This is a genomic window from Neorhizobium phenanthreniclasticum (assembly GCF_040066075.1).
Classification (GTDB): domain Bacteria; phylum Pseudomonadota; class Alphaproteobacteria; order Rhizobiales; family Rhizobiaceae; genus Neorhizobium; species Neorhizobium petrolearium.
The window spans coordinates 57,672-279,325 of the sequence record NZ_JBEAAL010000007.1 but is presented as its reverse complement, the minus strand read 5'-3'; the positions used below and the strand labels follow the sequence as shown (position 1 = coordinate 279,325).

General features: G+C 60.6%; 240 protein-coding genes, 3 tRNA genes, 1 pseudogene and 1 riboswitch (2 of these 245 cut by a window edge). Of the genes and pseudogenes, 134 read left to right on the top strand and 110 right to left on the bottom strand.

The genetic code is table 11. The annotated features are described in order from the left end of the window. The 3 genes from ABK249_RS13025 to ABK249_RS13015 form a co-directional block, all read right to left on the bottom strand. Nucleotides 1-330: part of a phosphoketolase family protein coding region (locus ABK249_RS13025; protein ID WP_348863127.1), annotated on the bottom strand (this coding region is incomplete at its 3' end). 785 nt of the annotated region lie to the left of the window's left edge; the window shows 330 of its 1,115 annotated nt. Between the two features lie 90 nt (nt 331-420). Then, nucleotides 421-1,620, bottom strand: a complete 1,200-nt coding sequence (locus tag ABK249_RS13020; protein ID WP_348863126.1) for an acetate/propionate family kinase — start codon at nt 1,618-1,620, stop codon at nt 421-423. Beyond that, nucleotides 1,617-2,678 (bottom strand): bifunctional enoyl-CoA hydratase/phosphate acetyltransferase, encoded by a 1,062-nt coding sequence (locus ABK249_RS13015; RefSeq protein ID WP_265105686.1) that lies wholly within the window; start codon nt 2,676-2,678, stop codon nt 1,617-1,619. Before ABK249_RS13015 ends, ABK249_RS13020 begins: the two co-directional genes overlap by 4 nt. A gap of 56 nt (nt 2,679-2,734) precedes the next feature. On the opposite strand from ABK249_RS13015, the gene ABK249_RS13010 reads away from it, so the two are divergent. Together ABK249_RS13010 and ABK249_RS13005 are read left to right on the top strand one after the other, a co-directional pair. Further along, nucleotides 2,735-4,216, top strand: coding sequence for a pyruvate kinase (locus ABK249_RS13010; RefSeq protein ID WP_348863125.1), 1,482 nt, complete (start codon nt 2,735-2,737; stop codon nt 4,214-4,216). Nucleotides 4,217-4,312: 96 nt separating this feature from the next. Further along, the gene (locus ABK249_RS13005; RefSeq protein ID WP_348863124.1) at nt 4,313-5,827 is read left to right on the top strand and encodes a bifunctional aminoglycoside phosphotransferase/ATP-binding protein; all 1,515 of its coding nucleotides are present in this window, start codon (nt 4,313-4,315) and stop codon (nt 5,825-5,827) included. 40 nt (nt 5,828-5,867) lie between these two features. Here ABK249_RS13005 and adhP read toward each other — a convergent pair whose 3' ends face one another. Together adhP and ABK249_RS12995 are read right to left on the bottom strand one after the other, a co-directional pair. Then, nucleotides 5,868-6,905, bottom strand: a complete 1,038-nt coding sequence (gene adhP / locus ABK249_RS13000; RefSeq protein ID WP_227702997.1) for an alcohol dehydrogenase AdhP — start codon at nt 6,903-6,905, stop codon at nt 5,868-5,870. 178 nt (nt 6,906-7,083) lie between these two features. Then, nucleotides 7,084-7,848 (bottom strand): response regulator, encoded by a 765-nt coding sequence (locus tag ABK249_RS12995; protein ID WP_348863123.1) that lies wholly within the window; start codon nt 7,846-7,848, stop codon nt 7,084-7,086. Between the two features lie 336 nt (nt 7,849-8,184). Between ABK249_RS12995 and ABK249_RS12990 the strand changes: the two genes are divergently transcribed. The 4 genes from ABK249_RS12990 to ABK249_RS12975 all read left to right on the top strand — a co-directional run bounded on the left by ABK249_RS12990 (nt 8,185) and on the right by ABK249_RS12975 (nt 12,911). Further along, nucleotides 8,185-8,847 (top strand): dihydrofolate reductase, encoded by a 663-nt coding sequence (locus ABK249_RS12990; RefSeq protein ID WP_348863122.1) that lies wholly within the window; start codon nt 8,185-8,187, stop codon nt 8,845-8,847. Nucleotides 8,848-9,029: 182 nt separating this feature from the next. Further along, the gene (gene hflK / locus ABK249_RS12985; RefSeq protein WP_227702995.1) at nt 9,030-10,127 is read left to right on the top strand and encodes an FtsH protease activity modulator HflK; all 1,098 of its coding nucleotides are present in this window, start codon (nt 9,030-9,032) and stop codon (nt 10,125-10,127) included. Then, on the top strand, nt 10,124-11,062 hold the full coding sequence (hflC, locus tag ABK249_RS12980; RefSeq protein WP_348863121.1) for a protease modulator HflC: 939 nt from the start codon (nt 10,124-10,126) through the stop codon (nt 11,060-11,062). The genes hflK and hflC overlap by 4 nt, the downstream gene beginning before the upstream one ends. A 220-nt stretch (nt 11,063-11,282) precedes the next feature. Further along, a complete protein-coding gene (locus ABK249_RS12975; protein WP_227702993.1) occupies nt 11,283-12,911 on the top strand; it encodes a Do family serine endopeptidase in 1,629 nt (542 codons plus the stop codon). A gap of 2 nt (nt 12,912-12,913) precedes the next feature. Here ABK249_RS12975 and ABK249_RS12970 read toward each other — a convergent pair whose 3' ends face one another. Together ABK249_RS12970 and serB are read right to left on the bottom strand one after the other, a co-directional pair. Continuing rightward, on the bottom strand, nt 12,914-13,507 hold the full coding sequence (locus ABK249_RS12970; RefSeq protein ID WP_348863120.1) for a GNAT family N-acetyltransferase: 594 nt from the start codon (nt 13,505-13,507) through the stop codon (nt 12,914-12,916). Further along, nucleotides 13,504-14,394: a phosphoserine phosphatase SerB gene (gene serB, locus ABK249_RS12965; RefSeq protein WP_348863119.1), complete on the bottom strand. Its 891-nt coding sequence runs from the start codon at nt 14,392-14,394 to the stop codon at nt 13,504-13,506. The genes ABK249_RS12970 and serB overlap by 4 nt, the downstream gene beginning before the upstream one ends. Between serB and miaA the strand changes: the two genes are divergently transcribed. Then, nucleotides 14,395-15,288 carry a tRNA (adenosine(37)-N6)-dimethylallyltransferase MiaA gene (gene miaA, locus ABK249_RS12960; RefSeq protein WP_348863118.1) on the top strand — a complete coding sequence of 298 codons (894 nt, stop codon included), beginning with the start codon at nt 14,395-14,397 and terminating at the stop codon, nt 15,286-15,288. Here the strand turns inward: miaA and ABK249_RS12955 are convergent, their stop codons facing one another. Next, entirely contained in the window at nt 15,289-17,391 is a 2,103-nt protein-coding gene (locus ABK249_RS12955; protein ID WP_348863117.1) for an ATP-binding protein, read from the bottom strand. Between the two features lie 397 nt (nt 17,392-17,788). Between ABK249_RS12955 and ABK249_RS12950 the strand changes: the two genes are divergently transcribed. The 3 genes from ABK249_RS12950 to ABK249_RS12940 are packed head-to-tail and all read left to right on the top strand — an operon-like array spanning nt 17,789 to nt 21,256. After that, nucleotides 17,789-19,582, top strand: coding sequence for an acetolactate synthase 3 large subunit (locus tag ABK249_RS12950; RefSeq protein ID WP_348863116.1), 1,794 nt, complete (start codon nt 17,789-17,791; stop codon nt 19,580-19,582). 48 nt (nt 19,583-19,630) lie between these two features. Beyond that, nucleotides 19,631-20,203, top strand: coding sequence for an acetolactate synthase small subunit (ilvN, locus tag ABK249_RS12945; RefSeq protein ID WP_037147347.1), 573 nt, complete (start codon nt 19,631-19,633; stop codon nt 20,201-20,203). Between the two features lie 45 nt (nt 20,204-20,248). Then, nucleotides 20,249-21,256, top strand: a complete 1,008-nt coding sequence (locus ABK249_RS12940) for a capsular polysaccharide export protein, LipB/KpsS family (RefSeq protein WP_348863115.1) — start codon at nt 20,249-20,251, stop codon at nt 21,254-21,256. On the opposite strand, the gene ABK249_RS12935 is transcribed toward ABK249_RS12940, so the two are convergent. Then, a complete protein-coding gene (locus tag ABK249_RS12935) occupies nt 21,253-22,095 on the bottom strand; it encodes an aldo/keto reductase (RefSeq protein ID WP_348863114.1) in 843 nt (280 codons plus the stop codon). The two genes, ABK249_RS12940 and ABK249_RS12935, sit on opposite strands and share 4 nt — an antisense overlap. Nucleotides 22,096-22,267: 172 nt before the next feature. Here ABK249_RS12935 and ABK249_RS12930 point away from each other — a divergent pair, with 172 nt between their 5' ends. From ABK249_RS12930 to ABK249_RS12915, 4 genes are read left to right on the top strand one after another with little or no spacing between them, the layout of a single operon-like run. Then, complete coding sequence (locus tag ABK249_RS12930; RefSeq protein ID WP_227702986.1) at nt 22,268-22,861, top strand: LysE family translocator; 594 nt, start codon at nt 22,268-22,270, stop codon at nt 22,859-22,861. Between the two features lie 11 nt (nt 22,862-22,872). Further along, a complete protein-coding gene (gene nthA, locus ABK249_RS12925) occupies nt 22,873-23,496 on the top strand; it encodes a nitrile hydratase subunit alpha (protein WP_037147336.1) in 624 nt (207 codons plus the stop codon). Beyond that, nucleotides 23,493-24,152, top strand: coding sequence for a nitrile hydratase subunit beta (gene nthB / locus ABK249_RS12920; RefSeq protein WP_348863113.1), 660 nt, complete (start codon nt 23,493-23,495; stop codon nt 24,150-24,152). The genes nthA and nthB overlap by 4 nt, the downstream gene beginning before the upstream one ends. Continuing rightward, nucleotides 24,139-24,510, top strand: coding sequence for a nitrile hydratase accessory protein (locus ABK249_RS12915; protein WP_037147331.1), 372 nt, complete (start codon nt 24,139-24,141; stop codon nt 24,508-24,510). The genes nthB and ABK249_RS12915 overlap by 14 nt, the downstream gene beginning before the upstream one ends. Before the next feature lie 11 nt (nt 24,511-24,521). Here the strand turns inward: ABK249_RS12915 and ABK249_RS12910 are convergent, their stop codons facing one another. Genes ABK249_RS12910 through ABK249_RS12900 form a run of 3 tightly spaced genes read right to left on the bottom strand, consistent with a single transcriptional unit; the run spans nt 24,522 to nt 26,228 of the window. Further along, on the bottom strand, nt 24,522-25,307 hold the full coding sequence (locus ABK249_RS12910; RefSeq protein ID WP_348863112.1) for an anti-sigma factor family protein: 786 nt from the start codon (nt 25,305-25,307) through the stop codon (nt 24,522-24,524). Further along, nucleotides 25,304-25,870 carry an RNA polymerase sigma factor gene (locus ABK249_RS12905; protein WP_348863111.1) on the bottom strand — a complete coding sequence of 189 codons (567 nt, stop codon included), beginning with the start codon at nt 25,868-25,870 and terminating at the stop codon, nt 25,304-25,306. Before ABK249_RS12905 ends, ABK249_RS12910 begins: the two co-directional genes overlap by 4 nt. Then, entirely contained in the window at nt 25,854-26,228 is a 375-nt protein-coding gene (locus tag ABK249_RS12900) for a COG4315 family predicted lipoprotein (RefSeq protein WP_037147323.1), read from the bottom strand. The genes ABK249_RS12905 and ABK249_RS12900 overlap by 17 nt, the downstream gene beginning before the upstream one ends. A 148-nt stretch (nt 26,229-26,376) precedes the next feature. On the opposite strand from ABK249_RS12900, the gene ABK249_RS12895 reads away from it, so the two are divergent. The 4 genes from ABK249_RS12895 (at nt 26,377) to ABK249_RS12880 (ending at nt 29,306) form a co-directional block, all read left to right on the top strand. Further along, complete coding sequence (locus ABK249_RS12895; protein WP_037147320.1) at nt 26,377-26,739, top strand: ArsR/SmtB family transcription factor; 363 nt, start codon at nt 26,377-26,379, stop codon at nt 26,737-26,739. Further along, nucleotides 26,736-27,212: an SRPBCC family protein gene (locus tag ABK249_RS12890; protein WP_348863110.1), complete on the top strand. Its 477-nt coding sequence runs from the start codon at nt 26,736-26,738 to the stop codon at nt 27,210-27,212. The genes ABK249_RS12895 and ABK249_RS12890 overlap by 4 nt, the downstream gene beginning before the upstream one ends. Before the next feature lie 116 nt (nt 27,213-27,328). Then, nucleotides 27,329-28,456 (top strand): ATP-dependent DNA helicase, encoded by a 1,128-nt coding sequence (locus ABK249_RS12885; RefSeq protein WP_037147314.1) that lies wholly within the window; start codon nt 27,329-27,331, stop codon nt 28,454-28,456. A gap of 97 nt (nt 28,457-28,553) precedes the next feature. Continuing rightward, nucleotides 28,554-29,306: a pyridoxine 5'-phosphate synthase gene (locus ABK249_RS12880; RefSeq protein WP_348863109.1), complete on the top strand. Its 753-nt coding sequence runs from the start codon at nt 28,554-28,556 to the stop codon at nt 29,304-29,306. 58 nt (nt 29,307-29,364) lie between these two features. On the opposite strand, the gene ABK249_RS12875 is transcribed toward ABK249_RS12880, so the two are convergent. From ABK249_RS12875 to ABK249_RS12865, 3 genes are all read right to left on the bottom strand, one after another. Continuing rightward, complete coding sequence (locus tag ABK249_RS12875) at nt 29,365-30,312, bottom strand: bifunctional helix-turn-helix transcriptional regulator/GNAT family N-acetyltransferase (protein WP_348863108.1); 948 nt, start codon at nt 30,310-30,312, stop codon at nt 29,365-29,367. 57 nt (nt 30,313-30,369) lie between these two features. Further along, complete coding sequence (locus ABK249_RS12870; protein WP_348863107.1) at nt 30,370-31,086, bottom strand: aspartate/glutamate racemase family protein; 717 nt, start codon at nt 31,084-31,086, stop codon at nt 30,370-30,372. A gap of 85 nt (nt 31,087-31,171) precedes the next feature. Continuing rightward, nucleotides 31,172-32,056, bottom strand: a complete 885-nt coding sequence (locus tag ABK249_RS12865; protein ID WP_348863106.1) for an SDR family oxidoreductase — start codon at nt 32,054-32,056, stop codon at nt 31,172-31,174. Nucleotides 32,057-32,258: 202 nt separating this feature from the next. Here ABK249_RS12865 and ABK249_RS12860 point away from each other — a divergent pair, with 202 nt between their 5' ends. Next, nucleotides 32,259-32,615, top strand: a complete 357-nt coding sequence (locus ABK249_RS12860) for a winged helix-turn-helix transcriptional regulator (protein WP_227702977.1) — start codon at nt 32,259-32,261, stop codon at nt 32,613-32,615. Between the two features lie 54 nt (nt 32,616-32,669). Here the strand turns inward: ABK249_RS12860 and ABK249_RS12855 are convergent, their stop codons facing one another. Beyond that, nucleotides 32,670-33,716, bottom strand: a complete 1,047-nt coding sequence (locus ABK249_RS12855; protein WP_348863105.1) for an NAD(P)-dependent alcohol dehydrogenase — start codon at nt 33,714-33,716, stop codon at nt 32,670-32,672. Nucleotides 33,717-33,925: 209 nt separating this feature from the next. On the opposite strand from ABK249_RS12855, the gene ABK249_RS12850 reads away from it, so the two are divergent. The 3 genes from ABK249_RS12850 to ilvC all read left to right on the top strand — a co-directional run bounded on the left by ABK249_RS12850 (nt 33,926) and on the right by ilvC (nt 36,664). Next, nucleotides 33,926-34,834, top strand: a complete 909-nt coding sequence (locus tag ABK249_RS12850; protein WP_348863104.1) for an AraC family transcriptional regulator — start codon at nt 33,926-33,928, stop codon at nt 34,832-34,834. Between the two features lie 132 nt (nt 34,835-34,966). Beyond that, a complete protein-coding gene (locus ABK249_RS12845) occupies nt 34,967-35,605 on the top strand; it encodes a TetR/AcrR family transcriptional regulator C-terminal domain-containing protein (protein WP_227705138.1) in 639 nt (212 codons plus the stop codon). Nucleotides 35,606-35,644: 39 nt separating this feature from the next. Next, nucleotides 35,645-36,664 (top strand): ketol-acid reductoisomerase, encoded by a 1,020-nt coding sequence (ilvC, locus tag ABK249_RS12840; RefSeq protein ID WP_037147297.1) that lies wholly within the window; start codon nt 35,645-35,647, stop codon nt 36,662-36,664. A gap of 55 nt (nt 36,665-36,719) precedes the next feature. On the opposite strand, the gene ABK249_RS12835 is transcribed toward ilvC, so the two are convergent. Then, nucleotides 36,720-37,178, bottom strand: coding sequence for an RbsD/FucU family protein (locus tag ABK249_RS12835; RefSeq protein WP_348863102.1), 459 nt, complete (start codon nt 37,176-37,178; stop codon nt 36,720-36,722). A gap of 201 nt (nt 37,179-37,379) precedes the next feature. Here ABK249_RS12835 and ABK249_RS12830 point away from each other — a divergent pair, with 201 nt between their 5' ends. From ABK249_RS12830 to ABK249_RS12795, 8 genes are all read left to right on the top strand, one after another. Then, nucleotides 37,380-38,603 (top strand): aminotransferase-like domain-containing protein, encoded by a 1,224-nt coding sequence (locus tag ABK249_RS12830; protein ID WP_348863100.1) that lies wholly within the window; start codon nt 37,380-37,382, stop codon nt 38,601-38,603. A gap of 153 nt (nt 38,604-38,756) precedes the next feature. Then, entirely contained in the window at nt 38,757-39,740 is a 984-nt protein-coding gene (locus ABK249_RS12825; protein ID WP_348863098.1) for an ABC transporter substrate-binding protein, read from the top strand. Between the two features lie 12 nt (nt 39,741-39,752). After that, on the top strand, nt 39,753-41,447 hold the full coding sequence (locus tag ABK249_RS12820) for an ABC transporter permease (protein WP_348863096.1): 1,695 nt from the start codon (nt 39,753-39,755) through the stop codon (nt 41,445-41,447). After that, a complete protein-coding gene (locus tag ABK249_RS12815) occupies nt 41,435-42,475 on the top strand; it encodes an ABC transporter ATP-binding protein (RefSeq protein ID WP_348863095.1) in 1,041 nt (346 codons plus the stop codon). The genes ABK249_RS12820 and ABK249_RS12815 overlap by 13 nt, the downstream gene beginning before the upstream one ends. 51 nt (nt 42,476-42,526) lie before the next feature. Beyond that, nucleotides 42,527-43,636 (top strand): endonuclease/exonuclease/phosphatase family protein, encoded by a 1,110-nt coding sequence (locus ABK249_RS12810; protein WP_348863094.1) that lies wholly within the window; start codon nt 42,527-42,529, stop codon nt 43,634-43,636. Further along, nucleotides 43,633-44,385 (top strand): NUDIX hydrolase, encoded by a 753-nt coding sequence (locus tag ABK249_RS12805; protein WP_227702969.1) that lies wholly within the window; start codon nt 43,633-43,635, stop codon nt 44,383-44,385. The genes ABK249_RS12810 and ABK249_RS12805 overlap by 4 nt, the downstream gene beginning before the upstream one ends. A 65-nt stretch (nt 44,386-44,450) precedes the next feature. Continuing rightward, nucleotides 44,451-45,368 (top strand): PhzF family phenazine biosynthesis protein, encoded by a 918-nt coding sequence (locus ABK249_RS12800; protein ID WP_227702968.1) that lies wholly within the window; start codon nt 44,451-44,453, stop codon nt 45,366-45,368. A gap of 234 nt (nt 45,369-45,602) precedes the next feature. Further along, nucleotides 45,603-45,678, top strand: a tRNA-Lys gene (locus tag ABK249_RS12795). Between the two features lie 47 nt (nt 45,679-45,725). Here ABK249_RS12795 and ABK249_RS12790 read toward each other — a convergent pair. Further along, entirely contained in the window at nt 45,726-46,922 is a 1,197-nt protein-coding gene (locus tag ABK249_RS12790; RefSeq protein ID WP_227702967.1) for an MFS transporter, read from the bottom strand. A 116-nt stretch (nt 46,923-47,038) separates the two neighbouring features. Beyond that, nucleotides 47,039-47,974 carry a LysR family transcriptional regulator gene (locus ABK249_RS12785; RefSeq protein ID WP_227702966.1) on the bottom strand — a complete coding sequence of 312 codons (936 nt, stop codon included), beginning with the start codon at nt 47,972-47,974 and terminating at the stop codon, nt 47,039-47,041. A 220-nt stretch (nt 47,975-48,194) separates the two neighbouring features. On the opposite strand from ABK249_RS12785, the gene ABK249_RS12780 reads away from it, so the two are divergent. The 3 genes from ABK249_RS12780 to ABK249_RS12770 all read left to right on the top strand — a co-directional run bounded on the left by ABK249_RS12780 (nt 48,195) and on the right by ABK249_RS12770 (nt 53,494). After that, on the top strand, nt 48,195-48,944 hold the full coding sequence (locus ABK249_RS12780; RefSeq protein ID WP_227705137.1) for an alpha/beta hydrolase fold domain-containing protein: 750 nt from the start codon (nt 48,195-48,197) through the stop codon (nt 48,942-48,944). A gap of 57 nt (nt 48,945-49,001) precedes the next feature. Next, on the top strand, nt 49,002-50,186 hold the full coding sequence (locus tag ABK249_RS12775; protein ID WP_227702965.1) for an efflux RND transporter periplasmic adaptor subunit: 1,185 nt from the start codon (nt 49,002-49,004) through the stop codon (nt 50,184-50,186). 125 nt (nt 50,187-50,311) lie between these two features. Further along, nucleotides 50,312-53,494 (top strand): efflux RND transporter permease subunit, encoded by a 3,183-nt coding sequence (locus ABK249_RS12770; protein ID WP_227702964.1) that lies wholly within the window; start codon nt 50,312-50,314, stop codon nt 53,492-53,494. A gap of 64 nt (nt 53,495-53,558) precedes the next feature. Here the strand turns inward: ABK249_RS12770 and ABK249_RS12765 are convergent, their stop codons facing one another. Then, nucleotides 53,559-54,329, bottom strand: coding sequence for an SDR family NAD(P)-dependent oxidoreductase (locus ABK249_RS12765; protein WP_348863091.1), 771 nt, complete (start codon nt 54,327-54,329; stop codon nt 53,559-53,561). A gap of 170 nt (nt 54,330-54,499) precedes the next feature. Here ABK249_RS12765 and ABK249_RS12760 point away from each other — a divergent pair, with 170 nt between their 5' ends. The 3 genes from ABK249_RS12760 (at nt 54,500) to ABK249_RS12750 (ending at nt 56,720) form a co-directional block, all read left to right on the top strand. After that, nucleotides 54,500-55,183, top strand: coding sequence for an HAD-IA family hydrolase (locus ABK249_RS12760; RefSeq protein ID WP_348863090.1), 684 nt, complete (start codon nt 54,500-54,502; stop codon nt 55,181-55,183). 222 nt (nt 55,184-55,405) lie between these two features. After that, nucleotides 55,406-56,074, top strand: a complete 669-nt coding sequence (locus ABK249_RS12755) for a class I SAM-dependent methyltransferase (protein ID WP_348863089.1) — start codon at nt 55,406-55,408, stop codon at nt 56,072-56,074. A 10-nt stretch (nt 56,075-56,084) separates the two neighbouring features. Further along, complete coding sequence (locus tag ABK249_RS12750; RefSeq protein ID WP_227702961.1) at nt 56,085-56,720, top strand: TetR family transcriptional regulator; 636 nt, start codon at nt 56,085-56,087, stop codon at nt 56,718-56,720. Here ABK249_RS12750 and ABK249_RS12745 read toward each other — a convergent pair. From ABK249_RS12745 to ABK249_RS12715, 7 genes are all read right to left on the bottom strand, one after another. Continuing rightward, nucleotides 56,707-57,144 carry a YqaA family protein gene (locus ABK249_RS12745; protein WP_348863088.1) on the bottom strand — a complete coding sequence of 146 codons (438 nt, stop codon included), beginning with the start codon at nt 57,142-57,144 and terminating at the stop codon, nt 56,707-56,709. The genes ABK249_RS12750 and ABK249_RS12745 overlap by 14 nt on opposite strands. Before the next feature lie 66 nt (nt 57,145-57,210). Beyond that, nucleotides 57,211-59,751: a protein translocase subunit SecD gene (gene secD, locus ABK249_RS12740; protein ID WP_037147256.1), complete on the bottom strand. Its 2,541-nt coding sequence runs from the start codon at nt 59,749-59,751 to the stop codon at nt 57,211-57,213. Between the two features lie 88 nt (nt 59,752-59,839). Further along, nucleotides 59,840-60,247 (bottom strand): hypothetical protein, encoded by a 408-nt coding sequence (locus ABK249_RS12735; RefSeq protein ID WP_348863086.1) that lies wholly within the window; start codon nt 60,245-60,247, stop codon nt 59,840-59,842. Between the two features lie 204 nt (nt 60,248-60,451). Beyond that, a complete protein-coding gene (locus tag ABK249_RS12730; protein ID WP_348863083.1) occupies nt 60,452-60,952 on the bottom strand; it encodes a cupin domain-containing protein in 501 nt (166 codons plus the stop codon). Nucleotides 60,953-61,142: 190 nt separating this feature from the next. After that, nucleotides 61,143-63,395: a xanthine dehydrogenase family protein molybdopterin-binding subunit gene (locus tag ABK249_RS12725; protein WP_348863081.1), complete on the bottom strand. Its 2,253-nt coding sequence runs from the start codon at nt 63,393-63,395 to the stop codon at nt 61,143-61,145. Then, on the bottom strand, nt 63,395-63,895 hold the full coding sequence (locus tag ABK249_RS12720) for a (2Fe-2S)-binding protein (RefSeq protein WP_037147246.1): 501 nt from the start codon (nt 63,893-63,895) through the stop codon (nt 63,395-63,397). The genes ABK249_RS12725 and ABK249_RS12720 overlap by 1 nt, the downstream gene beginning before the upstream one ends. Beyond that, entirely contained in the window at nt 63,892-65,289 is a 1,398-nt protein-coding gene (locus ABK249_RS12715) for a c-type cytochrome (RefSeq protein ID WP_348863078.1), read from the bottom strand. The genes ABK249_RS12720 and ABK249_RS12715 overlap by 4 nt, the downstream gene beginning before the upstream one ends. Nucleotides 65,290-65,648: 359 nt before the next feature. Here ABK249_RS12715 and ABK249_RS12710 point away from each other — a divergent pair, with 359 nt between their 5' ends. The 3 genes from ABK249_RS12710 (at nt 65,649) to ABK249_RS12700 (ending at nt 67,238) form a co-directional block, all read left to right on the top strand. After that, the gene (locus tag ABK249_RS12710; protein ID WP_210056367.1) at nt 65,649-66,011 is read left to right on the top strand and encodes a response regulator; all 363 of its coding nucleotides are present in this window, start codon (nt 65,649-65,651) and stop codon (nt 66,009-66,011) included. A 165-nt stretch (nt 66,012-66,176) separates the two neighbouring features. Then, on the top strand, nt 66,177-66,668 hold the full coding sequence (locus ABK249_RS12705; RefSeq protein WP_348863076.1) for a heme-degrading domain-containing protein: 492 nt from the start codon (nt 66,177-66,179) through the stop codon (nt 66,666-66,668). Between the two features lie 12 nt (nt 66,669-66,680). Continuing rightward, complete coding sequence (locus tag ABK249_RS12700; RefSeq protein WP_348863074.1) at nt 66,681-67,238, top strand: DUF924 family protein; 558 nt, start codon at nt 66,681-66,683, stop codon at nt 67,236-67,238. A 92-nt stretch (nt 67,239-67,330) separates the two neighbouring features. Here the strand turns inward: ABK249_RS12700 and ABK249_RS12695 are convergent, their stop codons facing one another. Beyond that, nucleotides 67,331-67,582, bottom strand: a complete 252-nt coding sequence (locus tag ABK249_RS12695; RefSeq protein WP_037147231.1) for a GlsB/YeaQ/YmgE family stress response membrane protein — start codon at nt 67,580-67,582, stop codon at nt 67,331-67,333. A 155-nt stretch (nt 67,583-67,737) separates the two neighbouring features. Between ABK249_RS12695 and ABK249_RS12690 the strand changes: the two genes are divergently transcribed. The 4 genes from ABK249_RS12690 (at nt 67,738) to ABK249_RS12675 (ending at nt 74,521) form a co-directional block, all read left to right on the top strand. Next, on the top strand, nt 67,738-70,236 hold the full coding sequence (locus tag ABK249_RS12690) for a mechanosensitive ion channel domain-containing protein (protein WP_348863072.1): 2,499 nt from the start codon (nt 67,738-67,740) through the stop codon (nt 70,234-70,236). 142 nt (nt 70,237-70,378) lie between these two features. Next, nucleotides 70,379-72,892: a GcvT family protein gene (locus tag ABK249_RS12685; protein WP_348863071.1), complete on the top strand. Its 2,514-nt coding sequence runs from the start codon at nt 70,379-70,381 to the stop codon at nt 72,890-72,892. A gap of 154 nt (nt 72,893-73,046) precedes the next feature. Next, the gene (locus ABK249_RS12680) at nt 73,047-73,898 is read left to right on the top strand and encodes a response regulator (protein WP_348863069.1); all 852 of its coding nucleotides are present in this window, start codon (nt 73,047-73,049) and stop codon (nt 73,896-73,898) included. A 14-nt stretch (nt 73,899-73,912) separates the two neighbouring features. Next, nucleotides 73,913-74,521, top strand: a complete 609-nt coding sequence (locus ABK249_RS12675; RefSeq protein WP_348863068.1) for a GGDEF domain-containing protein — start codon at nt 73,913-73,915, stop codon at nt 74,519-74,521. A gap of 18 nt (nt 74,522-74,539) precedes the next feature. Here ABK249_RS12675 and ABK249_RS12670 read toward each other — a convergent pair whose 3' ends face one another. Continuing rightward, complete coding sequence (locus ABK249_RS12670) at nt 74,540-75,568, bottom strand: GlxA family transcriptional regulator (protein ID WP_210056375.1); 1,029 nt, start codon at nt 75,566-75,568, stop codon at nt 74,540-74,542. 226 nt (nt 75,569-75,794) lie between these two features. Then, nucleotides 75,795-76,004, bottom strand: coding sequence for a hypothetical protein (locus ABK249_RS12665; RefSeq protein WP_037147219.1), 210 nt, complete (start codon nt 76,002-76,004; stop codon nt 75,795-75,797). A gap of 211 nt (nt 76,005-76,215) precedes the next feature. On the opposite strand from ABK249_RS12665, the gene ABK249_RS12660 reads away from it, so the two are divergent. After that, nucleotides 76,216-77,112 (top strand): LysR family transcriptional regulator, encoded by an 897-nt coding sequence (locus ABK249_RS12660; RefSeq protein WP_152601054.1) that lies wholly within the window; start codon nt 76,216-76,218, stop codon nt 77,110-77,112. A gap of 42 nt (nt 77,113-77,154) precedes the next feature. Here the strand turns inward: ABK249_RS12660 and ABK249_RS12655 are convergent, their stop codons facing one another. Then, nucleotides 77,155-79,173 carry an ASKHA domain-containing protein gene (locus ABK249_RS12655; protein ID WP_348863066.1) on the bottom strand — a complete coding sequence of 673 codons (2,019 nt, stop codon included), beginning with the start codon at nt 79,171-79,173 and terminating at the stop codon, nt 77,155-77,157. Nucleotides 79,174-79,239: 66 nt separating this feature from the next. Here ABK249_RS12655 and ABK249_RS12650 point away from each other — a divergent pair, with 66 nt between their 5' ends. After that, on the top strand, nt 79,240-79,716 hold the full coding sequence (locus tag ABK249_RS12650) for a hypothetical protein (protein ID WP_227702948.1): 477 nt from the start codon (nt 79,240-79,242) through the stop codon (nt 79,714-79,716). 53 nt (nt 79,717-79,769) lie between these two features. Here ABK249_RS12650 and ABK249_RS12645 read toward each other — a convergent pair whose 3' ends face one another. The 4 genes from ABK249_RS12645 to ABK249_RS12630 form a co-directional block, all read right to left on the bottom strand. Beyond that, the gene (locus ABK249_RS12645; protein WP_227702947.1) at nt 79,770-80,729 is read right to left on the bottom strand and encodes a methyltetrahydrofolate cobalamin methyltransferase; all 960 of its coding nucleotides are present in this window, start codon (nt 80,727-80,729) and stop codon (nt 79,770-79,772) included. A 54-nt stretch (nt 80,730-80,783) separates the two neighbouring features. Beyond that, complete coding sequence (locus ABK249_RS12640) at nt 80,784-81,086, bottom strand: virulence factor (protein ID WP_227702946.1); 303 nt, start codon at nt 81,084-81,086, stop codon at nt 80,784-80,786. Between the two features lie 90 nt (nt 81,087-81,176). Further along, nucleotides 81,177-81,953, bottom strand: a complete 777-nt coding sequence (locus ABK249_RS12635; RefSeq protein WP_227702945.1) for a formyl transferase — start codon at nt 81,951-81,953, stop codon at nt 81,177-81,179. 56 nt (nt 81,954-82,009) lie between these two features. Then, nucleotides 82,010-82,645: a DUF1638 domain-containing protein gene (locus ABK249_RS12630; RefSeq protein ID WP_407722075.1), complete on the bottom strand. Its 636-nt coding sequence runs from the start codon at nt 82,643-82,645 to the stop codon at nt 82,010-82,012. Between the two features lie 65 nt (nt 82,646-82,710). On the opposite strand from ABK249_RS12630, the gene ABK249_RS12625 reads away from it, so the two are divergent. Next, nucleotides 82,711-82,824, top strand: a complete 114-nt coding sequence (locus ABK249_RS12625; protein WP_227705135.1) for an entericidin domain-containing protein — start codon at nt 82,711-82,713, stop codon at nt 82,822-82,824. 32 nt (nt 82,825-82,856) lie between these two features. Here the strand turns inward: ABK249_RS12625 and ABK249_RS12620 are convergent, their stop codons facing one another. After that, a complete protein-coding gene (locus tag ABK249_RS12620; RefSeq protein ID WP_227702944.1) occupies nt 82,857-83,558 on the bottom strand; it encodes a corrinoid protein in 702 nt (233 codons plus the stop codon). Nucleotides 83,559-83,815: 257 nt separating this feature from the next. On the opposite strand from ABK249_RS12620, the gene ABK249_RS12615 reads away from it, so the two are divergent. Then, nucleotides 83,816-85,390, top strand: a complete 1,575-nt coding sequence (locus ABK249_RS12615) for a trimethylamine methyltransferase family protein (RefSeq protein ID WP_348863064.1) — start codon at nt 83,816-83,818, stop codon at nt 85,388-85,390. 101 nt (nt 85,391-85,491) lie between these two features. Further along, the gene (locus tag ABK249_RS12610; protein ID WP_227702942.1) at nt 85,492-86,166 is read left to right on the top strand and encodes a ferredoxin; all 675 of its coding nucleotides are present in this window, start codon (nt 85,492-85,494) and stop codon (nt 86,164-86,166) included. Here ABK249_RS12610 and ABK249_RS12605 read toward each other — a convergent pair. The 5 genes from ABK249_RS12605 to ABK249_RS12585 form a co-directional block, all read right to left on the bottom strand. After that, entirely contained in the window at nt 86,163-86,513 is a 351-nt protein-coding gene (locus ABK249_RS12605; protein ID WP_348863062.1) for a hypothetical protein, read from the bottom strand. The genes ABK249_RS12610 and ABK249_RS12605 overlap by 4 nt on opposite strands. 16 nt (nt 86,514-86,529) lie before the next feature. Beyond that, nucleotides 86,530-87,543, bottom strand: coding sequence for a betaine--homocysteine S-methyltransferase (gene bmt / locus ABK249_RS12600; protein ID WP_227702940.1), 1,014 nt, complete (start codon nt 87,541-87,543; stop codon nt 86,530-86,532). Nucleotides 87,544-87,596: 53 nt separating this feature from the next. Further along, complete coding sequence (locus ABK249_RS12595; protein ID WP_348863061.1) at nt 87,597-88,691, bottom strand: quaternary amine ABC transporter ATP-binding protein; 1,095 nt, start codon at nt 88,689-88,691, stop codon at nt 87,597-87,599. Beyond that, nucleotides 88,684-89,592 (bottom strand): ABC transporter permease, encoded by a 909-nt coding sequence (locus tag ABK249_RS12590; RefSeq protein ID WP_227702938.1) that lies wholly within the window; start codon nt 89,590-89,592, stop codon nt 88,684-88,686. The genes ABK249_RS12595 and ABK249_RS12590 overlap by 8 nt, the downstream gene beginning before the upstream one ends. A gap of 210 nt (nt 89,593-89,802) precedes the next feature. Continuing rightward, nucleotides 89,803-90,798: an ABC transporter substrate-binding protein gene (locus ABK249_RS12585; protein WP_227702937.1), complete on the bottom strand. Its 996-nt coding sequence runs from the start codon at nt 90,796-90,798 to the stop codon at nt 89,803-89,805. Between the two features lie 796 nt (nt 90,799-91,594). Here ABK249_RS12585 and cobU point away from each other — a divergent pair. Continuing rightward, nucleotides 91,595-92,116 carry a bifunctional adenosylcobinamide kinase/adenosylcobinamide-phosphate guanylyltransferase gene (cobU, locus tag ABK249_RS12580; RefSeq protein WP_037147178.1) on the top strand — a complete coding sequence of 174 codons (522 nt, stop codon included), beginning with the start codon at nt 91,595-91,597 and terminating at the stop codon, nt 92,114-92,116. On the opposite strand, the gene ABK249_RS12575 is transcribed toward cobU, so the two are convergent. Continuing rightward, complete coding sequence (locus ABK249_RS12575; protein ID WP_348863060.1) at nt 92,113-92,898, bottom strand: TSUP family transporter; 786 nt, start codon at nt 92,896-92,898, stop codon at nt 92,113-92,115. The two genes, cobU and ABK249_RS12575, sit on opposite strands and share 4 nt — an antisense overlap. A gap of 179 nt (nt 92,899-93,077) precedes the next feature. On the opposite strand from ABK249_RS12575, the gene ABK249_RS12570 reads away from it, so the two are divergent. The 8 genes from ABK249_RS12570 to ABK249_RS12535 all read left to right on the top strand — a co-directional run bounded on the left by ABK249_RS12570 (nt 93,078) and on the right by ABK249_RS12535 (nt 100,480). Further along, nucleotides 93,078-94,052 (top strand): nucleoside hydrolase, encoded by a 975-nt coding sequence (locus tag ABK249_RS12570; RefSeq protein WP_348863059.1) that lies wholly within the window; start codon nt 93,078-93,080, stop codon nt 94,050-94,052. A 102-nt stretch (nt 94,053-94,154) separates the two neighbouring features. Further along, nucleotides 94,155-94,439: an acyl carrier protein gene (locus tag ABK249_RS12565; RefSeq protein ID WP_003495848.1), complete on the top strand. Its 285-nt coding sequence runs from the start codon at nt 94,155-94,157 to the stop codon at nt 94,437-94,439. Between the two features lie 18 nt (nt 94,440-94,457). Next, nucleotides 94,458-94,931: a 3-hydroxyacyl-ACP dehydratase FabZ family protein gene (locus tag ABK249_RS12560; protein ID WP_037147172.1), complete on the top strand. Its 474-nt coding sequence runs from the start codon at nt 94,458-94,460 to the stop codon at nt 94,929-94,931. A gap of 130 nt (nt 94,932-95,061) precedes the next feature. Beyond that, nucleotides 95,062-96,264, top strand: a complete 1,203-nt coding sequence (locus ABK249_RS12555) for a beta-ketoacyl-ACP synthase (protein WP_227702934.1) — start codon at nt 95,062-95,064, stop codon at nt 96,262-96,264. Between the two features lie 11 nt (nt 96,265-96,275). After that, nucleotides 96,276-97,562, top strand: a complete 1,287-nt coding sequence (locus tag ABK249_RS12550; protein ID WP_348863056.1) for a beta-ketoacyl-ACP synthase — start codon at nt 96,276-96,278, stop codon at nt 97,560-97,562. 59 nt (nt 97,563-97,621) lie between these two features. Continuing rightward, nucleotides 97,622-98,650 carry a zinc-binding dehydrogenase gene (locus ABK249_RS12545; protein WP_227702932.1) on the top strand — a complete coding sequence of 343 codons (1,029 nt, stop codon included), beginning with the start codon at nt 97,622-97,624 and terminating at the stop codon, nt 98,648-98,650. A 6-nt stretch (nt 98,651-98,656) separates the two neighbouring features. Next, the gene (locus tag ABK249_RS12540) at nt 98,657-99,586 is read left to right on the top strand and encodes a lipid A biosynthesis lauroyl acyltransferase (RefSeq protein ID WP_348863138.1); all 930 of its coding nucleotides are present in this window, start codon (nt 98,657-98,659) and stop codon (nt 99,584-99,586) included. A gap of 186 nt (nt 99,587-99,772) precedes the next feature. After that, on the top strand, nt 99,773-100,480 hold the full coding sequence (locus ABK249_RS12535; RefSeq protein ID WP_348863054.1) for a PAS domain-containing protein: 708 nt from the start codon (nt 99,773-99,775) through the stop codon (nt 100,478-100,480). A 3-nt stretch (nt 100,481-100,483) separates the two neighbouring features. Here the strand turns inward: ABK249_RS12535 and ABK249_RS12530 are convergent, their stop codons facing one another. From ABK249_RS12530 to ABK249_RS12520, 3 genes are all read right to left on the bottom strand, one after another. Then, the gene (locus ABK249_RS12530) at nt 100,484-100,840 is read right to left on the bottom strand and encodes a VOC family protein (RefSeq protein ID WP_037147161.1); all 357 of its coding nucleotides are present in this window, start codon (nt 100,838-100,840) and stop codon (nt 100,484-100,486) included. Nucleotides 100,841-100,850: 10 nt separating this feature from the next. After that, complete coding sequence (locus ABK249_RS12525; RefSeq protein ID WP_037147158.1) at nt 100,851-101,258, bottom strand: SRPBCC family protein; 408 nt, start codon at nt 101,256-101,258, stop codon at nt 100,851-100,853. Between the two features lie 67 nt (nt 101,259-101,325). Then, on the bottom strand, nt 101,326-102,087 hold the full coding sequence (locus ABK249_RS12520) for an AraC family transcriptional regulator (RefSeq protein ID WP_348863053.1): 762 nt from the start codon (nt 102,085-102,087) through the stop codon (nt 101,326-101,328). Between the two features lie 219 nt (nt 102,088-102,306). On the opposite strand from ABK249_RS12520, the gene gndA reads away from it, so the two are divergent. Further along, nucleotides 102,307-103,737 (top strand): NADP-dependent phosphogluconate dehydrogenase, encoded by a 1,431-nt coding sequence (gene gndA / locus ABK249_RS12515; protein ID WP_348863052.1) that lies wholly within the window; start codon nt 102,307-102,309, stop codon nt 103,735-103,737. 40 nt (nt 103,738-103,777) lie between these two features. On the opposite strand, the gene ABK249_RS12510 is transcribed toward gndA, so the two are convergent. Continuing rightward, the gene (locus ABK249_RS12510) at nt 103,778-104,830 is read right to left on the bottom strand and encodes a LacI family transcriptional regulator (RefSeq protein ID WP_348863051.1); all 1,053 of its coding nucleotides are present in this window, start codon (nt 104,828-104,830) and stop codon (nt 103,778-103,780) included. 415 nt (nt 104,831-105,245) lie between these two features. Here ABK249_RS12510 and ABK249_RS12505 point away from each other — a divergent pair, with 415 nt between their 5' ends. The 10 genes from ABK249_RS12505 (at nt 105,246) to ABK249_RS12460 (ending at nt 117,203) form a co-directional block, all read left to right on the top strand. Further along, on the top strand, nt 105,246-106,481 hold the full coding sequence (locus ABK249_RS12505) for an ABC transporter substrate-binding protein (RefSeq protein WP_348863050.1): 1,236 nt from the start codon (nt 105,246-105,248) through the stop codon (nt 106,479-106,481). Nucleotides 106,482-106,575: 94 nt separating this feature from the next. Then, nucleotides 106,576-107,478 carry a carbohydrate ABC transporter permease gene (locus ABK249_RS12500; protein ID WP_037147141.1) on the top strand — a complete coding sequence of 301 codons (903 nt, stop codon included), beginning with the start codon at nt 106,576-106,578 and terminating at the stop codon, nt 107,476-107,478. Next, entirely contained in the window at nt 107,471-108,415 is a 945-nt protein-coding gene (locus tag ABK249_RS12495; RefSeq protein ID WP_227702926.1) for a carbohydrate ABC transporter permease, read from the top strand. Before ABK249_RS12500 ends, ABK249_RS12495 begins: the two co-directional genes overlap by 8 nt. Nucleotides 108,416-108,421: 6 nt before the next feature. Beyond that, entirely contained in the window at nt 108,422-109,534 is a 1,113-nt protein-coding gene (locus ABK249_RS12490) for an ABC transporter ATP-binding protein (protein ID WP_227702925.1), read from the top strand. A gap of 55 nt (nt 109,535-109,589) precedes the next feature. Beyond that, the gene (locus tag ABK249_RS12485; protein WP_348863048.1) at nt 109,590-112,022 is read left to right on the top strand and encodes a beta-mannosidase; all 2,433 of its coding nucleotides are present in this window, start codon (nt 109,590-109,592) and stop codon (nt 112,020-112,022) included. A 23-nt stretch (nt 112,023-112,045) separates the two neighbouring features. Beyond that, on the top strand, nt 112,046-112,807 hold the full coding sequence (locus tag ABK249_RS12480; RefSeq protein ID WP_227702923.1) for a sugar phosphate isomerase/epimerase family protein: 762 nt from the start codon (nt 112,046-112,048) through the stop codon (nt 112,805-112,807). Between the two features lie 24 nt (nt 112,808-112,831). Then, the gene (locus tag ABK249_RS12475) at nt 112,832-113,965 is read left to right on the top strand and encodes a Gfo/Idh/MocA family protein (RefSeq protein WP_227702922.1); all 1,134 of its coding nucleotides are present in this window, start codon (nt 112,832-112,834) and stop codon (nt 113,963-113,965) included. A 62-nt stretch (nt 113,966-114,027) separates the two neighbouring features. Continuing rightward, nucleotides 114,028-115,071 carry an L-glyceraldehyde 3-phosphate reductase gene (gene mgrA / locus ABK249_RS12470; protein WP_348863047.1) on the top strand — a complete coding sequence of 348 codons (1,044 nt, stop codon included), beginning with the start codon at nt 114,028-114,030 and terminating at the stop codon, nt 115,069-115,071. A gap of 56 nt (nt 115,072-115,127) precedes the next feature. Further along, the gene (locus tag ABK249_RS12465) at nt 115,128-116,738 is read left to right on the top strand and encodes a glycoside hydrolase family 43 protein (protein WP_348863045.1); all 1,611 of its coding nucleotides are present in this window, start codon (nt 115,128-115,130) and stop codon (nt 116,736-116,738) included. Nucleotides 116,739-116,864: 126 nt separating this feature from the next. Then, entirely contained in the window at nt 116,865-117,203 is a 339-nt protein-coding gene (locus tag ABK249_RS12460) for an RcnB family protein (RefSeq protein ID WP_210056431.1), read from the top strand. A 149-nt stretch (nt 117,204-117,352) separates the two neighbouring features. Here the strand turns inward: ABK249_RS12460 and znuA are convergent, their stop codons facing one another. After that, a complete protein-coding gene (gene znuA / locus ABK249_RS12455; RefSeq protein ID WP_348863044.1) occupies nt 117,353-118,339 on the bottom strand; it encodes a zinc ABC transporter substrate-binding protein ZnuA in 987 nt (328 codons plus the stop codon). Nucleotides 118,340-118,435: 96 nt separating this feature from the next. On the opposite strand from znuA, the gene ABK249_RS12450 reads away from it, so the two are divergent. From ABK249_RS12450 to ABK249_RS12440, 3 genes are read left to right on the top strand one after another with little or no spacing between them, the layout of a single operon-like run. Next, nucleotides 118,436-119,350 (top strand): ATP-binding cassette domain-containing protein, encoded by a 915-nt coding sequence (locus tag ABK249_RS12450; RefSeq protein ID WP_415926440.1) that lies wholly within the window; start codon nt 118,436-118,438, stop codon nt 119,348-119,350. Beyond that, nucleotides 119,343-120,167, top strand: coding sequence for a zinc ABC transporter permease subunit ZnuB (gene znuB / locus ABK249_RS12445; RefSeq protein WP_348863043.1), 825 nt, complete (start codon nt 119,343-119,345; stop codon nt 120,165-120,167). Before ABK249_RS12450 ends, znuB begins: the two co-directional genes overlap by 8 nt. After that, nucleotides 120,167-120,604 carry a Fur family transcriptional regulator gene (locus ABK249_RS12440; RefSeq protein WP_037148474.1) on the top strand — a complete coding sequence of 146 codons (438 nt, stop codon included), beginning with the start codon at nt 120,167-120,169 and terminating at the stop codon, nt 120,602-120,604. Before znuB ends, ABK249_RS12440 begins: the two co-directional genes overlap by 1 nt. 12 nt (nt 120,605-120,616) lie before the next feature. Here the strand turns inward: ABK249_RS12440 and ABK249_RS12435 are convergent, their stop codons facing one another. After that, nucleotides 120,617-121,144 (bottom strand): gamma carbonic anhydrase family protein, encoded by a 528-nt coding sequence (locus tag ABK249_RS12435; RefSeq protein WP_037147105.1) that lies wholly within the window; start codon nt 121,142-121,144, stop codon nt 120,617-120,619. Between the two features lie 36 nt (nt 121,145-121,180). Next, nucleotides 121,181-121,867, bottom strand: coding sequence for a fumarylacetoacetate hydrolase family protein (locus tag ABK249_RS12430; protein ID WP_348863042.1), 687 nt, complete (start codon nt 121,865-121,867; stop codon nt 121,181-121,183). A gap of 143 nt (nt 121,868-122,010) precedes the next feature. On the opposite strand from ABK249_RS12430, the gene dusA reads away from it, so the two are divergent. Next, nucleotides 122,011-123,057 carry a tRNA dihydrouridine(20/20a) synthase DusA gene (gene dusA / locus ABK249_RS12425; RefSeq protein ID WP_348863040.1) on the top strand — a complete coding sequence of 349 codons (1,047 nt, stop codon included), beginning with the start codon at nt 122,011-122,013 and terminating at the stop codon, nt 123,055-123,057. 780 nt (nt 123,058-123,837) lie between these two features. On the opposite strand, the gene ABK249_RS12420 is transcribed toward dusA, so the two are convergent. The 4 genes from ABK249_RS12420 to gcvT all read right to left on the bottom strand — a co-directional run bounded on the left by ABK249_RS12420 (nt 123,838) and on the right by gcvT (nt 129,015). Then, on the bottom strand, nt 123,838-124,281 hold the full coding sequence (locus ABK249_RS12420) for an SRPBCC family protein (protein WP_348863039.1): 444 nt from the start codon (nt 124,279-124,281) through the stop codon (nt 123,838-123,840). A 204-nt stretch (nt 124,282-124,485) separates the two neighbouring features. After that, nucleotides 124,486-127,350 carry an aminomethyl-transferring glycine dehydrogenase gene (gene gcvP / locus ABK249_RS12415; protein WP_348863038.1) on the bottom strand — a complete coding sequence of 955 codons (2,865 nt, stop codon included), beginning with the start codon at nt 127,348-127,350 and terminating at the stop codon, nt 124,486-124,488. Next, on the bottom strand, nt 127,347-127,709 hold the full coding sequence (gcvH, locus tag ABK249_RS12410) for a glycine cleavage system protein GcvH (RefSeq protein ID WP_348863036.1): 363 nt from the start codon (nt 127,707-127,709) through the stop codon (nt 127,347-127,349). The genes gcvP and gcvH overlap by 4 nt, the downstream gene beginning before the upstream one ends. 169 nt (nt 127,710-127,878) lie before the next feature. Beyond that, a complete protein-coding gene (gcvT, locus tag ABK249_RS12405; RefSeq protein WP_037147088.1) occupies nt 127,879-129,015 on the bottom strand; it encodes a glycine cleavage system aminomethyltransferase GcvT in 1,137 nt (378 codons plus the stop codon). A gap of 154 nt (nt 129,016-129,169) precedes the next feature. Beyond that, nucleotides 129,170-129,257, bottom strand: a riboswitch (glycine riboswitch). A 194-nt stretch (nt 129,258-129,451) separates the two neighbouring features. Between gcvT and ABK249_RS12400 the strand changes: the two genes are divergently transcribed. Beyond that, nucleotides 129,452-129,850: a hypothetical protein gene (locus tag ABK249_RS12400; RefSeq protein WP_152601053.1), complete on the top strand. Its 399-nt coding sequence runs from the start codon at nt 129,452-129,454 to the stop codon at nt 129,848-129,850. 77 nt (nt 129,851-129,927) lie between these two features. Next, the gene (locus ABK249_RS12395; protein ID WP_348863035.1) at nt 129,928-130,923 is read left to right on the top strand and encodes a copper chaperone PCu(A)C domain-containing protein; all 996 of its coding nucleotides are present in this window, start codon (nt 129,928-129,930) and stop codon (nt 130,921-130,923) included. A gap of 55 nt (nt 130,924-130,978) precedes the next feature. Here ABK249_RS12395 and ABK249_RS12390 read toward each other — a convergent pair whose 3' ends face one another. Next, nucleotides 130,979-131,395, bottom strand: coding sequence for a DUF2000 domain-containing protein (locus ABK249_RS12390; RefSeq protein WP_348863033.1), 417 nt, complete (start codon nt 131,393-131,395; stop codon nt 130,979-130,981). A 140-nt stretch (nt 131,396-131,535) separates the two neighbouring features. Between ABK249_RS12390 and ABK249_RS12385 the strand changes: the two genes are divergently transcribed. Then, entirely contained in the window at nt 131,536-132,015 is a 480-nt protein-coding gene (locus ABK249_RS12385; RefSeq protein WP_348863032.1) for an Lrp/AsnC family transcriptional regulator, read from the top strand. A 15-nt stretch (nt 132,016-132,030) separates the two neighbouring features. Here the strand turns inward: ABK249_RS12385 and ABK249_RS12380 are convergent, their stop codons facing one another. Continuing rightward, nucleotides 132,031-132,309, bottom strand: coding sequence for a hypothetical protein (locus ABK249_RS12380; RefSeq protein ID WP_152601052.1), 279 nt, complete (start codon nt 132,307-132,309; stop codon nt 132,031-132,033). 122 nt (nt 132,310-132,431) lie between these two features. On the opposite strand from ABK249_RS12380, the gene crcB reads away from it, so the two are divergent. Genes crcB through ABK249_RS12355 form a run of 5 tightly spaced genes read left to right on the top strand, consistent with a single transcriptional unit; the run spans nt 132,432 to nt 135,841 of the window. Then, entirely contained in the window at nt 132,432-132,809 is a 378-nt protein-coding gene (crcB, locus tag ABK249_RS12375; protein WP_348863030.1) for a fluoride efflux transporter CrcB, read from the top strand. A gap of 39 nt (nt 132,810-132,848) precedes the next feature. Continuing rightward, nucleotides 132,849-133,838, top strand: coding sequence for an RluA family pseudouridine synthase (locus ABK249_RS12370; protein ID WP_348863028.1), 990 nt, complete (start codon nt 132,849-132,851; stop codon nt 133,836-133,838). Beyond that, nucleotides 133,838-134,491 (top strand): HAD-IA family hydrolase, encoded by a 654-nt coding sequence (locus ABK249_RS12365; RefSeq protein ID WP_348863026.1) that lies wholly within the window; start codon nt 133,838-133,840, stop codon nt 134,489-134,491. The genes ABK249_RS12370 and ABK249_RS12365 overlap by 1 nt, the downstream gene beginning before the upstream one ends. 12 nt (nt 134,492-134,503) lie before the next feature. Further along, nucleotides 134,504-135,295: an ATP12 family chaperone protein gene (locus ABK249_RS12360; RefSeq protein WP_348863024.1), complete on the top strand. Its 792-nt coding sequence runs from the start codon at nt 134,504-134,506 to the stop codon at nt 135,293-135,295. Between the two features lie 57 nt (nt 135,296-135,352). After that, nucleotides 135,353-135,841 (top strand): hypothetical protein, encoded by a 489-nt coding sequence (locus tag ABK249_RS12355; RefSeq protein ID WP_037147064.1) that lies wholly within the window; start codon nt 135,353-135,355, stop codon nt 135,839-135,841. A gap of 1 nt (nt 135,842) precedes the next feature. Here the strand turns inward: ABK249_RS12355 and ABK249_RS12350 are convergent, their stop codons facing one another. From ABK249_RS12350 to ABK249_RS12295, 12 genes are all read right to left on the bottom strand, one after another. Then, a complete protein-coding gene (locus ABK249_RS12350; protein WP_227702910.1) occupies nt 135,843-136,106 on the bottom strand; it encodes a DNA-binding protein in 264 nt (87 codons plus the stop codon). Then, nucleotides 136,103-136,258 carry a hypothetical protein gene (locus tag ABK249_RS12345; RefSeq protein WP_227702909.1) on the bottom strand — a complete coding sequence of 52 codons (156 nt, stop codon included), beginning with the start codon at nt 136,256-136,258 and terminating at the stop codon, nt 136,103-136,105. The genes ABK249_RS12350 and ABK249_RS12345 overlap by 4 nt, the downstream gene beginning before the upstream one ends. Nucleotides 136,259-136,422: 164 nt before the next feature. Continuing rightward, on the bottom strand, nt 136,423-137,256 hold the full coding sequence (gene fghA, locus ABK249_RS12340) for an S-formylglutathione hydrolase (RefSeq protein WP_348863022.1): 834 nt from the start codon (nt 137,254-137,256) through the stop codon (nt 136,423-136,425). Between the two features lie 20 nt (nt 137,257-137,276). After that, entirely contained in the window at nt 137,277-137,939 is a 663-nt protein-coding gene (locus tag ABK249_RS12335; protein WP_037147053.1) for a DUF1345 domain-containing protein, read from the bottom strand. A gap of 18 nt (nt 137,940-137,957) precedes the next feature. Then, complete coding sequence (locus ABK249_RS12330; protein WP_348863020.1) at nt 137,958-138,404, bottom strand: YaiI/YqxD family protein; 447 nt, start codon at nt 138,402-138,404, stop codon at nt 137,958-137,960. 52 nt (nt 138,405-138,456) lie between these two features. Further along, the gene (locus ABK249_RS12325) at nt 138,457-138,645 is read right to left on the bottom strand and encodes a YegP family protein (protein ID WP_348863018.1); all 189 of its coding nucleotides are present in this window, start codon (nt 138,643-138,645) and stop codon (nt 138,457-138,459) included. A 199-nt stretch (nt 138,646-138,844) separates the two neighbouring features. Beyond that, nucleotides 138,845-139,264 carry a YciI family protein gene (locus ABK249_RS12320; RefSeq protein ID WP_037147048.1) on the bottom strand — a complete coding sequence of 140 codons (420 nt, stop codon included), beginning with the start codon at nt 139,262-139,264 and terminating at the stop codon, nt 138,845-138,847. 113 nt (nt 139,265-139,377) lie between these two features. Then, a complete protein-coding gene (locus ABK249_RS12315; protein WP_037147045.1) occupies nt 139,378-140,505 on the bottom strand; it encodes an S-(hydroxymethyl)glutathione dehydrogenase/class III alcohol dehydrogenase in 1,128 nt (375 codons plus the stop codon). Between the two features lie 106 nt (nt 140,506-140,611). Next, complete coding sequence (locus ABK249_RS12310; RefSeq protein ID WP_037147042.1) at nt 140,612-141,229, bottom strand: GNAT family N-acetyltransferase; 618 nt, start codon at nt 141,227-141,229, stop codon at nt 140,612-140,614. An 87-nt stretch (nt 141,230-141,316) separates the two neighbouring features. Continuing rightward, nucleotides 141,317-142,027 (bottom strand): hypothetical protein, encoded by a 711-nt coding sequence (locus tag ABK249_RS12305; protein WP_037147040.1) that lies wholly within the window; start codon nt 142,025-142,027, stop codon nt 141,317-141,319. A 100-nt stretch (nt 142,028-142,127) separates the two neighbouring features. Beyond that, complete coding sequence (locus ABK249_RS12300) at nt 142,128-143,048, bottom strand: DMT family transporter (RefSeq protein WP_037147038.1); 921 nt, start codon at nt 143,046-143,048, stop codon at nt 142,128-142,130. 119 nt (nt 143,049-143,167) lie between these two features. Further along, nucleotides 143,168-143,252: transfer RNA gene (locus ABK249_RS12295), tRNA-Leu, on the bottom strand. 176 nt (nt 143,253-143,428) lie between these two features. Here ABK249_RS12295 and lipB point away from each other — a divergent pair. Beyond that, entirely contained in the window at nt 143,429-144,148 is a 720-nt protein-coding gene (gene lipB / locus ABK249_RS12290; RefSeq protein ID WP_037148467.1) for a lipoyl(octanoyl) transferase LipB, read from the top strand. Nucleotides 144,149-144,158: 10 nt separating this feature from the next. Beyond that, entirely contained in the window at nt 144,159-144,581 is a 423-nt protein-coding gene (locus ABK249_RS12285; protein WP_348863014.1) for an OsmC family protein, read from the top strand. Here the strand turns inward: ABK249_RS12285 and ABK249_RS12280 are convergent. The 3 genes from ABK249_RS12280 to ABK249_RS12270 form a co-directional block, all read right to left on the bottom strand. Further along, the gene (locus ABK249_RS12280) at nt 144,578-145,075 is read right to left on the bottom strand and encodes a BON domain-containing protein (protein WP_052182685.1); all 498 of its coding nucleotides are present in this window, start codon (nt 145,073-145,075) and stop codon (nt 144,578-144,580) included. The two genes, ABK249_RS12285 and ABK249_RS12280, sit on opposite strands and share 4 nt — an antisense overlap. A gap of 65 nt (nt 145,076-145,140) precedes the next feature. After that, nucleotides 145,141-145,398 (bottom strand): BON domain-containing protein, encoded by a 258-nt coding sequence (locus ABK249_RS12275; protein WP_052182684.1) that lies wholly within the window; start codon nt 145,396-145,398, stop codon nt 145,141-145,143. Nucleotides 145,399-145,463: 65 nt separating this feature from the next. Next, nucleotides 145,464-145,955: a peptide deformylase gene (locus ABK249_RS12270; RefSeq protein WP_348863136.1), complete on the bottom strand. Its 492-nt coding sequence runs from the start codon at nt 145,953-145,955 to the stop codon at nt 145,464-145,466. A 186-nt stretch (nt 145,956-146,141) separates the two neighbouring features. On the opposite strand from ABK249_RS12270, the gene mgtE reads away from it, so the two are divergent. Both mgtE and ABK249_RS12260 read left to right on the top strand, forming a co-directional pair. Beyond that, nucleotides 146,142-147,557: a magnesium transporter gene (gene mgtE / locus ABK249_RS12265; RefSeq protein ID WP_348863011.1), complete on the top strand. Its 1,416-nt coding sequence runs from the start codon at nt 146,142-146,144 to the stop codon at nt 147,555-147,557. A gap of 62 nt (nt 147,558-147,619) precedes the next feature. Beyond that, nucleotides 147,620-148,006, top strand: coding sequence for a MerR family transcriptional regulator (locus ABK249_RS12260; RefSeq protein WP_037147032.1), 387 nt, complete (start codon nt 147,620-147,622; stop codon nt 148,004-148,006). A gap of 3 nt (nt 148,007-148,009) precedes the next feature. Here ABK249_RS12260 and ABK249_RS12255 read toward each other — a convergent pair whose 3' ends face one another. Both ABK249_RS12255 and ABK249_RS12250 read right to left on the bottom strand, forming a co-directional pair. Next, nucleotides 148,010-149,005 carry an acetyltransferase domain-containing protein gene (locus tag ABK249_RS12255; protein ID WP_348863009.1) on the bottom strand — a complete coding sequence of 332 codons (996 nt, stop codon included), beginning with the start codon at nt 149,003-149,005 and terminating at the stop codon, nt 148,010-148,012. 16 nt (nt 149,006-149,021) lie between these two features. Further along, the gene (locus ABK249_RS12250; RefSeq protein ID WP_037147029.1) at nt 149,022-149,720 is read right to left on the bottom strand and encodes a DUF599 domain-containing protein; all 699 of its coding nucleotides are present in this window, start codon (nt 149,718-149,720) and stop codon (nt 149,022-149,024) included. Between the two features lie 525 nt (nt 149,721-150,245). On the opposite strand from ABK249_RS12250, the gene ABK249_RS12245 reads away from it, so the two are divergent. Beyond that, nucleotides 150,246-151,646 (top strand): L-serine ammonia-lyase, encoded by a 1,401-nt coding sequence (locus ABK249_RS12245; protein ID WP_227702906.1) that lies wholly within the window; start codon nt 150,246-150,248, stop codon nt 151,644-151,646. A 70-nt stretch (nt 151,647-151,716) separates the two neighbouring features. Then, nucleotides 151,717-152,154 (top strand): DUF1489 family protein, encoded by a 438-nt coding sequence (locus tag ABK249_RS12240; protein ID WP_037147024.1) that lies wholly within the window; start codon nt 151,717-151,719, stop codon nt 152,152-152,154. Between the two features lie 79 nt (nt 152,155-152,233). Here ABK249_RS12240 and ABK249_RS12235 read toward each other — a convergent pair whose 3' ends face one another. From ABK249_RS12235 to ABK249_RS12225, 3 genes are all read right to left on the bottom strand, one after another. Then, nucleotides 152,234-152,503, bottom strand: a complete 270-nt coding sequence (locus ABK249_RS12235; protein ID WP_037147021.1) for a hypothetical protein — start codon at nt 152,501-152,503, stop codon at nt 152,234-152,236. 89 nt (nt 152,504-152,592) lie between these two features. Then, on the bottom strand, nt 152,593-154,140 hold the full coding sequence (locus ABK249_RS12230; RefSeq protein WP_348863135.1) for an SPOR domain-containing protein: 1,548 nt from the start codon (nt 154,138-154,140) through the stop codon (nt 152,593-152,595). 146 nt (nt 154,141-154,286) lie between these two features. Beyond that, nucleotides 154,287-155,021 carry a hypothetical protein gene (locus ABK249_RS12225; protein WP_348863006.1) on the bottom strand — a complete coding sequence of 245 codons (735 nt, stop codon included), beginning with the start codon at nt 155,019-155,021 and terminating at the stop codon, nt 154,287-154,289. A gap of 192 nt (nt 155,022-155,213) precedes the next feature. Here ABK249_RS12225 and ABK249_RS12220 point away from each other — a divergent pair, with 192 nt between their 5' ends. After that, entirely contained in the window at nt 155,214-155,582 is a 369-nt protein-coding gene (locus ABK249_RS12220; RefSeq protein ID WP_348863004.1) for a VOC family protein, read from the top strand. Nucleotides 155,583-155,629: 47 nt separating this feature from the next. On the opposite strand, the gene ABK249_RS12215 is transcribed toward ABK249_RS12220, so the two are convergent. The 3 genes from ABK249_RS12215 to ABK249_RS12205 all read right to left on the bottom strand — a co-directional run bounded on the left by ABK249_RS12215 (nt 155,630) and on the right by ABK249_RS12205 (nt 158,038). Next, entirely contained in the window at nt 155,630-156,241 is a 612-nt protein-coding gene (locus ABK249_RS12215) for a transglutaminase-like cysteine peptidase (protein ID WP_037147012.1), read from the bottom strand. A gap of 499 nt (nt 156,242-156,740) precedes the next feature. Then, nucleotides 156,741-157,352, bottom strand: coding sequence for a PilZ domain-containing protein (locus ABK249_RS12210; RefSeq protein ID WP_037147010.1), 612 nt, complete (start codon nt 157,350-157,352; stop codon nt 156,741-156,743). A 98-nt stretch (nt 157,353-157,450) separates the two neighbouring features. Next, nucleotides 157,451-158,038 carry a PAS domain-containing protein gene (locus ABK249_RS12205; protein WP_348863002.1) on the bottom strand — a complete coding sequence of 196 codons (588 nt, stop codon included), beginning with the start codon at nt 158,036-158,038 and terminating at the stop codon, nt 157,451-157,453. A gap of 215 nt (nt 158,039-158,253) precedes the next feature. Here ABK249_RS12205 and ABK249_RS12200 point away from each other — a divergent pair, with 215 nt between their 5' ends. Continuing rightward, nucleotides 158,254-159,018, top strand: a complete 765-nt coding sequence (locus ABK249_RS12200) for a rhomboid family intramembrane serine protease (RefSeq protein WP_200883915.1) — start codon at nt 158,254-158,256, stop codon at nt 159,016-159,018. Between the two features lie 95 nt (nt 159,019-159,113). Beyond that, nucleotides 159,114-159,548 carry a CBS domain-containing protein gene (locus tag ABK249_RS12195; RefSeq protein WP_348862999.1) on the top strand — a complete coding sequence of 145 codons (435 nt, stop codon included), beginning with the start codon at nt 159,114-159,116 and terminating at the stop codon, nt 159,546-159,548. A gap of 38 nt (nt 159,549-159,586) precedes the next feature. Here ABK249_RS12195 and ABK249_RS12190 read toward each other — a convergent pair whose 3' ends face one another. The 3 genes from ABK249_RS12190 to folE all read right to left on the bottom strand — a co-directional run bounded on the left by ABK249_RS12190 (nt 159,587) and on the right by folE (nt 161,758). Beyond that, nucleotides 159,587-160,546, bottom strand: coding sequence for a patatin-like phospholipase family protein (locus tag ABK249_RS12190; protein WP_227702901.1), 960 nt, complete (start codon nt 160,544-160,546; stop codon nt 159,587-159,589). A 107-nt stretch (nt 160,547-160,653) separates the two neighbouring features. Next, nucleotides 160,654-161,115 carry a phosphoribosyl-AMP cyclohydrolase gene (gene hisI, locus ABK249_RS12185; RefSeq protein WP_415926439.1) on the bottom strand — a complete coding sequence of 154 codons (462 nt, stop codon included), beginning with the start codon at nt 161,113-161,115 and terminating at the stop codon, nt 160,654-160,656. A gap of 28 nt (nt 161,116-161,143) precedes the next feature. Continuing rightward, a complete protein-coding gene (folE, locus tag ABK249_RS12180) occupies nt 161,144-161,758 on the bottom strand; it encodes a GTP cyclohydrolase I FolE (RefSeq protein WP_037146999.1) in 615 nt (204 codons plus the stop codon). 286 nt (nt 161,759-162,044) lie between these two features. Between folE and ABK249_RS12175 the strand changes: the two genes are divergently transcribed. The 5 genes from ABK249_RS12175 (at nt 162,045) to ABK249_RS12155 (ending at nt 166,472) form a co-directional block, all read left to right on the top strand. Then, nucleotides 162,045-162,494: an iron-sulfur cluster assembly scaffold protein gene (locus ABK249_RS12175; protein WP_227705133.1), complete on the top strand. Its 450-nt coding sequence runs from the start codon at nt 162,045-162,047 to the stop codon at nt 162,492-162,494. Between the two features lie 4 nt (nt 162,495-162,498). Beyond that, nucleotides 162,499-162,858: a membrane protein insertion efficiency factor YidD gene (yidD, locus tag ABK249_RS12170; RefSeq protein WP_037146996.1), complete on the top strand. Its 360-nt coding sequence runs from the start codon at nt 162,499-162,501 to the stop codon at nt 162,856-162,858. Further along, the gene (locus ABK249_RS12165; protein WP_348863133.1) at nt 162,858-163,376 is read left to right on the top strand and encodes a DUF1697 domain-containing protein; all 519 of its coding nucleotides are present in this window, start codon (nt 162,858-162,860) and stop codon (nt 163,374-163,376) included. Before yidD ends, ABK249_RS12165 begins: the two co-directional genes overlap by 1 nt. Nucleotides 163,377-163,499: 123 nt before the next feature. Next, nucleotides 163,500-165,521: a threonine--tRNA ligase gene (thrS, locus tag ABK249_RS12160; protein ID WP_037146994.1), complete on the top strand. Its 2,022-nt coding sequence runs from the start codon at nt 163,500-163,502 to the stop codon at nt 165,519-165,521. 111 nt (nt 165,522-165,632) lie between these two features. Beyond that, complete coding sequence (locus ABK249_RS12155) at nt 165,633-166,472, top strand: lysophospholipid acyltransferase family protein (protein ID WP_227702899.1); 840 nt, start codon at nt 165,633-165,635, stop codon at nt 166,470-166,472. Here ABK249_RS12155 and ABK249_RS12150 read toward each other — a convergent pair. After that, entirely contained in the window at nt 166,469-167,458 is a 990-nt protein-coding gene (locus ABK249_RS12150; RefSeq protein ID WP_227702898.1) for a hypothetical protein, read from the bottom strand. The genes ABK249_RS12155 and ABK249_RS12150 overlap by 4 nt on opposite strands. A 109-nt stretch (nt 167,459-167,567) precedes the next feature. On the opposite strand from ABK249_RS12150, the gene ABK249_RS12145 reads away from it, so the two are divergent. Beyond that, entirely contained in the window at nt 167,568-168,155 is a 588-nt protein-coding gene (locus ABK249_RS12145; RefSeq protein ID WP_037146986.1) for a nitroreductase family protein, read from the top strand. Then, entirely contained in the window at nt 168,155-168,769 is a 615-nt protein-coding gene (locus ABK249_RS12140; protein ID WP_348862996.1) for a flavin reductase family protein, read from the top strand. Before ABK249_RS12145 ends, ABK249_RS12140 begins: the two co-directional genes overlap by 1 nt. Here the strand turns inward: ABK249_RS12140 and ABK249_RS12135 are convergent. After that, nucleotides 168,766-169,470 carry a hypothetical protein gene (locus ABK249_RS12135; protein ID WP_348862994.1) on the bottom strand — a complete coding sequence of 235 codons (705 nt, stop codon included), beginning with the start codon at nt 169,468-169,470 and terminating at the stop codon, nt 168,766-168,768. The genes ABK249_RS12140 and ABK249_RS12135 overlap by 4 nt on opposite strands. A 57-nt stretch (nt 169,471-169,527) precedes the next feature. Here ABK249_RS12135 and ABK249_RS12130 point away from each other — a divergent pair, with 57 nt between their 5' ends. Then, nucleotides 169,528-170,655: a DUF2336 domain-containing protein gene (locus tag ABK249_RS12130; RefSeq protein ID WP_348862991.1), complete on the top strand. Its 1,128-nt coding sequence runs from the start codon at nt 169,528-169,530 to the stop codon at nt 170,653-170,655. A 5-nt stretch (nt 170,656-170,660) separates the two neighbouring features. On the opposite strand, the gene ABK249_RS12125 is transcribed toward ABK249_RS12130, so the two are convergent. After that, complete coding sequence (locus tag ABK249_RS12125; RefSeq protein WP_227702895.1) at nt 170,661-171,086, bottom strand: hypothetical protein; 426 nt, start codon at nt 171,084-171,086, stop codon at nt 170,661-170,663. A gap of 123 nt (nt 171,087-171,209) precedes the next feature. Here ABK249_RS12125 and ABK249_RS12120 point away from each other — a divergent pair, with 123 nt between their 5' ends. After that, nucleotides 171,210-171,668, top strand: coding sequence for a GNAT family N-acetyltransferase (locus ABK249_RS12120; RefSeq protein ID WP_348862990.1), 459 nt, complete (start codon nt 171,210-171,212; stop codon nt 171,666-171,668). On the opposite strand, the gene ABK249_RS12115 is transcribed toward ABK249_RS12120, so the two are convergent. The 3 genes and pseudogenes from ABK249_RS12115 to parE form a co-directional block, all read right to left on the bottom strand. Next, complete coding sequence (locus ABK249_RS12115; protein WP_227702893.1) at nt 171,646-172,860, bottom strand: AI-2E family transporter; 1,215 nt, start codon at nt 172,858-172,860, stop codon at nt 171,646-171,648. The two genes, ABK249_RS12120 and ABK249_RS12115, sit on opposite strands and share 23 nt — an antisense overlap. Before the next feature lie 161 nt (nt 172,861-173,021). Further along, nucleotides 173,022-173,135, bottom strand: a pseudogene (locus tag ABK249_RS12110) (hypothetical protein); the annotation flags it as partial. A 219-nt stretch (nt 173,136-173,354) separates the two neighbouring features. After that, complete coding sequence (gene parE, locus ABK249_RS12105; RefSeq protein WP_037148451.1) at nt 173,355-175,406, bottom strand: DNA topoisomerase IV subunit B; 2,052 nt, start codon at nt 175,404-175,406, stop codon at nt 173,355-173,357. Between the two features lie 194 nt (nt 175,407-175,600). Here parE and ABK249_RS12100 point away from each other — a divergent pair, with 194 nt between their 5' ends. The 4 genes from ABK249_RS12100 (at nt 175,601) to ABK249_RS12085 (ending at nt 179,740) form a co-directional block, all read left to right on the top strand. Continuing rightward, entirely contained in the window at nt 175,601-176,488 is an 888-nt protein-coding gene (locus tag ABK249_RS12100; protein WP_415926438.1) for an alpha/beta hydrolase family protein, read from the top strand. Between the two features lie 147 nt (nt 176,489-176,635). After that, nucleotides 176,636-177,406 (top strand): triose-phosphate isomerase, encoded by a 771-nt coding sequence (gene tpiA, locus ABK249_RS12095; RefSeq protein WP_227702892.1) that lies wholly within the window; start codon nt 176,636-176,638, stop codon nt 177,404-177,406. A gap of 93 nt (nt 177,407-177,499) precedes the next feature. Further along, nucleotides 177,500-177,976, top strand: a complete 477-nt coding sequence (secG, locus tag ABK249_RS12090; protein WP_227702891.1) for a preprotein translocase subunit SecG — start codon at nt 177,500-177,502, stop codon at nt 177,974-177,976. 126 nt (nt 177,977-178,102) lie between these two features. Then, on the top strand, nt 178,103-179,740 hold the full coding sequence (locus ABK249_RS12085) for a CTP synthase (RefSeq protein WP_280107519.1): 1,638 nt from the start codon (nt 178,103-178,105) through the stop codon (nt 179,738-179,740). Nucleotides 179,741-179,790: 50 nt separating this feature from the next. Here ABK249_RS12085 and ABK249_RS12080 read toward each other — a convergent pair whose 3' ends face one another. Next, a complete protein-coding gene (locus ABK249_RS12080; protein ID WP_348862987.1) occupies nt 179,791-180,879 on the bottom strand; it encodes a citrate synthase/methylcitrate synthase in 1,089 nt (362 codons plus the stop codon). 79 nt (nt 180,880-180,958) lie between these two features. Here ABK249_RS12080 and ABK249_RS12075 point away from each other — a divergent pair, with 79 nt between their 5' ends. After that, nucleotides 180,959-182,104 carry a citrate synthase gene (locus ABK249_RS12075; RefSeq protein WP_348863130.1) on the top strand — a complete coding sequence of 382 codons (1,146 nt, stop codon included), beginning with the start codon at nt 180,959-180,961 and terminating at the stop codon, nt 182,102-182,104. A gap of 50 nt (nt 182,105-182,154) precedes the next feature. On the opposite strand, the gene ABK249_RS12070 is transcribed toward ABK249_RS12075, so the two are convergent. The 14 genes from ABK249_RS12070 to ABK249_RS12010 form a co-directional block, all read right to left on the bottom strand. Next, complete coding sequence (locus ABK249_RS12070) at nt 182,155-183,609, bottom strand: cryptochrome/photolyase family protein (protein ID WP_348862985.1); 1,455 nt, start codon at nt 183,607-183,609, stop codon at nt 182,155-182,157. 63 nt (nt 183,610-183,672) lie between these two features. Continuing rightward, a complete protein-coding gene (locus ABK249_RS12065) occupies nt 183,673-184,887 on the bottom strand; it encodes a molybdopterin molybdotransferase MoeA (protein ID WP_348862983.1) in 1,215 nt (404 codons plus the stop codon). Between the two features lie 15 nt (nt 184,888-184,902). Next, nucleotides 184,903-185,382, bottom strand: coding sequence for a cyclic pyranopterin monophosphate synthase MoaC (gene moaC, locus ABK249_RS12060; protein WP_037146952.1), 480 nt, complete (start codon nt 185,380-185,382; stop codon nt 184,903-184,905). Next, a complete protein-coding gene (gene trpC, locus ABK249_RS12055) occupies nt 185,382-186,197 on the bottom strand; it encodes an indole-3-glycerol phosphate synthase TrpC (RefSeq protein WP_348862981.1) in 816 nt (271 codons plus the stop codon). Before trpC ends, moaC begins: the two co-directional genes overlap by 1 nt. A gap of 4 nt (nt 186,198-186,201) precedes the next feature. Then, nucleotides 186,202-187,218 (bottom strand): anthranilate phosphoribosyltransferase, encoded by a 1,017-nt coding sequence (gene trpD / locus ABK249_RS12050; protein ID WP_348862979.1) that lies wholly within the window; start codon nt 187,216-187,218, stop codon nt 186,202-186,204. 18 nt (nt 187,219-187,236) lie between these two features. Further along, nucleotides 187,237-189,120, bottom strand: coding sequence for a peptidylprolyl isomerase (locus ABK249_RS12045; protein ID WP_348862977.1), 1,884 nt, complete (start codon nt 189,118-189,120; stop codon nt 187,237-187,239). Nucleotides 189,121-189,239: 119 nt separating this feature from the next. Continuing rightward, entirely contained in the window at nt 189,240-190,157 is a 918-nt protein-coding gene (locus ABK249_RS12040) for a DUF72 domain-containing protein (RefSeq protein ID WP_348862975.1), read from the bottom strand. A 61-nt stretch (nt 190,158-190,218) separates the two neighbouring features. Continuing rightward, complete coding sequence (locus ABK249_RS12035) at nt 190,219-190,566, bottom strand: DMT family protein (RefSeq protein ID WP_037146943.1); 348 nt, start codon at nt 190,564-190,566, stop codon at nt 190,219-190,221. A 42-nt stretch (nt 190,567-190,608) separates the two neighbouring features. Beyond that, nucleotides 190,609-190,818 carry a hypothetical protein gene (locus tag ABK249_RS33915; protein ID WP_415926437.1) on the bottom strand — a complete coding sequence of 70 codons (210 nt, stop codon included), beginning with the start codon at nt 190,816-190,818 and terminating at the stop codon, nt 190,609-190,611. Nucleotides 190,819-190,939: 121 nt separating this feature from the next. Further along, nucleotides 190,940-191,104 carry a hypothetical protein gene (locus ABK249_RS12030; RefSeq protein ID WP_210165744.1) on the bottom strand — a complete coding sequence of 55 codons (165 nt, stop codon included), beginning with the start codon at nt 191,102-191,104 and terminating at the stop codon, nt 190,940-190,942. Nucleotides 191,105-191,513: 409 nt separating this feature from the next. After that, nucleotides 191,514-192,605 carry an Acg family FMN-binding oxidoreductase gene (locus ABK249_RS12025; RefSeq protein WP_227702886.1) on the bottom strand — a complete coding sequence of 364 codons (1,092 nt, stop codon included), beginning with the start codon at nt 192,603-192,605 and terminating at the stop codon, nt 191,514-191,516. Between the two features lie 175 nt (nt 192,606-192,780). After that, nucleotides 192,781-192,870, bottom strand: a tRNA-Ser gene (locus tag ABK249_RS12020). A gap of 73 nt (nt 192,871-192,943) precedes the next feature. Further along, nucleotides 192,944-194,116 carry a tyrosine-type recombinase/integrase gene (locus ABK249_RS12015; protein ID WP_348862974.1) on the bottom strand — a complete coding sequence of 391 codons (1,173 nt, stop codon included), beginning with the start codon at nt 194,114-194,116 and terminating at the stop codon, nt 192,944-192,946. Beyond that, nucleotides 194,113-194,868: a hypothetical protein gene (locus ABK249_RS12010; RefSeq protein WP_348862973.1), complete on the bottom strand. Its 756-nt coding sequence runs from the start codon at nt 194,866-194,868 to the stop codon at nt 194,113-194,115. The genes ABK249_RS12015 and ABK249_RS12010 overlap by 4 nt, the downstream gene beginning before the upstream one ends. A gap of 110 nt (nt 194,869-194,978) precedes the next feature. On the opposite strand from ABK249_RS12010, the gene ABK249_RS12005 reads away from it, so the two are divergent. The 6 genes from ABK249_RS12005 (at nt 194,979) to ABK249_RS11980 (ending at nt 197,303) form a co-directional block, all read left to right on the top strand. Beyond that, complete coding sequence (locus ABK249_RS12005; protein ID WP_348862972.1) at nt 194,979-195,185, top strand: hypothetical protein; 207 nt, start codon at nt 194,979-194,981, stop codon at nt 195,183-195,185. An 89-nt stretch (nt 195,186-195,274) separates the two neighbouring features. Then, the gene (locus tag ABK249_RS12000; protein ID WP_348862971.1) at nt 195,275-195,592 is read left to right on the top strand and encodes a hypothetical protein; all 318 of its coding nucleotides are present in this window, start codon (nt 195,275-195,277) and stop codon (nt 195,590-195,592) included. Continuing rightward, nucleotides 195,589-195,765 carry a hypothetical protein gene (locus tag ABK249_RS11995; protein ID WP_348862970.1) on the top strand — a complete coding sequence of 59 codons (177 nt, stop codon included), beginning with the start codon at nt 195,589-195,591 and terminating at the stop codon, nt 195,763-195,765. Before ABK249_RS12000 ends, ABK249_RS11995 begins: the two co-directional genes overlap by 4 nt. 130 nt (nt 195,766-195,895) lie before the next feature. Then, on the top strand, nt 195,896-196,519 hold the full coding sequence (locus ABK249_RS11990) for a hypothetical protein (protein WP_348862968.1): 624 nt from the start codon (nt 195,896-195,898) through the stop codon (nt 196,517-196,519). Then, entirely contained in the window at nt 196,516-197,049 is a 534-nt protein-coding gene (locus ABK249_RS11985; RefSeq protein WP_348862967.1) for a hypothetical protein, read from the top strand. The genes ABK249_RS11990 and ABK249_RS11985 overlap by 4 nt, the downstream gene beginning before the upstream one ends. Continuing rightward, the gene (locus ABK249_RS11980) at nt 197,046-197,303 is read left to right on the top strand and encodes a hypothetical protein (protein WP_348862966.1); all 258 of its coding nucleotides are present in this window, start codon (nt 197,046-197,048) and stop codon (nt 197,301-197,303) included. Before ABK249_RS11985 ends, ABK249_RS11980 begins: the two co-directional genes overlap by 4 nt. A gap of 1 nt (nt 197,304) precedes the next feature. Here ABK249_RS11980 and ABK249_RS11975 read toward each other — a convergent pair whose 3' ends face one another. Beyond that, nucleotides 197,305-197,790, bottom strand: a complete 486-nt coding sequence (locus ABK249_RS11975; protein WP_348862965.1) for a hypothetical protein — start codon at nt 197,788-197,790, stop codon at nt 197,305-197,307. 81 nt (nt 197,791-197,871) lie between these two features. Here ABK249_RS11975 and ABK249_RS11970 point away from each other — a divergent pair, with 81 nt between their 5' ends. The 7 genes from ABK249_RS11970 to ABK249_RS11940 are packed head-to-tail and all read left to right on the top strand — an operon-like array spanning nt 197,872 to nt 202,521. Then, the gene (locus ABK249_RS11970) at nt 197,872-199,110 is read left to right on the top strand and encodes a phage portal protein (RefSeq protein ID WP_348862964.1); all 1,239 of its coding nucleotides are present in this window, start codon (nt 197,872-197,874) and stop codon (nt 199,108-199,110) included. Continuing rightward, nucleotides 199,100-199,549: a hypothetical protein gene (locus tag ABK249_RS11965; RefSeq protein WP_348862963.1), complete on the top strand. Its 450-nt coding sequence runs from the start codon at nt 199,100-199,102 to the stop codon at nt 199,547-199,549. Before ABK249_RS11970 ends, ABK249_RS11965 begins: the two co-directional genes overlap by 11 nt. Continuing rightward, nucleotides 199,549-200,052, top strand: coding sequence for an HK97 family phage prohead protease (locus tag ABK249_RS11960; protein WP_348862962.1), 504 nt, complete (start codon nt 199,549-199,551; stop codon nt 200,050-200,052). Before ABK249_RS11965 ends, ABK249_RS11960 begins: the two co-directional genes overlap by 1 nt. 1 nt (nt 200,053) lies before the next feature. Beyond that, nucleotides 200,054-201,271: a phage major capsid protein gene (locus ABK249_RS11955; protein WP_348862961.1), complete on the top strand. Its 1,218-nt coding sequence runs from the start codon at nt 200,054-200,056 to the stop codon at nt 201,269-201,271. Between the two features lie 10 nt (nt 201,272-201,281). After that, nucleotides 201,282-201,674, top strand: coding sequence for a hypothetical protein (locus tag ABK249_RS11950; RefSeq protein ID WP_348862959.1), 393 nt, complete (start codon nt 201,282-201,284; stop codon nt 201,672-201,674). Further along, on the top strand, nt 201,674-202,036 hold the full coding sequence (locus ABK249_RS11945; protein ID WP_348862958.1) for an endonuclease: 363 nt from the start codon (nt 201,674-201,676) through the stop codon (nt 202,034-202,036). The genes ABK249_RS11950 and ABK249_RS11945 overlap by 1 nt, the downstream gene beginning before the upstream one ends. Further along, complete coding sequence (locus ABK249_RS11940; protein WP_348862957.1) at nt 202,033-202,521, top strand: phage tail tube protein; 489 nt, start codon at nt 202,033-202,035, stop codon at nt 202,519-202,521. Before ABK249_RS11945 ends, ABK249_RS11940 begins: the two co-directional genes overlap by 4 nt. Nucleotides 202,522-202,525: 4 nt before the next feature. On the opposite strand, the gene ABK249_RS11935 is transcribed toward ABK249_RS11940, so the two are convergent. Beyond that, entirely contained in the window at nt 202,526-202,747 is a 222-nt protein-coding gene (locus ABK249_RS11935) for a hypothetical protein (RefSeq protein WP_348862955.1), read from the bottom strand. Nucleotides 202,748-202,870: 123 nt separating this feature from the next. On the opposite strand from ABK249_RS11935, the gene ABK249_RS11930 reads away from it, so the two are divergent. The 10 genes from ABK249_RS11930 to ABK249_RS11885 are packed head-to-tail and all read left to right on the top strand — an operon-like array spanning nt 202,871 to nt 209,760. Beyond that, nucleotides 202,871-203,197 carry a head-tail connector protein gene (locus ABK249_RS11930; RefSeq protein ID WP_348862953.1) on the top strand — a complete coding sequence of 109 codons (327 nt, stop codon included), beginning with the start codon at nt 202,871-202,873 and terminating at the stop codon, nt 203,195-203,197. Then, nucleotides 203,190-203,612 (top strand): HK97-gp10 family putative phage morphogenesis protein, encoded by a 423-nt coding sequence (locus ABK249_RS11925; protein WP_348862952.1) that lies wholly within the window; start codon nt 203,190-203,192, stop codon nt 203,610-203,612. Before ABK249_RS11930 ends, ABK249_RS11925 begins: the two co-directional genes overlap by 8 nt. Continuing rightward, on the top strand, nt 203,609-204,022 hold the full coding sequence (locus ABK249_RS11920) for a DUF3168 domain-containing protein (RefSeq protein WP_348862951.1): 414 nt from the start codon (nt 203,609-203,611) through the stop codon (nt 204,020-204,022). The genes ABK249_RS11925 and ABK249_RS11920 overlap by 4 nt, the downstream gene beginning before the upstream one ends. Continuing rightward, a complete protein-coding gene (locus tag ABK249_RS11915; RefSeq protein WP_348862950.1) occupies nt 204,022-204,342 on the top strand; it encodes a phage head closure protein in 321 nt (106 codons plus the stop codon). The genes ABK249_RS11920 and ABK249_RS11915 overlap by 1 nt, the downstream gene beginning before the upstream one ends. Continuing rightward, nucleotides 204,339-204,722 (top strand): phage terminase small subunit P27 family, encoded by a 384-nt coding sequence (locus ABK249_RS11910; RefSeq protein ID WP_348862949.1) that lies wholly within the window; start codon nt 204,339-204,341, stop codon nt 204,720-204,722. Before ABK249_RS11915 ends, ABK249_RS11910 begins: the two co-directional genes overlap by 4 nt. Further along, nucleotides 204,694-206,310 (top strand): terminase large subunit, encoded by a 1,617-nt coding sequence (locus ABK249_RS11905; protein ID WP_348862947.1) that lies wholly within the window; start codon nt 204,694-204,696, stop codon nt 206,308-206,310. Before ABK249_RS11910 ends, ABK249_RS11905 begins: the two co-directional genes overlap by 29 nt. A gap of 2 nt (nt 206,311-206,312) precedes the next feature. Then, entirely contained in the window at nt 206,313-207,893 is a 1,581-nt protein-coding gene (locus ABK249_RS11900) for a hypothetical protein (protein WP_348862945.1), read from the top strand. Continuing rightward, nucleotides 207,874-208,386, top strand: a complete 513-nt coding sequence (locus ABK249_RS11895; RefSeq protein ID WP_348862943.1) for a hypothetical protein — start codon at nt 207,874-207,876, stop codon at nt 208,384-208,386. The genes ABK249_RS11900 and ABK249_RS11895 overlap by 20 nt, the downstream gene beginning before the upstream one ends. Next, nucleotides 208,386-208,748: a phage tail assembly chaperone gene (locus ABK249_RS11890; RefSeq protein WP_348862942.1), complete on the top strand. Its 363-nt coding sequence runs from the start codon at nt 208,386-208,388 to the stop codon at nt 208,746-208,748. Before ABK249_RS11895 ends, ABK249_RS11890 begins: the two co-directional genes overlap by 1 nt. Nucleotides 208,749-208,752: 4 nt before the next feature. Further along, nucleotides 208,753-209,760: a hypothetical protein gene (locus ABK249_RS11885; RefSeq protein WP_348862941.1), complete on the top strand. Its 1,008-nt coding sequence runs from the start codon at nt 208,753-208,755 to the stop codon at nt 209,758-209,760. Here the strand turns inward: ABK249_RS11885 and ABK249_RS11880 are convergent. From ABK249_RS11880 to ABK249_RS11870, 3 genes are read right to left on the bottom strand one after another with little or no spacing between them, the layout of a single operon-like run. After that, nucleotides 209,744-210,496, bottom strand: a complete 753-nt coding sequence (locus tag ABK249_RS11880; protein ID WP_348862940.1) for a hypothetical protein — start codon at nt 210,494-210,496, stop codon at nt 209,744-209,746. The genes ABK249_RS11885 and ABK249_RS11880 overlap by 17 nt on opposite strands. 38 nt (nt 210,497-210,534) lie before the next feature. Further along, nucleotides 210,535-210,792, bottom strand: coding sequence for a hypothetical protein (locus ABK249_RS11875; protein ID WP_348862939.1), 258 nt, complete (start codon nt 210,790-210,792; stop codon nt 210,535-210,537). Between the two features lie 48 nt (nt 210,793-210,840). Continuing rightward, nucleotides 210,841-211,416: a hypothetical protein gene (locus tag ABK249_RS11870; RefSeq protein ID WP_348862937.1), complete on the bottom strand. Its 576-nt coding sequence runs from the start codon at nt 211,414-211,416 to the stop codon at nt 210,841-210,843. Between the two features lie 651 nt (nt 211,417-212,067). Here ABK249_RS11870 and ABK249_RS11865 point away from each other — a divergent pair. The 7 genes from ABK249_RS11865 to ABK249_RS11835 all read left to right on the top strand — a co-directional run bounded on the left by ABK249_RS11865 (nt 212,068) and on the right by ABK249_RS11835 (nt 219,453). Further along, the gene (locus ABK249_RS11865) at nt 212,068-213,147 is read left to right on the top strand and encodes a septal ring lytic transglycosylase RlpA family protein (protein WP_348862936.1); all 1,080 of its coding nucleotides are present in this window, start codon (nt 212,068-212,070) and stop codon (nt 213,145-213,147) included. A 67-nt stretch (nt 213,148-213,214) separates the two neighbouring features. Beyond that, nucleotides 213,215-214,381: a D-alanyl-D-alanine carboxypeptidase family protein gene (locus ABK249_RS11860; protein WP_348863129.1), complete on the top strand. Its 1,167-nt coding sequence runs from the start codon at nt 213,215-213,217 to the stop codon at nt 214,379-214,381. 62 nt (nt 214,382-214,443) lie between these two features. After that, nucleotides 214,444-215,142 carry a dTMP kinase gene (tmk, locus tag ABK249_RS11855; protein ID WP_415926436.1) on the top strand — a complete coding sequence of 233 codons (699 nt, stop codon included), beginning with the start codon at nt 214,444-214,446 and terminating at the stop codon, nt 215,140-215,142. Further along, complete coding sequence (locus tag ABK249_RS11850) at nt 215,139-216,167, top strand: DNA polymerase III subunit delta' (RefSeq protein WP_037146930.1); 1,029 nt, start codon at nt 215,139-215,141, stop codon at nt 216,165-216,167. Before tmk ends, ABK249_RS11850 begins: the two co-directional genes overlap by 4 nt. A 105-nt stretch (nt 216,168-216,272) precedes the next feature. Then, a complete protein-coding gene (gene metG / locus ABK249_RS11845) occupies nt 216,273-217,826 on the top strand; it encodes a methionine--tRNA ligase (RefSeq protein WP_037146925.1) in 1,554 nt (517 codons plus the stop codon). Between the two features lie 19 nt (nt 217,827-217,845). Further along, a complete protein-coding gene (locus ABK249_RS11840; RefSeq protein ID WP_037146922.1) occupies nt 217,846-218,628 on the top strand; it encodes a TatD family hydrolase in 783 nt (260 codons plus the stop codon). Between the two features lie 3 nt (nt 218,629-218,631). After that, a complete protein-coding gene (locus ABK249_RS11835) occupies nt 218,632-219,453 on the top strand; it encodes an MBL fold metallo-hydrolase (protein ID WP_348862934.1) in 822 nt (273 codons plus the stop codon). 145 nt (nt 219,454-219,598) lie between these two features. On the opposite strand, the gene ABK249_RS11830 is transcribed toward ABK249_RS11835, so the two are convergent. From ABK249_RS11830 to ABK249_RS11820, 3 genes are all read right to left on the bottom strand, one after another. After that, on the bottom strand, nt 219,599-220,078 hold the full coding sequence (locus ABK249_RS11830) for a GNAT family N-acetyltransferase (protein WP_348862933.1): 480 nt from the start codon (nt 220,076-220,078) through the stop codon (nt 219,599-219,601). Between the two features lie 79 nt (nt 220,079-220,157). Then, nucleotides 220,158-220,745: a J domain-containing protein gene (locus ABK249_RS11825; protein ID WP_037146913.1), complete on the bottom strand. Its 588-nt coding sequence runs from the start codon at nt 220,743-220,745 to the stop codon at nt 220,158-220,160. 144 nt (nt 220,746-220,889) lie between these two features. Beyond that, the gene (locus ABK249_RS11820; protein ID WP_227702883.1) at nt 220,890-221,444 is read right to left on the bottom strand and encodes a winged helix DNA-binding protein; all 555 of its coding nucleotides are present in this window, start codon (nt 221,442-221,444) and stop codon (nt 220,890-220,892) included. Between the two features lie 101 nt (nt 221,445-221,545). Here ABK249_RS11820 and ABK249_RS11815 point away from each other — a divergent pair, with 101 nt between their 5' ends. Beyond that, nucleotides 221,546-221,654, top strand: the start of a protein-coding gene (locus ABK249_RS11815; protein WP_348862931.1) for an LLM class flavin-dependent oxidoreductase. 1,010 nt of this gene lie beyond the right edge of the window; only the first 109 of its 1,119 coding nucleotides appear in the window; it begins with the start codon at nt 221,546-221,548; its stop codon lies off the right edge, out of view.

Genomic DNA, 221,654 nt, shown 5'->3' with positions numbered 1-221,654 from the left:
TTCGCTGTAGCTGCCTTCGAGATAGGTGCTGGCGACCATGCCGGGTCCGCCATGGCCGGGTCCGCAGACATAGATCATGTCGAGATCGCGGTTGCGGATGATGCGGTTGAGATGGGTGTAGATGAAGTTGAGGCCGGGCGTCGTGCCCCAATGGCCGAGCAGACGCGGCTTGATATGCTCCGCCCTCAAGGGCTCGCGGAGGAGCGGGTTGTCGAGCAGATAGATCTGCCCGACGGAAAGATAGTTGGCGGCTCGCCAGTAGCGATCCATCAGCACCAGTTCCTTCGGGTCTATCACAGGTGCTGCGAATGAGGAGGCGCTTGGCTGCATCGGTTTGTTCCTTTGAATGGTCTGGTGCATTTCTATCGGAGGATGGAAACCCGATCGCGACATGGTTCGGGTCATGTTCACCTCTCTGGATCAGAGGGCAGAGATCTGCTCCATCGATTCGAGGATGGCCAGGCACTCCTCAACGATCATCTGTTCCTCGTCGGTGGGAATGACATAGACGGCGATGCGGCTTGCCGATGTACTGATCTTCACCGCATTCCTTGCGTTTGTGTCATCATCCAGCTCGACGCCCAGCCATCGCAGCCGCTCGGCCACGCGTTTGCGAATCTTCGGCTGGTTCTCACCAATGCCGGCCGTGAAAACCAGTGCGTCCAACCCGCCCAGCGTGGCGGCCAGACGGCAGACTTCTCCGGCAATTCTCAGCGTGAAGAGGTCGATCGCCTCCTTCGCCTGCCGGCTGTCGTCCTCGATGAGTTCGCGGGTGTCGCCGCTGAGGCCCGAGACGCCGAGCAGGCCCGACTGATGATAGAGCATGTCCTCGACCTCTTCGAGGGGCTTGCCGAGCGGACCCAGGAAATGCAGCAGGACGCCGGGATCGAGCCAGCCGGGACGCGTCGCCATCGGGATGCCGTCAAGCGTGGAAAAACCCATGCTGGTATCGCGGCTCAAGCCGTTTTCGGTGGCACAGAGGCTGGCGCCGCTGCCGAGATGGGCGATGACGACCTTGCCGTGGGCGATGTTCGGCTCCTGCCGGGCAAGCGCGCCGGCCACATATTCGTAGGAGAGCCCGTGGAAACCGTAACGCTTGACGCCCCGGTCGTGCCAGGCGCGGGGGATGGCGAACCGCCGGACGAGGTCCGGCTGGGTCGCATGGAAGGTCGTGTCGAACGAGCCGGTCTGGAAAAGCTGCGGGCGCAGATGCCGGACGGCCCTGATCAGCCGCAGTGCCTGCGGCTGATGAAGCGGCGCCAGTTCCGTCAGCGTCCTGATTTTCTCCAGGGCTTCGGCGTCCAGTTCGACAGGTCCGTCGAAGATGTCGCCGCCGTGGACGATCCTGTGGCCGGCGGCGGTGACGGCCCTGAGGTCGAAATGCTTGTCCAGTTCGGAAAACACCTCGTCCATGAGATCGGCGAGATCGTCGCCGGATTCTGCCCTCAAGGGCAGCTCGAATTGCGTCGGTCCTTCCTTCAGATGCAGCATCAGCGGCCGGCTCGCGAAATCGACGACGGCCTTGCCGACTCGTTTCGGACCTTCTCCGTCCAGTGAAAAAATGCCGATCTTCACCGTCGAGGAGCCGGCATTGAAGGTCAGGAGAAGCTTGTCTGTCATGCGATGCCCCTTGTCTCGTGGTGCCTGGCGGCCATCAGCTTGGCAAGTGCGGCGGAGGCCGTGCGAACCTTGGCGGGATCGGCCCGGCTTGTCAGTATGATAGGGACGCGGGCGCCGAGGACCAGTCCCGCCGCGTCGGCGCCGGCAAAATAGATGAGCTGCTTGGCAAGCATATTACCGGCTTCGAGATCAGGAACCAGCAGGATATCCGCCTGTCCGGCAACGGGCGAGGCGATGCATTTGGCCTGCGCCGCCTCGATGCTGATCGCATTGTCGAAGGCGAGCGGTCCGTCGACCACCGCGCCGGTGATCTGACCGCGTGCCGCCATGACAGTGAGTGCGGCGGCGTCGAGCGTCGCCGGCATCTTGCTGTTGACGGTCTCAACTGCCGCCAGCACGGCGACGAGCGGTTTTTCGATGCCGATCAGGTGCATGAGATCGATGGCGTTCTGGCAGATGTCGCGCTTCTGATCGAGGTCCGGCTGGATGTTGATCGCCGCATCGGTCACCACGAGAAGCTTGTCATAGGCCGGTATGTCCATGACGTAGACGTGGCTCATGCGCCGCTCGGTCTTCAATCGCGAGGATGGCGCCATCACCGCCGAAAGCAGTTCGTCGCTATGGAGGCTGCCTTTCATCAGCGCCGTGACCTTGCCGGTCGAGGCGAGTTCGACGGCGCGGTCCGCCGCAGCGTGGCTGTGCTCCACGGGATCGATGTCGATGCCTTCGAGCGAGAGTTCGGCGGCGGCCGCGATCGCCCTGATCTTGTGCTCGGGTCCGACGAGGACCGGATCGAGAAGGCCTTGCTCCTTGAGTTCGACCGCCGAGCGCAGCGCTTCGGTCGAGCAGGGATGGACCACCGCCGTCCGCATGGGTGGTAGAGAAATTGCTTCGCGGATGAAGGCCTCGTAGCGTCCGTGATGTCTCAGCATGTTTTCCACCGTCCTGATCCTTTCGTACGTGAAAAGGAAACCGAGCGGCGCGCACCGCTTGCAGCTTTTCTGGCCGGGAAGGGCGGAGGGTTCCTTGACACAGCGCAAGGCGGGAACCCTCGTCATCAAGAATTGATCTTGGCGGAGCAGTCTTCGATGACCTTACCTGAAGGAGAGAAGCGATGCCGCATGCGGTCGAGAATGCCTCCGACCTGGTCGATGAACTGCTGGCCTTGCGCAAGGATATCATCGAGCAGGCGGTGCCGATGCTCGCGGGCCTCGCGGGTGCCGGGCAAATGGCTGAAGAAAAGCGGGCAGGGCTGGAGAACCTCTGCCATTATCTGGCGCTGCGGCACCATGATCTGAGGCCTCTGCAACGCAAGCTGATGTGGCGGGGACTCTCGTCGCTCGGCCGGCTGGAAAGCCGGGTCCTGCCGACGATCGATGCGGTTCTGGCGGCGCTGGCGGCCATTCGCGGCACCGATCCGGCATTTCCGCCACCTTCGGAGGAACGGTTCTTCCGGGGCGAAAACCTTCTGAGGCAGGCGGCGGATGAGCTTTTCGGACCGCCCCGCGTCCATCGGCGCGGACGCATCATGGTGACGCTGCCGAGCGAGGCTGCCGCTCAGCCGGACTTCGTCCTCGACCTGGCCAAACGCGGAATGGACGTGGCGCGGATCAACTGCGCGCATGACGATGAGCGAGCCTGGGCGGAAATGGCCAGGCATGTCCGTGCCGCAAGCGCTGCTCTCGACCGCCGCCTGACGATCCTCATGGACATTGCGGGGCCGAAGATCCGCACGGAGGCGGTTGCGGGCGAAAAGGGCGCTAGGCTCAAGGCGGGCGATCTCCTGCGGCTGGTGGCGAAGGGCGCTCCCTATGTGACACCCGAGGCAGCCTTCTGTGCCGCCGTCTCGTTGCCGGAGATCGTCACCCGCCTCTCGGTTGGCGATCGTATCCGCTATGACGACGGCAAGCTGGAGGGCGTGGTCGAAAGCGTTTCCGAAGGGGAGGCGCTCGTAAGGGTCGGGCGTACGAAGACGGGAGGCGCCAAACTGAAGCCGGAGAAGGGTCTCAATCTGCCGGACACCGCTCTCGGCCTTTGCCCCTTGACCGCCAAGGACCATAGCGATCTTGCCACGATCATCGGTCAGGCGGACATGCTCGGCTACTCTTTCGTCAGCCGCGCCGACGATATCGACCTTCTGGAAGAGGCGCTTGCCGAATTTCCGCCTCGCGAGCATGCCCTGGGGCTGATCGCCAAGATCGAGCAGCCACAGGCCGTCACCAGCCTGCCGGCGCTGATCGCACGGGCGCGCTGCCGGGGGCGTCCTTTCGGAGTGATGATCGCCCGCGGCGATCTCGCCGCCGAGATCGGTTTCGAGCGGGTCGCGGAAATGCAGGAGGAAATCCTTTGGATCTGCGAGGCGGCTTTCGTCCCGACGGTATGGGCGACGCAGGTTCTGGAGGATCTTGTCAAAACCGGCCTGCCGTCCAGGGGCGAAATGACCGATGCGGCCATGGCTGCCCGCGCGGAATGCGTCATGCTCAACAAAGGGCCTGCCGTCAGTGAAGCCGTGACCCTGCTCGACAGCCTGCTTGCCCGGATGGATGCGCATATCTTCAAGAAGACCCCGACCCTGCGGGCCCTGAAGTCGTGGTGAAGGCGGAAGGCGGATTTAGCCGTTGACTCACGTCAAGGTCATGCCGAGCATCGGGTGGCCATGTTCATCACATGGTGTTCGGCGAGGAAAAGGACGATGATGACGGACGATCAGAGCGGCACGATCACTTTCCTGGCCGATCCGGCTACCCATGGCATGACCGATGGGGTTGACGTCATGGAGACGCATATCTCGGTGATCGTATTGGCCGGAGACAGAGCCTATAAGCTGAAGAAGGCGCTGAAGCTCCCTTACGTGGATTTCTCCACTGCCGCGATCCGTGAGGAGGCCTGCCGCAAGGAAGTCTCGTTAAACGGCGAGACGGCGCCTGGACTTTATCTCGGCGTGCGGCGGATCACGCGGGCTTCGGATGGGACCCTTGAATTCGACGGTGACGGACCGCTGGTGGATTCGGTTGTCGAGATGACCCGATTCGAGCAGGAACAACTCTTCGACCGTATGGCGGTCGCGGATAGGCTGACGCCCGAGCTGATGACCGCCACCGCCCGCATGATTGCGGTCTATCACAGCAAGGCGCCCGCGGTTTCCGTCGGCGGCGGCGCTGAGAATATCGGTGCCGTTCTCGATATCAACGACGCCGGTTTCGCCACCAGCCAAGTCTTCGACCCGGCGGCGGTGGGAAGCCTCAGTGAAGCGTTCCGGTCCAAGCTTCGCCGCCATGCGCCGCTGCTCGATCGCCGGGCGGTGAATGGCAGGGTCCGCCGCTGCCATGGCGACCTCCATCTTCGCAACATATGCCTGTTGGACGGCAGGCCGTGCCTCTTCGACTGCATCGAATTCAACGCGCAGATCGCCACGGTCGACGTGCTTTACGATCTCGCCTTCCTGCTCATGGATCTGTGGCATCGCGGCTTTCCGGACTTCGCCAACCTGGTGATGAACCGATATCTGGACGAGACGGATGACGAGGATGGCTTCTGCCTGCTGCCGTTCTTCATGGCGATTCGTGCGCAGGTCCGTGCCCATGTCACCGCGACGCAAGCCGAAGAAGACGGGCAAGACAGAAGCAGATTGGCGGAGGAGGCAAAGTCCTATTTCGATCTTGCGCATGCGCTGCTGGAGGATAGGCCCGCTTGTCTCATCGCCATCGGAGGCTTGAGCGGCTCGGGCAAGACGACGGTTGCCGAACGCCTCGCCTCGCAGATCGGTGCGCCTCCCGGCGCCCGGATCATCGAAAGCGACCGCATTCGAAAAGCCCTGCATGGGGTTTCAGCCGAAACGAGATTGCCGGCTGCCGCATACAATCCGGATGTTTCAAAGGCTGTCTATCGGGAAATGGCCCGGCGCGCGGAACTGATCCTGACCGAGGGCGGCAGCGTGGTCGCAGACGCCGTTTTCGACAATCCGGCCAATCGGCACCTCATCGAGGCCGCGGCAACCAATGCCGGCGCCGATTTCCGAGGTATCTGGCTCGATGCCGACCCGGCGCTGCTCCTTCAGCGGGTACGCAACCGCGTCGGCGGGCCCTCGGATGCCGACGCGAACGTGCTTGCGGGCCAACTGGCCCGCAAACCGACGGACATTACGTGGCGGCATGTCGATGCATCAATGCCATTGGAGGAGATCGTGACGGCCATCGCTCGCCGCTAAGAGGAGCGCCGGGCGATCGCTGCCCGGCGGTCTGCTGCAATCAGGTGGCGGATGAGAAATCCAGCACCATGCGCCCCTCGATCTTGCCGTCCTTGAGGCGGGCGAAGATATCGTTGATGTCTTCGAGCGGCGCCTTGTGGATTTCGGTCCTGACCTTGCCGTCGGTCGCGAAGGCGATCGCCTCGTCAAGGTCGCGTCGCGTCCCGACGATCGAGCCGCGCACGGTGATGCGCTTCAGAACGACATCGAAGATGGGCGTCGGGAATTCCCCCGGCGGCAGACCGACAAGGCTGACCGTGCCCCTGCGCCGCACCATCCGGATCGCCTGGGAGAAGGCCGGTGGCGACACGGCGGTCACGAGAACGCCGTGGGCTCCGCCGCCGGTGGCATCCCGGACCTCCTCGACGGCCGTCAGGGCGCGGGCATCGACGGCGAGATCCGCCCCGACGCTGCGGGCGAGTTCGAGCTTGTCGGCGGCGACATCCAGGGCCGCAACCTTCAGACCCATCGCCTTAGCATACTGGATGGCGACATGGCCGAGGCCGCCGATGCCGGAGATCGCCACCCATTCACCGGGTCGGGCTTCGGTCTCCTTGAGCCCCTTGTAGGTGGTGACGCCGGCGCAGAGGATCGGCGAGATCGCGGCGAAATCGACGTTCTGCGGCAGACGCGCCGCAAAGGCCGCCGACGCGACGACATATTCGGCAAATCCGCCGTCGCAGCTATAGCCGGTATTGTGCTGGTGTTCGCAGAGCGTTTCCCAGCCCGTCTCGCAATATTCGCAGCGCAGGCAGGCATCATGCAGCCAGGCGACACCAACCGCATCGCCTTCCTTGAAATCCGTAACGCCCGGACCGAGCTCGACGACCACGCCGGCCACCTCGTGGCCGGGAATGAAGGGCGGCGTCGGCTTGACCGGCCAATCGCCGTCCGCCGCATGAAGGTCGGTGTGGCAGACACCGCAGGCCATCACCTTCACGAGGATTTCGCCCGGGCCGGGCACTGGAACGGGAACGCTTTCGATCGCGAGAGGTTTGCCGAATTGATGCACCACGGCAGCTTTCATCATTCTGGCCATCTTTGTCTCCTTCAGGTGAGGGTGCAATATGGGCGCCGATTGTCGCGAACCGGACCGCCGCTTCATTGATCCAGCGCAATCAGAGAGGATTGATGCCAGGCCCTAAGGGCAGTCAGGTCCCAGATGTTCCTGCAAGAATACGGCGAAATCACCTATCTTGCCGTCGTCGAAATTCGGATCAGACGATCTTGGCGGTGAAGACGTAGCCGACGCCGCGCACGGCCTTGATGAACTGAGGTCGTCCGGCGTCGGCTTCGATCTTGCGACGGAGCCTGACGATCTGCGCATCGACCGTCCGGTCGAATGCCCCAAGCTGGCGCCCACGCGTCGCGTCCATCAGGAATTCGCGGGAAAGCACCCGTCCGGCATGCTGCACGAATGTCGCGAGCATTTCGAATTCGCCGGTGGTTAGCTCGACGCTCGTACCTTCGGCGGTGAAGAGCTCACGTCTTTCCAGGTCCAGCGCCCAGTTTTCGAAACGGACGATCCTGCCATCCCCGGCATTCTGCCGGGCGTTCCCAGGCTGGCGTCGCCGCAGGATGGACCTTAACCGGGCATGGACCTCGCGCAGGTGAAAGGGCTTGGCGACATAGTCGTCCGCTCCGATCTCCAGACCGATGATCCTGTCGATTACATCGTCGCGCCCCGAGACGATCATGATCGGAATATCCGAATATGTCCGGAGTTCGCGCGCAAGATCCAATCCGTCCTCGCCGCCCCCCAGTGACAGATCGAGGAGAACGATGTCGACGTTCCCGTGCTTCAGGTGCGCCTGCATCTCGGCGCCGTTGGCAGCTGCGCTGACCACATAGCCCTCGCCGTCGAAATAGCGGGTGAGCATCTGGCGCACTCTTTCGTCATCGTCGACGACGAGGATATGCGCTGCCTGAAACTGGCGTGATGATGCCTGAAAGGAGGCCGTATCCGCTACAATCTGTTGCATAACCGAACCGTCTCCAATACCGCTAGATTCGTTTGTTGCCTGTGCCGGAGCGACCGGCTCTATCGAACGAAAGCGGGGTCATGTTTCTGACGAACTGTTCGAGTGCTCTCCATATGCGGAATGCAGCTTTTGCATATGAGACAAATTGCCCACACGTTCTGGTTTCGGAGCGCTGGGTTTAGACTAAGCTTTAAAAGTGCAGGCTGTGTATTTCGCACAAGCCATTTTTGTCATGCGGTTGTCTTGAGGAGATATCTATGAAATTACCTGTACCCGCTATTTAATGGCGGAGTCAGTACGAAGGTAGTTGCAGTGTCGAGAAAACCGAGAGCCAAAATGCCATCAGCCGTAACGGTTGTGGCGAGGAGCTACCCGGACCGCATTATTGGTATCGAAAATAAGCTGCCTTGGCATTTAGGAACTGATTTAAAAAATTTTAAATCGCTCACCCAAGATCATGCGATCATTATGGGACGAAAGACGTTTGAGTCGATTGGCCGACCGCTTCCTAGGCGAGTAAATATTGTTTTGTCCCGAGAACGGCTTGAGGACGAAGAAAATGTAAAATGGGCACAAGATCCCGAGACTGCGCTGCTTTTGGCAGATTTCTACTCTATTTCCATGGGGAAATCGCAGTTCTTTATTATTGGTGGAGAGAATATTTATGATGTATTTAATAAATATATTAATAGCGTATTCCTTACGGAGGTAAATACGGGTCCGATAAATGGCGATGCCAAATTCGACTACGATTTTGATCCAAAGGAGTGGTATTTTAAATTCGAGCGTGAATTTCCTAAATCCGAGATCGATGATTTTTCATTTCGGATATCATATTTGGTTCGACGCAGGCGTGAGCATCGTCAGAGATTCATTAGTGAATTTAAAGAGAGTAACCCTCTTTTCGAGATGAGATGGGACGAATTTGCGGAAGGCATGCCGACGCGAGTTGAGCAGGAGCTTGAGAAGCAACAACTCGATTTTATCGAGCGTTTGTAGCTCAAACTATCGGCTAGTTATTCATTGCCTAGCGACAAACTGAAACATTTCGTTACCAAACAACGGGAAGTTATTGAGTCCGCGTTGAAAGCGACCCGGCTCATACCTATAACGGGCAATGGCGGGACGACCTTCACACGGCAAGGTCGCGGCCTGGGAGCGACACAGACAAAGAGGTTTTGATGCCCTGGAGCAATCAGAATGGCGGCGGCGGCCCTTGGGGCGGCGGCGGCGGTAACAATCAGGGCCCCTGGGGGCAGGGACCGAACCGCCCGCGCGGCGGCGGCAGCGGCGGCCCGCCTGATCTCGAAGACATCATCCGGCGCAGTCAGGACCGGTTGCGCGGTGTGATGCCCGGCGGCTTCAACGGCGGGGCTCTTGCGATCGTGGTGATCGTAATCCTGGCTTTCCTCGCTTTCCAGTCCGTCTATACCGTGCAGCCGGACGAGCGCGGCGTCGAATTGCGCTTCGGCCGCCCGAAGGACGAGATCTCGATGCCGGGCCTGCATTTCCATTTCTGGCCCCTCGAAACAGTCGAGATCGTCAAAGTTACCGAGCAGCAGCAGAATATCGGCGCGGCGCGCGGTTCGAACTCCAATGCGGGCTGGATGCTGACCGGCGACCAGAACATCGTCAACGTGCAGTTCTCGGTGCTCTTTACCGTCACCGATCCGAAGGCCTACCTGTTCAATCTGGAAAACCCGGCGTCAACGCTGCAGCAGGTCGCGGAAAGCGCCATGCGCGAGGTTGTCGGCCGCCGCCCGGCCCAGGATGTCTTCCGAGACAATCGCGAAGATATCTCGACCGAAGTGCGCGGTATCATCCAGGGCACGATGGACACTTACGGTTCCGGTATTGCCATCAACGCCGTGCCGATCGAGGACGCCGCGCCGCCGCGTGAAGTGGCCGATGCCTTCGAAGAAGTGCAGCGGGCCGAACAGGACGAGGATCGCTTCGTTGAAGAGGCCAACCAATACGCCAACCAGAAACTCGGTCAGGCGCGCGGCCAGGCCGCCCAGGTCCGCGAAGAGGCATCCGCCTACAAGGATCGGGTCGTCAATGAGGCTCAGGGTGAGGCGCAGCGCTTCATCTCCATCTATCAGGAATACGCCAACGCGCCGGAAGTCACACGCCGACGCATCTTCCTCGAAACCATGGAAGCCGTGCTGAAGAATTCCAACACGATCATCCTGGACGACAAGCAGGGCGTCGTTCCCTATCTGCCGCTCAACGAACTCAACCGGCAGCAGCAACCGACTCAGCAGGGAGCCGCCCGATGAACTCCAACCGACTTCCCGCAGTCCTCATCGGCCTCGCTGTCGTCCTGCTGCTTGTCTATTCCTCTGTCTTCGTGGTCAACGAGCGTGAGCAGGCGATCGTCGTCCGCTTCGGTGAGATCCAGGACGTCAAGCGCGACCCAGGCATCTATTTCAAATTGCCCTTCGCTTTCATGGACGCCGATCGGGTTCAATATGTCGAAGACCGGGCGCTGCGCTTCGATCTCGACAATATCCGCGTGCAGGTCCGCGGCGGCGCCTTCTACGAGGTGGATGCGTTCGTGGTCTATTCGATCAGCGATCCCCGTCGTTTCCGTGAGACTGTTTCCGGCGATCGAGTGTCCGCCGAATCGCGCCTGCGTACGCGTCTCGATGCGGCGCTTCGGCGTGTCTACGGTTTGCGCAACTTCGATGCGGCGCTTTCCGACGAACGTGCGTCAATGATGCAGGAAGTTCATGCCGATCTGAACACTGCTGCCGAAACGCTTGGCCTTACGATCCGCGACGTGCGCATCCGCCGCACGGATTTGACGCAGGAGGTCTCGGCACAGACTTTCCAGCGCATGCGGGCAGAGCGTCTCGCCGAGGCCGAACTGATCCGCGCCCGCGGCAACGAGCAGGGCCAGCGGCGGAGGGCCATCGCCGACCGCCAGGTGGTCGAGCTTGTTTCCGAAGCGCAGCGGGATTCGGAAATCCTGCGCGGCGAAGGTGATGCCGAGCGCAACAAGATCTTCGGGGAGGCCTTTCAGCGCGATCCGGGCTTCTTCGAGTTCTACCGCTCCATGCGAGCCTATGTCGCTTCGTTCGCCGACAAGGGCACGACCATGGTGCTCTCGCCGGATTCGGAATTCTTCCGCTTCTTCCAATCTTCCGACGGCGACGGGCCTGTGCCGCAGGCTCCAATTCCGCCAGCGCCGCCGGCCGCGCCGGCCAACTGACCGGATTGCATCGGGGCGGTGAGAGACCGCCCCGTTTGTCTGCGAGAGCATTCGCGACCGAAACGTGGAGGGAGCGCAATCCTCACGAAAAGGTAATTTCCCCCGTGCTTATTCCGCCTTATGCTCTGCCGAAACTCCGCCCGATTCAAAGGCTCCAATAGGCCCGCCCGGGTGAGCGCCGCTTCTCGGGATGCGGAAATTCCAATAGCGAGGATGCCATATGGCCCATTCGGTTCGATCGTCCTTCAAGCACACCGTCATGCTGACGGCGGCTTTTGCCGTATTGGCGGGACCCTTGCAGGCGATCGCCCAGACACCGGCGCCCCCGTCTCCCGGGCAGAATGGCAATCCGCCGGGGTCCATGTTGCCGGCGCCGCCGACACCATCTCCGACCATCAATCCTCCGCCGCCGCCCGGTCCGGCTGCCGCAGGCCCGGCCTCGATCGCCGATCTCGCCGAAGGCCTGCTTGATGCGGTGGTGAACATTTCCACCTCCCAGAGCGTCAAGGATGGAGGTGCCGGCCCACAACCGCAGATCCAGGAAGGATCACCCTTCCAGGAATTCTTCGAGGATTTTTTCGACAGCCCCGACAATCAGAACGGCAATCAGAAGGTCTCTTCGCTTGGTTCCGGCTTTGTGATCGATCCGGCCGGCTTCGTGGTGACCAACAACCACGTGATCGAAGGCGCCGACGACATCGAAGTGATTTTTCCGAACGGCTCCAAGCTCAAGGCCAGGTTGGTCGGCACCGATACGAAGACCGACCTTTCGGTGCTCAAGGTTGAGCCGAAGACGCCGTTGAAAGCCGTCCGTTTCGGCGATTCCCGAAGGATGCGCATCGGTGACTGGGTGATGGCGATCGGCAACCCGTTCGGCCTTGGCGGGTCGGTGACGCTCGGCATCATCTCGGCGCGAGGCCGCAATATCAATGCCGGTCCCTATGACAACTTCATCCAGACGGACGCAGCGATCAACAAGGGCAATTCCGGTGGCCCCCTGTTCAACATGCGCGGCGAGGTCATCGGCATCAACACGGCGATCATCTCGCCCTCCGGCGGCTCGATCGGCATCGGGTTTGCGGTACCGACGGAACTTGCCGAAAACATTGTGCATCAGCTCATCGAATTCGGCGAGACGCGTCGGGGATGGCTCGGTGTTCGCATCCAGCCGGTAACCGATGACGTGGCATCAAGCCTCGGCCTCGATCGTGCGCGCGGTGCGCTGGTTTCCGGCGTCGTCAGCGATGGTCCGATCAAGAACGGCGAAATCAAGGCCGGCGATGTGATCCTGACCTTCGACGGTCAGCCGGTCAACGAGATGCGCGACCTGCCGCGCATCGTGGCGGAAAGCCCGGTCGGCAAGGATGTCGATGTCGTGATCCTGCGTGATGGCAAGGAGCAGACAGTGAAGGTGCCGCTCGGCCGGCTCGAAGACAGCGCCGAGGCGGAGGACGACACTGAACAGCCATCTCCGCCGGAAGGCCAGGGCCAAGACATGTCGCCGGACAACGGGGCGCCGGACGACCAGAAAGGTGAGGCGGACCAGGGGCCTGCCGTGACCTTCGGCATGACGCTCGCCGTGCTCGATGAAGAGCGCCGCAAGAGCTTCAGCATCGCCGAGAGCGTCGAGGGCGTGGTGATCACGGCCGTCGAACCGAATTCGCCTGCCGCCCAGAAGGGTTTGAAGGCCGGTGAGGTGGTCGTCGAAGTGGCGCAGGATTTCGTCGAAAGCCCGGATGATGTGGCCACGCGGATCAAGATGCTGAAGGCAGAAGGCCGCCGCAACGCGCATGTGATGATTTCGGATCCCGCCGGCAACCTTCGCTTCGTGGCGCTGCCGCTGGAGTAAGACTAGCGGGGTTGGCCGGCTTTCTGCCTCTGGAGCAGCCATTCGTCCCGCGTCACGGCATAGACGACGTGAGGCTTCAGATGCGGATGCGTATCGGGTACGCGCGGGTGGTCGAAATCGAGGCTCGCAACCCGGTGAAGCCCGAGCCGTTTCATGACGGCCGTCGAACGATGATTGTCCGTCACGGCGAAAGAGACGATGGCGTCGAGGTGCTTCTTGTCGAAAGCGAAATCGAGGAGGGCGCGGGCGGCCTCCGTGACGTAGCCATGGCCCCAGAAACGGGTGGCAAGCCGCCAGCCGATCTCCACCGTTTCGGCCGGGAAGATTTCCGGCATGTTGGCAAGCGAGAGGCCGCAGAAGCCCATGGGCTCCCGCGTTTCCTTGAGTTCCAAGGCGTAGAAGCCGAGCCCGGTCTCGGTGATCGTGTCGTTGAGCCGCGTCAGGAAAGCATCTGCTTCCTCATGGGAGCGCTGGAACGGGAAGAATTCCATCACCTTCGGATCGGCATTGATCTCACGAAACAGGTCGCGGTCACTGTCAAGCCAGCTGCGGAGCCGCAGGCGTTCGGTTTCGAGAATGATCTTTGGTTCTTTCACGGGGTCACGAAATCCGCCTTGCGATAGCCTTGAACATAGAGAAGGGCAGTGAGGTCACCATAGTCAATACGCATCTTTGCCTGGGCGGCGACGGTCGGCTTGGCATGCAGTGCAACGCCCGAGCCGGCTATGCCGAGCATGCCGAGATCATTGGCGCCGTCGCCGACAGCGATTGCATCCTCGGGGGAGATGCCGAGCTTTTCGGTAATGGACAGAAGCGCATCCACCTTGGCCTGTTTGCCGAGAATGGGTTCGACCACTTCGCCGGTGAGGATGCCGTCCTTTTCGATCAGGATGTTCGCCTGGTTTTCGTCGAAACCGAGCGTCTTGGCGATCCGGTTCGTGAAGACCGTAAAGCCGCCGGAGACAAGGGCGGCATAAAAACCTCTCGCCTTCATGGTGGCGATCAGTGCCGGTCCGCCGGAGGTTAGCGTGATGCGCTTGGCGATCACGTCGTCGACGACCGTAATCGGCAAGCCTTTCAGGAGTGCCACGCGCTCTCTGAGGGCCGGCTCGAAGGCGATCTCGCCGTTCATCGCCCGCGCCGTGATCGCCGCCACCTTGTCCTTCAGCCCCACGACATCGGCGAGCTCGTCGATGCATTCCTGGCCGATCATGGTGGAATCCATATCGGCGATCAGGAATTTCTTCCGCCGGGTTTCAGCATTCTGCACGACAACGTCGATCGGCGCAGCCGCGACGACGGCGCGGAGATTGGCCTCGGCCGCCTGAGTGTCCGTATCGTCGCGAAGCACGATATCGCAGGCGATGCCGTCCGCCAGCCAATAGAGGCCGGAGGCCTTCACGGCGTCGGCCGCCTGTTCTCCGACCCTTGCATTGAGAACAGGATTTGACGGATGGGCAATGAGCGTGGCAACGAAAGCCATATGACGACCGACCTTGATGATGAAATGGACGCGATCCTGATAACCGGACCGACGGCGAGCGGCAAGTCGGCTCTTGCACTGCATCTGGCACGGGAGGCAGGCGGTGTGGTCATCAATGCAGACAGCATGCAGGTCTACGACACGCTCAGGGTTCTGACGGCGCGGCCTTCCGAAGCGGAAATGGAAGGCGTGCAGCATCTCCTCTACGGGCATGTGCCGGCGAAGTGCGCCTATTCGACCGGCGAATGGCTGCGCGACGTCCAGGACTTCTTGCCGAAGCTTCGCGCGGAAGGGCGGTTGCCGGTCTTCGTCGGAGGAACGGGACTCTATTTCAAGGCATTGACGGGTGGCTTGTCCGACATGCCCGAGATTTCTCAGGACATCCGCTGCAGGGTGAGACTGCGGCTGAAGGAGGAAGGGCCGGAAGCGCTGCATGCGGAGCTTTCAAGGCGAGATGCAGTGGTTGCCGAAAGCCTAGAGCCGAAGGACGGGCAGCGGATCGTCCGGGCGCTCGAAGTGCTGGAGGAAACCGGCCGCTCTATCGCCGACTTCCAGGGTCGGCAGGGGGCGATGGTGATCGATCCCGCCCGCGCGAAAAAGCTTGTCGTGCTGCCCGACCGGAAAATTCTTCATGAGCGCATCAATCGGCGTTTCGAAAAAATGCTGGAGGGCGGAGCGGTGGACGAGGTGAGGGCGCTTTTGGCGCTCCATCCGGCGCCCGATCTGCCGATCATGAAGGCGATCGGCGTTCGGGAGATTGCCGGGATGCTGGAAGGACGCATGAGCCGCGAGGAGGTGGTCGAGCGCGCCTCGGCGCTGACGCGGCAATATGCCAAGCGGCAGATGACCTGGTTCCGCAACCAGATGGACGAAAGCTGGGAGCGGATCGGCTGATCAATCCTTGTCGTAGAGGCTGCTGAGCGGCTTTTTCAGCAGGCTTTCGCGCAGCGAGCCTTCGCGGCGGAGCAGCGGATTGGGGCGCGGGGCACCTTCCTGTTGTGCAGGAGGGCGCTGAAAAACCGGCTGTGAACCGTCGGTCGAGCGTTCTCGGCGCAGGTCCGCGAAGCGGTCCGGTCGAAGGGGTGCGGGAGGCTCGGAAACCGGCGGACGGGGCAGCATATCCGGATGGTAAGGTTCAGGCTGCGGATCGCCGATCGCGGGCGGACGATTGATCACCACGTGTCCATTGGCACGGATTTCCTGGTTCCATCGTTCGAGTTCTGCGTCACTTGCCGGCGGGAATTCGTCATCCACGTCTGCGTTGTCGGCAGGTATGTCGTCCGCAAAAGCGAGATTGGCAGCGGCATAACTCTGCTGGAAGGCGGAAATATCCGGCCCGCTGGCGGCCCGCATGCGCGCCACGACCGTGCGCAGATCGATCGTGTCCGGCGTGTTTTCCGACCCCTTGTCGGCGATGCCATTGGCCTTTGGCAGGTATTTTTCCTCAACCCTGGCGAATTTCATGCGCATAGGCACCGTAATCGCTTCACCAAAGGCGATCGCCTCGCCATTGCCGATCGAGGAGAGGAAGCTGGTCGTCGAGATCGAGGAGTTCGGGATGGCCGACTTGATGATCTCCTGGTCGCGGTCGTTGGAAAGCCGCATAGCGAACAGGGTCGAGCATTGCGACAGGATCGTCTGATCAAGTTCGCCTGGCCGCTGGGTGATGACGCCGAGCGAAACACCATACTTGCGACCTTCCTTGGCAATGCGCGAGATCGCCTGGCGAGTCGGGAAAAAACCAAGATCGCGGTCAGCCGGCACGTAGCGATGCGCCTCTTCGCAGACGACAAGCATATGGATCGCCCCATTGCTCCAGAGCGCCAGTTCAAATGCCATGCGGCAGAGGATCGAGGCGACCGAGTTGACGACTTCCGAGGGGATGCCGGCGAGCTGGAAGGTGGAGATCGGCCTGTCTCCGCCCGGAATGCGGAAAATATGTGCGATCGTCTCCATGATCGTGTCGTTGATCGTGTTGTTGGAGAACATGAAATGATAGCGCGGGTCGTTGATCGCCGACATGATGCGCATCTTCAATGACCGCAGGAAGGGTTTTTCACCGCGCCCTTCCAGACGACCGATACGTTCATCGATCAGCGCGAGAAGGTCCGCCATACGGTAGGGCACGGGAGTGTCGGCCGTGATCGAGCTCTTTTCGGTCGTGCGGCGCATGAGCGGGGAATCGCTGCCGCGGAAGGCGCGCTTCGCCTCCGGTATCAGGTCGCGCAGGATATCGAGCTCCTCCGGCACCCCGGGCCTGCCCCGGAAAACCACTTCGGCAAATTCTTCCAGCCGCATCAGCCAGAAGGGCAGGTCGAGCGTGTCGGTATCGATGACGACCGCGCGTTCCGGAAAAGCGGCTGCGAACTCGTTGTGCGGATCGAGAATCAGCACGCGCAGCTTCGGATCGGCCTCGATCGCCTTGTTGAGGAGCAAAGACACCGCGGTGGATTTGCCGACCCCCGTTGAGCCGACGACCGCGAAATGCTTCGAGAGCATCGAGGGAATATGGATCGTCGCATCGATGCTCTCATCCTGCGTCAGTTTGCCGATGACGCAGGTGTCGCTCTTGCCCGTATCATAGATGCGCAGGAGATCGGCGGCGCGGATGCGATGCGCTACGGCGCCGAGATAAGGATAGCGAGAGATGCCACGGGAAAACTCCTCGCGGCCATCTCCCCCTTTGCGGACTTCGCCGAGCAGCTCGACCTCGATATGAAAACCGGTGTCCTCGCCGTCGCGCCAGCTTTCATCGCTGGTCCCCATCGCATAGGCGAGCGCCACGACGCGGTTTTCGCCGACGCTGATCGAGATCAGCCGGCCGACGGACCAGAGTTCCGTGAGGTCGGTCTCACCGTTTTGGGCGACAGCGGAAATGGTTGCATTGGAACCGTTGCAGGCCACGACACGGCCCAGCATACGGTTGCCGGGTTTCTGGAGATCGCGGCGATCCTGCTCTCCCGCTGATGCGGAACGGTGGAGATCGTTGTTCAGCAAAATCGACCCCCTGTCATTGGGGTGGCGGATCGGGTCATAGGCTCATCCGTCGGGGCGCTGTCCTTCAAACACCGGAGCATAAGCCCCGCGACTTAACAACTCGTGTAGGTGTGTCCTTAGTGAGGAGACGAAAACGGCGCAGCAAAATCAGCCAAATGGCTTTTTTTGGTGCAAGGTGGCGTTGACGAATAGCATTTATCTGGCTAACACTTCGCGCCATGAAAATCTCGATCGCTCTTATTGTGGTGGGAACGCGCATGGGCAGGATGGTGTAACCATCCGGCGACAGCCACCCATGCGCGGAAGACAGGCTCCTAAAAAGGGGCCTTTTTTTATGCCTTCAATCCGGCTCGGAGGAGCCGGCGGTAAAAATCCAGCAGCGAAATGGAAGAAGACAATGACGGATAGCAATAACCAGATGCCAGATAACCAGATGACTGGCGCGGAGATTGTTCTGAGAGCGCTGAAGGACAATGGCGTCGAACATATCTTCGGATATCCGGGCGGCGCCGTCCTGCCGATCTATGACGAGATTTTCCAGCAGGACGAGATCCAGCATATTCTCGTCCGCCACGAGCAGGGTGCCGGCCATGCGGCTGAAGGCTATGCCCGCTCCACCGGCAAAGTCGGCGTCATGCTGGTCACATCCGGTCCCGGCGCGACGAATGCGGTCACCCCGTTGCAGGACGCGCTGATGGACAGCATTCCGCTGGTTTGCCTTTCCGGCCAGGTTCCGACGACGCTGATCGGCTCCGACGCCTTCCAGGAATGCGATACCGTGGGGATTACCCGGCCTTGCACCAAGCACAACTGGCTGGTGAAGGATGTCAACGAACTCGCCGGCGTCATCCATGAAGCCTTCCGCATCGCCCAGACCGGTCGCCCAGGTCCTGTCGTCGTCGATATTCCGAAGGACGTCCAGTTCGCCACCGGCACCTATACGCCGAAGCCAGAGATTGCGGCGAATATCAGCTACCAGCCGAAGAAGGAAGGGGATCTCAAGGCCATTCAGGCTGCCGTCGAATTGATGGCGTCTGCCCGCCGGCCGATCTTCTATACCGGCGGCGGCGTCGTCAATTCCGGTCCGGAAGCTTCGCGGCTGTTGCGCGAACTGGTTCAGCTCACCGGTTTCCCGATCACCTCGACGCTGATGGGGCTGGGGGCCTATCCCGCCTCGGGCAAGAACTGGCTCGGCATGCTGGGCATGCACGGTTCCTATGAATCCAACATGGCCATGCATGACTGCGACGTGATGGTCTGCATCGGCGCGCGTTTCGACGACCGCATCACCGGTCGTATCAACGCGTTCTCGCCGAACTCGCGAAAAATCCATATCGATATCGATCCCTCGTCGATCAACAAGAACGTCCATGTCGATGTGCCGATCCTCGGCGACGTCGGGAGCGTTCTGGAAGACATGGTCCGCCTGTGGCGGGCGCTGCCGCACAAGCCGGCCAAGGGGCAGACGGAAGACTGGTGGGCGCAGATAAACCGCTGGCGTGCCCGCAAGAGCTTTTCCTACAAGCATTCCAGCGACGTCATCATGCCGCAATATGCGTTGCAACGCCTCTATGAGCTGACCAAGGGCCGTGACACCTACATCACCACGGAAGTCGGCCAGCACCAGATGTGGGCGGCGCAGTTCATCGAGTTCGAAGAGCCGAACCGCTGGATGACGTCTGGTGGTCTCGGTACGATGGGTTACGGCTTTCCGGCGGCGATCGGCGTTCAGGTCGCGCATCCAGGCGCGCTCGTCATTGATGTTGCCGGTGATGCCTCGATCCAGATGTGCATCCAGGAAATGTCGACGGCAATCCAGTACAATCTGCCGGTCAAGATATTCATCCTGAACAACCAGTACATGGGCATGGTTCGTCAGTGGCAGCAGCTCCTGCACGGCAACCGCCTGTCCAACTCCTATACGGAAGCGATGCCGGACTTTGTCAAACTCGCGGAAGCCTATGGGGCCGTCGGCATGTATTGCGACGATCCGAAGGAGCTCGACCAGAAGATCGAGGAGATGATTGCCGTCAAGAAGCCGGTGATCTTCGATTGCCGCGTCGCCAATCTCGCCAACTGCTTCCCGATGATCCCGTCAGGCAAGGCGCATAACGAAATGCTGCTGCCCGACGAGGCGACCGACGAAGCGGTCGCCAATGCGATCGACGCCAAGGGGCGCCAGCTCGTATAAACGAGTTGGTATGCTTCAACAGAATTCTGAGGAAACGGACCCAAGACCATGAATGCGCATCAGCAACCGACCGGCTCAGCCTACTTCATCGCACCGGAGACGGCGAAAGCCGAAAGTCATACGCTCTCGGTTCTCGTCAGCAACGAACCGGGGGTGCTCGCCCGCGTGATCGGCCTTTTTTCGGGCCGGGGCTACAATATCGAAAGTCTCACGGTTTCGGAGACAGAGCACGAGGCACATCTTTCACGCATCACCATTGTCACCAATGGGACGCCGAGCGTGCTCGAGCAGATCAAGGCGCAGCTTGAGCGCATCGTGCCGGTCCACCGGGTCCTGGATCTTACGGTGCGGGCGCGCGAACTCGGTCAGGAGCGCCCGATCGAGCGCGAAGTGGCGCTGGTGAAAGTGGTCGGCCACGGGGAGCGCCGCGCCGAGACGCTGCGGCTTGCGGAAGCCTTCCAGGCCAAGGTGGTCGATGCGACGGTCGAACATTTCATTTTCGAAATCACGGGAAAGTCCTCCAAGATCGACCAGTTCGTGGCGATCATGAAACCGCTCGGGCTGATGGAGGTCTGCCGCACGGGGATTGCAGCCATGAACCGCGGCCCGCAGGGAATGTGAGGGCACGCGGGGAACGGCGCATCGGTTGGTGAGGTGAGGACAAGGTTGACGAAGGATTGGTATCCACCCGCCGGCATGCGCCTTGGCGCCACCCACTACGTGACGCGATCGGCACCCTGGTTGAAGCACTATTTCGGGATTCGCGAACTGGAGTCGGCATTCGCGCCGGGGGTTAAGGGGATCGTTTTCTGGGGCGGGCGTTCTACCGCCAGGCTAGCCCGCAGGATCGCATGGTTTCGCCGGCTGCCTTATTGGTATCTTGAGGACGGTTACCTACGTTCGGTCGGTCTCGGCAAGGAGAACACCCTGCCGATTTCCGTCATCGTCGATGATCTCGGCATGCCGGTCGACGCTTCGAAGGCTTCCAGGCTGGAGAGACTGATCGCGAGTTCCGTGGATGGGGACATCGCAGGGCTTGGGGCGAATATCCGAGAGATGCTCGTCCGTGAAAAACTCTCGAAATACAACAACCTGCCGCATCGCGAACCGAAGCTCGACCGCACAACACGGCGGCGGATTCTTCTTGTCGACCAGGTGCTGGGTGATGTTTCCGTACCAATGTCGGGTGGCTCGCCTGAAAGTTTCGCGCGCATGCTCGGGGATGCTGTCGCAAGCGGTGCGCAATGCGTGGTGCGCACACATCCGGATGTGATGGCCGGTTTCCGCAAAGGTTACCTCACCGAAAAGGCGGCACGGACACCCGGTGTCATCCTGATGGATGATGCGGTTTCCGTCGCCTCGATTTTGGACGTCGTCGACGAGATCTGGACAGTGTCGAGCCAATTCGGTCTCGATGCAATGCTGCGCGGCATCCCCGTGCGTTGTTATGGAGCACCTTTCTATTCGGGCTGGGGACTGACCGAGGACCGGCTGGGCGAGAGGTCGAGCGAGGCTTTGCATAGAAGGCTGGCGCGGCCGGGCGTCGATCACCTCGTGGCGGCGACATTCAGCCTCTATCCTTCCTATCGCGACACGGTCACCTGGCAGGAAATCGATGTCTTCGGTGCGATCGAGACGCTCGTTGCCGAGCGTAGAAAACTCGAAATCGACTAGATCATCTCAAGCGGGCGTTTGCGTTCCGGTGGCGGGAAGGCGGCGTCGAGTGCGGCCCAATCCTCTTCGCTGATTTCCAGTTCCGCTGCCTCGGCGTTTTGCGCGACGCGTTCCGGATTGGCGGATTTCGGAATGGCGATGACGCCATCCCGCTCCAATAGAAAAGCAAGTGCTACCTGCGCCGGCGTCGCCTGATAGGCTTTGGCGATATGGATAAGTTCAACGCTGCGGGCAAGCCGGCCCTGTTCGATCGGCGAATAGGCCATGACCGGGATGCCGCGCTCCTGGCACCAGGGCAGGAGGTCATATTCGATGCCGCGGCGGGAAAGATTGTAGAGCACCTGGTTGGCGGCGCAATTTCTTCCTTCCGGCACTGCCATCAGTTCCTCCATGTCGGAGAGGTCGAAATTGGATACGCCCCAGGCTGCAATCTTGCCGGCCCGACGCAATTCCTCGAAACCGGCGACGGTTTCGGCAAGCGGATGTTCGCCGCGCCAATGCAGGAGATAGAGGTCTAGCCGATCGGTCCCCAGCCGAGCCAAGCTTCTTTCGCAGGCATCAATCACGCCCTTGCGGCTGGCATTCCAGGGATAGACCTTGCTGACCAGGAAGGTCTCGTCGCGGCGGCCGATGATAGCTTCGGCGACGATTCTTTCAGCGCCGCCCTCGGCATACATTTCCGCAGTGTCGATCAAGGTCATGCCAAGATCGAGACCGCGCTTCAGGCTGTCGATCTCAATGTTCGCCTTGCGGCTGTCCTCGCCCATGTTCCAGGTGCCGAGGCCGAGCGCCGGCACGGAAGTGCCCGAGGGCAAGGTAGCTGTCGGGATATCGGGCATGTTTGACCTCGATCGTCGCATTGGGAAGGGTGCGATTTAGACATATGGCTTTTGTCGAAGGTTCCAAGTTCTGCTTGAAGATCGTCCACAACGATCCTATCACCAGAGGACAAGCCTCCCGCGACACGAGGCGGCTAATGTAACGGGGCCATTTGGCATCTTGGGAGATCACATGCCGCTGGAAACATTTCTGGCTCTCGTCCTGTTTGCCTTCACGACCTCGATCACGCCGGGACCGAACAATATGATGCTCTTCGCATCGGGCGTGAATTTCGGTTTTACCCGTACCATCCCGCATATGCTTGGTATCGGCGCCGGCTTCTTCTCGCTGCTGCTCGCGATCGGCCTCGGGCTCGGTGCGCTGCTGCAAACGGTTCCGGTGGTCTATACGATCCTGAAATTTGCCGGCGGCGCCTATCTTGTCTGGATCGCCTGGAAGATCGGTACGTCCCGCAGCCTTTCCGACGGCAAGACCGGCGCACAGCCGATGACCTTTTTCGGGGCGGCGATGTTCCAATGGGTCAATCCGAAGGCGTGGGTCATGGCGGTGACGGCCATGGCGACCTACACCAATCCCGACTACTACCTGCCGACCGTGCTGCTTGTCGGCCTGGCTTTTGCGGCGGTCAACGTACCGAGCGTTTCCACCTGGGCCGGCTTTGGTTCGGCACTCCGTGAATGGCTGTCCGTGCCCGCCCGGCTCAAATGGTTCAACATCACCATGGCCGTCCTGCTTGTCATGAGCCTCTGGCCGATGCTGAAGTAAAGGAGAGTGACATGTCGGAAGATCATCACCACGATCACCAGCATCACCATGACAACCGCTACAGCGACATGCAGGCGCGGGTGAGGGCGCTTGAAACGGTGCTGACGGAAAAGGGACTGATCGATCCAGGCGCGATCGATGCGATCGTTGAGACCTACGAGACGAAGATCGGGCCGCGCAACGGCGCCCACGTGGTGGCCAAGGCCTGGAGTGATCCGGAATTTGCGGAGTGGCTCAAGCGGGATGCGACGGCGGCGATCGCAAGCCTGGGATATGCCGGCCGGCAGGGTGAGCACATGCGTGCCGTCTTCAACACGCCGGACACCCATAATCTCGTCGTCTGCACGCTCTGCTCCTGCTATCCATGGTCGGTGCTCGGTTTGCCGCCGGTCTGGTACAAGGCGCCGGCCTACCGCTCCCGCGCCGTCATCGATCCGCGCGGCGTGCTTGCGGAGTTCGGCCTGACATTGCCTGAGACCAGGAAAATCCGGGTATGGGATTCGACCGCGGAGCTGCGCTATCTCGTCATTCCCGAGCGGCCGGAAGGTACCGACGGCATGAGCGAGGAGGCGCTTGCCAAACTCGTCAGCCGCGACGCGATGATCGGTACTGCGATTGCGGGAACGCAGCCATGAACGGGCCTCATGATCTCGGCGGACAGATGGGGTTCGGGCCGGTCGCGCCGGAAAAGGACGAGCCCTATTTCCACGCGGAGTGGGAGAAGCGGGCTCTCGGCATCACGCTGTCCTGCGGAGCCTTCGGCGCCTGGTCTATCGATGAAAGCCGGCATGCGCGCGAAAACATTCCGCCGGCGGACTATCTGACCGCCAGCTACTACGAAATCTGGACCCGGGCGCTGGAAGTGCTGCTGGAACGGCATGGATTTGCAACAAGAGCCGAGATCGATTCCGGTCACAAGCAGACGGTGCCGGCCACACCGAAGCGTATCCTGACCGCGGATATGGTTCCGGGCGTGCTCGCGCGGGGCGGTCCCTGCGACCGGCCGGTGGATACGGAGCCGCTTTTCCAGCCGGGCGACAGAGTGCGGACAAAGAATTTCAACCCCACCACCCATACGCGGCTGCCGCGCTATGCCCGTTCCAAGACCGGTGTCGTGGAGGCCGTGCAGGGCTCCTACGTCTTTCCCGACGACAACGCGCATGGAAGGGGCGAAAACCCGCAATGGGTCTATACGGTCGTCTTCGACGGCGGCGAGATCTGGGGCGAGGGTGCCGATCCGACGCTAACCGTCTCAATCGACGCATGGGAGAGCTATCTTGAGCGCGTGTGAGGTTCCGTCCGCGCTCGCGCGGTCCCCTGGTCTTCCGAAGTCACCGGAAGGTGATCCGGTGTTTCCGGAGCCCTGGGCGGCAGAGGCGTTCGCCTTGACCGTGCATCTGCACGAGAAAGGTGTCTTTACCTGGAACGAATGGGCTAAGGCGCTTTCCGTCGAAGTGCACAAGCCAGGTCGCGCCGAGGACGGCAGCGATTATTTCGACTGCTGGGTGGCGGCGCTTTCGGGCCTGCTGGTTGCGAAGGGCGTCGCGGACGCCGATACGATCCTCGCATTGCAGCAAAGCTGGCAGAGGGCGGCGGAGGCAACGCCGCATGGCAAGCGGATCGTCCTGGAGAATGATCCGCTGCGGTAAGGTTCTTCCTCTCATGACGGAAACTGCCTGTAACATTCTTCGGCGATCTTCTGGAGCAGGTCGCGGGAAATCTCGCCGGTGACCGCGTAACCGAGTTCACCGTCGATCCAGTAGAAGGTCTCGACATCGCTGGCGGAGGCAAAACGGAAGCTCGTCGTCCGGTTTTCCCTGTTGCGGCCGACCAGAACCGTCACGCGCTGGCCGGTGTTGTCTTCGTACATGAACAGGGCGCCCGGCTTGCCGCCGACCGGCAGAAGCCTGCCGCCGACCAGCTTGAAGCCCAGGGATTGCAGGTTCGGGACCTTGAGGTTGGCGATCGAGAGCCGATTGCCGAGCCAGGTGGCGAGATGCGCCTCCTCGTCCGCAAAGACCTCGACGGGATGGCGCACCTCGCTCGCATAGACGAGGAAGGCGTTGCGGGCCTCGCGCGGCAGGATTTCCGTATAGGCAAGCCGGATTTCGGGGTGGCCGAACAGGCGGGGACCGATGTAGCCGCCAGCGGCGCCGAGGGCGAAAATGACCACCGCGGCGGCGGCCAAGGCAAATCGACGCCGGGGTTGCGCCGGCGGGCGGGCAAACCCCATCGACAGAAGCCGGATATCCGTGGGCTTCGATTTTTCGTGAGGCGCGAAAGCGGAGCGCAGTTCCTCGTTCTGTGTCTGCCAGTCGGCGACCATTTCCGCCGCCTCCGGGTTCTCAGCCAGAAAACGCTCCACGCGGGCGCGGCCGGCCTCATCGAGGAAGCCGTCGGCATAGGCGTGCAGGTCCGCTTCGGATACGGATCGGGCCTCGGTCATTTCGGTCTCCGCAATTGGATGACGTTTTCCTCCCGTATTTTCTCACGCAGGTTCTGGCGGGCCCGCGACAGGCGCGACATGACCGTGCCGATCGGTATCTCCAGCATGTCGGCGACTTCCTGGTAGGCATACCCCTCCACGACCACCAGCATCAGGACGGTGCGCGCCTCCTTCGGCAGCGTTTCAAGCGCCTGGATGAGGCGGTTCCTCTCCAGTGGATCATCTGAGCCTGAACTTGCCGCGACGGTCTCCGCCTCTTCGATGCCGACTACGGGCCGCCGCGCGGTCGAGCGGCGCGCGTTCAGATGAAGATGGGTCATGATCCTGTAGGCCCAGGATTTGAAATTCGAGCCGCGCCATTGCGCCCGGTTGATAAGCGCTTTTTCGACGCAATCCTGCAGCAGATCCTCGCTCTCCGCATCCGACCGCGTCAGGCTGCGTGAATAGCGCCGGAGCTGTGGCAGGAGAGCGAGGATCTGTGCCTCGAACGAGAGCGGCGCAGGAGCCTGTGCCTCGCGCGCCGCCGCCGAGGAGGAACCGGATTGATCAGGGTTTTGCGACATCCCAAACGCCGTTCACGCCATCGCCGGTCGTGTCGCCTTCCTTGGTGTCCTTGACCCAGTAATAAAGCGGCATGCCTTCCCTGGCCCATTGCCTTGACCCGTCCTTGCGGGTGACGAGCGAATATGCACCATCTGCCTTCGCATCGGAAGCAGCCATGGCCGGCGGCCAGTTCTGGGCGCATTTGTCATAGCAGTTGGACGTGCCGGGCTTGTCGTTTTTAAAGGTGTAGAGCGTCATGCCGTTGTCGCCGGCAAGCACGTCGCCTTTGGCGGTCTTGACGGTCTTGAACGGGCCGGCAGCGAATGCGGCAGTGGTCAGCGCTGCCAATGCGAAAGGCACAAGGATGAAGGTCTTCATGGGTGTCTCCCTGGTTGAACGGCGGCTTCCATCGGCCACCGATGCCAAGACACCGAAGGAAGCGGATTTATTCCGTCGGCCGTAAAGATTCTCGAAAAAATCATTACTTATCTCTTGAGCTAAGTGTTCTGAAATGATACTTATCCTTATGGAAAACCATTCAAGCCAGTTGGACAGTGTCTTCCAGGCGCTCGCGGATCCGACCAGAAGGGCCGTGCTCGGACGGCTCGGCCAAGGGCCGGCAAGCATCAGCGATCTTGCGGCGCCTTTCGACATGGCGCTGCCCTCCTTCATGAAACACATCCGTTTCCTAGAGGAGAGCGGCCTCATCCGCACGCATAAGAAAGGCCGGGTGCGCACCTGTGCGCTGGAAAGGGCAAAGTTCTCGATGCTGGAGGACTGGCTCTCCGAGCAGCGCGCGATCTGGGAAGCCCGCACCGACCGGCTGGAGCAGCTTGTTCTGGCGAGGGAGGAATTCCTGCGGGCCAAAGAAAGGGAGAAGGGCAGATGACGCAGAATTTCGATCCGGATCTCGACCTCACCATCTCGCGGATCATCAGGGCGCCGCGCGCTTCCGTCTGGAATGCCTGGACCGACAAGGCCACTTTCGAGCAGTGGTGGATTCCGGCACCCGCGCTCTGCCGGGTGGTCGCCATGGATATCCGGCCGGGCGGCGCTTTCGAGACGGAGATGAGCGAGAACGGCGGGGATTTCGGCCCGCACTTGAACGCCTGTTTCCTGGCGGTCGAAGAGCAGGGGCGGATCGTCTTCACCAATGCGCTGACCGGCGGCTGGCGGCCGGCCGAACAGCCCTTCATGACGGCGATCATCACCTTCAAGGATCATCCGGACGGTACGGAATACTTCGCGCATGTGATGCACAAGAGCCCTGAAGACCGGAAGATGCATGACGAGATGGGGTTCTTCGATGGCTGGGGCACCGTCATCGAACAACTTGCGAAGCTCGTTGAACGGCCGCAGTGAACCTCCGTGCGACCGTCCGCGAAAGATAGAGGAAAACAAGGTCATTCCGTGCCTCTGATTCCTCTTTCGTTCTTTTTTAGTTGCGATTTTTCGTCGAATCCTGCCAAGTCCCCGGCATGCAATTTGCACCGCAACAGGACGAGGCCCTCAAGGCCGTTTCACAATGGCTGAAAGAGGGACGCAGCCAGATCTTTCGGCTGTTCGGTTATGCGGGCACGGGCAAGACGACGCTGGCCAAATATTTCGCCGAGCATGTCGACGGCGATGTGCTTTTCGCGGCCTTCACGGGAAAGGCTGCGCAGGTGCTGCGCTCGCGCGGCGCGCGGAACGCGAAAACCATTCATTCATTGATCTACCGCCCGCGGGGCGAAGAGGCGGTCGAAGACGAGGAAACCGGGAAGACTTCCATATCCCCGATGTTTTCCATCAACCGCCAGAGCCCGGTTGCCAAGGCGGCGCTGATCATCATCGACGAATGTTCGATGGTGGACGAGGCGCTCGGCAAGGATCTGATGAGTTTCGGCACGCCCATTCTCGTGCTCGGCGATCCCGGCCAACTGCCGCCGGTGACGGGCGGCGGCTTCTTCACCGAACAGGAGCCGGACTATCTTCTCACGGAAATCCATCGCCAGGCCCGCGACAACCCGATCATCCAGCTCGCCATGGACGTGCGCGAGGGCAAGGAGATCATGTATGGCGACTACGGCACCGCGCAGGTGATTTCCCGCAACGAAGTAACCCAGCCGCTGGTCCTTGAGGCGGACCAGGTGCTGGTCGGCACCAACCGGACCCGCAAGCGCTACAACCAGCGGCTCCGGGAGCTGAAGGGGTTCACGGCCGAATATCCGCAATCCGGCGACAAGCTGGTGTGCCTCAGGAACGACCAGGTGAAGGGACTTCTCAACGGTTCGCTCTGGCAGGTGATGAGTTCTTCGCGCGAGACGGTGAAGCCCGGCATCAACCTGATGATCCGGCCGGAAGACGATGACATGGACCGGGGGGCTGCCAAGATCAAGCTCCTGAAGGCCGCTTTCGAGGATGGCGAAGGGGAAATTCCCTGGTCGACCCGCAAGCGGTATGACGAGTTCGATTACGGCTATGCGCTGACCGTGCACAAGGCTCAAGGTTCGCAGTGGAACAATGTCGTGCTGTTCGACGAGAGCTTTGCTTTTCGCGATACCCGCGAGCGCTGGCTTTATACTGCGATTACCCGCGCAGCCGAAACGCTGACGATCGTGCGCTGATCAATTCGGCACGACACCGAGCAATTTATCGAAGCCCGTGGTCTTTCGGCAGGGCATGTCCTAAAAGCGGGGAAGTTTTCGCAGAATGGATTTTGCCATGCCGACCAAGCTTTCCGTGAACCTCAATGCCATCGCCATGCTGCGCAACCGCCGCGACCTGCCCTGGCCGAGCGTCGAGGGTCTTGGGCGCATTGCGCTTCAGGCGGGAGCGGCGGGGCTGACCGTGCATCCGCGTCCCGATCAGCGTCATATTCGCTTCTCCGACCTGCCGGTGATCCGCGCGCTGATCGACGACGAATTCCCCGAAGCCGAGTTCAATATCGAAGGCTATCCCAGTGAGGATTTTCTGGCGCTTTGCGAAAAGACGGAGCCGGAGCAGGTGACGCTGGTGCCGGACGATCCAAGCCAGGCGACCTCCGACCACGGCTTCGATTTCCGGGCGAGCAGCGAACTCCTGAAGCCGATCGTGGCGCGGCTCAAGAAGAAGGGCATGAGGGTATCCCTGTTTGCCGATGGCGACGGCGACGTCGAGGCGGTCAAACTTGCCAAGGCGACCGGCGCGGACCGTATCGAGCTTTATACCGGGCCTTATGGCGGTTGCTTCGATGATCCTGAACGTGGCGCGAAGATTCTCGATGATCTCGGCCGGACGGCGGATGCCGCTTTGGCGGAAGGGCTTGGCGTCAATGCAGGTCACGATCTCAGCGTCGCCAACCTGCCGGCGCTCATCAAGCGCATCCCGAAACTCGCCGAGGTTTCGATCGGCCACGGCCTGACGGCGGATGCGCTGGAATACGGCATGGCGGAAACCGTGCACCGCTTCCGCCGCGCCTGCGGCCAGCCGGTTTGACCGGTTTTCCCTACGCAATTCCCGGCGGAAAGCGGCAGCGCACGTCCCTGGAATTGCGCTAGGCCACTGAAAGCTTCGCCTCTCTGAGATCCAATTCCCAGGTCTGGCCCACGTATTCCGGGCCGAACATCGCATGTCTCTCCTCGGAGACAAGCCTGAAGCCGGCGGTCTTGTAGATATGGATCGCCGCCGTCAGAATGTCATTGGTCCATAGCGACAGTTTCTTATAGCCGGCTAAGGTCGAGAATTTGATACATTGCTCGACCAATGTCCTGCCGAGGCCAAGACCCCGGGCTGCCGGATCCAGGTAGAGGAGGCGGAGCTTCGCCGTATCGCCGCCGCCATCCGCCACCATGACCGAGCCGACCCGTCGGCCGTCGCGCTCGGCGATCCAGCAGCGCTCCCGTTCCGGATTGAAGTTGGCAACGAATTTGCCCGCGATTTCGGCAATCAGCGCTTCGAACTTTTCGTTCAGGCCGTATTCTCGGGCATAGGCAGTTGCCTGGGCCTCAATCAGCCAGCCCATGTCGCCGATGCGATGGGGGCGCATGATGACTGCTTGAGACGGAGTTGCCGAGGAGGGATCGAGGATCGCCCGGATTGTCTGCATCGAGCCGACCAGCCTTGCCTGGCTCGCTTCGTCCACGTTCTGAAGGTCATCGGCGATCTGGCGGCGGGAACGCTTCCCGAGCGTTTCGTAGATTTCCCGTCCCTTGTCGGTGATATTGAGGATCTGGCTGCGTTTGTCGGCCGGATCAGGTTCGCTGTCGATGAAACCCGCTTCGCGGAACTTCTTGAGGATGCGGCTGAGATAGGCGGGGTCGAGACCGAGATCGCGATTGAGCTCAGTGGCCGAGACACGTTCCCGTGCGCCCATTTCATAGAGAATACGTCCCTCGACGAGGGTATAGGGCGTTGCCAGATAATCCTTTGCGAGGACACCGATCTTGTTCGTGTAGAAACGGTTGAAAGCGCGGATGGTCTCGATGGTTTCGGACGCGATCATGGGCAGAATCTCCTTTTGGAGACTCTGTCCAATATTTATTTGACTAAGTCAAGCAAATCAGGCAGCGACCTGATTGGCCTCGCCTTTGCCCAACGCGAAATCGACCGCCGCCTGGGCATGGATTGCGGTGGAATCGGCGCAGGGAAGTGGCAGGTTTTTCGGATCGAGGAGAAGGCAGATTTCGGTACAGCCGAGGATAATGCTGTCGGCGCCGGTCGCCTTGGCCTTTTCAATCATCGCAATCGCGCAATCGCGGGATGCGTCGAATACGGTTCCGGCGCAAAGTTCGTTGAAGATGATGCTATGGATAGCAGTGCGATCTTCCGCATCCGGCACCAGGACATCGACCCCGAGTGCCGCCATACGATCGGTATAAAAGCCATGCTCCATCGTGTAACGGGTGGCAAGCAGGAGAGGGCGCTTGAGACCATTCGATTTCAGCGCTTTGGCGGTTTCATCGATGATATGGATAAGCGGAATATCGACCGAGGCTTGGACTTCGGAGGCGACGAGATGCATGGTGTTGGTGCAGATCAGCACGCATTCGGCGCCGGCGGCTTCGAGGCTTGCGGCACTTCTGGCGAGATGCCTGGCTGCCAGGTCCCAGCGGCCGGCTTTCTGCATCTCGACCACGTCGGCGAAATTGACCGAATGGAGAAGAAGATCGGCGGATGCGAGGCCGCCGAGGCGGTCGCGCACCATTTCGTTGATCAGCCGGTAATAGACGGCCGTGCTTTCGAAACTCATCCCACCGATAAAGCCGATTCTCCGCATTATTTTCTCCAAAGTAAGAAGAAATTAGATTGATCATCTAATTACATCGGATAATTTAGATTTGCAATCCAAGCTGACGATTGCCTCAGCCGGTCAGCGCCGCCTTTTGCGTTTCGAGATAGGCGGTAAGGTTCTGTGGCTTGCGACCCGTGAGTTTTTCAAAATCGTCCGTCACCAGGTCGAAATTCCCTGCGCGGATATTGGCGTCGGCCGAGGCGAGCATTTGAACGACGAAACCCGGCAGACCTGCACCTGTCAGGCCATGGGTGAGCTGCTCGTCGGCGACATTCGCGACTTCGAGCGGTTTCCCCGCCGCATTGGCGACGCGTACGGCGATTTCCTCGGCGGTCAGCGATTCCGGGCCGGTCAGGGTAAAAATCCTGTTTTCGGCCGGCGGATTGGCGAGCACCGCAGCGGCGGCGCGGGCGCAGTCGTCGCGCGTGATGTTGGAAACCTTGCCGGCGCCCATGGCGGTGTACCACGTGCCGGCCTGCAGGTTGTGCGGCATGCCCATCAGATAATTGTCGGCATACCAGGAATTGCGCAGGATCGTGTAGGGAATGCCGCTTGCCTTGATTGCCTCTTCTGTGCCGAGATGGTCGGGCGCGAAGCTGACGAGCGACTTGTCCGGGTTCGGCATCGACGTGTAGACGATATGCCTGACGCCGGCCTTTACTGCGGCGGAGACGGCAGCTTTGTGCTGGGCGATACGCTTGCCGGGTGTCGCGAGTTCATCGGTCGAGATGATCAGCACGCGATCGACATCGGTGAATGCCTTGACGAGACCTGCTTCGTCGTCGAAATCGGCGATGCGTGTCTCGATGCCTTTGGACGCCACATCGGCGAGCTTTTTTGTATCTCGGCTTGCCGCGACGATATCGCCCGGCGCGATCCCGCTGGTCTCCATAAGGTGATGGAGGACTGCGCGGCCAAGCTTTCCAGCGGCGCCGGTGACGAGGAGTTTGGTCATCTCAGAATTTCCTTCCTAGCAGCAAACCGACGCTTTCGGCGCGGTATGGAATGTTGGTCTCGAAAAGAGACTAACACTAGAATAGGAATTGACTATGTTGTGTAAAGGAGGCAGTTTTCGGGGAGATCGTTACCTGGAGGGAACCACTCCCATGGTGCTCAAGTCAGCTCACAAACCCGTCCTGGGCGGCCAGGAATGTGATATGTCCGGCTGGGATGCCGGCAATTGTCCCGTACGCGATGTCATCGACCGCATCGCCGGCAAGTGGTCGACATTGTTGCTGGAGGCTTTGGCGCGTCGCCCATATCGGTTCGGTGAACTGCGCCGGCTGGTGCCGGACATATCGCAGCGCATGCTGACCCAGACGCTGCGTGACCTGCAGCGCGATGGCTATGTCGACAGACAGGTTTTTCCGACCAAGCCGCCGAGTGTCGAATACCGGATGACCGAACTCGGTCGTTCCTTGTTCGAGCCGCTTTCCAAGGTGCTGCGATGGGCAGAAGAGAATCATCCTGCAGTGAAGGCGGCACGTGCGAAGTTCGATGAAAGCGAAGTATAGTGATGTGAAAAAAAGGCGGCTCGAAAGCCGCCTCCTTTGTTCAGACTGTTTCGATCAAGCCTCCAGCGAGGCGATGTCGATGACGAAACGGTAGCGCACGTCACTCTTCAGGACGCGCGCATAGGCCTCGTTGATCTCGCTGATATTGATCTTCTCGATCTCCGAGACGATGTTATGCTCGCCGCAGAAGTCCAGCATTTCCTGGGTTTCCTTGATCGAACCGATCATCGAGCCGGCGAGGCTCCTGCGGCCTGGAACCAATGAGAAGGCATGCACCGGCACGGCATGTTCCGGAACGCCGACCAGGACCATGGAGCCGTTGACCTTGAGCAGGTTGAGATAAGCGTTCCAATCGATCTCGGCGCTGACGGTGCAGATGATGAGGTCGAACGTGCCCGCGAGCGCCTTGAACGTCTCGGCATCGCTGGTCGCATAATAGTGGTCCGCGCCGAGCCTCAAGCCGTCTTCCTTTTTCGACAGCGACTGGCTGAGCACCGTCACGTCGGCGCCCATCGCATGAGCAAGCTTGACGCCCATGTGACCGAGGCCACCCATACCCAAGATCGCAACCTTCTTGCCGGGGCCGGCGTTCCAGTGGCGCAGCGGCGAGTAGAGGGTAATGCCGGCGCAGAGCAGGGGGGCAGCAGCGTCGAGCGGCAGATTGTCCGGAATCGACAGGACGTAGCCTTCCTTGACGACGATCGAATCGGAATAGCCGCCATAGGTCGGCGTTTCGCCGTCGGCTTCGAAATCGTTATAGGTCTGGACGAGGCCGGGCAGGTATTGCTCGTTATCGAGATCGCGGGCGGCGCACCCGACGCAGGAATCGACGAAGCAGCCGACGCCAACGTGGTCGCCGATCTTGAATTTCGTGACCGACGAACCGACGGCGGTCACCGTGCCGACGATCTCGTGGCCAGGCACCATGGGATAATGGGAATTGCCCCATTCGTTGCGGGCCTGGTGGATGTCGGAATGGCAGACGCCGCAATACTGGATCGAGATGACCACATCATCGGCATTGGGTTCGCGGCGCTCGAAGGTAAAGGGCGTCAAGGGTTTCGACGCGTCGGTGGCGGCATAGCCTCTTGCAATAGCCATGGAAAGCTCCAATCATCTTTTGAAGTTGGGAGGGGAATTGGACGGGCAGACTATGCCTCGGCCGACCGCAACAGCGTTAGATCGATCCTGCAAGCTTCTTGCACGATCCTGCAAAAGTGAGCGGGGCGGCTATTTGCGGATGCTGAGAGGCATTCTAAATAGGGGCAAACGCAGACAGCGTTTCCATCAGCCCAGGAGGGGTTTACCGCATGACGCTGCCGTTCAACCCCTATCGGGAAATCGCCTCGATCTCACACCGCTTCGCCTCGGGTGACGGCGAGCACCTGACGACCATCGAAGGCCTCGCGATCAGCCGCCGATCTACGCCGAGCGTACCCTGCCACGGCAGCTACCGTCCCTGTTTCGCGATGGTCATTCAGGGCGCAAAGAGCGTGCAACTCGGGGCGGATACCATCAATTACGGTCCCGGTCACTATCTGTTGACGTCGCTCGACCTGCCGGTCGTCTGGCGTGTGGTCGAAGCAAGCCCGGAGATCCCGCATTTCTGCCTGACGTTTGCCATCAACGGCGAACGACTGCTCGACCTGCTCAGCCGCGCGGGTATAAGACAGCCGAATGTGCCGGCGAGCGGGCAGCGCGGCATCGTCGTCAACCATGCGACGCCGGAGCTTCTCGATGCCGCAGTGCGGCTCATGCGTTTGCTCGATAATCCAGGAGATATCGGGGCGATGGCACCGCTGATCGAGCAGGAAATCCTCTACCGCATTCTCACTGGCCCGGCCGGCGGACAATTGATCAACATTGCTGTTGCAGACAATCACGGCAACCGGATAGCCCGCGCCATCGCATGGCTCCGGGAAAATTTCGCACGGCCGTTGCGCATCGAAGATCTGGCCGAATACGTCAGCATGAGCGTGTCGTCCTTCCATCATCACTTCAAGACGATCACCGCCATGACGCCGGTGCAGTACCAGAAGCGCCTCCGGCTTCACGAGGCCCGCCGGCTGATGCTGGTCGAGGGGCTGGATGCCGGCAATGCCGGCCACCGCGTCGGCTACCTGAGCCCATCGCAATTCAGCCGAGAATACAGCCGGCTCTACGGCGTGTCGCCGGCAAGGGATATGGACGCGGTTTGCGAGGCCGTTGTCGCGGAATAAATTCCGGCCAATTTCGCTGACACATTCGGATCCCTCCCTCTTGACGGCCGGCTTTGCCTGCGCCATAAGCGGATCAAGAACCGTACCGTACGGTACGCAAAGGATATCGCAGTGAAACCCGACGCCGCCGACATGCCCGAATTTACGCCGCGCCAGAACGCCGTTCTGGAACAGGCACTTCGGTTGCTTGTGGAAGGCGGAGAGAAGGCGCTGACGACTTCGGGCCTTGCACGGGCGGCCAACTGCTCGAAGGAAAGCCTCTACAAGTGGTTCGGCGACCGCGAAGGCCTGCTGGCCGCGATGATCGCTTATCAGGCGAGCAAGGTACGCACGCATGAACGCCCCGGTGAACGGCTGACGGTGGATGTGCTGCACGACCATCTCGAACTTTTTGCCCGCGATCTGCTGGCAGTGCTTGCCGGCGACGTATCGCTTGCGCTCAACCGGCTCGCCATCGGCCAATCCAGCCGTGAAGGTTCCAAGCTCGGCAAGCTCTTGCTGGAGCACGGTCGTCGCCAGATCGACCGGCGCGCCATGGCTCTCATCGAACAGGGCAAGAGGGCAGGGCTTCTGCGTTTCGACAACGCGGATTCAGCCTACCACACGCTTTATGGCCTGATCGTCTCCGACCTGCATGTGCGCATGCTGCTCGGCGAACCCGGCCTCAAGGACAATGCGCGCCAGGCGGAGAGGGCGGTCGAAGCCTTCCTGACGCTGCACGGCACGCAGAAGCAATCGGCGGATGCGCTCGGCGCCTTCGCGGGACGATGACGAACATCAACAAATCACACGCATAGGGAAGGAATAACGATGCGCGTTTATTATGATCGGGATGCCGATATCAACCTCATCAAGGCAAAGAACGTGGCCATCATCGGCTACGGCAGCCAGGGCCGCGCGCATGCGCTGAACCTCAAGGATTCCGGCGCCAAGAACGTCGCGATCGCGTTGAAATCCGGTTCAGCGACCGCCAAGAAGGCGGAAGCCGACGGCTTCAAGGTGATGACCGTCGCCGAAGCTGCCAAGTGGGCCGACCTGATGATGATGGCGACCCCGGACGAACTGCAGGCCGACATCTACAAGGCCGAGATCGCCCCGAATATCCGCGACGGCGCGGCAATCGCCTTCGCCCACGGCCTCAACGTGCATTTCGGCCTGATCGAGCCGAAGGCCTCGGTCGACGTCGTGATGATCGCACCGAAGGGCCCGGGCCACACGGTTCGCGGCGAATACCAGAAGGGCGGCGGCGTGCCCTGCCTCGTCGCCGTTCACCAGAACGCTTCCGGCAATGCGCTTGAACTCGCTCTCTCCTACGCCTGCGGCGTCGGCGGCGGCCGTTCGGGCATTATCGAGACCAATTTCAAGGAAGAGTGCGAAACCGACCTCTTCGGCGAACAGGTCGTTCTCTGCGGCGGCCTGGTGGAGCTCATCCGTGCCGGTTTCGAGACGCTGGTGGAAGCCGGTTATGCGCCGGAAATGGCCTATTTCGAATGCCTGCACGAAGTGAAGCTGATCGTCGATCTGATCTATGAAGGCGGCATCGCCAATATGAACTACTCGATCTCCAACACGGCCGAATGGGGCGAATACGTCACCGGTCCGCGCATCATCACCGAAGAGACCAAGGCCGAGATGAAACGCGTTCTGAAGGATATCCAGACCGGCAAGTTCACCTCCGAGTGGATGCAGGAATACCGTTCCGGCATGGCCCGCTTCAAGGGCATCCGCCGCATGAACGACAGCCACCAGATCGAGGAAGTCGGCGCCAAGCTGCGCGGCATGATGCCCTGGATCGGCAAGAACAAGCTGGTCGACAAGTCGGTAAACTAAACTTTCCGGTTTTGTACAGCGCCACGCACGAAAAGCCGTGCGTGGCGCTTTCCTTTTAGAGTTCGGCAGCGGGCGGAATAACGCCCTTGGTCAGCAGAAAACAACCATAGAACCGGGTTTCGCCGGTTGTGATGACACAGTACGCCTTCCTGGCGTGCTCATAGAACGCAAAGCGCTCGATGCCGTACATGGGCGTCGATTTTCCCTCGACCGCATCGATCTCGGCCTGGACCTCCTGCTGCGGCGCCGGGATCTGATCCGGATCGCCCATCACCTCCATACGACCGACGGATGGCTGCAGCGGCGTATCGAGCGGAAAAACCGAGAGGATCGCGCGCATCGCCCGGGCTGCCGGAATATTGTCCATGCGCAGGAACTTGCCCAGCGTTGTCTGGCGGGCGATCGAATCGGCCGGGAAATTGGTGTCCACGAGCGCCAAAGTGTCAGCATGACCCATGGAGCGCAGGGCGTGGAGCACGTCGGCGTTCAACGCCGGATCGATGTTCTTGAGCATGTCTTCCTCCTCTTCGGCCACGGATATTCCCGCACGATCCCGATTACGGCAAACCTGTCTTTTCAATGCTCTTCTGGCAAGCGCTTCCGGGCGATGCTAAACAGAAGAAAATAAGAGAAAACTCGATAGGTCAGTATTGCTGACCTATCGATCTTTGTGTAAAGATCGAACATAGAAAGTTGAAATAAGAGGAAACATTCCGTGCTTGATTGGGAACATATCTTCGCGACGCGCTCCGGCCGCATGCGCGCCTCCGAAATCCGCGAACTCCTGAAACTCCTGGAGCGGCCGGACATCATCTCGTTCGCAGGCGGCATTCCCGATCCGGCGCTTTTCCCGGACGAGGCCTTCAGGCAAGCCTATGCGGATATCTTCTCCGGCGCGCAGGTGAATGCGGCGCTGCAATATTCGGTGAGCGAAGGCTACAAACCGCTGCGCGAATGGATCCGCGGCGAAATGGCCCGGATCGGCGTCCAGTGCGAGGTCGAGAACGTCTTCATCACCTCCGGATCGCAGCAGGCGCTCGATTATCTCGGCAAGCTCTTCCTGTCGCCGAAGGACACCGCACTCGTCACCTGGCCGACCTATCTGGGGGCACTGCAGGCCTTCAACGCCTATGAGCCGAACTATGACCAGCTCTCCTTCGGCAACCGCACGCCGGATGCCTATCGCGAGACGGCGGCAAAGGCCGGCGGAGCCGTGAAGTTCGCCTATCTTTCGGTCGACTTCGCCAACCCGACCGGTGAGACGGTCGACCGGGCCGGTCGCGACAAGATCCTTGAACTTGCTGATGAACTGGATGTCGCCGTCATCGAGGACGCTGCCTATCAGCATCTACGCTATGACGGCGAGGCGATTCCGCCGATCCTGGCGCTCGACACTGCCCGCAAGGGCGGCATCGAGAACACCCGGACGATCTATTGCGGCAGCTTTTCCAAGACGCTGGCGCCTGGCCTGCGCGTCGGGTTCGTGGTTGCCGCGATGCCGGTCATCCGCAAGCTGGTGCTGATGAAGCAGGCTGCCGACCTGCATTCCTCGACGATCAATCAGATCGCCATCGAACACGTCGCCTCGCGCGGTTTCGATGCTCAGGTTGCCAAGATCAGGGCTGCCTACAGCAAGCGCCGCGATGCGATGCTCTCAGCGCTCGCCAAATACATGCCGAAGGGCACAAGCTGGACGAAGCCGGAAGGCGGCATGTTCGTCTGGGTGACGCTGCCTGCCGGCCTGGATGGCGCCGATCTGCTCGCCCGGTCGATCGAGACCGAAAAAGTGGCCTTCGTGCCAGGGCAGGCGTTCTTTGCCGACCGCTCAGGCGCCAATACGCTGCGTCTTTCCTTCTCCTGCGCCGACGAGGCGATGATCAACGAGGGCATCCAGCGGCTCGGGCGTCTGATCACCAATGCAATCCCTGCGGCCGCCTGATTATCACGAGGTGTGATTTCGAAGCCCCTGTCGCCGGAAGGAGACGGGGGCTTTCTGCATTTCGGGAGGGGGATTCGTATGGGAGCGTCCATTGTCACATACGTGTCAGAAGACTGTGTTTAAGCGGGTGATATGTTCTCGAAAGGACCTCCGATGAAGAACCTTCTTTCCGCATTCTCCGCGCTCGTGGCGTTCGGCATGATCGCCGGAGCGGCCGAAGCCGCCGACCTCGTGCTTTACACCAGCCAGCCGAATGCAGACGCGCAGGCCACCGTCGACGGTTTCAAGGCCGCCAATCCCGGTATCGAGGTCGAGTGGGTCCGGGACGGGACGCCGCAGATCATGGCGAAGCTGAATGCCGAGATCCAGGCCGGCAACCCGGTCGCCGACGTTCTGCTGATTGCCGACACGGTGACGCTGGAGCGCATGAAGCAGGCCGGGCAGCTTCTTGCCTACAAGTCGCCGGAAGCCGCCAATTACGACAAGGCCCTCTACGACGCGGACGGCTATTATTATTCCACCAAGCTCATCACCACCGGCATCATGTACAATACCCAGGCGTCGATGAAGCCTGCAAGCTGGGCCGACCTTGCAAAGCCGGAAGCCAAGGGTCTGGTCACCATGCCGAGCCCGCTCGCCTCGGGTGCCGCGCTCATTCACGCCCAGACGCTGACTGCCGTTCCCGATCTCGGCTGGGACTATTACAAGCAGCTCAAGGATAATGGTGCGATCGCCGCAGGCGGCAATGGCGGCGTGCTGAAGTCGGTCGCATCGGGCGAGAAGGCCTATGGCGTCGTGGTCGATTACATGCCGATCCGAGAAAAGGCCAAGGGCGCACCGGTCGAGTTCGTCTTCCCGAAGGAAGGCGTGTCTGCCGTGACTGAGCCCGCAGCGATCCTCGCTTCCACCAAGCATGCCGAAAACGCCAGGAAGTTCATCGATTATGTGCTTTCCGAGAAGGGGCAGGAGGGTTTCCTGAAGCTCGGCTATATCCCGGCTCGCAACGGCATGGCGGTTCCGGCCGGCTTTCCGGCTCGCGATACGATCAAGGTTCTGCCGATCAACGCCTCGGAGGCTCTCAAGAATTCCGAGAACGACGTCAAGACCTTCTCGGATATCTTCGGCACCAAAGGCTGATATAAGCGCTTCATGACGCGACCTAAGAATCAGGGAAACAGCCAGCCGCGCTGGCTGTTTCCCTTTGTCGTAACGGTAATCTTTTGTCTGAGCGTGCTGCCGCTTGGGCGGCTTGCGGTGACCGGTATCGTGTCGGCCGTGCAGGGCGGGGCGCATCAGCTTCTCTCCGATCCCGCTCTCTGGCAGGCGGTCTACGATACCTTGACGACATCCTTCCTCGGCATGATTGCCGCGGTGGTGCTCGGCGGCGGTTTTGCGCTTCTGCTGACGCTGTTCGATATCCGCGGCAAGGCGGCGCTCGGCTTCCTTTTCATGCTGCCGACGATGATCCCGCCGCAGGTGACGGCGCTTTCGTGGATCGGCATGACCGGACCTTCGAGCACGCTTTTGAAGGCGCTCGGGCTGGCGCCGCCGCTCGGAAGCCCGCAGCCGCTCTATTCCATCGGTGGGATTGCATTGCTCTACGGCGTGCAGAACGCGGCGCTCGTCTATCTCTCGCTCCGGGCGGGGCTGCTGGCCTTGCCACGCGATGGGGTGGAGGCGGCGAGGCTCTCGGGTGCATCGTCCTGGCAGGTTCTGAAGGATGTGATCCTGCCGCTTTCCTTGCCCGGCTTTGCCGCAGGTGCGGCGATCGCCTTCGTCTCCTGCGTCGGCAATTTCGGCATTCCGGCAATCCTCGGCATCCCCGCTTCGATCTATACGCTGCCTACGCTGATCTATTCGAAATTCGCGAGTTTCGGACCCGGCACGTTCGCGGATGTCTCGCTGCTTTCAGCCATGATCGCAATCCTGTCGATTGTCGGGCTCATCGTGGAGGACCGGGTGCTGCGCGGACGTGATTATCGCGTTATCGGCCTGTCCGGGCAGGTGGCGGTGTTTCGGCTGGGAGCCTGGCGGTGGTTTGCGGAGATCGCGCTTTGGCTGACGATCCTGATCATTCTCGTGATGCCGCTGACGGCGCTGGTTGCTAGCTCGCTGGCGCCCGCCTACGGCGTGCCGCTGAGTTCTTCGACCGCGACCATCCAAGCCTATGAGGAAATCCTGTTCCGCCAGACGGTGACGCGCACGGCATTCACCAACTCCGTCACTCTGGCGCTGACGACGGCATTTGGTCTCCTGGCAGCGACCGTGCTGACCGGTTATTTCCTGGTGCGCGGCAGGAGCCGGTTCGCACCGGTCATTGCGGCTCTCGCCGAGATCCCCTATGCCCTGCCGGGCATCGTGCTGGCAGTGGCTTTTATCCTCGTCTTTGCGGCACCCGTTCCGGTGATCGGCATCTCGATCTACGGGACGATATGGATCATCCTGATCGCTTATTTCTCAAGTTTCTTTGCCGTCAGCCTGAAGCCGGTGGTGAGCGCCTTCCGGCAGCTCGATCCCTCGCTCGAAGAGGCGGCGCGGCTTTCGGGGGCGCGTTTCGGACGGCGGCTTGCCGATATTCTCGTGCCGCTGGTGGCGCCGGCCGCCGGTGCCTCGGTGATCCTCGTCTTCCTGATCGCCTGCAACGAGCTGACCATCTCGGCGCTCCTCTGGTCGGCCGGCACGCAGACGCTTGGTGTCGCCATCTACAATCTCGACGACAGCGGCAGCTTCAACCTCGCCTCGGCTCTGTCGGTGCTCGTCGTCATTATGGTCGTGGTGATGATGCTGGTGCTGGAACTGATGGCGAAGCGACTGCCGAAAGGTGTGGTGCCATGGCGAAGCTGATCCTCAACAGCCTTTCCAAGTCGTTTGAAACGGGCGGCAGGCCCGCGGTGAACGGCGTGTCGCTCACCGTCAGGGAAGGCGGCTTTCTGGCTTTGCTCGGCCCTTCCGGCTGCGGCAAGACGACCGTGCTCAGGATGATCGCCGGTTTCGAGCAGCCGACAGACGGTTCGATCCTGCTCGGCGAACGGGTGCTGGCGGATGCGAGCGAGATGGTGCCCCCGGAAAACCGCAACATGGCGATGGTCTTCCAGTCCTATGCGCTCTGGCCGCATATGAGCGTCGCGGAGAATATCGGTTATCCGCTCAAGGTGCGCGGCATTTCCGGCGAGAAGAGACAACGGAAAGTGAAGGATGCCCTTTCTGCCGTCCGGCTCGAGAGCTACGCCGATCGACGACCGGCCGACCTGTCCGGCGGCCAGCGCCAGCGCGTCGCGCTCGCCCGCTGCCTCGTGACGGAACCCGATGTCGTGCTGCTCGACGAACCGCTTGCCAATCTTGACCGGCATCTGCGGCAGGATATGGAGGAGACCTTTCGCGAGTTTCATGCGCGATCGGGAGCGACGATGATCTACGTCACACACGACCAGGCGGAGGCGATGGCGCTGGCGACGGACGTGGCGGTGATGTCGGAAGGCCGGCTCCTGCAAGTGGCGGCCCCCGAGGAGATCTATGCGCGGCCGGACGGCCGGCTGGTCGGTGGATTGATCGGGCAAGGCGCAATTCTTTCCCTTCCGTCTCCGGATGGTGACAGGCGGCTTCTCGACTGGCCGGCCATGCAGTCGCTGCTATCGACGCGGGAGATTGGGCGGGGGAATGATCCGGCTGCGGATATCCTTGTCCGCCCGCAGGATGTGGAGATCGCGGCGGAAGGGGTGGCGGTCAGCGTTCTTTCGGTTCTCTTCGAAGGCGAGCGTTATGCGCTGCGCCTTGCCCTTGCGGATGGCCAGACCCTGCGTACCTTCAGCCGTCGATCGGTCAGGGTTGGTGATACCCTCACGGTTATCATCCGCTCGGCCTGGAGATTGTAGCCACGCGGCATTCTGGTGGTTATGGTGCTGATGAGAATAGGGAATCTCCGCATGTCGCTGCGCCTCGGCACGTTCAACATCGAAAACCTGATGACGCGTTTCGATTTTTCCGGCTGGCGCAACCAGCTTCGGCAGGACCGCGTGCTGAGACTCTATGACGTGCAGGACAAGGCTGTCTACCAGCAGCTGGAACAGGCCCGCCTGATCGCCGAAACCGACGATACGCGGCAGCTTTCGGCGCTCGCGATCGCCGAAGCGGATGCCGACATTCTCTGCCTGCAGGAGGTCGACAACATGCCGGCGCTGCAGGCCTTCGAATACGGCTATCTCTACCGCATGGCCGGAAACGGCTATCGCCAGAAATATCTCGTGGAGGGTAATGATTCTCGCGGCATCGATGTCGCGGTGCTGATGCGTGAAGAGACCCGGGCGGGCGAACCGATCGAGGTGATCGATATCCGCAGTCACGCCATGCTGACCTATCAGGACCTTGATCTGTTCAATGAGGAACTGGCCCTGACCAGCAAGCCGCATGACAAGATATTCAAGCGGGATTGCCTCGAAGTCGAACTGAAGGTCGGCGGAAAGCCCCTGTCGCTTTACGTGGTCCACTTCAAGTCCATGAGCAATTCGCGCGAGGGCCTGGACGGACGAACCGGCACCATGGCGATCCGCACGGCTGAGGCGAGGGCGGTGCGGCATATCATCGAACGTCGCTTCGGCATGGGGCGGACCGGGACCAGGAATTTCGCCATCTGCGGCGACATGAACGATTATCAGGAAAAGGTGCAGGTGATCGGCACGCGGCGCGAGGGTTATCGGTTCGAGTCGAGGCAGGAGGACGTGAGCGCGCTCGACGTCTTCAGTGGTGACGGCTTCGCGGTGAACCCGATGCAGCGCCGTGACGGGATGGATCGCTGGACGCTTTACCACGCTCGCGGGCCTGAGGAACAGCATCTCTGCCAGCTCGACTATATCTGGCTTTCTCCCGCGCTCGCCGAGTACAATCCGGACAGTGTTCCCGAGATCATCCGCGGTGGGCAGCCCTATCGCACCGTCTTTCCTCCGGGACAGGAAGTCGAGCGATTTCCGCGCATCGGATGGGACCGTCCGAAGGCGTCGGACCATTGTCCTGTCGTCATGACGCTGGAGCTCCAATGACCATCGAACTTTCCGACGATCTTTCCGGCTTGCCGCCGGAAAGGACCGTTTTCCATGTCGACCAGGTGAGGATGCGCATCATGACGGGCGACCATCCATTCCACCTTGCCGAACGGGAGGCGATTGCAGAGAACTGGAGGCAGGAAGTGGCCGCCAATCCTGCCCTGTTCGACGGTCGGATGATCCTTCAGAGGCGGATCGGCCTGGTACGGGGCGGCATTGTCAGTGAAGGCTACGTCGCGCCCTTTTCCACCTTCTTATGGTGGCGCAAGCAGCCGGAACGGCATGGTGCGCTGCATATCCATTCCTATCCGGTTCTGGAAACTTCGGACGGTGCCCTGGTGGCCATCCGGATGGGAGCGCATACGGCGAATGCGGGCATGGTTTATTTTGCCTGCGGCTCCTTCGACCCCGATGACGTCGTTGACGGTCATTGTGACCCCGAACTCAATATGCGGCGCGAGGTGCTGGAGGAGACGGGGATCGAACTGCATGATGCGACTGTAAGCGACGGATACTACATCGCTCATTTCCGGCGGACCGTGACCCTGTTCCGGCTCTTCCGATTCGATGAGACCGCGGACCAGATGATCGCTCGGATCGAGCAGCATATGCAGGTTGCCGAAGATAAGGAAATCGCGGGCGCGGTGGCGATCCGTTCGGCCGATCCTTCAGTCCATCCTTACCATGCCGGAATGTTGCCCGTTCTGAACTGGTATTTCGGCCAAGGGCAAGACGTTGCCGAATAGGGTTGCACTGGATGGGCTGCTCGGGCAGTTTGGCACCATCGAAAATTGCAGGGAGGGAACTGCTGTTGGCCCGTCGCTACAGCATCTATGACGTCTTCACCAACAGGAAGCTTTCCGGCAATCCTTTAGCGGTCATCTTTGACGCAGACGGTCTTGCCGACGATGCCATGCAGGCAATTGCGAGGGAAATGAATCTCTCGGAAACGGTTTTCGTGAAGTCTTCCTCCAATCCCGCCTATGCCGCGCGGCTGCGGATCTTCACACCCGGGAGGGAACTTCCCTTTGCCGGACATCCGACGGTTGGGACTGCGATAGCGCTTGCCGAACGTGATCACGGCATCCGTGGAGCGGACATGGATCTCGTCTGCGTGCTGGAGGAAAATGTCGGACCGGTGCGCTGTGCCGTGCGGCTTCGGGCCGGTGAGGCCGGATTTGCGGAATTCGACCTGCCGAGGAAGCCCCAACGGATCGACCTGCCGCTCGACCATCAGGGGCTTGCCGATGCGCTCAGCGTCAAATCGACGGATATGGGGTTCGAGAATCACGTGGCGTCGATCTGGAGCGCCGGCGTGCCTTTCCTGATGATTCCGCTGCACAATCTTGCCATTGTGCAGAACCTGGAATTTGATCCGCTCCTTTGGGAAAGGGCTGCTCCCTTCGTCGAAGGGGCGCTTGCTTCCGCTTATGTCTATTGTCGTGGCGGCGTCCACCATCAGGCGAAATTCCACGCACGCATGTTCTCGCCGGACATGGGGATTTCCGAGGACCCGGCGACGGGCGCCGCGGTCGCTGCGCTTTCTGGCGCGATCCGTCATTTCGATGCGCTGCCGGATGGGCATCATCCTCTCCTCGTGGAGCAGGGCGTCGAAATGGGCAGGCCGTCCTTCATCTACCTGCATATCGACGTGAAGGATGCCGAGATTGCCAAGGCACGGATCGGCGGGCAAGCCGTCAGGCTTGCGGAAGGTATGCTTGACCTTTGAATTTTCGGCATGCGTCGAAGATTGCGATATTGTGACGCGGTAAATTGTTGAAACTTCTGCTCTTTGCGCATCTGGTGCGAATTTGGCCCGTTCCATATCCGCTGGAGTTCCATCCGGTTGGATTTTTTGACCGAAGAGGCAAATAATTTTTACAGAGCCGCTGGACAAGGCCGACGTTCCCCTTTATACGCCCCCTCACACCGCTGGCGAGGACGCCTCGCCGCAGACGGTCTTGGGTGATTAGCTCAGTTGGTAGAGCAGCTGACTCTTAATCAGCGGGTCGTAGGTTCGAGCCCTACATCACCCACCATCTCCTTCCATGACGAAAGAAATTTCCGGGCAGAGGCGAGCGTCTTCTCACGCGGCTTTGGGTTGAGCCGCCGCAATGCGGCGCTCGGTCTGGCGCAGGCACAGAGCGAGTGCGAAGCCGAGCGTCGTGGTGGAGAAGATGTAGTAAGGCGCCGCCTGCCAGCCGGATGCCGCGACGATCGACGCGAGCAGCATCGGACCGAATACCTGGCCGATATTGGACCCCTGCATGACGAAGCCACTGAATGTGCCGACGAGGTCGCGGCGCGGGGCATAGACCGGCAGAGAACCCATGATCGTCGCCGGCAGCACGCCACCTGAAACGGCGTAAAGCACTGACGCGCCATACCTCATCCACAGCGGAAAGGCGTGGCCGAAGACGATGAAGGCCGTCATCGTCAGCATGATGCAGGGGCCGGCGATCAATATCCAGCGTGGCGCGCCCCATCGGGCGAAAACGCCGCCAAGCACATTTCCGACGCCGTTTGCGAGCACGGCAAGCGCGGTCATGACGGATGCAGCCGCCAGGCCGATCCCCATATCCTCGATCAACAGCGTCGGCAGGAAGCCGAAGACAGCCATGAAGCTTGCGCTGTAGGTGGCAAAGATTCCTGAAAGGATCCAGGACATCGGCCGGGATGCGGTGAGCCTGACCGCCGCCGGCAGCGATGTCGAAACCTGCCCGGCGGCCCTCGGCTGCGCCGTTTTCATCGTCATCAACGCAATCATCGGAACGAGGCTCAGCATGGCTGCGAAAACCCAGGAACCCTGCCAGCCGAAGCTCGGCAGGAGGAAGGGCGAGATCATCATCATGACGGAAACGCCAACGGGCATCCACACGCCCCAGAGCGCGAAGGCGAGCCCCGTATCGCGCGGATCGATCGATGAGGCGATCAGGCCGGGCGCCGCGACGGAGACCATGATCAGGCCGACGCTTTCCAGCACGCGGCTGGCGAAGATCACCGCTTCGGAATGGGTCGCGGCACCGATCAGGCTGCCTGCGACGAGCAGGGCTAGGCCGAGGATCATCGCGCGTCGATGGGTCAGATGGTCGGTGAAGCGGCCGATGAGGATGCCGCAGACGGCGCCGAGTGCGCTGACCAGCCCCATCAGCCAGCCGGCGGCGACGAGATCCATGCCAAGTTCCGAGCGCAGCATCGGGATCGCGGGCGGTACCTTGCCGACATGCAGTGCGGCTGCGATGCCGCCCAGCACGGCGATTGCGACATGTCCCCAACGTGTCATGCTCTGCTTGTTCCGATCATCAAAGGCAAACTCTCGAACGGCTTTACCATCCTCACAGGTGCCGAAGCATAAATTCCTTGCGAAGAGCATGATTTATGGTTGCAGGAACGCCTCGTTCAGCCAGCCTTCCGGATCTGCTCGCGATTTTCCTCGATCTTGAGGTTCTGCACCAGCTTGGCGAGCCAGTCGACGAAGACTCGAACCTTGTTCGAGAGGTGGCGCGTCTGCGGATAGACGATGTAGAGAGGTAGAGATTCGCATTCCCAGTCCGCAAGAACCTCGACCAGCTCGCCGCGTGCGACCGGATCGCGGGCCATGAAATGGGCCGCCTGGGCGACGCCCATGCCGGTGGTTGCGGCAGTGAGATAGCTGCGCGCGTCGTTGACCGAGACGACATAGCGCGGAGCTACTTCGATCACCTCCTCGCCGCGGCGGAAATCGAAAGGCATCGTCCGCCCGGCGGTGGCGTTGAGATAGCCTACGGACATGTGCTTGTCCTCCAGTTCCTTCGGATGAGAGGGAAGGCCGAAGCGGCGGATATATTCCGGCGAGGCGTAGGTCTTCATCCTGAGTTCGCCGACCTTGCGGGCGATCAGCGACTGATCCTTCGGCGTGCCGCCGCGAAGCGCGCAATCCACGTTTTCGGCGATGTAGTCCACCAGCCGGTCGCCGACCCCGATGTCCAGGCGGATGTTCGGATAGCGTGTATAGAAGTCGCAAAGCGAAGGAATGACGACAAGGTCGGCGAAGGCGCCTGCCATCTCCACCCGTACACGCCCGGAGGGCGTCGTCTGCGAGTTCGACATGCTGCCGTCAAGCTCCTGAATTTCTGAGAGAATCTGGATCGCACGCTCATAATAGAGCGCCCCATCGGTGGTCACTATGACTCGCCGCGTCGTGCGGTTCAGAAGCTTGGTGCTGAGATGCGATTCCAGTGCTTGCACCATGTTGGTCGCCGTCGTCTTCGGAATGTTGAGCGTTGCGGCGGCGCGCGTGAAGTTGCCGGTTTCGACGACCCTGACGAAAACGCGCATTGCTGAAAGCTGATCCATAAGTCACCTGTTGCGATGCGGTATTGTCCATCAATTTGGAATAGTGTTGTCCGTTAGGCTGACTTGTGGTCAACGCTGCGAACAATAATATATGTTCCAAGTGATAAGGCAAGAGCTGCCCCCTTGTGGGCACCGAAGCGAGTCCGTTGTGAGTGAGAAGGTCGTCAGTGGGATTTGGGAGAATATCGGGCTGGAAGGTCCTCCCGTGCCCCCGATCCCGATGCGCCTTTACGGCGATGCGGCAAAGGTGAAGGTGAAGGGAGCGCCGATCGTTCTCTACTTTCGGGGTGATGCCTTTCAGGGCGGGAGGCTGGAAGAGGCAGAGCGGCCGGCAGGCACTGCGCTGGTGGACGCCGGCGCGATCGTTTTGGAAGCAGATTACGCCAGGGGGTCCGACAGCCGGTTTCCTCAGGCTATGGAACATGCGTTTATGGCGCTCGCGTATCTGAGCACAAAGCGGAAGCTGTATGGCGGCTTGAGCAAGTCCCAGCTATTCGTGGCCGGGGACGAGGCAGGCGGAAATATCGCAGCTGGCGTGGCGTTGAAGGCGCGCGACGTGCTCCCTGGCGAACTGAGCGGGCAGATCCTGATGTCGCCGATGATCGACCCGATGATGGCGAGCAATTCGTTCAACCGGGCCGACGAGATCGGGATGGGGCAGCGCTGGGCGGAAGGTTGGAGCCACTATCTGCGCTCTGCGTGCGGCTTCCAGCATCCCTATGCCGCACCGTGCCTCTGTTCGCGGCTTTCGGGTGTCGCCCCGGCGCTGATCGTGACATCGGAGGATGATCCGCTGCACGACGAGGCGATCGGTTATGCTGAGCGGCTGGCAGCGTCGGGCGTATCGGTCAGGCAGAAGGTTTTCCCGGTCGGCTGTGGCTGGACGGGTATTTACAAGGGCGGCAGCGGAAAATGGATGGAGACACTTTGCTCCGAGTTTACCGGCTTCGTCCACGAATTGAGTGCATAGCATATTATATTTGAAGGAAGATCGCGGCCTGCTCCCTAGGCCGTAAGGAGAGTAGCAATGACATCGAAGATCAAGAACTGGGCCCTGTGGGGTACCGGACTGGGTACGGCCGCGCTGATTGCAGGGGCCTCCGTCTATCTCGACATACCGCAAGGAGCGAATGCCGCTCCTGCGACGGCCGCCGCGGCGGCACCGGCCGTTCCGGTGACCGTCGCAACCATCGAGCCGCGCAACGTCACCACCTGGCAGGAATTCTCCGGCCGGCTGGAAGCCGTCGACCGCGTGCAGATCCGTCCGCGTGTCGCCGGTACGATCCAGGCGGTGCATTTCCGCGAAGGCGGACTGGTGAAAGCGGGCGACTTGCTCGTCACCATCGATCCGGAACCTTACGAAGCGGCGGTCGCACAGGCAGAAGGGCAGGTGGCCTCCGCTGAAGCCAGGGTTCAGCTTGCCACGACCGAACTTGAACGCGGCAAGACCTTGGCAGCCAATAATACGATCTCGCAAAGCGATCTTGCACAGCGCCAGAGCACCAAAGGCGAAGCGCTTGCCAACCTCCAGTCCGCCAAGGCGGAATTGAGAGTGGCTGAGCTCAATCTCGGTTATACCGAGATTCGGGCGCCGATTTCCGGCCGGGTCGGCAGATTGGAGATCACTGTCGGCAATCTCGTGGCATCGGGTTCGGAATCCGCTCCGCTGACCACTCTGGTTTCCGCCGATCCGATCTATGCGAGTTTCGACGCCAGCGAAGAGCTGGTGACCCGGATACTGGCGCAGCTTCCGGCTCAGAACGGCGCTCCAGCAATCGAGCAGGTGCCGGTGGAGGTCAGCACGCTTGCCGACGGCGGTGCTCCGATCCGCGGTAAGTTGCAGCTTATCGACAACGAAGTGAATGCTCTGAGCGGCACGATCCGTGTGCGCGCCGTCTTTGACAATCCGGGTGGTCGCCTTATCCCGGGCCAGTTCGTGCGGGTGCGCATGGGCCAGCCGAAGTCGGAGGATCACCTGATGGTCAGTGAAAAGGCCGTCGGCACCGATCAGGACAAGAAATTCGTCTTCGTGGTTGATGCCAACAATACCGTCGCCTACCGGCAGGTGGAACTGGGCTCGGCGGTGGATGGCCTCAGGATTGTCGAAAAGGGGCTCAACCCCGGCGATCGGATCGTCGTCAACGGCCTGCAGCGTATCCGTCCCGGCGCACTGGTCGAGCCGCAGGACGAGGCCAAGGTCGCTACAAAGTAATCCGCTGACCGGCTGCTGGCCGGTCAGCCTCCAAGACATCATTCGCGTTTGTAGCCTGCAGCCCCGATGGACTGCAGGGCGGACGCTTTCCGTTTCTTGTTCAACCCCGGAGAGAGGGCTTTGACATGAATATTTCCAGGTTTTTCGTCGACAGGCCCGTCTTTGCGGCCGTGTTGTCGATCCTCATCGTGGTCGCCGGCCTCATTGGCCTCAGATCGCTTCCGATTTCCGAATATCCGGAAGTCGTGCCGCCATCGATCGTCGTGCGCGCCACCTATCCCGGTGCCAACCCGACGGTCATTGCCGAAACCGTCGCCACCCCGCTCGAGGAGCAGATCAACGGCGTCGAAGACATGCTCTACATGTCCAGCCAGGCAACTTCCGACGGCGTGCTGACACTTACCGTTACCTTCAAGCTCGGCACGGACCCGGACAAGGCCCAGCAGCTCGTGCAGAACCGGGTGTCACAGGCCGAACCGCGCCTGCCGACAGAGGTGAGGGCGCTGGGCATCACGACGGTGAAAAGCTCGCCCGACTTCATCATGGTCGTCAACCTGGTCTCGACCGGCGACGATTATGACATCACCTATCTTCGCAACTATGCGACGTTGAACATCAAGGACCGGCTCGCCCGGATCGAAGGCGTCGGGCAGGTGCAGGTCTTCGGCGCCGGCGACTATTCGATGCGTGTCTGGATCGATCCGCAGAAGGCGGCTGAACATTCGCTGGCCGCAGGCGATATCAGCAATGCGATCCGGTCCCAGAACGTCCAGGCCGCAGCGGGCATCATCGGCGCATCGCCAAGCGTACCGGGTGTCAACCTGCAGCTCAACGTCAACGCCCAGGGCCGTCTCCAGACGCCGGAGGAATTCGGCAACATCATCGTCAAGAGCGGCGAGAATGGCGAAATCACCAGACTGCGCGATGTCGCCCGCATCGAACTCGGCGCTGCCGACTACACGTTGCGCTCGCTGCTGGACGGCCAGCCGGCCGTGGCCGTGGCGGTCTTGCAGGCGCCAGGCTCGAACGCGATCGAAATCGCCGACAATGTTCGCGCCACCATGGACGAACTGCAACTCGCCATGCCAACCGGCGTCAAATACGAGATCGTCTATGACACGACCAAGTTCGTGCGCGCCTCGATCGAAAAGGTCATCGAGACCTTGCTCGAAGCGATCGCGCTCGTTGTTCTCGTGGTCATCCTCTTCCTGCAAACCTGGCGCGCTTCGATCATTCCGCTGATCGCCGTTCCCGTCTCGATCATCGGAACGTTCGCAGTCATGTATGCCTTCGGCTTCTCGATCAACGCGCTGACGCTCTTCGGACTTGTTCTGGCGATCGGCATCGTCGTCGACGACGCGATCGTCGTGGTGGAGAACGTCGAGCGCAATATCGAGAACGGCCTCAGTCCGCGTGACGCGACGTATCGCGCCATGAAGGAAGTGTCCGGTCCGATCATCGCCATTGCGCTGGTGCTGGTCGCGGTCTTTGTACCGCTCGCCTTCATCAGCGGCCTGTCCGGCCAGTTCTACCGGCAGTTCGCGCTGACGATCGCGATCTCCACCGTGATTTCGGCGATCAACTCGCTGACGCTGTCGCCGGCGCTCGCGGCCCTTCTTCTTAAGGGCCATCACGCCCCGAAGGACGGACTGACGCGGTTCATGGATCTGATCTTCGGCTGGTTCTTCCGCGGCTTCAATCGCGTCTTCGGAGCCGCCTCCAACGGCTACGGGCGGACGGTCGGCGGGCTGCTCTCGCGCAAGAGTCTGGTGATGATCATCTATCTTGCGCTCGTCGGTCTGACTTACAGCATGTTCAATGCCGTGCCGGGCGGTTTCGTGCCGGCACAGGACAAGCAGTACCTGATCGGCTTTGCCCAGCTTCCGGATGGTGCGACGCTCGACCGCACGGAAGACGTGATCAAGCGGATGAGCGATATCGCCATGGAGCAGCCAGGTGTCGAACACGCCATCGCTTTCCCGGGCCTGTCGATCAACGGCTTCACGATCGGCTCGAATGCCGGCATCGTCTTCGCCGTACTAGACGACTTCGAGAACCGCAAGACGCCGGAGCTTTCGGGCGGCGCCATCGCCATGGCGCTGAACCAGAAGTACGCCGGCATCCAGGATGCGTTCATCGCCATGTTCCCGCCGCCGCCGGTCAACGGTCTCGGGCAGACGGGCGGTTTCAAGCTGCAGATCGAGGACCGTGCCGGTCTAGGTAACCAGGCGCTCGACGAAGCGACCAAGGCGGTTCTCGCCAAGGCCTATCAGACGCCGGAACTCGCCGGTATCTTCTCGAGCTTCCAGATCAACGTGCCGCAGCTTTATGCCGATCTCGACCGCGCCAAGGCCGAACAGCTCGGCGTCTCGGTGAGTGATGTCTTCGAAACGCTGCAGATCTACCTCGGCTCGCTCTATGTGAACGACTTCAATGCCTTCGGCCGCACCTACAGCGTGCGGGTGCAGGCGGATGCGAAATTCCGCGCCAAGGCCGAGGATATCGGCCAGTTGAAGGTTCGTTCGCAGTCCGGCCAGATGATCCCGCTTTCCGCTCTGCTCGAGGTGGATGCGCAGACCGGGCCTGAACGCACGACACGCTACAACGGCTTCCTGTCGGCCGACATCAACGGCGGTCCGGCTCCGGGCTATTCGTCCGGACAGGCCGAGGCGGCGATCGAGAAGATCCTCGACGAGACGCTGCCCTCGGGCATCGACTTTGAATGGACAGACCTGACCTACCAGCAGATCCTGGCCGGCAATTCCAGCATTGTCGTCTTCCCGCTGGCACTGCTGCTCGTCTATCTCGTGCTCGCCGCACAGTATGAGAGCCTGACGCTGCCGCTTGCGATCATCATGATCGTGCCGATGGGTGTTCTGGCCGCCCTGACCGGCGTCTGGTTCACTGGTGGAGACAATAACATCTTCACCCAGATCGGCCTCGTGGTGCTGGTGGGACTTTCGGCGAAGAACGCGATCCTGATCGTGGAATTCGCCCGCGAGCTGGAGTTCGAAGGCCGCACGCCGTTCCAGGCGGCAGTCGAAGCGAGCCGGCTGCGCCTGCGGCCGATCCTGATGACCTCCATGGCCTTCATCATGGGCGTGGTGCCGCTCGTCGTCTCGACCGGCGCGGGTGCAGAAATGCGCGCGGCCATGGGTGTCGCGGTCTTCTCCGGCATGATCGGCGTGACCTTCTTCGGCATCTTCATGACGCCTGTCTTCTACATGCTGGTGCGTTTGCTTACCGGCAGCCGCCCCTTGCGGCAGCACGGCACGGAGGCGGCGCCCGCTCTCTCTCCAGCGGAGTAAGCTCACCTCCGGCCGCGCGGGCTCTTTCCACCGGGAGCCCGCGCGGCAATTTCCTTTTCGCTGTTCAAAGCGCTCCGCCGTCGATGACGATCGTCTGGGCCGTCATGGCGGCGGAGGCGGTTGAGGCAAGGAACAGGCAGGGGCCGACAAGATCTTCCGCCACAAGCACCCGCTTCAAGCACTGGCGGGCAACCATTGCGGCAATATTCTCCTCCTTCAGCCAAAGCTCCTTCTGACGTTCCGTTACGATCATGCCGGGCAGGATCGCATTCACACGAATGTTTTCCGGTCCGAGCTTTCCCGCCAGGCTCTTGGTCAATCCGATGATGCCGGCCTTGGCGGTCGTGTAAGCGGGCATTTCACCCATATTGAGCAGGTAAGCGATCGAGGAGAAATTGACGATCGCGCCGCCGCCGGCTTTCCGCAGATGCGGGACGATGGCCTGCGAGACAAAGAACATCTGCTTCAGATTGATCGCCTGGCTATTGTCCCAATATTCCTCCGTTACGGCTTCCAGCTCATGCCGGTCGTCCCATCCGGCGTTGTTGACGAGCACGGACATCGATCCGAGCCTGCGTGCAGCCTCGTTCGCTGCAGCCTTGGCCTCTTCGATGTTGCGGAGATCGGCTTTCACGTAGAAAACCGGATGACGGGATTTCTCTGTCAGCCGCGCGGCGAGATTCCGGCTGACATCGTCGGCGATGTCGATGAAGGCCACCCGCGCCCCCTGAGTGGCAAAGCCTTCCACCAATGCCGCGCCGATGCCCGAGCCGCCGCCGGTGACCAGCACGCCACAATCGGCGAGATCCGGATGGGACACGGAAACCTGGGCCAAGACATCCTCCCTTGCGATCGACCTAGGAAGACAGTTCTACCGTGCTGAAAAGGGAAGGCAAGGACGGCGGCAATACTTGTTTCAATCGATTTGCATCTTCATATGGTAGAGCTGACACCAAAACCGATTCCGGCCATTTCTGCGCCGGATTGCCCCTGAAGGATCTGCCCTTGTCTTTTGCCGCCGCGCCGGAAATCAAGCTTCCCCAAAAGGCCTACGCTGCCTTCCTTTTCGACATGGACGGAACGATCCTGAATTCGCTTGCCGCGGCGGAACGGGTCTGGGGCCGCTGGGCGGCCGCCATGGGGCTCGATGTCGAAAGCTTTCTGCCGACCATGCATGGCAAGCGCGGCATCGACACGATCAGTGCGCTGAACCTGCCGGGCATCGATCCGGTCGCCGAGGCGGAATTCATCCTGCGCGGCGAGATCGAGGACGTGGAAGGCGTCGTGCCGATCCCGGGCGCGGTGGAGTTCCTTTCGGCCCTGCCGCCGGAGCGCTGGGCGATCGTTACATCCTCGCCGATCGAACTGGCGAAGCGCAGGCTCCGAGCGGCCGGCATTCCCGAACCGCGCCATATGGTGACAGCAGAGGATGTGACGGTCGGCAAGCCCAATCCACAAGGGTATATCCTCGGCTCCGAACGGCTCGGCGTAAACCCGTCAGAGGCTCTGGTCTTCGAGGACGTGCTTGCCGGCATCCGGGCAGGAGAGGCGGCCGGCGCCGATGTCATGGTCATCACCGCCACCCATAACCATGAGATCAAAACCGGGCATTGGAAGATTCCCGGTTATCTCGATGTGACAACACATATTGCTGATGATGGGCGGCTTTTGGTTCGCTTCAAGGGCTGATTGTTTCAGCCGGCAAGGCATCGGACTGCACTTTCTCGTGATAATATTGCACTTGATGCAAAAATTCACTAACTTCGTTTTGGCTGCGGCGTTACCTGGGTCATTCGGCGCGCAGCAAACTGTTTTTTCAGGACGGAGGTTCCTATGCCTTGGAATTGCCATGCGGGCTGTGAAGGTCGGCGGAATACGCGATCGCATCTTCATACCGGTGAGTCTCTGACCATGAGAGCAGACGTCGCATTCTCCGATTTCCTGCATTTCTTCCGTTCCTGGATCAGCAATCCCATGCGCGTTGCAGCCGTTGCACCTTCCGGTGACTCGCTCGCGCGGCTGATGACCCAGGAGATAGCGCCGCTCGACGGGCCGGTGATCGAGCTCGGGCCGGGGACTGGGGTCTTCACCCGCGCCCTGCTTGCGCGAGGCGTTGCCGAGTCCGATCTGACGCTGATCGAATACGGACCCGAATTCGTGCCTGGCCTGCAACGGCGGTTTCCGCAGGCAAGGGTGCTGCAGATGGATGCGGCAAAGCTCGCGCATGCTGATCTTTTCGATGGCGCAATAGCCGGGGCTATCGTCAGCGGGTTGCCGCTTCTTTCGATGTCGCCGCGCAAGGTGACGGCAATCCTCGGCGGCGCCTTCACCTATCTTCGTCCGGGCGGCGCCTTCTACCAGTTCACCTACGGACCACGCTGCCCCGTTCCGCGTCCGATCCTCGACCGGCTTGGCCTCAAGGCGACGCATATCGGCGCCACCGTGCGGAACCTGCCGCCGGCGAGCGTCTACAGGATCTCCCGCCGTAAGCCATTGGATCTCGCGCGTGAGCGTCCTCAATCTCATTCCGAGACGGTGATGCGTCCGGCCACGAATACCGATCCGGCGAGCGACGATTGAATCGGATGAAATGACGAAGGCGACGGGCAGAGAAACGGAAGGTAGACGCGAACGCAAACGCCGGCAGACCCGCGAGCGTATCGAACAGGCAGCAATCAGCCTGTTCCTGGAGCGCGGTTTCGAAGTCACGACAGTCGAGGACATCGCCGAACGCGCCGATGTCTCCAAGCGCAGCTTCTTCGATTATTTCCCCTCGAAGGAAGACGTTGTCTTTGCCTGGCAGGACGGGTTTGCGGAGCATCTGATGAGAGCAATCGCCTCCCGTCCGGTAGACGAACCGGTGGTCAAGGCCGTGCAGTACGGTTTGACAAGCGCCATCGTTTCGGCCGCCGACGAGAGAGCGCTCAGGCTTGGCGAATTGATCCGGCGCACGCCGGTGCTCAATGCCCGCGATCAGTTCAAATATGCCAAGCTCGAAGCGAAGCTTACGGAAGCTCTGAAAGCCCGCAGCCGCAGCGAAGAAGAGAGCGAGCGCCTGCGGCTTCTGGCAGCCGTGGTGATCGGCGCGCTGCGGGTGGCAAGCGAGCGGTGGGCCGCGCAGCCTCCAGGTGGCTCGTTGGAGACATTCGCGCATCGGTTCTTTGCCGACTTCTGGAAGACGCTCATCGACTTCGGCAGCGAAGGACTGCAGATCAGATCAGACTGAGCGTGGCTGCAGTCAGCACCAGATACCGTATGGACTTGCCGATGTAGACGAGGATCAGGAAGATCGGCAGGGGTTCTTTCAGAATGCCCGCCGCGACTGTGATCGCGTCGCCACCGATCGGCAGCCAGCTCAGAAGCAGCGACCATTTTCCATATTTCCGATACCAGGCCTGTGCCCGGTCGAGCTTTTCGGGAGTAACGGGAAACCAGCGCCTGTCTCGGAACTGCTCGACGCCGCGGCCGATGAACCAGTTGACCGCTGCTCCGAGCGTATTGCCCACCGAAGCCGCGAGAAACAATCCTGCGAGTGAATACCGGTCAGACAGGATCAAGCCGACAAGGATCGCTTCCGACTGCATCGGGAAGATGGTGGCGGCGACGAAAGCTGCGGAAAAAAGGCCGGCATAGGCGGCAAAATCGAACATGGGAGAGTTTCAATAAAAAGGGGGCGGATGGAGATCCGCCCCGTGCCATTTTCTGAGCCCGGCAGATCAGGCCTGCTTGGCGCGTTCGCCATCCTCGATAGCTGTTTCACCGGCAGCTTGGGCCTGCTGGGCCTTGCGGCGGGTGCGCCAGTCGCCGAGGAACAGCAGGATCGGAGCCGCGATGAAGACCGACGAGGAGGCCGCGACGACGATGCCGAATACCATCGGGATTGCGAAGCTCTCCACCGCGCTGCCACCCCAGATCGCCATAGGCAACATGGCGAGGAAGGCTGTCGCCGAGGTATACAGGCTTCGGGCAAGCGTTTCGTTGATGGATAGGTCGATCAGTTCGCGCAGCGGCATCTTCTTGTAGAGCCGCATGTTTTCGCGCATGCGGTCATAGACGACGACCTTATCGTTGACCGAGTAACCGACGAGTGTCAGCAGAGCCGCGATGGCGGTCAGGTTGAAGTCGAGACCGGTCAGCGCGAAGAAGCCGATCGTCTTCGTCACGTCCAAAACGAGGGTTGCGATTGCGCCGACGGCGAAGGGCCATTCGAACCGAGCCCAGATGTAGACCAGCATGGCGAGCGAGGCGAACACGACAGCCAGGACACCGGCTGTGGCGAGTTCGCCGCTCACCTTCGGTCCGACGACTTCGGTGCGCTCCACCTTGGCGGTGGGATCGATCTTGACCACTTCCGCCTTGAGTTTCTCGACGGCTTCGGTCTGCGCCTGTTCGCCGCCCGGCTGGCGCTCGACGCGGACGAGGACGCGGTTGTTGCTGCCGAATTCCTGCAGCGCAACCTCGCCGAGACCGAGTTCGTCGAGACCGGAGCGGAAGGCCGCCAGATCCGTCTGGTTCTGAGTCGTCACCTCAAGCTGGATACCGCCACGGAAGTCGACGCCGTAATTCAGGCCCGGCGTGATGAAGAGAATGATCGAGGCAATCGAGAGAAAGGCCGAGACGCCGATACCGACGAAGCGGCCCTTCATGAAGTGGATATGCGTGCCGTCCGGAACCAGTTTGATCGGCAGCAGCGGCTTGATGTCGATTTTCTTCAGCTTGCGGCGGGCGGCGATGAAGATCATCACGACACGGACGATGGAAACCGCCGTGAACATCGAGATCATGATGCCGAGGCCCATGGTGACCGCGAAGCCGCGCACCGGACCGGAGCCGAACCAGAAGAGAAGGACGGTTGCGATCAGGCTCGTGACGTTACTGTCGACGATGGTCGAATAGGCGCGCTTGAAGCCCGCGTCGATCGCCGCAAACGCGCTGCGGCCCTTGCGGGTCTCTTCCTTGATGCGTTCGTTGATGAGGACGTTGGCGTCCACCGCAAGACCGATGCCGAGCACGATACCGGCGATACCGGGAAGCGTGAGCGTCGAACCGATCAATGTCAGGCCCGCGAAGGTGAGAATGACGTTGATGAAGAGCGCGACATTGGCGAGGATGCCCCATGTTCCGTAGAGGAACAGCATGAAGGCGACGACGAGGCCGAAGCCGATGAGGCCGGTGAAGATGCCCATTTCGATGGCGTCGGAACCCAGGTCGGCGCCGACCGTGCGCTCTTCGATGACGGTGAGCTTGGCCGGAAGGGCGCCGGCCCGCAACAGAGCTGCGAGCGTATTGGCTTCCTCGACCGTAAATCCGCCCGAAATTTGGCCGGAACCACCGGTGATCGGCGTGCGGATGACTGGCGCGCTCAGCACCTTGTTGTCGAGCACGATCGCGAAGGGGCGGCCGACATTCTGCTGCGTGATCTGGGCGAAGCGGTTGGCGCCTGCCGAATCGAAGCGGAAATTGACGACCGGTTCGTTGGTCTGCTGGTCGAAGGCGGCGCGGGCGTCCGTCAGGCGGTCGCCGGAGAGCTCGACGCGGTCGAGGACCGGATATTGATTGCCTTCCTCATCGGCAAGCATGGTGACCCCAGATTCGCCTTGCTGACCAAGCAGATGGAAGCTCATCTTGGCGGTCGAGCCGAGAAGCTGGCGAAGGCGCGACGGATCCTGCTCACCTGGAAGCTGGACGAGGACGCGGTCGGAGCCGACGCGCTGGATCGTCGGTTCGGCAACACCCACCTGGTCGACGCGCTGTCGGATGATCTCGAGGCTCTGGTCGACGGCGGCGCTGATATGGGAATTGATGCCGGCCTCCGTCTGCGCAATCGAGATCGTGTTGTCGGAGGGCGTGGTGATTGAAAGGTCGCTGCCGCCAACGGTCGTCCCGAGGCCGACGGGGTTGGCAAGCGTCTGCAACTCGGTCACCGCTGCATCGCGCTGGGCGGGGTCGCGGAGCGCGACCGTGATCGTGTCACCTGAACGTCGGATCGCCGAGGTGTTGATGTTCTTGTCGCGCAGCACACGGCGGGCATCCTGCAACAGGCTCTGGACGCGTTCGTTGATCAAGTCGGCGCGATCGACTTCCAGGACCAGATGCGAGCCGCCACGCAGATCGAGGCCGAGCGAAACACGGCTATGCGGCAGCCACGAAGGGAGGCGGTCGAGCGTGGACTGCGGAATGACATTCGGCAGCGCCACCAGAACGCCGATCAAGATGATGAGCGCATAGCTCGCCACCAACCATGGGGAATTTCTCATGTTCTTAATCCTGCTAGGCCCGTGTCACGCTTCCAGGCGGTGAGGGGCGAGAACGCTCATGTCGTAAATGCGCCGAGGCGCGATATCCTCAGGCGCGGACAGGCGGCGCGCGCGGTAGAGATCCCGGCCAAAATGCAAAAGCGGCCGGATCGGACGAGGGATTTGGCGTGATAGCCGAAGCATGGAACGGGAATGTTATTTCTGCGGAACCCGGGACGAGCGCACCGTCGGCGCTCGTCGACTGGGCGCTGGTTCCCTCTTTCCGGTCTGTCGCGACAAGCGACCTGAGCGGCTCCCGCTTGGAAAGATGCGGAGCATCGGTACCCTTGTCGGCGGACTGGATGCCGCGCGGAAATTGCGCGTCCTTGACAACACCCGAAAGCAGACCGAAGAGCGCGGCGATCAGAAGCGCCGCGGCAAAGACCGGCCAGCGCGACAGGAGCCTATCCTCATCACGTCCGCGTTTCATCCGCTTGTCCGGCGGGAACAGCGCCATCCGTATCAACTCCGGAGCGTTCTAAGATCCCGAAGCGCCTGCTTCGGAACGGAATGCCGCCTTCTAAAGGACAGCCTCGAAGCGGTCAATCTCCAGTAAGGCTTCGGTAAACCAGGATTGCGGCGGCATTAGCAATGCTCACAGCATCTCGGGTCGGAAATCTGCGCTCTCTTCGAGCGGATACATCCCGCTAACGTAACGTTGCTATTTGTGAATGGGGTCCTTCCACAGAACCTCCTCCGGCTTTTCGACCGGCTCGATGTCCAGGTTTACGACGACCGGCTCCTGACCCGAGCGCATCAGAACGCATTCGAGCGTTTCATCTCGGCTGGCGTTGATCTCCTGATGGGGCACGTAGGGCGGAACGTAGATGAAATCGCCCGGGCCGGCTTCGGCAACATATTCGAGATTGTCGCCCCAGCGCATGCGAGCCTTGCCCTTTAGGACATAGATGATGCTTTCGAGATCACCATGATGATGAGCCCCGGTCTTGGCGTTGGCATGGATCGTCACTGTGCCGGCCCAGATCTTCTCCGCGCCTGTGCGCGCCTTGTTGATCGCCGTCGCCCGATTCATGCCGGGCGTCTGAGCCGTGTTCGGATCGAGCGAATTGCCGGGGATGACCTTCACGCCATTCTCGCGCCAGTCGACGTGGGAATGGTCGTCATGACCGTGCTGATGATGATCGTCGTGATCGTGGCTCAAGGCTTGCTCTCAGTGACTGGGACGAGGCTCACCAACTCTCGCGAGAAGGGGGTCCGCGAGCCCCTGACCGGCGTCATGCCGGCTGGGAGCCCACGTAGCTTTGCTTCGGGAACATGTTCAATGGGAACGCGACAAAAGTCAAAGACTTGGTGACGAAAAGCTGACCTCGCCGCCTCAATTCAGCACATCGTCAGGCTCCGATCGCGGCCTTTAACCGCTCCCGCGTCAACGGCAGGTCGAAGAGCCGCTTGCCGGTTGCGTTGCGGATCGCATTCGCGACCGCAGCGGAGGTCGGACCCTGGGCGGCTTCCCCGGTTCCCAGGAACGGCGCTCCGGGCCGATCGATGACATGCACTTCGACGCTATCCGGCACGCTTGCGAAGCGCATGATCGGATAGTTCGACCAGTCGGTGCTGGTGATACGCGTCCGGTCGAAGGTGACCGCCTCGTAAAGCGTCCAGCTGATCGACTGCAGGATGCCGCCTTCCGTCTGGTTCCTGATGCCATCCGGATTGACCGCCTGGCCGCTGTCGATCGCCGAGACCGCGCGGATGACCCGGACGCGTCCAGTTTCCGGCTCAACGCTGAGTTCCAATGCGATCGCCAGATAGGCCGCATGGTTCTTGTAGCGTGCGAAGGCAAAGCCCACGCCGTGGTCGCGAGGCACTTCGCTCTTGCCCCAGCCGAACTTGTCGGCGGCCAGCTTCACGACGTCGGCAGCGCGATTGTCTGTCAGGTGCCTCAGCCGGAATTCGACCGGATCGGCCTTTGCCGCGATCGCCAGCTCATCGATGGTGCTCTCGATCGAAAAGACGTTCGGTTGGGCGCCAAGACCGCGCAACGCCGAAACGCGAAGCGGCATCTCAGGCAGGAAATGCCAGAGGATCCTCCGGTTCTGGATGGCATAGAGCGGGTCGGCATTGCGGTCGCCATTGCCGCTGGGACTGATCGAGAGCTTCGGTGGTTTGAGCGGCGTTGGATTGCTCTTGGTCCGGCCGGCCAGAAGCGAACCGGCATCACCCGGACGCGTGCTGTGCGAATTGCTCCACAGGTCGTAGGTCCAGTTGTCGATCTTGCCGTCCGGCCCGACCGAAGCCCTGATCTTGGTCACCATGCCGGGACCATAGGGCTCCCAGGCGTGCTCCTGCTCGCGCATCCATTGAACGCGGATCGGACGGCCCTGTATTTTGCTGGCGATCAGTGCCGCGTCGGCTGCGGCATCGTCGGCTCCGTTATGGCCGTAGCAGCCGGAGCCCTCCATGTGGATGACCCGCACCTTGTCTTCGGGAAGCCCAAGCATCTGGGCGATCGCCTCGCGATCCGGGAAGACACCCTGCGTATGCGACCAGACGTCCATCGTGCCGTCGTCCTTCATAAGGGCAATGCCGCAGGAGGGACCAATCGAGCCATGCATGATATAGGGACGGGTGAAGGTCGCCTCGAAGGTCGGGCCGTTCGGGAAGGAGGGTGTCCCGGACTCCGCAACTGTTCCGACATCACCCTCCAGCGCAACGAGCTCGGACGGAAGGGTAGCCTGATCCGGCAGGTTGGCCGGCTCATCCCACTGTGCCTCCGTCTGAAGCGCACGCATGGCCTTGATCGCCTGGTATTCCTTTTCGGCGACGACAGCGAGGAAATTGCCATCGCGGACCACGGAGATCACCCCCGGCATCGCCTCGACTGCTCCGGCATCCAGGCTCTTCAGCGTGGCGCTGTAGCTCGGTGGACGCACGACGCGGGCATGCACCATGCCGTCCAGCTTCAAATCCTGTACATAGGCAACGCCGCCCGTCACCTTGCCCGGAATGTCGAGGCGCTGCAGGTCGCGGCCGATGACGCTGAACTGGTCCGGTGACTTCAACCTGGATTGCGGCTGTGCTTCCACATGCAAAAACTGGTTCGCGACCAGCGCACCGTAGCCGATCGCGCGGCCATCCGGCGCGACGATGGTTTTCCCTTCCGCCTTGAGCTGTTCAGCCGGTAGGTTCCATTGTGTTGCCGCCTGGGCGATCAGCAGCTCTCGCACCTGTGCGGAAGCGTTGCGGATCGCCGTCCCACTGTTCTGCATGGACTGGCTGCCGGCAGTGAACCCTTCGTCCGGGGTCTGCGCGGTATCCGGGCCAATGAGGGTGATGTCTTTCGGTTCCACGTTGAGCTCTTCGGCAGCCACCTGGATCAGCGGCGCACGGATGCCCTGGCCGAGTTCGGCCTTGCCGGTGAAAACAGTGATCGCTCCATCAGCGTCGATACGGATCCAGCTATCGAGAAACCGGTTGGTATTCAGACTACCCGGAAGTGCCGGCGGCTTGGCCGGGGCAGGGGCAGCCGGCTGCTGTGCCGGCTCTTGCGCGAGCGCATTGGCAACCGAGAAGCTGACGACGAGGGCGCCGGTGCCCGCAAGCAGGCCGCGGCGGGTGATTTCGGCCTTGTTGAACGTATCCATCAGCCGGCACTCCTGTTCGTGGCAGCCGGAAGAGCTGCTTCTTCCATCAGTTCGCTGGCCCGCCTGATGGCGGCCATGATGCGCATATGAGTGCCGCAACGACAGAGATTGGTGCGCAGAGCGGAGCGGATGTCATCGTCGCTCGGCTTCGGGTTCTGCTTCAGAAGTGCGGCCGCACTCATCATCATACCGGCAATGCAGTAGCCGCATTGTGCCGACTGTTTTTCGATGAAGGCTCGCTGAATCGGGCCGGGATTGTCGATCGTGCCGAGTCCTTCCACTGTGGTGATCTCGCGTCCCTCGGCGACCAATAGCGGGGTGACGCAGGAAAGTGCCGCCTTGCCGTCGATCATGACGGTACAGGCGCCGCACTGCCCGAGCCCGCAGCCATATTTCGCTGCATTCAGTTCGAGATCATTGCGCAGCACGTAAAGGAGCGGCGTGTCCGGCTCCGCATCAACCTGATGCTTCTGTCCATTAACGTTGACTGTAATGGTCATTTCTGCTCCTTGGCGCCGACATTCTTTGGCGCTCTTTCAATCCCGTCGGAGGGCAGTACGGTGACTGGATGCTCGCCGGAGCGGGTTTTTGCAACGAGATCGGTCAGGCCGGACCATGCCGGCTGATCGGAGAAACGTTCGCGCAGATAACCGACGAGATCGGCAACCTGCTGGTCGTTAAGCGTATTGCCGAAGGCCGGCATGATAGCGCTCAGCTGGCCATCCGCCGGTGGCAGGCCGAACAGCGTCACGTTGATAATATTCTGCGGATTCGCCGAATTGACGGCCGTGCTGAGCGTGAAATGCAGACCGCCGAAGGGCTGGGCCCTGCCGCTCTCATGACAAGTTGCGCAGGCCGCGCCGTAGATTGCGGCTCCCGGATGTCCGGCGAGATCGGCGGACGCCTTGTTTTCGTCGAGCGAGGCAGTCGTAATGTCGGCGCCCCCCTTGCCGAAACTCCGGAGCAATTGCTCGCCCCTCTCTTTGCGCTCCGGCGACGGCTCGCCCATGACGGAAGCGATATAGGTCGCAATGGCACGTATATCACTGTCGGGCAGGAGGCCGAGATTGCCGGTGACCTCCGCCATCGGGCCACGCGAAACGCCATGCAGCTCATGCCAGCCGTTGCGCAGGTAGAAGGCGATGCTGTCGACCGTCCATGGAACGGGCGATTTGGAATCGGCGTTGATCGCATAGGCCTGCCAGCCTTCCGCTTCTCCGCCTGCGAAATGATGATTTCTGTCTTCGGCCCCGAATGCGTTTCGGGGCGTATGACAGGCCCCGCAGTGCCCGAGTCCTTCGGCGAGATAGCGGCCGCGGTTCCATTCCTCGCTTTGCGATGGATCCGGCTGCATCACGCCTTCCCGGAAGAAGAGCATATTCCAGCCGACGAGCAGCGGACGGAATTGAAGCGGAAACTTCAGGTCGTTTTCCGGTGCGCTTGCCTTCACCGGCTTGCGGGTCATCAGGAAGGCGTAAAGCGCCTTGTTGTCCTCGTCCGTCACCCAGGTGAAATGGTCATAGGGAAAGGCGGGATATAGATGATTGCCTTGTCGATCGACACCTTCGCGCATGGCGCGGACGAAGGCCGCTTCGCTCCAGCGGCCGATCCCGGTCTCCGGATCCGGCGTGATGTTGGTGGAATAAAGCGTACCGAACGGCGTGGGGATCGGAAGTCCGCCCGCAAATGCCTCCTGACCGGGCTTGGTATGGCAGGCGATACAGTTTCCGACTGCGGCAAGCTGTGCGCCTTTGGTGACGAGATCGGGAGGATACGGTGTGCTTGCCGCCCTATCATCCGGAGGAATTTCCGACCGCCATCCGATCATAAGAAATCCGACGGCGGCAATCACCGCCACCGTCAATAGTAATGAAATTGCACGAAGGAATCGCATGCTGAAGCCTCGGGTTGGCCGCCGTATGACAGTCAGACAGTATTGAGTTCCTTTTCTTGATCAAAAGCAAGTTTTTTTGGCGCAAATTTGAAATCCTGCCCACGCAAACGGCACTGGCGGATCAGCATGTTGTCCCAGCGGAAAATTACACTTTATCGAACACCATTATCCATCATTCAATCCCGACAAGACACCGAAGCCGCAACCTTGATGTCTCAAGCAGTCTTTTTTACGGGCAGTCCTAGTGCTTGCCGTCCATCGGCATCTCACTTATATGGCGCTCGGAGCGCACGCCGAAGCGTGTCCAGGGGCCCTGGCACTTCCGGATTTCGCCGGGCCTGGATCTTAAGGAGACCCCCATGCCGCAGAGAGCTGTTGTCCTCATCGTCGAGGACGAGCCGCTGATCCGCTTCACCACGCTCGACGCATTGGAGGACGTCGGCCACACGGTGTTGGAAGCCGGCAATGCCGACGAGGCAATGGTGCTTTTCCGCAACCGCGCCGACATCAATATCGTCTTCACCGACGTCGATATGGCCGGCTCCATGGACGGCATTCAGCTTGCGCGACGCGTCCGTGCCATTCGTCCAAGTGTCGGCATCATCATCACGTCGGGCGTGGTCAACCTTGATCCGATGCTATTGCCGGCCAATACGCTCTTCCTGCCGAAACCCTACCAGCACGAAAAGCTGCTTTCCTCGATACACGAACTCATGCCTTGACGCCCTGAGATCCGGCGGTCAGCGGGGATCGGCTTCGCTGTCTACGAACCAGGCGCCTTCTTCATCGTGCGGAAACCTGCCCCCGCGGAAGAGGCGGCAGAACTTTACTTTCCGCCGCTTTGGCGGCATCAATGCCCCCGCTGCCGCAAGCGGAGGACGACGGATATGGCCATCGAAGAGGATATCGCGAAGATCGCCGAACAGGAGAGGGCACTCGTCTTCGACCGCTTTGACCTTTCCACCGCCTGGGACCTTGGATCGCTTCTTCGCCATATGGCAACGGAACGGGGGCTGGGTATTGCAATCGACGTGCGGCTGCATTCCATGCCGGCCTTTTATGCAGCGCTACCGGGATCCACGGCGGACAATGAGGGCTGGGTTCTCCGCAAACGCAACCTTGTGCTTCGTTTCTTCCAGTCGAGCTATGCGATCGGCCGGAAGCTGGCACAGCAAGAGGCAACCCTCCAAGAGAAATTCGGATTATCTTCCACCGACTATGCTGCCCATGGCGGCAGCTTTCCGATCACGGTCGCCGGCGTCGGCTGCGTGGGCGCGGTGACGGTTTCCGGTTTGCCGCAGCGAGAGGACCACAATCTGGTCGTCGAGGCGCTTGCCCGCATGCTCGGCAAGGATATTTCCCTGCTTCGCCTCGACTGAGGAGATCGCTCCATGGCAAAGACGAACATCAAGACGCCCGAGGAAGTATTCTCGTTCTGGTTCAAGGAACTGACCCGCAAGGACTGGTTTGAGAAGAACGAGGCGCTGGACGAAGCCATGCGCAGGCATTTCGCGCCCACGCATCTCTCGCTCGCCCGCGGTGACTTCGACCTGTGGCGGGCCTCGCCGCAGAGCCGGCTTGCCGCCGTCATCGCGCTCGACCAGTTTTCGCGCAACATCTACAGGGGCACGCCGCTTGCCTTTGCGACCGATTGGCTGGCGCTGAGGGAGGCGAAGCTAGCCATCGAAATCGGCGCCGACATGGCGGTGCCGCCGGAGCAGCGGGGTTTCTTCTATCTGCCCTTCGAGCATGCCGAGAATCTTGCCGAACAGGATCGTTCGGTCGAACTGTTCACGCTGCTCGGGGATGAGGAATACCTGGATTACGCCGAACGTCACCGGTCGGTGATCCGTGAGTTCGGCCGTTTCCCGCACCGCAATTCGCTCCTGGGGCGGGAATCCACCGCCGCCGAGCTCGAATATCTTTCCAAGCCCGGCGCCGGTTTCTGATGTCAGCAGGCTAAATGAGGATGACTTTCAGGCCCGATGGTATGAAATACAATACCTGATCTATTTCGAACGATAGATTTGGAATCGGGATACTAGCGTCGTACTGCCCGCCCGACCGCAATCAGGATGCAGGCGCCTACGAAACCGGCAATCAGATATCCGATCCAACCACCGAGCACGACTCCGAAAACGCCAAGGATGGCATTGGCGATAATAGCACCGACGATGCCGAGAAGGACGTTCATGAGGATGCCCATATTGCTCTTCATGAACTGTTCTGCGAGCCAGCCCGCAATGCCGCCGATGATGATGGCCGCGATCCAGCCTACCCCTGCACCTTCCATATTTTACCCTCCTGTTTGATATTGGCAAAAGGTAACGCACGGAAATGTTCCAGGTTCCATGTGATTGTTCCAATTCCAGGTGCGGGAAAGGCGGGCTTCCTTTTCTTCGCCGCGAAGTCCCTCTATTTTCGCGGCACGAATCTGATCGAAAGACAATGAGTACCGATTTGGCACCTTCCACGACCGGACCTTCGACAATCGGATGCGCGGCCCGCGCGATTGTCACAATTCTGCTGCTCACGATCATCGCGTCGGCGCTGTGTCTACCGTCGTCTGCCGGCGCGCAAATGCTACAGCAGCCTCAGCCACAAATTGAGTCGGCTGTCACGATCGACTCGATCAATGCGGACATGAAGGCCAAGATCGAAGCGATACGCCGGCAGCTCGATACCTTCCGCAGCCGTGTGCAGGAAGATTCCAGCGACGACGCGCGCCTGGCGGAGCTCAGGGTTCAGGCTGAAAAGATCGTTGAAGAGATGAATGTCATTTCCGACGCGATGCGGACGCGGATCGAGCAGATCCAGTCGCGTCTCGCGAGCCTGGGGGACCCGCCGGCCTCTGGCCAGGCTTCAGAGGCACCGGCTGTCACGGAAGAACGTGGCCGGCTGCTCAACGAGCGTTCGGAACTCAACATCATCGTCGACGATGCCGGCACCCTGTCGAACGGCGCGACCCAGCTTGCCAACTCGATCACCAATCTGCGTCGCACGCTATTTGCCCAAACGCTGTTCCGCCACACCGAATTATCGGGCGAATTGTTCGCGGATGCCGGATCGGCATTCGTCGCCGAGGTTCGGAATTTCGGTTCCACCTTCGGAAGCTGGATCAGCTTCGTCTGGAAATACAAGAAGCTGCAATTGCTCGGCGCCATCGCGTTATCGCTCGGCGCGGGCATGCTCTTTCTCTCCGGCGGGTATCGAATATTCGGTCGCTTCATCCGCCGCGACGGGCAGGAGGCGCCATCCTATATCCGACGCCTGTCCGTCGCCTTCTGGTCTACCGTCATTCAGACGATATCGCTTGCGTCCTTCCTCGTCGCATCCTTCCTGTTCCTAGACGGCTTCAATGTGCTTCGGCCGGACGTCTCACCGATCATTGCTACTTTCTTCGGATTCGTCTGGTTCGTCTATTTCGTCTCGAAGCTCACCTATGGCGTTCTGGCTCCCGGAGAGCCGCAATGGCGGTTGGTGCGTCTCACCAATCGCGGCGCACGACGGCTGACGATAGCGGTGCTCGCCATGGCGATCGTCAACGGGCTCGACTATCTGCTCGGCGCGATCAGCGAGGCGCTCAATTCGCCGCTTGTGCTCACCATCGTCAAGAGCCTGCTTGCCTCGGTCATCGTCGGTCTGATGCTGATTGCAATTTCCTTCGTCAAGCCGCGGCTCGTCGAGGGAGAGGACCCGGACGGGCCGGGGCATGATTGGCCACGTTTCTTTCCTCTACTGCTCCGGCTGATGGGCGGTTTGCTCATTCTTTCGGTTTTGACCGGCTACATAGGGCTCGCGCGTTTCGCCTCGACCCAGATCGTGCTGACCGGCGCCGTCATCGTCCTCATCTATATCGGACTTCTTTCCGGCAAGGCGATCTCGAAGCAGGGCTCGTTTACTGCGACGGCCGCAGGGCGCAGGCTTGCCGAACGCTTCCACTTCAACGAAGTGGCTCTCGATCAGGCGGGACTCGTCGCGGGGCTCGGCGTCTATGCCTTCGCTCTGTTCTTGGGGATCCCGCTGATCCTGCTTACGTGGGGGTTCCAGATTGCCGATATCGAAGCCTGGATATTCAGCTTCTTCACCGAAATCCGCGTCGGCAATATTTCGATCTCGATCGTCGGCATCCTGGGCGGCCTGCTGCTTTTCGGCGTTGGCTTCGTCGTCACGCGCTGGGTGCAGAGATGGATCGACGGCAATGTGCTGGCCCGCAGCCAGGTCGATCTCGGCGTTCGCAATTCGGTGAGGACCGGCATCGGTTATCTCGGTGTCGGGCTTGCGGTCATCATCGGCGTCTCGGCTGCCGGTATCGACCTGTCGAGCTTCGCGCTCGTCGCCTCGGCGCTCTCAGTCGGCATCGGTTTCGGTCTGCAGAACATCGTGTCGAACTTCGTATCCGGCCTGATCCTGCTTGTGGAAAGACCGTTCAAGGTCGGTGATTTTGTCGTCACCGGAACGACCGAAGGCATTGTGAAGCGCATTTCCGTACGCGCCACCGAGATCGAGACTTTCCGCCAACAGGCGATCATCGTTCCCAACTCGGATCTGATCAATGCTCCGGTCGGTAACTGGACGCTCAAGAACCGCATACAGCGTTCCGAGATCCCGGTGTCTGTAAGTTACGACAGCGATCCGGAACAGGTGATCGCGATACTGCTGGAGATCGTCGACGATATTCCCGAAGTCTTGAAGAACCCCGGTCCCCACGTGGATTTCATGGCTTTCGGCGGCTCCTCGCTCGATTTCGAGCTCCGGTTCCATCTTGCCGACATGTCGGATGGCATTCGTATCCGAAATTCCGTGCGCACCAACATCTTGAAACGGTTCCGCGCCGAGGGGATCGAGATACCTTATCCCCGCCAGGATGTCACAATCCTTGCGCGACCAAAGAATGGTCCCAAGCCCGTTTCACCAGAGGAAATAGATGACGGTGGCGGTATCTGACAGGGCTTCAAACCTGGCATCGACCGATCGTCGCGAGCTGGATGTCGCAATGTCGTAATCAGGCGTTTGGGCCGCCGGCTGGAATTGCATAGTCCCCGAAAATATCGTGAAGGCCGGACGAGGCCGAAAAGGGGTTCATTCCATGAAGACACATGCACGGGCGGTGGTGATCGGCGGCGGCGTGGTCGGCGTTTCGACGCTCTACCATCTGGCGAGAAAGGGCTGGAGCGACGCGGTCCTGATCGAGCGAAAGGAGTTGACCTCCGGTTCGACCTGGCATGCCGCCGGGCTCCTGCCGCTCTTCAACCTGTCCTATTCGGTCGGCCAGCTCCATAAATATTCGGTGCGCTTCTACCAGGAACTCCAGCAGGAAACCGGCATGAATGTCGGTTTCGCGAATGTGAGCAACATCCGTCTCGCCCGTACCAAGGACCGCTGGGACGAGTACATGTATTACGCCGGCATCGCCGAGACGATCGGCGTCAAAGTCAACATCCTGACGCCGGACGAGGTCAAGGAGATCTGGCCGCTCTGCGAAACCGACGGCATCCTCGGCGCGATCCAGCATCCGGGCGACGGTTATATCCAGCCGGCCGATCTCACGCAGGCGCTTGCCAAGGGCGCGCGCGACCGCGGCGCCACCATCTATCGCAATACGACCGTCACGGCGATCGAACAGCAATCCGATGGCCTGTGGAAGGTGACGACCGACAAGGGCGAAATCACCGCCGAGCACGTCATCTCCTGTACCGGCAATTTCGCCCGCAAGACGGGCGAGATGGTGGGCATCAACATTCCCGTCATACCCGTCGAGCACCAGTATATCGTTACCGAACCCCATCCGGCGATCCAGGAGCGCAAGGCCAAGGGCCTGCCGGAAATGGGGGTCCTGCGCGAATCGGATTCCTCCTGGTATATGCGCGAGGAGAATGGCGGCCTGCTGCTTGGCCCCTATGAAGTCGGCGCGCCGGTCTGCTACGTCAACGGCCCGTCCGATGACAGCGAATACGAGCTCTTCCAGGAGGATCTCGATCGGCTGATGCCCTATATCGAAACCGCGATCGCGCGTGTTCCGGCTTTTGCAGAGGTCGGCATCAAGAAGGTTTATAACGGTGCGATCGCCTATACGCCGGACGGCTCGCCGATTGTCGGTCCGGCACCCGGACTGAAAAATTTCTGGCTCAACGAAGGCCACTCCTTCGGCATCACGGCGGCCGGCGGCGCTGGCTGGCAGCTTGCCGAATGGATCGTCGACGGCGAGCCGACCGTCGACATGATGGGCGTCGACCCGCGCCGCTTCGGGCCTTACGCCACCGAAGGCTACCTCATCGAGAAGAACGAGGAGGCCTATGCCAACGTCTTCACGATGCACTATCCCGATGAGGAGCGTGCCGCAGCGCGTCCCTTGAAAACCACGCCGGTCTACGACCGTCTCAAGAAACTCGGTGCCGTTTTCGGTTCCGTCTATGGTTGGGAGCGTGCCAACTGGTTTGCACCGGAAGGCTACCAGGTATCGAAGGAGGAACTCGGAGTCGGCGCCGACGTCATCACCAGCCACAACCATGCGCCGCCGCTGGACGATGGAAGGATCGTCGAAAAATGGTCCTTCCATCGTTCGAACTATTTCGATCACGTCGGCAACGAGATTAAAAACGTACATGAGAAGGTCGGCGTGCTCGACATGTCGGCCTTCGCGAAGATGGAGGTCTCAGGCCCCGGAGCGCGTGTATGGCTCGACGCGATCCTGGCCAATGCGATCCCGAAGAAACGCGGCCGTATCGCGCTTTGCCATCTGCTCACGAGGGATGGCGGCGTTCGATCGGAGTTTACCGTTTATGAATGGGCGCCGGATCGTTTCTATCTCGTTTCCGCCGGCGCCTATGAGGCGCATGACCACGATTACCTGCGCAAACTCGCGCCGAGCGATGGTTCCGTCCGCCTGCAGCAGATCACCCAGAAGTTCGGCGTGCTGGTGCTTGCCGGCCCGAAATCCCGCGATGTGCTGAAGAAACTCACCCGCACCAGCCTGGACAACAGGGATTTCCCATGGCTTTCGGGCAGGGAGATCTCCGTCGGGGCGGCCTCGGCCCATGCGTTGCGCGTCAACTTCGTCGGCGAGCTAGGCTGGGAACTGCATCATCCAATCGAGATGCAGAACTACATTTTCGACAAGCTGATGGAGGCGGGCGCCGAATTCGGCATCAAGCCCTTCGGCATCCGCGCCATGCTCTCCATGTCAGTCGAAAAATCCTACAGGCTCATCCCGCGCGAAATGTCGATCGAGTACAATGCCTACGAATCCGGCCTCGACCGCTTCATCAAGACGGACAAGGATTTTCTCGGCAAGCAAGGCCTGCTTTCTTACAGGGAGAGGGGGCTCAGGTGGAATTTCTGCACGCTTGCGGTCGAGGGCGCCAACGACGTGGATGCCCGTGGTTCCGAGGCGATCTACGACGAGACAGGCGAGCTCATCGGCCGCGCCACCAACGGTGCCTACGGCTGGCGCGTCGGCAAGTCGCTGGCGCTTGCCATGGTGAAGCCCGGCTATGCGGTGGCCGGCACGAAGCTGAAAATCAAGATCCTCCGCACGCTCTATAATGCAAGCGTCATCCCGGAAAGCCCGTTCGATCCGGAGAACGAGGCGCTCAGGGCCTGATGGCGGCTAAAAGTAATAGACCATTGACTTTAAAGGGCGGTCTCCGGGCCGCCCTTGTCTTTTCGAGATCGGAGCGGTGCTCGGATTAACGGTTCTGCAAACCGTTCACAGTACGAATGTTCTCAGAGGGGCAGTATTTATCGATAGGGGCGTCATGACATTCCTCGGCATTTCCGGGATGCAATATTCCGGCCAATCACTGGCAAATTCCCGCATCCTGCTTGCGGAGGATTCCAACGTCTTTACCTCGATGATCGGTACCCGGCTGAAGGAATTGTTCGGCATCGAGGTCGAGGTCTGCCGCAATTTCGAAGAGCTGCAGCTTGCCTATGACCGCTCCACCGAGCCGGTGACGCTGGCGATCTCGAACATCAATCTGCCGGGTGCTGAAAACGGCGAGGCGCTGGAATACCTGATCGATCTGTCGATCCCGACCATTGTCTTCACCGGAACGTTCCACGAAGCGACCCGCGACAAGCTGCTGTCCAAGGAAATCGTCGACTACATCTTGAAGGACAATGTCTTTGCGGTCGAAATGCTGGCGGAATCGGTCTGCCGCTTCCTCACCAACCATCGCCACCATGTGCTGATCGTCGACGACAGCCCGACGGCCCGGGCGTTGCTGTCGAGCCGCCTGAAACGCTACAATTTCCGGGTCAGCGTCGCCGAAAGCGGCGCCAAGGCGCTCGAAATCCTCAAGAAAAATCCGGATATCGGTCTCGTCGTCACCGACTACAACATGCCGGATATCGACGGTTTCGAACTCACCCGCCGGATCCGCTCTGTGCGCGGTTCGCATGAACTCAGGATCATCGGCGTTTCGTCTTCCTCCAACCGGCTGCTTTCGGCCCGCTTCCTGAAGGCAGGAGGTAACGATTTCATGCTGCGGCCCTTCATCGACGAGGAATTCTACTGCCGCGTCAACCAGAACCTGGACACGCTGGTCCAGATCCGGTCGATGCAGGCCAAGCTCAAGGAGCCGGCGGCAGTCAAAAGCGTAGCCTGACCCCAAGGATTTGCATGCCCTATTATCAAAGCCATCACATCCGGGAAACGGAGCATCTGACCTATGGTCGGGCTGCGCCATCTCGGGCGCAATCGGAAGCGACGGAGCCGGCTACCGATCCCTTGACCGGACTTCCGACCCTGAAGGAGTTTTATCGCCTCGGTCGGCCTCTGGTCGAGGCGTGCCTGTCGCAAGAGGTTCCCTGCGCGGTCGCCATTGTCGATATCGATCATTTCCGACGGCTGAACGAGACCTGCTGCGAGGAAACCGTCAGCCAGGTGCTGAGGGCGATTGCCGCGAAGATCGAGGCTGCCTGTCAGGGCAGCCGGCATCTGCATGCTCGCCTGGACGACGAGGAGTTCGGCCTGTTCCTGATCGGTCTCGACGGCGCCGCTGCCATGGATTTCTGCGAGAAGCTACGACTGGGGATCGCTTCCAAGCGGTTCGTGGCCGGAGACAGCGATTTCTCTGTCACCGTTTCAATCGGCCTGGCGAAAGTCTGTGGCCCGGAGATATTTGACAACTATCTCAATGCCGCCGAGCAGTTCCTGTTTATGGCCAAGAGCCATGGCCGCAACCAGGTCTTTTCGGAGTTTACGGTTGTATTGCAGGCCGCGAGCTAACCGGCCGATCCCGATTGCTCAGACCACGACGCCGGTGCGTGACGTATTCGTATTGAGCTTGCGTTCGGCACGCTCCTGTTGCGGCGAGCGATTATAGACCTCGCGATAGCATTTCGAGAAATGCGAAGCGGAGACGAAACCGCAGGCGACCGCCACTTCCACGACCGGCATCGAGGATTGAACCAGCAGGTGCCGGGCGCGATCGAGCCGAATTTCGAGATAGTAGCGCGCCGGAGACCGGCCCATCTCCTGGCGGAAGAGGCGTTCGATCTGGCGACGGGAGAGGCCCGCATCGTCGGCGATCTCCACCAGCGACAACGGCTCGGAGAGATTGTTCTCCATCAGTTCGATGATCGACAGCACTTTGGCATTCTGCACGCCCAGTCGGGCACGCAGGGGAAGCCGTTGGCGGTCATGCGGATTGCGCACCCGATCAGTCAATTGCTGCTCGCAGACCCGGTTGACGAGGTTCTCGCCGAAATCCTGGCCGATCAGGTTCAGCATCATGTCGAGCGATGCCGTGCCGCCGGCGCAGGTATAGAGATTCGAATCGACCTCGTACAGGTCTGCATAGACCTCGGCCTGCGGGAAGGCCTCGGCAAAACCGGGGAGATTTTCCCAATGAATGGCGCACCGCTTGCCGTTCAGGAGGCCGGCCTGTGCAAGCACGTGAGCGCCGGTGCAGAGGCTGCCGACCGCAATGCCGCGGTTGTAAGTTTCCCGGAGCCAGGCGTTCACCGACTTGTTGCGGAATTCTTCGACATAAATACCGGAACAGACGATAACCATGTTCGGACGGTTTTCGCCGGAAAGGTAGCGCCGTTCGTCGGTGAGCGACGAATTCACTTCGAGGCCGATGCCGCTCGATGAATAGACTTTTTCACCATCGACCGAACAGAGCCGCCAAGTATAGGCGGAATAACCAAGCATGCGATTGGCAATACGAAGAGTTTCTACGGCCGCCGAAAACGGCAGCATCGTGAAGTGCGGTACGAGAAAGAAGACGAGGGAACGCTTCTTCATCGGGCTTTTGCTCGTCAGATCCATGCTCTCATTCCCCTGTCAATGGCCGTACTTTGCGGCCCGCTTATACTTTAAAAGCGACATTGACACGGAAAAATAAGGCGGAGAAGGGCTTTTGACGACAGGCCGATGATATTTTTGCGACACGGACGGGTCGCAGGCGTGATCTCTTTCCGAATTGGCTTCTGGAACGGCACTCCGAAATGCACGACCCGTGCCATATCAACGGTACGGGCCGTGCGTCGGGAGGTTATTTACGATCGGTTGCTGCATTGGTCGTCGGCCATCCGATATCCTTGCGGATCTCCGCGGGCAGGCCCTCAAGCACCTTTTCCGTCTGGCGGCGGCGGCGTTCGTTGCGGACTTTCAGGATGAGAAAGAGAGCCGGGCGTAGAAACGAGGCGAATGATGACGGCCGAAACCGGGAGCGATCGCTCTCCTGATAGGTAATCATGGTCATGGCAGTTCTCCTTGGGTATTTCATGGACGGCGCAGACTGGGAGAATGAGCGCTGTCAATCCATCAATCAATCAGATGCAAGTGATGCGTCCCATGAAATTCTGTTCTGTATGGACGCTTGCTTCCGATAATTTGCAGTATGTCGGCCATTTGACATTCAATCAAACGAAATGATATCGTTCTTAAGTTCAGATTTTTTGATGGAGGCCGCCATGACCGTACCTTTCCGTCCGCCGCTCCCGTTGCTCGACAACGATGTGCTGCGAACCTTTGTGGCGATTGCAGAGACAGGAAATTTCTCCACCGCTGCGGAGGCCGTATTGCGCACACCGTCAGCGGTATCGATGCAGATCAAGAAGCTCGAAGAGCAACTTAAGACGACGCTCTTCCTGCGTGATGCCCGCTCCGTAACGCTCACCCAGCACGGCGAAATGCTGCTCTCCTACGCGCGGCGCATGCTGGCACTCTCCAATGAAGCGGTATCGCGTTTCGTCATGCCCGAGCTTTCAGGCGTCGTGCGGCTCGGCGCGCCGGATGATATAGCCGAGCGTATCCTGCCGAAGGTCCTCAAGAATTTCGGGGAGGCTTTTCCCGGCATCATGGTGGACGTCACGGTCGACATGAGCATACAGCTCAGGAAGCGCATGGAGGAACAGCGCCTCGACCTGACGCTGATCAATTGCGCCACGCGGCCGTTTCCCACGAGTGGCGAGGTGATCCATACCGAAAAACTGGTCTGGGCCGGTGCCAAGTGCGGTACTGCCTATCTGCGCGATCCTCTGCCGATCTCCGTCTGGGAGGATGGCTGCGTCTGGCGCCAGGATGCCGTCTCGCAGCTCGAAAAGCACAAGCGGCCTTATCGTATCGCCTATGCCAGTGCACATACGATGGCGCAAAGGGCGGCGGTCGTTTCCGATCTGGCGATCGCGCCGTTCCCGTTGTCCTATGTGACGGATGACATGCAGGTTCTCGGCCCGAAGGAAGGCTTGCCGGAGTTGTTCAGCTTCGACATCCGGCTGCTGACCGCGCCGCAGCTCTCGCATCCCGCCAAGGCAGTTGCGGAAAGCGTCCGCGAGGCCTTTGGCAGCCTTATCGCTGCGGCAGCTTGATCTATTGCTCGGCTGTTGTCCGGTCTCGCCGGATCGCGCTTGTCACTCGCGGCCGCGACGACGCCTGCGGCCGCCGTCGACGGCATCTGCCAAAACTTTGCGCTCCGGCAGTGTTACGACCGCTGCAAGATGCGGAAAGGCATCGATCTTGTTCGGCAAGGCCATGGCGGCGACGAAATGCTCCTGAAATCTTGGTTCAAGAGCGGTTTCTATCTTGTCGATTTTCCTCACCGTCTCCTCGATTTCACGACGATACTCGCGATTGAGCAGGCACATGCGCGCACCCGTGCCTGCGGCATTGCCGACCGCCTTGACCCTGGACAGGTCGCAGTCCGGGATCAGACCCAGCACCATGGCGTATTTCGGGTCGATGAAAGTGCCGAAAGCGCCCGCAAGTCCGATCCGATCGACTTGGGTCACGCCCTGCTTGTCCATCAGCAGTTTCACACCGGCGTAGAGTGCCGCCTTGGCAAGTTGGATGGCGCGCACGTCATTCTGCGTCACGGTGAGGCGCTGCTCTCCGTCATGCAGCAGATAGGAGAAGGTGCGGCCGTTCTGCAAGATTCGCGGCGACCGCTCCGCAAGCGCCCCGTCCACAACGCCGTCCTCCGAAATGATGCCGGCGAGATACATCTCGGCGATGACCTCGATGATGCCTGAGCCGCAGATGCCGGTGACGCCGGTCGCGGCCGCTGCTTCGGCAAAACCCGGCTCGTCGGACCATTGCTCGACGCCGATCACCCGGAAACGTGGTTCCAGCGTCAGAGGATCGATACGGACGCGCTCGATGGCACCGGGTGCCGCCCGCTGGCCGGAGGAGATTTCCGCACCTTCGAAGGCCGGCCCGGTTGGCGATGAGGCCGCGACCACGCGACTTGAATTGCCGAGCACGATTTCGGCATTCGTGCCGATATCGACCAGGAGCATCATCTCGTCCTGCCGGTGCGGGCCTTCCGACAGCGTTGCCCCCGCGGCGTCGGCACCGACATGGCCTGCGATGCAGGGCAGGACATAGGTGCGCGTTCCCTCGTTCATCGGCAGGCCGATTTGCGACGATTTCACCCGCACCGCTCCGGAGACCGCCAGCGCAAACGGTGCTCCGCCGAGCTCGGTCGGATCGATGCCCAGAAAGAGATGGTGCATGATCGGATTGCCGACGAAGACGCTGTCGAGGATATCGCCGCGTGATACGCCGCCTTCCGCGCACACCTTGTCGATCAGCCCGTTCAAAGCTTCGCGCACGGCAAGCGTCATTGCCTCGCGGCCGTCCGGGTTCATCATCACGTAGGAGACTCGGCTCATCAGGTCTTCGCCGAAGCGGATCTGCGGGTTCGACGTGCCGGCGGACGCCACCGTGCGGCCTGAAAGCAGCGAGGAGAGATGCATCGCGATCGTCGTCGAGCCGATGTCGCAGGCAATCCCATAGGCCTCGTTTTTAAGACCCGGATAGAGCGCGACGAGGCGAGGCCGCTCGTCCTCGCGATCCTTGTGGATCGCGGCTGTCACCTTCCATTCGCCCTTGCGCAGAATGGATTGAACCTTCGGGATCAGATGGAAATCGACATCGAGATCATCGAAATGCCAATCTGCGGCAAGTGCGGCCTTTAGCCGGTCGAGATCGCCGAGCGGCTTTTCCATATCCGGCTCTTCGACTTCCACGTAACACATGCGAAGCGCCGCGTTGCGGTCGAACACGCGCTCGTCGGCCGCCTTGCGCACGACCTGCGCATTGATCACCGTGTCCTGCGGCACGTCGATGACGAGGTCGCCGAGAATCAGTGCAGAGCAGGAGAGGCGGCGCCCTTCAGGCAGGCTGCGCACGCGATCGTAACGCTCCTCTTTCGGCCCGATCCGGGAAAGATGGTCGTGAGAGGAGGTGATGCCGTGCTTGGCGAAATGTCCCTCCTGCACGGAGATCTGGCAGCGGCCGCAGGTCGCCCGGCTGCCGCAGACGCTCTCCACGTAGACGCCGAGCTGGCGCGCGGCTTCGAGCACCGGCGTGCCGACCGGAAACCGACCGCGCTTGCCGGACGGCATAAAGAGGACGAGGGGATCTTTCATGTGGCCCTCATGTGCACTAACGTTTTGCGCCGGTAATCAATATTCTGGCGTTTTTGGAGTGAAACTTTGCTTGGTTCGCTTTTCCTTCTGGCCCTGCTTTCCACTGAAATGAATTCAGATCGGTTTTCCATTTCGAAAGATCTGCTTCCATTTGGTGTGCCCTCCGAGTTCGCCGACGGTATGTCGCCGGTTCTTACTCTCGAGGAGCTGCTAGCCTGCTTCAACACATATGTCTCGGTCGAAAGGCAACGCCTCCAACTAGGCCTGAAACATTCGACCTTGGCTGTCGAGGAGTCATACGGTGTTGTCAACAAACAAAGGCGTCTTAAAAATGCGCCGAAAGGCGATCTGGACAGGCAGCTCGATGAAATCGAAAAGTCGGCTGCCGAAAACAGCAACCTGATGAAAAACACGCGTGAGTTTTTGCTGCTGCGCACTAAGTTTTTCAAGGAATATCTAGCCTTTGCTGAAGATTGCGGCTCCAAGACTTATCGTTCGCCCGATGTGCGGACGCTTTTCCCAAATGGCGTCCCGAAGCAATAACGGTGGCCCGTGGTTGCGCATCCCTCAACTCTCTGATCTGCTTTCGGGCTGCTTTACTCCATTCTTGCACCAGCGCCAGCCCGGGCGGCACGGCCTCCGCGGCGACCGGCAGATGCGGCGGCAGGCGCAGCCGTAGCGGCTCCGCCTTCCGCCGGCTTGTAGTCGCGATAGGTCATGATCCAGTTGCCGCAATTCTGGTCGGTGCCGTTCAGGACGTTGGCGGCGCGGACGGCTTCCATTTCCTGTGGACGGCAGGGGTTCATGATCGCCGACGTCATGCCCGCGCCGATCACCATCGGGATGAAGCCGGCATTGATACCGTGGCGATGCGGCAGGCCGAAGGAGATGTTGGAGAGCCCGCAGGTCGTGTTGACCTTCAGCTCCTCGCGCAGGCGCCTGAGCAGCGCAAAGACCTGCAGGCCTGCCGAGCCCAGTGCGCCGATCGGCATGACCAGCGGATCGACGACGATGTCATGGGCCTTGATGCCGTGGTCGGCGGCGCGTTCGACGATCTTCTTCGCGACCGCGAAGCGCACGTCGGGATCCATGGAAATGCCGGTCTCGTCGTTGGAGATCGCCACGACCGGCACGTCATATTTCCTGCAGAGCGGCAGGATGGCCTCGAGCTTTTCCTCTTCGCCCGTCACGGAGTTGACCAGCGGCCGCCCCTTGGCGACCTTCAGCGCCGCCTCGATTGCGGCCGTTACGGAACTGTCGATCGACAGCGGCACGTCGACGAGGCCCTGTACGATTTCCAAGGTCCGGACGAGGAGCGGCGGCTCGGTTTCGTTCGGGTTGACGGCGGTCACGCCGGCATTGACGTCGAGCATGGTGGCGCCTGCCGCAACCTGTTCCAGCGCATCCTTGATGACGGTGTCGAAATTGCCTTCCACCATTTCCGCCGCGAGCTTCTTGCGGCCGGTCGGATTGATGCGTTCGCCGATCACGCAGAAGGGCTGGTCGAAGCCGATCACGACTTCCCGGGTTGCGGATGCAACAATGGTGCGGGTCATTAATTCCTCCGGGCATTCCTGCTGGATGCCGAAATGAGTGCTCTTCCTGCTACGTCAGATCGTTTCGCGTCCGCCTGCCTTCACCAGTGTCGCGAGCCGTTCCTTGTCATAGGCCGCTTCAAGCTCGGCCGCAGCCTTATCGGCTTCGGCTTCCAGATCATCGGAAACGACGACAGGATCCGCCTTTCGCCATTCCGCAAGGTAATCATCCGTCTCCGAAGCTCCAGTCCGCATGGCACACATGTCGATCGCCTCGGTGAAGCGAAGCGACAGTTCGCGCTTGGCGGTCTGGCGGCCCTTTTTGACGATCACCTGTGCCGGAATGTCCCGCCAGTAAACGATGATTCGGTCGGCCATGATTTCCTCCATGTTGAAACCAAGCATGCACGGGCAGGGCGCGGGGGACTGCGCTTGCCACGACGTCGCATAGAGCAAAAAGCGACGCGGCTACCAGATACCCTTGGTGAAACCGTGATAGACCCATGTCCAGATCGTCGGCGGAAAGCGCACGACGGAGGGCCCTTGCGGCCGATAGGGCTTCAACGTACCGCCGATCGCATCCTGTAGAGCGCGAACGCTGATGTCGACGCAAGCCGCCGTCATCAGCAGCGGGTAGGTGGCGAGGCTGTCGGCACGGGAGGGCGTCAGCCGCTTCTCGTACAGCGTGCCGCCGGTGTCGATGCCCTTGTCCACCAGATGCACGGTCGTGCCGAAGTTCTTCTCGTCACCTTCGACCAGCGACCAGTATCCGCCCATCTGGCCGCGATACATGGGATTGATTCCGGCATGAAAATTGACGACCGGGCAGGGGATAGCGGCGAGTGTCTGCGGCGACAGGATACGGCAGGAGATGGTGAAGATCGCAGCCGGCTGCAGCTTTGTCACCATGGCCAGACAGGCAGGATCATTCAGTGACGGCACACAGGTCACCGGAATGGCGGGATTTGGCTCGGCGGACAGGCCGTAATCGCGGATGATCTCTGCCGATCGTCTTGCAGCAACGTTCTTGCCGAGTCTGGAGGCAACCATGGTGAGGAGCTGACCGATCGCGGTCGCCCAGCCGAAGCGCCTGGCACGGCGTCTTAACAGCGCGCCCTTCGTTTCAGGTTGTTCCTCGATCACATGCAAATCGGGAAAATGCCGGGCGAGCGCATTGATCATCACCTGCGGATTGGTCCCGCCGGCGGTCATCACCACGATCCGAGAAGAAGTCCGTTCCTGCATATGCAACTCCGCTCAAGCGCAGAGTCGCACTCTTCTCGTGAAGCCGAAAGAAACCGTTAAGCCGAGCGTAACGCTTGCGTGAGGTCGCCGTAGCCGGTGAAGCGGTATTCGTAGGAGAGGCCGAGATAATCAGCCGCCGCACGCGCTTTCTCCTGCAATGTCTCATCTTCCTGCTGGGAGAGATAGACGAGCTTGCGGTAATTGCCGAAATACATGTCCTTCAGTTCAGGGTGTCTGTCGAGGCCAAGTGGCTGGACGACGAAGGCTTCGAACTGGCGAGCGAGGAAATCCGTCAGGAAGAAAGAGAGCAGATCGTCATCGGCCTTGGCCGCAAAGGCCTCGTTGCCGGCGAAGAATGAGTAGCAATGCGGTCCTTCGATCCGCGCGATGCCCTCGCGTTCGCACAGCCGGTCGATCGCGCCGCCAGTGCCGCAATCCGCATAGGCGAAGAAAATCCTCTCGAACCCGTTCTGACGCGCCTCTGCGACCGCCTTTTCGAGTCCCGGCACGATTTTCTGGGGATAGGCGTGCCAGATTGCCGGCAGGCAGTTGAGATCGATATGGTCGAGTCCACTCTGTTCGCAGACCGCGAGAATCTCCCGCGCGATGGCCCCGCAGGCGATCACGTGAACCTTTTCGCGGTTTGAGCGTTCCTTCGCCGGAAATTCTCTTTCCGGAACAATTCGATCCATTTCCATCGGAGTATTCTATCATGACGGCCAGGACAGTCACGGTGATCGCCGCGCTTTTCGCGACGATGGTTTCGCTTTCCTCCTGCGGCAATACCATCCGCGGCGTGGGGCAGGACACGGCGAATGCCGTCAACGCCACCCAGGATGCCGGCCGCAGCGTCGAACGCGCCGCTCGCTGATTAGACTGAACCGCCTTCGCCGCTGGCCAGTCTCAGACGCCGGCGGCGAGGCTGTTATGCCTGCGGCGGATGAACTCCTTCGCCGTCTCGACGGTGACTGCGGCATCGCGGCAATAGGCGTCAGCCCCCACCGCCTTGCCGAACTCCTCGTTAAGCGGCGCGCCACCCACCAGCACGATATAATCGTCGCGGATCCCCTTTTCCTTCATCGTGTCGATAACGACCTTCATATAGGGCATGGTCGTGGTCAAAAGCGCCGACATGCCGATGATGTCGGGCTTTTCCCGCTCGATCGCATCCAGATAATTCTCGACCGGGTTGTTGATGCCGAGGTCGATGACGTCGAAACCGGCACCTTCCATCATCATGCCGACCAGGTTCTTGCCGATATCGTGGATATCGCCCTTGACTGTGCCGATGACCATCTTGCCAAGCTTCGGTGCGCCGGTCTCAGCGAGCAGCGGACGCAGGATCGACATGCCGGCCTTCATCGCATTGGCCGATAACAGCACTTCCGGCACGAAGAGGATGCCGTCGCGGAAATCGATACCGACGATGCGCATGCCCTCGACCAGCGCCTTGGTCAGGACATCGTAAGGCGTCCAGCCGCGCCCCAGCAGGATATTCGTAGCCTCCTCGATCTCCTCCTTGAGGCCATCATAAAGGTCGTCGTGCATCTGCTGCACGAGTTCCTCGTCGGAAAGTTCCGAAAGGATGATTTCGTCATCGGACATGGGATTCTTCCCTTCACGTTCGCGGGGCCGGGCAAATCAGACGCTCACCGTCTTCGAATATCTGTACCTTCAAATCGTTTCGCAATTTCTTTCGTATGCGACAGCCGTGCGTCGGAAAAACGACGGATGACGAACGTCAAGAAATGTCTGTCCTGCACAAACCCGTGACGCAGAAAGGCAGGGCTCAGCTTGCACATAGGCCTAGCATGGCGCATCAGAAGGAATGCGCAAAGAGCGGCGCGAAGGCGAGGAACATCATGGACGATCTGAACCAGCAAACGGAACCGGCGGGCGGCGCGGGACGACGCGGCCGCGGCGAACGGGGCGCGGCGGGCCGCCGGGCGGCACGCGCGGGCGGCGGTCCGGGGCCGTCCTTGCCCTACATCACCCGCAGGATCGGCGTCTATAACGTGCTCGACGAAGAGGGTCTGCAGCTCATCGAGCGTAATGCCGACACGATCCTCGAAGAGATCGGCATCGAGTTCCGCGACGACGACGAAGCGCTCGACCTCTGGAGACAAGCCGGCGCCGACGTCCAGGGCCATCGGGTGCATTTCCCGAAAGGGCTCTGCCGCGAACTGCTGAAGACCGCGCCGAAAGAGTTCACCTGGCACGCGCGCAATCCGGCACGTAGCGTGCAAATCGGCGGCGATGCCACCGTCTTCGCACCCGTCTATGGTCCGCCCTTCGTGCGCGACCTCGATGGCAAGCGCCGTTATGCGACGATCGAGGATTTCCGCAATTTCGTGAAACTGTCCTATATGGCGCCGTCCATGCATTCCTCGGGCGGGACGGTCTGCGAACCGGTCGATATTCCGGTCAACAAGCGCCATCTCGACATGGTCTACAGCCATATCAGATATTCCGACAAACCCTTCATGGGTTCGGTCACCGCCCCGGAACGTGCCGAGGATACGGTCGCCATGGCGAAGATCGTCTTCGGCGACGAATTCGTCGAAAACAATTGCGTGACGCTGAACCTCATCAATGCCAATTCGCCGATGGTCTTCGACGGCACCATGCTCGGCGCGCTGAAAGTCTATGCGCGGCACAACCAGGCCTCCGTCGTTTCACCCTTCATCCTGTCGGGCGCCATGAGCCCGGTCACGGTCGCAGGCACGCTGACGCAGATCCTCGCCGAAGTGCTGGCGGGAGCGTCTTTCTCGCAGCTTATCCGAAAGGGCTCGCCGGTCCTTTTCGGCACGTTTGCGGCATCGATCTCCATGCAATCGGGCGCGCCGACCTTCGGCACCCCGGAGCCGTCGCTCGTTTCCTATGGCGCGGCCCAGCTCGCCCGCCGCCTCGGCCTGCCGTTCCGCACTGGCGGTTCGCTCTGCGGCTCGAAGGTGCCGGATGCGCAAGCCGCGCACGAATCCTCCAATACGCTCAACACGACGCTGCTTGCCGGCACGAACTTTGTCCTGCACGCGGCGGGCTGGCTGGAGGGCGGCCTCGTCAGTTCCTATGAGAAATTCATGATCGACCAGGACCAGCTCGGCATGATGCAGAAGATGGCGCAAGGCATCGATCTTTCGGAAGAAGGTCAGGCGCTTTCGGCAATCCGCGAAGTCGGACCGGGCAGCCATTATCTCGGCTGCACGCATACCCAGGCGCATTTCCAGTCAGCCTTCTACCGTTCGGCGCTTGCTGACAACAACTCGTTCGAGCAGTGGGAGATCGAGGGAGAGAAGCGGATCGAGCAACGCGCCAATGCGCTCTGCCGTGCATGGCTCGATTCCTACGAGGCGCCGCCGCTCGATCCCGCCATCGACGAAGCCCTGCTTGCCTTCATCAAGGATCGCAAGGATTCGATGCCTGACGCCTTTACTTGAAGAGAGCCCGAGGCCGCCAGGGAGCAAGGCGGCGCCAAGCTGGTTGCCGACTTCATCCAGGAAGGAGTCTGGCGCCCGCACTATAAGCATCAGGGGCCGCAATGAGCGGCCTCCCGGCGGTTCTCGACCGGATTTCAGAAGCGCTTGAGCCGCATGGTATCTTCGTCCGCGGCATCGCTAGTTTCGGACCGGACGAGGGGCCGTTGCTGGCGGAAGGATCGAGGGCGCGATCGGTCGTGCTGCTCGGCAATCTGGGCGGGTCGATGTGGCCGGCCTTTGCCAGATGGCGTCGGAGTTATGATGGCCCCGATCCCCTCGATACGTGGTCGAAACAACGGATCCGGCCATTGGCAGAAGAACTCGGAGCAACCGCTTATTTCCCCTCCGATCGGCCTTGGCAACCGTTTCAGCAATGGGCAATGAAGGCGGAAGGGCTGAAGCCTTCGCCGCTCGGTATCCTGATCCATCCGCAATACGGGCTGTGGCACGGCTATCGCGGCGCACTCGGTTTTCCGTTCAAGATTGAAACCAACATCACCAAGCCCGGCCCTCCTTGCGATACCTGCCTGGACAAGCCTTGCCTTACAGCCTGTCCGGTCGCGGCGATCAGCCTGTCCGGCTTCGATATCGCGGCCTGTCGCTCCTATCTCGCCAGCGAGAGGGGTAAGAAAACCTGCATGACTTACGGCTGTCTTGCGCGCAACGCCTGTCCGCTCGGCGCGCAATTCCGCTATCCGCCCGAACAGCTCCGCTTCCACATGGAGGCGCTGATCTAGATTTCTGCCTTGGGGTAAGCCCGTTCCAATCCGCCGGAACGGGTCAGTCCTTCGCGGAAGGCGGCGTAGGCCGGGTGCTGGCTCGACTTGGCGGACTCCATCAACCGCATCTGCAGACGGGCAGGGGCCGTGTTGCCGATCCATTCGCCGCATTTTTGCAGCTTCAGCGAGTTGAGAAACCGCGCTTCCGATGCCTGATCGAGATAGAGATGCAGGCCATCGAGCAGCAGGTCGTCGGAGGTCGGGTTGTCCATCAGCAGCGTGAGCCACGACTGGCTCTCCGGCGAAAACCCTGCAAGGCTTTCCGCCACCGTCTCCCGGCTGCCGATCGGGGATATGCTTGCCATCTGGTCCTCCTCGGCGCTAGCCGCGGCGGCGACGTCTTTCCCGGCCGGAATCGCCGCCCGATTCACTGGCGGTCTTATTGCGCAGCGGACCGATCTTGTCGACGATTTCCTCGATTGTCGGCCGTGGATGTGGCGTATAGTCATCAAGGGCCTTGCGCATGGCCGCCAGATGTTCACAGGACGTGCCGCAGCATCCGCCGATGATCCTTGCGCCTGCATCGCGGGCGAGTCTCGCGTATTCGGCCATCAGCGGCGGCGTGCCGGAATAGAATATCTCCGCACCGCGATATTCCGGAATGCCGCAATTGCCCTTGACGATAGTGATGGCTTCCGGGTCGGCTGCAGTGATGTCGAGCAGGCTCGAAAGGATATCCGAAGCGCCGACTCCGCAATTGGCACCGACGGCGACCGGGCCTTCGCCGACGCTCCTTGCGACGCCGTGTATATCCTTGGGGTCGAGGCCCATCATGGTCTTGCCCGCCGTATCGAAAGATCCCGTATAGGTATAGGGCAGGCCGACCTTCGCGGCGGCCTCTGCCGCGGCACGGATTTCCTCCGGCGAGGACATGGTCTCGATCCAGGCGATTTCGGCACCACCAGCCTTCAGGCCTTCGATCTGCTCTGCGAAGGCAGATACGGCGTCTTCATAGGAAAGCGCGCCGAGTGGTATCAGGAGTTCGCCGGTCGGGCCGACCGAGCCGGCGACGATCACCTTGCGGCCTGCCTTTTCGGCAACCGAGCGCGCGATTTCCGCAGCTCGTTTGTTGAGGTCATAGACCCGGTCATCGGCCTTATGCAGCTTCAGCCTGTGTCGGGTGCCACCGAAGGAGTTGGTAAGGATGATGTCGGCGCCTGCGTCGACGAAATCCTGATGAAGTTTTTCGATCTTCTCCGGCGCCGTTTCATTCCAGAGTTCCGGCGCCTCGCCCGCTTCGAGCCCCATGGCGAAGAGATTGGTACCGGTCGCGCCATCGGCCAACAGCACGCCTTTTTCATTGAGAAGTTCGGTCAGCGCGTTGGCAGTCGGCATCCAGGCTCTCCTTGCAGCAGAAATCGATCATATAAAGATTTCTTTATATGCGTTCAAGTCGCGGCCATCTGCCTCTTCGCGACGTTGGTGTCTCTTATTCCGTCGCTCCCTTTTTCCGTCTCGTGGCTGGCCGGCATGACCATGGCGGCAATGATGGTCTGAAGGTCCAGCATGCCGCTTGGCGTTCCGCTCCCGTCCACCACGATCGCGCGTGACTGGCCCGCCTCGGTCATTTGCCTGGCGGCGGCTTCAAGCGTCGCGTCGGCTGCGAGTCGCAGGCCATCCGGCGTATCGTCGAGCGGCCGCATGACCGTGCGAGCCCGGATGACGCGGCCGCGGTTCACTTCCTTGACGAAGGCGGTGATGTAATCATCGGCCGGTGACAGCACGATCTCCTGGCCGGTCCCCTGTTGTATTACCTGCCCGTCGCGCAGGATGGCGATCTTGTCGCCAAGCCTGAGCGCCTCGTCGAGATCATGAGTGATGAAGACGACGGTTTTCCTGAGCTCCGCCTGGATGTCGAGCAGCACGGTCTGCATATCGACGCGGATCAACGGATCGAGAGCCGAATAGGCCTCGTCCATCAACAGGATATCGGCATCGTTGGTGAGCGCTCGAGCCAGGCCGACGCGCTGCTGCATGCCGCCGGAAAGCTGGTTCGGATAGTGCTTTTCAAAACCGGCAAGCCCGACGCGTTCGATCCAGTGCTGGCCGCGCTTGAGGCTTTCGGAGCGTGGAATGCCCTGGATATCGAGCCCGTAGACGGTGTTTTCGATGACTGTCCGATGTGGCAGGAGCGCGAATTTCTGGAAGACCATCGCCGTCTTGTGGCGGCGGAATTCGCGCAGGTCCTTTTCGTTCATCCGGCAGATATCGATGCCGTCATAGACGACCTCGCCCGTGGTCGGCTCGATCAGCCGGTTGATATGGCGGATCAGGGTCGACTTGCCGGAGCCGGAAAGCCCCATCACCACGGTGATGCCGCCTGCCGGCATGGAGATGCCGATGTCCTTCAAACCCAGCACATGGCCGTGCTTCTCGTTGAGCTCGGCCTTGGTCATGCCGGCCTTGACGGCCTCTATATAGTCGCGGCCGAAAGGCCCGAATATCTTGTAGAGGCCTCTGATCTCGATGCCATGACTAGCCATGAACCACCTCCGAATGCTTTTGTAGTCGCTTGCCGAAGGCCTGGCTGGTCCGGTCGAAGATGATCGCGATCGCCACCAGCGCGAAACCGTTCAGGAACCCGAAGGTGAAGAACTGGTTGTTGATGGCCTGCAGGGTATTTCTGCCAAGCCCGCCGACGCCGACCATGGAGGCAACGACGACCATGGCGAGCGACATCATGATCGTCTGGTTGATGCCGGCCATTATGGTGGGGAGTGCGAGCGGCATCTGCACGTTCCAGAGCTTTTGGCCAGGCGAGGAGCCGAAGGCATCGGCCGCCTCCAGCACTTCCTTGTCGACCAGGCGAATACCGAGATTGGTCAGCCGGATCATCGGCGGTACGGCATAGATCACCACCGCGATCAGCCCCGGCACCTTGCCGATTCCGAAAATCACAACCACGGGAATCAGATATACGAAACTCGGCATAGTCTGCATCACGTCCAGGATTGGATTGATAACGCCCTGGATCCGATCGGAGCGGGCCATCAGGATGCCGATCGGCAGACCGATGACGATAGCAATCAGGGTGGCCACCGTGACGATCGCGAGCGTCACCATCGTATCGCCCCACAGTCCGGACATGCCGATCAGCAGCATGCCGATCGCGGTACCGATGGTGATGCGGAGGCTGCGACTACCGAGATAGACGATCGCCAGCATGATCATCAGCACGACGATCCAGGGCGAATTGGTGAAGAGCCGCTCCAGATAGTTCAGGAACCATTGCAGAGGCGCAGTCACGGCGTCTATGACGTGACCATATTCCCTTACGAGGCCCTTGAAGCCGTCGTCGATTATCTTGCGTGCATCACGGATATACTGATCACTGATGGCCGGGAATTTACAGAGAATGCCCGGCACGAAATCGCAGCTCGCCATGCTTTTCCCCTTGTCTGTTCTATATTTTGCCTTTCGCAGCCCGACATGGCTTTCCGGGTGCGGCGGCAATTTCCGGCAGGTTTCCGCATCTGGAGTATCGCCCGGCGACCACTCCCATGCACCACCGCAGACGACATCGAGCGACGTCCACGACAAATGCAGTTGCCGAAGGCAACGCCCGGAGCATCGCCTTCGGCATATCCACTACCGTCAGAGGGAGGCTTTGACCTTATCGGCGACTTCCGGCGAGACCCACTTGGTCCAAACCTCCGGCATGGTCTCGAGGAAGTGCTTGGCAGCGTCCTCGTTGGTGCCCTGGTTGTCCGTCTGCCACGCGAGAATGCTGTTGACCGTCGCGTTGCTCCATTTGCGATTCTTGATGTAGTCCATCGCAACGCTCGCCTTCTCCGCAAACTGCTTGGTGACAACGGTGAAGGCTTGCGAGGTCGGATAAGAGTTGACCTTGGGGTTTGCGCAGTCCGGCACCGCGGTGCAGGCGTCCCACTCGGCCTTGTCGTGCGGTACGTCGAAGGAGAGCTTCACCATTTCGTATTTGCCGAGGATGGCCGTTGGCGCCCAATAATATCCGAGCCATCCGGTCTTCTTTTCGAAAGCGCTGGCGATCGACCCGTCAAGGCCGGCTGCGGAACCCGTATCGACCAGTTCGAAGCCTTTGTCCTGTGCTGCGAGCGCCTTGTAGAGATTGGCGGTCGAAACCTGACAGTTCCATCCCGAGGGGCAGTTGGTCACCGCACCCTTCGACGGATCTTCGGGGGCCGGGAACAGGTCCGGATGCGCGAGCGCCTGTTGAACCGTCTTGATGTCCGGGTGAGCGTCGGCCAGGAATTTCGGAATCCACCAGCCCTCCACGGCGCCGTCGGCAAGGATTTCCGCGGCGATGATCAGCCGGCCATCGGCAGCGGCCTGGTCGAGCAGGGTGCGCACCGAATTGATCCAGAATTCCGGCGCGATATCCGGCTGACTTTTCTCATTCATGGAGGTGAAGGTCGGCATCGTGTCGCCTGAGACGAGTTCGACAGTGCAATCATACCCTTCTTCGAGAATGATCTTGTCGACATTGGCCGCGACGCCCGCCGAGGCCCAGTTCATCTCCGCAATCGAAATCGAGCCGCAATCGGCCTGCGCCGAGCCGGCAAAGGCATAAAGACCAGCGGCGAAGACAGTGGAAGCAAGCAGTTTTTTCATCTTAAGACCTCCCAGTCTTATCGTTCCAAATGTTCACTTCGGTGGATGTCCAGCAGGGCCATCCGCTAGCGCGGGCGCAGCGCATGCAACCGGTGGATGCTGCCGCGCGAACGTTGCTGGGCGATGCGTCTTTTCGCATCTGCGGAATGCTGTCACAGATACTGCGCATTTATATGTCAGCCCAATGCAAGGTACGGTTTCCCCAACAGAAATCAACCTGTCCCGGGCAAGTGCGCGCCGCGCGGGCAAATATCAAACCTTTGTCTGAGCTCGATTCCCGGTCGAAAAATCATCATTTGCCATCGTTCTCAGCGACAATTCCAGCGTGCGGAACAGATGGTACATGGTACGCGAAAAAGTCACGCCCGAGATTTGACGTTTTGTAGTCGATTAGCGCCGTTTCCAGCAGTCCGAAATTTTTCGAAAAAGACGAAAAATAAGAAATTCACGCAGCTTACCGCCCGTAATAACCATCCGGTAAGAATGTCGCGCTATTGGTTTCAATGCGGGCGGTTAGCTTGCCTTTGGCACCGGATCAGGTAGTGCGTACCGGTTGCCCTTGCTTCCCGACGGCGCCTTGACCTTTTCGGCTGCGGGCATTTTCATCTTCCGATTGTCGTCAGATTCACCGCCGCCGCATCCGAGCGGGCCTTGCGGCAGCGGAGATTGACACTTATCTCCAAAGCCTTCACCATTGCCAGGCAATGCAAATCCAGAGTCATCACCACCAACAGGGCCGGACGCCTCTCTTGTCTACGAATCGTCCGGTCCCCTCTGGAACAGGCTCCTTTCTTCTATGACACGCTCCGGTCACGTCACGTTCGTCCTCGGCGGTGCCCGCTCGGGCAAATCCGGCTTTTCCGAAAAACTCGCCCGGGAGACCGGCTTTGAACGCCACTATATTGCGACCGGCCGCGCCTATGATGACGAAATGAGGCAGCGGATCGCCCGTCACCGAGCCGATCGGGGCGACGGATGGGTGACACATGAAGTGCCGGTCGATCTCGTGTCGCGCATCGAAGCAATCGATGCGCCGGGCAGGGTAGCGCTTGTCGATTGTCTCACGCTCTGGATCACCAACCTCATGATGGAAAATCGGGATATCGATGCGGCAGGCGAAATGCTCGTCCGAAGCTTCGCTCCCCTTGCTGGCCGTCTGATCCTCGTTTCCAACGAGGTGGGGCTTGGCATCGTGCCGGAGAACAGAATGGCGAGAGAGTTCCGAGACCATGCCGGGCGCCTGCATCAGAAGATCGCCGCGGCGGCTGATGAGGTCTTCTTCATCGCCGCCGGTCTGCCGCTGAAGATGAAGGGTTAGAAACCGACCCAGATCCGCACCGGGTGGGCCGGATCGGCGAGCAGTTTGAGCGCCAGGGCAAGGCAAGAAAGAACCAGCAGCGGCTTGATCAGCTTCGCGCCGCTCCTCATCGCCATCCGCGAGCCGACCTGAGCACCGAAGAACTGGCCGATCCCCATCAGAAGGCCGATCTTCCAGAGCACCGAACCCGTTGCGGCAAAGATCAGGAAGGAGCCGAAGTTCGATCCGAGATTGATGAGCTTGGTATGGGCGGTCGCCTTCAGCATGCCGAAACCGGCGAGCAAAACGAAGCCGAGCATATAGAAGGAGCCCGCACCCGGACCGAACACACCGTCGTAAAGCCCCACCAGGGGAACAACCGTCAGGCCGAAAACAAATGGAGTCACCCGTTGGTGGCTGTCGCTGTCGTTGAGGTTCGGTTTGACTGCGAAAAAGACGGCGATCGCGATCAGCAGGAAGGGTATTGCTGCCGCGAGCCACTCGGCCGGCACCATGGAGGCGAGCAAGGCACCTATGGCTCCGCCGAGAAGCGACATGGCCGCCATTGGCAGCTGTTTTCTTAAGTTGACATGGCCGCGCCGGGCATAGGCGATTGTCGCCGAAGCAGAACCGAATTGCGATTGCAGCTTGTTCGTTGCGATCGATTCCAGCGGCGGAATGCCGGCGATCAGCATGGCCGGAATGGTAATGAGCCCGCCGCCACCGGCGATCGAATCCACAAAACCGGCAAAAAAAGAAGCGAGGAAAAGCATCAGGACGAGATGCGAGGCAAGGTCGTTCAAGGGAAAAACTCGGTAAGCGGCGAAATGCGCGAACTAAGACGCGGCGCGCTTCTCGCATCGAATGTGGATTGACGCAAGGCAATCTCGCTCGAAGTCGCCATGCCGCCAGGGATTGCGCTGCAAATGTTTGGCGCTATTGTGCGCCGCCTTGAAAGCCGCCGAATATGGGGATGAAGCATATGCATAAGGTCATTTTTGATACGGATCCGGGCGTTGATGACGCCATGGCCCTGCTTTTCCTACATCGGCATCCCGAGATCGACCTTCTCGGCGTGACGACGGTCTTCGGCAATGTGCCGCTGGAGCTGACCACCCGCAATGCGCAGTTCCTGCATCGGGAATGGAATATCTCCGCACCCATCTCGATTGGCGCCGAAAGCACGCTCGATCCCTCGCGCCGCGACGATCGAGCGGCATCCGTCGTGCACGGTGCCGATGGCCTCGGCAACATCGGCGTGCCGCAGACGATCGACTGGCCGCTTGATTCGCGTCCCGCCTATCAGTTCATCATCGAGACCGTGCGGGCCAATCCGGGCGAGGTGACGCTGGTTGCCGTCGGCCGTATGACAAACCTCGCGTTGGCGCTGAGGGCTGATCCGGGCATAGCAGGCCTCGTCAAGGAAGTGGTCGTCATGGGCGGCGCTTTCGATGTGATCGGCAACGTGACGCCTGCTGCCGAGGCGAATATCCACGGCGATCCGGAAGCGGCCGACGTTCTTTTCACCGCACCGTGGAAAGTGACCATCGCCGGGCTCGACGTGACGATGAAGACGATCATGACCGCCGAATATCTCGACGTCATGGTCAAATCGGGCGACCAGCCCGTACAGCTCCTCTCGGACCTGTCCCAATATTATATCGACTTCTACAAGAGCCGCGTCGGCATTGCCGGCATGGCCGTGCATGACAGCACGGCCTGTGTTTACCTGGTCCGGCCGGACCTTTTTACCTTGCGCAGCGGTGCCGTGCGCGTCGTCTGCGGCGGCATTGCCGACGGCGCGACGATCCAGTCGCCGGACCATGGCCGCAAATTCACAGGAAGCCCTTGGGATGGGCACCCGAGCCAGCGGGTCTGCACGGATGTCCGATCTGAAGAGGTGCTGGAAGTCATCCGTGCGGCGCTTGTGGAAGGTCGCCATTCGATTGCTGTTTAGGCAACAGTTCCAGCGCAAATTGACGCTCTCGAAAACGAGGCCATTGGCATTTGAGATCGATTTCCCTATGTGGGACGTTGATTTTGATATTCTTCAGAGGACATGGGCGTGACTGCTACATTCGACAAAGTTGCCGACATCATCGCTGAGACCAGCGAAATCGATCGCGAAACGATCACGCCGGAAAGCCATACGATCGATGACCTGGGCATCGACAGCCTCGACTTTCTGGATATCGTCTTCGCCATCGACAAGGAATTCGGCATCAAGATTCCGCTGGAACAGTGGACGCAGGAAGTGAACGAAGGCAAGGTTTCGACCGAGGAATATTTCGTCCTCAAGAACCTCTGCGCCAAAATCGACGAGCTGAGGGCGGCAAAGGGCTGACCGCCCGCCGGCAATCTCATGCTGCTCGAATACTTCCAGATGATCGACCGCGTCGAAGCGGTCGATCTAGGCGCCAAACTCCTCAAGGCGCGGTCGGTCGTGCCGGCTAAAAGCCCGGTCTTCGAGGGCCATTTTCCCGGAATGCCGCTGGTTCCGGGCGTCCTCCTGATCGAAACCATGGCGCAGGCCTCGGGTTTCCTGGTGCTCGCCGCCACGAATTTTGCCGCCATGCCTTTCCTGATGTCGGTCGACGGCGCCAAGATGCGCACGTTCGTCGAACCGGATGCCGTCCTCGACATCGAGGCGTTTCTGGAGCATGAGGGTTCGGGCTACGCCGTCACCAAGGCGAAGATTACGAGTGCCGGCAAGAAGGTATGCGACGCGCAGCTCAAGCTGCGCACCATGCCCTTCAGCGAAATCCCGCTGGCGCCGATTGTCCGCAAGCGCGCGGAAGAGGTCGGCCTTATGGACGCGCTCGCCGCAAAGGCATAAGAGCCATTCATCGTTCACGGACGACGACTGGCCCCGAATTTTTATTTTGACGCAATTCCGGACGGAAAACCGGTTTCCATGTTCCTGGATTTGCTGGACGCTCATCCATCAGCCGATGGGCAAAGAGGACATGATGAAGTCTGACAATGATGTCGTGATTACCGGGATCGGGATCGTTACCTGCCAGGGCGTCGGGAAGGAGCCGCACGTTGCGCTTCTCTCTTCCGCCGATGCGGGTGCGCCCAGGGTCGAGACGGAACGTTTCGCTCCCTATCCGGTCCATCCCATGCCGGAAATCGACTGGTCGGCGCAGATCCCGAAGCGCGGTGACCAGCGCCAGATGGAGAACTGGCAGCGGCTCGGCGTCTTTTCCGCTGGTCTTGCGCTCGACGATGCCGGTCTCAAGACAGATGCGGAAGCCTGTGCCTCGATGGACATGATCGTGGCCGCCGGCGGCGGCGAACGCGATATCAAGGTCGATTCCCTGATCGTCGACGAAGCGCTGAAGCGCAATGACCGCGAGATGCTGCTCAACGAGAAACTGACGACCGAGCTTCGACCGACGCTGTTTCTTGCCCAGCTTTCCAATCTCGTCGCCGGCAATATTTCCATCGTCCATAAGGTCACCGGCTCGTCGCGCACCTTCATGGGCGAGGAATCGGCTGGCATTTCTGCCGTTGAGACCGCCTTCCACCGCATCAAGGCGGGCCAGTCGAGCCACAGCCTCGTCGGCGGCGCCTTCGTTGCCGAGCGTGCCGATATCATCCTGCTTGTCGAGGGTATCCGCGCCCATGCGACGGGGGACTGGCATCCGATCTGGTCACGGTCCCCGGACAATGGCGGTGGCTTGATCATGGGGTCGGTCGGCGCTTTCCTGGTGCTCGAATCCCGCGCGCATGCCGAAGCCCGTGGCGCGCATATCTATGCCGTCATCCACGCGATCGAAGGCGACCGCGGCAATCGCAACGAAGGCAAGCTCGAAAAGCGCCTGACGCGACTTGCCAGCCATGCCTCCGGTCTTTCGAAGGATGATACGGTCGTCTTGTCCGGCACGAGCGGTCTTGTCGATCTTGCCGCCCGTGAAAAGCTGCTGCTTGAGAAGGAGTTTCCGGGAATGCCGATCCGCGCTTATGGCGGAGTGACCGGACACGGCATGGAAGCGCAGTTCCCGCTTGGCCTTGCACTTGCGGCACTCAGCTTGGATGGCGCCGCGCGCATTCCTACATTCGATGCCCAGAACGAACAGCCGATGACGGCGCCCGCCAAGCATGCGGTGGTGACGACGATCGGTTATACGCGCGGCGAGGGACTTGCTGTCCTCTCGGCCGCGTAAAGGAGATTTTGATGAGCGATAATCGCTTCAAGGATCATCTCGGCCGCCCGATCGTCGCCATCACCGGCATGGGCGTCCTGACCTCGCTCGGCCAGGGGCTCGCGGACAACTGGGCAGCGCTGACCTCCGGCACGTCCGGCATCCACAAGACCATTCGTTTTCCGACGGACAAGCTTTCCACCAGGATCAGCGGCACGGTCGATTTCATTCCCGTTCCGGCTGAAAATTCCGTCGAGCGTTCCTTCGCCTTCGCGCGCGAAACCACTATGGAAGCGCTCGCACAGGCGGGTCTTTCAGGCGATTTCGACGGTCCGCTGTTTCTCGCGGCCCCCCCGGTCGAGCCGGAATGGAGCGACCGTTTCGCGCTTGCCGATCGCGCTCCGCCATCAAAGACGGAAGGCGATGCCTATGACCGCTTCCTGGCGGCCATGCGCGAGCGTCCCGATCCCGTCTTCCTCGAAGCCGTGCAGTTCGGTTCAATCTCGGAGCGTCTTTCCGATACGTTCGGCACACGCGGGCTTCCGGTAACGCTCTCGACGGCCTGTGCATCCGGCGCCACCGCGATCCAGCTTGGCGTGGAAGCGATCCGCCAGGGCCGTACCGATCGCGCGCTGACGGTTGCGACCGACGGCTCGGTGAGTGCCGAGGCTTTGATCCGCTTCTCGCTGCTCTCGGCGCTTTCCACCCAGAACGATCCGCCGGAAAAGGCGTCGAAGCCATTCAGCAAGGATCGCGACGGTTTTGTCATCGCCGAAGGTGCTGCAACCCTGGTGCTCGAATCGCTGGAGTCAGCCATCGCTCGCGGCGCAAAGATCCTCGGCATCATGAAGGGCTGCGGCGAGAAGGCGGACCATTTCCATCGCACGCGTTCCTCTCCGGATGGCGGCCCGGCAATCGCCACGATCCGCGCGGCACTTGCTGATGCCGGCATGGACGAAACGGGGATCGGCTATATCAATGCGCATGGCACCTCGACGCCGGAAAACGACAAGATGGAGTATGGCGCCATGCTCGCCGTCTTCGGCGACGGGCTGAAGGATATTCCCGTCTCGTCGAACAAGTCGATGATCGGGCATACGCTGACGGCTGCAGGCGCCGTGGAAGCCGTCTTCTCGATCCAGACGATGCTTACAGGCACGTTGCCGCCGACGATCAACTACACCAATCCCGATCCGACGATCGTGCTCGATGTGGTGCCGAACAGGAAGCGGGACGCTCAGGCCAACGCCGTGCTTTCGAACTCCTTCGGCTTCGGTGGACAGAACGCTAGCCTTGTCATGACGCTGGAACCGGCTTAGAGACCGTCGCCAATCACGTTTGACGAGTTGGAACGCCTTCGGGCGAAGGAAAATTTATTATGCGCGCTCTGCAACTGATCGATGACCGTAAGCTCGAGGCCGTGGACATCCGCGAACCCGAAGCGCCCGGGCCGGGCGAGGTCACGTTGCGGGTCAAAGCCGTGGCGCTTAACCACATCGACGTCTGGGGCTGGCGCGGCATGGCGTTTGCCAAGCGCAAGATGCCGCTGACGATCGGCGCGGAGGCCTCCGGTGTCGTCGAGACAATCGGTCCGGGCGTCTCGAATGTCCTGCCGGGCCAGCTCGTGTCGATCTACGGTGCGCGCACCTGCGGTCTCTGCAAGCCCTGCCGCGAAAAGCGCGACAATCTCTGTGAAAACGTTTCCGGCGTGCACGGCTTCCATCTCGACGGTTTTGCGCAGGAGAAGGCCAATCTTCCCGCGCGTCTTCTCGTGCCGGCGCCTCCGGGCGTCGATGCTGTGGGCGCAGCGCTCGCACCGGTCACCTTCGGCACCGTGGAGCATATGCTCTTCGACAACGCCAGGCTCCAGCCGGGCGAGACGATCCTCGTGCATGCCGGCGGCTCCGGTATCGGCAGCGCGGCGATCCAGCTCGCCAAGAAGACGGGCTGCACCGTCATTACCACCGTCGGCTCCGACGACAAGATCGAAAGGGCGAAGGCTCTCGGAGCCGATCACGTCATCAACTATCGCACCGACCGGTTCGAGGGCGTGGTGCGCAAGCTCACCAGAAAGAAGGGCGTCGACGTGGTCTTCGAACATGTCGGCAAGGATACCTGGGCCGGCTCTATGCTGTCCATGAAACGTGGCGGGCGGCTCGTCACCTGCGGCTCGACCTCAGGCGTCTCGACCGAGATGAACCTGATGATGCTCTTCCAGCAGCAGCTGAAACTGCTCGGCTCGTTCGGCTGCCGCATGGAGAACATGGCGGACGCCATGCAGAAGATGGCCCAGGGTATCGTCCACCCGGTCATCGACACGGAAGTCACCTTCGACGAGATCGACAAGGCGCTGGAGCGCATGGAAACCCGCCAGGTCTTCGGCAAGATCGTGCTCCGCATGGACTGAATGCCCTTGAAGCTCTTCCTCACACGGATCGTCATCGCGCTCAGAAACTTCCGGCAATGGCTGGTGGCGCTGGTTGCGTTCGGCTTCCTCAATCTTCTCAAGGTTTTTCCTGCCGATCCCGCGATCCGTTTTGCCGATCGCATGGCGCGTCGTATCGGCCCCAGGCTCGGCCGGCACAAGCTGATGCTCGTCAACCTGCGTAATGCTTACCCGGAAAAGACCGACGAAGAACTGGAGCAGATCGCGATCGCGAGCTGGGGCCATATGGGACGGCTTGCGGCCGAATATGTTTTCCTCGACCGATTGTTCGATTTCGATCCGGAGAGAACGGAGCCGGGCAGGGTGGAAGTGTCGGGCATTCCGATCTTCGTCGACCTGCGCGACAATCCGCGACCTTTCATCGTCTTCACGGCCCATACCGGCAATTTCGAGCTTCTGCCTGTTGCCGGAAAGGCCTTCGGCCTGGAGGTCATGGTGCTCTTCCGGCCGCCGAACAACCCGTATATCGCGGAAAAGGTCTTTGCCTTCCGTGCCAGCCGTATGGGCCAGCTCGTGCCTTCGCATGCGGGTTCGTCCTTTGCGCTCGCCCGCCGCCTGGAACAGGGCGGCGGCGTCGGCGTGCTAGTCGACCAGAAGTTCCGCAAGGGCCTTATGACGACGTTCTTCGGCCGGCCGGTACAAACCAACCCGCTGCTCGCCAAACTCGTCCGGCAGTTCAACGCGGAGGTCTATCCTGCACGTTGCATCCGTCTGCCCGACAACCGCTACCGGCTGGAGATCGAGCCGAAGATTGAGCTGCCGCGCGACGAGAAGGGTAATCTCGACCTCCAGGCAACCGGCCAGATGCTCAACGACAAGGTGGAGAGCTGGGTGCGGGAGTATCCCGAGCAATGGCTCTGGTACCACGACCGGTGGCATATCAAGCGGTATCTGTAAATCTTCAGATGATCCCTGGATACAACTTGGAGCCGCATGGCTGAGCGTTCTACGTTAAGTCATCGACCAAAATTTGGGTCCGTCCTTGAGGAGAAGAATTAATGTCTGGCGGATTTGATGACGAAGCGCCGGTCGCAGGGGAAGGATTGGCGGCAGTCTCCAGATAGAGGGGGCGAGGGGGTATTTTTGCAAGCGCTGATCGATCTCTTCTGGTCCAAATATACCGATCTGCGTCAGGCGGTCGAACGGAATGATACGCTGGCAACCGTCGCGCTCGATCGCGACCTTGATCCTCTCATGCTCGCAATTTTCTCTTCTCAGGGAAAAGATCCGGCCAGTATTCAGGCGCAGTTCCGGTTCGCGCTCGATCTCCTGAACGAAGAGGCCGACGACCGCAGTTGCGTCCGCCGCAACGGGCACCTGCTGCGGATGCTCGTAGAGCGTTACGTCGCTCCGCAAACCGGCCAGTCGGCCAACCGTCAGCCCGAGCCAGGCGAAACGTCGATCATTGCGGATGCAACGGCAGACGGATTTCTCGACGATGCGCTTCTCAACCGCATATCCGACCGGATTGTCGTCATCGCGCCCAGCTACCGGATATTCTACACCAACGAAACGAATGCGCGGCGTCTTGACGTGTCGCGGGACGAACTGATCGGCCGCCATTTCGCGGAATTCGTGGGCATTCACCGTTTCAAGAACGAATTCAAGCCAGGCCTCGAGCGGTGCTTCAAGGGCGAAAGCGTCTCCTTCACTTATGCAGACCAGGTGGACGGCCAGACTGTGGTCATCCGCTGCCGCATGTCGCCCTGCATCTCCGGCTCATCGCAGCCTGTCGGCGCGTTGCTGGTCATGCAGGAAACTGCCGATCGCCGACGGCGTTCGGCAGCATAGCGATTATCTGTCGGACCAAACGGCCAGTTCGTAGCCTTCCGGATCGGCGAAATGGAACCGCCGTCCGCCGGGAAAGGAAAAGATCGGCTTGACGATCTTGCCGCCGGCCTTCTCGATCCGTGCCTGGGCGTCCTCCAACTCGTCCGCGAAAAGGATGATCAGCGCACCGCCCTTGGCGTTGATATCGGCTGATTTCGCAAAACCGCCGGTCAGTCGTCCGTCCTGGAATTCACAATAGTCCGGACCGTAGTCGGTGAAGGTCCAGCCAAAAGAAGTGCCATAGAATGCCTTGGCTCTTCCTATGTCGCGCACGTTGAATTCGATGTAATCTATCTTGCGATCCGCGCCCTTGGCTCCCATGGGTGCTCTCCTATTTCTTGTCTTCCAGCAGGTCTTTCAGCGCCTTCAGATCTTTCCGTATATGCGCGGCGTCCGCCTCGAAGGCCGCATCGTCCAGGTCCGGGCGCTGGAGCAGCGTGAACATGACTTCCGCACCATCGCCATTCGCCACCACCCGCAACGGATTTTCCACGACAAGGCCGTTCTCCATGCTCACCACATGGTCAATGATACCGAACCGGTTCGGTGGGGCAAACCGCACGCGCACCTTGCCGATCGGTCCGCCGTCGCCGATCCAGTCCTCGCCTTCGCGGGTCAGGCCGGAGGACAGACCGGACGCCCAGAGCGGCATGTTCTCAGGTCTGCTTGCGAAGTCATAGACCTCCAACCAGGGCCTTTCGATGCCGATATGGATGATACGGGCGGGCATTGTCGTCATGATCGTTTCCTCGATTTCCCGAAAACCTACCGACAAGAAGCTGGGATTTCTTGAACAAAACGGACAATCAGGCGAGCTGTCGGCGGATATCCTGCGGCGTCAGCGTCGTGAATTCCTTTACGTCGCGCGTCATATGGGCCTGGTCGGCATAACCGGCCTCCAGCGCCAGGATAGCCAGACTCTGCGAGGAGGACGTGCGGGTCAGGCGGAGAAAGCGCTGGAAACGAAGGATGCGCTGGAGCATCTTCGGGCCGTAACCGAAATGATCACGGCTTTGCCGCCGCAGGGTGCGTTCGCCGAATGTTGCCTGTGCCGAGACATCATGAAGCGTACCATTGCTGAGGCCGTTGAAGAGCGCTTCCATGTCGCTCCTTGGGTCAGCGGTCGCCACGGATTTCCTGAGCGCCCATGCGTGAAGGAGCGCGCGCCTTCCGGCGAGGCTGCTTTCATTGGCAAGCTGTTCTTCGATTTCCTGCGTGTCACGGTTCAGGTCCCACAGGGGGATGGCCTTTCCGACGAGTTCGTTGAGCGGAACGTCGAGCCACCGCAGCGCGGCACCCGGCCTGAAGCGCAAGCCGAGGATTGTTTCTCCGGCAGCAACGGCAGGGAAGGCGGCTGTGCGATCCGGGCCGACGATCATCAGCCGGCCACCGGCAAAGATCAGATCCGAACAGCCGTCGGGCACAACGATCATGCGGCCCTGGAAGTCACCCGGCAACGTATGGGACCATGAGCAACGGAAAAGCTTGTCGAGCTCCCCGGTCGCAGGCTGCTCGCTGTAGATGCCGGCGCGCATGGCCAGCAAGGGTGTCTCTGTCCTGGCATTCATGACTTGCTCACAAAGTCCTTGTCGCACCGGAAAACGGCACTTGCAAGGCACCGCAGCTGGCGGAGGAGCACAGGCCACAGACACTCATTCCCGGTCCCGTTCGTTGCCCGGATGAAGACGGAATGTCACCGAAATTTAATCGTTTAATGCCGCCTTTGCCTTGCCGTTTGGTAATTTGAGTGCGACAACAGCCCCGAATCTTCAAATGGAGGCACATCCGTGGAACAGGCAGAAATCGGCCTTATCGGGCTCGGCGTCATGGGCTCTAACCTCTCCCTCAACATCGCCGAAAAAGGTAACAAGATTGCCGTCTTCAACCGCACTGCGGAAGTGACGCGCAAGTTCCATGCCGAGGCCGGCGCATTGCAGAACCAGATCGTCCCCTGCGAGACGCTGGAAGAATTCGTTGCCGCCATCCGGCCACCGCGGCCGATCATCATCATGATCAAGGCCGGCGATCCGGTCGACCAGCAGATGGAGCATCTGAAGCCGTATCTTTCGGCCGGCGACATCATGATCGATGCGGGCAATGCGAACTTCCGCGATACGATGCGCCGTTTCGACAATCTGAAGGACAGCGGTCTCACCTTCATCGGCATGGGCGTTTCCGGCGGCGAGGAGGGAGCTCGCCACGGCCCGTCGATCATGGTCGGCGGCACGGAGGAAAGCTGGAAGCGCGTCGAGAAGGTGCTCACCTCGATCTCTGCCAAGTTCAACGGCGAGCCTTGCGTCGCATGGCTCGGAGAAAACGGTGCGGGCCATTTCGTCAAGACGATCCACAACGGCATCGAATATGCCGACATGCAGATGATCGCCGAGATCTACGGCATCCTGCGCGACGGCCTCGGCATGAGCGCGTCGGAAATCGGCAACGTCTTCGGCCGCTGGAATACCGGCCGCCTCAACTCTTACCTGATCGAGATATCCGAAAAGGTGCTGAAGGCGAATGACCCGATCACCGGCAAGCCGATGGTCGATGTCATCGTCGACCGCGCCGGCCAGAAGGGCACCGGCAAGTGGTCGGTCATCGAGGCGCAGAACATGGGTGTTGCGGCGACCGCCATCGAGGCGGCCGTCGCCGGCCGCATCCTGTCGTCACAGCGTGAGGAACGTGTTGCGGCCGAGAGGATTTTCGGTCTGCCGAAAGCCGAGAGGCCGAAGGACGGCATGGCCTTCCTGGCCGATCTCGAGAATGCGCTGCTCGCCGCCAAGATCGGTGCCTATGCCCAGGGGTTCGCGGTGATGGCCGCGGCATCCGCCGAATACAACTGGAACCTGCCGATGCCGACCATCGCCAGGATCTGGCGCGCCGGCTGCATCATCCGGTCGCAGTTCCTCGACGAGATCACTTCGGCCTTCACCAAGGACCCGCATGTCGCGAACCTCATCGTCACGCCGGCCTTCTCGAAGATGGTCAAGGAAACCGATGGCGCGCTGCGCCGGGTCGTCTCCTACGCGGCGCTGTCCGGCCTGCCGGTCCCGGCGCTTTCGTCGGCGCTTTCCTATTTCGATGCCTACCGCCGCAGCCGGGGCACGGCGAACCTCATCCAGGCGCAACGCGACTTCTTCGGCGCCCACGGCTTCGACCGCCTCGACGGCGTCGACAAGCATCACGGCCCCTGGGGCAGCGGCCTTGAGGAATTCGCCTGATTCACCTGAGCGATGGAAAAAGCCCGCATGGGCGGGCTTTTCAATCCTTCGGGCCCATTTTTGACCAGACCGGCTGGGCGATGCTCTGCAGGAGTTCGGGTGCCACGCCGTCGATACGCGCCATCAGAGCCTTCGCGAGCTCGCGCCCGGCCTGCCGCACGTCCTCGTTGACGGTATAGATTTCCGGCCGGATCCAGTTCAGGAATTCCGCCGACTGTTTCGAGACGACATCGACATCGATACCGAGGTTCTTGCCGGCCGCTTCGAGGCCGGCGACCAGGGCGATCGTTGCCGATCCACTGATCGAGATGATGCCGTCCGGCGATCCGGCCGAACGCATCAGCCGTTCTGCGTAGGCACGAGTTTCGTCCAGCGGGGTTTCACTCGTCACGCGGCCCATGGGCACTTCCGTCGCACCGAAATCCGTCAAACCGCGTTCAAAGCCGATACGGCTGTGGGTGTAGAAGGAAAAACGGCTCTGGGGCGCGAGAAGCGCAATACGTTTGCGGCCTTTTTGGACGAGCTTCTGGACAGCCTGATAAACGTAAGTTTCGTTGTCGTAGTCGTGAAAGGGATGCACGATGCCCATATCCGTGCGCCCATGCGTTGCGAAGGGGAGGTTGCGCTCCGTCATCAACCGCACCCGCGCATCATCGGGTTCGATACGCGAAATGATCACGCCGTCGGCTGAACCCGTGTCGAGAATGTAGCGCACCGGCACCATCGGATCCTTCTCGAAGGAATGCGGCGTCACCACGAGGTGATATTGCGTGCCGCCCAGCACTTCGGAAATGCCGTGCACCAACTGGCTGGTGAAGCCCAGCAGTTCCTCGTCGATACTGAGCACGAGGGCGATCACGTTGGTCTTGCCGGTGCGCAGCCTGACGCCTGCGCGGTTCGGCTGATAACCGAGCTGGTTGGCGACGAGGCGCACCCGCTCCTTGGTCTCTGCGCCGATATCAGGCGCATCCTTCAGCGCCCGTGAGACGGTGGTTATCCCCAGCCCTGTCATATAGGCGATTGTCTTCAAGGTGGGGCGCTCGCGGACCGCGTCCCGCGCTCCGAGCGTTCTTGGTCTTCCGCTGTCGTCCATTATCCGCCGTCACTACCCGAGTCAGGAGATCACTATAGTGAGTTCAAGCTTGCCTGAAAACGGAGCGACCCTTTCTTTTCTCCTCCACGTCAGGCATAAAACTGAAACGTTACAGGTAAAATGTCGAGGGAAAATTTCCAGGTCCGCAGAACCATATATCTTCCGGTTGCACAACGCATATGCGAGAGGATTTTTGCACTCGCGAAATGGGAATGAGTGAGAATCGACCGTATTCCTCGTGATTGCGGCGAATTTCTTGGCCGATCGGGGAGATCGGCGATCTGAGAGGATGAGGGCGTTTTCCCTTATAAATTGTATTTTCTCGGATCCCGATTTTTTTCCAGCCAGACCGGTTGCGCGATTTATCTGATTGGCATACGTTTTCACGGCAACGTTTCAGTGAGGGAGGAGACTCATGAATATTCGTGCTATGACAGCCATTCTGGCCGCAACCGTCGTGCTGCCGCCCGGAGCGGCCCACGCCACCGATCTGGAAGTCACCCACTGGTGGACATCCGGCGGCGAAGCCGCAGCGGTCGCGGAACTCGCCAAGGCTTTTGATGCCACCGGCAACAAGTGGGTGGATGGTGCCATCGCAGGTTCCGGCAGCACGGCGCGCCCCATCATGATCAGCCGCATCACCGGCGGCGATCCGATGGCCGCGACGCAGTTCAACCATGGTCGTCAGGCCGAAGAACTGGTGCAGGCTGGCCTGATGCGCGACCTCACCGCCGTTGCGGAGAAAGGCAAGTGGAGGGAAGTCATCAAGCCTGTCAGCCTGCTCGATTCCTGCACGATCGACGGCAAGATCTACTGCGCGCCTGTCAATATCCATTCCTGGCAGTGGCTGTGGCTTTCGAATGAAGCCTTCCAGAAGGCGGGCGTACCGGTGCCGACGAACTGGAACGAGTTCGTGGCCGCGGCGCCGGCCCTGCAGAAGGCGGGCCTGCAGGCCCTCGCGCTCGGCGGGCAGCCGTGGCAGGCCAACGGTTTGTTCGACACGCTGGTGATCGCCATCGGCGGCAAGGAACTCTACGAGAAAGTTTACAAGGACAAGGACGAGGAAGCCGCTGCCGGACCGGAGATGGCGAAGATTTTCGCTGCCGCCGATCAAGCGCGCCAGCTGGCGAAGGGCTCCAACGTCCAGGACTGGAACCAGGCGACCAATCTCGTCCTCACCGGCAAGGCCGGCGGACAGATCATGGGCGACTGGGCGCAGGGCGAATTCCAGATCGCCGGCAAGAAGGCCGGCACGGACTACACCTGCCTTCCGGGCCTCGGCCTCAACCAAGTTCTGGCGACCGGGGGCGACGCCTTCTATTTCCCGCTTCTGGACGATGAGGAAAAGTCCAAGGCGCAGGGCATCCTGGCCGAAACGATCGTCGATCCGAAAACCCAGGTTGCGTTCAACCTGAAGAAGGGATCGGTGCCGATCCGCGGTGACGTGGATCTCGCAGCCGCCAACGACTGCATGAAGAAAGGCATCGAGATCATCTCGAAGGGCAACGTCGTCACCAGTACCGACCAGCTGGTTTCCGCCGATACGCAGAAGCAGAAGGAGGACCTGATGTCCGAATTCTTCGCCGGCACATCGATCACGCCGGAACAGGCGCAGGAGCGCTTTGCGGAAATCATCGGCTCGGCGGACTGATCCCGTCTCATTGCCTGTCGTAACCGGCTCCGCCCGCAAGGCGGGGCCGGGAAAAGGGGTGCGGGAATACTGCAACCGCGATCGAGGAGGAAACATGGCGAAAACCGTTCCATCAGGTCGGCCCAACCATCTCTTGCGTAATCTCAACTCGAAGATCGCCTCGATCCCGATGATCCTCATCGCGGTGGTGATCTTTCTCGGCGGCACGCTGTGGACCGTCGTTTATTCCTTCACCAATTCAAGGCTTCTGCCGCGGTTCAATTTCGTCGGCCTGGATCAGTACGAACGTCTCTGGGCTTCGTCGCGCTGGATGATTTCCATCCAGAACCTGGCGGTATACGGAATCCTGTCGCTCATCTTCAGCCTCGTCATCGGCTTCGTGCTCGCGGCTCTGATGGACCAGAAGATCCGTTTCGAGAACACGTTCCGCACCATTTTCCTCTATCCCTTCGCACTGTCCTTCATCGTCACCGGTCTCGTGTGGCAATGGGTTCTCAACCCGGAATTCGGCATTCAGGGCATTGTGCGGTCGCTCGGCTGGGAAAGCTTCGCGTTCGATCCGCTCTACAATCCGGATATCGTCATCTACGGCATCCTGATTGCAGCGCTCTGGCAGGGCACGGGACTTGTCATGTGCCTCATGCTGGCCGGTCTCCGCGGCATCGACGAAGACATCTGGAAGGCGGCGCGCGTCGACGGCATACCGATGTGGCGCACCTATATCTTCGTCGTCATTCCGATGATGCGGCCGGTCTTCATCACCACGCTCGTCCTGATCGCCAGCGGCATCGTCAAGGTCTACGACCTCGTCGTGGCCCAGACCAGCGGTGGACCCGGAAACGCCTCGGAAGTGCCGGCCAAATACGTCTACGACTATATGTTTCAGGCACAGAATCTCGGTCAGGGCTTTGCTGCATCGACCATGATGCTGCTGACGATCGCGATCATCATCATTCCCTGGGCCTATCTCGAATTCGGAGGGCGCAAGCGTGGCTGACGTTTCCACTCTCAATACGACCGTAGCCGGCATCGATGCGGTTTCGCGGGGGCTCGCCTCCGGTCCCAGCGGCCGCAAGCCGAAAAGGGTGCTCTCGCGGCGCAATATCGTGCTCTATGGAACGCTTACGGTCGCGGCACTCTATTACCTCCTGCCGCTCTATGTGATGGTCGTGACCTCGCTCAAGGGCATGCCGGAGGTGCGGCTCGGCAACATCTTCGCTCCGCCGATGGAGATCACTTTCGAACCCTGGGTGAAGGCCTGGGCGCAGGCCTGCACCGGCCTCAACTGCGACGGGCTTTCGCGCGGCTTCTGGAATTCCGTGCGCATCCTTGTGCCGTCGGTGGTGGTGTCGATCGCGGTTGCTTCCGTTAGCGGCTATGCGCTTGCCAACTGGCGCTTCAAGGGGGCCGAGCTTTTCTTCTCGATCCTCATCATCGGTGCGTTCATTCCTTACCAGGTGATGATCTATCCGATCGTCATCGTGCTTCGGGAACTGGGCATATACGGTACGCTGACCGGCCTCGTCATCGTTCACACGATCTTCGGAATGCCGATACTGACGCTGCTGTTCCGCAACTACTTCGCATCGCTGCCGGTCGAGTTGTTCAAGGCGGCGCGCATCGACGGTGCAGGCTTCTGGCAGATCTATTTCCGGATCATGCTGCCGATGTCGCTGCCGATCTTCGTGGTCGCAATGATCCTGCAGGTGACGGGTATCTGGAACGACTTCCTGTTCGGCGTGGTGTTCACCCGGCCGGATACCTATCCGATGACCGTGCAGCTCAACAACATCGTCAACTCGGTCCAGGGCGTGAAGGAATATAACGTCAACATGGCGGCGACGCTGCTGACGGGTGCCGTTCCCCTGATCGTCTATTTCGTTTCCGGCCGGCTTTTCGTCCGCGGCATCGCCGCCGGCGCAGTCAAAGGGTAAAGCCTGATGCATGACACCGTTTCCATCAAAAAGCAGAACAGCGTTTCCATTCGGGATCTGTCGCTTTCCTTCGGCTCGGTGAAGGTTCTGGAAAACCTGAACCTCGATATCCGCGACGGGGAATTCCTGGTGCTGCTCGGCTCGTCCGGGTGCGGCAAGTCCACACTCCTGAACTGTATCGCCGGACTGCTGGAGCCGACCGAGGGCCAGATCTTCATCAAGGACAAGAACGTCACCTGGGAGGAACCCAAAGACCGCGGCATCGGCATGGTCTTCCAGTCCTACGCGCTCTATCCGCAGATGACGGTCGAGAAGAATTTGTCCTTCGGCCTGCGTGTCGCAGGCCTCCCCAAGGATGAGATCGCCAAGCGCGTGTCGCGTGCCGCCGGCATCCTGCAGATCGAGCCGCTTCTCAAACGCAAGCCGGCGGAGCTTTCGGGCGGCCAGCGGCAGCGCGTCGCGATCGGCCGTGCATTGGTGCGCGATGTCGACGTCTTCCTGTTCGACGAGCCGCTTTCGAACCTCGACGCCAAGCTGCGTTCGGAGCTTCGCGTCGAGATCAAGCGACTGCACCAATCGCTCAAGAACACGATGATCTACGTAACCCACGACCAGATCGAGGCGCTGACGCTCGCCGACCGCATTGCCATCATGAAAAACGGCGTCATCCAGCAGCTCGATGACCCGACGACGATCTACAATCGGCCGAGGAACCGTTTCGTCGCCGGTTTCATCGGTTCGCCGTCGATGAATTTTCTCAAAGGCGAGCTTTCGGAGGAGGGCGGCCGCGTTGTGTTCAAAACCGACGGCACCAGCTTCTCGCTCGACGGCTACGAGGCCTCCAAGCCGCTTACCCCGGGCCGCAAGGTCATTCTTGGTGTCCGGCCGGAGCACATAAAGGTGGACGGTGACATCCAGGGCGGAGAAGTGCATGACGCCGTGGTCGAGATCGAGGAGCCGATGGGCGCCGACAATCTTCTCTGGCTGAAGCATGCGGGCCATGCGGTAACCGCCCGCATCGGCGGAGCGCGGCGGTATGCGGTCGGCACCAAGGTCCGCGTCGGGTTCGACATGAGCATGGCGTCGCTTTTCGATGCCGAAACGGAAGAACGCATCTGATGTTTGGCTGGAGTGGGGCCCGATCGGCACGGCATGACATTTCAGAGGTTGCGGCATGACCGTGATCGACCTCTCGGGTTCATGGCAGCTTGCGTCTGCCGATGGAGAGCATCGGGCCATGATGCCGATACCGGGAGACGTCCACACTGCGTTGAAATCCGCAGGCATCATTCCGGACCCGTATTTCGGGCGGAACGAAGACGCTGTCCAATGGGTGGCTCATGCAGACTGGATCATCGAGCGGCGCTTCGTGCTCGATGATCCGGACGGCAGCTGGTATCTCGACATCACCTATCTCGATACGGTCGCGATCGTCTTCGTCAACGACGTCCCGGTGCTCTCGGCCGACAACTGCTTCCGCCGCTACCGGCCCGATGTTTCATCGGCACTTCGACCTGGCGAGAACACGATCCGCATCCATTTCCATTCGAATATCGCGGCAGGCGCCGACCGGCAGGCGCATCAGCCTTTCTACATTCCTTATTCCACGGCCAATTGCCCGATCCCCAACGGCAACATGCTGCGCAAGCCGCAATGCCATTTCGGCTGGGACTGGAATATCGCGTTGGCACCGCTTGGCCTTTATGGCGCGATTGCCTTGCGAAAGCTCGATACGGCCCGCATCGAACACGTCGTCACCACACAGAGACATCACAATGATGGGGTCGAACTGTATGTGGCGCTGACGCTCTATGCCGGGGAGCCCGGGATACTGCCTGTCCACTTTTCACTCGACGGAGAACGGGTACGGCTCGATTGCGGCATCGACGCGGGTACGACCACCATTCATCACGTCTTCGAAATCAAGAACCCAAGGCTCTGGTGGCCGGCGGGAAGCGGCGAACAGGCGCTCTACGAACTCGTCGTCGAAGTTCCGGCCGAAACGGTCGTCCGGCAGATCGGTCTTCGCAGGGTCGAGCTGCTGACCGATCCGAACGAAGCCGGCAGTCGCTTCGCCTTCCGCATCAACGGCCGTGAAATCTTCTGCCGAGGCGCCAACTGGATTCCGGCGGACGCGCTCTTTTCGCTGACAAGCCCGGAAAAGACCGGAGACCTGCTGCGTTCGGCAGTGGACGCCAACATGAACATGATCCGCGTCTGGGGCGGCGGTTTCTATGAACAGGACTGGTTCTACGATCTCTGCGACCGGCTGGGCCTGATGATCTGGCAGGATTTCCAGTTCGCCTGCAACCTCTACCCCTCGACGCCCGACTTCCTCGAAAACGTCGAGGCAGAGGTGGATGATCAGGTTCGCCGGCTGATCTCACATCCCTCGATCGTCATCTGGTGCGGTGACAACGAATTGGTCGGAGCGCTGACCTGGTTCCCGGAATCGCGCGGCAATCGCGACCGCTATCTCGTGTCCTATGACCGCTTGAACCGCACGGTCGAGCAAGCGTTGAAAAGAGTGGCACCGGAGGCGATCTGGTGGCCGTCCAGCCCTGCGTCGGGCTATCTCGACTATGGCGACGCCTGGCATGCGGACGGTTCCGGCGACATGCATTACTGGTCCGTCTGGCACGAGAACAAGCCGTTTAGCGATTACCGGTCGGTCCGGCCGCGCTTCTGCTCGGAATTCGGTTTCCAGTCCTACACGTCGCTGCCGGTGATCGAGACCTATGCTGCTCAGAGGGACATGAATATCGCCTCTCCGGTCATGGAGCACCACCAGAAGAATGCCGGCGGCAACGAGCGGATAGCCGGCACGATGTTCCGCAATTTCCGTTTCCCGAAGGATTTTGCCAATTTCGTCTATCTGAGCCAGGTACAGCAGGGCCTCGCGATCAGGACGGCTGTCGATTACTGGCGGTCCCTGAAGCCCCATTGCATGGGCACGCTCTACTGGCAGCTCAACGACACCTGGCCGGTTGCCTCCTGGTCGAGCCTCGATTACGGCGGAAGCTGGAAGGTGCTGCACTACATGGCCCGCCGCTTTTTCCAGCCGGTCGCGGTGGCGGCCATCCCATCGGAGGACGGAAAGAGCATCCGCATCTCGCTGGTCAATGATACGCCCGAGGATGCGACGGTGACCATCAATCTGTCGCTTCTCACCCTGAACGGCGAGCGCAGCCCGTTGCAGAGCATTGAGGCCGTGTGCACGCCGGATGCTGCAGTGACCGCATTGACCCTACCTGTTTCGGACATTCCCGAAGGCTTGATCCTTGCCTGGAGTTTTACCGTTTCCAACGGCATGGGCGGGGAGGGGCATCATGTCCTGGGCACTTACAAAGCGCTGGAGCTGGAGCCGTCGGGTCTTGAGTTTTCCGTGTCTCCAGCCGGTGATGGCGCGTTTGATCTCCTCGTCCAGGCCAGAGGCCTTGCCCTTTTCGTGCTGATCGAGAGCGGCACCGCCGGGCGCTATTCCGACAATGCCTTCGATCTTGCTGCCGGCGAAAGCCGCCGCATCACCTTCACGCCCGCCGCGCCCGTCGGTGCGGCTCCGCAATTCCGCATCTACGATCTCTATTCCTGCCAAGCGGCAGGCTGAGGCTCTTTTCAAGGGAGGATCACATGACGAAACTCGGTTTTCAGCTTTATTGCGCCCGCAATTTTCCGCCGCTCTCCGACATCCTGAAGCAGGTCGCCAGGGCCGGATATTCGGAAGTCGAAGGGTATGGCGGCCTCTATGCGACGCTCGATGAGGCCGGCCTGAAAGCATTGCGGGCCGATCTCGACGCCAACGGGCTTACCATGCCGACCGGCCATTTCGGTCTCGATCTCCTTGAAAAGGAGCCGGCGCAGGCACTGCTCATCGCCAAGACGCTCGGCATGGTGGCAATCTATTGCCCCTTCCTCATGCCCGATCAGCGGCCGAGCGACGCCGCCGGCTGGTTTGCCTTCGGCCAGCGCCTTCAGGAAGCCGGCAAGCGGTATCAGGATGCCGGCTATACATTCGGCTGGCATAACCATGACTTCGAGTTCAAGACGCTTGGCGATGGCTCGACACCGCAGGAACAGATTCTCGCCGGCGGTCCCGATCTCGCCTGGGAAGCGGACATAGCCTGGCTCATCCGCGGCGGCGCCGATCCCTACGGGTGGATCGAAAGCTATGGCAAGCGTATCACTGCGGTGCATGTGAAGGACATTGCGCCGGCCGGTGAAAACACGGACGAAGACGGTTGGGCCGATGTCGGCTACGGCACGGTGCCGTGGAAGGATCTGATGGCGGCGCTCAGGAAGACGCCGGCGAAACATTACGTTCTCGAACACGACAATCCGAAGGATGTCGAACGGCTGCTCACGCGTTCGATCGCCTCGTTCAAGACCTATTGATCACAGAGATTCCGGAGTTTTTCCATGCCTAGGGAACTTGGCGTCGGCATCATGGGATGCGGCAATATTTCCACCACCTATTTCAAGCTTGCGCCGCTCTTCAGGGGATTGAAGGTGCTTGCCTGCGCCGACCTCAGCGACGATGCGGCCGAAATGCGCGCCGCGGAATACGGCGTCAAGGCGCAGTCGATCTCCGACCTGCTTGCCAATGACGAACTCGACGTGATCGTCAACCTGACGATCCCGGCGGCGCATTTCTCCGTCTCGAAGGCCATCCTCGAAGCGGGCAAGCACGTCTATTCCGAAAAGCCGCTGACGGTGACCTTGGAAGAGGGCAAGGCGCTGCAGGCATTTGCGAGGGAGAAGGGGCTTGCCGTCGGCTGCGCGCCGGACACCTTCCTCGGTGGCTCGCATCAGCTCGCCCGCAAACATATCGACGAGGGCGGCGTTGGCCGCATCACATCCGGCACCTGCCACGTCATGAGCCCCGGCATGGAGATGTGGCATCCCAATCCTGGCTTCTTCTTCCTGGAAGGCGGCGGGCCGATTCTCGATCTCGGGCCGTATTACATCGCCAATCTCATCAACCTCATCGGTCCGGTGAAGCGGGTGGGTGCTTTGACTTCGATGGCCAACAAGACCCGCACCATCACCAGCGAACCGCTGAAAGGCCAGGTCATCCCGGTCGAGACTCCGACCAATATCCACGCGCTTCTGGAATTCGTCAGCGGCGCGACGATCACGCTCTCGGCAAGCTGGGATGTCTGGTCGCACCGCCACGCCAACATGGAGCTTTACGGCACCGAGGGTTCGATCTTCGTGCCGGACCCGAATTTTTTCGGCGGCATCGTCGAGGCCAGCGGCCGCAACAAGGACATCCAGCCGCTGGAACCGTGGGATCATCCGTTCGGCATCGATAATCAGGAACATCCGCAGGGGCCAAGGGCGAACTACCGCACCGCAGGTCTTGCGGACATGGCGATGGCGCTCATCGAGGGGCGTGACCCGCGCTGCTCGCTGGAGCGCACGCTGCACGGCGTCGATGTCATGACCTCGATCCTGAAATCAGGGGAAGAGGGCCGGTTCATCGAGCTCTCCACGACGTGCACCCAGCCGGCCGCACTCGGCATCGACGAGGCACTGGCGCTTCTGCGCTGATCCGCTATGTGTTTGAAGCGGGCCGTTCGCGCCCGCTTCCATCCACGACACAGGAGGGCGTCATGTCCTGGCAACCGGCGGCACACCGCTACGAAACCATGAAATACAACCGCTGCGGCCGTTCGGGGCTCAAGCTTCCGGCGATCTCACTCGGCCTCTGGCACAATTTCGGGGACGACACGCCACATGAACGCAAGGCTGCGATCTGCCGCAAGGCCTTCGATCTCGGCATCACGCATTTCGACCTTGCCAACAACTACGGCCCGAAGCCCGGCAGTGCGGAACTCGCCTTCGGCCAGATCCTGCGGGAGGATTTCGGGGGCTATCGCGACGAACTGATCATCTCGTCGAAAGCCGGCTACAACATGTGGCCCGGGCCTTACGGCGAGTGGGGCAGCCGGAAGTATCTCATCGCGTCCTGCGACCAGAGCCTGAAGCGCATGGGCCTCGACTATGTCGACATCTTCTATTCGCACCGCTTCGACCCGGAAACACCGCTCGAAGAGACCTGTGGTGCACTCGACCACATCGTCCGGTCGGGCAGGGCGCTTTATGTCGGCATCTCGTCCTACAATTCGAAGCGCACTCGCGAAGCCACGGCGATCCTGAAGGAGCTCGGCACGCCGGTCCTCATCCACCAGCCGAGCTATTCGATGATCAACCGGTGGGTGGAAGAAGACGGTCTGCTCGACACGCTGGAAGACCTCGGTATCGGCTCGATCGTCTTTTCACCGCTGGCACAGGGCATGCTGACGTCGAAATATCTCGGCGGCATTCCGGAGGAAAGCCGTGCGGCGCAAGGCAAGTCGCTGCGCGCCGCCTTCCTCAACGAGAGGAACGTTGCAAACCTGCGCGCGCTGAATGCGATCGCTGAAAGGCGTGGCCAGACACTCGCGCAGATGGCGATCGCCTGGGTTTTGCGCGGCGGCCGTGTCACGACGGCGCTGATCGGCGCCAGCCGGCCGGAGCAGGTCGAGGATTGCGTGCAGGCTCTCGAAAAGCCGGATTTCACGGCTGCGGAGCTCGCGGAGATCGATACTTACGCAAAGGACGCCGATATCAATCTCTGGGCTGCTTCGGCCGAGCGCAAGGGGCCGCAACGCTGACCATCCCGCCCGGCAAGCTCGCTGCCGGGCATTCTCACCTGTCACTGGGAGGAGACATGATCCGCAATCCGATCCTGCCGGGCTTCAATCCCGATCCGTCCATCTGCCGTGTCGGCGAGGATTATTATATCGCCACCTCGACCTTCGAATGGTATCCGGGCGTGCAGATTCACCATTCGCGCGATCTCGTGAACTGGACCTTGGTGCGCCGGCCGCTGGAACGCGCCAGCCAGCTCGACATGCGCGGCAATCCCGACAGTTGCGGCATCTGGGCGCCATGCCTTTCCCATGCCGACGGCCTGTTCTGGCTCGTCTATACCGACGTCAAGCGTTTCGACGGCAATTTCAAGGACGCGCATAACTATATCGTCACCTCGCCAACCATCGAAGGGGAATGGTCCGATCCCGTCTATATCAATTCTTCGGGGTTCGACCCGTCGCTTTTCCATGACGATGACGGCCGCAGGTGGTTTCTCAACATGCAATGGAACCATCGCACCGAAAGCTACGGCGGCGCACCGAAACATCCGGCCTTCGACGGCATCCTTCTGCAGGAATGGGATCCGAAGGCGAGGGCGCTGAAAGGTCCTGTCAGAAACATCTTTGCCGGCAGCCCGCTGGGGCTCGTTGAAGGTCCGCATCTCTTCAAGCGGAACGGCTGGTATTATCTGACGACCGCCGAAGGCGGCACCGGTTACGAGCATGCGGTCACCATGGCGCGGTCGCGAGCGATCGAAGGGCCGTACGAGATGCATCCGCAGACGCATCTCATCACCTCGAAGGATCACCCGAATGCCGTCCTGCAACGTGCCGGGCACGGGCAATATGTCGAGACGCCGGCGGGTGAGGCCTATCATACGCATCTCTGCGGCCGTCCGCTGCCGCCCCACCGGCGGTGCACGCTCGGCCGCGAAACCGCGATCCAGAAATGCATATGGGAAGATGATTGGCTCTATCTCGTCCAGGGCGGCGTCGTTCCCGATGTCGACGTGCCGGCACCGACCGGTGCCGAGTCGATCGAAAAGCCAACGCGCATCGAACGCACTTTCGACAAGCCGAGCCTGCCGCCGGAATTCCAGTGGCTGAGGACGCCCCATCCGGAGCGGCTTTTCAGCCTCGCCGAACGACCAGGCCATCTGCGCCTCTTCGGCCGGGAAAGCATCGGCTCCTGGTTCGAGCACTCGCTGGTCGCCCGCAGGCAGGAGCATCATTCCTTCCGTACCGAGACCGTAGTCGAATTTGAGCCGGATACCTACCAGCAGGTCGCGGGGCTGACGCATTACTACAATCGCCACAAGTTCCATGCCGTCGTGGTGACGCTGTATGAAAAGCTCGGCCGTGTCGTGACGATCTTCTCCTGCGCCGGCGACTTTCCGCACGGGCGCATGAGCTTTCCGGCCGAAAGCGGCGTCTCCGTCCCGGACGGCTCGATCCATCTTGCGATGGAAATCCGCGACAACGACCTTCAGTTCTTCTGGCGGGGCGGCGGCTCGAACGACTGGGTGGCTCTTGGCCCCATGCTCGATGCCGGCGTCATCTCAGACGAGGGCGGGCGCGGCGAGCATGGCTCGTTCACCGGCGCCTTTGCCGGCATCTTCGCCTTCGACACCTCGGGACGGGCAAAGCCGGCGGACTTCGGCCATTTTGTTTACGAGGTGCTAAAATAGTGAATTCTGAATATCAAAAAATTACCGGAAGATCATAATTTCATTACTGAAATGTAATTTTCGGTTCACTTATGGTTCATTATCCAAGGCCTAGTTTCCGGGCGTGTTCAACACGAGGAAACACCGATGAGAAAGTTTTTTGCGATCCTTCTTTCCGCAACCGTGCTTGCGGCACCGCTTGCCGCTCAAGCACAGGACTGGCGCCATGGCCCGGATCGCCATCGCGGCCCGGTCGTCGAAAAGAACGTAGTCGTCAAGAAGAAGGTGGTCGTCAAGAAGACCCGTTGGGTCAAAGGTCATCGCATGACGCCCGCTGAGCGCCGGCACATGGCCGAAATCCGCGACTACCGCCGCTACCGCCTTTCGGCTCCGCCGCGCGGTTATCGCTGGGTCAAGGCCGACAACGATTTTCTGCTGGTCGGCATCGCCACCGGCGTGATCTCCAGCATCATCGCAGCGCGTTGACGCCTTGAAAGCATGTCATTATCGCAAAATCGCTGCTCACTTTTGCGCGACATGCTCTGCATCGCGGACGGCCTGCGGGCGTTTTGCCTTACCACCCGCAGGCCCCGCAAAGGTCGCCGCTATGCGATCAGCGACCGTGCTTCCATTCCCTACATGCCTTGGGAGAGGCAGTTCTTCATTGAGCTTGCCAATCCCCGCATCAGCTCGAAATAAAGATCAGGACCCTCCTTCAGCGTTGCCGCTTCCGGATCGAGCGTCCCAGAACGGGCCGGAGTTCCTTCCGTCACCACAGCCACCAGCTTCGGCTCGAACTGCGGCTCGGCAAAGACGCAGGTCGCGCCAAGCTCCGTCACCTTTTTGTGGATCTGGTTGACGCGTTCAGCGCCCGGCATCGTCTCCGGGCTGACGGTGATCGAACCGGCGACGCGGACGCCGTAACGATGTTCGAAATATTGATAGGCGTCGTGGAAAACGATGAAGGGCTTGTCCTTCACCGGCGCGATGGTGGCCTTCAGTTCGGCATCCAGCGCATCGATCTGCTTCAAAAGCGAGGCTCCGTTGGCCTGATAAGTCGCCGCATTGGCGGGATCGGCTTCGACCAGCGTCTTTTCAATCTCGGCAGCAATGGCCTTGGTATTCATCGGATCGAGCCACAGATGCGTGTCGAATTCTCCGTGATCGTGATCCTCATGACCGGCATGCTGCTCTTCGTCGTGGTCATGGTCATCATGCCCATGCGCTTCCTCGCCTTCATGCTCATCATCATGGGCTTCGAACGCGCCGCCTTCACGGAAGGGCAGCTTTTCGAGGCCCGGCGCATCCTCCAGTTCGACCACCGTGGCCGAGGAGGCCAGCGCCTTCAGCGGCTTTTCCAGAAAGGCCTCGATGCCGGGACCGACCCAGAAGATCACGTCGGCGCTTTCGATCGCGGCCGCATTGGAGGGTTTGAGGGAAAACGTATGGGGCGAGGCGGCGCCCTGGACGATCAGCTTCGGTTCTGCGACGCCTTTCATGATCGACGCCACCAGCGAGTGGATCGGCTTGATCGAAACCACCACATCCGGGGCAGCGGCGCTCGCCGCGGCACTCGCGAAAAATGTTGCAGCCGAGAGAAGGGAAAGGGGGACCGGTTTCATTTCACGTCCTTGTATTGCTCTGTAATGTTATTACATCAATTGCGTTATGCTATAACGTGTGTCATAGCCACTGACAACAGGGAATCCGGAAAAAACATGCTGATGACCACAGGGGCTGTGGCCCTTCCCGGCGAAAGCCAGCTTGTATCGCTCGACAATGCCGGCATCCGCCGGGATGGCCGATGGCTGGTGCGCGGCGTGGATTTTTCGATCCGCCGCGGCGAAGTCGTGACGCTGATCGGCCCGAACGGCGCCGGCAAATCCACGACGGCGAAAGTTGCAATCGGCGTGCTGCGCCCGGACGAAGGTACGGTCACCCGCGCGCATGGCCTGCGGATCGGTTATGTGCCGCAGAAGCTTGCGATCGACTGGACCATGCCGCTCTCGGTCCGGCGCCTGATGCGGCTTACCGGTTCGCTCGACGACGCAGAACTCCGGGCCGCGCTTGAAGCAACCGGCATTCCACATCTCGTCGATGCGGAAGTGCGGCATCTTTCCGGCGGTGAATTCCAACGCGCACTGCTGGCCCGTGCGATCGCCCGCAAGCCGGACCTCATGGTGCTCGACGAACCGGTGCAGGGTGTCGATTTCGCCGGCGAAAGCGCGCTTTACGACCTGATCCGTTCGATCCGCAATTCCACCGGATGCGGCATCCTGATGATCTCGCACGACCTGCACATGGTGATGGCCGGTACCGACACCGTGATCTGCCTCAACGGCCATATCTGCTGCCGAGGCACGCCGGAGGTGGTCGGCCAGAGTGCCGACTACCTGAAACTCTTCGGCGGCAATTCCCGTTCGCTGGCGGTCTACAGCCATCATCATGACCATACCCATCTGCCGGACGGGCGGGTGCTGCATGGCGACGGCTCGATCACCGATCATTGCCATCCGGGCGACGGGCATCATCACGAAAACGAGGACCACAGTTCGCACGACCATCACCTTCATCACCACAGCACGCATAGCCATCTTGCACCGGCCACGGGCAGGGAGGACGACCGTGTTTGACGATTTCTTCACGCGAGCCCTCATTGCCGGCGTCGGCGTAGCTTTGACGGCCGGTCCGCTCGGCTGTTTCGTGGTCTGGCGGCGCATGGCCTATTTTGGGGATACGATGGCTCATTCGGCCTTGCTTGGGGTCGCCCTGTCGCTTTTCTTCCAGGTCAATCTGCTCGTCTCGGTGTTCGGCGTCGCAGTCGTCGTGTCTCTGCTGCTCCTCATGCTGCAGCGGCGGCAATCACTCTCCGCCGACGCACTGCTCGGCATCCTTTCCCATTCGGCGCTGGCGATCGGCCTTGTACTCGTCGCCTTCATGAGCTGGGTCAGGATCGACCTCGTCGCTTTCCTGTTCGGAGATATCCTGGCGGTGACGCGCGCCGACATCGCGCTGATCTGGGGCGGCGGCGTGCTGGTGATCGCGGCGATCATCGCGCTCTGGCGGCCGCTGATCGCCTCCACCGTCAGCGAGGATCTCGCGGAGGCGGAAGGCATGAAGCCGGCTCGGGCCAGGCTTCTCTTCATGCTTCTGATGGCGCTCGTCATCGCCATCGCCATGAAGGTCGTCGGCATCATGCTGATCACGGCGCTGCTGATCATTCCCGCCGCCACGGCGCGGCGGTTCTCGTCGAGCCCCGAAGTGATGGCCGTCGCGGCCTCGCTGATCGGCGCGGTCGCGGTCGTCGGCGGACTGTTCGGTTCACTTACTTATGATACGCCGTCCGGACCTTCCATTGTGGTGGCGGCACTCTTACTTTTCATTGTAAGCCTTATCCCCGTAGCGGGGAAAAACACGGCCGAGAGGGCCGGCAACACAGGAGTGCGATGATGAACGCACCGGTATCTTCACCGGCTTCAACCCCGGCATTGACCAAGAACCAGTCGCTCGTCTTCGAGGTGCTCAACCGCTCCGACGCGCCGATGAGCGCCTATACCATTCTCGACAAGCTGCGCGACCATGGGTTCCGCGCTCCGCTGCAGGTCTATCGCGCGCTCGACAAGCTCACCGAATTCGGCATGGTGCACCGGCTGGAAAGCCTGAACGCCTTCGTCGCCTGCGCCCATCCGAACAGCGAATGCTGCAGCACAGGTCATGGCCACCACGGCACGGTCGCGTTTGCGATCTGCGAGAGTTGCGGCCATGTCTTCGAATTCCACGACCACCAGGTCGACCATCGCCTCGGCGACTGGGCGAAGGGGAAGGGGTTCAAACCCGCCAAGACGACCATCGAGATCCGCGGCCTCTGCGAGGCTTGTGCCGCTTGAATTTGGCGCCGCCTAAAGCTGTCGCAGATCGCGGCCGAACCGCTTCCAGTTGGCGATATAATTGATCGCCGACAGTTTGAGCCTCTCCACGGCCGTGTCGTCCAGGGTGCGGATGACTTTTGCCGGCGAACCGACGATCAATGAATTGTCCGGGAATTCCTTGCCTTCGGTGACGAGCGCATTGGCGCCGACGAGGCAGTTGTTGCCGATCTTCGCGCCGTTCAGGATCGTCGCTCCCATGCCGACCAGCGCGTTCTCCCCGATGGTGCAGCCGTGGATGATGGCGTGGTGGCCGATCGTGCAGCCGGCGCCAATCGTCACCGGATACCCCATATCCGTATGGATCATCACACCTTCCTGGATGTTGGTGCCGGCGCCGACCACGATCGGCTCGTTGTCGCCGCGCAAGACTGTGCCGAACCAGATGCCGACATCTTCGCCGAGCTCCACCTTGCCGATGACATTGGCGTCCGGTGCCACCCAATAGCGATCCGGGGCAGGGAGTTTCGGCTCGAATTCTCCGAGAGCATAAAGCGGCATGGTTTCTCCTCCCTTGTTCCGTCAGGCCTTGTTCCGTCAGGCGACCGTGAGCGAAAGCTTGCCGACGCCATCGATGCCGCAGGCGACCTGATCGCCGCGAACGATCGGGCCGACACCGGCCGGCGTGCCGGTCATGATCACATCGCCTGGCGCCAGCACGAAGAGCTTCGACAGTTCGGTGATGATTTCCGGCAGCTTCCAGATCATCTGGTTGAGATCGCCGGACTGTTTGCGTCCGCCATTGACCTCCAGCCAGATCGCCCCCATCTGCGGATGGCCGATCTTCGCCGCCGGAACGATCGCTGAAACCGGCGCCGATTTTTCGAAGGCTTTCGCCGCCTCCCAGGGGCGGCTCATCTTCTTCGCCTTGTCCTGAAGGTCGCGGCGGGTGAAATCGATACCGACGGCATAGCCATAGACCTTGGAAAGCGCATCCTCGACCGATATATCCGCGCCGCCGCCGGAAAGCGCCATGACGAGTTCGACCTCGTAATGCACGTCGGAGGAAAGCGCCGGGTAGGGGAAGGTCTCGCCGTTATAGATGTTGTCGGCGTTCTTCTGGAAGAAGAAGGGCGGTTCGCGCGACGGATCGTGACCCATCTCGATCGCGTGGTCGGCATAGTTGCGGCCGACGCAATAGACCCTGCGTACCGGGAACTGTTCCGTCACTCCCTCCACGTCGAGAAGAACGGGTTCCGGGGCGGGGATCACGGTGGCGCGCATGGCAGACATCCTAGAAAACAGAAAGACGGGGACGTCTTTGTCTTACAAATCGTTGCACAATCCTAGCCCCTTTCGGAGCGGCGGGGAAAACTGGCGAAGAATTTTTGTTTGCTGTATGGAAGCCGCAAACAGAAGGAATTTGAATGTACGCAGACGCGCTGAAGCACGGCCGAAAGATCTTTGCAGTCGCTCCGATGATCGACTGGACGGACCGGCATTGCCGTTTCCTGCACCGGCAGCTTTCGAGGCATGCGATGCTCTATACCGAGATGATCGTGGTGGATGCGATCATCCACGGGCCGCGGGAGAGGCTGCTCTCCTATTCGCCGGCCGAACATCCGGTGGCCTTGCAGCTCGGCGGATCGGATGCGGGAAAGCTATCCGAAGCGGTGCGGATCGCCGCGGACTACGGCTACGACGAAATCAACCTGAATGTCGGCTGCCCGTCGGACCGGGTGCAGTCCGGCACGTTCGGCGCCTGCCTGATGCGCGATCCGGCGCTTGTCGCCGATCTGGTGGCAGCGATGAAGCAGGTCTCGACCGTGCCGGTGACTGTGAAATGCCGCATCGGCGTCGACGATCAGGAACCGGCCGAGGTTCTGCCGGATTTCCTTGCCCGGATGATCGGGGCAGGGGCGGATGCGATCTGGATCCACGCCCGCAAGGCTTGGCTGCAGGGGCTTTCGCCGAAGGAGAACCGCGAGATCCCGCCGCTCGATTACGAGCTCGTCCATCGGATGAAACGCGAAAACCCGGATGTGTTCATCGGGATCAATGGCGGCATTGCCGATCTCGGCCAGGCGGCAGGTCACCTTGCCGTGATGGACGGGGTGATGCTCGGCCGCGCCGCCTACCAGAATGCCGGACTGCTGGCCGGGGTGGATGAATTGATGGAGTTTGGTGCGGTCGAGAAGACTCGAACTGCCGATATCGACTGGCTCAAGCTGCGCGATACGATGATGGCCTATGCGGACGAGGTGATCGCATCCGGCGGAAGGTTGCATCACGTCACGCGGCATATGGTCGGGCTTTTCCAGGGATTTGCCGGCGCGCGCCGTTTCCGCCAGATCCTTTCCGCCGAAGCGACCCGCCCCGGTGCTGGGGTTGAGGTAATCGCGGCAGCATTTGCAGCGGTGGATATCGATGGCGGTCCTCGGGCTCAACCCGAGGAGAAAAGGCTGGCGGGGTGAGCCTGGGCAGTGCCCTTCTACAGGACACATTCATCCCTTGGTGATGGTCGAAAATTCGTTTCGGACGGGGCGCTGAAAGCTGCCTCTTATATTTTAGTTTTGGGTAGCACCTCTCAGCGCCCCGTTCGGCGGTTTATGCCCGCGACTCCGGTCCCTCTGCGATGACGGGGTTTGTGGGAACGGTGGCGCGCCCCTCCTGAGCGGGAGAGTGTCATGCACGCTCTTTAGACTTACGGTGCTACGGCCATGACCACCGGTCCCGATTGCTCATTCGCGAGCCGTCGGGGGGCACCGTCTTCCACCTGCGCCGCGCAGCCGGGCTTTCAAGGAAAACCCCGGACGCCGCATGGCGCTGTCCCGTCACCCTCCAATGCCTCACAGGCACGCCCGGCGCATAATGCAAGGAAGCGAAACGAGACGTCGGCCCGACAGCGTCTCATCCGCCCCCACGTCGCCGGAGGGAGACCATTTTCCGCGGACCCCGAATGCAAGGACTTACGTCGTTTCCTCACACCCGGCGCCGGCCCCGCCTCACTGGCACGCCTGCCAGCGTATCCGATGCGGGACGGGGGAATTGTAGGCATGAGGCGGGAGCGCGGGGATGAACGAGGGCGATTTTTCCTGCCGATTTCTCGCAAGGCTTTGATTTGCCTCACCATACCCCCCTCTGCCCTGCCGGGCATCTCCCCCTCAAGAGAGGAGATCGCGAGCGGCAGGTTCTTCCCGCCAAACCGGCGATGGATCGAGTGGCAGCGCTTGTTGTTTCGGGAAGCCGGTGCGCTATTCGTTGATCTCCGGCTCGACAAGCCTTGCCAGGTTTTTCAGCGACTCCTGCCAGCCGAGATAGCAGGCTTCGGCCGGGATGACGTCCGGCACGCCAGCCTGGGTAATATCCATTTCTGTCCCGACCGAGACTTTCTTCAACGTCACGGTGACGTCCATCTCGCCAGGCAGGTTGGGGTCGTCGAACCTGTCCGTGTAGCGAACGCGCTCACCCGGAACGAGCTCGAGATATTCGCCGCCGAACGAATGGCTGTTGCCCGTCGTAAAGTTGCGGAAGGACATCTTGAACTTGCCGCCGACGGTCGATTCAAAGTGATGCACGGTGCAGGTAAAACCGTTCGGGGGAAGCCATTTGGCGAGCGCGTCCGCTTCGATGAACGCGCGATAGACCTTTTCCGGGCTGGTGGCGAGGACGCGGTGCAGGCGTATGGTACTGGGCATGGTCGTGATCCTTCTGAATGGATGGAACGTACGACTCCAAGGACGGACGAGGCTTGGGTAATCCGACAAAGCCCAAGCCTGCCGTTGAAAATTTTCGGGATATCCTACTGCTGGCTTGCGGCTGACAACAGCGGCCGCGTCCATCTTTCCTCGCAAGAGAAGAGCGGGGGCGCCGCATTCGCCGCCCCCGGTTTGGTGTCCCAACTATTCCGCCGCCTCCGCGTAGGCCTCCATCGGCGGGCAGGTGCAGACGAGATTGCGGTCTCCATAGACGTTGTCGACGCGGTTGACCGGCGACCAGTATTTGTCGACCCTGAAGGCGCCAGGCGGGTAGCAGGCCTGCTCCCTGGAGTAGGGCCGGTCCCATTCGCCGACGAGGTCTTCCACCGTGTGCGGGGCGTTCTTGAGCGGGTTGTTTTCCCGATCCATCCTGCCTTCCTCGATAGCCCGGGCTTCCTCGCGGATCGCCAGCATCGCATCGCAGAAGCGATCGAGTTCGGCTTTGGGCTCCGATTCGGTCGGCTCGATCATCAGCGTGCCGGCAACCGGCCAGCTCATGGTCGGGGCATGGAAACCGCAATCGATCAGGCGCTTGGCGATGTCGTCCACCGTGACGCCGGCCGAGGTGCTGAGAGGGCGCGTGTCGATGATGCATTCATGCGCCACACGGCCGGCTTCCGACTTGTAGAGCACGTCATAGGCGCCCTTCAGCCGGGCGGCGATATAATTGGCGTTGAGGATCGCCACCTTGGTCGCCTGCGTCAGACCTTCGCCGCCCATCATCAGGCAGTAGGACCAGGAGATCGGCAGGATCGACGGCGAGCCGAACGGGGCGGCCGAAACCGCGCCTTCCCTGCCATCCGACTGAGGATGGCCGGGAAGATGGGCCGCGAGATGCGCCTTGACGCCGATCGGCCCCATGCCGGGACCACCGCCGCCATGCGGAATGCAGAAGGTCTTGTGCAGGTTCAGGTGCGACACGTCCGAGCCGATGTCACCGGGGCGGGACAGACCGACCATGGCGTTCATGTTGGCGCCGTCCAGGTAGACCTGGCCACCATACTTGTGGGTGATCGCGCAGATCTCCTTCACCGTCTCCTCGAAAACGCCGTGGGTGGAAGGATAGGTGATCATGCAGCAGGAAAGGTCTGCCGCGTGTTCCTCGGCCTTGGCGCGGAAATCGTCCATGTCGATGTCGCCGTTCTCCCTCGCCTTGACCGGCACGACCTTCATGCCGGCCATCTGCGCCGAGGCCGGGTTGGTGCCGTGCGCGGAGGTGGGAATGAGGCAGACATTGCGGTGAGTCTCGCCGTTCGCGATATGATAGTTGCGAATGGTGAGCAGGCCCGCATATTCCCCTTGCGCGCCGGAATTCGGCTGCATGGAGAAGGCGTCGTAGCCGGTGATCTGGCAGAGTTTCTGGGAAAGATCGTCGATCATCTCCTTGTAGCCGAGAGCCTGATCGGCGGGGACGAAGGGGTGGATGTCGGAAAATTCCGGCCAGGTGATCGGCAGCATTTCCGCCGTCGCATTGAGCTTCATGGTGCAGGAGCCGAGCGGGATCATTGCCCGGTCGAGCGCCAGATCGCGATCAGAAAGCCGGCGGATATAGCGTGTCATCTCGCTTTCGGCGCGGTTCATGTGGAAGATCGGATGGGTCATGTAGTCCGACTTCCGGAGAAGCGCGTTCGGCAGACGGTATTCCGGCGAGAAGTCGGACACCTTGAAATTGCCGCCGAAGGCCCGCCAGACGGCTTCGAGCGCTGCCGGACGGGTTCGTTCGTCGAGCGACATGCCGATCCGCGTTTCGCCGACCTTGCGCAGGTTGACGCCTTCGGCGACGGCGGCGCGCAGGACAAGGCCCTGCATGTGGCCCACTTCAACGGTGATGGTGTCGAAGAAGGTGTCGGGCTCGATCCGGTAGCCGAGCTTCTCGAGGCCCTTCGCCATCAGCACGGCCTTCTTGTGGACCTGCTGGGCGATCGCCTTCAGCCCGTCCGGGCCATGGAAGACGCCGTACATGGAGGCCATGACCGCGAGCAGAACCTGGGCGGTGCAGATGTTCGACGTCGCCTTCTCGCGGCGGATATGCTGCTCGCGGGTCTGCAGGCTGAGGCGGTAGGCGCGGTTGCCGCGACTGTCCACCGAAACGCCGACGAGGCGGCCAGGCATGGCGCGCTTGTGGGCATCCTTGACCGCCATATAGGCCGCATGCGGTCCGCCGTAACCGACCGGCACGCCAAAACGCTGCGAGGAACCGATGGCGATATCGGCACCCATTTCACCGGGCGATTTCAGAAGCGTCAGCGCCAGCGGGTCGGCGGCGACCGCCGCAAGCGCGCCGGTCTGGTGCAGGCGAGCGATCAGGCCCGAAAAATCGCGAACATGGCCGTGGGTGCCGGGATACTGGAAGATCGCGCCGAAGACGTCGACGGGATCGAGATCGGTCATCGGATCGCCGACGATGACGGTCCAGCCGAGCGGTGCGGCGCGGGTTTCGATGAGCGCGATCGTCTGCGGATGGCAGGCGGAATCCACGAAGAAGGCGATCGCCTTGGACTTGGCCTGACGCTGGCAAAGTGCCATGGCTTCGGCAGCGGCGGTCGCTTCATCGAGCAGCGACGCGTTGGCGACATCGAGACCGGTCAGGTCGCAGATCATCGTCTGGAAATTGAGGAGCGCTTCGAGGCGGCCTTGGGAAATCTCCGGCTGATAGGGCGTATAGGCCGTGTACCAGGCAGGGTTTTCGAGGATGTTGCGCTGGATGACGGGCGGCGTGATCGTGCCGTAATAGCCTTGGCCGATCAGCGAGACGAACACCTGGTTGCGGTTCGCCGTCTCGCGTAGGCGGTCGAGCGCTTCGCGTTCCGTGAGGGCAGCACCCCAGGCAAGCGGCGTCTGCTGGCGGATGGAGGAAGGCACCGTCGCATCGATGAGCGCGTCGAGCGAGGGGTAGCCGATTACCTTCAGCATCTCGGTCATTTCGGCGGGCGAGGGGCCGATATGCCGGCGATTGGCGAAATCGTAGGGCTGGTAATCGGTGAAATGGAAATCCGTCCGGTCGCTCATGCGATCAGCTCCTGATAGGCGGCCTCGTCGAGCAGCGCATCGGCATCGGCGGGGTTCTTCAGCTTCAGCTTGAAGAACCAGGCGGCTCCTTGCGGATCGGAGTTCACGATCGAGGGATCGTCGACGATCGTCTGGTTGACCTCAATCACTTCGCCATCGAGCGGACAATAGACGTCGGAGGCGGCCTTGACGCTCTCGACGGTCGCGGCATTTCCGTCCTTGGAAAGCTGACTGCCCACTTCCGGCAGTTCGACGAAAACGAGGTCGCCGAGCTGTTCGGCGGCGTGCACGGTGATGCCGACGGTGGCGACATCGCCTTCGAGCTTCAGCCATTCATGTTCGGCGGTAAATTTCAGCATTAGTTTGTTCCTCTCGTGATGTGGTGCGAGCCGTTTGCCCCTCACCCTAACCCTCTCCCCGCATGCAGGGAGAGGGGACTAGGCAGGCGTTGGCGGCATGCGTCCTTCTCCCCGTTTGAACGGGGAGAAGGTGGCGGCAGCCGGATGAGGGGCAATCTTGGCCATGGGTTCAACGTTTATATGTGGGGGTGATGAAGGGGAGCGCGGATACCGTAACAGGCAGGAATTTGCCGCGCACCTCCGCGAAAATCTGCGTGCCGGGGGCGGCATATTCCGTCGGCACATAACCCATGGCGACCGGGCTTTCGACCGTGGGACCGAAACCGCCGGAGGTGACCTCGCCGATCTCCGTCTTGCCCTCTGCATCGGCGAAAAGTCCTGAATGGCCGCGAACCGGCGCCTTGCCTTCCGGCCTCAGGCCGACGCGGCGACGCGAGGTGCCGTTCGTCAGTTCGTCGAGGATACGGTCAGCGCCCGGAAAGCCGCCGGCGCGCTCACCACCCATGCGGCGGGGCTTCTGGATCGCCCACTCGAGCGAGGCTTCGATCGGGCTGGTCGTGGTGTCGATGTCGTTGCCGTAGAGGCAAAGCCCAGCTTCCAGGCGCAGGGAATCACGGGCGCCGAGGCCGATCGGCTGACAATCCGGATGCTCAAGGAGCGCCTTGGCGATTCCTTCAGCCCTGTCGGCGGGAACGGAGATCTCGAAACCGTCCTCGCCGGAATAGCCGGAGCGCGAAATGATGCAGGCGGCGTCATGCAAGGAAGCGTCCCGGACATCCATGAACTTCATGGCAGTGACTTCCGGCCAAAGCTCGGCAAGCGCCGCCTCGGCGCGTGGCCCCTGGAGAGCAAGAAGTGCACGATCTTCGAGAAGCGTGACATCGCAGCCGGAAAGATGCGCCTTCATATACGCGACATCCGCTTCCTTGCAGGCCGCGTTGACGACGACGAAAAGATGGTCGCCGCGATTGGTGATCATCAGGTCGTCGAGAATGCCGCCATTTTCGTCGGTGAAGAAGCCGTAGCGCTGGCGGCCGGGCTTTAGGCCCAGGATATCGACCGGGACAAGGCTTTCGAGTAGACGCGCGGCATCCTCGAAGGCGGCGGTTTTGGCCTTCACGATCACCTGGCCCATATGCGAGACGTCGAAAAGGCCCGCGGCTGTGCGGGTGTGCAGGTGTTCCTTCAGGACACCGGCAGGATATTGCACCGGCATGTCGTAGCCCGCAAAGGGCACCATTTTCGCACCAAGCGACAGATGCAGCGCGTGAAGCGGAGTTTTCTTAAGAGGGGTCTGATCGTCCAAGGGCGCCTCCAAGGTCTGGCGCACTTGTCGCGCCGGCTCAGTATCTGGCGCGTTGCCGCGCCGGTTCTTGAGCCCCCTCTGTCCCTTTCGCCTGAGATTGTTATCCCTTCGGCGAGCCCTTGCCTAACGGAAAGGCTTCTCTCCAGAGTCCTGTTGGCGCCCGCTGGTCCTTTTGCCTGAGAGTTTCCGGGGCGGTTGCTCCTTCGGCACCGCATTCAAGCGGCTTCTCCCAGCGAGTCTGGCGGTCATTATCGACCTCGCCCGGCATTTGGCAAGCCCCTCGTGTCGCGGGCAACATGATTTTTGTCGCAGCGCAGCAAACGCTATTTGATCTAATGCAAAGAAGCCGCATCGATCGCTGTTGTATGAGGCAGAAAGTGCTTTTGCACTTTTTCGCGATCTGGGTTATTCCGATGCCATTCGGACAGGCAGGACAATGATGGCAAGGCCCTCGACACCGGCGAATTTTCTGCCGACAGCGGCGAATTTTCTGCGCATCTTCTGCGCCGTCGTTCTGCTTTCGCTGGGATTTGCCCATCAGCCCGTCCAGGCGGGCGCACCGCTCGATTCTTACAGCGAAGCTTACCGGCTGCCGGACGGCACGTTCGCCGATATCTGCGCGGAAGATGTTCATCACGAGCGCCAGCCGGCGGCAAGGCCGGTCTGCGAAGTCTGCCTGCTGGCATCCTCTATTATCCTTCCTCCGCCAACCGACGAGGCATGGCTGGCCAGCGAACCAGCTTTTCTCATCAATCCGCTCCGCCAGTTCTCCCAGTTGCTCGGTACGACTGCCGTCGCCCGGCCGAAATCCCGCGCCCCGCCGCTTTCGATCTGATCCTTCTATCGGTTCAAGAGATCAATCGTATTCCCGGTCGAGCGGCAAAGAGCGCCGTCACCGGAAGGGGACATATCATGAAGACCATCACCAAACTCGCTCTCTCGGGCGCTTTCGCCACCGTCAGCATGGCCAACGCCCATGCGCATGCGACCTTCGCCAACCCTACCGCGGCGGAAGAAGCCACCTCCGTCATCGCGCTGCAGGTTCCGCATGGCTGCGACGGCAAGGCGACCACCGAAGTGCAGGTCAGGCTGCCGGAGGGTTTCGTTTTCGCAAAGCCGCAGCCGAAGCCGGGCTGGGAGCTGGAAGTCATTCAGGGCAACTATGCCAAGACCTATGACAACCACGGCAAACCCGTAACGGCCGGCCCCGTGGAAATCCGCTGGAAGAACGGCAACCTGCCGGACGCTTTTTACGACACCTTCGTCATCCAGGGTAAGGTCTCGGGTATTGCAGCCGGCAAGACGCTCGCTTTTCCGACGACCCAGCTTTGCAGCACCGACGGCAAGGTTGCGTGGGACCAGGTTGCGGCCGAAGGCGTTGATCCGCATTCGCTGAAAAGCCCGGCTCCAGCCCTGACCGTAACACCGAAGATGCCGGCGGGGCATGATCACGCCGCGATGGCGATGATGGCGGGCAACGGTGCAGCCAATCCTGCGAGCACCGCGGTCGTGAAGCTCGGCGATCTGGAGATCACCGGCGCTTTCACAAAGGCCATGCTGCCTGGCCAGCCGGTCGGCGGCGGATATTTCACCGTCAAGAACAACGGCCAGACCGACGACGTGCTGGTTTCTGCCACTTCGCCGATCGCCGGCACCGTGGAACTGCATGAAATGGCCATGCAGGGCGAAGTCATGAAGATGCGCAGGCTCGATACCGGCATAGCAATTCCGGCCGGCAAGACCGTCGAGCTGAAGCCCGGCGGGCTGCACATGATGTTCATGAAGGTGACGGCGCCGTTCAAGGCCGGCGGCGAAGTGCCGGTTACGCTGACCTTCGAGAAGGCAGGCAAGGTGGAGCTCAAGCTCCCGGTCGGTCCCTCGGCTCCTTCGGGCGTGCAGAACAACTGATTGAGAGATCCAGCAATCCGATCCGGAGGCCGCCTGCAAGCGGCCTCTTCTTTTTCTATCGCAAGAGTTTCAGGCTGCCGGTCAGCGATCTGATCCATTTCGACGGGCCGGCAAGGCCGAGACCGTCGATTGCCTCCTCCGCGAGGTTGCGTCCGGGGAAGGAGGCTTCGTAGTCCCTGTAATCATGCAGCGCCCGGGCGAAGGCCGGGAAGGGCACGACGGCGCGTTCTTCCGGCTGCGCCAGAGCTCGCAGCAGAAGCGAACGGATCGCTTCGGTGTCCGCTTGCAGGATCGGCACGGGCCGATTGGAGCTGATGTCGATCGTGCGATTCTCGCGGTCGGTGAGCCGGCGGGCCGCAAGTTCCGGCATCGAGGCTCCGAGGCCGATCGAGATCGCTGCAACAGTATTGCTGAGGAGGCCGAGCGGCAGGGCAGGGTTGACGATGATGGCAAGACGGATGTCGTCGATCATGGCGGTACCGGAAGCATTCTCTCACGAAAGATGCAGGGGACATTACCTTCAATTTGCGGGACGATCCTACCTATTGCTTTCGAATTTCAGCTTGATTGGGTAGAATATACCTCTATCACATTGAAATAAGGTAGACATTCATGGACGCGACGGTCGAACCGGTAGATGTGCGAATCCTGGAGGCCTTGCAGGAGGATGGCCGGTTGACCAATCAGGCACTTGCCGAAAAGGTCGGCCTCTCCACCTCGCCGAGCTGGCGGCGCGTTCGTCAGCTTGAGGAAACGGGCATGATCCAAGGCTATAAGGCGGTGCTGGATCGAAGGGCGATCGGCCTTGGCGTGCTCGCCTTCATCCGGGTGAAAATCGACAGCCACAGCGCGGCCGAAGCAGAGGCCTTTGCAGCCGAAGTGTCCAGGCTCGACGAGGTGGTCGCCTGCTACAGCATTGCCGGGGACGCGGATTTCCTGCTGCAGGTGGTCTCGCCCGATCTCGACGCCTACGCGGATTTCGCGATGTCGACGCTCAGGCGGCTGCCACGCATCAAGGAGATGCAGACCACCTTCGTCCTGAAGGAGATCAAACCTTTCGATGGCTTTCCGCTGCGTTTCGCGGGTAAGTGAATCGAACAGATATCCTCAGTCTTCCAGATCGCGGTAGGCCGACTGCACGTGGTTGATTGAAACCTGCTGGCGCGGTTGCTGGCCGGCGTCCAACATATCCAGGGATACGGTGGGGGCAGGAACCATAAGCCGGATGTCGCCGGGATCGCTGGCATTCTCTGCCCGCCGGGCGTTACGTTCCGCATCAGCCTTGATGTCGGCCGCCTGATCCTTCGGCGATATGCGCCGTCCGGGCTTCAGGGCCTCGATCGCAATGGCGGCCGTATTCGCCGATATGCTGAGCACTAGTGTCATGTCGCCTGTCACTGCCTTTCCAGATAAAAAGGAAATAAGGCAGATCGGATTTGTTCCCATTTAACCAAAATGTCGGCATTTTATCCAATCATCGATTTTCTTTCCGGATTACAGAGCTTTTCATGAACAACATCCTTCTCGTCGCCCTTGGCGGAGCGATCGGCTCAGTCTGCCGCTATCTCGTCGGGATCTGGGCCCTGCGCCAATTCGGCGCGGCCTTTCCGTGGGGTACGCTCACCGTCAATGTTGTCGGCTCGTTCGCGATCGGCTTCATGGCCGAACTCATCATGCGTCGCTTCGATATGTCCACGGACCTGCGGCTGTTCATCATCACCGGAATTCTCGGAGGCTTTACGACCTTCTCCGCATTCTCGCTGGACGTGATCTCACTCCTCGAGCGGGGAGCAACCGTCGCCGGGGCCGCCTATCTCGTTGCCAGCGTCGCGATCTCTCTCGGCGCCGTCTTCGGCGGGCTGGCGCTCGGGCGGGCAATGCTCTAAAGGGCAGGACAGACCCAAGAAGAATTAGAAAGAGCTTTGATGGCAGGCATCGAGCATATCCGTGTCGAGGCGGACGAGGCGGGCATGCGTCTCGACCGCTGGTTCAAGACCCGTTATCCGGGCCTCGGTTTTGGCCCACTGCAGAAACTTCTGCGCTCCGGACAGGTGCGCGTCGATGGCGGGCGCGTGAAATCCGATACCCGTGTTCAGCCGGGCCAGATGGTGCGCATTCCGCCGATCGAGGTGGATGCGAAGAAGACCGGGCCGATCGCGTCCAAGGAGCTCAAGCATTCCGGCGACGCCGAGCTTCTTTCACGCATGCTGCTCCACGAGGACGACAAGGTCTTCGTCCTGAACAAGCCGGCCGGTCTTGCGGTACAGGGCGGTTCCGGCGTGACGCGGCACATCGACAAGATGCTTGACGCCTGGGTGAGCGCCAAAGGCGAGAAGCCGCGGCTCGTGCACCGGCTGGATCGCGACACATCCGGCGTGCTGGTGATCGCCCGCACTCGCGGCGCGGCCCAGAAGCTGACCGCCGCCTTCCGCGAACGCGACACCAAGAAGACCTATTGGGCGCTGGTGAAGGGCGTGCCGCGCAAGCATGAAGACAAGATCTCCACCTGGCTCGTCAAGGAGCAGACGCCCGACGGCGACCGGATGCGGATCGCCAAGCACGGCGAGGAGGGCGCCGATCATGCGGTTTCCTATTACCGCGTGATCGATACCGCAGCACAGCGCCTTGCCTGGCTGGAGATGGAGCCGTATACGGGCCGCACCCACCAGCTCCGCGTCCATGCGCTTTACATGGGTCATCCGATCATCGGCGATCCGAAGTATTTCATCGACGATCCGAACTGGGATTTTCCCGGCGGCGTTCAGAAGCGGCTGCATCTGCATGCGCGGCATATCGATATACCGCATCCTGCCGGCGGCCGGCTGAAGGTGACGGCGCCGTTGCCGCCGCATATGGTGCAAAGCTGGAACCTGCTTGGCTTCAACGAGGCCGACGGCGAAAAAGAAGAAGACTGATGAGACTTGTTTTATTCGATTGCGACGGGACGCTGGTCGACAGCGCCGGCCTTATCCACGAAACCATGCGGCGCACCTTCGCGCAGTTCGGCAAGCCGGAGCCCAAGGTGGCGGACACCAAGTCGATCATCGGCCTGACGCTCGACATCGCGATCGCCCGCATGCAGGGCAAGCAGCATGCGGATCAGGAAGACGTCGACATGACGGCCTATTACAAGTCGCTATTTTCCGTCGTCCGGCAGGATCTCAATTTCAAGGAGCCGCTGTTTCCCGGCATCCGCGAACTGATCGACGAAATCGGCCCCCGCGAGAACCTGCTGATTGGCGCGGTGACGGGCAAGTCGCGACGCGGCCTCAATCTCGTGATGGAAACGCATGGTTTCGATAGATATTTCGTCGTGGGACGGACGGCCGACGATTGCCCATCCAAACCGCATCCGGCCATGGTGACGGAATGCTGCGATGAAACGGGCATACGACCGGAGGAAACTCTTGTCATTGGCGACGCCATTTACGATATGCAGATGGCAAAAGCCGCCGGGGCCAAAGCGGTCGGCGTATCCTGGGGTTATGCCTCGGTGGGCGAATTGAAAGAGGCGGGAGCCGACGCCGTCATCCATCACCCGAGCGAGATTCTCGCCCATATCGGCTGAGGTTTGTTTTCCATGCGTGACATTTTCCCGGACCCTTCCGACATGCTTAGCCATGCCGATCCGACACGGCGGGCGCAGATCCAGATGCAGAAACCGCTGCCGAAACGCTTCTACAAAGAGGTTTCGGTGTCTGAAGGCGAGGGCGGACATGCGCTCCATCTCGACGGCCGGCCGGTGAAGACGCCATCCAAGAACGCGCTCGTCGCACCGACCGAAAGGCTGGCGGAACTGCTGCGGGATGAATGGGCCGATCAGGTGGATGTCATCGACCCGCGCACGATGCCGGTGACGCGGCTCGTCAATACGGCGATCGACGGGATTGCGCCCGATACGCAGCCCGTCTTCGAGGATGTCCTGCGCTTTTCTTCAAGCGATATGCTCTGCTATCGCGCCGACAGCCCGGAAAATCTCGTCGTCCGCCAGAACGAGCAATGGGATCCGATCATCGACTGGGCGGCGAACGAGCTTGGGGCTCGCTTCATCCTGGTCGAAGGCATCATGCCACAGGAACAGCCGAAGGAGGCGATAGCCGCATTCGGGGTGACGCTCAGGAAATATGCCACGCCGATCGAACTTGCGGTGCTGCATACCGTCACGACGCTGACCGGTTCGGCAATCCTGGCGCTTGCCTTTGCGGAAGGCCGCATCACCGTCGACGAGGCCTGGGCGCTTGCCCATCTCGAAGAGGACTGGACCAACGAGCATTGGGGCGCTGATGCGGAGGCCGAGCATCGCCGCGCCAAACGGTTCGAGGAGATACAGGCGGCGGCGGCAGTTTTTCAGGCGCTGAGGCCGGTCGCTTAAGGGTTCTCTAACCGTAGTTGGGCACAAGATCGGGTCAGATCGTTTTCGGACCTCCCGATGCTCCGCCACGCCCTTCGCTTCGCTCTCATCGTATTAGCGGCCTTGCCACTCATGGCCTTCCGCATGCCGGCGGAAGACGAAAGGCGCGAAAAGCTGCTCTACGACGTGCGCGGCGCATTCGTCACCGCGCGTCCCGATGTGCCGCAGGGCCTCGTCATCGCCACCGACATGCTGATCGACGAGGCGATCCGGGCGACGGTGCGGTCCATCATCCTGCCGCGCACCATCATCACCGTACGCATCGATACCGCGTCGCATGTTCCGCTCCTGATCGGCAGCCGGCACGAGGCGAGGGTGACGGTCCGGGCCATCTCCGTTGCGAGCGGCGAGCCGATCGCCGAAGGCAGCTTCAAGACCTCGATCTTCCTCTTCGATACGAACGAAGCAGATAGGGAACTTGCCGGCAGGATCGCGGAGCGCATCGCCGGCGAATTCAAGCTGGACGGTGGCCAGCGGCCGACAATCGCCAACGCGCTGTTTCCGTGAATCACGAAACGTATTTGTGCAGGATCGAATTGATCAGTGTCTGATAGGGCATTCCCATCTCCAAGGCCTTGGCCTTGAGACGTGCCAAATCTCTTTCCGGAATGGAGATCGAGATTCTCTGCCGCTTTCCTTCAATCATGTTGCGCGCGGCCTCCCTCCAGAAGCGCCTGCGCTCTTCCAGGTCACCAACCGGTACCCACTCGTCGGTTTCCGACAGGGCGATGATTTCTTCATCGCTCAGGTCAACGACTTTGCTTTTGCTCACGGCTTCTCACCCTTCAGATAGATGCGGGTCGCCTTCCTGCTCGGAAAAAAGGTCTTCAGGAATATCCCGTCTTCCGTTTCCCCATAGGGCACGACAAATGCGTAGGCTTCGATCTCGACCACCAATTGTCGCTGATGGGGATAACGTTCCATATTCGCATGCTGACGATCATCCAGGAGCTTACCATCGCTTAACGCGATGATGATCCTTTCGAAGCCGAAACCGAACTTCTGTTTGAGCAGATCATTCTTTTCATCCGACCACTGAATGTCCATACATATACAATATATATTTTGACCTGATGGAACTCAAGCGACTATCTCAATCGTTCCGCGTGCCAGCGGAGGTGATCGTCCATGAAGGTCGAGATGAAATAGTAGGAATGGTCGTAGCGCTCATGCATCCTGAGCGTCAGGCCGATATCGGTTTCCTTGACCGCTTCCTCGAACAGCCAGGGACGCAGGCCGTTTTCCAGAAATCCGTCCGCCTTGCCCTGATCGATCAGGAATTCGGGGAACCGCGCTCCGTCTTCCACCAGGGCGCAGGCATCATATCGGCGCCATGCGGCGCGGTCCGGGCCGAGGTATTTCTCGAAGGCGGGGGCCGACCAATCGGCGGTCGAGGGCTCGACGATCGGCGCGAAGGCCGAGCAGCTTCTGAAGCGATCCGGATTCTTCAGAGCGATCGTCATGGCGCCATGACCGCCCATGGAGTGGCCGAAAATGCCCTGACGATCCATGTCCACGCGGAAATGCTGGCTCACAAAAGCAGGAAGTTCTTCGGTAATGTAAGTGTACATCCGGTAGTTTTCGGCCCAGGGCTTTTCAGTCGCATCGAGATAGAAGCCGGCACCCTTGCCCATCTGCCAGTTGGTGAGTTCGTCCGGCACGTCGTTGCCGCGAGGGCTGGTGTCCGGGCAGACGACGATGAGGCCGAGTTCGGAGGCCATGCGCCGGTATTCGCCCTTCTCCATGACATTCGCATGCGTGCAGGTGAGGCCGGAGAGATACCAGAGGACGGGGCAGGGCTCATGGATGGCTTTCGGCGGCACGAAGACGGCGAAGGTCATCTCGCAGTTGCAGGCGTCGGACTGATGCGAATAGACACCCTGCATGCCGCCAAAGGCGGTGTTCTGGGACAGGATTTTCATGCGTTTCTCTCCTGAAGAACTCAACCCGCAAGCGAGACCACGGCATTGACCGCGGCAGCCACCAGCACGGTATTGAAGAAAAAGGATATGACCGCATGCGCAAGGTTGATCTTACGCATGGCGGTGGTGGTGATGGCGGTGTCGGACGTCTGGGCCGTCATGCCGATGACGAAGGAAAAATAGAGGAAATCGTAGGCGCCGGGCTCATCCGTCTCGGGAAAATCAAGACCGCCGCGCTTCGCTTCGTTCTCCTGCCGTTGCTCGTCCGGCCGCCAGTAGAGATGGGCGTAGTGCATGGCAAACATCATGTGGATCGTCAACCATCCCAGAAAGACCGATGCGAAAGCCAATGATATTTCCGTCAGGCCCGTCGGCCGGCCCCGGTTCAATGCTTCGAAGAGCGAGACCACGGCGGCCAGGACCGCAAGCAGCGTCACGGCAAGGATGACCGGCGCCGGCTCATCGTTGTTCTGCCCCTTCTGCCGCAATACGGAACCGTCAAGCTTGGGGATACGGGCAGCCATCATGCCGAGATAGATCAGGAAGAAGACAATGACCGTGATGCCCGCCGCGAGATGCGGCACGTAAACGAACAGGACGGGCAGGCAGGCAAGTGCAGTGACAGTGCCTATGAGGAACGGTCCATGCCGGTGGTGCTTCAACCTTTGCCAGGAGCTCGGCATGACGGTCTTTCCGATGTCTCACGCGCCTGATCTGGTGCGGCGGCAGAGCCTGTCCAGCGTTTCAAGGAATTTTGACCGGTCGCGGGCCGAGAAGGCAGCGTTATAGCCTTTACTCTCGCCGGTTTCACGCAGGTGAGCCCCGAGATCGCGCATCGCGGAGGCCATGCCGATATTGGTCGCGTCGAAGATACGACCGGTCGGGCCGGTCACCTGCGCACCTTTGGCGACGCAACGGCCGGCAAGCGGCACATCGGCGGTAATGACGATATCGCCCTGGCCGGCGCGTTCTGCAATCCAATCGTCGGCGGCATCGAAGGCGCCGGAGACGATGATGTTATGGATCATCGGATCCCGCGAAGGGCGGAGGCCGGAATTGGCGACAAAACTCACCTCAAGGCCGTGGCGTTCCGCGACCTTGAGGATTTCCGGCTTCACCGGACAGGCATCAGCATCGACGTAGATCATGACGCTATCCCCTCAGGCGATAAAGCTGAGCGTGAAGGGAAGAAGCTATCACTCAGGCGGTTGCCGTTGTCTGGTCGTCGATCGTCGCGCCAGGTGCATTCTTCTGGATGGACTCGATCGCGGAGACGGCAGAAGCCTTGGCCGAATACCCCTCGGACGAGAACATGGTCTGGCCGTTTGGAGCCTTGAAGCGGAAACGGAACTCTCCGGCCTTATCCTTGTAGATTTCGAACTTGTACATCGTCTGCTCGTCTCCATTGATTGGAATCGGAATCATAGATTTGTTCGCTGCGATGGCAAGCGCGGCTCTGACAAGGTATGAGTGCCGCGCTTGCTAGATCACTACGCCGCGGATCGATTCGCCGCCACGCATTGGCGAAAAAACCTGTTGATATCTTCGAGCAGCATGACGCGGGTGGCCGTCGCCCGCGCTGTCGTGTTCAGCCGGAGGTTTTCGTACGAGTACGCTCGTGCAGATCTCTCACCTCCGGCGTCAGTGTCTCGCCGAAGTCGGCCAGTTCGTAGAGCGGCCGTATTTCGATCTCGCTCGGACCGGGCATGGGATTGGGGCAGCGTTTGACCCATTCGACAGCCTCCGCCATGTCCTTGACCTGCCACAGCCAGAAGCCGGCGATCACTTCGCGGGTTTCGGTGAAGGGGCCGTCCGTGACGATCCGGCTCACGCCGTCGAATGCGACCCGTTTGCCGGCCGAGGACGGTTTGAGACCTTCGCCGGCAAGCATGATGCCCGCGGCAGCCAGTTCCTCGTTATACTTCCCCATAGCCTCCAGGAGTTCGGTCGAAGGCAGGATCCCTGCCTCGCTGTCCTTGGTGGCTCTGACTATAACCATAACGCGCATCGTCTTCTCTCCTCTCGGTACAGAAGCCTTCATTGACTTCTGTACCGATGACGAACGAGGTGAGGTTAAGCAGACATTCCTGCCACGATTTTTTCCGAAACGCGGCTTTTCCGTCAGTAGATCACGACGCTGCGGATGGATTCTCCGCCATGCATCAGCTCAAAACCCTTGTTGATGTCTTCGAGCGGCATGGTGTGGGTGATCATCGGATCGATCTCGATCTTGCCTTCCATGTACCAGTCGACGATCTTCGGCACGTCGGTGCGGCCGCGCGCACCGCCGAAGGCGGTTCCCATCCAGCTACGGCCGGTGACAAGCTGGAACGGACGGGTGGAGATTTCCTGGCCGGCGCCGGCAACCCCGATGACGACCGACTTGCCCCAACCGCGATGCGAGGCTTCCAGCGCCTGGCGCATCGCCCTGGTATTGCCGGTGCAGTCGAACGTGTAGTCGGCACCGCCGATCTGGTCCGCGCCGCGCTTCGTCATGTTGACGAGGTAAGGCACGATATCGTCGCCGACCTCCTTCGGATTGACGAAATGGGTCATGCCGAAACGTTCGCCCCAGGCCTTCTTGTCGTTGTTCAGGTCCACGCCGATAATCATGTCGGCTCCGGCAAGGCGAAGTCCCTGGATGACGTTCAAGCCGATGCCGCCGAGGCCGAAGACGATCGCGGTCGATCCGATCTCGACCTTGGCCGTATTGATGACCGCGCCGATGCCGGTCGTGACGCCGCAACCGATATAGCAGATCTTGTCGAAGGGAGCGTCGGGATTGACCTTGGCGACAGCGATCTCCGGCAGGACGGTGTAGTTCGCGAAGGTCGAACAACCCATATAATGATGGATCTTGTCCTTGCCGATCGAGAAACGCGAAGTGCCGTCCGGCATGACGCCCTGGCCCTGGGTGGAGCGGATCGCCGTGCAGAGATTCGTCTTCCGTGACAGGCAGGAGGGGCATTCGCGGCATTCCGGCGTGTAGAGCGGAATGACGTGGTCGCCCTTTTTCACCGAGGTGACGCCGGGGCCGACGTCGACAACGATGCCGGCGCCCTCATGGCCGAGGATGGCCGGGAAGAGACCTTCCGGATCGGCACCGGAGAGCGTGAAATCGTCGGTGTGGCAGATGCCGGTCGCCTTGACCTCCACCAGCACCTCGCCGGCCTTCGGGCCTTCGAGCTTAACGGTCATCACTTCGAGTGGTTTTCCAGCCTGGACGGCAACGGCGGCACGGACATCCATCTTGTCTCTCCCTTAGGTACTTTTCGAATCCGGGCGGACCTTCGCACGGGGAGGTGCTGCGGCTCAAGCCGTAAGGAACCGCCCTCGGTCGGAATTGGTGAGCGTACTAGAACTCAATCAGCGGCACATGCGCTGCTGCATTTTTCGGCATCAGGCCCACAAGGCGCGGATCGTCGATGACTTCGACCATGAAGGCATAGGGCCGGAAGCCGGAACGCTGGTAGAATTTTACCGCAGAGGGATGATCGAAAGTGCAGGTATGCACCCAGAAGCGACGAATGGGACGTGACCAGGCGATTTCGATTGCACGATCCATCAGGAAGCGGCCGGCACCCTTGCCGATGGCGTCCGCGACGAGACCGAAGAAGGTCAGTTCACATTCGCTTTCTTCGCGGAAATCCAGTTCCAGCAAGCCGATGGCGCGATCGCCGTCCATCAGCCTGAAGACTTCGACTTGCGGATCCCTCAGGATGGCAGCAAGTTTGTCATCGGCCATGACGAGGCGGGAAACCCACATCCAATCCTCGCCGACCGCGCGGAAAAGCGCACGGTAAGCCTCTATCTCGGGAGATAGCCAGCGCTTGAGGACAAGCGATGCATCAGTCTCAGGTGCGGCTTTTGCAGGGGGCCGCGCAAACATTTCGAGTCGTGTCTCGACATTTGCGAGCTTGCCGGGCGGGACGGCGGAATAGCCGGAAGGAAGCGGAGGATTTTCGGTCTTCATGCCGCTTTGGAGCCAGTTCACGCTCGAATGTCAATGGCGTGGCTCTGGCGCGACAATCGACCGGCCGAAAGGCAAGCCCAGGGCAGTTTATGCGGCAACATGTTCGTCCAGAAGATGTCGGTCATCGATTGCCAGCCACCGCTTCGCGCGCAGCATCTCCTTCGGCCTTTCGACCATCACAACCGCCGCCATCATCTCGCGCCAGGCGGGATGGTGATCGGAGGGGGCGGCAAGGCGATCGATTTCGCGCAGCACCAGTGCTTCAAGTGGCGAAAGCACCAGCCGGCCGCGTTCCAGGGCACCGCGCAGGACGCGCCAGATATAGGCGAGATCGTAAGCCGAGATGCCTTCAGCAGCAGGACGGCCTGCGTGATAAGCGCCGCGGGGATCCGGTCCGAGAGCCAGGCGGACCTGATCGAGCACGAAGGCGGAAAGGCTTTCCGGCACTTCGGATGCAACTTCCATCGTGTGCAGCAGGAGTTCCAGTTCAAGAGCGGAATGGATGGCGCCGTCAGTGGTGATCGTGCGCATCAGCCAAGCCGCCTTGCCATCATCGATGACACCCTCTGGCGTACTTCCGTAGACGAGGAACATCGTCAGGCTCTCGATGAAGTAGGCGGTCCATTCAGGACCCGACTCGGGACAAGCCTCGTTCAGCGCAAAAAGCGCAAGCGCGTCATTGGAGGAGCGGATGCCATCTGGAAACGCGTATTTGCGCAGCATCAAAACATCGTCGGCCACGATCCGACCCTTCCCGGCGATGACGCATGCCGGAAAAGAAAAGCGGAACCCGCTCATCTTCCTCTCCCCGTTTCATCATGAAACTGCATGTGGAGCATACGGAAAAGAAGTTGAGAGTGCTGAAAGGAGCGGAGTTAACCGGCGTTCAAGGAAACCGTTAAAGGGCTTCGGCCTGTTTCGATTTGAGCCGTTCCCGCCAGATGATGAAGAGGCCGGAGGCGACGATGATCGCTATTCCGAGCCATTTGGAGGCCGTCGGAAAGTCGCCGAAGAGGGCGTATCCCAATACCGTTGCGGAGATGATCTCGAAATACTGGAAGGGTGCGAGCAGCGAAAGCGGCGCCAGGCGGAAGGCGCGAACGACCAGCAGGTGCATATAACCGGAGATCGAACCGAGCAGTATCAGCAGGAAAAGTCCGAACCAGGAGCCGGGAAGGGAAGGGGTGAAATCCGCCCCGCCCATACGGTCGCCCAGGCCGAGTGCTGCCGCCATGAAGAGCGTGCCGCCGACGCCCGCCATGGTCTGCATGACAAGCGGCGAATCGGCTTCGCCGATCGCCCGGTTCAGGAAGAGGTAAAGCGTATAGAGGAAGGCACAGATCACCGGCAGAAGCGCCGTCCAGCCGAAGATCGCATAGCTCGGCTGGATGACGATCATGGCGCCGCCGAAACCGACGACGATCGCCAACCAGCGCCGCCAACCGACCTTTTCTCCCAAAAAGATCGCCGACATCATGGTGAGCATGAAGGGCTCGACGAAATAGATGGCGAAGACGTCGGCGAGCGGCATGTATTTGACCGCGACGAAGAACATGAGGCTCGCCGCCGCATGCAGCACGCCGCGGAAGAGATTCATCCAGGGGCGCTTCGCCCTGAAGACGGCCGTACTGGTGAGGAGAACCAGCGGCAGGATGCAGACGAGCTGGAAAAAGAATCGGTAGAACGTCACCTGGCCGGGCGACATGGCCTCGAACGTCGCCATGTATTTGGCGATCGCGTCCATCGTCGGCAGGATGACCATGCAGGTGGCCATGATGGCCATGCCCTTCAAGGGATTTTCGGATGTGGACGGGGGCATGCCGGCGCTTTCGAAGAACAGTCTTCTTCAAATCACAGCGGGTGACGATCTTCAAGCGGCTGGCACATGGGGCGAAAGACAGGCCCGGACAGCAAAAAACCCGCCGAAGCGGGTTTGTCTGGTGCGGTCGAGAAGACTCGAACTTCCACGGGTTGCCCCACAGCGACCTCAACGCTGCGCGTCTACCAATTCCGCCACGACCGCATCGTGGTAGGTGCCGACTTGCGCCGGCGGGGCAGCATGTAGCAAAACGATTTCGCGGGCACAAGTGTGCCGTGACAGATTTTTGAAGGATAAAAATCGGCAGTCGAAATGCCTATATGGAAGCGGCCGGGAAACCGGCCCTTGCCGCCTCCCGTCGTTTTTGCCAGAAGACCTCCATGCTGACACGCACCGACCTTGATCTTTCCATGCTGCCGAAGCCCGGTTCTCCTCCCGTACGCTGGCGGATTTCCGATGGGCTCGTGCCTTATGAGGAGGCGGTGGCCGAAATGGAGCAGGAGGTTGCTGCGATCGCCGACGGGCGCGCAGACGAACTCGTCTGGCTGCTCGAACATCCACCGCTCTACACCGCCGGCACCAGCGCCAATTCCGCCGATCTCATCGAGCCTGACCGATTCCCGGTGTTTTCCACAGGCCGCGGCGGCGAATATACCTATCATGGCCCCGGCCAGCGGGTCGCTTATGTGATGCTGGACCTCAAGCGCCGGCGGCAGGACGTGCGCGCCTATGTGGCGGCGCTGGAAGAGCTGGTGATCCGCACGCTCGACATGATGAACGTGCGCGGCGAGCGGCGCGAGGACCGCGTCGGCGTTTGGGTACGCCGACCGGAAAAGCCGCGCCTGCCAGACGGCTCGATGACCGAGGACAAGGTCGCCGCGCTCGGCATCCGACTTCGCCGCTGGGTGAGCTTCCACGGCCTGTCCCTCAATGTCGATCCGGACCTTTCGCACTTCTCCGGCATCGTGCCCTGCGGGATCAGTGCCTATGGTGTCACGAGCCTCGTCGATCTCGGCCTGCCGGTGATGATGGCCGATGTGGACATGAGGCTGCGCGAGGCGTTCGAGGAAATTTTCGGGCAGACGATTTCGGAGCGGTAAGGAGAAGGCAATGGTGGAACTGAAAGTGAAGGCCCGCCCGATCGGCGCGACGGCGGTGCTCGGACGCACCGGTCACCCACAGGTGACAAGCGAGACGAACGGCCAGGTGGAGGTCGTGACGGGCGCTTCGGAACCGGGCTTCAATCCGCTCGACCTGATGTTCTCCTCGCTTGCCGCCTGCCTCGTGCTCAGCGGCCGGATCGCGGCAAGCAAGCTCGGCGTTCTCGACAAGCTTGCGGAGGTGAGGGCGCATGTGACCGGTGAAAAGGCCCATGAGGGTCCTTCACGGATTACCCGCTTCATCGTGGATTTCCGTGTCGAAGGGGATTTTGCCGTCGAGCAGAAGGCAGAGATCATCCACATGGCCGAAGAAATCTGCACCGTCAGCAATACACTGAAAAGCTCGCCCGAGTTTTCCGTCGAGATCGGTTAGTCTTCATCAGGAATGCGGCTGTCGACGCCCTCGAGCCGGAGATTATTGACGACGTGACGGACGCCGGAAACGCCCTGTGCCGTGCGAACGATCCTGTGGGAGGTCGCCGCATCGTCAACCACGCCTTCCAGCGTCACCCGGCCCTCGTCGACATGCACGTCGATCGAGTCCATATCGATCAGGTCGAGATTTTCGATCGCGTCCGTTACGCGCTCTTCCATATCATCCGCATCTTCAAGGCCTTCGGTGCCAGGATGGATGCTATCGACGACACGTTCCTCCAGACCGTCGAAATCCGCTTCGTCGACACGATAGCCGCGATTCTGCTCGGTATCGAAATTGGCAGCCGGCTGGCCATAGGCGGCGTTGTCGATCGGCCGGCCGTCTGCGCCGGGGTCATCATCATAGGGCCAGCCCTCATCGATATTTCGGTCGTCGTAGTCACGAAAATCTTCTTCGCGGGAAATGTCGTCAGCCTTTTTCTTGCCCGGCATGGTCATCTCCTGTCGCCTGCAATCCCGGACCCGGCGCATTGCCTGGTGCGCCGGACAGTATAGCATCAATGACGCCCTGACGCGCCATCCTTGTTGCCCGTGAGCGTCAGATGGCTTTCGACATCGTGGACGCCATCCACGGTTTCCGCACTAAGCACCGCCTTGCGTGCTGAAAACACGGTATCGACGGAACCCTCCAGGATCACCCTTGTTCCTTCGACATGCGGTTCGATCATGGACGCGTCGACATCGGGAAGATTTGCCAGCCTTTCGGAGACTTGTCGTTCCAGTTCGGCTGCTGTCTTGTCTGCAGTTGGATTCATGGCCGTAGCTCCTGCTTGCTGCGACCGGAAAACGAGTGGATGCGATTTTGGTTCGCCTCGATGGGTTATTTTCCTTTGCCCCACTTGCGGATCAGACGCTCCCGCTTCAGGCGAGAAAGCCGCTTCAGCCAGAAGATGCCGTCGAGCTGGTCGATCTCGTGCTGCATGCAGACGGCATAGAAGCCTTCGGCTTCCTCCTCATGGAAGGCCCCTTCGATATCCTGATAGCGGAAACGGATTTTACGCGGGCGTTCGATCTCGTCGGTGACGCCGGGCATGGAGACGCTGCCTTCCATGTGTCGCATCGTTTCCTCCGAAAGAGCCTGGATCTCCGGATTGGCATAGAAGCGCGGGCCGATCTCCTTCGACAATTCCAGCACCACGAGGCGGGTGAAGATGCCGATGTGGGCGGCGGTGATGCCGACGCCAGGCGCCGCCCTCATCGTATCGAGAAGATCATGGGCGAGGGCTTTGAGATTTTCATCGAAGACACGGACCGGCTGGCAGTATCTGGCAAGGCCCGGATCGGGATATTTCAGGATCGGACAGACGGCCATGTCTTCACTCCCTTCGAGCATCTTCCATGCGGTGCGTTGCAGTGCCGGCTGGACCCGCGCCGCCAATTGTTCTAGCAGGAAAACCGGTGGCACGAGCAATAGCATCGGATAGAGCTATCCGGTTGTTGACAATATGCTTTCAGCCGCCATTCTCCTTTTGTCGGATACGAGCAGCGAGGGCGGCAGATGAGCGATATCGGCGAAGACGACCGCCTGCGCACAAATACCGACGAGGCCGGCGACGATATCTATTCCGAAGACGGTTCGATCCGCGCCGATTTCCTGGCGATGGTGGGGGCGGCGATCGCCGACCGCGACGTGCTCTTCCTGCGGAGCCACGTTGCCCGCCTGCACGAATCGGAACTCGGCGATCTTCTCGAAGCGATCCTGCCCGAGCAGCGCCAAGCGCTGGTCAGGCTGCTTGGCAAGGACTTCGACCTCACCGCGCTGACCGAGGTGGACGAGGCGATCCGCCTCGAAATCGTCGACCAGATGCCGAACGAGCAGATCGCGGCCGCGATCGGCGATCTCGATTCGGACGACGCCGTCTACATTCTCGAAGACCTCGACCACGAGGATCGGGAGGAGATTCTTGCGCAGCTGCCGTTCACCGAAAGGGTGAGGCTCAGGCGGGCGCTCGATTATCCGGAACAATCGGCCGGCCGGCGCATGCAGACGGAATTCGTCGCCGTGCCGCCATTCTGGACCGTCGGCCAGACGATCGACTACATGCGCGATGAAGAGGACCTGCCGGAGAGTTTCACGCAGATCTTCGTCATCGACCCGACATTCAAGCTGCTCGGCGTCATCGACCTCGACAGGATTCTGCGCACCAAGCGTCAGATCAAGATCGAGACGATCATGCGCGAGACCAATCATCCGATTCCCGCCGACATGGACCAGGAGGAGGCGGCACAGATCTTCGAGCAGTATGACCTTCTTTCGGCCGCCGTCGTGGACGAGAACGGGCGGCTGGTCGGCGTGCTCACCATCGACGACGTGGTCGACGTCATCCAGGAAGAGGCGGAAGAGGACATCATGCGCCTCTCGGGCGTCGGCGACGAAGAACTCTCCGACTCGGTCACCGACACATCGCGCTCGCGCGTGCCGTGGCTGCTCGTCAACCTCTTCACTGCCTTCATTTCGGCCTCGGTGATCTCGCTTTTCGAGGCGACGATCGAGCAGGTCGTGGCGCTTGCGATCCTGATGCCGATCGTCGCCGGCATGGGGGGCAATGCCGGTTCGCAGACGATGACTGTCACCGTGCGGGCACTCGCCACCCGCAATCTCGACATCCATAACGCCTGGCGCGTCGCGCGACGGGAAGCAGGCGTCGGCCTCATCAACGGGATCGTCATCGGCTGCCTCGTCGGCATCGTGGCGGGTCTTTGGTTCCACAACGTGCATATCGGCGGGCTGATCGCCACCGCCATGCTGATCAACATGTTCGCAGCCGCCATGGCCGGAATCATGATTCCGCTGGTCCTGGACCGGGCCGGCGCCGACCCGGCGGTGTCGTCCGCCGTCTTCGTCACCGCCGTTACCGACACGACCGGCTTCTTCTCGTTCCTGGGACTGGCAACCCTCTGGCTGCTGAACTGAGCGAAAATTGACTGTTACGTAAAAGTCAATTATTTTGGGCGGATGGGTAACAGGATACGGTTGTGAACAAATATTATAGCATAACGGAACTGACGCGCGAATTCGGAGTCTCGACCCGCACGCTTCGTTTCTACGAGGATGAAGGCCTTATCCATCCGGAGCGCCGGGGTCGCACGCGACTTTTCAGGGCGGCGGACAGGAGGCTCATCCAGGAGATCCTGCGCGGTCGCAGGATCGGCTTCACGATCGCCGAGATCCGCGAAATCATCCAGGTCTACAAGGAACCGCCAGGCGAGATGGGGCAACTCAAGCTCCTGATGAAGCGCGTCGACGAGAAACGCGAGGAGCTGCGCCAGAAGCGCAAGGACATCGACGATACGCTTGCTGAACTCAACAATGTCGAGGAAGCCTGCCTGACGCGGCTTGCCGAAATCGGCGTCGGGACGTGATATTCAATCAGATAACTGCAGGCCGATGGAGCATTCCTCGGCAATTGCCTGGACACGGTCGTCCTGGGGGGCGATCGTGCCGGTCTGCAGTGGGATGATTAGCGACTGTGCCATGAGACGGTCGGCCGTGCAGCCGCAGAAGCGCTCGCAAAGCGCCCGATCGTTCGCCTGCCTGTTGCAACCGGCTTCACAGCTCAGCATATAGCTCTGTCGGGGGTCCGGCGGTGGAGCGGGATGGACGAGCGAGACGAGATAGACGAGTGCGATCAGAACCGGCTGGTGCACGAGATAGATGATCAGGCTGTGGCGTCCGGCTTTTGAAAGAAGATTCGGCTTCGTTTGGATTGCGGCAAGCCGCGGCAGCCAGTTCATGGAGATTGCCAAGCGGGCGACAGCAACACCGGCCAGCAATGCTGCCACCCACGGAAAGAGCGGCACGTAGTCGTTGGAGCGCGGAGGGATTTCGGCAAAACCGAGCCAGCTCAGGAACCGGGTGTTGAAGGCCGCCGAATCGAGCAGCCCCGGCGCAAGGCTGTAGTCGATGATCATTGCGGCGGCGATCAGGACGACGACTGCGCCCGTGACCAGCGCGGGCAGGCGCAGGAAGGCCAGACCGATCAGGCTCGACAGCGCGATATTGTGCAGGATGCCGAAATAGATCCACTCATTCGGGAAAGCGACCAGCGTCGCGATGCTGATCGCGATCGCCGCGCCGGCAACGATGGCGAAGCGCTTCCAGAAGGAGTACCAGCGGATCGTCGGAAAATGCGCCAGAACCAGGCTGACGCCGGCGAGGAACAGAAAGGAACTGGCAATCGACCGGGCATAGACCCGAAAGAAACCCTGGGTCGCCGTGCCGGGATCGAGATAACCGAAGAACTCGAGATCCCAGGTGAAGTGATAGGTCGCCATGGCGATCAGCGCCAAACCGCGCAGCGTGTCGATCAGCGTGATACGGGGCATTTTAGGCGCGGGATTCTGGCTTTCTGCAACGATCACTGGCGGTCTTTCCGGATTAGAGGACGTCGCGATCCATGATCGCCAGCCGGGCCTCGGAAAAATATTGCCGGCGTGCGAGCACGAAGATCACGAACAAGGTCATCGCCATGAACATATAGGGCCCGGCGAACCAGCCCAGATAGCCGATCGACAAAAAGAGCGCCCGGAGCCCCGCATTGAAGTGCTTGGCCGCGATGGTGTTCATCCGCACGACCTGATCGGCGGCCCGCTCTGCCGCCGCCGGATCGATATTCGTGTCGCTCATCATCGGCAGTGCACCGAAGAGAATGGTGCAATAATTGAAGAGACGATAGGACCAGCCAAACTTGAAGAAGGCGTAACCGAACAGGAAGGTGAGACCGGCCACCTTGATCTCGAAAGCGGTGCGACCGCTATAGGCGACGAGGGGCAGATTGCTGAAGACGGCTTCCACCTGGTCCGTTGCGCCAAGCAGGGCAAAGCAGCCGCCGATCGCGAAAATCGAGGTCGAAGCGAAGAAGGCCGTGCCATTCTGCAAGCCCGCTAAAATCTGAGTGTCAATCATCTTCAGATCGCGCCGGAGTGAATTGTAGATCCACCGCTTGCGGCGTTCGGCCATCGCGCGGTTCAGGCTGGCGCGCGGAAAGAAGCGGGCGCCCGATCCCGCCGTTATCCAGGAATAGACAGCCCAGAGAAGGGCGAAAAGAGCCAGAGCAATGTAGTCGGCGATCGTCATGGGCCTCACCAGGCAGAAGAATCGTCCATCTCTTTTCGTCATGCGTTGTTTCGGTTGTCACGGCAAGTACGCGTCCGGAACGGCGAACAACCTTGAAACGTTAATTCATAGCAGGTATGCGATTTCGGTCTTTTTTCCGCCATTTTTCTCATTGCGAAGCCGGCGGGAATTTAATAGACCGTTAGTCATAACGATCCGGAGAGGACGTTATCTCATGCGGCAAGAACCTGGAGACAACATGGAAGAGACTGCTCAGAAATCCTGCTGGGGCGTGACATTCAAGGCCCTCGTGGGATTTGCCGGTGCGATGGCCCTTGCCTATCTGTTCGGCGCCTTCTGACCTGCAGACGCGATCTCATCTTAATCTTTCGGGCGGGATTTTGGCCTTTCGGCGTGGTATTCAAACCGCGCCGTTTCTATTTTTGCCTCATGTCGCGGGCATCAAACCCGATGTCGGGCAATCGCTGGAACATTCCGGCTGTCTGACATAGACTTTGCCAACATCGTATCTCCGCGCGGATTATCATGTTCCTCTCCGTCTTCGACGTCTTCAAGATCGGTATCGGCCCGTCCAGTTCCCACACGATGGGACCGATGTCGGCGGCGTACCGTTTCCTGGCGCTGATCCTGTCGAACGAATGGCCGCGCCCCGCCGGTGCGCAGGTCGCGAGCCTCAAGGTGAGCCTGCACGGCTCGCTCGCCTTTACAGGCATCGGACACGGGACGGGCAGGGCGGTGATCCTCGGCCTGATGGGCGAAGAGCCGGCAAGTGTCGATCCGGACAGGATGGACGAGATCATTGCCGAGGTGGGGCGGACGGGACGCGTGACGCCGCCCGGACATCCGCCTTATCGGTTCCAGCCGAAAACCGATCTCATCTTCGACAAGAAACAGCCGTTGCCCGGCCATGCCAACGGCATGAGTTTCTCCGCGCTGGATCGCGATGGACGGTTGCTCCTTAAGCGCATCTACTATTCGATCGGCGGCGGCTTCGTCGTGACGGACACCGAACTGGAAGCCATGCGCACCTCGCTGAAATCATCGGGCGATGCACGGGTGCCTTATCCCTTCTCGACGGCAAAGCAGATGCTCGAAATGGCGCGCGGCTCAGGCCTGACGATCGCCCAGATGAAACGCGCGAACGAAGAGACAAAGATCAGCGCTGCCGAACTGAATGCCGGCCTCGACCGCATCTGGGACGCGATGAAAAGCTGCATCGACCGGGGCTTGAAGGTCGAAGGCATCATGCCGGGCGGATTGAAGGTGAAGCGCCGGGCGAAGGCGATTCACGACAAGCTCAACGAGGAATGGCGCAGCAACCGGCTGAACCCGCTGCTCGCCAACGACTGGCTCTCCGTCTATGCGATGGCGGTCAATGAAGAGAATGCCGGCGGCGGGCGTGTCGTCACCGCCCCCACCAATGGTGCAGCGGGGGTAATCCCGGCAACCGTCCGCTACTACCTGCATTTCCATGAGGATGCGACGCCGGAGGATATCCGCAACTTCCTGCTGACGGCGGCGGCGGTCGGCGGCATCATCAAGCACAATGCCTCGATCTCGGGCGCGGAGGTCGGCTGCCAGGGCGAGGTGGGGTCGGCGGCCGCGATGGCGGCTGCGGGCCTTGCCGCGGTCATGGGCGGCTCGCCGGAGCAGATCGAGAATGCTGCGGAAATCGCACTCGAGCACCATCTCGGCATGACCTGCGATCCTGTCGCCGGCTTAGTGCAGGTTCCGTGTATCGAGCGCAACGCGCTTGGCGCCGTCAAGGCGGTAACGGCCGCGTCACTTGCCATCAAGGGCGACGGTACGCATTTCGTGCCGCTCGACGCCTGCATCGAAACCATGCGGCAGACCGGCAACGACATGAGCGAGAAATACAAGGAGACCTCGACCGGCGGGCTTGCCGTCAACGTCGTCGAGTGTTGATTCATTTCGCCGCTGTGGAGCAACGGAGCAAAAACTTGACCTCCGATGCCAATAGGTTTTCAACAAATCCATGGCTCTTCATCTGATCAAACTTTGTGTCGGCGCGGATTCAATCCAGGATCTCAGAGAGTGGGTAGCCGAGCGCTCGCTCAATGCGATGGCCGCCGGCCTTGAACCGCACAGCGTTCATACGACACGCATGGTTCCGAAACGCATCGAGGAACTTCTCGAAGGCGGCTCCCTTTACTGGGTGATCAAGGGACAGGTGCTGGCCCGCCAAAAGCTCATGAATATCGAGACCTTCACCGGCGGCGACGGCATCCAGCGCTGTCATCTCGTTCTCGGTCCGGAAGTGATCGAGACGGCGCCGCAGCCGAAGCGGCCTTTCCAGGGCTGGCGCTACCTGAAGGATGAGGAAGCGCCACGCGATCTCGGCAAGATGGGCGAGGGCGTTGCAGCGCTGCCGGAAGAGCTCAGACGAGAACTCGCCGAACTCGGGCTTCTCTGACTGCAGCAGCCAGTGGCCATTGATCCCGACATTCTATCTGGAGTCCGCAACATCTGGATGCAGATTCCAGAACGATCCACTAGCGAAGCTTGAGACGCACCGGTGCCCGGCCGGAGCGCATACCGACATGAAGATGGATATGCGCCTCCGGCTGAGATTGGCGCCAGGCGCGGGCGCCATGGCTGAGCAACATGGCGACGAGATCGCGCGTCTTTTCCTTTGAACGGCTAAGCCCCATACCCGCAAGCCGCATGGCCGCCTCATGAAGCGGATTGAGGGCAACGCCCCTTGCTCTGGCCCTTGGCGAGGACCTGAAGGCGAATTCCACGCTGTTTTCGTTCATTCCCATCGGAAACCCCGTTTACGCATTACTTTCGAGATTCCGCCGCGGCGGCGAACCGCCGCGGACATTCTTGGTGCCTGGCTATCGCCAGCAGTTCACTGGAGCGAAGCCCAGCAGTTGATGCCCTTTTTCTTCAAAGCGTTGCAGGCATCCACAGCGGTCTTCTGGTCATCAAAGCCCCCAAACCGGGCGCGATAGATCTGCCCGCTGTTGCTGTTGAAGGCGACGGTGAAGGGTTTGGCGGAACGCAGTACCTTGCCGCCCTTGTCCTGCGCATTCTGCAGGAGATTCTCCGCCATTTTCTGATCGGGCGAAGCGCCGATCTGGATCACCCAGCCGCTCGGTGTCTCGCCGGCGGCGTTTGACCTGGTGGCCTTTGCTGATGTCTTCGTCGAGGCAGTGGTGACTTCGTCAACGGTGGCGCTACCGGTGCTGGAAGCACCAACATTCTCGGCGCGGGCCGGTATATATTCCGGCGCGGGCGTCGGGACGGCTGCCACGCCGGCCATTGCCGTGTTCATAGCCTGGCTGATCACCTTCTTTTGACTGGGCTCAGCGGCATAGGCCGAGGCGACGGCCGAAGTCTCCGCAGCAGCCGGCTGTTCCTTGTAGCGCGCACCGGGCATCGGACCACTGTTCGGCAGATCGAGGGCGGCCATCTGACGCGCCTCCGACTGCGTGGCGGCGATGGTGGGAGCCGAACGCACCGGGGCGACCGGTACAGGCGCCGACGGCGCCGCCTGGGCGATCAGGTTGCTGTTGCCGCCACGCGAAGCCTTCGGCAGATATTCGGCAACGAGCTTGCGCATCGTCGCGTCGCGGGCAGCACTCGAACGGCCGCCGAGCACGACGGCGACGATCGAACGGCCGTCGAGCTGAGCAGAAGTCGCCAGATTGCTGCCGGCGGCGCGGGTGTACCCGGTCTTGATACCATCGACGCCCTTCACGTTGCCGACCAAACGGTTATGGTTACCGATCACCTGCTTGCCGAAATTAAAGCTGCGGATGGAGAAATAGCCGTAATATTGCGGAAAATGCTGGCGGAGCGCGATGCCAAGCCTTGCCTGATCGCGGGCCGTCGTCATCTGCGCGGTATTCGGCAGGCCATGGGCATTGCGATAGGTGGTGCGCGTCATACCGAGGGCGCGGGCCTTCCTTGTCATCATCTGAGCGAACCGATCCTCGGAGCCACCGAGGAACTCACCCAGCGCGGTCGCGATATCGTTGGCGGAGCGCGTGACGAGAGCCCGGATCGCCTGATCGACCGTCACGGAGCCGCCGGCACGAACACCGAGCTTGGAGGGCGGCTCGGCAGCTGCGTTGGCGGATACAGGCACTTTCGCGTCAAGGCTGAGGCGACCGGCCTCAAGCGCTTCAAAGGTGAGATAGAGCGTCATCATCTTGGTGAGCGACGCGGGATATCGCAGACCGTCCGGATCTTCCGAATAGAGAACCTTGCCGGTCTTGGCATCCACGACGATACCGGCGTATTTCGGCGCCGCTTCCGCAGGCGCAGCAAAGATCGAAACCGCCAGAATCAGGGTGAAGAGATAACCGAGAAAATATCCCGGGACCGTTGCGCCATCCTTGGGAAAGGAGGCAGAGAACTTAGTTTTCGACACTGCCGCACTCATCGCTTGCATCACGCCATTCACGTCCGGACGCTCCCCCGTCGCAGCCGTTATCCTCCAATCTAGGAGAACAGCGTTACCAAGAGGTTTATGATGAACAGCAGCTTGCTTAGATATGCTGCATTTTAAGCATCAAAATCCCGACCGTCCGTGGAGACCTACTTCGTCAGCCGGTTTTCGACAAAGGATCGAACTGAGGCATCAATATGTTGCCAGTCGTTCAAAAGCGCGCTGGAGAAACGATAGAGCACCGTGAGGTCCTGGCCGATGTGGATATCGCGCTGGCAATCCCCGCTTGTGGGCTTCTCACCGGCAATCGGCAGCAGGCAGCGAACGACGTAGTCCGTGGCGCCAGGGCGAGGGGCGGTGAGAATGACCTCGCGGCCATAGCCGGAATCGGCACGCAGCCGGTGGAGCATCAGTCCGAAATCAAACTGCTGCGGCTCGCCATCGAAAAGTCGCGAATAGATCGGGTCGAGACGGCCGGACATATCGCGTGACATCGTGCCTTGCGACAATTGCAGAAAAATCAATGATGAGGACTGGAAAATGTCGTCAAACCGCGGGCGCAGTGCGGCGCTGTACCCTTCGAGTTCCGGCCAGGTGAGGTAGAGGTCCACGCGCTCGGCAACACCGTTTTGGCGCTGGTCGCGGAAGCGGATCGTGTTGGCGGAAAGGTCGAGCTCGTCCTGACCGATCCGGATGAGGAATTTCTCCGTGCTGTCGGTGTGGCCTGCCAGCGCCATGCGCTCACCGAACCAGCGGCCGCCGATGCTGATCGCGACCGTCAGCGCCGCCAGAACTGCGATCACCGCGGTCAACTGGTAGAGAAACCGGTTGGAGATCAGCGGCTCCTCCTCGATGGACGAAGGGATAGGGGCTGGACCTGCCATGACGTGCGCTCCATGTTCACCCAAGGGGCATTCACCCTGCCTTGAAGCCATGCTCTGGAATGAGACAGGACAGGATACGGAATGCGGGCAGGCGAATGCGCCGCAAGTCTGGAACGTCATGGTTAATGCTTCGTAAAAGAGCGGCCGAGTTTATAACCGCATGGCCTGAACCGGTTACTCAGGGAGGGAGACGTGCAACTCTTTCAGGGAATCAATGTCGTATCGATCTCCGTTACGGATCTCGAGCGGGCGCGGCTTTTCTACCGCGACACCCTTGGATTGGGAGAACCGCTCTACGATCTGCCGGATGCCGGCTGGATCGAGTTCTCGACCGGCGCCGATGGCGGCAACCTTTCGCTGACGATGGCAGGAGCGGAATGGGAGCCGTCGACGGGAACGACGGTGGTGTTCAACGTCAGGGACTGCTACGCGGCGGTCGACGAACTCAGGTGCCGTGGCGTGGCTTGCGGCGAACCCGTCATGTTCGACGGCCATGTGGTATTCGCGAGTTTCCACGATCCGTTCGGCAACCGCCTGCAAATGTGCAGCCCCGCGCCCTGATCCTGGCCGCAACCGTGTCGCTGCGGCCTTTTCCCTCGTCGATGGGATTACTGGCCGACAGAACCGACGGCTGTCGCGCGGCCGTCCTGAAGCTTGACCCAACGAGCCGGATCGTCGCTCGCCTGACGCTTCAGGTAGGTATATTCCGTATCGGACCAGAGCATGACCTTGTTGCGCATGTTGTCGAGCACGAAATCGCCGCGGTCGGTGCGGACGGTCAGGACAGCATGGCCTTCGCCATTCGGCTGAAGCACGACAGTGATCAGGAGGTCGGAAGGGTCAAAGCCCTTTTTCATCAGCATCTTGCGCTTCAGAAGGACAAAGTCCTCGCAATCGCCGACGGTGCGGGGATAGGCCCAGAGTTCCTCGACGCCGTAAATCTCCTGGTCGGTCATCGGCATGATCGAGGAATTGACCGTATAATTGACGTCCAGCAGGGTCCGCCACTTGTCCTCCGTAAGCGTAATCGGCCCGGCATCCTTATAGGCCGTTGCGCATTCGCTCGCATAGCTTTTGCAGAACTGGTAGTGACCGATCGGCTGATTGGCAGGGCCGAGGACGCGCATGGCCCCGGCGGGCATGGCGACGGAATGTCCGGCGGAAAAGATCGCCAGGAAAGCGGTGATGGCGGCGAGGCCCAGTCCCTTGCTGAATTTCATTTTTGTGTCTCCCCGTTGTGGGAAGAACACTGACACAGAGGGTTTTAGCGACCGCAAAATCTCGCAGTAAAATCAATATCTTATTTGAATTCAATTTATCTAAAACATGATTCGAATGCGCATCGAATTTTACTAAAATCCGAAGGAAATTTTCATTGTAATGCCACGCAATCAAGCCGGCTCACCGGCTTCTTCTCTTGCTATCCTTTTGCCGGAAAAGGGTTTTCCGAAACCGCCCAGGATGACGAAGCGGCTCCGGAAGTTAACGCCCGTGTGGCATCCGGCGCCCATCCGCCGAGGAAGACGTGCCACAGGGGGCCTGTCGGGAGGCGCGAAGGGGTGTTCCAGGCCTGTTTCGAAGGCCTAAAAAAAGTCCCGAAAAGGCACGATTTTTAGGAAAAAGTTTGTTCTGGCACAGACAAACGGCGCTAAATCCGTCCTGTGCAGCCATGATACAGGGTCTTGATGGAGGAAGGGAGGGGCGGGAGAGCGGAATTGCTTAAAGGAATTCCGTCAGTGCCTCGCGCGGCTGGACAGAATTGAATTCGACCGCCACGCCTTCCATAAAATGGCGCACGACGCGACCACGCATGTTGCCGAGACGCACGGGCGTGCCGATCGCAGGGCGGATATCGATATCGATCGCCGCTCCGGAGAGAGAAAGGTCCATGATGCGGCAGGCGTAACGCCGACCGTCGTCAAGCGTTATTTCTGCCCGGGTGTTGCGCGGCGTCAGGCGGTCATGGCGGCGATCCTCGGGCAGGCCGAGTTCATGCTTGTTGGCGATCCATGTAAGCTGGGCCGCAAGCTTCTCCCGCTTGCGATCCGTTGCGTTGATCGACATTAAAAAGCCGTTCGCCGAAAGGTTCAAAACCGTGCCTTCGAGGCGCCCGATGTGATCGAGATAGGCGATCACGCGTTCACCGACAGCGGGGCGCCCGACACACGCGAAGGCAACGTCGCCGGGCGACATATCCACCACGGTGCAGGGAAATTCCTCATGCGTCGCGAGCATCAGCCGTCCTGCCACGTTGACCGACACCCGCTGAAAAGTCCGCTGGGCGGGAATTGTCTGCGTCGACGGAGTATGCACCGGCTGAAATGAATACATTCGAGAAAGCTTTTCTCTTGGAGAGTATGGCTAAACTGATAGCGTGTCGCGGTTAACAGAAAGTTTTGCGCAGCCCCGTTGCGACTTCCAGGCCATGTTCAGGATGTCTGGCCGTGGGATGAGAAGAGACGACGCAACAGCGCTTCGCCAAAGCCGTGATGGTCGCCGCTCGGCGGCGCATCGATCCGGACGCCACTCTCGACAAGAAATGTCCAGCTTTCCAGCACAAGACCACTGACGGGAAGTTCTGTGGTGGGGAAGGGCTGTCCTTGCGGCAGGAGGGCACCGAGAACGCGATCGCTTCCATTTCCCTCAGCCGACCGAATGGGTAACAGCAGCATTTCATAAGCATGGCGCAGGTCGCCGTTCGACGCGAGAACCTCAAGGTATGCCGGCCGCTCATAATGGATGACGTTCTGAACGATCTCTGCCGGCTGCCGATACTCGTTTTCGAGCCATGCCTCGGCAAAGGCCTCGCCACGGAATTCGCGATCGAACAGGTCGCAGATACGCGTCCCGGCGAGCCGGAACGTCAGAAGACCGCTGGCCTCGGTCGTCACAATGAAGAGATGCGGGAGGAGATGGCGCAGCGCCACAGGGTCGATTTCCGTGCGCAAGGGTGCCGCGCGGTCCCCCCTGAGGTTGGCCCAGTAGTCGAAAATTGCGCGGCTTGCCTTATTTCGCATCCGTTGTCACCTTGTCACATTTTGATACAGATCGCGCCTCATGCACGAGCGTTCTCCGTCCACTCAGCGAAATCCGTGCCACGGCCCACCCCTCAGGGTTAAGAAATCATAAACCAGGCAAAGCCTGCCTCACCGCCTCCTTGCGACGCTTTCCTTTGGCGGGCCGCTCCTATATGGCTGGCGGACATTCCCGAAAGGGAATGGACCAGAGAGGAATGAGCATGAACGACGGACCGGGCATGGCTGACGGGCAGCGGGAGATGGACGAGGACGATCAGCGCTCACCGCCGGTCTTCAACCTGCCGCGGAGCCTGGTGGTGACGCTGGCCTTGCTCGCGGCAATCTATATCGTTCAGGAATATCTGCTTGATGACGACACACGCGCTTATTTTGTCGTGAACCTTGCCTTTACGCCGCTGCGTTATGCCTATCCGCTGGAGGAACAGGGGTTCGCCTGGCTCTGGACGCCGGTCACCTATTCTCTTCTTCACGGCAGTCTCGAACATATCCTCTTCAACGCGCTCTGGCTGATGGCTTTCGGAGCGCCGGTCGTCAGGCGTATCGGCACCTTGCGCTATGTGGTCTTCTGGGTCCTGTCGGCGGCGGCAGCGGCCTTCTTCCACGCCATGATCAACTGGGGCAACGAGACGCTGCTGATCGGAGCGTCCGGCGTCGTGTCCGCGTTGATGGGGGCAGCCTGCCGCTTCGCCTTCCCTCCCGGACGGGGCTACGATCGAATCCACGGCCATCTCTATCCCCGTCAGTCCATTCCCGGCGCCTTCCGCAGCCGCACGGTCGTCATCTTCACGGCAATGTGGTTCATCGGCAATCTGCTGATCGCCTTTGGCGTGACGCTGTTTGGTGCGGACATGGGGCCGATCGCCTGGGATGCGCATATCGGCGGCTTTCTGTTCGGCTTTCTGCTTTTCGGATTCTTCGATCCGGTCTCGCCTTCACGAAGGCCACTCACTCAACCTTGATATGTGTTTGACCTCGCCCTAAAATTCAGGGGGAAGCACGAAGCGATTCTGGGAGGAGGATGCCCAGATCACGCTTGGTTGATGAGGAGAGGGCCATGGCAATAATCGTCAAGAACATGCTCGATGCAAAGGGCCGCGACGTGGTGACAGTCGGCCCGGACAGGACGCTGCTGGAAGTCGCCGAAATCCTGAACCAGAAGAAGATCGGTGCCGTGGTTGTCACCAGCATGGAAGGCCGGATCGCCGGCATCTTCACCGAACGCGACCTGGTGCGGGCCATTGCCGGCAAAGGTCCCGGCGTGCTCGACCAACCGGTCAAATCGGCCATGACCACCAACGTCCATCGCTGCAAGGAGGAAACGACCGTCGACGAGCTGATGGGCATCATGACTGGCGGACGTTTCCGCCACGTTCCGATCGAAAAGGACGGAAAGCTGGACGGGATCGTCTCGATCGGTGACGTGGTAAAGTCGCGCATCCGCGAGGTGGAACTCGAAGCCGAACAGATGAAGGCCTATATCGCCGGCTGATCGCCACTCGGCATTCGGCAGAACAGGTTTCCCCCGGGTCAGCGGGCGAAAATTTCCTGCACGCGCTTGAGCGCAGCGATCTGCGCCATGGTCTCACTATAGCCGCGATCTATCGCTTCGCCGGCACGGTGGAACTCGGAAAGTCCGATATCACTAAGGCGCGGATGCAACGCCAGATCCGGCGGATCGCCGGCGAGCCTTGCGCGCGAAATACGTTCCTGGATGATATTGAAAGCTTGCACCATGGTGCCGGTGACACCGACCCGGGCGTCGACCGCCTTCTTGCGACCGTCATCCTCAGGCTGAATGCCGGCGCTATGCTTGACCACCGCAGAACGGCCAAAGATGTCGTAGTTCAGGTTCACGGCAACCACGAGAGGCTGCTCATAGGCCCGGCAGACGGAGGTGGGAACGGGATTGACCAATGCGCCGTCAACCAGGGTTCGGTTATTGGACTTGACCGGCTCGAAAATGCCGGGCAGCGCATAGGACGCGCGCAATGCGGTAATCAGCGAACCGCTGGAGATCCAGACCTCGTGGCCGGTATGAAGTTCCGTCGCCACGGCGACGAAAGGCCGATCGAGATCCTCGATCGCTATGTCCTCGAGATGCTCCTGCATACGCCTGGTGAGCCGCATGCCACCGAAAAGTCCGCCGCCGCCGATCGTCAGATCAAGCAGACCGGCGATGCGCCGCATGGTGAGCGAGCGGGCGAAACTTTCGAGCGCATCGAGCTTGCCGGCCAGATAGCAACCGCCGACCAGGGCGCCGATCGACGTGCCGGCGATCATGCCCACTTCAATACCAGCTTCGTCGAGCGCCCTCAGCACACCGATATGGGCCCAACCGCGGGCCGCACCACCCCCAAGGGCGAGGGCAAGTTTTGCTTTTGGAGGAGGTGTCGCAACAACGGGACGAGAGGGTTCAAGAATCTGCGTTCCGCCGGCTTCAGCAGGAGCGGCCTGCGGATCGTGACGATTCCAACTCCAGTTCAGCATAGACAAAAACCTCCAAAGCTGAACAACCCCCGGTCTGCGGATTGAACCACCGATCGGTTTCCAAATCGTTTACCCAACGCCTGCATGGCGAAAAACGAGGCAGTTGCTTATTTCGTTCCCCCGTCCGAATAAACGGTATCAGGATCGAAATGGCGCTCGTTATCAGTAATTTCAAGGACAGCGTTGCTGTCACGTTTTGTGACGAGCCGATAAAAACACGAACGCCGGCCCGTGTGGCAGGTCGCATCGTGACCGGCCACGGAAACCTTGAGCCAGACAGCGTCCTGATCGCAATCGGTGCGAAGCTCGTGCACCGTCTGAAAATTGCCGGAAGATTCCCCCTTCTTCCATATCTTTCCACGAGAGCGGCTGTAAAAATGGGCGATACCGGTCTCGATGGTCAACGCCAGGGCTTCCGCGTCCATGTGCGCGACCATCAGGAGTTCACCATCGCGGATGTCCGTGACGACGGCGGAGACGAGGCCGTTGGCATCGAAACGAGGCGTAAAGGCGCCGGCACCTTCCAGCACCGCCTTGTCGGCGGAGGGCTTTTCAAAACTCACGGACATCAGGAAACTCCACCGGAAAATCCGGCCGTCAGCGGCTGCGTACGAGCGTGAAAAAGCGGGCCTGTTCGGCCGCGTTCGTCTTGAACTCGCCGGTGAAGGTCGTGGTCATCGTCTGCGAACCCTGCTTCTGCACGCCGCGCATTTCCATGCACATGTGTTCGGCTTCGATCATGACTGCCACGCCGCGGGGCTTCAGGTGTTCCTCGATTGCAGAGGCGATCTGGGCCGTCATGTTTTCCTGTGTCTGCAGACGGCGACCGAAGATTTCCACCACACGGGCGATCTTCGAGAGACCGAGAACGCGACCACTCGGCAGATAGGCGATATGCGCCTTGCCGACAATCGGCAGCATGTGGTGTTCGCAATGAGAGAAGAACGGAATGTCGCGCACAAGCACGATATCATCGTAACCCGAGACTTCCTCGAACGTACGGCCCAGCACTTCTTCCGGCGACTGCTCGTAACCGGCAAACAATTCGCGATAGGCAACAGCGACACGCTTCGGGGTATCGAGCAGTCCTTCGCGAGCCGGATCGTCACCCGCCCAGCGGAGCAGAACGCGTATGGCTTCCTCAGCTTCCTGCTGGGTGGGACGGACCTGCTTCTCCTTCGAGGCCGGGAAATTCTTCACAATTGCATCCATCTATCGTCTCCCGATGCGGTTCAAGGCCGCATCCGACTGGCGTTACTCACACGAACCAACACGCAGACAACCGCGGCTGAATTTTGTGCAATCTGGCGCTATCTGATCCTCGGCGGACGTTTTTACAAGGTATCCTGTTTCGATTTCGAGAGGATTTCGTGAAAACATCCTTTCTTGATCATCTCGCCGACACGTCACATATAATGTCAGAAATCCTTTTGTGGTAGTCCGCAAGGCAAGGGCACTGCGTCAAAACATCCGCCATCGGGACTATGAGCGAGCCGTCATGGACGATATCTACAACAGCAAGATCCTCGAATTCGCCGGCAATATCACCCATGCCGGCGCGCTGCCGGATGCCGACGCGAGTTCGGAAAAGCATTCGAAACTCTGCGGCTCGAAGGTACGCGTCTATCTGAAGATGAACGGCGACACAGTGACCGACTTCGCGCACGAGGTGCGTGCCTGCGCGCTCGGCCAGGCCTCGTCCTCAATCATGGCCCGCCATGTGATCGGTGCGACGGCCGCGGAAATCCGGAAAGCCCGGGAAGACATGCTCGCGATGCTGAAAGAAGGCGGCGAGGGGCCGGACGGCCGCTTCGAAGAGATGCGCTACCTGAAGCCGGTCAAAGACTATAAGGCCCGCCACCCTTCCACCATGCTGACATTCGAAGCCGTGGTCGATGCGATCGACCAGATCGAGGCGCGGGAACGGGCCGAAGCGGCGGCCGTCTGATCCGATGTGCGACGCTCCCGATTGCCAGCATTCAGAACACCCGCCGAAGACCAACCGCTCGCGCAACTGGTCCGGACCGTTCCGAAAGACGCCGGGTCGGCTTTTCGGCATGGGGCTGATCCGATTTTATCAACTGACACTTTCGGGCTTCGTCGGCAATTCCTGCCGGCATATCCCGACCTGCTCCGAGTACGGTTACGAAGCAATCGCCCGGCATGGACTCTGGCCCGGCGGCTTCCTGACACTCTTTCGTGTCGCCCGCTGCGGGCCCGGCGGCACGAGCGGGCTTGACCGAGTGCCGGATGCGCTGGAAAGACGCCAGCACTGGTGGACGCCCTGGCGCTATTGGCGGGCCAAACCGTGATGTATGTGGCGCTGCTTCACAGCATCAGCGTCGGCGGGGGCAAACGGCTCATGATGGCCGACTTCCGCGACATGGCTGAACGTCTCGGTTACCGGAACTGCCGGACGCTGGTAGCGACCGGCAATCTCGTGTTCGAAACCGACGATTCACCGGCCAGAGATATCGAGCAGGTGCTGGAAGAGGCGTTCGAACAACATTTCGGCAAGCATGTCGATGTTCTCGTCCGTTCGGGGCCGGACTGGCTGAAGCTTTCCGCCGGCAATCCGTTTCCGGAGCAGAAAGGCTCCGAAGTCTGCGTCCGGGTGATGCGAACACCACTCGGCGATAACGTGATCGATCTGCTCGAACGCCATCGCGGCCAGGAAAAGATCGCGATCGTCGACGGAGATCTCTGGGTGGATTTCGACGGCAAGGCGAGCGAGACGCGGCTGGTTTCAGCACTGACGACCAGAAAGCTCGGCATCGGCACGATCCGCAACGCCAACACGGTCATCGGGCTCGCCAAAATGATCCGGTGAGCCCCGGGCCACCTTTACTACAAAGCGAAAAGTCTTTATCAGCCACGCCGGCGCTGCCCAAGGCGGACCGCCGTTATTCCAACACCACCCGCATTCGTTGGCGGGACTGGACAGGAGAAAGACATGTCCCAATCCGTTTCCCTTACATTTCCCGATGGCTCCGTCCGCGCATTCGATGCCGGAACAACCGGCCGTGACGTCGCAGAATCCATTTCCAAATCACTCGCCAAGAAGGCGGTCGCGGTTGCCATCAACGGCAACCTGCAGGACCTTTCCGATCCGGTGACCAATGGACCGATCGAGATCGTTACCCGCACTGATCCCAAAGCGCTGGAACTGATCCGTCACGACGCCGCCCATGTCATGGCCGAGGCCGTACAGGAACTCTGGCCGGGAACGCAGGTCACCATCGGGCCTGTGATCGAGAACGGATTCTATTACGACTTCAAGCGCGTCCATCCAGACACGCGCGAAGACTGGCCCTTCACGCCCGAAGACCTGCCTAGGATCGAGGCGAGGATGAAGGAGATCATCGCCCGCAACAAGCCGTTCACCAAGGAAGTCTGGCCGCGCGAGAAGGCCCGCAACGTCTTTGCCGACATGGGCGAGGGCTACAAGGTCGAGCTCGTGGATGCGATCCCGGAAGACCAGGACCTCAAGATCTATTACCAGGGCGACTGGTTCGATCTTTGCCGCGGCCCGCATATGGCATCCACCGGCCAGATCGGTACGGCCTTCAAACTGATGAAGGTGGCCGGCGCCTACTGGCGCGGCGATTCCAACAACGCGATGCTGACGCGCATCTACGGGACGGCCTGGGCAAGCCAGGAAGAACTCGACCAGTATCTGCACGTGCTCGCGGAGGCCGAAAAGCGGGATCACCGCAAGCTCGGCCGGGAAATGGATCTTTTCCATTTCCAGGAAGAAGGACCCGGCGTCGTCTTCTGGCACGGCAAGGGCTGGCGCATGTTCCAAACGCTGACTGCCTATATGCGCCGTCGGCTTGCCGGCACCTACGAAGAGGTCAACGCGCCGCAGGTCCTCGACAAGTCGCTTTGGGAGACCTCCGGGCACTGGGGCTGGTATAACGAAAACATGTTCGCAGTGAAATCGGCCCATGCCTTCATCCATCCGGACGACGAGGAGGCCGACCAGCGCGTCTTTGCACTCAAGCCGATGAACTGCCCCGGCCATGTGCAGATCTTCAAGCATGGTCTCAAATCTTACCGTGAACTGCCTATCAGGCTTGCGGAATTCGGCCTTGTGCATCGGTATGAAGCATCCGGAGCGCTGCACGGGCTGATGCGCGTGCGCGGCTTTACGCAGGACGATGCGCATGTCTTCTGCACCGACGAGCAGATGGCTGCCGAGTGCCTTCGGATCAACGACCTGATCCTTTCAGTCTACAAGGATTTCGGCTTCGAAGAAATCACCATCAAGCTCTCTACAAGGCCCGACAAGCGCGTCGGTTCCGACGCACTGTGGGATCGTGCCGAAAGCGTGATGATGGACGTCCTGAAGACGATCCAGTCGCAGTCGAACAATATCAAGACCGGCATCCTGCCGGGCGAGGGCGCCTTCTACGGGCCGAAGTTCGAATATACGCTGAAGGATGCGATCGGCCGCGAATGGCAATGCGGTACTACGCAGGTGGATTTCAACCTGCCGGAACGGTTCGGCGCGTTCTACATCGATCAGAACTCGGAAAAGCAGCAGCCGGTGATGATCCATCGCGCCATCTGCGGTTCGATGGAACGTTTCCTGGGCATCCTGATCGAGAATTTCGCCGGCCATATGCCGTTGTGGTTCGCGCCGTTGCAGGTCGTGGTGGCGACGATTACCTCGGACGCCGACGAATATGGCCGTGAGGTGGCGGAGGCCCTTCGCGATGCGGGGATGATCGTCGAGACCGATTTCCGCAACGAGAAGATCAACTACAAGATCCGCGAGCACTCAGTTACCAAGGTGCCGGTCATTATCGTCTGCGGCAAAAAAGAAGCCGAAGAACGCTCGGTCAACATCCGTCGTCTCGGCTCCCAGGCCCAGACCTCGATGAAACTCGAAGATGCTGTCACTGCGCTCGCCCATGAAGCGACACCGCCGGACATCCTGCGCCGGCTCCAAGCCAGGAAGGCGGCAGCCTGATCATCCTTGCCTGACAGCGCCCGTCATCACAGGCGCTGTCAGAAAACTGTAATCTTGCTGCAATATTACAATGACATTGTCATGCGGCGGGGCTGTTCCGCGGAGACTGACTTGCGGTTCAAGGAACTTTCTTACGCCAATGAGAAGGATCCGCGCATCAAACGCTGGTTCATCCGCTCCATCGAGGGACTTTCCGGCCGCGACCGATATGCGCGGCTCTACGATATCTGGCGAACGGATATCGTCGGAAAAAGCGACCGCATCTTCGGCAAGATGCTCGATCTCATCGATGTCGACCTCGATGTGGCCGGCAACTGGCCGCCGAGGGATATGTCCGACAACCCGCTTGTGATCGTTGCCAATCATCCTTTCGGGATCGGCGACGGCATTGCGGTCCTGGCACTTGCCGAGCAGCTCGGGCGACCGTTCCGCGTGCTGATCCATAACGACCTCCTGAAGATCCCGGAAATGGCACCTTATTCGTTGCCGGTCTCCTTCGAAGAGACCAAGGAGGCGATGGCGCTCAACATGCAGACCCGCCACGAGGCAGTGCGCCTTCTGAAGGAGGGTACGACGATCATCATTTTCCCGGCCGGCGGCGTGGCGACCGCCAAAAAGGGCTTCGGTCGCGCCGAGGATCTGCCCTGGAAGATATTTCCTGCCAAGCTTGTCCAGGCTGCGCGGGCCAATGTCGTGCCGATCTTCTTCGAGGGACAGAACGGCCCGCTCTTCCACATCGCAAGCCGCGTTTCGATGACGCTCAGGCTGTCATTGCTGATCCGCGAGTTCAAGCAACTCTCCGGCTCGACAATCCGGGCACGCGTGGGCGAGGTCATGACCTGGGACGAGATGTCGGCGATCGCCGACCGCAAGGACCTGCTCGCCAGGCTCTACGATGCGGTCTTCTCCATGCAACCATCCAGCAAACAGAAGCTGCTGAAAACAGGCTAATTTCTATCGGTCAAAGCCTGTGCCGTACCCGCCACCTGCGGCGTATCCCGCAACAACACCTCAACCTCGGTATTCCGGCCGGCCTTCACGGTGAATTCGCGCTGGTAAATCTTGTTCTTGTTGCGGGCGACGGCGAGATATTCGCCTTCCGACAAAATCATGGTCGAAAAGGCGCTGACGCTCTCGTTGACGATGTCGCCGGCCGCAGTCAGCACCGACCAGGCAGTGTCGGCGATAGCTTCGCCGCCCGGCTGCGAGACAAGCTTGAGGGTGATCTGCGCGGCGCGGTGCTGCAATACCGCCTGCGTGAGCTTGCCTGCCTCCACCTGGATGTCGGCGCGCACCACGGCGTTCACATCGCCATATTCCGATACGACGTGATAGGTGCCCGCATTGAGCCGCACGATTGCGTTCGGCTTCACGTCCGCCATGATCAGTGCCCGGTCGCCGTTGTCGCGCACCTCCGCGGAATAGATCGAGAAGCTCAACTGGTTCGGTGGGATGCGCTGGTCGGCGCCCGCGACGGCATTCAGGACGAAACCGCCCGCCTCGAGTACCAGCGTTTGCTTCGCTATCTTGCCGTCGGCAGGAACGATCAGTTTCTTGGTGACGCCGGCGCGGCCGAAGGCGCAATTGACAAAATACTCACCCGGCACGAGCTGGAAGGCGGCCGAACCACCTTCGGAACTGGCAACCAGCGGAAGCTTGCCGTCTTCGCCGGCAATCGGGCTGAAGACGCGCCAGACAAGCCCCTCCTGCATGACCTCACCGTCGGAGGTCAACTTGGCATCGAACAGCACATCCTTGCCGGCGACAGGTGACGCGCCACCGGGAAGGGCGGAAAAGGCATTGAGCTTCGGCATCTTTGCCGTACTGTCGAGCTGGCGGAAACTTTGGAAGGCATCTTCCGCGGACGCGCTGAAGGCAAAGCCGAGAGCCAATGCCCCCGCGAGGATCCTGCATACCGCGAGCGAAGTGCCTGACATCTGTTCCTGTACCGGTTGACTCTTCTTTTCCGAAGCGTCACTTGAAAACCAATGCCAAGGCAATTTCAAGACCTTCCCGCCGCCTCACCTCCGAATGAAAGTTTTGACCATGCAAAATGACGTTAAACTCATTGATTTCCTGCGCGACAGGCATTCCACACCCGTGGCCCAGATCAAGGAACCGGGCCCTTCGCAGGAAGAACTCGAGGCGATTCTCACCTTGGCGACGCGTGTTCCCGACCATGGCAAGCTGGCGCCGTGGCGTCTGGTCGTCTATCGTGGCGACGTGCGGAAAAAGCTCGGTGAAGAATTCCTGGCGCTCCTGCTCAAGAAAACACCCGATATGGAGGATGCCGCAAAGGAAGCCGAATTGGTGCGCTTCACCCGTGCACCGCTGGTCGTCGGCGTTATCAGTACGGCCGCGCCGCATGTGAAGATACCCGAATGGGAACAGGTGCTCTCGGCCGGTGCGGTCTGCCTCAACATGCTGATGGCCGCAAACGCACACGGCTACGTCGCCAACTGGCGTACCGAATGGGTGGCTTACGACGACGTGGCGCTGCAGCTTCTCGGTGTAAAGCCGGGCGAGAAGGTTGCCGGCTTCATCCACATCGGCTCCAGCGATTTTCCGACGCCGGACCGTCCGCGGCCGGAACTTTCGCAGATCGTCACCTATGCCGGCGAAAGCAACGCCTGATGTTCTACACGACCGATACCAATCAGCACGGCCTGAAAAATGATCCCTTCAAGGCGATCGTGGCTCCACGTCCGATCGGCTGGATCGGGACGAAGGGCAGGGACGGTTCGCTGAATCTTTCCCCTTATTCCTTTTTCAACATCGTCTCCGACAGGCCGAAGCTGGTGATGTTCTCCTCCGGCGGCCGCAAGCACAGCCTGAAGAATGCCGAGGAAACCGGGGTTTTCACCGCGAGCCTCGCAAGCCGCCATCTTGCCGAGAAAGTGAATGCTTCTTCGGAGGCGGTGGAATACGGCGTCAGCGAGTTCGAGGTGGCAGGACTGACGGCGAAGATGGCCGAACTCATCGATGCACCCTACGTTGCGGAAGCCTATACCGTGCTCGAATGCCGAGTCACGGAGGTGATCCAGCCCAAAGGGCTGGACGGCGAGGGCGCGGACGCCTTCATGGTCTTCGGCCAGGTGATCGGCATCCATATCAGTGAAGAGATTTTGCGCGACGGGCGCATCGACATGAGCCTCGCCCGGCCGATCGCGCGCATGGGTTATCGGGATTATGCCGACGGCGGCGCGGACGTCTTCGAAATGGTTCGCCCGGCGGGTGCCGGCGGTTAATCCGCAAAAATGTGATTGATGATCTGAATTTGGTCGAGCCGGCGACTGAGCTTACCGGTGAAGCCGTTTTCCCGCGCGATCCGACATTCGGATTGGAAGGGGCCGTTACGGGTCGGCGAGACGGCGTCGATGGCCATCACGCCGATAGTGGATGCGGCAAGTCCAATCGTCGCCCGGGCGAGGCGGGTCGCATCGGAGAGGGGGTCGAAGTCCTGCTCCCAACCCAAGCCGTAGAGACGGTCACTGCAGCGCTCGAAGCTGGCGGCCGCAAGTATTCCGGCAGAGTCGGCCAGCGCGACAATTCCGGTACTGCCCGGCGGCCGGCCAAACCGCAACTCCTCGACACGAAGAACAACGGCGAGCCGCTGAACCTCTGCACCATTCCGAGTTCCCCCGAGGAGAACTGTTACCGCACCCGCCCGGATTGCGTATTCGGCGGCAACTTCGGTTCGCATGGAGGCAAACGGCGGCAGGAGGAAAGCCGGAAGATGATCAGGGTCAAGCTCCGCCCATGCTTTGCAAGAGCCCGCGACCGATTCCCACGACTCGGATGATCCCGTCAGGTCGAGCACAAGCCGGTCGGCGCCGGCCGCATGAACAGTCGCCATGTCCGCCGATGGTTCGACAATCAACCAGGAGCGTATCTTCGGGGTCTCTTTCATGGTTAACAAACGTGATGAACCAATCTTAAACTTTTTCACCCTAGCGTGAACTCCAACAGGCTGGACGCGTTCCGGCATGTGTTACCGGGGCTGGGTGTGATCGTACAAGCATTTCTTCGTTGGGCGGAAACCGCAAGGGCAAGCGACAGGGCCAAGGCGGCCAACGCGCTGGGCCGAGCTTATCTTCGCTCGTCAATGGGTGGCGAGCAGCACCAGGCTGCGGCGCTCGCCATGACCTATCTGCTCGATGATCCGTCGCCGCGCGTGCGGCTGGCGCTCGCCGAAGCGCTTGCCGGGTCTCCCAGAGCCCCCCGCGCCATTATCGTCTCGCTTGCCGAAGACCAGCCGGAAATCGCCTGCACCGTGATTACCCATTCACCGGTACTCACTGAAAGCGATCTTGTCGATCTCGCCGGACGAAGCGACAGCTTGACCCGCGGCCTGATCGCCGCCCGGCCCGGCCTTTCCCGCGGGATCGCCGCCGCGATCGCCGAAATCGGCGATGAGGGTGAGGTGATCATCCTGCTCGAAAACGAAACCGCATCCATCACCCGTATCTCGCTGCGGCGGATCGCAGAGCGGTTCGGGCATCACAGCGATATCCGCAACCTGCTGCTGGAGCGGGAGACCTTGCCCGCAGACGCCCGGCATATGCTGGTCAATCACATCACCGCGGCACTGGCGAACTTCGGCCTGGTACGCACCACGATGGCGCCAGCGCGTATCGACCATGTCATCCGCGAAGCGGGCGAGGCGGCGGCGGTAGCGATTGCCGGTGCGGTGCCGCTGGAGGAAATCCCGGGCCTCGTCGACCATCTGCGAACGGCCGGCCAGTTGACGCCAGCCTTGCTGATCCATGCACTCTGCACCGGCAAGGTGGATTTCTTTGCCGCCGCGATGGTTTCACTTTCGGGCCTGGATGATCGTCGCGTCAGGGCGATCCTTGTCACCGGCCGGATGCATGCAGTGCGCGCGCTTTTCGAAGCCTGCGGTCTCGGACGCGACGTCGCCGTCGTCTTCGTCGAAGCCGTCTTCCTTTGGCGCAAGGCATCGGCGAGCGGCACACCGGACGGGATATCGGGCCTGCTGCTCAAGACGTTCAACCGTTCAGGGATGTCTCTTTCGCCGGTCTCTGAATTGCTCGACATGATCGAGAAACTGCACCTCTCCGAGATACGGCTCGGGGCGCGGTCCTTTGCCAACGAAGTCTCGCTGGCGGCTTAAGCTTCTTATCGGTGGAATTTCCTGGCGACCCAGGAATAACCGTCTTCGACCAGGCGGACCGGCTTAACCATCAGCGTTTTCACACCTTCGGTCGTGGGAAGGACGCTTCTGACGCGCCGGATGGCGCTGCTCGCAAGCGTTTCCTCCTCCTGCGGCGTCACGACGGCCGGCTGCTGGGCCGGCTCAGGGGGCAACGTCTCGGGTTTTGCCTGCGTTGCGGGAGCATTCGCAATTTCGGTCGCTTCGGGCTTCTGGCAGACGGCAATAATCATCGGATAAGGCTGGTTCGCATAGCGGCCAAGCTGATCTTCGGAAACCGCATCGCACATCGCGATGGTCGGCCAGCGGTTCTCGGCCGTTGCAATATAATGGCAGTCGGTTCCGGCGTCATTGCAGCCGAGAATGGTCATGACGATAAGTGCGGCGTTCATGTTGTCCCCCGGATGATCATGATCGACTTAAAACGAGCAATCTTGACCCGACCAAGGCAGCTTTCAACGACATGCTGCATCCTGTAATCGTTCTGGAATGCATGAAATCAGTGGGCAATGCCAATGACCGTGACGATCGCGCTCGAACCGCCGCGCCAAGCGGGTGTTCTCAGGCTTCTCGAACTATCCGATGCCTATGCCGCCTCGCTCTACCCCGCCGAAAGCAACCACATGGTCGACGTTTCGAGCCTGGAAGAATCGGGGATGTCGTTCTTCGTCGCACGGAAGGATGATGCGATCCTCGGCTGCTGTGCGCTGGTGGAGGCGAGCGACGGCACTGCAGAGATCAAGCGCATGTTCGTTGATGAGGCAGCGCGCGGTTTTAAACTCGGAAAGCAGCTGATGGACGTGATCCTGGAACGGGCCGTGGAACGCGGCATGTCGATCATTCGTCTGGAGACGGGAATATACCAGCCGCAGGCGATCGGCCTCTACCGCGCGTACGGTTTCGTCGAGATCGGGGCCTTCGGAGACTACAAGCCCGATCCACTCAGCATCTTCATGGAGAAGAGGCTTTCCTGACGACCGGAACCTCCGGAGGAAGTTCCTGCGCACCCGAACCCCTGGTGAAATCGGCCGCTTCCACTTCGGTGCTTTCGGCCATCTTCGCTTCCCGGATCCATTCGCGCCAGATCGACACGATGAGAGCCATCAGCACAGGACCGATGAAAAGGCCAAGGAAGCCCATCGTGCTCACCCCGCCCACCAGGCCGAAGAACGTCGGAAGGAAGGGCAGCTTGATCGGACCGCCGACCAGCCGGGGCCGCAGCGTCTTGTCCACGATGAAAAGCTCGACCGTGCCCCAGAGGAAGAGGCCGGCTCCGGCGACGTAGGAACCGTTCGCCACCAGATAGAACGAGATCAGGGTGAAGGAAAGCGGGGCGCCGCCTGGAATGAGCGCCATGATGCCCGTAATCACGCCCAGCGTCACGGGTGAGGGTACGCCGGCGATGTAATAAGCGATGCCGAGTACGATGCCTTCACCGATGGCGATCAGCGTCTGGCCGGTGACGGTCGAGCTGATCGTCGCGGGAACGACGCGCGATATGCGTTCCCAGCGGGTCGGGAAGATCCGCTCTCCCAGAAGGTCGATCTGTTGAGAAAAGGAGGCGCCGTCTCGATAGACGAAGAAAAGGGCGATCAGCATGAAGAGCAGCATCAGCAGCAGATGGAAGGCTCCCCCGCCGGCGGCTACGATTGCTCGGTAGATGTTGCCGATATTGGCGCCGCTGATGAGCTGGATCAGCCCACCGATCGCCCCCGGCGATCCCACATGCTCGACCCATTGCACGCCGACCCATTCGCCGATCCAGGGCAAGCCGGTGATCCAGGCAGGAGGGGGCGCTCCGAAGCGGTTGACCTCGGCCGCCCATACAATCCACTGCCGGACCTCATCTATCGTATAGGAGATGGCGATGCCGATCGGCACGATGAGGAAGGTCAGGATAAAGATGATCGCCAGCGACGCGCCGAGCGTGGTGTTGCCGCCAATGCGGCGCAGCAGTTCGCGATAGAGCGGCCAGCTCGCAAAGCCGATGACGAGGGCGGCCAGGACCGGCACCAAGAAGCCATGAAAGAAATAGATTCCGGCAGCGGCAACAAGCACAAGAAGCCAGCGCGCGGCGGAAATCGGCGGAATGAGCGCAACCCTTGGCACGACTGGTCCAAGCCAGCGCGGCTCCTTGGGTCCCTTGCGACTGTTATTCACGCTCACCGTTTATCCTTTTCCATTCTCGCCTTCATATGGCGTGGGCGGCTGCCTGCCACAAGACTAACGCTTCAGTCGTTAAAAGGAAGCTTTACTTACTTGCCCTAGACTGCAGATGCGATAGAAATGTGAAATCACCTTCCGGCCCTTACCGAAAGTACAGCGCAAATCCTACCTGCGGCGTCACATGCGATAAGGCATCCATGAGGCTGGATACTGCCGGAGATACGGATTGGCTCTCGGTCGCAATTGCCAAGGTCGATTGCATCCATAGTTGGCATCGCAAGGCACCTGGAAGACAATCCGGCCAGTGAAGCTTCACTGCAATCGCCGAAGAACTGATGCGCAGAGATGTTCCTTGGTTTTGCTACCGCTACAGCGGCAGAGCGGCCAATCCGGCGCGCTTTTCCGCACCCGTGGTCCGCGAACCCCGTTGATCGGTGCCCTGACGAAAGCGCTCGACGGTCGGGACTGATCTTAACTCCGATCGAAATGCCGGCTCAGATGTCGAGATTCTCCGCAAAGGCGGCGCGTTCCTGAATGAAACGGAAGCGGGCATCGGCCTTGGTGCCCATGAGGTTGTCGACGGCCTCACGCGTTCCCTCGAAATCCACATCGTCGATCGCGACGCGCAAAAGCGTGCGATGGGCGGGATCCATGGTGGTTTCCTTCAACTGCGCCGGCATCATTTCGCCCAGACCTTTGAAGCGGCCGATCTCGACCTTCTTGCCCTTGAACACCGTTTCCATCAGCTCTGCCCGGTGAGCATCGTCACGGGCATAGACCGTCTTTCCACCCTGACGCAGGACATAGAGCGGCGGGACCGCCAGGTAGAGGTGGTTGCCGCGGATCAGCTCCGGCATTTCCTGATAGAAGAAGGTGATCAGCAGGGATGCGATATGGGCGCCGTCGACATCCGCGTCGGTCATGATGATGACGCGCTCGTAACGGAGGTCTTCCTCGCGGTATTTGGTTCGCGTGCCGCAGCCGAGCGCCTGGATGAGATCGGCGATCTGCTGGTTGGCGGAGAGTTTTTCGCGGCTGGCGCTGCCGACGTTGAGAATTTTTCCGCGGAGCGGAAGGATCGCCTGATTGGCGCGGTTGCGGCCCTGCTTGGCCGAGCCGCCTGCCGAATCGCCCTCGACGATGAAGAGCTCGGCACCTTCCGCCGTATTCTGCGAGCAGTCGGCGAGCTTGCCGGGCAGGCGCAGCTTACGCACCGCCGTCTTGCGGTTGACTTCCTTTTCCTTGCGGCGGCGAAGGCGCTCCTCGGCGCGCTCGATCACCCAATCGAGAAGTTTCGCAGCCTCGTTCGGATTGCCTGCAAGATAATGGTCGAAGGGGTCGCGCAAGACGTTCTCGACGAGGCGCTGCGCTTCGACAGTGGCGAGCTTGTCCTTGGTCTGGCCGACGAATTCAGGCTCCCGGATGAAGACCGAGAGCATGCCGACGGCCGAGATCATCACGTCGTCGGTGGTGATCTGCGCCGCGCGCTTGTTCTGGGTCAGTTCGGCATAGTTCTTGAGCCCCTTGGTGAGCGCAATGCGCAAACCCGCCTCATGGGTGCCGCCTTCGGGCGTCGGGATGGTGTTGCAGTAGGAATGAAGCTGTGGGTCGCCACCATACCAGGTGACTGCCCATTCCATCGCTCCATGGCCGCCGGTCTTTTCCGTGCGGCCGGCGAAAATCTCGCGCGTAACGGTGAATTCCTTGCCGAGTGTGGCGCCAAGATAATCCTTCAGGCCGCCGGGGAAGTGGAAAACCGCTTTTTCTGGAATCTCGCCATCCGCCGGCACCACGCCCGGGTCGCAGCTCCAGCGGATCTCGACTCCGCCGAACAGATAGGCCTTGGAGCGGGCCATGCGGAAGATGCGGCCGGCGTCGAACTTCGCATGCTCACCGAAGATCTGCGGGTCCGGATGGAAACGGACCTTCGTGCCGCGGCGGTTCTGCACGTCGCCAAGTTGCTCCAGCCCACCCTGCGGAACGCCGCGCGAAAAGCGCTGACGGTAGAGTTTGCGGTTGCGGGCGACTTCGACTTCCAGCAGGTCCGACAACGCGTTGACGACGGAAACACCGACGCCGTGCAGGCCGCCGGAGGTCTCATAGGCCTTGCCGTCGAACTTTCCACCGGCATGCAGCTTGGTCATGATGACTTCGAGGGTCGACTTGCCCGGCACCTGCGGATGGTTTTCGACCGGAATGCCACGGCCGTTATCCGTGACCGTCAGGAAACCTTCCGCATCGAGATGCACTTCGATGAAATTCGCGTGACCGGCAACCGCCTCGTCCATCGAGTTGTCGATGACTTCCGCGAACAGGTGATGCAGCGCCTTTTCATCCGTGCCACCGATATACATGCCCGGGCGCATGCGCACCGGTTCGAGCCCTTCGAGGACGCGAATCGAGGAGGCACCGTAATCGTCGCCGGAAGATTGCGCCGGGGCAGGGCGTGCCGGCGAAGGCTCTGCCTGCGCGGCAAGCTCCGGTTCGACGGCGACCGGCTTCGACGTCAAGGGCAGGTCGGCGAAAAGGTCGTCATTGTCATCCATCGGCTGCGTCGGTACTACCTGTCGGGGTGCGGAAGAAGAAGCCATACCCATCTCATGCTGTTTCGAATCACTCGCGATTCTGCCAGAAAGCAGGCTTTTTCGCGATGCCGCAAAGAAACGGCCTTTTTCAGCAATGCTTTGCCGACAAGGCAATGGCAAGATTCGACCGTATCAGGAGTCCGATGAAAAAGGTCATGTCCACAATTCATTTCGTCTTCGGCGCACTTCTTGCGGCATTGATCGCGTTTGCCGGCATGCCCGCCGCTGCCCAGGATGGTCCAATCAAGCCCTTCAAGGACGACCTGTTCTCGCGCCAAGCTGTATTGGAGACCCGCGACAGCGGCGCCTATGACGTGATCGACTACCAGGAAATGCGGGACATCAACGGCCGCGACCGGGTGCCGGAGCGACGCGTCAAGGATGCCTATGTTTCCCTCGGCGTGCGGCGCCACCAGGAGAACGAAACGCTGAACCTTCCCGAGAACAGAAAGCTCGATGTCACCAGAGTGGGACAAATGGAAGGTGCGTCCTTTACGGTGATTTTCATCCACGGGCGCGGCGGCGACCGTAGGCTCGGCGCAAACGACTACACGTTCGGCGGCAATTTCAACCGGCTGAAGAACCTCGCAGTCAACAATGGCGGCACCTACTATTCGCCGAGCGTTACCTCCTTCGACGACAAGGGGGTCGCCGACATCGCCGCGCTGATCCGCTATGCGTTCGACCGGTCCTCAAGACGGCCGGTCATCCTCGCCTGCGCCTCGATGGGCGGTTTCATCTGCCAGGGTGTCAGCCGCGACGCGGAGACCGTGCATTATCTCAAAGGCATGGCGCTCCTCGGTGGTCCGCCTGATGCGGGTCTGCCGAAAACGCCTCTCGCAAAGCTCAAGCTGCCGATCTATTTCGCCCACGGCAGCGCCGACGGCGTCTACAAGGCCGAGGAGCAGGCGGCAATCTATCGCAAGCTTGGAAGCGCGGGCTATCCAACCCGTTTCACGCTGTTTGAGACCGGCAGCCACGGCACGCCTATCCGCATGGTTGACTGGCGGAAAGTGCTGAACTTCCTGCTTACCGCCGGCTGAAGCCCCGCCGTTAACCAAAGTCTTGAACCAAGACCTGTCTTTTGCATACCAATTCGGACGGGATGTGTCTAAAACAGGTCCCCGTATCTGTGGAGGTTTCGGTTTCTGCCATCGAAAGAAACCGAACAGGAGAGGAAGCTATCGCCGATGACGCCCGATGTGCGCCCGCTTGTTGCCGGAAACTGGAAAATGAACGGCACGCGCGAGTCCCTGACAGAGATCAAGGCTATGGCCGAGGGCGTTCAGGGCGCGCTGTCCGAAAAGGTCGATGCGCTCATCTGCCCGCCGGCAACGCTGCTCTATGTCGCGACCGCGCTTTCAACCGACAGCCCGCTGATGATCGGCGGTCAGGATTGCCATCAGGATGCTTCCGGCGCCCATACGGGTGACATCTCGGCGGAAATGATTGCCGACTGCTTCGGAACCTATGTCATCGTCGGGCATTCGGAGCGGCGCACCGACCACGCCGAAACCGATCATCTGGTGCGCGCCAAGGCGCAGGCGGCCCATGCGGCAGACCTCACGGCCATCATCTGCGTCGGTGAAACGGCGGGAGAGCGGGACGCCTACCAGACCCTCGAGGTCCTGAAGCGCCAGATCTTCAACTCAGTTCCGGAAACGGCGACAGCCGCAAATACCGTGATCGCATACGAACCGGTCTGGGCGATCGGCACCGGGGTCACACCGACCGCCGATGACGTCGAGATCGCCCATGCCTTCATGCGGGCCGAGCTCACGGCCTGCCTCGGAGAGGAGGGGAGGCGCATGCGCATCCTCTACGGCGGCTCGGTGAAGCCCGGAAATGCCCGGGAACTGATGAGCGTCGAGAATGTGGATGGTGCGCTGATCGGGGGCGCGAGCTTGAAAGCCAACGATTTCCTCGCCATCTATCGGGTCTACGAGACACTGATGGCCTGAGCCTTTCGATAGGGGCTTGGAATGCACGCAGCTCTCATGTAAAGAGCCGCCAACTCTTTTTGTTGTCTCCCCCGCGGAGGCATGGATTTTGATATGCAGACCGTTCTGATCGTTATTCACCTCATGATCGTGCTTGCCCTCGTCGGCGTGGTGCTGATCCAGCGTTCCGAAGGCGGCGGACTGGGCATCGGCGGCGGCTCCGGCTTCATGTCGGCGCGCGGCACGGCCAATGCACTGACCCGCACCACCGCAATCCTCGCGACGCTTTTCTTCCTCACGTCGCTGGCGCTCGGCATCCTGGCAAGATACGAAAGCCGCCCGAGCGATATCCTGAACCGTATTCCGCAGAGCCAGCAAGGTCAGGGCAGCGGCATTCTCGACCAGCTTGGTCCCGCCCCGACACAGACCCCGGCCCCCGCGGAAAACGGCGTTCCGTCCGGTTCCGGCGCGGCTGCGCCCGCTCCTGCGGCTCCTGCTACGGGTGCAGCTCCGGCGACGCCGGCCGTACCTTCTGCTCCGGCGGAACCCGCCGCTCCGGCCGCACCTTCGGGTGTCCCGACCGGCCAATAAGGTCCGGTCAACGCTTAAAGCTCCGGCAGGCCAAAAGCCTGCCGGTTTTATTTTGGGAAGATTCCACAGCCGTTTTGCCGAAACGGACAATTTGTGCTGGCGGAATCACGAATGAAAAGGTATCCGGTGACTCCCATGGCGCGATATGTATTCATCACTGGCGGCGTGGTTTCCTCCCTCGGAAAAGGAATTGCGGCCGCGGCACTTGGAGCACTGCTGCAAGCCCGGGGCTACCGGGTGCGGCTCAGAAAACTCGACCCCTATCTGAACGTGGATCCGGGCACGATGAGCCCGACCCAGCACGGCGAAGTCTTCGTGACCGATGACGGGGCGGAAACCGATCTCGATCTCGGCCATTACGAACGCTTCACGGGGCGTTCTGCGACCAAGACCGACAACATCACCACCGGCCGCATCTACAAGAACATCATCGACAAGGAACGCCGCGGCGACTATCTCGGCGCGACAGTGCAGGTCATTCCGCACGTCACCAACGAGATCAAGGATTTCGTGACCGAAGGCAACGAGGACTACGATTTCGTCATCTGCGAGATCGGCGGTACCGTCGGCGACATCGAGGCGATGCCGTTCCTGGAAGCGATCCGCCAGCTTGGCAACGACCTGCCGCGCGGCACGGCCGTCTACCTGCACCTGACCCTGATGCCTTACATTCCGGCAGCGGGCGAACTCAAGACCAAGCCGACCCAGCATTCGGTGAAGGAGCTGCAGGCGCTCGGCATTGCACCCGATATCCTGCTGGTGCGCGCCGACCGGGAAATCCCGGAGGCCGAACGGCGCAAGCTGTCGCTGTTCTGCAACGTACGGCCTTCCGCCGTCATCCAGGCGCTCGACGTCGCCAACATCTACGACGTGCCGATGGCCTATCACAAAGAAGGCCTCGACAACGAAGTGCTTGCCGCCTTCGGCATCGAGCCGGCACCGAAGCCGCGCCTCGAACCCTGGGAAGAGGTCTGCAACCGCATCCGCACGCCGGAAGGCGAGGTGACGATCGCGGTGGTCGGCAAATATACCGGCCTCAAGGACGCCTACAAATCGCTGATCGAGGCGCTGCATCACGGCGGTATCGCCAATCACGTCAAGGTCAAGATCGAGTGGATCGAGTCGGAAATCTTCGAGAAGGAAGATCCGGCACCGTATCTGGAAAAGGTCAACGGCATCCTGGTGCCGGGCGGTTTCGGCGAGCGCGGCTCGCAGGGCAAGATCAATGCGGCGCGCTATGCCCGCGAAAAGAACGTGCCTTATTTCGGAATCTGCTTCGGCATGCAGATGGCGGTCATCGAGGCCGCCCGCAATCTCGCCGGCATCGACAAGGCTTCTTCGACCGAATTCGGTCCCACCAAGGAGCCGGTGGTCGGCCTGATGACCGAATGGGTGAAAGGCAACGAACTCGAGAAGCGCTCTGCTTCAGGTGACCTTGGCGGCACGATGCGCCTCGGCGCCTACAAGGCAACTCTGAAGCGTGAAACGAAGATCGCCGATATCTATGGCTCCACGGATATTTCCGAGCGTCATCGCCACCGTTACGAGGTCAATATCGACTACAAGGACCGGCTGGAGAAATGCGGCCTGGTATTCTCTGGCATGTCGCCGGATGGCGTGCTGCCGGAGACGATCGAATATCCCGATCATCCCTGGTTCATCGGCGTGCAGTATCATCCGGAACTGAAGAGCCGGCCGCTCGATCCGCACCCGCTCTTTGCCAGCTTCATAGAAGCGGCCCTGGAACAGAGCCGGTTGGTTTAATGCGTTTAGAAAACCCGGCTTCGGCCGGGTTTTCTGATTCACGTCCCGCTTCAGGCAGCCTGAGGCAGCGGGCCGACATAAACCGAGCGTGGTCGGATGAGCCGGCCTTCAAGCGCCTGTTCACGGGCATGAGCGATCCAACCGACCGTGCGGCCGATCGCGAAGACGCCGGTGAACGCTTCGCGCGGAAACTTCAGCGCATCCAGCAGCAGAGCCGTGTAGAACTCCACATTGACGTCGAGCGGCCGGTCCGGCTTGCGTTCCCTCAGTATGGCAAGTGCTGCCTGTTCGACGGCTTCCGCAAGCCGGATGCGGTCATGATCGACCTGGCCGGTTGCGATCAACGGTTTCAAGGCACCTTTCAGCGCATCGGCACGCGGATCGCGGACGCGGTAGATCCGGTGGCCGAATCCCATCAGGCGCTCGCCGCGGCCGAGCGCATGGCCAAGCCAGGTTTTTGCATCGGCTTCAGTACCGACGGCATCCAGCATGTCGAGTACCGGCCCCGGAGCGCCTCCATGCAGAGGCCCCTTAAGCGCGCTGATCGCCGCCAGGACCGACGACGTGAGGCCGGCTCTCGTGGAGGCGATGACCCGGGAGGCGAAAGTGGAAGCATTCAGCCCGTGGTCGGAAATCGTCACCAAATAGGCATCAAGGGCGGATACCTGTTCCCGGCTCGGGAGATTCGCATGCAGCATGGCCAGGATGTCGGCGGATTGCGAAAGCGACGGACTTGGCGCGACAGGTGTCTCGCCCTTCTGCAGCCTTAGCAAGCCCGGCAGGAAGACGGCAGGAGCGGCCAGCAGCCGCAGCACGGTTTCGAAATCCTCGCCGTCCGGCAGTCTTGCGATAAGAGCCCGCATGCCATCCACCGGCGGTAATTCCTGGAGTGCCTCATCCGCCGCCTGGACATGCGCAAAGACTTCGGCACGCATGCGGCCGAGCCGGGTCTTCAAGTCATCCGCAGTGACAGGACGATCCAGTAGACCCTCCAGCAGCAGGGCTGCGGTATCCTCATACGTCGCGCGCTCGACAAGACGATCCAGCGATACGCCACGAATAACCAGGCGTCCGGCTTCACCATCCACGTCCGACAACCGGGTTTCGGCGGCAACGACGTCTTCAAGTCCATTCTTCATGGGTGTTTCTCCTTTACGGCGAGGATGATCCGCCCTAGTCTTATTGACGTCAATCTTGATGCAATCGATCAATATGAACATGCTCTGGATCACCGCCGACGAGGCCCTTGCCCGGCTCGGAACCAAACCGCAGACGCTCTACGCCAATGTCAGCCGCGGACGCATCCGTGCCAAGCCGGACCCTGCCGACCCGCGTCGCAGCCTTTACCGGGCCAGCGATGTGCAGCGGCTCGCAGAGCGCCATGCCGGCCGGCGCCAGGCGGCTGCGGTCGCGGCGGAAGCCATCCGCTGGGGCGATCCGGTTCTGCCGACCGCCATCTCGACGATTTCCGACGGAAAATTGTTCTATCGCGGTCATGATGCGATCGAGCTTGCCGGCCATGCGACGCTGGAAAAGGTCGCCGCCCTTCTTTGGAACAGCCAGGACATCCGTGTCGAAACGGGTGAGCACCGAACGGGAGAGGCGTCACGCATGGCAAATGCCCTGACAGTCCTTGCGGCGCGCGTCATGAACGACCTGCCGGCATTGGGCAGGACGCCTTCCGTCCTGCAAGCCGAGGCTGTCTCGGTGCTCTCCACGGTGGCCGCCGGGCTCGCACCGTGGAATGGCGAGCCGGTGTCACTGCATCAGCGCCTTGCGCTTGGCTGGCAACGGCCCGAAGCGGCCGACCCGATCCGCAGGGCGCTGGTGCTTGCGGCGGAGCATGAGCTCGCCGTCTCGGCTTTCGCGGCACGCGTCACCGCATCATCCGGTGCGGCCCTTTCGGCAGCAACGCTTTCGGGATTGGCGACGCTGACCGGTCCACGGCATGGCGGCGCATGGCTCAGCGTCACGCGGCTTGCGGAACAGGCCGTATCTGTCGGCGTGCGGGAAGCGATTCGGGGCGCCCTGTCATCGGAAGGACTGGTGCGGGCCTTCGGCCACCGGCTCTACCCGCAGGGCGATCCCCGCGCCAAGGCCCTGTTGGCAAGCTTCGAGGTTCCGCCCCTCTACAGATCCCTGGCGGAAGCCGGAGAGGAACTGCTCGGCGAGCCGGCCAATATCGATTTCGCACTTGCCGCGCTTGCGGCCACGTTCGGGCTACCGGAAGACTCACCGCTCGTCATCTTCGCTCTTGCCCGTACCCCCGGCTGGCTCGCGCATGCCATGGAGCAGGTCGATAGCGGCCAGCTGATTCGACCGCGAGCCCGTTATGCAGGCATCCCGCCAGACGATGCTCTTTGAGGCCACGCGAAGGCTCTCGCACCGCGCCTGAACCCCACTTCCTAAAGCCCTCATAGCGTTTCAGGACCGGATGGATTCGTTCTGGCCCTGTAGGCTGCGAGCGCTCTGTCTCGGGCAAGGCCGTGATCGACGATCGGCCTCGGATAGGCTCGGCCGAGCTCGATTCCGGCCTTATCCAGAACGTTCTTCGGAGCATCGAAGGGCTTATGGATGTACTTGCGGTCCAGGTTGCCGAGTTCCGGTACGTGCTCGCGCACGTAATCGCCCTCCGGATCGAATTTCTCGCCTTGCAGGACCGGGTTGAAGATACGGAAGAAGGGCGAAGCGTCGGCGCCCGAGCCCGCGACCCACTGCCAGTTTGCGGCATTGTTGGCCGGATCGGCATCGACCAGTGTATCGCGGAACCACTTCTCGCCCTTGCGCCAGTCGATCATCAGATCCTTGATGAGAAAAGATGCGGTAATCATCCTCACCCGATTATGCATGAAGCCGTAACGCCAGAGCTGGCGCATGCCGGCATCGACGATCGGGTAACCCGTCAGCCCCTTCGTCCAGGCGCGGAATTCCTTCGCATCATACCCCCACTGGAAGGTATCGAAAGTGTTGTCCCAGTTCTTCTCGTCCAGTTCCGGGAACTCAATCAGCAGGCTGTAGCAGAAGTCGCGCCAGGCGAGTTCGCGGCGAAAATGCACCACATTTTCGGAAGCGGTCTTCGGCATGCCCCTGGTCGCATGCCAGATACGAGCCGGGGAAATCTCTCCGTGGGTGAGATGGGGCGACAGCAAGGACGTGGCTTGGACGCTCGGCAGGTCACGACCATGCTTGTAGTCCTGGAGCTTTCGGTCGATAAAGTCGGCGAGTTTTTCCCGAGCGCCATCTTCACCGGGGGTCCATATTGCCGGGAAACCTGCCGCCCAGTCTGGCTTTTTCGGAAGAAGTCCCCAACTGTCCAGTCTCTCTGACCGGTGATGATGATCCTGCGAAGGAATTTTCAGCGGCGGGCCGATCGGCTCCCGCGGCTCGCCGGCCTTTTGCAGAGCGTTCCAGAACGGTGTGAAAACCCTGAAAGCCCTACCGGCGCCGGTGCGGATCGCATGCGGCTCTTGCAGAAGCTGGCCATGAAACGCACGGACGGCGATATCGCGCTTCTTCAGTTCGAGCGCGATGCCGCGATCGACCTGATGCCGCTCATAGGCGCGATTGACAAAAACCATGCGAACGCCAGTCTGGCGGGCGAGATCGACCAGCACGTCCTCCGCCTTTCCGGAAATCAATGTCAGGCCGCTGCCGGCGGACTTCAGGGATTTCGCCAGCGCCGTCAGGGAGTGATGCAGCCACCATCGCTGAGCGGCTCCCAGCGGGCCGACATTCAAATGCTGCGGTTCACGGATGTAGACCGGAATGACTGGGCCGCCGGTTTCCATCGCCGCGTGCAATGCCGGGTTGTCATCCAGGCGCAAATCCCTGCGGAACCAGACGATGCTGGGGACTTCTGATTTCGGCACACTATTCTCCGTGAGGGGACAATGCTTCCCAAGCTCCGGATTCAGTCGATATCCGGATCGTCGTCAGGGACGTATCAGCAGTACGGGACAAGGAGAGCCTGCAGGCAGTTCCGGCGCGTGCGGAGGGCGGATGATCAGCCCGCCGGACTGGGCAAAAATCTTCATCATCGAAGAATCCTGTTTCTGGAAGGCCTCGGCCACCAGATTACCGGCGTGATCCTTCGAGATCTTCGCACGCAGATAATCCTGGCGCTGGTCGTTGGCGGCAACCGCCTTCGCCGTGATGCCTTCCACTTCGCGATGCCTTTCCGGCAGGCGGGCGAGCTTGCGAAGCAGCGGCTCCAGAAAGAGCATACCGGTAACCAGGCTTGCGACCGGATTGCCCGGCAGGCCGAGCACCTGCATGCCTTCAAGGGTCCCGACCATGAGCGGCTTGCCTGGCCGCATGGCGATCCGCCAGAAATCGAGTTGCATGCCTGCGTTCTTCAGCGTCGCCTGCACGAGGTCGTGATCGCCGACCGAGGCGCCACCAAGCGTCACCAGCACATCGGCTTGCGCGGCGCGGGCCTTTTCGATCGCAGCAGCGATATCCTCCTGCCGATCCCTGACGATGCCGAAGTCCAGAACCTCGCCGCCATTGTCGCGCACCAGCGCGGAGACGCCGAACGTGTTGGACGCGATGATCTGCGCCGGACCGGGTGTGTCGCCGGGCAAGACCAGTTCGTCACCGGTCGCCAGGATTGCGACGCGCGGACGGCGATAGACGGAAAGCTCCGGATGGTTCATCGCAGCGGCGACCGTCAGGTGCGAAAAATCGAGAAGGGTGCCGGGATGGAGCACCGTCTCGCCCTCAAAAAAGTCCTGGCCGCGCGGGCGTACATGCCGGCCCTTCACGACGGCGAACGTGGTGCGGATACGGTTGCCGTCGAGCCTTTCGGCATCCTCCTGAATCAATACGGAATCGGCACCTTCCGGCAGGGGCGCTCCCGTGAAGATGCGAACGGTCTCCCCTTTGCCGACCACCCCTTCGAAAGCATGGCCGGCAGCGGCACTGCCGATAACCGTCAATTCGGAGCCGATCGCAGATGCATCTTCGGCCCGCAAAGCATAACCATCCATCGCGGAAGCATCGAATGGCGGCTGAGTAAGCCGGGCGACCACGTCGGCCGCCAGAATCCGGCCGCTGGCCTCGCCAAGCGGAACGGTTTCGCTTCTGGCAATCGGGTCCGCCTTGTCCAGCAGGCGTCTCTTCGCCTCGGAAACAGGCAACAATGCCATCTCTCAGCCCTCCACTCAGTCCTTTGGGCGATAGGTTCCGGACTTGCCGCCGGTCTTTTCGAGAAGACGAATGCCCCCGATCTCCATCCCCTTGTCGGCGGCCTTGGCCATGTCATAGATCGTCAGGCACGAGACGGAAACCGCCGTCAGCGCCTCCATCTCGACGCCGGTTTTGCCGGTAAGCTTCGCTGTCGCCGTAACGCGCAGCCCCGGAAGCGTCTCGTCTTCCGTGATATCCACCGAAACCTTGGTCAGCATCAGCGGATGGCAGAGCGGGATGAGGTCCGACGTCTTCTTGGCTGCCATGATGCCGGCCAGTCGGGCCGTGCCGATCACATCGCCCTTTTTAGCGTTGCCCTCGCGGATCAACGAGAGCGTTTCCGGCAGCATGCGGACGTAACCTTCGGCCGTCGCCGAACGGTTCGTCTCGGCCTTGTCGCCGACATCGACCATATGCGCTTCGCCGGACGCGCCGATATGGGTGAGGTTCGCCATTATTCCGCCGCCAGGGTCGCGGTCCCGCCGGTCAGGAGCAGGCGGGTCGCCGCAGCCACGTCGTCCTTGCGCATCAGGCTTTCGCCGACGAGGAAGGTATTGATGCCGACCTGTCTGAGGCGCTGGCAATCCTCGTGCGTGAAAATGCCGCTTTCTCCGACGAGCAGACGATCGGCCGGCACCATCGGGGCCAGTTTCTCGCTCGTTTCCAGGCTCAATTCGAAGGTGCGCAGGTTACGGTTGTTGATACCGATCAGCGGCGAGGGGAGTTTGAGCGCCCGCTCCATCTCTTCGGCATCATGGACCTCGATCAGCACGTCCATGCCGAGTTCGACGGCAACATCGTAAAGCTCGCGCGCCTCACCATCGGACAGCGAGGCCATGATCAGCAGGATACAGTCGGCGCCCCAGGCACGCGCCTCATAGACCTGATAGGGCTCGAACATGAAGTCCTTGCGCAGAGCCGGAAGCGAGCAGGCATTACGGGCCGCGGTCAAAAATTCCGGAGCTCCCTGGAAGCTCGGCTTGTCGGTCAATACCGAAAGGCAGGCGGCGCCGCCGGCTTCATAAGCGGCTGCAAGGGCAGGGGGGTCGAAATCCGGGCGGATCAGGCCCTTTGACGGGCTGGCCTTCTTGATCTCCGCAATGAGACCGAATCCGCCTGCATCCTGCTTTGCCTTCAGCGCCCGATAGAAACCGCGCGGGGCCGGCTGGTCGGCGGCGCGGACCTTCACCTCGGCGAGCGGCACACTCGCCTTGGCAGCGGCGATTTCCTCGCGCTTGTAGGCTTCGATCTTCTTCAGGATATCGGTCACGGCTTCAATCCTCTTCGTTCGAGACGGCGACGAGGCGGTCGAGGGCCGCCGCTGCCTCGCCGCTTTCCAGCGAACGGGTGGCAAGCCTCATGCCATCCGCGATCGTCTCCGCCTTGCCGGCAATCACCAGGGCCGCCGCCGCATTGCAAAGGGCGATATCGCGATAGGCATTTTTCGCACCGGCAAGCACCGCGCGCAAGGCCGCGGCATTGACCACGCCATCGCCGCCTTTGAGTTCGGCAAGCGTCGCAGGCTGCACACCGAAATCCATCGGTGTCAGCTCGAAGGAACGGATCTTGCCGTCTTCCAGCGCGGTAACCTGGGTGATGCCTGTCGTGGTGATTTCATCCATACCGTCGCCATGCACCACCCAGACGGTTTCGGAGCCCAGGTCGCGCAGCACTTCAGCGATCGGCTCCAGCCATTTCGGCGCGAAGACACCGAGAAGCTGGCGCTTGGCTCCGGCCGGGTTTGAGAGGGGACCAAGCAGGTTGAAGATCGTGCGCGTGCCGAGCTCGACGCGACTCGGGCCGACATGGCGCATCGCCGCATGATGCATAGAGGCGAACATGAAGCCGATGCCGGCTTCCCTGATGCAGCGGGCTATCAGTTCAGGGCCGATTTCCAGATCGACGCCCAGCACCGACAGCGCGTCGGCCGTGCCGGATTTCGAACTCTGCGCCCGATTGCCATGCTTGGCGACCGGCACGCCGCAGCCGGCGACGATGAGCGAGGCGAGGGTGGAAATATTGTATGTACCCAGTCCGTCGCCACCGGTGCCGACGATATCGATCGCGTCAGCCGGGGCTTCGACGGGCAGCATCTTGGCGCGCATGGTTGCGACTGCGCCGGTAATCTCTGCGACAGTCTCGCCGCGAACACGCAGTGCCATCAGGAAGCCACCGATCTGCGACGGCGTTGCCTCTCCCGACATCAGGATGTCGAAAGCCTCGCGCGCTTGCTCACGCGTCAGACTCTCGCCATTGGCGACCTTGGCGATAAGGGGTTTCAGCTCAGGCATACTCGGTTACCTCGCGCGTCACTGGAGCATGACCTGATTAAGGACGGTCTGGTTGACGGAGACGCCATAACTGTTCTTCAGGCTGTTAACCATCTGATCGAGCATGTCGTCGCCGACCGCCTCCGCCATACGCTCCAGTTGCTCATCGCCGGAAAGCGCATCGGTGGTCACCTGATCGACGGCTGTGACCTTCATCAGGAGACGGCTTTCACCATCGGCGCCAAGCGCGGTGGCAATGATGCCGACCGGGCCGGAGAAAGCTGCCGCGATCGCTTCACCTCCGAAAATTGCGTCCTCCTCACCGCGGCGCAGGCCCTGCTTGTTTTCGACCGAAAGGCCGAGCTCTGCGCCGATGGCCTCAATCGTCTCGCCCTTATCCAGGCGACCCTTGAGCTCATTGGCCTTGGCTGACAGCGCCTGGCGCTGCTGGTCCGCGGTCCAGTCGGCAATCGCCTTGTCGCGCACTTCGGCAAGCGGCCTGTCGCGCTCGGGGACGATGTTGCGAACCTCGAACCAGACATAACCGTCATTGCCGAGGTTTACCGGGATGGTATCGGCGCCAGGCTCGGTGCGGAAGACCTCGCCGAGCAACTGATTGGAAGCCGGAATATCCTCGATACGCTGCTCCTGCTCGTTGCGACCCGATGCGTCGGCGGTCACGGTGACGATCTTGAGGTTGAGGTCTCTGGCTGTATCCTCAAGCGATGTGCCGCCGCTGCGCATGTCCTCGAACCGATCGTGCACGTTCAGGACTTCCTGGGAGGCTGCAGAAACCGCGAGCTGGTTGCGGATATCCTCCTTTACCTCGTCGAACGAACGGGTCGTTTCCGGGCGAATATTGGTGACGCGCAGGATCACCGGACCAAAGGTGCCGTCGATGACGGGCGTCGTGCCGCCAGCCGCTGCAACCTTGAAGGCGGGCTCGGCAAAAGTCGGATCCGGCATGTTATCTCGGGTGAAATCACCCAGCAGCACGTCGGTCGCCGTCTTGCCCTGGTCCTTGATGATCTGGTCGAAGGTCGCCGTACCATCCTTGAGCTGCGTTGCGGCAGCTTCCGCCATTTCCTTGTCCGGGAAGGTAAGCTGCTCGATCGTGCGGGTTTCGTGGGTCTTGTAGCTGTCCTTGCTTTTCTCGTACTGGGCACGCACCTGATCATCGGAGATCGAGGATGCATCGGCGATATCGGCCGGCTGCAGCTTTACATAGGCGAAGGTCCGGTATTCCGGCGCCCGATAACGGCTTTTCACACCTTCGAACCAGGCGGATAGCACGTCGTCGGCCGGCGCCTTGACCGGATCGATATTGGCGTTGGAGAGCAGGAGATAGTCAACGGAACGGCTCTCATCGCGATAGTGCTTCAAGGCCTCGACGAGCACTTGCGGCGGCTTGAATCCGTCGGACACCGCCTCGACGACCTGGCTTCGCACCGCAACCTTGCTGCGCTCCTTGATATAGTCATCCTCCCGGATACCTGCATTGCGCAGCCTCGACGTGAAGAGGTTGCGATCAAACTGGCCGTTGACGCCCTTGAAGGCCGGATCCTCGGCGATCAGGCCCGCGAGCCTTTCCTCGGAAAGACCAAGGTTCATATCATCCGAAAGCTGATCGAGCGCAGCGCCGGCAGCAAGCTGGGCAAAAACCTCGTTCTCGACACCAAAGGCGCGCGCCTGCTCGGCGGTCAGTTGCGTGCCAAACTGGCGGCTCAGATTGGCGATCTGGCGCTGGTAGGCCAGGCGGAATTCCTCAGCCGATATCTGCTGGTCCCCGACCGTCATCACCGTATTGCCGTTTGCCGTCAACATCGAACTGGAAACACCCCAGATGCCGAAGGAAACGACCAGAAGCAGGAGGAGAGCCTTGGCAACCCAGGAGCGGGCGGCGTTTCTGAGGGAATCAAGCATCGATCAACATACCTTGCGAATAGTCCTGCCGCCTGAAACAAAGCGGATTGAAGGACTGTCTCTAAATCAAACCGAGACGGAAATGAAGGCATGCCGACGGAAAAGCGAACGGTGTTCGTTCATGCGTGTCTGGCAGCCTTCCCACCCGAGGAAATGGGGGCGGCATTCAGACGATCTGCCAAGGCTCCGGCATCCTGCGGTGCGCGGACCTTCACGTCATTGTCGAAATAGACGTAAACATCCCGACCATGGGTCCGGGGAGGGGAGGCTGAACCGACACGTTCGGCCTCCTTCGGATCCTCTCCCTTCGCCCATTGGCGGATCAGATGAGCCCAGCGGTCGAGCGCCTTGTCGTCGTAGCCGCTGACGTAAAGCTGTTCGGAACCGTGCAGGCGGCAATAGACGAAATCGGCCGTCAGATCCATGAGAAGCGGCCATTCCACGGTGTCGGCTACGACCAGACCAATCTGATAATGGCGCAAGAGATCGATGAATTCCTGCGCGCGGAAACTGTCGTGGCGAATTTCCAGCGCATGGCGCATCGGCCGCCTTGCGTCCGTCTCGACATAAGCGCGATCATCGAGGCGGGTGTCATGCCTTCCGGCAAGTTCGACTGCTTCTTCGGTATTCCTCGGCAGCAGTTTCAGGAAGGTCTCGAAGCGGGCCGGCTCGAATTTCATCCGCGGTGGGAACTGCCAGAGAATGGGGCCGAGCTTCCTGCCGAGACGAAGGACGCCGGAGGCGAAGAAATTTGCGAGCGGTGTCCCGATATCATCAAGGCGGCGCATATGGGTGATGTAACGCGAGCCTTTGACCGCAAAGACGAAATCGTCGGGCGTTGCATCATACCAGGTGGCAAAGCTTTGGGGGCGCTGAAGACCGTAGAAAGTGCCGTTGATCTCGATCGAGCGAAAACGTTCGGCAGCATAGGTCAGTTCCTGCTTCTGCCGCAGGCCCTTGGGATAAAATACGCCGCGCCAGGGCTTGTAGGTCCAGCCCGAAATGCCGATCCGTATATCGCCCGACCGCTTCTTCATCGTGCCACCTGAGATCACGATGATCGAAACGTTCCGGCGACGCGACGGTTCCTGAAGCGGCCTATTTTGTGAAGATGAAAAAGGCGCCGAGGGCGATGAAACTGAAACCGACGATCTGCTTCCAATGAATCGTTTCGCCGAGATAAAGCACGGAAAAGATCACGAAGACCGAGAGCGTGATGATCTCCTGAATAGTCTTCAGCTGAGCCGCGTTGAAATAGCCGTAGCCGATCCGGTTGGCCGGCACCTGCATGCAATATTCGAAAAAGGCGATGCCCCAACTCGCCAATATAACAATATAGAGCGGCTTATCCCCGAACTTCAGGTGGCCATACCAGGCAAATGTCATGAAGACGTTGGAGAGAATCAGGAAGCCGATGGTGAGGAAGGGAACGGCGGCGTTGGGCATAGGTGATGATTCCGTGGCAGGATAAGAGATGCCTTACGGCAATCACGTCCTCGCCCGAAACACAAGCGGCTGGTCATCCATGAGACGAGAGCAAGCCACTTCAGCGCCGGCGGCCGGGCGCACAACAGAGCCTGCGAAACGGCAATGCTGCCTGACCGGGCATTCCGAGCAGCGCGGATTGCCGAGCCTGCAGAAGAGTTGGCCGAGACGTTTTGTCAGGACATGGAATTCCGACAGTTCGAATGCGTCCAATCCGGCACCGCGGCCATGACTGCAAGCGCATCCTTCACGTAAGACGCCTTATCCTTCGCCTGGTAACGCCGTTGATCGCGTGTTCGATACCGGCGTCAGGCCCCAGGAAGCCTGCGAAGGCTCAATGCACGGTGTCGAGTCGGATCTCGTCCTCGAGCGTGCGGAAGGCTTCGTAAAGCGCCTCGACCAGGATATCGGTCAGCTTGTCGGCGTCACCGGTCTGCAGGAACAGCGCGATCGACTGTTCGGACGGCTGGTTTGTAGAGTTGGTCTCGTTCGACATCATAGTCCCCAATCATTCGGGATCATCCCGACGAGAAAACGATAGGGATATTGGCTTGCGCCGAGCTTGATGGATGGAAGGCGCCAAGCATGCCGTCGCTCTCCGCGCACCATTATTCAGCTAGCGTTCATTTAGCAAATGTCAATTCAGTTGCGCCGTATCGCCTTACGGCAAGAGACCCGGCGTGTGGATCACACGAGGCGCACGTCGGGTCTCGATATCGAATTGGAGGGTGCCTTGCGGCTGGCAGCGATCTTCAAACGTCTGTTCTTCGTCTGGCAAAGACGCCGAGACTATGATGTTATCGATTATGCCGTGGGATATCGCGAGCCTTGGATTGAGCAGTCGATTCGCGATTTCGAGCGACGGTTAAAGGACTGACCAACAAGGCCGACGGCCATCTTTCCCTGCGCTAGATCAGCACCGTCTCCACGGGACGCCGCGGAGAAAAGGCAAGTTCCGGGCCATAACCGAAGCGCATCACGATATCAGGCCGCATCCCCCTCTCACCGATCAGCGTCGCCAGTTCCGGTCGCAGACGCGCCACCTCGACGGGTTGATTGACGAAGGCGTGTTTGACGCCGAGGCTGGTCGCCGTCAGCGCGAAACGCTGACTGGCGCGGCCGACTGCAATCCAGTGCGCCGGGCTCTCCGCCTCGGCAAGGAAGACGGCGATTCCCGCCGACGAATCGATCTGACGTGCATATTTGTCGTTCTCGGACGTGGGACTGAAGAAAAGCTCGAACGCGTAGCCGCCAAGAAGATCGGGAAGCACCGGATTGCCGCTCGCAGCCGAGAACAGGCCGTCTCCGGAAGTCATGGCGGCGCGGGGATTGAAGCGCAGCCACTGCTTCAATTCCGCCATGAAGGCGGGGGTGCCCATCTGTGCGTCATTGCCAGCGACGACCAAGTCCCGCACCTGCCGCATCAGGACCCGGTCAGAAAGAAGGACAAGCCGGACGCCCGGTATTCCGGCAGCCCGCCGGAGTTTTTCGAGATGTTCGGCAGGTACAGGACGTCGATCATAGGTGGCGCGGGTGGACTGTCGCGCCGGAATTGCTGCGAAAAGCGGATCGGATCGCGACGCACCTTCGGAAAAGGAATAGCGCAGGCGGGCGCCGTCTGCATCGATCTCCAGTTCGCCCGGTCGTCCTGTCGCCCCCGCAGCGATCAGCAGATTCTCCGCTGCGCAGCCGAGACTGACGAAGAGATGATGGTCGTCCGGATCAACGGCCGGCGTCCTGCGCGACAGATCGGGCAGGATGTCGATAGCGCCGTCTTCGATGCGAAAGCGCCATGGCTGGGTATTGTGACTGTTGGCCGCGAGCGTCGCATAACGGACAAGGTCGGCCATATCCGGTCGGGCCGGGATCGGAGCGCGCAGGTGGGCCGCATAATCGTCATATCCGCTCATAGACCCGACAGCCGACCGCCACCCGGCGACCCCCGCGCCCCCAAGCAGCAGCGTGCCGGCTGCGCCAAGGAGCATGCTCCGTCTGTTCATGCCGCCTCCTTTTTTCTGGCATTCTATATGGGAGGATGGATATGCGTTTGAGCTTGGTCAAGAAGACAGGCGAATGCGCTGACCCGTAGCGACATGGCCGCCGGATCCGAACAAATCTTGCAGCAATTGGAAAAGATGAAGCAGCGGTCATTCAGGCCGGGATACAAGCTGCCAATGGCGGAAGAGGTGGGATTCGAACCCACGGTACGGTTTCCCGCACGCCGGTTTTCAAGACCGGTTCCTTAAACCACTCGGACACTCTTCCAATTAATTGATATTGCTCTTATATTAGAGACAACATCGAAACCAATATTCGTCGTTTGCTACGCGCTTTGCAACTATTTCGGTTCCCGACTTGCGCTTATAGCGGCTTGCAACGCCGCGTCAACTTGTTCGGCAGCATCGGCCTGCATCCCCGGCATCACATGCGAGTACAGATCGAGGGTAATCCCGACCGTGGAATGCCCCAGCCTCTCGCTCGCGACCTTCGGATGAACCCCGGCCGAAAGCATCTGTGTGGCGTGGGTATGCCTCAGGTCGTGAAAACGGATGCGCGGGAGGTTCGTCTTCTCGAGCAACCTACTCCATTCATGGGTCAGGGAACGGGGCTGTAATGGCGACCCATCAACCTGGGCCACAACGAAACTATCGCCGTCAGGCCGGAGACCGATTCGCAATTGTTCCTCCGATTGCCTCACGCGATGAGCCTTGAGTTCGGCCGCCATCGTAGCAGATAGCGCGACAGTTCGAGCCTTGCCGGATTTCGGTGTCTTGTATCGAACGCCGTCCTTCGTCTGCTCTGCGCTCTGCCTGACCGCCAACTGGCGCCGGGTATGTCCGAGTTCCACATCATCCCAACGCAGGGCGGCGATCTCGCCGCGTCTCAATCCGCACATCACGGCAAGCATCGTCGGAATGAACATTCGTGTTTCTCGAAACTCTGCGATAAGCTCCGCTGTCTGCTCGGCATCGTAGGCAAGCATCTTCGTGCGCTCAACCTTTGGAGGCGTCGTCGCCGCCGCCGGATTGCGGGAAATCCTCTCCCACGTCACAGCTTGGCTCAGGGCTTTGATAAGCACCCGGCGCATGTGATGAACCGTCCGAGGCGCGTACGGCTTTCCTGCCGCTCTTCTTCCCTCTGTGAGTGCCTTTGTGAACGCCGCATCTATTCGATCAGTTTTTAGCTTGGAAAGGATTACGTCGCCGATGAGCGGGCCGAGGTTTTTTTCGCAGATCTCCATATAGCGTTCATGTGTTTTCGGGCTCACCGTGGGCTTAACGAAGGCCAACCATTCGGTGAGAAATTCCCCAACGGTCTGCTTCGTTGGCTCGACATAGCGGCCCGTCGTGATTTCCGCGATCAGCCGCGCGCACTCAGCTTGCGCCTGTCGTTTGGTGCCGGTGAAGGAATGCCATTTGCGTTTCTTCTTGCCGGTCTTTGGATCGGGTTCACCCACGTCAAGAACGATGGCCCATTTGCCAGGAGAGCGTTCACGGATGTGACCTTTCACTTAGACTCTCCCTTGTTCTGGCGGTCAAGTTTCTGAAGGCGGTTGATCCAACCGGCCTTAGTCCAAAAGGGATCGGGAATATTATACCGCTCTTTGAAACCTTCCAAATCCTGCTCTTCTTCTTGCTCAAGGCGCTTCAACTCTCCAGCTAGGAATGCTTCTTTTTCCTCCTCAGGCAGGGCTTCGTACTCAGCCCTCTCCTCTGGCGTCCTGCTGACGCTCCAAATTCCTATATAGCGGTTTTCCTTGCGCTCGTTTCTTCGAGCGATGGATTCGTCGACCGCCGCATTCGCAGCGTCGATCACCTTCTCAAGAGCTTCCACTCCGGCGGTATACGAACGAGCATTCGCTATTTCAGCGATCGCGTTATAAATCGTGACGAGGACTTTATGGAGGCCTTTAAGGCCCTCTGACGCCACGTCTGCGTGTTCGTTTGCAAGCTCCAGAACATCGCTCATTTCTTGTCGGCTGAAGAGTACGTCGCTCGTTTCAGGTCCTGTAAGCCTCCGGGTAAGGCCAATGAGTTCCAAGGCTTGATCATTCAGGATGGTGACGCCATCGCTCGCTATATCAACGGCCTGTTCAAGCTCCTGATCCACCAGCAACCCGATTTTACAGAGGCGTCGTACCGCTTCCGACCTGGATGGCACGCGGTTGGCGAAACGCCACTCATCAATCGCCTCTATTTCCGCCGCGGTGATCTTTATCTGCATGCGCTCTGTTTCGGTTTCACCGAGTTTCGGGCGGGCCATCTCTAATCTCCTTCTTTTCGTGTGTACATAACGCACAAAAAGGTTGCAAGCAGGTTAAATCGTGATAACGTCACAAACGTACACACGTTACTCACCAATCGGGGTGCTAAATGACATTGGAAGAAGCACTGAGCCAACCGACAATCTCGGTACCTGATGCAGGAAGGCTGTTCTTCGGCCTTGCCCGCAATGCCGCCTACGATGCCGCAAAGCGCGGCGACATTGAGACGATTAGGGTAGGGGGTCGGGTAGTGGTTCCCGTTGTCCCGCTGGCTGAAAAGCTCGGCCTCAAGACGACTATCGGGAGGGCCGCGTGACCGCATTCCTCGAGAACGCAAAAGGCCCGGCAAGTGCGCCAACACTCCCGAGCCGTGGTCCAAAAACTATCCCAGTCGAGGATAAATCTATGAACAGCACGGAACATAACAGCTGCTCGGCGGCAGCGCCAGCCCGTAACTACAGCCGCCCATCCGACAGGGAAATCTTGGATGGGCTGGAGCCGGTCGACTATCAGATTTCGGAGCTTCGTCGAGCCGCCATGGTGGCCGACGAGTACGTAAACATGGAGTTCCGGGAGGGCAACAGCGGGAACTTCCGGGAGCACTGCCTGCTAGAATCCGAACAGGTTGACGGCATCCTTTATACGCTCAGACATTTGCGCAACCTAACCTCTCAATTGGAAAAGGCGACGGACCGCGCCTATGGCAGGGAGGTCGCTCAATGATCAGTCCCGCCATTTACCAATTTCGCCGCGCCGAAATTGAGCGCTGGATCGAAAACGCGATTGCTCTCCTAGATGAGATCGACGGCGATCCCGACCTTGAAGACGACGAGCTTGAAGACATCGACGAGCGCGAGCCGCCCTTCGGGATCATCCGGGGGGGTATCGGCGCGTGAGACTGCTCGCCCTCATCCTCGCTATCCTCATGATCAAGCTGGCTTTGCTCCTGTCATGGCTCAGTCACAGCTTGGCTGATCCAGCAATGCGGATCATCGACTGGTGCGATCCCAACGCCGGGAGGCGCCGTTGACCATCAGCGCCGAGGTCTTGGACGCGATGCTTGCTGCCGGATGCACGGCGGAGCAGATCGTTGCTGCGGTGAAAGCCGACGCGGCGGCTGTTGAAGCGCGTCGGGAGGCGAAGCGCGCCGGCAATGCTGAACGGCAGCGCCGGTTTCGGCGTAACAAGAGTAACGCGTTACAGGGCGTGACAGGGCGTGACAGTTGTGACACCCCTTCTTCCCCTGAAGGTTCTTCCCCCACACCCCCTTCTCCTAAACCCCTTCAATCCATACCCCCTTCGCCCCCTAAAGGGGGCTCTTCCCCCGCCGATTTCGATCGATTTTGGGAAACCTATCCCCACAAGATCGGCAAGCCGAGAGCCATCAAGGCGTTTGCCGCCGCTCGGAAGCGAGCGGATCTGGAAACGATCCTTGACGGTCTCCGGCGCTACGTCGCGAAGACCGACGATCGACCGTGGTGCAACCCGGCAACCTGGCTGAGTGAGGATCGGTGGGACGATTTGCCGGCCAAGCCTCCCGACAAGCCGCCTCCCAAGCCGAATAGCGTCAGCCACCTGAGCAAATTCCACACCCGAGAAGACTATCTCCGCTCCGAACTGGAGCGCTCGGAAAAGAGCTTTAAAACATGACCGAAGACCTAGAACCCACTCCGGAAGAAATCGAGCGCTGGACAAGGAACCTCCTGAAGCCGTCGGCGGCTCCTCCGACCAGCATCGAAGAGCAGAGGATGATCGAGAAGGTTCTCGGCACCAAAACGGCTGCGGAGCATTTCCTTCGGCGCACCGGTAAGCCGGCCCCTTCGCATGCGCGGAATACGCGCGTACGCGAAAGGCGCTACCGTCCAATCGAGGTCCTCATCCATTACGACTATTTCGATCGCCCTGCGTCCGACTATGGCATCGGGGGCTGGACGATCGAGCGCTACGAGAACGGCCGGAAGACGGCGGTTCAGTCTGGAACCGACTACCAGCAGCGGGACGATCTCCTGATCCGTTATCAGGCTGCCGGGTTCACCTGCAAACCGGTCACCGTCGCTGAATTAGTCCCGGCGCCCATCCAGGGCCGCATGCGGGACAAGCCCAAGCCGGCGAGCAGCAAGGCCAGCATCCTGGCTCGGATTGGCAAAATCACCACCGACGACTTGGAGGACGAATATTGACCCGGCCAGTTCTTACGCCAGCCGCCCTCGATGCGATCCTTGAGCGTAACGTTACAGGGAACGTTGCGCCTCGTGATGTCGCTCGTGACAAGATCATCTGGACACTGCCCGCTATCGCTCGCAGGATCGGCGTCGGTACCGATTTCGTGCGGGACACACTGGCTAAGCAACCGGGCTCGCCGGTCAAGGAAATCGGCGGCCGGTACTATGCGTTTGAAGAAGACTTGATCGCGTTCTTGCGCGGGCGAGGCTAATTTACGTGATCTGGAGATCATTACGCCCGATGGCTACGATCTCGTCACGCGCCGCAAGTACGAGCTTCCATTCTCCATCAATTTTGTCGATAAAGGCATCATGGTCACCATCATCATTCTTGGCTAAGTCTTGGACCAACTTCTGAATTTTGTTTGCGACCACCTGAGATAGCAGAAGCATTGCTGTGCTATGCGCCTCCTCTAATTTCTTGCGCGCCCCCCAATACGAGGCGCGGAGTTCTTCTGTCGTGGCTCCGCGCGGCCCACGCTCCGTTAGTTCTTGATCCTCCCATTCTGCGAGGATGTTGAGCAGGGTCCCAAGCGCAGTTGTAAGCTCGGAGTACGCACTTAGTCGTCGTTCCCAATGCTTCTCATCTTTGTAGCGGCGCAGAGCCCACCTAACCGTGCGCCACGCAATGAAGAGGGCCCCCGCAAATTGCATCGAAAGTTTCGCTGCTTCAAAACCTACGGTCCACCAGAACGACATCGACATATCCCCCATCAAAACCACGAATTCCCCTCTCAAACCACTACGCGATTCGGCTCAGCATCAGCCATAAACTGATGCATGAAGCTTTGGCCGTTCCGCACCGAAAAGAAAGCCCTGACCGACGAGCAAATCCTGGAGATGCTCGGCGGCGGAGTTCCGACCTCAACGGGCATCGCGGTGTCATCGGAAACCGCCCTTCGCGTGCCGGCCGTCGCCGCAGCCGTCCGCACGATTTCCGAAGCCGCCGCAAGCCTCCGCGTCAAGGTGGTTGAGATCGGGGAGGATGGCGCCGAGAAGGACGTTCCCGGCCATCCCGTCGCTGATCTCCTCAAGAACGAAGCGAATGATTGGACCTCTGGGTTCGAACTGATCCGCGCACTGATGGTCGATGCGCTGACGAGAGATCAAGGCGGGCTTGCCCAGGTGACCCGCCGCTCTTCGGATGAGCAGGTTCTCGAAATCATCCGGCCCCGACCTGGCTACATCAATGTCGATTATCCCGATGACAGCCTCCAGCCACGGTATCGGATCAACGGGGTCGTGCAGTCGGCGGAAAACATCGTCCACCTCAGGAGCACTTTCGACAAATGCCCGGTGACGCTTTGCCGTGAAGCGATCGGCGTTGCGATCGTCATGGAGCGCCACGCTGCACGCCTCTTCAGTCGCGGCGCCCGCCCGGGCGGCGCTGTCGAGATGCCGAAAGGCATCGGCGAAGAGGCCGTCAAGAAGATCATCGCCGGCTGGAATGCCACGTTCGGCGGTTCGGACAACGCAGGAAAGACGGCGTTTCTGTACGATGGGGCAACCTTCAAGCAGATGACGCTCTCCAGCGTCGACGCTCAGTTCCAGCAACTCCGCATCTTCCAGCTTCAGGAAATCGCCCGCAGCTTCAACATCCCCGCGATCCTGCTCGGAGAGCTTTCCCGTGCAACGTGGTCGAACAGCGCCGAGATGCAACGCCTGTTCCTGATGCTCTGCCTGGAGCCATGGCTGAAGGCGCTGGAAAGCGCTCTCCGCCGGGCGCTATTCACCAAGGAGGGTCGGAAGAAGTTTGCGGTTCGTTTCGAACGCGACGACTTCAGCAAGGTCGATTTGCAGGTGCTCGCGAACGCGATCAGCAGCCTCGTTTCCTCCCGCGTGATCAACCCGAACACAGGCCGTGATTGGCTGGATTTGCCTCCCTACGACGGCGGCGAGGAATACGCGAATCCGAACACCGGCAGCAGTCAGCCGGGAGATATCCCAAAATCTGGGGACACCCCTCCAAAGCCCAACGACCAGCACGACCCCGAAAAGGAGCCGCACGATGACGCTTGAGGAAATCATGTCCAACGTGATCGACCAGGACCGCGGCCGGAGGCTCGAAATCCATGATCCCTTCGAGGGCAAGCCGACAGGCATAGTCCTTTGGATCGCCGGCCCGGACAGCCCAACACAGCGCCGTGCCCGGATCGAGATGATGGATGAACTGGCCGAGCGCGCCGAGTCGGACGGGACGATCAAGGCCGAGCATCGCGAAGCCGCCCGCCTCAGTTGCTTGGCCAAATGTGTCCTTCGCTGGGAGGTGCAGCACGAGGGAACGGATCTCGCCTTCAATCACCGAAATGTCCTTCGCGTCCTAAGGGCGGCGGAGTGGCTCCAAGCCCAGGTTGACGCCTTCGCCGGCGATCGCCGGAATTTCAACCCTGCGCTTGAGGAACCTGATGTGAGCTACAGGGCAACCGCTGTCGCCAGTTCAGTGGGGTACGCACGCTGATGGACCGTATCTTCATCGAGACCAAGATCCTCGCCGATGATGCCGGCCTCATTTCCGGCATCGCTTGGAAGTTCGGCGCACCCGATCGCATCGGCGACTGGATCGAGCCCGGCGCGTTCAAGGGCGTCAAGATGCCGATCCCGATGCTCTTCGGCCACGACATGAACGACCCTATCGGCACATGGGACGTTGCTACCGAGAAGTCGGACGGTCTGCACATCAGCGGCAAGGCACTCGTCGGGGAAGTAAGCCGCGCGCGCGAGGTCATCGCCCTGGTCAAGAGCGGTGCGGTGAGAGGCATCTCCATCGGCTTCATCACCAAGAAGGCAGCCGCCCGCGTCGGTGGCGGTCGCCTCATCAAATCACTCGAATTTCTGGAAGCGTCTCTTGTGACGATCCCCATGCATCCCGGCGCGAAGGTGACTTCCGCCAAATCGGCAGTCCAGGCGCTCAACATCGCCTCTGCCATCAACCGCGCGGCCGCGCAGATAGGAAGGAAGTGACATGCAGCATGTCATGAAACAGGCGCTGCTCGGCAGCGTGGCAATCACCCGCAAGGGCGAGGAGGACGATCCGGTTTCGATCGTTACGAAGTCCCTTGAGGACCTGCAGAAGAACATCGACGAGCGCCTGAAGAAGGTTGAGGGCGGCGCAGAGATCAAGGCGCTGATCGACCGGCTGGACGAGCTGGAGAAGAAGGGCAACCGCCCCGGCGCCAAAAAGGATAGTGACGACCAGGCCGAGATCGAACGCAAGGCGCTCGCGAGCTTCATGCGTACCGGGGATGACGTGGAACTGAAAGCGGCAGCCACCGACAACAACGTCGACGGCGGCTATTTCGTTCTTCCGACGGTTGATCTCTCCATCCGCACCCTGATGACCGACCTCTCGCCGATGCGCCAGCTCGCGGAAGTCGTCAGCATCTCCACCGACAAGTATGAGCGCTTCTACTCGCTCGGCAAACGCGGCGCGCAGTGGGTGACCGAACGCGAGGATCGTCCGCAGGATACCGCTCGCCCCGAGCTGAAGAAGAGCTCCTACGGTGTGGCTGAACTCTATGCCGCCCCCGCCGCAACCCGCCAGCTCATCGACGACGCCGCAGTCGATATCGCTTCCTGGCTGGTGAACAACGCCACTCACGATTTCAGCGAGACCGAGGGCGAGGCATTCATGACTGGCGACGGACAGGACAATTCGCCGAAGGGATTGCTCACCTACCAGACCGCTCCGGAGAAAGACTTCACCCGCGCGTGGGGTTCGTTCCAGTACGTTCCATCCGGCGCACTGTCTTCGGGCACCCTGACGACCGCGCAATGGACGCTTGCTCTCGTGAAGCTCATCGGCGCCCTGCGTCGGCCCTACAAAGGCAACGCGGTCTTCCTGATGAATACCAACACGGCGACAGTGCTTCGCGCCCTCGTCGATGACAACGGCCGGGCTCTGTGGGCTCCGACCGGAAACCTCATCGAGGGCATCGAACATCCACTTCTCGGCTACCGCGTCGAGATCGATGAAAGCATGCCCGACATCGGAGCCAATGCCATGCCGATCGCTTTCGGCGACTTCCGGCAGGGCTACGTGATCGTCGATCGCCAAGGCGTTCGCGTCAACGTCGATGAGCTCACCCAGAAGGGCAAGATCATCTTCGACGTCTACAAGCGCGTGGGTGGCGGCGCCGGCGACTTCAACGCGATCAAGTTCCTCAAGAACTCGGCAAACTAAGGAGGCCGCAATGAAGGACACCTTCCACGATACCAAGGTTGTGCAGGCCGTTGCGCCGGCCGTCCTTTCTGCCAACCAGAACGGCGCGGTTATCGACTTGCGGGGTTTCGATAGCGCCCTCTTTGTGATCAACACCGGTGCGATCGATGCCGCCGGGGCGTTCGGCCTGAAGCTCCAGGAGAGCGACACGACCACCAGCGGCGATTTCACGGACGTTGCTCCGGAGGACCAGCTCGGCACGCTTCCCACGACCCTGGAGGCCAACAGCGCCTATCGTATCGGCTACATCGGTTCGAAGCGGAAGAGTTACGTTCGCGTTGTGGCGACCAAGACCGGCGGCACGAGCCTTGCGCTCGGTGTTGTGGCTGTCCTCGGTCATCCGCATGTCGCGCCGGTGGCCTGATGCCGTACCGCGCTCCCTCCATCTGCTCTTACTGCGGGGCTGCTCATCCCTCCGGTGAGCGCTGCCAACGGGAAAGGACGGCCGACCGGGAGCGCAAGGCCCGCTTCGACAAGAAGCGCCCCGCTGCCCGCCAGCGTGGCTATGACAGCGAATGGCAGAGGGAAGCGAAGGCCTTCCTCGCCCTTCCTGAGAACGAATGGTGCGGATGCGGGGCCAAGGCCACCGTCGTCATGCACATCAAGAGCATCAGAACACGCCCTGACCTCCGCATGGTCCGCTCCAACTGGCGGGCCGGGTGTCAGCGCTGCAACGCAATCGAGGCCGCTGAAGAGCGGCGCACACTGGAAAGGATAAACCCATGACCGTTTATTCGAGCGCCGGGCTGCAGATCTATATCGGCGGCGTAATGGCGCAAGGCGATGACCTAACGCTCGCCGACTTCACCACCCCACCGCAAACGTGGGTTCAGATCAAGGAAGTCGAAGCGGCTGGCTCGGTTGGTGACACCTCCGAGGCCATCACATTCACAGCGCTCGACGATAGCAGGACGCGCACCATCAAGGGACCGCGCTCCGCCGGCACGATGGAGATCGTCTGCGGCATCGATCCCGACGATCCGGGCCAGCAGGCCGTGATCGCCGCTGAGAAGGAGATCCACGACTACGGGTTCAAGTTGGTCTTCAACGACGCTCCTGCTGGCGGCACTCCATCGGAACGGTACTTCATCGGCAAGGTCATGAGCCAGGCCGAGCAGTACGACCAGGCGAACAACGTGATGAAGCTGAACATCTCGATCGGCGTCAACAGCAACGTTGTCCGTGTCGCTCGCGCGGAGGCAACTCCGTGATGCGTCAGAGGCCCCGCGCACGCCGACTGGCAACGATACGTTCGTCGATGAGCCGCTTGCCGAGTTTGCTTATGCCGGTACCGCCGAGCTTCTGTTCGGCGAGGCCCAGCTCTCTGAGACGGGCTGCTGTATCGGCGGGTAGCATTAGCGTGGCCGCGCCGCCTCGATGGAGGTTCTTGAGCCAACGTAGCTCGTGCTCGGTGAGGTCCTTCAAGCTGATCGTCATGATCGTCTCCGAATCGCTGACACATGATGCACCTACCGGGGGTGGTCTTCAACTTTCCACCCCTCAAGGGGACCGGCGGCGGGTCCATCGCGCAAGATTTCACCGAATTGGAGTTTTCGGCCCATGGCCATCGCAACCCTTGAGGAATTGAAAGCGCAAGTCGGCTGGACGGACGACCTCCCGAACGATGACGCTCTGATGGACCGCAAAATCGAGGCCGCACAGGATCACATCGAGCGGCTGCTAGGCTTCAAGATCGAGGAGACCTATCCGCCGGCAGGAGACCCTGCTGTCTCGACCGTGCCGGCGGCCTTGAAGGAGGCCGTCCTCCAGCTTGCGGCGCACTGGTTCGAAAACAGGGAAGCCACCCTTGTCGGCGTAACCGCCCAGGAACTTCCCTTCGGCGTGTTGGAGATCGTCAACGAATATCGGGAGTGGTCCTTTGGCTGACGATGGCGGGCTCTCCCGGTTCCAGCAGCGCATGAGCAAAATTCCGCAGACGGTTCGCGAGACGGTGCAGCCGGCCCTCGTGAAGAGCGCGGACGAAGTCGCCGACATGCAGCGGCAGCTTGCTCCGGTGGATAGCGGGGACCTTAGGGAGAGCATCACCGTGACGCCTCCCGGTCAGGCCACGCCCGCCTATTCGCAGCCCGGCGGCAGCCGCGCGGCGAATGAGCTGGAGGCGCTCGTCACCGTTGGCAACACAGACGTTCGATACCCGCACCTCGTCGAGTACGGAACATCCGACACGCCGGCCCAGCCGTTCTTTTGGCCTGGCTTCCGGCTCACCCGCCAGCGCGCTGCGAGCCGCATTAAGCGGGCGATCAGCACCGCCGTAAAGAAGAACTGGGGGAGCGGCAAATGAGCCCGGAAATCGCTTTGCAGAAGGCCGTCCGCGCCCGCTTGGTTGGAACACCTGAGATCTTAGGGCTGCTTCCGGCAGCCAACATCCTCGACCGCAACGAGCGTCCGAACCCGTCGCCGTCCATCATCATCGGCGAAGGCCAGAGCGTAGACGAGAACGACAGCCTCAGCCGCTCGCTGACGCGCGTCTACATGGACGTGCATGTGTGGAAGAAGGAGCCAAGCACGGCCGGGGTGAAGGTTATCGCCGGGGCGATCCGGGCGGCGGTGAAGGCACGCTTGGATATGCCTGATGGGCACTTCCATTGCGCTGACTGCTACGTCCAAAGCGCTCGCTTCCTGCGCGATCCCGACGGCGAGACAAGTCACGCCGTCGTGACACTATCGGCGAAGGTGCAGGAGATCGGCTAATGCGCGCTGGAAAGTTGGACCGCACCATACGCATCGACCAGTGGCAGGAAAGCCCGGAGCCCGACGAATACGGCACGGTCGAGCCTCGCTTCGTGCCGCTCACCACGCTCCGCGCCCAGGTGGTGCAGTCGTCCACCGAGGAGTTCATCCGCGCCTTCGGTGCCAGCGACGAAAGCGTGATCGTCTTCCGCACCCGCTGGCTTGCCGGCGTCACCAACGCCGATCGGATTGTTTACGAGGGCCAGGATTTCAACATCAAGGAAGTGAAGGAGATCGGCCGCCACAGGGGACTGGAGCTTCGCACCGTGAGGGCCGCATGAGGGGCACCAAGCCGCAACTCGTGGTGGACAACGGGGCGATGCGGAAGGCACCGCCGCCGCCGGCCTGGCTATCCGCCGAGGCGAAGAAGGAATGGCGGCGCGTGATCCCGATCCTTCTCGAGCGCCGCATCCTCACTACCGGCGATCTCGGTTCCCTCGAAAACTACTGCATCGCCATGGGCCGCGTCCGCGAGTTCGAGGCGGACATGCAGACCATTACCGAGGCGGAGATCAAGGTGAAGGTCTTCCGGGCTCAAGACAAAAGCATGGCGTCCGCCCGCCTGCTCGCGGCGGAACTCGGCCTGACGCCTGTTTCCAGATCCCGGCCCGCGATTAGGGAGGACGAGGACGATGGTGAAAACCCGCTCGACGTTTCCTGATTGGATCTATGACGGCTCGGATATTCCGGACCCGCTTGGCTTCGGCGAACGGGCGGTGAAGTTCCTGCGCATGCTGAAGCATCCGAAGTCCGGCAGGCCGTTCCAGCTCGATCCTTGGCAAGAACGGGTGGTGCGGCGCATCTACGGCCCGCGCAAGGACGACGGTAGCCGCATCATTCGAACCGTGGTCCTGCTCCTTCCGCGCGGCAACCGCAAGACCTCGCTCTCGGCAGCATTGGCACTCCTGCATACCATCGGCCCGGAAAAGGTGCCGGGTGGTGAGGTGATCACCGCGGCGTCGGACAGGAAGCAGGCCAGGATTGCCTATGAGGAAGCACGCGGCCTTGTGTGGGCTCACAAGAAGGTCGCCCCGAAGGTCAAGAACCTCGATTATCGGAACCGCCTTTACTATCCAACCGCCCGGAGTTTCTGCGAAGCCATCAGCGCCGACGCCGGCACACAGCACGGCCGCACGCCGGTTTTCGTGCTCGCCGATGAACTGCACGCCTGGAAGAAGCGCGACCTTTGGGATGTGCTCCGTTCCGGCCTGGTGAAGACACCGGGGAGCCTCCTTGTCGTGGCGACGACGGCCGGCCGCGGCCGCGAGAACATCGCCTGGGATATCGTGGACGATGCGCGGCGCGTGGCGCGCGGCGAGGTAGACGATCCTTCTATCCTGCCGGTGCTCTTCGAGGCGGCGGCAGATGATGACTGGCGGGATGAAGAGGTATGGCGCCGGGTCAACCCGGGTCTCGCGCATGGCTATCCTGACATTGAAGGTCTGCGCCAGATGGCTTTCGAGGGCGAGCGCAGGATTGGCGACCGTGAAGCGTTCCGGCAACTGAACCTTAATATCTGGCTCGACAGCGCCGACGATCCAGCGTTCGACATCGAGGCTTATGACGAGTGCGCGGGTATTGTTGATCTCCTCGACCTCGAGGCGGAGCGCCGGCCGTGCTGGCTCGGCGTGGACCTATCATCAAGCATCGACCTTTCCGTGATCGTCGCGGCGTGGCCAGATGGCGACAACGGCTATCTTATCCATCCATGGTTCTTCTGCCCGGCAGAGAACCTGCGAGAGCGCCAAGACCTTTCCGGCGCCTTTTATGTCGACTGGGCCGAACAAGGCCTGATCGAGGCGACCGAGGGCAACACCATCGATATCCGACGGGTTGAGGCCGTCATCCGTGAACTGTGCGCCCGGTTCAACGTGATGGAAATCGCCTTCGACCCGGCGCTTGCCCGCACGACGCTCGCGAACCTTGTTGAGGAGGGCTTCCCCGCGGTCGAGATGCGACAAGGCGCGCTGACCATGATGCCCGCTTATCAGGAGCTGGAGCGTGTCGTGATTGGGCGCCGGCTGCGGCACAGCGGCCACCCCGTCCTTCGCTTCTGCTTCTCGAATGCCGAAGCGAAGCGCAACCCGCAGGGCCATATCGTGCGGCTTTCCAAGCCAAAACTCTGGATGTCGATCGACGGGGCCGTAGCCGCCGCGATGGCGGTGAGCCGTGCGGCGACAGGAGGTGGCGGATCCTTCTACGACAACGTCGGCGATGACTTCGAAAACTGGGCATATGGAGAAGGCTGAAAATGGCTGTCACAGATGAAGAACGGCTTGTCGTTGCCCTGGAGGCCCGTATTCGCGACTTCGAGCGGAACATGCAGAAAGGCGAGCGCACCGGCACGAGGAGCTTTCAGAACCTCCGCCACGCCTCGACCAGCGCCACGAAGCAGATGGAGCAGGATATGCTCCGCTCCACCACCCGCATCAACCAGGCGCTCGCAACGGTCAGCACGAGGATCGGCGATTACGGCAAGGCCTTCGCAGTCGGCGCCATCACGGCCGGCATGGTTGGATTCGTTGCCGCGCTGAAAACCTCGGTCGAAAGCACCGCGGAACTTTCCCGGCAGGCTCGCATGGCCGGCCTGGACGTCGAGCGCTTCCAGGAGCTGAAGTTCGCCGCCGAGCAGAACAAGATCGGCGTGGACGCCCTCACAGATGGCCTGAAGGAGCTGCAGCTTCGCGCCGACGAGTTCGTGCAGACCGGCGCTGGCAGCGCGGCGGAATCGTTCCAGCGTCTCGGCTACACCTCCGAGAAACTGGCGGAAAAGCTGAAGAACCCCTCCGATCTCTTCGTCGAGATCATCGGACGGATGAAGGAGTTCGACCGAGCCGCCCGCATCCGCATCGGCGACGAGGTATTCGGCGGTTCCGCAGGCGAGCGCTTCGTCGAGCTTGTCGACCAGGGCACCGAGGGGTTGCAGGAGCAAATCCGCCTCGCCAACGAACTCGGTCTTGTGATGAGCCGCGAGGTAGTCCAGCGGGCTGAGGACGTCGATCGCAAGTTCAATCTGATCGCGAACACGATTGGCACGCGAGTGAAGGCCGCGATCGTCGATGCGGTGTCAGCATGGTTCCAGTTCCTCGATTCGTACAACGCCTTCGAGAAGCAGCGGAGCTCCACACTGGAGAATAGGCAGCGCGAACTGGGCCTACGTCGCGTCGAGCTTGAGAACCAGATACTTCAGACGCCTGCCAGCGAGGAGATGACCATCCGCAAATTGCGGGAGCAGCTTCGGCAGATCACGGAAGAGGATGCCCGGATTGCTGAAGTCCGGAATAGCCGCATATCGAACTCACCCACTCCCACGGCGCCGGCCGCACCGCCTCGCGATCTCTCCGGCGACTACATGCGCCAGTACCGCGAGGAGCTGGCGAAATCGAACCGTGAACGTGCCGTAGCTGCCGAACTGGAGAAAATCCTTTCCGACGCCTCTAGCCACGGCGTGCGGCTTACTCAGGAGCAGGCGGCCGCCCTGGCGGAGGAAACCGTCGCTCGCAAGGAGAAGGATGATGCGGCGAAGAAATCCGCCTCGGCATCGGGAAAGGCAGCCACGGCTTCCGAGCGGGAGCGCGACCGCATCAAAGAAATCATCTCCGAGCTCGAGAAGGAGATCGCGGTCGTCTGGCAGAGCGACGAGGCGAAGCGAGCGCTTGAGGCCTCCCGCATGGCCGGCGCCGATGCAACAGACGCCGAGCGCCAGAGAATCATTGAGCTGAACGAAACCCTCTATCAGGAGGAGGAGGCGCGGCAGCGGGTCCTTGACCAAATCGATTTCGAGAAGGATCTCACGCTCTGCCATCCAAGACATGCAAAGCGCCATAGATGACGGGAAAATCTCGTGGGAGGAATGGGGCGATATCGCCCAAAACGTCATCAGCCGCATTAGCGATAAGCTCCTGGACGATCTTCTCGACAGCATTTTCCAAGTCAACAAGGCAAGCGGCAGCGGCGGGGGCAGCCTATTCGGCTCACTTCTCGGTGGCATCTTCGGCGGAAGCAATAGCTTCCCAGCGGCACCAAAAGCGCCGGTCGGTCTATTCGCTAAAGGTGGCATCTCCGACCGACCGGCGATCTTCGGCGAAGGGCCGCTGCCTGAAGCTGCCGTTCCCCTGCCTGACGGCCGGCGCATTCCGGTTGATCTGCGCACGTCATCGGCGCCCGCCGCCGAAACCGCCGGCAAGTCTGTCGTCGAGCTGCGGCTGTCCTCCGATCTCCAAGCGCGAATCCTTGAACAGGCGGGCAACCAGACAGTCACCATCGTTCGCCAGAACGAGGAGGCCCGGCGCAACCGGTACCAGAACGGCGGGGAGACATACTGATGGCCGACCTCTCCAAGCTCCTCTGCGATGAACTTCAGGGCCAGCTTTCCGCTAATTCTCGGAAGGCTCGCATTCCTGCCGGCGGCGATATCCTCTGGCAATGGTTCCTCGATCTCAACAAGACGCGGACCTATCACCAGGCCGGGCCGAACCCGATCTCGCACTCGGAAATCCTCGCCTACAGCCAACTTACCGGCTGGAGCATCGAACCTCGCCACGTTGCCATCCTGCGCGCGATGGACGCCGTGTGGATCGAGCATGCTTATTCCAAACGGGAGAAAGCCCCGGAAGGCGTGAAGGCGCTCGCGCCAGTTTCCAAGCACGCCATCACGGCGGGCGCTTTCGACGCAATGTTCGGGTGACGGCATGGCCTATCTTGACCACTACCTTAAAGCCCGAAACGAGCGACTGGCGAACAAGCACAAGCCGAAGGCCGCCGGCATCCTTAAGGGTGAACGTCGCCGGCACGTTGTCGATGAGGTAATGGACGCCCTTAGAGACTGGCGGTTCAGCAAATTTGAGAATGAAGGACCGATTCGGTACGGGCTCCGTTCTGCCCTGTGCCTTGACGGGCATCGCTGGCCGCTGGCGGATATGGAAGCCGACTTGCTGGTGCAGGAGGCTTTGAGGCGGATCGGCGCCAAACGCCCGTCGTGGGCGGAAGGTCAGCGGGACTATACCGACCCGCGCCACACCTGCGCATGGTGTGGACAGGACTTGCCGGAGGAGATGACCAGCGGCGCGCGTCAAGGGCGGTTCTGCTCGTCACTATGCGCCAAGTCTGCGATCCAGAAACGCACCGAGGAGGATCGGTATCACGCCAGCCGAACCGGCACGGCGGCCTATCGGATCATTCGTCGCGAAAAGCTTCCGCTACGTGACTGCCTTCAGTGCGGAACAGCCTTTCGGCCCTTCAACTATAACAAAGCCGATCAGCGGTTCTGCACGCACGAATGCTCGCAGCTCTGGAGCCGGCGGATACCCGAACGGGAGTGCAAGACCTGCGGCACACCTTTCCGGCCGCGGGCGTCGAGCGGCATCTATTGCTCGATTGCTTGTTCGGTGAAACGCGCTGCGGAGGTGCTACCCTGCCACTCATGCGGCGGTCCTGTGCCTTCCAGAGCATTGAACGCAAAGTACTGCTGCAACGCCTGCCGAGTTCGCGAGGAGCGAGGAAAGCGGGCCGTGGCGCGCGCAAACCGGATACTGGAGAAGGCCTGCGCCCATTGTGGGGACATCTTCTCCGCTAAAACTGCCCGCGCTGAATATTGCTGCGCGTCCTGTAAGCAGCTCGCTTACTATGCCCGCCAGCGGTCAAACGTCATCTATCTCACCGCCGAGATATTCGACGGGTGGTTCAAACGGGCGGCATGACCTCCGTGACAACAACTCCGGGGAAGGAATCGTCCTTGAAGATCCTTTTGAACGCAGGCCCCACCTTGCCGGCGACCTTCTCCGCGCGCAAAAGTCTGTCCGGCGCAAGCTTGAGCATTGAGATGATAAGGGAGTTCGCTTCAAGGATACGTATGAATGCTTCGGGGTGCTTCGTCGTGTCGAGGTTGGAGAAGAGCGACGTGCCTTTATTTTTATCGACGGGCATCAACGCCCCTAACTCCCGGCGGGTTTTACAGTACTCATTCCATCCCTCGGCTAAGCTATTGTGGTGTACTTCCAATAAAGCGAGCTCGGAGTGAAGTTCGAATTCCTGGTGAGCTATAAGTACACCTAAAGCACCTTCACTCAGGGTACGTAGTGGAATGTTGCCGGCCCTGGGAGTGACGGCTTTCCAATAGTCAGCACTGGATAGCAGCACGTCTGCATTATTACGTTCGCATTCCCGAATGTGAAGCACGAGATTAATAATCTCGGAGCGCATGGCCGCTACCTGAGTCAGCAACGTGTAAGCGAGCTCCTTTTGACGCAAGCGATTTGCATACGACTGGAAGAAGTAAGTCCCTGCGAACGATAAAATCCCGCCCACAATCGCACCCGCCAAGCTCGCGCCCATTGTTACGGCGTCCGAAACAGGGGTTGAGATCGATATCGGACTGAGATGGAGCGAGGAAAGCGCCAGACCGGTGCAAAAGGTTCCGCCGGCGAATCCGGCCATGGCTACACCGCCTATGTAGGTGTTAGTCCGGTGCGACATCAGCTGCTTGATCTGTTATCCATGAGCACCTCGGCTTGCTGTTCCGTGGCTTTCCGGATTGCCTTGAGCTGCTCAAGTATTGAGCCAAACGCCGCCAGCACAGCACCCCCGATGATTGAAGGAATGCCAAAGGGTAGCATCCCAAGTAGCAAGGTGACCCCGTCGCCGCGCTCCTGTGACGCACTCAAGATGAAAAGCATCAACGACAGCGCGACGAGGCAGATCAGCGCACCAACAATCTGAAGAAACTTGTCCACCGTACCCCCCAGGCCAACAGCCACAAGGTGACAGGATGTACGAGGGTGTCAAGGTGTGGACGCCAGCGCAATCGCATAAAGAACTGCCTGCAAGATACCGAAGAAAATAGCGGTGGCCCCAACCAGCAGGATGAGCCAAAGACCGAGCAATACCCAACGTGGATGGACTTGATTCGGCCCCATCCTGATCTCTTTTCCCAATCCTTCCTTCCACCTGACAGCCAGTACAATCGGGAGTTCGTTGAAGGTGTCCAGAATTGAGATCGTAAAATACTCTTGGCTGGAAAGATTGGGGAAGCGAATGGAATGACGACCGTCCGGAAGAGTTCCAGGCGTATAGTGCCGAGGATCCCAAACCTCGTAGTGCTGGGGCTTCCAATTAAGGACGATCTCGATGTCCTCAATGGCTTTCCGGCCAAGGTTCTGTATCCAAATCTGTTGCGTCCGAACGGGGAACGCACCATCCGCACCGATGCGGGGAACGTTGTAGTAGTGCTGATGAGATACGGACCAAACTAGCTTCCCCTTCGGCCGTAAGTAGTTCCCGGCGAGTGCTGTGAGCGCGGCGATTAAGAGCGCTTGCCCAACATTGGACGTAACTAAGTCACCTAAAAACTGAAACATGAGTCCCCCCGGCGAACAGACTGCCAGAGGTCGGGATTACACGCAACATTTCGGAACGATCGGTGAACGAGTTGCTACGATTTTCGCAACTCAACTGCGTAGCACGTTCCGGTATAGTTCCGCACGGTGAGGTCGACGAAAAGCCGTATCGGATTGATAAAGCGGATATTTCAGGGAAGGGGAGGGATAGTCAGGTATGCCTCTGAGCGAATTTCAAGACCGGTTCCTTAAACCACTCGGACACTCTTCCATCGAATGCTGGCTTTATAGCCTGCAGGTTTTCGGCGTCAACTGAGCGCCGCCAATCATTTCCTTTCTACCGACAGTCTGAAATACGTCTGAGCGAATTCGACCGTCCCCTTCATTCGTGAGCCGCCAGCATGGTTAAATCGCTCACAAAAGCGGTAATCTTGCTCCTCGCGCCGTCAAAATTCCGGCTTTCACCCGCCCCCGCATTCGCAATCGATTAACCATACTCGATAAAAGTTTATCTATCTGCCCGATTTTGTTCGCATTTTTGCCATGTTGCCGGCAAGACTCCCCTGCTATCGACTTCGGCGGCATAGGGGTATGCCTCGAACCGGTTCACAATGGCTGCGAAAAGCGGAGCGGTGACGAGGACCGACTGCCGCGGATCGCAGCGAAAGCGGCATGGGACGGACGAGTTTGGGTTTGAGTGGCGGCAAGCTTTCGCTGAGTGCGAAATGGCTCGGGATAACACTGGTCTGCGTCGGAATGGCATCGTGCGCCACGACCGAGGCGCCCAAGAAGAAACCCCGCAGCAAGGAATATTTCTCCGAAAAGGAATATGGCGTAAAAGCAAGCCCTCGGGTCGTCGAGGCGGGAAAGCCCGTGCCGAAAGGTGGCGGTCGTTTCATGGTAGGCCAGCCCTACCAGGTGAAAGGGAAGACCTACGTTCCGAAGGAAGATCCCAACTACAACAAGAAGGGTCTTGCCTCCTGGTATGGTGCTGCTTTCCATGGCCGGTTCACAGCCAATGGCGAAGTTTACGACAGCGAACATCTTTCCGCCGCGCATCCGACCTTTCCCTTGCCGAGCTACGCACGCGTCACCAATCTCGATAACGGCACGTCGGTGATCGTCCGGGTCAACGATCGCGGGCCCTATCATCCTGGCCGCATCATCGACGTTTCCGACAAGACGGCCGAGCTGCTGGACATGAAGCGGATCGGCACGGCACATGTGAACGTACAATATGTCGGCCGCGCACGGATGGATGGCAGGGACATGCCGTTCCTGATGGCATCCTATATCCGCAAGGGCGACCGCCTGCCGTCGATCCAGCCGGAAGGGCAGATCGCAACCGGCGTCATGGTCGCGTCCAACCAGCCGCTGGGCGACCAGCTCCAGAGCTATGGCTCCGCCATGCCGACGCCTGTCGCGCTTGCTGGCCGCACGCCGAGCGGTCCCGCGCCGGCGCCGGCCGCGACACAGGCCTTTCAGGCATTCGAACAATTCGCGGCGCTACCGCAGATAGGGCCGCTTCCCTCCGAACGGCCGATGGCCGGCGATCGACAACCACGCGCCGTCGCTCCGGTCTATGCTGAATCAGCGCCGGCCAAGAGCAAGGCTATGGCGACCTACGCCGAACCGACAAACGCCCGGGCAACCGTTGCTTACGCGGAACCCACGAGAGCCAAGGCCCCGCAGGTGATGTTCGGCAACATGATCCTCGAAGCCCCAAGACCTGCTCAAAAGCCCGTGCGTTGAGAGCACCGCAATTGCGGTGAGTCGGCGGCGCTGCTAGGCATAGAGTGACGTGGTCGATGGGGTGATGATGCGGCGCCTTCTGTTTTTCCTTTGCCTGATTGTGCTTGGCGTTACCCTGATTTCGGGACCTGCGAGCGCTCAGCAACCCACGCCCGCCTTCGTCACCAAGGCGAAACAGGTTTACATGGTCGAGGCCAAGACGGGCACAGTGCTGCTCGCCTCGAACGAGAATCAGGCTTTCCCGCCGGCCTCGCTCGCCAAGCTGATGACGATGGAGGTCGTTTTCAGTGCCATCAGGCGCGGCGAGATCAGCCGCGACACCGTTTATCCCGTCAGCGAATATGCCTGGCGCACGGGTGGTGCGCCATCCGGTACGACGACCATGTTCGCAGCGCTGAAATCGCAGGTTCGGGTGGAGGATCTCGTCAAAGGCGTGATCGTGCAGAATGCCAATGACGCCTGCATCGTTCTGGCTGAAGGCATTTCCCGTTCCGAAGGCGAATTTGCCGCCCGCATGACCGCCCGCGCCAAGGATATCGGGCTCAGCCGCTCGCTCTTCGGCAATTCCACCGGCCTGCCGGGTGCGGAGAACCGTACGACAGCACGCGACCTCGTGGAACTTGCCCGACATATCCATCGCGAATATCCGGAATTCTATCCGCTCTATGCGCAGCCGGATTTCGAATGGAACAAGATCTTCCAGCGCAACAAGAACCCGCTTCTTGCGCTGAACATCGGCGTCGACGGCCTTGGCGCGGGTTTTGCGGAAGGGTCCGGCTACGCGCTGGTCGCCTCGGTGGTGCGCAACGGCACGCGGCTCTTTCTCGCCATGGGCGGCCTCGCGAGCGACAAGGAGAGGCTTGAGGAGGCACGAAAGGTGCTGGAATGGGGACTTTCCTCGTTCGAGACCAAGGTGCTCTTCAAACAAGGGGAGGTGGTTGGTCAGGCAAGCGTCTACGGCGGGACGTCGCGCTATGTGGACCTTGTCGCCAGGGAGCCGGTCGATATCTACCTGCCGACCAACAATCCCGATCGGCTATCGGGGCGAATCGTCTACCGCTGGCCTCTCAGAGCCCCTGTTGCGGAAGGGCAGCCTGTCGGTGTACTCAAGATTTCCTCAGCAGACAGAGTGGTGCGCGAAGTCCCGCTGGTGACCGCCCAGTCCATCAAGACAGGCAGTCTGACGAGCCAGGCAACCGATGCTCTGCTCGAACTGATGTTCTTCTGGCTTTAAGACTTTGAGATTTGCGCATTGTTTCGCACTGCACCTATATTGCGCTATAAATTGATGAAGAGATGAATGCGGAAACACGCGTGGCAGAACGTTCCGGATTGTTCGTGACTTTCGAAGGCGGCGAGGGGGCCGGCAAATCCACCCAGATTCGGCGGCTGGCCGACCAATTGCGGCGTCGTGGCCACGACGTGCTCATGACCCGGGAGCCAGGCGGTTCACCAGGGGCCGAGGCCGTGCGCCATGTCCTGCTTTCCGGTGCGGCAGAAGAATTCGGCGTGCGCATGGAGGCGATCCTGTTCGCGGCCGCCCGCAACGACCATGTCGAAGAAGTGATACGCCCGGCGCTCGAAAGCGGGGCTATTGTGCTTTGCGACCGCTTCATCGATTCTTCGCGCGTCTACCAGGGCGTGACCGGCAATCTGGAACCGGACTTCATCGAGGCGTTGCAGCGGGTGGCGATCGACGGTGTCGTCCCGGATTGTACGCTGATCCTCGATCTGCCGGCCGAAGTAGGCCTGAAACGCGCCCGCAAGCGCGGTGCGGAAAGCGCCCCGGACCGATTTGAACGCGAAGAGATCGAAACGCACGAGAAGCGCCGCGAAGCCTATCTGGAGATCGCCGAAGCGGAACCAGGTCGCTGCCATGTGGTGAATGCCGAACGTGCCGAGGATGAGATCGCAGACGAAATTTTCGCGATCATCGAGCCGCTGGTACGCGAGCTCGCCCTCAGGCAGACAAGCAATGCGGAATCGGTCGGATGAGCGAAGAGACCGCCGGCATCCTCGACGGCGCCGTGCCGCCGGCACGCAATCCGCATCTCTATGGCCATCGATCGGCCGAGGATTTCCTTGCGCGCAGCTACCGTTCGGGGAAGGGGCATCACGCAATTCTCATCGAGGGGCCGGAAGGAATCGGCAAGGCGACACTCGCCTTCCGTTTCGCCAATCATGTGCTCACCCATCCCGATCCTGAAGCGGCGCCGGACCATCTCTCCGATCCTGACCCCAACTCGCCGGTGAGCCGGCAGATCGCGTCGGGCGCTTCGCATAATCTGCTGCATCTGACGCGTCCGGTGGACGAGAAAACCGGGAAAGCGAAGACCGCGATCACCGTGGACGAAGTGCGCAGGGCAGGGCATTTCTTCTCGCAGACCTCCGGCACGGGCAATTGGCGGATCGTCATCATCGATCCGGCCGACGACCTCAACCGCAATGCCGCCAATGCCATCCTCAAGATCCTCGAAGAGCCGCCGCGGCGTGCGCTCTTCATCGTGCTCTCGCATGCGCCCGGAAAACTGCTGCCGACGATCCGCTCCCGCTGCCAGTCGCTGAAGCTGTCGCCGCTGAGCGATGAGGACCTGTCGAAGGCGCTCGCCGGGCTTGGCATGCCGCTCGAAGGCGGCCGGACCGAGGAAATCGTGCTGTCCATGGGCAAAGGCAGCGTTGCGCAGGCGCTGAAGCTTCTGAACTATGGTGGCACCGAGATCATCGCCGCCTTCAATGAGGTGATAGCAGCAGACGGCCCCACCGCCCGAAAAGCCATGCACCGCCTGGCGGACGTGCTGTCCGGCAAGGAAAGCGACGTGATCTTCGGCTTCTTCCTGGAGCATCTGAGCGACTATCTGGTCGCCCGCGCACGTGAAGCGGCGTTTGCCGGCGATCTTCCGGCCGCCGACCGGCAGGCCAGGCTCGTCAGCGATATCGCCGAAAAGATCACGGTGGCGCAGGCCTACAACCTCGACCGCAAGCAGACGATCCTCTCGATTCTCGAAGCCGCCCGACGTTGATCGCGGGCAGGGTGGGGAACATCGCAAAGGAACTTTGTGTTTCGCTCCTGCGAAACATGCGCTAAGAGCGCTGCATCATTTCCTTTAAGTGCCCGAGTGCCGACAATGCCGAACAAGACGCCCTATTACATCACCACCGCGATTTCCTATCCGAACGGCAAGCCGCATATCGGCCATGCCTATGAACTGATCGCGACGGATGCCATGGCGCGCTTCCAGCGCCTCGACGGCAAGGATGTCTTCTTCCTGACCGGCACGGACGAGCATGGCCAGAAGATGCAGCAGACGGCCCGCGCCGAAGGCATCTCACCGGAAGCACTCGCCGAACGAAACTCGAATGAATTCCGCGTGATGGGCCGGTTGCTTAATGCGTCCAACGATGACTTCATCCGCACTACCGAACCTCGCCATCACGAGGCTTCGAAGGACATCTGGAACCGGATGGCCGACAACGGCGACATCTACAAGGATACCTATGCCGGCTGGTATTCGGTGCGTGACGAGGCCTATTACGCCGAAAACGAGACCGAAGTGCGTGATGGCGTGCGTTACGGCCCCCAGGGTTCGCCGGTCGAATGGGTGGAGGAGTCGAGCTATTTCTTCCGGCTCTCTGCTTATGAGGACAAGCTCCTCAAGCACTATGAGGAAAACCCGGATTTCATCGGTCCCAACGAGCGCCGCAACGAAGTCATTTCCTTCGTGAAATCCGGCCTCAAGGACCTGTCGGTGTCTCGCACCACCTTCGATTGGGGTATCAAGGTACCGAACGACCCGGCGCATGTCATGTATGTCTGGGTCGATGCGCTGACCAATTACATCACCGCAACCGGCTATCTGGATAATCCGAACGGCCCGCGTGCGAAATACTGGCCGGCGGACGCGCATATCATCGGCAAGGACATCATCCGCTTCCATGCGGTCTATTGGCCGGCCTTCCTGATGTCGGCCAAACTGCCGCTGCCGAAGCGCGTCTTCGCGCACGGCTTCGTGCTGAATGCCGGCGAGAAGATGTCGAAATCGCTCGGCAACGTGGTCGATCCGTTCGAGCTTCTGGAAAAGTTCGGGCTCGACTATGTTCGCTATTATCTCTGCCGTGAGATTTCCTTCGGCCAGGATGGCAATTGCAACGAGCAGCTCATCGCGACCCGCGTCAACGCCGATCTCGCCAATGGCATCGGCAATCTCGCCAGCCGCTCGCTGTCGATGATCGTCAAGAATTGCGATGGCATCGTCCCCGAGCCCGGTGAATTCACCGACGCGGACAGGGAGCTGCTTGCCGCAGCCGACAGCCTTCTCGCAGCCTGCCGGGAGGAGATGGATAAACAGGCTATCCATCGTGCGCTCGCGGCGATCATCGGCGTCGTCTCGGAGACGGACCGTTATTTCGCTGCGCAGGCGCCCTGGGTGCTGAAGAAGACCGACCCGGCCCGCATGGGCACCGTGCTCTACGTGGCAGCGGAAGTCGTGCGCCAGGTCGCCATCCTCCTGCAGCCCTTCATGCCGGATTCATCCACCAAGCTGCTCGATCTGGTAGCCGCGCCGGCCGACGCCCGCGATTTCGCGGCACTCGGCGAGGCAGGGCGCCTGAAGCCGGGAACGCCACTTGAGGCGCCGAAACCGGTCTTTCCGCGTTACGTGGCGCCCGAAGCAAGCGCCTAATATAGCTCCAGGTTTTCCCATGCTGATCGATACCCATTGCCATCTGGATTTCGCCGATTTCGCGGAGGAACGCGACGCGATCGTCGCCCGCGCTCACGAAGCCGGCGTAAGGCAGATGGTGACCATCTCGACCCGTGTGCGAAGGCTCGACGACCTGCTGGCGATCACGGAGAAATATCCGTCAGTCTTCTGCTCGGTCGGCACCCATCCGAACAATGCCGGCGAAGAACTCGATATCCAGACGGAAGACCTGGTGCGGCTCGCGAAGGCGCATCAGAAGATCGTCGCAATCGGCGAGGCGGGGCTCGACTATTTCTACGACACGCAGACGCCGGCCGATCAGAAGACCGGCTTCGTCCGCCACATAGCCGCGGCGCGGGAGACGGGCCTGCCGCTCGTCATCCACAGCCGCAGCGCCGACGCAGACATGATCGAGATACTGACCGTCGAAAGCGGGAAGGGGACATTTCCCTTCATCCTGCACTGCTTCTCGTCCGGTGCCGAGCTCGCCCGTGTCGGCGTGGAACTTGGCGGCTATGTCTCCTTCTCCGGCATCCTGACATTCCCGAAGTCGGAAGAGTTGAGAACCATTGCGCGGACCGTGCCGATAGACCGGTTATTGGTCGAGACCGACGCGCCGTATCTGGCGCCGAAGCGGTGGCGGGGAAAACGAAACGAGCCGTCCTACGTGGTCAATACCGCCGAAGTGCTCGCCGAATGCAAGAACGTGAGCTACGAGGAGATTGCCCGCGTCACTACCGAGAATGCCTTCCGCATCTTCTCCAAGATGCCGAGGCTCTGAGCGGTGGCACGGTATCGGCAGCGCTTCACCATTCTCGGCTGCTCGTCGTCACCCGGCGTGCCGCGGCCGAATGGCGATTGGGGCGCCTGCGATCCGGATAATCCGAAAAACCATCGAACACGCGCCGCGTTTCTCGTCGAGCAGATCGCACCGGACGGCGCCAGCACCGTCGTGGTGATCGACACTGGCCCGGATTTCCGCCAGCAGATGATCGCCGCCAAGGTGGGCCGCGTCGATGCGGTACTCTATACCCATGCGCATGCGGACCACCTGCATGGCATAGACGACCTGCGGACCTATTTCATGCTGCAGCGCCACCGCATCCCGGTCTATGCCGATCCGTTCACCATGGAGCGGATCCGGCAAGGTTTCGGCTATTGCCTGGAGACGCCGCCGGGCGGCAATTACCCGCCGATCGCGCGGCCGTTCCTGATCGAGACCATGGACGAGCCGATCATCATCGATGGTCCCGGTGGGCCGATCCGATTCCTGCCGTACAGACAGGCCCACGGCGATATCCATTCGCTGGGCTTCCGGATCGGCGATGTGGCTTATTGCAGCGACGTCAGCGACTTTCCGCCGGAGAGCATTCCAAAGCTCACCGGTCTCGACGTGCTGATCATCGACGCACTGCAATACAGATATCATCCGAGCCATCTGTCGCTCGAACAGGCACTCGACTGGATCGCGCGAGTCCAGCCCAAACGCGCGATCCTGACGCATATGCACATTCCGCTCGACTACGACACCGTCATGGCGGAAACGCCGGACCATGTGGAACCGGCCTATGACGGACTGGCGCTCGAAGTCGAGATCGATTTCTGACCTGATAATGAACGGGAATGAGCGTTGACCCCAAGGTTTTCCAACCCCAAGATCATGGCCATTAGTTCCATAATCTATCTTATGTGATTTTCGTATGTAGCTCCGTGGGTTCAAGGATGAAGTGCGACAGCCTGTTCTTCCCCTTTCAGCTTTCGGCGAAGTCTCGCAATGTCTCGCCAGCCAACCGATAGCGGACCCATTCCTTCATCGGTTCGGCACCGATCGCCTCGTAGACGCGGATCGCCGGCTCGTTCCAATCGAGCACACTCCATTCGAAACGGCCGCAATCGTTTTCAAGCGCGATCGCCGCCAGCCGTTTCAGCATGGCCTTGCCAGCACCTAGCCCGCGCGCCTTTGGCGTCACATAGAGGTCTTCGAGATAAAGCCCGTTCCTCGCTTGCCACGTCGAGTAACTGAAGAACCAGATTGCCATGCCAACCGGTTCGCCGTCCTGTTCGCAGATCAGCGCGCGCGTTACCGAATCCCTGCCGAAGATCGACTCCCTAATCGTTTCAGCCGTTGCGGCGACCTCGTGTTCGGCCTTCTCATAGAGCGCCAACTCGCGGATGAAACCGAGAAGCGTCGCAGTATCCTCGCGGACAGCTTCGCGTATGATGAGCGCCATGGAAAACCCTTTGAAAATAACAGGCTGAGGCCATGTCCTGATGTAAATGACAATGTCAAGACAGAGGTTACGGCCGCAGTCACTCAGCCGCTGATTTGATCTCCGCCACGGCATCGATTTCGTAGGAATAGCCGTCCAGCATGCCATAGGCTTTTTCGATGTTCTCGATCTCGTTTTCCGCCCGGCCTATCGCCTCGCCGATCGTTTCGCAACGCGATCTCAGCATGCGACCCAGAACATCCGTTTCCGGTTTCCTGCCGATGCGGTCGATATGGTTGCGGATGCGGGCGCGGTGACGCTCCATCTCCAGGATATGAATCCGCGCGTTGACGATCTTGTCGGTGAGCTTGCGGCGCATGGCAGCGACCGGATCAAAACTCCCCGGCTCCCGCTCATCCAGGATTACCTCGTTGATCAGCGTCTCAAGGATGACGAGGCCCTGCAAATCCTTGGTGTCTGCAAGTTCCGGATCGAAGCCGGTATCGTCATAGACCTTGCGGCGCACGGGGTCGCAAAGAAGCTCGTAGGACGTCGTCAACCTGCTGAACAGGTCGACGTCGCCGCCGGCATCCGGATGGGCCGTTTTCGCACGCTTGCGGTAGGCAGACTTGATGGTCGCGCCATCCGCCTCGCGGGAAATACCGAGCATCTCATAGGGGTCGATCACAGTGTCACCTGTTTTCGGCAAATCAATTTCATCGTGGTAACGTCTAAGTCCCGCAGGCTCAACCCATTATCCATCCTTATGGCCAATTAGGGGCAGGTCATCCCCCTGCCCGATTTTCCCACAGCGTTGCTTATCCGGAACGCGTCATCTCGGGAGATGCCGATGGGTAGCGGCCGAGCGTGCCACCTGTTCATAAATCCCGGTCATGAATTCCAGGGTCTTCGTCGCCTCATCGAGTCTCCCCCCGAAATCGGGCAAAGACTGGACCGCCTTGATAAGAAGAGAGGCGCGGAGCTGCGCATAACGCTCGGTTACGTCGCGTCCCTTTTCCGTCACCGAATAGGTGACGCCGGAACGCCCGCTGCCCTTGCGCTCCACGAGCCCTGCCCCGATCAGCTTACGCAGACTGTACTGCATATTGGGAATATCTTCGCGGTTGGAAAGTCGTGCCAGGTCCTTGATCGTCTTTGGCCGATCGTTCATGCGAATGATGTGCAGCATGGCATTTTCCGGCCCGCTGGCGGCGAAATCGATGACGGAAGCCAGACATTCGGCCTGCCACCGACCGAAAGCCTCGAAGGCGCGCATCAGAGCATATTCGAGCTCCGCAACGTCCACCTCCAGCGGTGTCCTGGCGAGATGCCAGCTCCGATCCAGACCGTGCCGTACCCCACCCCCGTCCTGCCCTATCGAACTCATCGGCGTGTTTTCCTTCTCCAGTGCAGCAATCATGTTGACAAGCTTTAGGTTTAAAATAAACTTTCTATCGTAATATCTATCAAAAATCTGGGGAACAAACCATGACGGAGAATTCCATGTTCACCGCCGGGCAGTTTTTGCTCGGCACTTTCGCCTCCAATTGCTCCGGCGGCATGTCGGTTACCAAAGTTCCTGAGCGTTGGAAAAATT

Coding starts and splice junctions, on each gene's coding strand:
- ABK249_RS13020 (WP_348863126.1), bottom strand. CDS start 1,620: ATGACAGACAAGCTTCTCCTGACCTTCAATGCCGGCTCCTCGACGGTG.
- ABK249_RS13015 (WP_265105686.1), bottom strand. CDS start 2,678: ATGACGAGGGTTCCCGCCTTGCGCTGTGTCAAGGAACCCTCCGCCCTT.
- ABK249_RS13010 (WP_348863125.1), top strand. CDS start 2,735: ATGCCGCATGCGGTCGAGAATGCCTCCGACCTGGTCGATGAACTGCTG.
- ABK249_RS13005 (WP_348863124.1), top strand. CDS start 4,313: ATGATGACGGACGATCAGAGCGGCACGATCACTTTCCTGGCCGATCCG.
- adhP (WP_227702997.1), bottom strand. CDS start 6,905: ATGGCCAGAATGATGAAAGCTGCCGTGGTGCATCAATTCGGCAAACCT.
- ABK249_RS12995 (WP_348863123.1), bottom strand. CDS start 7,848: ATGCAACAGATTGTAGCGGATACGGCCTCCTTTCAGGCATCATCACGC.
- ABK249_RS12990 (WP_348863122.1), top strand. CDS start 8,185: ATGCCATCAGCCGTAACGGTTGTGGCGAGGAGCTACCCGGACCGCATT.
- hflK (WP_227702995.1), top strand. CDS start 9,030: ATGCCCTGGAGCAATCAGAATGGCGGCGGCGGCCCTTGGGGCGGCGGC.
- hflC (WP_348863121.1), top strand. CDS start 10,124: ATGAACTCCAACCGACTTCCCGCAGTCCTCATCGGCCTCGCTGTCGTC.
- ABK249_RS12975 (WP_227702993.1), top strand. CDS start 11,283: ATGGCCCATTCGGTTCGATCGTCCTTCAAGCACACCGTCATGCTGACG.
- serB (WP_348863119.1), bottom strand. CDS start 14,394: ATGGCTTTCGTTGCCACGCTCATTGCCCATCCGTCAAATCCTGTTCTC.
- miaA (WP_348863118.1), top strand. CDS start 14,395: ATGACGACCGACCTTGATGATGAAATGGACGCGATCCTGATAACCGGA.
- ABK249_RS12950 (WP_348863116.1), top strand. CDS start 17,789: ATGACGGATAGCAATAACCAGATGCCAGATAACCAGATGACTGGCGCG.
- ilvN (WP_037147347.1), top strand. CDS start 19,631: ATGAATGCGCATCAGCAACCGACCGGCTCAGCCTACTTCATCGCACCG.
- ABK249_RS12935 (WP_348863114.1), bottom strand. CDS start 22,095: ATGCCCGATATCCCGACAGCTACCTTGCCCTCGGGCACTTCCGTGCCG.
- ABK249_RS12930 (WP_227702986.1), top strand. CDS start 22,268: ATGCCGCTGGAAACATTTCTGGCTCTCGTCCTGTTTGCCTTCACGACC.
- nthA (WP_037147336.1), top strand. CDS start 22,873: ATGTCGGAAGATCATCACCACGATCACCAGCATCACCATGACAACCGC.
- nthB (WP_348863113.1), top strand. CDS start 23,493: ATGAACGGGCCTCATGATCTCGGCGGACAGATGGGGTTCGGGCCGGTC.
- ABK249_RS12910 (WP_348863112.1), bottom strand. CDS start 25,307: ATGACCGAGGCCCGATCCGTATCCGAAGCGGACCTGCACGCCTATGCC.
- ABK249_RS12905 (WP_348863111.1), bottom strand. CDS start 25,870: ATGTCGCAAAACCCTGATCAATCCGGTTCCTCCTCGGCGGCGGCGCGC.
- ABK249_RS12900 (WP_037147323.1), bottom strand. CDS start 26,228: ATGAAGACCTTCATCCTTGTGCCTTTCGCATTGGCAGCGCTGACCACT.
- ABK249_RS12895 (WP_037147320.1), top strand. CDS start 26,377: ATGGAAAACCATTCAAGCCAGTTGGACAGTGTCTTCCAGGCGCTCGCG.
- ABK249_RS12890 (WP_348863110.1), top strand. CDS start 26,736: ATGACGCAGAATTTCGATCCGGATCTCGACCTCACCATCTCGCGGATC.
- ABK249_RS12885 (WP_037147314.1), top strand. CDS start 27,329: ATGCAATTTGCACCGCAACAGGACGAGGCCCTCAAGGCCGTTTCACAA.
- ABK249_RS12880 (WP_348863109.1), top strand. CDS start 28,554: ATGCCGACCAAGCTTTCCGTGAACCTCAATGCCATCGCCATGCTGCGC.
- ABK249_RS12875 (WP_348863108.1), bottom strand. CDS start 30,312: ATGATCGCGTCCGAAACCATCGAGACCATCCGCGCTTTCAACCGTTTC.
- ABK249_RS12870 (WP_348863107.1), bottom strand. CDS start 31,086: ATGCGGAGAATCGGCTTTATCGGTGGGATGAGTTTCGAAAGCACGGCC.
- ABK249_RS12865 (WP_348863106.1), bottom strand. CDS start 32,056: ATGACCAAACTCCTCGTCACCGGCGCCGCTGGAAAGCTTGGCCGCGCA.
- ABK249_RS12860 (WP_227702977.1), top strand. CDS start 32,259: ATGTCCGGCTGGGATGCCGGCAATTGTCCCGTACGCGATGTCATCGAC.
- ABK249_RS12855 (WP_348863105.1), bottom strand. CDS start 33,716: ATGGCTATTGCAAGAGGCTATGCCGCCACCGACGCGTCGAAACCCTTG.
- ABK249_RS12850 (WP_348863104.1), top strand. CDS start 33,926: ATGACGCTGCCGTTCAACCCCTATCGGGAAATCGCCTCGATCTCACAC.
- ABK249_RS12845 (WP_227705138.1), top strand. CDS start 34,967: ATGCCCGAATTTACGCCGCGCCAGAACGCCGTTCTGGAACAGGCACTT.
- ilvC (WP_037147297.1), top strand. CDS start 35,645: ATGCGCGTTTATTATGATCGGGATGCCGATATCAACCTCATCAAGGCA.
- ABK249_RS12835 (WP_348863102.1), bottom strand. CDS start 37,178: ATGCTCAAGAACATCGATCCGGCGTTGAACGCCGACGTGCTCCACGCC.
- ABK249_RS12825 (WP_348863098.1), top strand. CDS start 38,757: ATGAAGAACCTTCTTTCCGCATTCTCCGCGCTCGTGGCGTTCGGCATG.
- ABK249_RS12820 (WP_348863096.1), top strand. CDS start 39,753: ATGACGCGACCTAAGAATCAGGGAAACAGCCAGCCGCGCTGGCTGTTT.
- ABK249_RS12815 (WP_348863095.1), top strand. CDS start 41,435: ATGGCGAAGCTGATCCTCAACAGCCTTTCCAAGTCGTTTGAAACGGGC.
- ABK249_RS12810 (WP_348863094.1), top strand. CDS start 42,527: ATGTCGCTGCGCCTCGGCACGTTCAACATCGAAAACCTGATGACGCGT.
- ABK249_RS12805 (WP_227702969.1), top strand. CDS start 43,633: ATGACCATCGAACTTTCCGACGATCTTTCCGGCTTGCCGCCGGAAAGG.
- ABK249_RS12790 (WP_227702967.1), bottom strand. CDS start 46,922: ATGACACGTTGGGGACATGTCGCAATCGCCGTGCTGGGCGGCATCGCA.
- ABK249_RS12785 (WP_227702966.1), bottom strand. CDS start 47,974: ATGGATCAGCTTTCAGCAATGCGCGTTTTCGTCAGGGTCGTCGAAACC.
- ABK249_RS12780 (WP_227705137.1), top strand. CDS start 48,195: ATGCGCCTTTACGGCGATGCGGCAAAGGTGAAGGTGAAGGGAGCGCCG.
- ABK249_RS12775 (WP_227702965.1), top strand. CDS start 49,002: ATGACATCGAAGATCAAGAACTGGGCCCTGTGGGGTACCGGACTGGGT.
- ABK249_RS12770 (WP_227702964.1), top strand. CDS start 50,312: ATGAATATTTCCAGGTTTTTCGTCGACAGGCCCGTCTTTGCGGCCGTG.
- ABK249_RS12755 (WP_348863089.1), top strand. CDS start 55,406: ATGAGAGCAGACGTCGCATTCTCCGATTTCCTGCATTTCTTCCGTTCC.
- ABK249_RS12750 (WP_227702961.1), top strand. CDS start 56,085: ATGACGAAGGCGACGGGCAGAGAAACGGAAGGTAGACGCGAACGCAAA.
- ABK249_RS12745 (WP_348863088.1), bottom strand. CDS start 57,144: ATGTTCGATTTTGCCGCCTATGCCGGCCTTTTTTCCGCAGCTTTCGTC.
- secD (WP_037147256.1), bottom strand. CDS start 59,751: ATGAGAAATTCCCCATGGTTGGTGGCGAGCTATGCGCTCATCATCTTG.
- ABK249_RS12735 (WP_348863086.1), bottom strand. CDS start 60,247: ATGGCGCTGTTCCCGCCGGACAAGCGGATGAAACGCGGACGTGATGAG.
- ABK249_RS12725 (WP_348863081.1), bottom strand. CDS start 63,395: ATGGATACGTTCAACAAGGCCGAAATCACCCGCCGCGGCCTGCTTGCG.
- ABK249_RS12720 (WP_037147246.1), bottom strand. CDS start 63,895: ATGACCATTACAGTCAACGTTAATGGACAGAAGCATCAGGTTGATGCG.
- ABK249_RS12715 (WP_348863078.1), bottom strand. CDS start 65,289: ATGCGATTCCTTCGTGCAATTTCATTACTATTGACGGTGGCGGTGATT.
- ABK249_RS12710 (WP_210056367.1), top strand. CDS start 65,649: ATGCCGCAGAGAGCTGTTGTCCTCATCGTCGAGGACGAGCCGCTGATC.
- ABK249_RS12705 (WP_348863076.1), top strand. CDS start 66,177: ATGGCCATCGAAGAGGATATCGCGAAGATCGCCGAACAGGAGAGGGCA.
- ABK249_RS12700 (WP_348863074.1), top strand. CDS start 66,681: ATGGCAAAGACGAACATCAAGACGCCCGAGGAAGTATTCTCGTTCTGG.
- ABK249_RS12695 (WP_037147231.1), bottom strand. CDS start 67,582: ATGGAAGGTGCAGGGGTAGGCTGGATCGCGGCCATCATCATCGGCGGC.
- ABK249_RS12690 (WP_348863072.1), top strand. CDS start 67,738: ATGAGTACCGATTTGGCACCTTCCACGACCGGACCTTCGACAATCGGA.
- ABK249_RS12685 (WP_348863071.1), top strand. CDS start 70,379: ATGAAGACACATGCACGGGCGGTGGTGATCGGCGGCGGCGTGGTCGGC.
- ABK249_RS12680 (WP_348863069.1), top strand. CDS start 73,047: ATGACATTCCTCGGCATTTCCGGGATGCAATATTCCGGCCAATCACTG.
- ABK249_RS12675 (WP_348863068.1), top strand. CDS start 73,913: ATGCCCTATTATCAAAGCCATCACATCCGGGAAACGGAGCATCTGACC.
- ABK249_RS12670 (WP_210056375.1), bottom strand. CDS start 75,568: ATGGATCTGACGAGCAAAAGCCCGATGAAGAAGCGTTCCCTCGTCTTC.
- ABK249_RS12665 (WP_037147219.1), bottom strand. CDS start 76,004: ATGACCATGATTACCTATCAGGAGAGCGATCGCTCCCGGTTTCGGCCG.
- ABK249_RS12660 (WP_152601054.1), top strand. CDS start 76,216: ATGACCGTACCTTTCCGTCCGCCGCTCCCGTTGCTCGACAACGATGTG.
- ABK249_RS12655 (WP_348863066.1), bottom strand. CDS start 79,173: ATGAAAGATCCCCTCGTCCTCTTTATGCCGTCCGGCAAGCGCGGTCGG.
- ABK249_RS12645 (WP_227702947.1), bottom strand. CDS start 80,729: ATGACCCGCACCATTGTTGCATCCGCAACCCGGGAAGTCGTGATCGGC.
- ABK249_RS12640 (WP_227702946.1), bottom strand. CDS start 81,086: ATGGCCGACCGAATCATCGTTTACTGGCGGGACATTCCGGCACAGGTG.
- ABK249_RS12635 (WP_227702945.1), bottom strand. CDS start 81,953: ATGCAGGAACGGACTTCTTCTCGGATCGTGGTGATGACCGCCGGCGGG.
- ABK249_RS12630 (WP_407722075.1), bottom strand. CDS start 82,645: ATGGATCGAATTGTTCCGGAAAGAGAATTTCCGGCGAAGGAACGCTCA.
- ABK249_RS12625 (WP_227705135.1), top strand. CDS start 82,711: ATGGTTTCGCTTTCCTCCTGCGGCAATACCATCCGCGGCGTGGGGCAG.
- ABK249_RS12620 (WP_227702944.1), bottom strand. CDS start 83,558: ATGTCCGATGACGAAATCATCCTTTCGGAACTTTCCGACGAGGAACTC.
- ABK249_RS12615 (WP_348863064.1), top strand. CDS start 83,816: ATGGACGATCTGAACCAGCAAACGGAACCGGCGGGCGGCGCGGGACGA.
- ABK249_RS12610 (WP_227702942.1), top strand. CDS start 85,492: ATGAGCGGCCTCCCGGCGGTTCTCGACCGGATTTCAGAAGCGCTTGAG.
- ABK249_RS12605 (WP_348863062.1), bottom strand. CDS start 86,513: ATGGCAAGCATATCCCCGATCGGCAGCCGGGAGACGGTGGCGGAAAGC.
- bmt (WP_227702940.1), bottom strand. CDS start 87,543: ATGCCGACTGCCAACGCGCTGACCGAACTTCTCAATGAAAAAGGCGTG.
- ABK249_RS12595 (WP_348863061.1), bottom strand. CDS start 88,691: ATGGCTAGTCATGGCATCGAGATCAGAGGCCTCTACAAGATATTCGGG.
- ABK249_RS12590 (WP_227702938.1), bottom strand. CDS start 89,592: ATGGCGAGCTGCGATTTCGTGCCGGGCATTCTCTGTAAATTCCCGGCC.
- ABK249_RS12585 (WP_227702937.1), bottom strand. CDS start 90,798: ATGAAAAAACTGCTTGCTTCCACTGTCTTCGCCGCTGGTCTTTATGCC.
- cobU (WP_037147178.1), top strand. CDS start 91,595: ATGACACGCTCCGGTCACGTCACGTTCGTCCTCGGCGGTGCCCGCTCG.
- ABK249_RS12570 (WP_348863059.1), top strand. CDS start 93,078: ATGCATAAGGTCATTTTTGATACGGATCCGGGCGTTGATGACGCCATG.
- ABK249_RS12565 (WP_003495848.1), top strand. CDS start 94,155: ATGGGCGTGACTGCTACATTCGACAAAGTTGCCGACATCATCGCTGAG.
- ABK249_RS12560 (WP_037147172.1), top strand. CDS start 94,458: ATGCTGCTCGAATACTTCCAGATGATCGACCGCGTCGAAGCGGTCGAT.
- ABK249_RS12555 (WP_227702934.1), top strand. CDS start 95,062: ATGATGAAGTCTGACAATGATGTCGTGATTACCGGGATCGGGATCGTT.
- ABK249_RS12550 (WP_348863056.1), top strand. CDS start 96,276: ATGAGCGATAATCGCTTCAAGGATCATCTCGGCCGCCCGATCGTCGCC.
- ABK249_RS12545 (WP_227702932.1), top strand. CDS start 97,622: ATGCGCGCTCTGCAACTGATCGATGACCGTAAGCTCGAGGCCGTGGAC.
- ABK249_RS12530 (WP_037147161.1), bottom strand. CDS start 100,840: ATGGGAGCCAAGGGCGCGGATCGCAAGATAGATTACATCGAATTCAAC.
- ABK249_RS12525 (WP_037147158.1), bottom strand. CDS start 101,258: ATGACGACAATGCCCGCCCGTATCATCCATATCGGCATCGAAAGGCCC.
- ABK249_RS12520 (WP_348863053.1), bottom strand. CDS start 102,087: ATGAATGCCAGGACAGAGACACCCTTGCTGGCCATGCGCGCCGGCATC.
- ABK249_RS12510 (WP_348863051.1), bottom strand. CDS start 104,830: ATGGACGACAGCGGAAGACCAAGAACGCTCGGAGCGCGGGACGCGGTC.
- ABK249_RS12505 (WP_348863050.1), top strand. CDS start 105,246: ATGAATATTCGTGCTATGACAGCCATTCTGGCCGCAACCGTCGTGCTG.
- ABK249_RS12500 (WP_037147141.1), top strand. CDS start 106,576: ATGGCGAAAACCGTTCCATCAGGTCGGCCCAACCATCTCTTGCGTAAT.
- ABK249_RS12490 (WP_227702925.1), top strand. CDS start 108,422: ATGCATGACACCGTTTCCATCAAAAAGCAGAACAGCGTTTCCATTCGG.
- ABK249_RS12485 (WP_348863048.1), top strand. CDS start 109,590: ATGACCGTGATCGACCTCTCGGGTTCATGGCAGCTTGCGTCTGCCGAT.
- ABK249_RS12480 (WP_227702923.1), top strand. CDS start 112,046: ATGACGAAACTCGGTTTTCAGCTTTATTGCGCCCGCAATTTTCCGCCG.
- ABK249_RS12475 (WP_227702922.1), top strand. CDS start 112,832: ATGCCTAGGGAACTTGGCGTCGGCATCATGGGATGCGGCAATATTTCC.
- mgrA (WP_348863047.1), top strand. CDS start 114,028: ATGTCCTGGCAACCGGCGGCACACCGCTACGAAACCATGAAATACAAC.
- ABK249_RS12465 (WP_348863045.1), top strand. CDS start 115,128: ATGATCCGCAATCCGATCCTGCCGGGCTTCAATCCCGATCCGTCCATC.
- ABK249_RS12460 (WP_210056431.1), top strand. CDS start 116,865: ATGAGAAAGTTTTTTGCGATCCTTCTTTCCGCAACCGTGCTTGCGGCA.
- znuA (WP_348863044.1), bottom strand. CDS start 118,339: ATGAAACCGGTCCCCCTTTCCCTTCTCTCGGCTGCAACATTTTTCGCG.
- ABK249_RS12450 (WP_415926440.1), top strand. CDS start 118,436: ATGCTGATGACCACAGGGGCTGTGGCCCTTCCCGGCGAAAGCCAGCTT.
- ABK249_RS12440 (WP_037148474.1), top strand. CDS start 120,167: ATGAACGCACCGGTATCTTCACCGGCTTCAACCCCGGCATTGACCAAG.
- ABK249_RS12435 (WP_037147105.1), bottom strand. CDS start 121,144: ATGCCGCTTTATGCTCTCGGAGAATTCGAGCCGAAACTCCCTGCCCCG.
- ABK249_RS12430 (WP_348863042.1), bottom strand. CDS start 121,867: ATGCGCGCCACCGTGATCCCCGCCCCGGAACCCGTTCTTCTCGACGTG.
- dusA (WP_348863040.1), top strand. CDS start 122,011: ATGTACGCAGACGCGCTGAAGCACGGCCGAAAGATCTTTGCAGTCGCT.
- ABK249_RS12420 (WP_348863039.1), bottom strand. CDS start 124,281: ATGCCCAGTACCATACGCCTGCACCGCGTCCTCGCCACCAGCCCGGAA.
- gcvP (WP_348863038.1), bottom strand. CDS start 127,350: ATGAGCGACCGGACGGATTTCCATTTCACCGATTACCAGCCCTACGAT.
- gcvH (WP_348863036.1), bottom strand. CDS start 127,709: ATGCTGAAATTTACCGCCGAACATGAATGGCTGAAGCTCGAAGGCGAT.
- ABK249_RS12400 (WP_152601053.1), top strand. CDS start 129,452: ATGATGGCAAGGCCCTCGACACCGGCGAATTTTCTGCCGACAGCGGCG.
- ABK249_RS12395 (WP_348863035.1), top strand. CDS start 129,928: ATGAAGACCATCACCAAACTCGCTCTCTCGGGCGCTTTCGCCACCGTC.
- ABK249_RS12390 (WP_348863033.1), bottom strand. CDS start 131,395: ATGATCGACGACATCCGTCTTGCCATCATCGTCAACCCTGCCCTGCCG.
- ABK249_RS12385 (WP_348863032.1), top strand. CDS start 131,536: ATGGACGCGACGGTCGAACCGGTAGATGTGCGAATCCTGGAGGCCTTG.
- ABK249_RS12380 (WP_152601052.1), bottom strand. CDS start 132,309: ATGACACTAGTGCTCAGCATATCGGCGAATACGGCCGCCATTGCGATC.
- crcB (WP_348863030.1), top strand. CDS start 132,432: ATGAACAACATCCTTCTCGTCGCCCTTGGCGGAGCGATCGGCTCAGTC.
- ABK249_RS12370 (WP_348863028.1), top strand. CDS start 132,849: ATGGCAGGCATCGAGCATATCCGTGTCGAGGCGGACGAGGCGGGCATG.
- ABK249_RS12365 (WP_348863026.1), top strand. CDS start 133,838: ATGAGACTTGTTTTATTCGATTGCGACGGGACGCTGGTCGACAGCGCC.
- ABK249_RS12360 (WP_348863024.1), top strand. CDS start 134,504: ATGCGTGACATTTTCCCGGACCCTTCCGACATGCTTAGCCATGCCGAT.
- ABK249_RS12355 (WP_037147064.1), top strand. CDS start 135,353: ATGCTCCGCCACGCCCTTCGCTTCGCTCTCATCGTATTAGCGGCCTTG.
- ABK249_RS12345 (WP_227702909.1), bottom strand. CDS start 136,258: ATGGAACGTTATCCCCATCAGCGACAATTGGTGGTCGAGATCGAAGCC.
- fghA (WP_348863022.1), bottom strand. CDS start 137,256: ATGAAAATCCTGTCCCAGAACACCGCCTTTGGCGGCATGCAGGGTGTC.
- ABK249_RS12335 (WP_037147053.1), bottom strand. CDS start 137,939: ATGCCGAGCTCCTGGCAAAGGTTGAAGCACCACCGGCATGGACCGTTC.
- ABK249_RS12330 (WP_348863020.1), bottom strand. CDS start 138,404: ATGATCTACGTCGATGCTGATGCCTGTCCGGTGAAGCCGGAAATCCTC.
- ABK249_RS12325 (WP_348863018.1), bottom strand. CDS start 138,645: ATGTACAAGTTCGAAATCTACAAGGATAAGGCCGGAGAGTTCCGTTTC.
- ABK249_RS12320 (WP_037147048.1), bottom strand. CDS start 139,264: ATGCGCGTTATGGTTATAGTCAGAGCCACCAAGGACAGCGAGGCAGGG.
- ABK249_RS12315 (WP_037147045.1), bottom strand. CDS start 140,505: ATGGATGTCCGTGCCGCCGTTGCCGTCCAGGCTGGAAAACCACTCGAA.
- ABK249_RS12310 (WP_037147042.1), bottom strand. CDS start 141,229: ATGAAGACCGAAAATCCTCCGCTTCCTTCCGGCTATTCCGCCGTCCCG.
- ABK249_RS12305 (WP_037147040.1), bottom strand. CDS start 142,027: ATGAGCGGGTTCCGCTTTTCTTTTCCGGCATGCGTCATCGCCGGGAAG.
- ABK249_RS12300 (WP_037147038.1), bottom strand. CDS start 143,048: ATGCCCCCGTCCACATCCGAAAATCCCTTGAAGGGCATGGCCATCATG.
- lipB (WP_037148467.1), top strand. CDS start 143,429: ATGCTGACACGCACCGACCTTGATCTTTCCATGCTGCCGAAGCCCGGT.
- ABK249_RS12285 (WP_348863014.1), top strand. CDS start 144,159: ATGGTGGAACTGAAAGTGAAGGCCCGCCCGATCGGCGCGACGGCGGTG.
- ABK249_RS12280 (WP_052182685.1), bottom strand. CDS start 145,075: ATGCCGGGCAAGAAAAAGGCTGACGACATTTCCCGCGAAGAAGATTTT.
- ABK249_RS12275 (WP_052182684.1), bottom strand. CDS start 145,398: ATGAATCCAACTGCAGACAAGACAGCAGCCGAACTGGAACGACAAGTC.
- ABK249_RS12270 (WP_348863136.1), bottom strand. CDS start 145,955: ATGGCCGTCTGTCCGATCCTGAAATATCCCGATCCGGGCCTTGCCAGA.
- mgtE (WP_348863011.1), top strand. CDS start 146,142: ATGAGCGATATCGGCGAAGACGACCGCCTGCGCACAAATACCGACGAG.
- ABK249_RS12250 (WP_037147029.1), bottom strand. CDS start 149,720: ATGACGATCGCCGACTACATTGCTCTGGCTCTTTTCGCCCTTCTCTGG.
- ABK249_RS12245 (WP_227702906.1), top strand. CDS start 150,246: ATGTTCCTCTCCGTCTTCGACGTCTTCAAGATCGGTATCGGCCCGTCC.
- ABK249_RS12240 (WP_037147024.1), top strand. CDS start 151,717: ATGGCTCTTCATCTGATCAAACTTTGTGTCGGCGCGGATTCAATCCAG.
- ABK249_RS12235 (WP_037147021.1), bottom strand. CDS start 152,503: ATGGGAATGAACGAAAACAGCGTGGAATTCGCCTTCAGGTCCTCGCCA.
- ABK249_RS12230 (WP_348863135.1), bottom strand. CDS start 154,140: ATGCAAGCGATGAGTGCGGCAGTGTCGAAAACTAAGTTCTCTGCCTCC.
- ABK249_RS12225 (WP_348863006.1), bottom strand. CDS start 155,021: ATGGCAGGTCCAGCCCCTATCCCTTCGTCCATCGAGGAGGAGCCGCTG.
- ABK249_RS12215 (WP_037147012.1), bottom strand. CDS start 156,241: ATGAAATTCAGCAAGGGACTGGGCCTCGCCGCCATCACCGCTTTCCTG.
- ABK249_RS12210 (WP_037147010.1), bottom strand. CDS start 157,352: ATGTATTCATTTCAGCCGGTGCATACTCCGTCGACGCAGACAATTCCC.
- ABK249_RS12205 (WP_348863002.1), bottom strand. CDS start 158,038: ATGCGAAATAAGGCAAGCCGCGCAATTTTCGACTACTGGGCCAACCTC.
- ABK249_RS12200 (WP_200883915.1), top strand. CDS start 158,254: ATGAGCATGAACGACGGACCGGGCATGGCTGACGGGCAGCGGGAGATG.
- ABK249_RS12195 (WP_348862999.1), top strand. CDS start 159,114: ATGGCAATAATCGTCAAGAACATGCTCGATGCAAAGGGCCGCGACGTG.
- ABK249_RS12190 (WP_227702901.1), bottom strand. CDS start 160,546: ATGCTGAACTGGAGTTGGAATCGTCACGATCCGCAGGCCGCTCCTGCT.
- hisI (WP_415926439.1), bottom strand. CDS start 161,115: ATGTCCGTGAGTTTTGAAAAGCCCTCCGCCGACAAGGCGGTGCTGGAA.
- folE (WP_037146999.1), bottom strand. CDS start 161,758: ATGGATGCAATTGTGAAGAATTTCCCGGCCTCGAAGGAGAAGCAGGTC.
- ABK249_RS12175 (WP_227705133.1), top strand. CDS start 162,045: ATGGACGATATCTACAACAGCAAGATCCTCGAATTCGCCGGCAATATC.
- yidD (WP_037146996.1), top strand. CDS start 162,499: ATGTGCGACGCTCCCGATTGCCAGCATTCAGAACACCCGCCGAAGACC.
- ABK249_RS12165 (WP_348863133.1), top strand. CDS start 162,858: ATGTATGTGGCGCTGCTTCACAGCATCAGCGTCGGCGGGGGCAAACGG.
- thrS (WP_037146994.1), top strand. CDS start 163,500: ATGTCCCAATCCGTTTCCCTTACATTTCCCGATGGCTCCGTCCGCGCA.
- ABK249_RS12150 (WP_227702898.1), bottom strand. CDS start 167,458: ATGTCAGGCACTTCGCTCGCGGTATGCAGGATCCTCGCGGGGGCATTG.
- ABK249_RS12145 (WP_037146986.1), top strand. CDS start 167,568: ATGCAAAATGACGTTAAACTCATTGATTTCCTGCGCGACAGGCATTCC.
- ABK249_RS12140 (WP_348862996.1), top strand. CDS start 168,155: ATGTTCTACACGACCGATACCAATCAGCACGGCCTGAAAAATGATCCC.
- ABK249_RS12125 (WP_227702895.1), bottom strand. CDS start 171,086: ATGAACGCCGCACTTATCGTCATGACCATTCTCGGCTGCAATGACGCC.
- ABK249_RS12120 (WP_348862990.1), top strand. CDS start 171,210: ATGACCGTGACGATCGCGCTCGAACCGCCGCGCCAAGCGGGTGTTCTC.
- parE (WP_037148451.1), bottom strand. CDS start 175,406: ATGGATGACAATGACGACCTTTTCGCCGACCTGCCCTTGACGTCGAAG.
- ABK249_RS12100 (WP_415926438.1), top strand. CDS start 175,601: ATGTCCACAATTCATTTCGTCTTCGGCGCACTTCTTGCGGCATTGATC.
- tpiA (WP_227702892.1), top strand. CDS start 176,636: ATGACGCCCGATGTGCGCCCGCTTGTTGCCGGAAACTGGAAAATGAAC.
- secG (WP_227702891.1), top strand. CDS start 177,500: ATGCAGACCGTTCTGATCGTTATTCACCTCATGATCGTGCTTGCCCTC.
- ABK249_RS12080 (WP_348862987.1), bottom strand. CDS start 180,879: ATGAAGAATGGACTTGAAGACGTCGTTGCCGCCGAAACCCGGTTGTCG.
- ABK249_RS12075 (WP_348863130.1), top strand. CDS start 180,959: ATGCTCTGGATCACCGCCGACGAGGCCCTTGCCCGGCTCGGAACCAAA.
- ABK249_RS12065 (WP_348862983.1), bottom strand. CDS start 184,887: ATGGCATTGTTGCCTGTTTCCGAGGCGAAGAGACGCCTGCTGGACAAG.
- moaC (WP_037146952.1), bottom strand. CDS start 185,382: ATGGCGAACCTCACCCATATCGGCGCGTCCGGCGAAGCGCATATGGTC.
- trpD (WP_348862979.1), bottom strand. CDS start 187,218: ATGCCTGAGCTGAAACCCCTTATCGCCAAGGTCGCCAATGGCGAGAGT.
- ABK249_RS12045 (WP_348862977.1), bottom strand. CDS start 189,120: ATGCTTGATTCCCTCAGAAACGCCGCCCGCTCCTGGGTTGCCAAGGCT.
- ABK249_RS12040 (WP_348862975.1), bottom strand. CDS start 190,157: ATGAAGAAGCGGTCGGGCGATATACGGATCGGCATTTCGGGCTGGACC.
- ABK249_RS12035 (WP_037146943.1), bottom strand. CDS start 190,566: ATGCCCAACGCCGCCGTTCCCTTCCTCACCATCGGCTTCCTGATTCTC.
- ABK249_RS12030 (WP_210165744.1), bottom strand. CDS start 191,104: ATGATGTCGAACGAGACCAACTCTACAAACCAGCCGTCCGAACAGTCG.
- ABK249_RS12025 (WP_227702886.1), bottom strand. CDS start 192,605: ATGAACAGACGGAGCATGCTCCTTGGCGCAGCCGGCACGCTGCTGCTT.
- ABK249_RS12010 (WP_348862973.1), bottom strand. CDS start 194,868: ATGGCCCGCCCGAAACTCGGTGAAACCGAAACAGAGCGCATGCAGATA.
- ABK249_RS12005 (WP_348862972.1), top strand. CDS start 194,979: ATGACATTGGAAGAAGCACTGAGCCAACCGACAATCTCGGTACCTGAT.
- ABK249_RS12000 (WP_348862971.1), top strand. CDS start 195,275: ATGAACAGCACGGAACATAACAGCTGCTCGGCGGCAGCGCCAGCCCGT.
- ABK249_RS11995 (WP_348862970.1), top strand. CDS start 195,589: ATGATCAGTCCCGCCATTTACCAATTTCGCCGCGCCGAAATTGAGCGC.
- ABK249_RS11985 (WP_348862967.1), top strand. CDS start 196,516: ATGACCGAAGACCTAGAACCCACTCCGGAAGAAATCGAGCGCTGGACA.
- ABK249_RS11975 (WP_348862965.1), bottom strand. CDS start 197,790: ATGTCGTTCTGGTGGACCGTAGGTTTTGAAGCAGCGAAACTTTCGATG.
- ABK249_RS11970 (WP_348862964.1), top strand. CDS start 197,872: ATGAAGCTTTGGCCGTTCCGCACCGAAAAGAAAGCCCTGACCGACGAG.
- ABK249_RS11965 (WP_348862963.1), top strand. CDS start 199,100: ATGACGCTTGAGGAAATCATGTCCAACGTGATCGACCAGGACCGCGGC.
- ABK249_RS11960 (WP_348862962.1), top strand. CDS start 199,549: ATGGACCGTATCTTCATCGAGACCAAGATCCTCGCCGATGATGCCGGC.
- ABK249_RS11955 (WP_348862961.1), top strand. CDS start 200,054: ATGCAGCATGTCATGAAACAGGCGCTGCTCGGCAGCGTGGCAATCACC.
- ABK249_RS11950 (WP_348862959.1), top strand. CDS start 201,282: ATGAAGGACACCTTCCACGATACCAAGGTTGTGCAGGCCGTTGCGCCG.
- ABK249_RS11945 (WP_348862958.1), top strand. CDS start 201,674: ATGCCGTACCGCGCTCCCTCCATCTGCTCTTACTGCGGGGCTGCTCAT.
- ABK249_RS11940 (WP_348862957.1), top strand. CDS start 202,033: ATGACCGTTTATTCGAGCGCCGGGCTGCAGATCTATATCGGCGGCGTA.
- ABK249_RS11935 (WP_348862955.1), bottom strand. CDS start 202,747: ATGACGATCAGCTTGAAGGACCTCACCGAGCACGAGCTACGTTGGCTC.
- ABK249_RS11930 (WP_348862953.1), top strand. CDS start 202,871: ATGGCCATCGCAACCCTTGAGGAATTGAAAGCGCAAGTCGGCTGGACG.
- ABK249_RS11920 (WP_348862951.1), top strand. CDS start 203,609: ATGAGCCCGGAAATCGCTTTGCAGAAGGCCGTCCGCGCCCGCTTGGTT.
- ABK249_RS11915 (WP_348862950.1), top strand. CDS start 204,022: ATGCGCGCTGGAAAGTTGGACCGCACCATACGCATCGACCAGTGGCAG.
- ABK249_RS11910 (WP_348862949.1), top strand. CDS start 204,339: ATGAGGGGCACCAAGCCGCAACTCGTGGTGGACAACGGGGCGATGCGG.
- ABK249_RS11905 (WP_348862947.1), top strand. CDS start 204,694: ATGGTGAAAACCCGCTCGACGTTTCCTGATTGGATCTATGACGGCTCG.
- ABK249_RS11900 (WP_348862945.1), top strand. CDS start 206,313: ATGGCTGTCACAGATGAAGAACGGCTTGTCGTTGCCCTGGAGGCCCGT.
- ABK249_RS11895 (WP_348862943.1), top strand. CDS start 207,874: ATGCAAAGCGCCATAGATGACGGGAAAATCTCGTGGGAGGAATGGGGC.
- ABK249_RS11890 (WP_348862942.1), top strand. CDS start 208,386: ATGGCCGACCTCTCCAAGCTCCTCTGCGATGAACTTCAGGGCCAGCTT.
- ABK249_RS11885 (WP_348862941.1), top strand. CDS start 208,753: ATGGCCTATCTTGACCACTACCTTAAAGCCCGAAACGAGCGACTGGCG.
- ABK249_RS11880 (WP_348862940.1), bottom strand. CDS start 210,496: ATGGCCGGATTCGCCGGCGGAACCTTTTGCACCGGTCTGGCGCTTTCC.
- ABK249_RS11870 (WP_348862937.1), bottom strand. CDS start 211,416: ATGTTTCAGTTTTTAGGTGACTTAGTTACGTCCAATGTTGGGCAAGCG.
- ABK249_RS11865 (WP_348862936.1), top strand. CDS start 212,068: ATGGGACGGACGAGTTTGGGTTTGAGTGGCGGCAAGCTTTCGCTGAGT.
- ABK249_RS11860 (WP_348863129.1), top strand. CDS start 213,215: ATGCGGCGCCTTCTGTTTTTCCTTTGCCTGATTGTGCTTGGCGTTACC.
- tmk (WP_415926436.1), top strand. CDS start 214,444: ATGAATGCGGAAACACGCGTGGCAGAACGTTCCGGATTGTTCGTGACT.
- ABK249_RS11850 (WP_037146930.1), top strand. CDS start 215,139: ATGAGCGAAGAGACCGCCGGCATCCTCGACGGCGCCGTGCCGCCGGCA.
- metG (WP_037146925.1), top strand. CDS start 216,273: ATGCCGAACAAGACGCCCTATTACATCACCACCGCGATTTCCTATCCG.
- ABK249_RS11840 (WP_037146922.1), top strand. CDS start 217,846: ATGCTGATCGATACCCATTGCCATCTGGATTTCGCCGATTTCGCGGAG.
- ABK249_RS11830 (WP_348862933.1), bottom strand. CDS start 220,078: ATGGCGCTCATCATACGCGAAGCTGTCCGCGAGGATACTGCGACGCTT.
- ABK249_RS11820 (WP_227702883.1), bottom strand. CDS start 221,444: ATGAGTTCGATAGGGCAGGACGGGGGTGGGGTACGGCACGGTCTGGAT.